We start from the raw sequence: 221,036 nt of genomic DNA, 5'->3' as shown, positions 1-221,036 counted from the left end.
TGCATCTTGGCGAAGCCGATATTGATCCGGTCCAGGTGCGCGAACAGGTAGCACACCAGCAGCAGTGGAATCAGTCGCCAGGTCACCTGGCGGTGAGCGCTGGCAGCAGGGTCCTGTGCCGCGCACAGGGTCGAGGCGGAGTGGGGCGTGCTCATGGTCTTGTACTTTTTATGGGATGAGACGGGATGGGCTCAGGCGCGGCCGTTGAACAGCGGGTGCAGGCTGCTGTGCTTGCCGTCGTAGACCTGGGCCTGGCTTTCGTCGATCTGCAGGGTGATGCCGATCGGTCGTCGCTTTACCAGCGGGTCCAGGACTTCCTTCAGCACCGCCAGCAGGCTGTCGCCGACCGCACTGTGCACGGCCCGGCTGCGCCCTTGGCCCATGCGCAGGTTGGCGTAGAGAAAGCCGTAGTCACCCCGGCCGTCGGCCACCGCGCAATGCGCGGCGGGGTAGGCCAGCACCCGGGTGCCGCCGGTGGGAAACACCGCCTTGCCGCTTTCGTCGCGGGCCTGGAGCATGGTGTCGGCCAGGCGTCGGCACAGCGACGGGATATCGGCCTCGGCCTCAAGGTCCGGGGTGTAGAGCAATACCAGATGGGGCATGAGCGGCTCCTGGAGTCAAAGGCGGTTGGCAAGGCCGACCGACGCGGGGTTGGAGGCCTGGGCGGCGGGGATCGCCGAACCGTCCTGGGGCGTGACCGGGAACAGGGCGTTGATCTGCCCGGTGCCGGAGGAGCCGAAGTACGGGGTCAGCACTTCGACATGGCCGTCATAGGCCGACCAGCCGAGTGCACCGAGCAGCATCGCCGTGTCATGCATGAAACCTTCGCCGTGGCCCTTGGCGGCGTATTCCGGGAGCATCGCGCAGAAGTCCGCCCATTCGGCGTCTTCCCACATTTTCACCACGCGGTTGTCCAGGGTTTCCAGGAACGGGCTCCAGACCTTGGTGGCGAAATCCGGCGCCTGGCCGTTCTGGGCAAAGCGATGGGACAGCGAGCCGCTGGCGAGAAACGCCACGGTACCGTCGTAGTGGTCCTCGACCGCCTTGCGCATGGCCCAGCCCAGGCGCGCGCTGTCGGCGAGGAAGTGCGAGGTGCACAGGGCCGAGACCGAGACCACCTTGAAATGCTGGTCCTGGTTCATGTAGCGCATCGGCACCAGCGTGCCGTATTCCGGGCCCAGGGTGGTGGCGTGGTGGGCCATGGTCTCGACCCCGAAGCGGTTGCAGGTGTCGGCCAGCAGCTTGCCCAGTTCACTGTTGCCGGGAAAGGCGTAGGGCATGTTGCTGATGAAGTGCGGCAGCTCGTTGCTGGTGTAGACGCCCTCGAAGTGCGGGCTGCAGAGCACGTGGTAGTTGGCGTTGACCAGCCAGTGGGTGTCGAACACGACGATGGTGTCCACGCCCAGTTCGCGGCAGCGTCGGCTGATCTCGTGATGCCCGTCGATGGCGGCCTGGCGGAAGCCCTGGCGTGGGCCGGGCAGTTCGGACAGGTACATGGACGGCACGTGGGTGATCTTGGCGGCCAGAGCGAGCTTGCCCATGGGGTTCTCCGGTAGTTGATTGTTGTTGTAGGCCCGCGTCGGCGGTAGGAGCCGGCCGGGCCGGCTCCAGCAGGATCAAGTTACACGCCCCAGCGCGGGATGTGGTGGCTGCCCATGGAGATGCACACGTTCTTGATCTCGGCGAACACCTCGAAGCTGTACTGGCCGCCTTCGCGGCCGGTGCCCGAGCCTTTCACACCGCCGAACGGCTGACGCAGGTCGCGCACGTTCTGGCTGTTGATGAACACCATGCCGGCCTCGATGCCGCGGGCCAGGCGATGAGCCTTGCCGATGTCCTGGGTCCAGATGTAGGAGGCCAGGCCGTACTCGGTGTCGTTGGCCAGCTTGAGCGCTTCGGCTTCGTCCTTGAACGGGATCAGGCAGACCACCGGGCCGAAGATCTCTTCCTGGGCGATGCGCATGCTGTTGTTCACGTCGGCGAACACGGTCGGCTGGATGAACTGACCTTTTGCCAGGTGCGCCGGCAGGTTGGCCGGGCGCTCCAGGCCACCGGCGAGCAGGGTGGCGCCTTCCTCGATGCCGATGCGGATGTAGCCGGTGACCTTGTCGTAGTGCTGCTGGGTGATCATCGAGCCGACCTGGGTCTTCGGATCGGTCGGGTCACCGACGATCAGGCGTTTGGCCCGTGCAGCGAACTCGGCGACGAATTGCGGGTAGACGCTTTCCTGGATGAAGATCCGGCTGCCGGCGGTGCAACGCTCGCCGTTGAGCGAGAAGATGGTGAACAGCGCGGCGTCCAGTGCACGTTCCAGATCGGCGTCTTCGAAGATCAGCACGGGCGACTTGCCGCCCAGTTCCATGGAGTACTTCTTCAGGCCCGCGGTCTGCATGATCTTCCGGCCGGTGGCGGTGCCGCCGGTGAAGGAGATCGCCCGCACGTCCGGGTGACGCACCAGCGCGTCGCCGGCGGTCGCGCCGTAGCCCTGGATCACGTTCAGCACACCGTTGGGAATGCCGGCCTCGACCGCCAGGCGGCCCAGCTCGTTGGCGGTCAGCGGCGACAGCTCGGACATCTTCAGCACCGCAGTGTTGCCCAGCGCCAGGCAGGGCGCGGTCTTCCAGGTGGCGGTCATGAACGGCACGTTCCACGGCGACACCAGGCCACAGACACCCACTGGCTGGTACAGGGTGTAGTTGAGCATCTGGTCGTCGACCGGGTAGGTGTGGCCATCCATGCGGGTGCAGACTTCGGCGAAGAAATCGAAGTTGTGCGAGGCGCGTGGAATCAGCACGTTCCGGGTCTGGTGGATCGGCAGGCCGGTGTCCAGGGTCTCCAGCTCGGCCAGATGCGGCACGTTCTGGTCGATCAGCTCCCCGAGCTTGCGCATCAGCCGGGCGCGTTCCTTGGCCGGGGTGTTGGCCCACTTCGGAAAGGCTTCCTTGGCCGCAGCCACGGCCTGGGCGACTTCCTCGGCGCCGCCGCTGGCGACTTCACCGATCGCTTCGCCGGTGGCCGGGTTGTAGTTGATGAAGGTGTCTTTGCTCTCGACCTCACGGCCGTTGATCCAGTGCTTGATCATGCTGCTCATGCCTTGTTGTTCTTGAAGAAGTCAGTTTCACTGACGATTCGATTGACCAGGCGGCCCACGCCTTCCACTTCCACCACCACTTCATCGCCCGGCACCACGTCGGCCAGGCCCTCCGGCGTGCCGGTGGCGATCATGTCGCCCGGCTGCAGGGTCATGAAGCTGGAGAAGTATTCGATCAGGTACGGGATGTCGAAGATCATGTCCGCCGTGGTGCCTTCCTGCTTCAGTTCACCATTGATCCAGGTGCGCAGTTTCAGGTTCGACGGGTCCGGCACATCGGCGACATCGACGATCCACGGGCCGACCGGGGTGGTGGCGTCGCGGTTCTTCACCCGCAGGTTGGGGCGGTAGTAGTTTTCCAGGTAGTCGCGGATGGCGTAGTCGTTGCACACGGTGTAGCCGGCCAGGTACTGCAGGGCGTCCTCGCGCTTGACGTTCTTCGCCGGTTTGCCGATCACCGCGACCAGCTCGCACTCGTAGTGCATGTAGGTCACGCCGTCCGGGCGCCAGGTCTGCTGGTTGTGGCCGGTGTAGGTGCCCGGCGACTTGATGAACGCCAGAGGCTCGGTCGGCGGGGTGAAGGCCAGCTCGCGTGCGTGGTCGGCGTAGTTCAGGCCCAGGGCGAACATGTTGCCGGTGGCCGGTGGCAGCCAGGTGACCTGCTGCTCGCCGAGCACGCGGCCGTCTTCCAGGCGCACGCTGTGGTCAGCGTCGACCAGCACCGCATGCACGGCGCCTTCGAACTGGATACGGGCGTGTTTCATGGGCGTGGCTCCTGTTCGCTGACGATGTGGTTGGTCAGGCGTCCCAGACCTGTGATCTCGACGTCGACCCGGTCCCCCGGCTGCACATCGACGCGGCCTTCCGGGGTGCCGGTGATCAGTACGTCGCCGACATCCAGGGTCATGAACTCGCTCAGTTCGGCGATCAGCCTGGCCACGCCACGCACCTGGTTGGCGGTGGTGTTTTCCTGCACGACTGCGCCGTTGACCCACAGCTTGATGGTCAGCGTCTGCGGGTTGGGCACGTCCTGGGGCGGTACCAGCACCGGGCCGAGGGCACAGAAACCGTCGCGACACTTGGCCTTGACCGCCGGGCGGTAGTAGCTGTCTTCCGGCAGGCTGAATTCGTTGGCGATGGTGTAGCCGGCCACATGCTCCAGGGCCTGGGCCTCGCTGACCCGGCTGGCGCGCTTGCCGATCACCACGGCCAGGGCCGGGCCCGGCTGCAGGCGCTCGCCGGCGGGATGTTCGACGGTACCGTCGTGCTGGTTGCGGGTGTTGGGCGTCTTGATGAACAGCACCGGTTTGACCGGTGGTTCCTTGTAAGGCGCCGCGTTGAACTCGGGCAGGCGCTGGGCGAGCAGGCCTTGGTAGTTCAGGGCGATGCCGAACAGCGTTCCGTGGGCCGTGTCGTACAGGCTTCGGGGCATCTCGATCTCCTGGAGGGGCCTGGGGCCCGATATTGTTAATGTGTTAACGTTATAATTAAGATGTTAACGATCGTCAAGCCAGGTTGCGTCCGGCCAACTGTTCAAAGCCGGTAAAAGCGCGCAGCATGCAGCCATAACAACAAGGAATTCCCTGATGCGCAGCGAACGTTCGCCCATCCCCAACATCAACATCGGGCAGGTCTACGACCAGCGCTACAGCGATGCCGAGATCCACTACGACCGCCTGAGCAACCTGGCCGGGTTCTTCGGCCGCAACATGCCGGTGCACCGGCACGACCGCTTTTTCCAGGTGCACTACGTCAAGAGCGGTGCGGTACGGGTGTACCTGGACGACCGCCAGTTCGTCGAAAGCGGGCCGATGTTCTTCCTTACGCCGCCGACCATTCCGCATTCTTTCGTCACCGAGTTCGACGCCGACGGGCACGTGCTGACCGTGCGCCAGCAACTGGTCTGGCAACTGCTCGAAGAAGACCCGGCGCTCGCGCCGCCACCGCCGATGGCCCCGGCCTGCGTCGCCCTGGACCGGCTCGAAGGCGAGCAGTTGGCCGAGGCCAGGCGCCTGGAGCTGATGTTCGACGCGCTCAGGGAAGAGATCGAAGGACAGGCCAGCGGTCGTGCGCCCGCGCTGCATGCCCTGACGCGGCTGGTGCTGATCAGCCTGCTGCGGCTGTCGGCGCATTCGCTCACGGCGCAACCGGCGCGGCATGAGGACCTGCAGGTGTTTCACCGCTTCAACGCGCTGATCGAGGCCCATTACCTCGAGCACCTGCCGCTGGCGGCCTACGCCGAGCGCCTGGGCGTGACCGAGGCGCGGCTGAACGACATTTGCCGGCGCATCGCCGACCTGTCTTCCAAACGCCTGGTGCTCGAGCGCCTGATGCAGGAAGCGCGGCGCCTGCTGCTGTTCACCGGTCATTCGGCCAACGAGATCTGCTACCAGCTCGGCTTCAAGGACCCGGCCTATTTCAGCCGGTTCTTCCAGCGTTATGCGCAGATGACGCCGGGCGAGTACCGACAGCGTCAGGGCGGTTTCAGAGGATGACGGCATGGTGCGGCCTTGGGGTGAGAGCCTGTTGTGCCGTTATCGTGGCGGCGCCCGGAACGACGGCCAATGCCTTTTCCGGGCAAGCGCTGGTACTTTCCATGAACGGTGCCAGTGTCGCTTGCCACCGCCTGTCGCCGGCTCGTAAGCTGATCGGCCTTTCACTGACCTTGTCCTGAAGATGCCCGTGCCACGTCCCTCACTGACCCTTTCGTTGCTCCAGGCCCGCGAAGCCGCGATGGCCTTTTTCCGTCCGTCGCTCAACGCCCACGATCTGACCGAGCAGCAGTGGCGGATCATCCGCATCCTGCGCCAGAACGGTGAGCTGGAGAGTTACCAGTTGGCCGAGAAGGCCTGCATCCTCAAGCCGAGCATGTCCGGGGTGCTGGTGCGCATGGAGCGCGACGGACTGGTGCGCCGTTTCAAATCCAGCGAGGACCAGCGACGCATGTTCGTCGCCCTGACCGAGGCCGGTCAGCGGCGGTTTGTCGAGATGGCCGATGACATGGAGTTGAACTACCAGCGCCTGGTGTCGCGCCTGGGCGAAGACAAGCTGGCACTGCTGCACGAGCTGCTCGACGAGCTGAAAGCCATCGAGCCGTGACAGACGTCGGGGTGGCCAGGGGGTCGTGAAAAGTACAATCGGCCCTGTGGAACGTCCATTTTCCCAGCGGGGGCTGCGGGAAATACTGGAGGGGAGTCCAATAATAATTCGGTACCCCCCCATGAAACAGCCCAACCCGCTGCTCGAAGACCTCAAGGCCATTCTGCCGACCATCGCCGCCAATGCCGCGCAGGCGGAAAAGGACCGCCAGGTCCCCGCCGAAAACATTGCCCTGCTCAAGCAGATCGGCTTGCACCGGGCGTTCCTGCCCAAGGTCTACGGTGGCCTGGAAATCTCCCTGCCGCAGTTCTGCGACTGCATCGCCCTGCTGGCGGGTGCCTGTGCCAGCACCGCCTGGGCGATGAGCCTGCTGTGCACCCACAGCCACCAGATGGCGATGTTCTCCAAGCAGATGCAGGACGAGATCTGGGGCGAAAACCCCGATGCCACCGCCAGCAGCTCGATCGCGCCGTTCGGCAAGGTCGAAGAAGTCGAGGGCGGGGTGATGTTCAGCGGCCAGATGGGCTGGAGCAGCGGTTGCGACCATGCCGAATGGGCGATCCTCGGCTGCCGCCGGCTCAACAGCGAAGGCGGCCAGGACTATTGCTTCGCCGTGCTGCCGCGCAGCGACTACGAAATCCGTGACGACTGGTTCTCCGCCGGCATCAAGGGCAGCGGTACCAAGACCCTGATCGTCGACAACGTGTTCGTCCCCAACCATCGCATCCAGAAAGCCAAGGACATGATGGAAGGCAAGTCAGACGGTTTCGGCCTGTACCCGGACAGCAAGATCTTCTACTCGCCGTACCGTCCGTACTTCGCCAGCGGTTTCGCCACCGTCAGCCTGGGCGTGGCCGAGCGCATGCTCGAAGCCTTCAAGGAAAAGACCCGCAACCGCGTGCGGGCCTATACCGGTGCCCAGGTCGGCGCCGCCACCCCGGCGCTGATGCGCCTGGCCGAATCCACCCACCAGGTGGCCGCTGCACGGGCCTTCCTGGAAAAGACCTGGACCGAGCACGCCGAGCACAGCGAAGCGCATCGCTACCCGAGCCGCGAGACCCTGGCCTTCTGGCGGACCAACCAGGGCTACGCGGTGAAGATGTGCATCCAGGCCGTCGACCGGCTGTTCGAAGCCGCCGGGGGCGGGGCGTGGATGGAGTCCAACGAGCTGCAACGGCTGTGGCGCGACTCGCACATGACCGGCGCGCATGCCTACACCGACTACGACGTCTGCACGCAGATCCTCGGCCGCGAGCTGATGGGCCTGGAACCCGATCCGAGCATGGTCTGAAACCGCTCCATCCATAACAACAATCGAGGGGCTGCCGGTGTGGCGGCTCCGGGAGTCTTGCATGTCTGCTGAATTCGATTCGCGCGCGTTTCGCCGTGCGCTGGGTAACTTCGCCACCGGCGTGACCGTGGTCACCGCCGCCACCGCCGACGGTCGCCGGGTCGGTGTCACCGCCAACAGCTTCAACTCGGTGTCGCTGGAGCCGGCGCTCATCCTCTGGAGCCTGGACAAGCGCTCGGGCAGCCTGGAGGTGTTCGAACAGGCCAGCCATTTCGCGGTGAACATCCTGGCGGCCGACCAGATCGACCATTCCAATCACTTCGCCCGCAGCAAGGACGATCGCTTCGCCGACGTCGAGCATGAAGTGGGCGAGGGCGGGGCACCGCTGCTGGCCGACTGCTCGGCACGCTTTCGCTGTGAAAAGTACCAGATGGTCGACGGCGGCGATCACTGGATCCTGATCGGCAAGGTCATTGCCTTCGACGATTTCGGCCGCGCACCGCTGCTGTATCACCAGGGCGCCTACTCGATGGTGCTGCCGCACACCCGTATCACCCAGCCGGACCTGGCGCAGCGGCCGAGCAGCCACTTCCAGGGCCGCCTGCGCGACAACCTCTACTACCTGATGACCCAGGCGGTGCGTTGCTACCAGAGCAACTATCAGCCACGCCAACTGGCGACCGGCCTGCGTACCAGCGAAGCACGGATGCTGATGGTGCTGGAGAACGACGCCGGTCTGAGCCAGGCCGAGCTGCTGCGGGAAGTGGCGATGCCGCAGCGGGAGGTGGAAGAGGCGATTGCCAACCTGTGCCGCAAGGGGCTGGTCACCGAGACGCAAGGGCGTGTGCGGTTGTCCGTGGCCGGCATCGACCAGACCGAGGCGCTGTGGGCCATTGCCCGCGAGCAGCAGGAGCGGGTGTTCAGCCAGTTCGAGGATGAGCAGGTAGCGAACTTCAAGCAGGTGTTGCAGGCGATCATCTCGGCCTGAGCGGGTTAGCCACCGCCATGACATGACGGGCGTTTTGCGCTGAGGCGACTGGCCTGTTCGCGGACAAGCCCGGCTCCTAAAGGATAGAGGCGATCACCCATCCGATGAGCGCCAACATGCCGTAGGAGCCGGGCTTGCCCGCGAAGCGTTTGACCTTCAACCTCTCGGCAGATCCAGCGGTACCAACCGGTCCGTAGAGGTATCGGACGCGCTCCTGGCCGGCCCGGCCGGTCATCGTTGTACAGACCCCCGGCCAGCGTCCGGATAGGTGGCTTGTTGTCTCCAGGACCGCGGCGTCATCCCTTCAGCTTTCATGAAGGTTCTGGAAAAGTGCGCCTGATCGCAGAAGCCGCACTCAAGCGCGATGTCCACCACCAGCATCCTCGAGCGGCTGAGTAGCTCCTTGCTCTTGCTCAGCCGCTGTTCGCGCAGCCACTCCTGAGGAGAGAACCGAGTGCTTTCCTTGAACATGCGCGTAAAGTGACTGCGTGACAGTGCGCAGGCTTGTGCGACCTCTGTCACCGATATGCCGCTATCCAAATGATCCAGCATCAACTGCTTGGCCGTGCTGACTTGCCATGGCTTGAGTCGTTGGGGCAAATCCACTTCAACCGTCGCCAACACGATGCAATCGTCACCCCGGGTGTCGGCATCGTCCACGCCCGTACCGCAGGCACCGGCGTGCTCCTTCACCTGTGCCATGACCGCATCGTAGGCGTCGCCATCTTGAGGCTGCTGGCCGATGGAGACCCGTTGGCTGTTGAAAGGCGTCAGGGTTTCAGTGTGTGGACGGCTCATGGTTCTTCCCTTTTGCTGAACGGTGGCGAGAGTGCTCTTGGCGGGTTGTCGCCGAGTGCCAGCAAAAGATAGCGAAACATGTCTCGAAGTGATGGCGCATTTTTGCGCCCTTGAAAGCGCATTAATGCACCCTATGCGGCTGTCTTCACGGTGCTAGGATCCGCGCTACCCGGATCACGTCGATCCCACTCGCCAGGAGAATCCAATGGCTGCTTCACGACCTTTCAACGACGACACCGCCTACTGGGGCGTTCCCTGGGAGGACAGCTACGGTTATCCGCAGGTGCGGCGGGTAGGGAACGAGATCTTCGTTTCGGGGCAGTTCAACCACGACGAAGAGGGCAACCTGGTCGCCCCCGCGCCGCTGGATGCCGACGGTAGGCCGAGCGATTACTCCTCGATGGGAGAACAGATGCGGGTCGCCTATGACAACATTGCCAAGCTGCTCGCCCTGTTTGGCGCCACGCTGCAGGATGTCGTCGAAGAGACGCTGTATGTGCTGGACATGGACGCGGCCTTTGCTGTTGTCGGCAAGGTGCGCAAGGCGGCCTATGGACTGGAGCGCCCTCAGGCCGCCAGTAACATCATCGGCGTATCGCGCCTCGCCCAGCGGCCGCAACTGATCGAGATCGTGTGCCGGGCGGTGATCGGCGCGCAGACCCGATAATCGGGGCCGGATGACGACCTATGAGGCCTGGAAAGGCTGATGCCCTTCCACGAGGGGCTTCAGGTCGGCCACGGCCGCTGCGCAGAAGGTCATGAAGGCCTTGACCCGCCAGGACTTTCGGATGTCCTGGTGGGTGAGCAGCCATAGCTCGTCCTGCAGCTCTCGCACCACCGGGCCGACGCGCACCAACCCCGGGGTGATGTCGCCGAGCATGCAGGGCAGAAAACCCAGACCCAGGCCGGCCGCGATGGCCGCGCTGGCGGCGGCAACCGAATCGGTGCGGTACGAGATGCGCTCCGGGGGTACCCGGCATTCGACATGGTTTGTCGCCTTCAAGCCGTATAGACCTCCCGAGTAGGACACCCATGACTGACCTTCGGTGAAGGGATCGGCAGCGACCGTATGCCTGGCGCTGCCGTAAGCGGCCCAGGCGATATTGGCCAGCTTGCGCCCCACCAGTGTGTCCGCCGGCTTTCGGGTGGCCCGCACGGCGATATCCGATTCATCCCTGGCCAGGCTCAACGTCTGGTTGCCCACCAGCACTTCAATCGTGATGCCTTCATTGAGGGCTTTGAAATTCGCGATGATCGGGGTGAGAAAATACAGAAGCAGCGAGTCGCTGGTGGTGATTCGCAGTTTGCCCAGGGGGCCCTGGCCGGCACGGGAAACCCTGCGGGTGACACTGACGATGTCCAGCTCGACCCGTTCAGCCAGTGCACGCAACTCCGCGCCTTCGGCCGTCAGCAGGTAGCCCGCCTTTCGGTGATCGAACAGCGCCACCCCGAGCGATTTCTCAACCTGGGAGATGCGCCGCGACACGGTGGAGACATTGATGCCGAGCTTCTTGGCCGTGTCAGCGCGATTGCCACAATCGCTCAGGGTCTTGATGATCCGCAAATCGTCCCATGAGAGCTGGCTGACAGCCTCGCCAGCATCCCATTTGGGTCCTTGGGGAGCAGCAGGGGCAGGCGAACTACTTTCAGGTGACGACTTCACGTAAATCATTCCAGATAGGGTGCGCTGATGATACGAGAAGGGACCGGTTCAACCAATATGGCGAAAACACCCTCAATAGAAGTCGTAGTAAAGCTGCCATTCCCCCGTCGCCGTGTTTTTCCAGAACATCAGGCTGCCGCTGTCCACCACGTTCAACTGGATCTTGGCATCTGACGACACCTGGAACACGAACTCAAAACCCTCCCCCGGGTCAACGCCCGACTGGCAAAACGAGGGATAGCCGCCGATCTTGTGCTCGTAAACATGGGTGATCAGGTCGTAGTAACTGTCTATCGTCCCCGCTCGCTCGAGTTTGAGTATTTCATCCTCAAGTTCTTCGGGAACGCCACCGCCATCCCATAACGGGAAGTCTTCCATCAACTCGGCCTTCAAGGGAAAAGCCTTGAGCGGGGAGTCCGTCACTGAGAGCGATTTGTTGACCAGGGTATCGGCATCGCCGTACTCCCTGATCAACCAGTTGTCGCCCATGGGTTCGAATGGCTCTGGAAACTCCCGGGAAACGAAGAGCGTGAGCACCCGCACGTTTGCCAGTGCCGGGCAGGTGTACGGCAGGCTGGGCAGGTGAAACTGCGCATAGGGCAGCATGGGCTCACCCGCGGCGTTCACCGGAATGGTCTCATCAGGTCGGAACAGGAAGACCTTGCCCAGCCAGCTTTCATCGTGCTCATGGGTAGGGCGAAATCCACCGGCGACAAATTTTGTGGCTGGCCTTGCCAGGCGTAGCTTGATTTCTTCGATATCCATTCGGGCGTCAACTTGATCGGGAAAAATCGGCAGGGGAGCATACCAGCCTGACGGAACAGACATTCCTGAAAGAGCGGGGATTTTTCTGCACGGGTGAGAACGCCGTCCTGCGCAGCGATGACCACCTGGCCCAGTTCGCATCGTTGCGGGCAGGCCTGGGTATTGGCGTATGCGCAAGCCAACTGGCGCGACGTCATGGGCTGGTGCGCGTGCTGCCCGAGCAGGTGGACTTTCCGGTCGATGTCTGGATTGCGATGCACCATGACCTCAAGCGGGTACGGCGTGTCACCTTGGTATTTGATGCGCTTTCGCAGGCGCTTTCACGCTTTCTGACCGACGCCTGATGGGATAACCGCGCGTCCGTAATCGACCCCAAGCGCACGGCGGCGAAAGGCAGATGTCCGCCAACGGGCACTCTTCACATCGAATGGCGAAAACCTGAAGCTGCCGCCTACCGATGGGGCTCAAACCCGCCGCGTACAGCCCTTCATCGAATTCGGCCCATTGCCATCAAGGAAACGGCATTACTGGCGTTACACCACACTCGCAGTGGGCTAACCGCAGGGAAGGAGCATGTATGACTCAAGTTTTCGAACTCAACGACGTCACCAGGCACACGGCGCACGGCGATGTGCAGATGACGAGCGCCGGTAGCCCGATCAGCAAGAACCCGATCGAACTCATCGTGCAGGGTACTCCTGGCGGTGACTACCTACGGGGTGGGCTGGCGAATGAACTGCTGATGGGCGGGGCGGGCAACGACCAGATCGTCAGCGGAGGTGGCAACGATGTGCTGGTCCCGGGTGCCGGATACGACACCTTGTACGGCGGCGCCGGCAACGATGTATTCCGCTTCGATCGCATCGGCGACAGCTATATCAAAGCCACAGGCGAGTTCACCGATGCCATCAACCATTTTGATCCCGCCCACGATATTCTCGACGTGTCGGCCCTGGGCTTCAGCCGCTTGGGCGATGGCTATGGCGATACCCTGCACATTCGTAGCGAGCCTCTACGCGGCATCTACTTTCTGGAAAACTACGAGCAGGACCAGAACGGCCGACATTTTTCCGTGCAGTTCCTGGCCAACAGCGGCCTGATTACGGATGCCAACCTGCAACCACTGATTACCGGTACTTCGCGCAGCGACCTCCTGGAAGGCACAGGGGCCAGCGAAACCTTGAAGGCCGGCCCTGGCCGCGACACTGTCGAAGCAGGCGCGGGCAATGACCGGCTATTGGGCGGTGCCGGCGGCGACACCCTAAGCGGCGACGCGGGTGCCGACACCTTCGTGTATACCCAACTCAGCGACAGCTATCGTCACGAGGCGAGCGGCAGCTACAGCAGCCGCGACCTGATCACCGACTTCAGTGGGACCGATCATGACATGATTGACGTGTCCGCCTTGGGTTTCACCGGGCTGGGTAACGGCTATAACGGTACGCTGAAGGTCGTCCTCAACCAGGCCGGCGATGCCACCGCGCTTAAATCCCTGGAGGCTGACGCTCATGGTAACCGCTTCGAGATTCTGTTCAGTGGGAATCACGTCAATGAGCTGAACGCCAGCACCGTGCTATTCGCTCCACCCAGTGATGCGACCGCTGTGACCACCCCGCAGCCGATAACGCCCGTGAATCTGGTCGGCGACGATAAGGCCAACACCCTTTATGGCTACTGGGGCAACGACACCCTGGCCGGTGGCGCCGGGAACGACACCCTTGAAGGTAACGCCGGCGACGACGTCTTGACGGGTGGGTTGGGCGCGGACAAGCTGACTGGCGGCAAAGGTAGTGACCGTTTCGTGTTCACCAGCAGCGCCGATAGCCATGCCGGCAGCAGCGACCTGATCACTGACTTCATCTGGGGCGAAGACAAGCTCGACGTCGCCGCGCTCGGCGTCACCGGTTTGGGCAACGGCCGGGATGGCACCTTGTACATGACCTACGATGAAATCAACGACCGTACCTACCTGCGCAGTAGCGAGGCAGGTGCCGATGGGCACGCCTTCCAGGTCACGCTAGCCGGATTCGACTACACGCACTTGATCACCAATGCCGACCTGGTGCTTGCTGAGACGACAGAGGTAGCGCTCATTGGACATCCCGCTGTCGACCCCGTGAGTTGACAGCTCCTTGACCGCCGGCTACCAGCACCCACCTTTATGAACCGCTTCCAGATCGGGCCGGAGGAGCGAGCCCTGGCCGGCCTTCGCCACCAGCCTCTGGCTGCGAGGCACCGTCACCAGCTCATGCCGCTGCTCGATGCAGTCCACCAGGGCGGCCACCACCTGCTCCAGCGCGACGAACTGCCAGATCCCCCGGTGGTTATTCGTTTTCCATGGGGGTACCTTAAGCAAGCGGCGGGGCATCAACCCGGGGTTTGGGTGCGAACGGCTTCTTCTTCCAACTGGTGGAGCAACCGTTGCAGGCGGGCATCGCGGGCCAACTGCCAGTCCGTGAACACGTTGAACAGGCCGCGCATCAGGGCGATAGGCGCCCAGCGAGCCGGTACAACGATGCGCGGCTGGCGCTTTTGCAGACCGCGCACCACGCCACGTGCCACCTGTTCCGGTGCAATCGCCCGATGCAGAAAGGCCGGCAACAGGGTTTCGTTCAACTGGGTGGCGATGGCGTTGCCACCGAAGGCAACCTTGGCGATGGCGGTCGCTGTCCAGCCGGGATAGAGAACGCTGGTGCTGGCCCCGGTCGCACTCAACTCGGCGCGCAACGAGCGGGCCAGCGACTCCACCGCTGCCTTGCTCGCGGCGTAGGGTGCGTTGGCCAGACCGTTCAAGTAGGCATAGGCCGACGACGTGACCAGCACCTGGCCCTGGTTGCGCACGACCTCCGGCAGCGCGGCGCGTACCGTGTGCCACACGCCAAACAGATCCACCTCGATGATGCGGCGGAACTCCGCTTCATCGCAGGTGCGTAGGGTCGCCGGTACGCCCCGCCAGGAGATGCCGGCATTGGCGAAGGCCACGTCGAGACGACCGAAGCGCTCGACCGTCTGGCGCACCACGGCCTTTGCCGCCTCGGCGTCGGTGACGTCGAAGGCCAGCGGCAACACGCGTTGGTCGTTGAACTCCTGGGCCAGCGTGTCCACTGCCTGCTGCGCGGTATCGGTGAGCACCAGGCTAGCGCCCTGGACGTACAGTTTCCGGGCGCTGGCGGCACCGATGCCGCCAGCCGCGCCGGTGATCAGAACCACTTTGCCTTGAAGGTCGTACATATTCTTATCTCTTTGTTGGGATGCTGGGCACGTTGCGCTTGAGGAAGTCGAGTTGATCAGCCACCACCTGCTCGAAGGCTTCGCCTACATAGATATCGAAGTGCCCATGGGCATAGCGCTTGATCTCATGACGAGGCGTGCGCCGGGCGTGATGCAGCGTCCGCTTTGCCGGTGCCACGCTGTCGGGGTCGCACACGCAAAACAGCACGGGGGCCTGGATGCGAGGTGTCCTACGTCCGGGGTAGTAGCGAATGATGTCCAGCGCAAAGCGCGCGGCGGCCTCGGTGCGGATCTGCGCACCTGGCGGGATCAGCCCGTGATAGCCGCTCCAGGCATCCGGCGAAGTCATGAGCGCCGTATCGCCCGGTTGACCGGCCAGTGGCACCAGAATGGGCTTGGCGCCGAACCACGAGCCGATACGGTCGGCCAGGGCCAGCACGGTCAGGCGAAATGACACCAGGGTTTCGGTGGCAAGACAGGAACTCAGGCCGTCGGTAAAGGGACATTGGGATATGACGGCGGCCACCCCGGCATCGGCGGCGGCGGTGGCCAGCACATGGCCGCCACCGAACGAGGTGCCCCAGATCACCACCCGCTGCGGGTCCACCTCCGCGAGCTGGCGGGCGTGAGCTATCGCGGCTTTCCAGTCGTCGAGCTGGCGCTTGATATCCAGCAGTTGGCGGGGCTTGCCCTCGCTGTCGCCGAAGTGGCGATAGTCGAACACCAGGCAGGCGTAGCCGGCGGCAGCGAAACGCTCGGCAAAGGCCGGCAAGCGCATCTTGCGTGTCCCGCCAAGCCCATGGGCCATCACCACCACCGGGAAAGGTCCGGCACCCAGGGGGCGGTAAAAGTCGGCAATGCAACGTGAGCCGTTGGAGAGGAACTGGATTGTCGCTGGTGCCAGAAGATCGGTGATCGTGTTCATGAACGGCATCTGCTGGAGTGGCTTGAGTGCCGTCATTCTCGGCAACTGCCGGTTGGAAGGCTTGACGGTACCCGACTCCCGGCTTGACACTTGGCGCCAAACAACAACAGGCCACCCCCAAAAAAGAGGCCCGATGAGCCAGCCCTTGTATCGGCGCGTGGTGCCCGAAACCTACGTGCAACTGCTCTACGAATACCTGGAGGCACTCGGTCATGAGCCGGAATCGGTGCTGGGGCAGCCCTGGCCCATACCCGCCCAGGAAGGTGTGGGCGGCGTCGCTGTGGAGGAATGGGACCGACTGCTGGTGATGGCGGCGCACGTGTTGGGCGATCCGCTGTTGGGACTGCACCTCGGTCAAACCATCAACGCCCGGCATATCGGTGTGCTGGGAGCGGTGATGCTGGCCTGCGGTAATCTCGGTACGGCGCTGCAACGCCTGGAACGCTACATTCGCCTGGTGTACGACGTCATTCCCATGATTCGCCGAGACGGCGACGGCTGGTTCGAACTGGTCTGGGATGTCAGCCAGTATCAGCCCGGCCCTTTGGTGAACGAAACCGGTATGGTTGCCATCGTGCAGTTCTGCCGCGCTCTGGTCCGTGGAACCGCCAACCCGCTGCGGGTCCACCTCAATCACGCGGGGCCCCTCGATACCCGCCCGTACGAAGCCTTCTTCGGCTGCCCGGTACGTTTCGGTCAGTCCGAGGCGGTCTTGCGTTTCTCCGCACAACTGCTCGAACTGCCCTTCAAGAGCCCCGACCCGACGCTGGTCTGCCTGTTGGAACAACATGCGGATCGCTTGCTGGCCCAGTTGCCACAGCAGGATGAGTTCGTGGAACAGCTGCGCAAGGCCATCACCCAGGCCATGTGCATGGGTGAGCCGAGCATAAAGCGGATCAGTCCCCAACTGCGCCTCTCGTCCCGCACGCTACAGCGCCGCCTGCAAGAAGCCGGCACCAGCTTTCGCCATGAACTGAACCTGGTCCGCTACGAACTGGCGTTGTCGTACCTGCGCGATCCACGCCTGCAAATCGTGGATATCGCCATGCTGCTGGGTTATTCGGAGCACAGCGCCTTCACTCGCGCCTTCAAGGAATGGAGCGGAATGTCGCCCCATGAGGCCAGGCAACTCAACCCGGTGAGTGCCTGTTCGCGGGCAAGCCACGCTCCTACAGGATGGCGGTGACCACCACTCTGATGACCGCCGCAACACGGTAGGAGCGTGGCTTGCCCGCGAAGCTGTTGACCTTCAGCCAGCGATCAACTGTTGGCTGCTACAACCTGCTGTTCCAGCAGACTCTCAAGCTGGATGCAACGTGACCCCGTGCCTAGTTCGTGGGCAAGAGGATCACGAAGTTCTTTTTCATGTCTTCCAGCACGGTCCATTTTCCCTTGGCGCCCGGTTCGATAATGAACGTGTCGCCAGCGGCCAGTGTGACGGGGGCGCGACCCTCAAGCTCGATGACGCAGCATCCACTCAGGACATGGCAGAATTCCCACACTTTGTAGTCGATGCGCCACGCTCCGGTGCTGGCTTCCCATTCTCCGGAAATGCGACCCTGCTGTTCATCGTGATAGTACTTGGACGTCAGCGTGTGAGGGTCGCCTTCCACGACCTCTTCAAAAAAGGGCAGGTCGCGCACCGGTTGGATATCCAGTTCGCGGAATACGGTCAGTTTCTTGTTCATGGTCTTTTCTCGAGCACGTTGTGGTTAGGGCGATACATCAAATAGGCTTCACCGGTGACACCCAGCATCGGGTGCGGAACGATCTGGCAGGTTTTAACGATTTGAAAACCGTGACGTTCGTAGAAGCGGCGTGCCCCGTGGTTTTCTGCGTAATCGATCAGGCATAGCCCATCTAGGCCTAAGTCCTCGGCGCGCTGCTGGGCGTGGCGAAGAAACTCGACGCCCAGCCCCTGGCTGCGCCAGGCCTCATCCAGGGCCAGGCTGGAGATGTATAAGGTGTCGGGTATTTCCATGTCGGCATAAGGCGCGAGGACCGGGTCTGTCTCGACAGGCCTGTCAGGGGTCTCGCGCAAGGCATAGCTATGCATCATGCCGATGACGCGCCCTTCGAAAGTGGCCATCAGGCAGTTCTTGTAGGAAAAGTCGCCCTGTTCCCTGGCATAGCGAGACGCACCGACACTCAGCAAGGCTTCTCCAGGTGCGGCAAGCTTGCTCCATATGTAATCGGCCATGCCCTCCGATGTCAGTTGAAAGAAGCGCGCAATGTCGTGCGCGTCCGAGGCTTGAGCGGGCCTGAAGCCGATAGGCATGTACAGTGCTCCCATGGGATCGGGTGGTTGGTTTTCAAGGATTGCGCCTTTGACAGGAGGGCAGGGTAGGCGGGTTGAGTGGTTCCCATCATGCTCTGGGCGAACACCGTCAGCACGATGTGCGACGTTGCCCCCTGCTCAAGGGCACGTGGCCGTCCAATGAGTCAGGCCTGGGGAATCGATCGTGCAGTTGCCGCTAGTCGTGGGCTGTTACGTGCTCGGCGCAAGCCGATGAAAGCGCTTTCGGAAAAGCGCGGGTGAGATACCAACACGCCGGCAGAAAAGCCGCCTGAACGAATTGCTGTCTTCGTAGCCCACTTGGTGGGTGATGACCTCAAAACCAAGGCGGGTGGTTTCCAGCAATTGCTTGGCCTTTTCCAGGCGCAGGGTCTGGAGGTAGGTCAGCGGCGTTTGGCCGGTGGCTTCCTTGAAGCGACGCTTGAAGTTGCGCACGCCGAAGCCGAATTGATCGGCCAGCTGGGCGATACTGTTGGGTTCGGCGAAGTTGGCCTCCATCCAGTCCTGCACGCGCATGACCGCCTCGTCCGCATGCCCACGCGGCATCGACCAACTGATGTAAACCGTCTGCTCGCTGCGCACGCCGTCAACCAACAGGTAACGGCCACACTGTTGTGCCAGTTCAAACGAGGCAAAACGGCGAACCAGGTGCAGCAGCAGGTCCATGGCGGCACTCGCGCCGGCACTGCTGATCAGGCGACCGTCTTCGCAAAGGATACGGCGCTCATCCAGGCAGACCTTCGGATAGTGCCGGCGCAGAAAATCGGCGAACGCCCAGTGAGTCGTGGCCTCTACACCGTCGAGCAAGCCGGCTTCGGCGAGCATGAAGGCGGCGGTGCACATGGAGGCGATGATGGCGCCCTTGCGGTGCTGGTGGCGCAACCAGCTGCCGTACTGGGCAAAAGCCGGCAGGGCCTCACGCAGGCTGAAGAGAAAACCAGGAATCAGTACAAGGTCTGTTCTATCAATCGTATCGAGCCTTGCATCCACGGGCATGGGGCGTCCCAGGGCATTGTTCACTGGCAGCCCATCCAACGAGGCGATGCACACGGTAAAGGGCTTCTCGGCAGGAGCCGCCAGGCGGTTTGCCGCATCCAGTACCTCTATTGCCAGGGCGGCAGAGGCCTGTGAGCTGTACTCGGCCAGGAGAAGCGTGACGTGCATGAAAATCCCTTTGCGCAATCGGCATGAAATTAGTCATTTCTGCATCTACCTTACTCCGAACAGCGCCTCTAGAGTGCGGCATCTTTCCGCTCCAGCAGGTATTTTTTGCATGAACTTATGGTTTCGCCTTTTCCTGATGCTATTGCGCCGACCGTGGCGCCGCCCTGTGCACGGTCTCGCCACCACGGTGGTGCCCCTGCGCGTCTGGCCATTGGACCTGGACTTCAACCGCCACGTCACCAATGGCCGCTACTTCACCCTGGCCGACGTCGGCCGAATGGATTATGTGCTTCGCAGCGGCGCGTTTCGCGTGGCACTCAAGCACCGCGCAATGCCTATCGTGGGCGATGTGTGGGGCAAGTTCCGCCGCGAACTCAAGCTGTTCGAGCGCTTTGAAATTCACACACGCATGCTCGGCTGGGACCACAAGTGGAGCTTCGTCGAACACCGCTTTGTCAAAGACCGGCGCGTGATTGGGGTCGTGGTCATGCGCGGGTTGTTTCGCGGGCCAAAAGGCAGTGTCGCACCGGCCGAATTTGCCGATGCCTTGGGCCTGGACAAGCAATCGCCAGCGCTGCCTCGCTGGCTGGCCGAATGGTCGGCCAGTTGCGACGGTTTGAGCGCCGACCTGCGCGAAGCAGAGCAGTTGGAGCAGCCGCAAACAGCGAAATGAGCATGATGGGTGGGTGGTAAAGAAATCCTGATGGGATCTAAAAGATCAGCGCTTGGCCGATAGCGGATGCGTAATGCCGCCATCGGCCGGGATGCCGTCAACGGCTGGCGGCTACCACCTGCTGCTCCAGCAGGCCCATTCTCAACTGTGCCAGTTCAATCAGGTGCACCACACCCATCGCGACCTTGCGATTCGGGCCGGTCTGGTTGTCGGCGTTCTCATAGGCCGTGGCGGCGGCTGACTGCAGGATCGAGTGGAGGTCGAGGAGGGTGTCTTCGTGATTCAGCGAGGTTGGTGGTGGGTTCGGTGGTGCGGCAGCGACAGAGGTGGACGCCGGTTTCGGCATGGAATCTGGTCTCAGGTCATAGTGGGCCAGCGCCTGGTCTACGACGCGAGGATCGATGGTTCCGGCATGAGATGAGGGCGGCGGATTGGGGGTGGGTTTGAACATGGTTCACGATACTCCTAGTGCAAGACAGGGAGCCGTCACCATCGCTACCAAACGATTTAGGGTGGCGGCCGTACGCAGGTTGGTAGACCGGTGCACTAGGAACCCGGCGCGTCCGAGGACGCCCTGCGCACGGCCACCATGAAACGGAGGCCGAAAAAAAGCGCCTCGCTCAAGGTGGCGCTTTGCGCCTAGTGACACCAGGGCTACCAAACCCTGTCACTGATGTGCAGTGACAGGCCGAAGATAGCCACCGGCGCTAGACCGGCGCAAGCGGTCGGGATTTTCTAGGAAATTTCACTCAAGGGAAAGGGAGTCGTCTGTTGGGTGCCGAGTGGGTAGAAGCTGCCTCTCGTGAAGAGCACAATCGGCCAGGAGCATGCACAGTCCCACTGCATGCCCCTGGACCGCAACTCAAGTCATCGACGGTGCTCGCTCACATGTCTATGCCAAGGCTGTCTGCTAAAGCCCTCAGCTTCATTGATATAGCGATGATTTCATCTTTCGTCATCCCGCAATATGTGGGGAGTGATTTGCATGGGATGTGCTGCGCCAGAGCGGGTCCACATGCGATGAAATACTTCAGCTCTTGCTTGGTAACTGTCAGATGCACAAGGTCAGCTTCGGAAGGTTCGTTCATTCATATACCCAAGTGAATGAGATCAATTGTTGATCATAAGCCGTCAGCAGCGTTCCAACTACGCTAAATCATACGGTGGTGCTCTCTATTCAGAGCCCCTCAAAAATAAGCAAACCAAGGTAAAATAGCGCTACCCTCATGCCCTTCGTACTGTGCCTGCCCTCGAAGATCCTTGATGCACAGACATAAACTGATTGTGGCTGGAATAGCTAAGATGTTTAGCATCCATAAAAGGGGATTGCTGGATTCAAGCGTCACCAGCGAGATGATGTTAATGACCAGGACGCTGATTATCAGGGTGTTGTACTTGAGGTGCTGGCGTCTGACAGCGGAAAAACTTCCCCAGTCATAAATCAGCCACTCATGAGAAAAAACTCCGCATTCTTGGCATTTATGAGTAGGCGAGAGCCTGATGGGGATATGGCCACAGTTGGGGCACCGAACCTTCATATCCTGATCCATGGCGAGATGATGTTCCTGACTACGTTTTCTTAGCGATGCTATCGCAGAAGGCGCGAGGCCTATTTGGAGTGCCCGGCTTTGGTGGCGAGACTAGCAGGGCAGCTTGTTGCCTGGTAGCTGCCTTTAGCCTCGTACCGTTGACGCTGATAGGCTTTACGACCGATTTACCTTACGGCTCCGCAAATTGCTCGTAACCCAGCGAAATCCCATCATTGGCCGGGTAGCTGACGTAAACCACGATATCGTCACTCGTGGCCACGATTGCGTACGGCCATTTCCCATTGGCTTTGCGCATTTCCTCGTAGAGCGGAAGGAAAAAGTTTTTCGTCTGCCCAGTCGGATCGTACGGCACTTGCCCGGTGAAGATAGGGTAGTGGTCGCCGTTGCACAGCTGGACCCGTTCCAGCTTGATGTCATGTTTTTCCAGAACAGCGCGGGCCGGGTGCTGCCAAGTCTTGAGATCCACATCGTGACAGTCCGTCGCCTTGCTGCTGTAAAGCTCGGTGTCCTTCAGCGTCGGCAGCGCCCAAGCCAGAGAGGGCATAATCAATAACAACACGGAAAGAAAACGCATCACACGGGCATCCTTGAACGTTGGGATGCGGATTGTAGAGGTTTCCGTGTGCAAGCGACTATCGGCACCACGCACAGCACGGCTACAAGTGCTTCGGGCGTTGGGCTTTCCGACCAGGTTGCGAGGTTGGCGGGCAGGCTCAGCCAAGGTTGCGACACCACGACCTGAAGCGGGTATGGCGGGTCACCCTGGTGTTTGATGCTCTCTCGCAGGCGCTTCCACGCTTTTTGAGCGACGCTTGATGGGCCAAATGCCCCGCAGTCTTCATCGACTCAGGATGCTTGACCCTGAAGTGGCTACAAGCCTCATCCTGATAGCAGTTCATCTCTATCAGGAATTCATCTATGGACAATCGTATTCCTCCGCCGCTGGTGGCTACGCTGTTTGGCCTGCTGGCGTGGCTCGCTGCCCGGCACTTGCCGGGTACCCTGGAGCTGGGTATTGAGTGGCGTATCGGCCTGGCGCTGGTGGTGTTGCTGGCAGGTGTGGCTATTTGTCTGGCTGGCGTATTTTCATTCCGCCGTGCACGGACCACGGTCAACCCGCTGAGGCCGGAGACGGCTTCTGCTCTGGTCCGCTCGGGCATCTACCGGTACACCCGCAACCCCATGTATTTGGGCTTCGCCACCGTGCTGGTCGCCTGGTCCATCTTCCTCGCCTGGCCGCCAGCCCTCCTGGGCGTGCTGGGTTTCGTGATCTACATGAACCGCTTCCAGATCGGGCCGGAGGAGCGAGCGCTTGCCGGTCTTTTCGGCAGGGACTTCAGCCAGTACTGCAGCCAGGTCAGGCGTTGGCTCTAGGACAGGAACCGTCTGCCATTGACGTTCCTCTTCGTGGACTCCAGCCGATGGGTCTCTGTGTCTCCCTGAAACGGGTTCATACGTTGCCGCGTCATACCAGGCGTTTTGTGGTGAGGCGGCTGGCCTGTTCGCGGGCAAGCCCGGCTCCTACAGAATGGAGGCGATCACCATTTTGATGGCCGCCGCAACCCGGTAGGAGCGTGGCTTGCCCGCGAAGCTTTTGATCTTCAGGCACTCGGCAAAGGCTGCCGGTTGAGGCGTTGCCGGCAGGCTATGGCGCCGAGACCGGCTCAGGGACAGGCAGCTGAGCCATCATCTGCCCGTTGGCAATGGCACTGGCTTCAAGCTTCGCCCGTTCCCCGTCCAGAAAAGCATACGTGGCCTGCAGGGTGGTGATCTTCGTTTGAATCTCGGCCATCTTGCTGGCGACCAAGGCCGCGCCTTGGGCGCAATTGATCGTATTGCCCCGCCTGGCCGCAAGGATCTCCCCGATCTCGGCGAGTGAAAACCCCACGCCCTGGGCACTCTGAATGAACGCCAGATCAGCCACGGTCTGATCGCTGTAGCTGCGGTAGTTATTGGCCTGTCGATGAGCCACGATCAGCCCGAGCTGTTCGTAATAGCGCAACGCATGGCGGCCGACTCCACTGCGGCGCTCCAACTCTCCGATGTTCACGAAAAAAACTCCTTGACTGTAGAGTAGGCTCTACACCTTAGCCTGCGCCGATCATCCAAACAAGGATTCAGACATGAGCGTGGAATGCTTCGTCACCGGCGGCAGTGGGTTTGTGGGGCAACATTTACTGGCCCGTCTCACCGCGACAGGACACAAGACCTGGGTGCTGATGCGCACCCTCGAAAACATTGAGCGGCTCAGAGAGCAGGTAGGCCGGTTGGGCGGTAACCCCGCGCATATTCACGCCGTTGCGGGCGATATCAGCAGAGAGGGCCTGGGACTCAGCGAGGCGGACCAGCAGCGCGTGTCTTCGGTCGGTGTGGTCTTTCACCTGGCGGCGCAATTTTCCTGGGGGCTGACAATGGAGCGCGCCCGTACGATCAATGTGCAGGGGGCGCTGAGAGTCGCCAGGCTTGCGGCGACCCAGCGCATCCGATTGGTGATGGTGGGCGGCTATATGCTGCAGAACCTTAGCCACCTTGCCAACATCGGGGTGGATAATGAGTGCCCGGAAAACACCGATTGGCCCGCAGTCTATGGTCGCGTGGGCGGCTACGAAGGCAGTAAGCTCGAGTCCCATTTCGCCGTCATCCGCCACATGCAGGAAGCGGGCGCGGATTACACGATCGTTCACCCTGCAACGGTGTGTGGTCACAGCGAGAGTGGACACATCGTCGAAGGACAACCCCTGGTCGAACTCATTCGAAACCTGGCGCAAGGCCGGTTCAAGGCTATCCCCGGTTCCGCCAGGCACTGGTTGCCATTGGTCAGTGTCGATTACCTGGTGTCGATGATCGCCTGCGTGGCATTCGACCCCACGATGGTCAACCGCCAGGTCCTGGCGCTCTACGAGCACACACCGAACCTGAAGGGGATGCTTGAGCAGATGGCAAAAACCCTGGAGGTCACGGCCCCCGCCGCCATGTGGCGATGGGGTTGCTCAAGTGGCTTTTGAAAATTCCTGGCCTGGCGGCCCGATTGGCGATCAGCGCCGAGTCACTGGACTTCATTCAGACGCAGCGCTTCGACATGAGCCATAGCGAGCAACTGGAGCGCAAATATCGGCTGACCCATCCCGACATGACGCGGACTCTGGAAAGGACGGTGCGCTACGCCAGGGGGCACTTGCCCCATTGAGGCCAACCGGTCAGGCTCTCTTCGAGCCGGTAGAGAATGCCTTGTGTTCGGCCAGTTCCATGCTGAAACGCTTGTTGGATGCTGTTCGAAGGGGGCGCAGTCCTGCGGTGATCGGTATGGGCTGGCGACTGACTGCGGATAAAAAGCCCCGCCAAAGCGGGGCTCTCTCCATCATGATGACCACCGCCGTACTGTAGGAGCAGGGCTTGCCCGCGAAGCTTTTGACCTTCAGCCAGCCATCAACCGCTGACCGCCACAACCTGCTGCTCCAGCGAACTCATTCTCAACTGTGCCAGCTCAATCAAGTGCACCACCCCATCGCGACCTTGCGATTCGGGCCGGTCTGGTTGTCGGCGTTCTCATAGGCCGTAGCGGCTGCTGATTGCAAAATCGAGTGGAGGTCGAGCAGGGTGTCTTCGTGAGTTTGCGAGGTCGGCGGTTGACTTGGAGGCGCGGTGGCTGTGATGGCTGTGGCGGAGGCAGGTACAGGTTTCGGTACTGCATCTGGCCCCAGATCATAGTAGGCCAGTGCTTGGTCGGCGACACGAGGATCGATGATTCCGGCACGAGGTGTAGCCGGCGGATTGGGGGTAGCTTTGAACATGATCGAACTCCGATATGAGGTGGAGCTGTCACCGTTCGCTTGCACACGAATGAGGGTGGCAGCCGTACGCAGGTGTGCAAGACCGGGCATATCGGACCCCGGCAGACTCGAAAGTCTCCCGCGCACGGCCACCATCAAGCTGGAATCGAAGAGGGCAGGAGCACCCGTCGAAACGGCTTGTTTGAGGGCGCGTGACGCACCGATATGAACGGACTTGCACATCCGTGTCATCCGTTGGGATGACTGAACCAAGACTATCGGCGGCACTGGGCTCAAACAAGCGGTTGGGATTTTCTAGGAAATTTCATGCAAGGGAAAGGGAGTTGTCTGGTTGGGGCGCTGAGTGGGCGCAAGCTGCAAACCACAAACGGCAGCAATCGGCAAAGAAAGCGAACGGTGGAATGAGGGGCGGTTTGTTCATAAAGGCGAGGGTGGCTTATTGACATTAGCACTAATGCTGCTTAGCTATTGAGTATTGCGTGAGTAATGCGAGGGAAAGCCATGAGCGAATTGGGAGTTGAGATTGCACAAATTTCATTCTTTCTCGCACGAGAAAATAAAAAATTCGAATCGGTATTTGATCAAGATAAAAACCTTCTCAAAAACCAATCCGCAAGAATTTTCAAGTTTTCAGTCGGTGAAGCAGATTGCTATTTCGCATATTTCGAAGCCGCAATTTCAAAAGAAAATCCTCCATGGCTAAATTTTATTAATGAAAAACTTCCTTTGGGGAGGCGCCGGTATTTAATTCAACGGGGAAAAGTCCGAATGGGATTTTGTTATTGAATGTCAAGGATAGAATATTTGCTGCAACCTTTGGGCGGAGTGCTGCAAGTTATCTTGAGCGTGACGCTTTTGAAGCGGACTTTGGAATAAAGACCGCGATGAATATGTGCGGAAATGAAGAGATACGCCAGACAAGAAGTGAGAGTCACGCTATAACGCTAACGCATATTGATAGACAGGTTAATAAGCCGATTGATTCTTTTGCATTTGGTCTTAGCGAGGCGGAGGATTTAAGATATATTTCGGCTCACATGAAAGATCACAAGAATATAACCCTCCAGGGTCGTAATAGTCTAACAATGAAAGTTGTTGGAAAAGAGAAGCTCAGTTGGCAGTTATTGATCGAATACTGTGAGGGTTTTTTAGTTGCATATGCCAGCAAGGAGTATGCCAAGCTGTTCCCAAATTATAAGCATTTTGATGAGGCTACGGAGTCAGACAGCACTGCTTTGGATGAACAGTTAATCACTAGGCTGTGCGCAAAAGATACGAGGAGTATCAATCTCGGAGTGCCAGAGGTGTTGATTGATTCGGACTATGGGTTTGCGTATTCAAATAACAAAAAGCACGAAAATAAAATTTATGCATATCTAGACGTTGGTCAAATATTCGATCATATCCCTGTTGAAAAAATTACTGTTGCGAAGCTGAAATCGAAACACATTTTTGCGTATTCCTATGAAGAGGATCAGGTTCTTGGTTATAAGAGCTGGTCTTTATATAGCTGCCTATCTTTTGAACAGAGTCTTGGTGGTAAATATTTTGTCCTGAGCGACGGAAGGTGGCTTGAGGTTGATAGTGATTTTTATAAAGAGATAAATAGCTTTACTAAAAATGTACTTCACGAAGAGCCTTGTGAAAAAATTTATGAGGGTATAGATATAAGTGATGATGTGAAAATGCAAAATAGAGAGGAGATTTTTAACAAGAAAATTTGCGAGATTAGACCTTCATGTGTTTTGTTTGATCAGGCAAAGCTCCAAATTGGTTCTGGTCGTAAAGACAAGGAGTTTTGTGATATCCTAGATCTTACCAATGAAAATACTGTCAGGATAATACACTGCAAGCCATATAAGAACGCGTCCTCAACAAATTATCTGTTTTCGCAGGCGCAATTTTATTGTCATGCCTTTATTAATGATCAATTTTTTCTCGGTGAAATACGAAATCATATAAGCTTATCGCTCAGCACTAAGAAGGCTGAGTACTTGGAGTACATGAAGCCTAATATCGCGGATATACATGGTAGGGACTATGTCGTTTGCTTATGGTTGTTATATGATCAGCGCAAGGTGGCCCCAGTTAAGGAGGAGATTCCATTGATGGCTCAGTATGAGTTAAAGCTGATGCATGAGCATTTGAGGAATACGTGTAAATTTAGCGATGTGGTGATACGTTTTATTCCGGTGGTTAAAAAGAACTACATAAAAACGGCTGCTCGTTGATCGGGAAGAAAAGACTCTTTATCGCATGATTTCGTAAAGGGCCTAACTAAAGGGTTTGGGGAGGCAGGGAAGAATTTATTTTTAGCGCTGTGGGTTCTGAAAGTTAATCGGTCTTCGTTTCTGCAGTGGTTATGGCAGCAGCGTTTTGTGGTAGCACCCCGTCTGTGCTGTGGCTTCGCACAGCGTCTCTTCCCCTTAGCGCTTCAATGTTACCCAGCTTTGAAGGCTAATCTGAAACAGCCTTCCTAAAATCTAATATTTCCTACACGATTCAGACGTGGGACAATATTGTGTGCGCCAAACGTCATGGCTACAGTCCCAAGGTCGCTGCAAATTCAGCGATACGGGTTTTGCAGCCCGGACAACAAAGGCGCACAACGCCGCGATCAGCGGCATTTTTTCGTTCGCGTTATGGCGAGCTGTGCGCAGGAGGCTTCGGCCTGCCGGTTCTTTGTTGCCGGTCTGCAAACCTGTTTACGGCTCGTCACCCCAAATCGCATACCCTAGGAACGGGGGGCTTGGATGGGTAGATATTCGAAGATGCTGTCTGAACGTGGTAAACACACCAAGATCGTCAGCGGCTATTGCGTGATATGTGGAAAATACGGGTCTCTTTCAAAAGACCACGTTCCCCCACAGGGGAGCATCACCGTTACAAAAGTGGAGCAGTTTCATTTAACTGAAGTCTTCGGTTTAGACCGTAATCCTGTGCAGGGCATTCCGTCGATGAATGGAAGCAAGTTCAGGACTATCTGTCGCGAATGCAATATGACGGCTTTGGGGGCGAATGATGGTGAAATCGCTGATGTGTGCAGGTCACTGACACGAAAGATCAATCATTTTTTTACTGCTGCTGACAGCCCAGTTTCCCGTGTCCACACTCCAGTTAACGCCGTGAGGTACTGTCGTGCAATGATTGGCCATATCCTCGCTGCCACTTCTGTGACTGAGTGCCGAAATCCACCACAAGAAACGCCGTACTTCACGCCCCTGCAACAGTTTGTGCTCGGCGATGACCATGCTCTGGATGCGACCCATGACATTTACTACTGGTTTTTTCCCCATAGGCACCACCAAAGCATCAAGCTCTTCAGCATGCGAAATGAAGGCAATCAGTGCTGCATGAGCATTCTTTCATTCTTCCCCTTGGCATTTCTTTTAACCGAGAAGGGAAAAGGCATTTTTCCAGCAGGTGCAGAAAAGCTTGAGTTGTCGGATGCGTCATTAATTGTCAGCATGTCTGCACTGAACGTCAATTTTTCGAGCTTTCCAGCCGTTCGTTTAAGTGGAGATCAAATGATCGCACTGGTGAGTCACCTTTCTATTGTTAGCTATCCAATTTCTTGAGTGCTGTCGCGACAACTGACTTAACGGCTATGTAAAGAACATCTTAGAACAACGGTTTGTAGCATGTTGGTGGGATTGCGCTTGCCAAAGCAGGGGTGTAAAGGAATCTAGCGAGGTTAGACCTGGCCAGGTAAAAGCGAAACACCCATCCCCCAATGAAAAAGCCCCGCCAAAGCGGGGCTCTCTCTACCAACGCAGCAATCAGATCGCCGCCTCACTCCACTGCCCATTCACCAGGCGACGCAGCCCCAACGGGTTGCCATCACGCAGCGCCTCAGGCAACAGCGACTGCGGGTAGTTCTGGTAGCACACCGGACGCAGGAAGCGATCGATCGCCAGGGTACCCACCGACGTCCCACGGGCATCGGAAGTCGCCGGGTAGGGCCCGCCATGGACCATCGCGTCACACACCTCGACACCGGTCGGGTAGCCGTTGATCAGGATCCGGCCGACTTTCTCTTCCAGCAGCGGCACCAGCCAGGCGAAGGCTTCGAAGTCTTCCGCTTCACCGATCAGGGTGGCGGTCAGCTGGCCACGCAGGCCGAGCAGGGCAGCGCGCAGTTGCTCGTTGTCCTTGACCTCGACGGCGACGGTGGTCGGGCCGAAGACTTCTTCCTGCAGCAGGGGATCGGATTCCACCAGCAGGCGCGCGTCAGCCTTGAACAGCTGGGCACGGGCCTGGCTGCCTTCCTGGGCCTGACCGGCCAGGTGTTCGATACCGGCGTGGGCCTTCAGGTGTTCCAGGCCACCGACGTAGCTGCGCAGGCCACCGGCGTTGAGCATGGTCTGACCCGCTTGCTGGTCCAGGTGCTGGCCCAGCTCACCCAGCAGTTGGCTGTACTGCGGCGATTGCAGGCCGATGACCAGGCCCGGGTTGGTGCAGAACTGGCCGGCACCCAGGCAGACGGAGCCTGCCAGTTCGCGGGCGATGGCTTCGCCACGCTTGGCCAGGGCGCCCGGCAGGATGATCACCGGGTTGATGCTGGACATTTCGGCGAACACCGGGATCGGCTGTGGACGCTCGGCGGCCATGCGGCACAGGGCATCGCCACCTTTCAGCGAGCCGGTGAAGCCAACGGCCTGGATCGCCGGGTGCTTGACCAGCCACTCGCCAACGCCACCCCCGAAGACCATGTTGAACACGCCTTTCGGCATGCCGGTACGCTCGGCGGCGCGCTGGATGGCGCAGCCCACCAGGTCGGCCGTCGCCATGTGGCCGCTGTGGGCCTTGAACACCACCGGGCAACCGGCCGCCAGGGCCGCAGCGGTGTCACCGCCGGCGGTGGAGAAGGCCAGCGGGAAGTTGCTGGCGCCGAACACGGCGACCGGGCCGACGCCGATGCGCATCTGGCGCAGGTCCACGCGTGGCAGGGGTTGGCGCTCGGGCAGGGCCAGGTCGATACGGGCACCGAGGAAATCGCCACGGCGCAATACCTGGGCGAACAGGCGCATCTGGCCGCTGGTACGGCCACGCTCGCCCTGGATACGGGCGGCGGGCAGGGCGGTTTCACGGCAGACGATGGCGACGAAGGCCTCGTCCAGCTCATCCAGTTCGGCGGCGATGGCGTCGAGGAATTCGGCGCGACGGGTCGGCGCCAGTTGGCGGAACTCGGCGAAGGCGGCAGCGGCGGCCTTCGCCGCCTGGTCCACTTCGGCTTCGGTGGCCTGGACGAAGGTGTAGGGCAGGGCCTCGCCAGTGGTGGCGTCCAGGCTCTGCAGACGCTGGGTGCCAGCGGCGCTGCGCTGACCGGCGATGAAGTTGTGGCCGAGGATCTCAGGCATGGAATGCTCCTTTAGAGAGAAGTGAAGGAAGGAGTGCGGATGGAATGGGCCGGCTCCTACAGGGGCTGCGAACATCGAGCCGGCCGGGTGCATCAGGTAATTGGCGCCGGGTTGAACAGGGTGATGTCGTTGTGCAGCTTATGCTGCTCGGCCCAGGTCTGCTTGCGGCCGCTGGCCACATCCAGATAGTAGTGGAACAACTCCCAGCCCAGTTCCTCGATGCTCGAACGGCCGGTGGCGATGCGCCCGGCGTCGATGTCGATCAGGTCGGGCCAGCGCTCGGCCAGTTCGGTGCGGGTGCACACCTTGACCACCGGGGCCATGGCCAGGCCATAGGGCGTGCCACGACCGGTGGTGAACACGTGCAGGTTCATCCCGGCGGCCAGTTGCAGGGTGCCGCAGACGAAGTCGCTGGCCGGGGTGGCGCAGAAGATCAGGCCCTTGCGGTCGACCCGCTCGCCCGGGCCGAGCACGCCCTGGATGGCGCCGCTGCCGGACTTGACGATGGAGCCCAGGGACTTCTCGACGATGTTCGACAGGCCGCCTTTCTTGTTGCCCGGCGTGGTGTTGGCGCTGCGGTCGGCGGCGCCTTGTTGCAGGTAGCGGTCGTACCAGTCCATCTCGCGCACCAGCGCGTCGGCCACGTCCTGGTTCTCGGCACGGGAGGTGAGCATGTAGATGGCGTCGCGCACTTCGGTGACTTCCGAGAACAGCACGGTGGCACCGGCACGTACCAGCAGGTCGGCGGCGTAGCCCAGGGCCGGGTTGGCGGTGATGCCGGAAAAGGCATCGCTGCCGCCGCATTGCATGCCGAGGATCAGCTCGCTGGCCGGCACGCTTTCGCGGCGGCGCTGGTCGAGTTTCTTCAGGCGCGTTTCGGCCAGGCCCATGATCTGATCGATCATTTCAGTGAAGCCCAGGCTGGCGTCCTGCAGGCGGTACAGCCACGGCTCGCTGAGGTCGACCGACGGGTCGTTGTCGTGCATCACCTGGCCGGCCTGCAGCTTCTCGCAGCCCAGGCTGATGACCAGCGCTTCACCGCCCAGGTTGGGGTTGCGTGCCAGGTTGCGCACGGTGCGGATCGGGATGTAGGCGTCGCGGGCGTTGATCGCCACGCCGCAGCCGTAGCTGTGGGTGAGGGCGACCACGTCATCGACGTGGGGGTATTTGGGTAGCAGCTCGGCCTTGATGCGCTTGACCGCGTGTTCGAGCACGCCGGTCACGCATTGTACGGTGGTGGTGATGCCGAGGATGTTGCGGGTACCGACGGTGCCGTCGGCGTTGCGGTAGCCTTCGAAGGTGAAACCTTCCAACGGGGGCAGGGCGTCAGGCACGGCATCGCAGCGTGGCAGGCTGTCCAGTTCCGGGGCGGCCGGCATGGCCAGTTGGCTTTCCTGCACCCAACTGCCCTGGCGCAGGTCTTCCAGGGCGTAGCCGATGATCTGGCCGTAGCGGCGCACCGGTTCGCCCTTGGCGATGAACACGGTGGCGACCTTGTGGCTCTGCGGCACGGCTTGTACCAGCGTCAGGCCATCGGAGAAGCGGGCGCCTTCGCCCAGGCCGCCGTCATTGACCACCACCACGACGTTGTCGTCGTCGTGCAGGCGGACGTAGCGGGGCGAGTCAGAATGTTCGATCAACTGCATGGTCGTGCCTTTCTTATGGATTTCTCAGGCTTTGTTCTGCGTGCATGCCCGCGATGTAGCGGGCATGCACGGGTTCTTGCTCAGTGACGCGCACCCGCGACTTTCATCGTGGGGGTGGCATCCGTTGCCGCTTCATCCTTTGGGCCGTCACGCAACTCGATCCGCCTGATCGGGCCGACGATCACCAGGTAGCTGAACACCGCGACCAGGGCGTTGGCACCGACATACACCAGGGCCCACTTGAACGAGCCGGTGGCGCTGATGATGTAGCCGATGACGATCGGCGTGGTGATCGAGGCAATGTTGCCGAAGGTGTTGAACAGGCCACCGGACAGGCCGGCGATCTGCTTGGGCGAGGTGTCGGCCACGACCGCCCAGCCCAGGGCACCGATGCCTTTGCCGAAGAATGCCAGGGTCATGAAGCCGACCACCATCCATTCCGCCTCGACGTAGTTGCAGAAGACCATGGTGGTCGACAGCATCAGGCCGCAGACGATCGGCAGCTTGCGCGAGAAGGTCAGCGTGTGGCCACGACGCAGCAGCCAGTCCGAGATTACACCACCGAGCACACCGCCGATGAAGCCGCAGATGGCCGGCAGCGAGGCGATGAAGCCCGCCTTGAGAATGGTCATGCCGCGTTCCTGCACCAGGTACACCGGGAACCAGGTCAGGAAGAAGTAGGTGATGGCGTTGATGCAGTACTGGCCCAGGTACACGCCCAGCAGCATGCGGCTGGTCAGCAGTTGCTTGACGTAGTGCCACTTCGGACCGTCGTTGCTGCGTTTCTGGTCCATGTCCACCAGGCCACCGTTCTGCTCGATGTGTTCGAGTTCACTCGGGCTGATGCGCGGGTGCTGTTTCGGGTTGTAGATGGTCTTCATCCAGATGCCCGAGAACACGATGCCGAACACGCCCATCACGATGAACACGTGTTCCCAACCGAAGTGGTAGACGATCCAGCCCATGATCGGCGCGAACAGCGCGGTGGCGAAGTATTGCGCCGAGTTGAAGATCGCCGAGGCCGTGCCGCGTTCCGCCGCCGGGAACCAGGCCGCGACGATCCGGGCGTTGCCGGGGAACGACGGGGCTTCGGCGAAACCGACCAGAAAGCGCAGGGTGAACAGGGTGACGACCGCCCAGGTCACCGGCAGGCCGCCGACAAAACCCTGCAGCATGGTGAACAGCGACCAGCTGAAGATACTGAAGGCGTAGACGTTTTTCGAACCGAATCGGTCGAGCAGCCAGCCGCCGGGGATCTGGCCGGCCACGTAGGCCCAGCCGAAGGCGGAGAAGATGTAGCCGAGGGTGACAGCGTCGATGCCCAGGTCTTTCTGCAGACTGGAGCCGGCAATGGCGATGGTGGCCCGGTCGGCATAGTTGATCGTGGTCACCAGGAACAGCATGAGCAGAATCAGGTAGCGCACATGCGTCTTTTTAGTCGCTTGCATGCCTTGTACTCCCACTAGTTATTTTTGTGCGGGCTAACGAGTTGTGACCGGAGCCGGCGGTTGCCCGGCTCCGGGTGCGGTGTTGGCAGTCCGCAGGGGCGCGCTTATTGTGGGCCCATCTTGTCCATCAGCGCCGCCAGGGCTTCGTATTCCTGTTCGGTCAGGTCGGTCAGCGGGGTCCGTACCGGGCCTGCGTCGTAGCCGGCGATCTTCGCACCGGCCTTGACGATGCTGACCGCATAGCCGGCCTTGCGGTTGCGGATGTCCAGGTACGGCAGGAAGAAGTCGTCGATCAGCTTGCCAACGGTGGCGTGGTCGTCACGGGCAATGGCGTTGTAGAAGTCCATCGCGGTTTTCGGCACGAAGTTGAACACCGCCGAGGAGTAGACCGGTACGCCCAGGGCCTTGTAGGCCGCCGCATAGACCTCGGCGGTCGGCAGGCCACCCAGGTAGCTGAAACGATCGCCCAGGCGGCGACGGATGGACACCATCAGTTCGATGTCACCCAGGCCGTCCTTGTAGCCGATCAGGTTCGGGCAGCGCTCGGCCAGCTTTTCCAGCAGGTCGGCGTTCAGGCGGCAGACGTTGCGGTTGTACACCACCACGCCGATCTTCACCGATTTGCACACCGCTTCCACGTGGGCGGCAACACCGTCCTGGCTGGCTTCGGTCAGGTAGTGGGGCAGCAGCAGCAGGCCCTTGGCGCCCAGACGCTCGGCTTCCTGGGCATATTCGATGGCCTGGCGGGTCGAGCCGCCGACACCGGCGAGGATTGGCACCGACTGGGCGCAGGTGTCGACGGCGGTCTTGATCACCTGGCTGTATTCGCTGGCCGCGAGGGAGAAGAACTCACCGGTGCCACCGGCGGCGAACAGGGCGCTGGCGCCGTAGGGTGCGAGCCATTCCAGGCGCTTGACGTAGCCGGCGGCGTTGAAGTCGCCCTGGGCATTGAAGTCGGTGACCGGGAAGGACAGCAGGCCGTGGGAAAGGATGGATTTCAGTTCTTGTGGCGTCATTGTTCTAGGTATCCAGTGGCACGAGGGTGGAAGGAATTTCTGTAGAGGTAAGTTATCGTACAACTTAAACGAAAGCTAGTGCCATTTTTCTTGATCGGCGAGGTGGGTGCCTTTACGAAGGTACCGCGTCAGCTCAGGTAGATCGCCCGGTTATAAAGGTTGAGCCCTGGGTGGTCGAAGGCTGCTGCGGCTGAGGACGTGCCACTCGGGGCTCTTCACTGGCAGAAGGCTAGGAAGATAGTTGTCGTACGATTGGCGGTCGACAACCTGTTCGACCCTCTCCTCAGGTCGCGCGGATATCCATGATCCGTTCCACCAGCCAGGCCAGCGCCGGGTCGTGCTGGCGGTGCGCGAGGTAGACCAGTTCCAGCTGGAACGGCTCCAGCGCGAACGGCAGTTCGAACAGTTGCAGCGGCAGCAGTTGCGCGAAGTGCATGGCCAGCGCGGTCGGCAGGACCACGCACAGGTCCGATTCCGCCGCCAGGTGCGCGGCCTGCAGGTAGTTGGGCGTGGTGTAGACGATACGCCGCGACAGGCCCTGTTCCGCCAGCCATTGGTCGACCATGCCGCGGGTCTGGCCGCCATGCACCCAGAGGTGGCGCAGGCCGAGAAAGGTGGCCAGGTCGAGCGTTGCGTTCACCACCGGATGGTCGCGACGTACCGCGATACGCAGGGTTTCGCTGCGCCAGTGGCGGCGTTCGAAGCGCGCGGGAGACTCATCGAAGCGGCCGAGCACCAGGTCCAGCTCGCCTCGGTCGAGGGCTTCCACCGGCAGGCTCGGTGCCAGGTGCACCACATCGACCCGCAGGTGCGGCGCCTGGGTCTGCAAGGTGGCGAGCAGCCCGGACATGCACAGCTGTTCGGCGTAGTCGGTCAGGGCGATGCGCAACTGGCGGTGGCTGCGGCCGGGATCGAAGCTGTTGTCGCTGCCCAGGGTCTGTTCGATCTGTTGCAGCGCGGCGCGGATCGGCCCTTCCAACGCCAGGGCGCGAGGCGTGGGGCGCATGTGCCGGCCAACCCGTACCAGCAGCGGATCACCCAGCAGGTCGCGCAGGCGGGCCAGGGCGTTGCTCACGGTCGGCTGGGTCAGGGCCAGGCGCTCGGCGGCCCGCGACACGTTCTGTTCGCGCAGGAGCATGTCCAGCACCCGCAGCAGATTGAGATCGAAGGTCGATATATTCATGGCTGGAATACATGGGATGCAAAATTAAAATTTCAAAAATACTAGGGCCCTGACTAGGGTTGCGGCAATCCCTTCGATCATCGATTCAGGAGCGCCGCGAGTGAGCCACCCCTACCACGTTCAGCAAACCGCCGTTATCGGCGCCGTGACTTCGCCCGCCGTGCTCGACACCGCGCAGGACCTGGGGTTGATCCTGGCGCGGCTGGCCGATGTGCGGGAGGGCCGGGCATGAACTATCGGGCACCCTTGCGTGACATGCGTTTCGTGCTCCATGAGGTCTTCGATGGGGTGGCGCACTGCCGCCGCCTTGGCAATGGCCTGGACGGCGAGACGATCGATGGCATCCTCGAGCAGGGCGCACGGTTCGCCAGCGAGGTGGTGGCACCGCTCAACCGCCAGGGCGACGAGCAGGGCTGTCGTCTGGAGCAGGGCCGGGTACTGACCCCGGAGGGCTTTGCCCAGGCCTATCGGCAATACGTCGAACAGGGTTGGGCCGCCATGACCGGCCCGCTCGAGTACGAGGGGCAGGGCCTGCCGCAGCTGGTCTCGGCCAGTTTCCATGAAATGCTGATGGGCGCCTCGCTGTCGTTTCGCATCTACTCCGGGCTCACCGAGAGCGCCGTGCTGGCCCTGCATCGCCACGGCAGCGAGGCGCTCAAGCGCGATTACCTGGGCAAGCTGGTCAGCGGCGAGTGGACGGGCACCATGTGCCTGACCGAACCGCAGGCCGGTACCGACCTGGCGCTGCTGCGCACACGGGCCCAACCGGAAGCGGATGGCAGCTACCGCATCAGCGGCAGCAAGATCTTCATCAGCGGTGGCGACCAGGACCTGAGCGAGAACATCGTGCATCTGGTGCTGGCCCGCTTGCCGGAGGCACCGGCCGGTGTGCGGGGCATCAGCCTGTTCCTGGTGCTGAAGTTCGAGCCGGGTGCGGACGGCGGCGTGGGGCGACGCAATGCCGTCGAGTGCGGCGCCCTGGAGCACAAGATGGGCATCCGCGGTGCAGCCACCTGTGTGATGAACTTCGACGGCGCCCGCGGCTGGCTGGTGGGCGAGGCCAACCAGGGGTTGGCGTGCATGTTCACCATGATGAACGATGCGCGCTTTCAGGTCGGCCTGCAGGGCCTGGGCATTGCCGAGGCGGCGTTCCAGGGGGCGCTGGCCTATGCCCGCGAGCGCCTGCAGTCGCGCAGCCTGGCCGGGCCGGTGGTGCCCGGGCGCGCCGCCGACCCGATCATCAGCCACCCCGATGTGCGCCGCATGCTGCTGACCCAGAAGACCCTGGTCGAAGGCTGCCGCCTGCTGGCGGCGTGCGTGGCCCGTGAGCTCGACCTGGAGCACGGCGACCCGGACCCACAGGCCCGCGCCGCCGCCGGCCGCCGGGCCGCGTTGCTGATCCCCATCGTCAAGGCCTTTCTCACCGACGTCGGCCAGGAGGTTTCCAGCCTGGCGGTGCAGGTCCATGGCGGGCACGGCTATATCCGCGAGTGGGGCATGGAGCAGTTGATGCGCGACAGCCGCATCACCCAGCTGTACGAGGGCACCAACGGTATCCAGGCGCTGGATCTGATTCGCCGCAAGGTGCTGGCCGATGGTGGCGAGCAGGTGCAACAACTGATCCGGGAACTGCTCGATGAGGTGGCTGCCTGCAGCGATCCCGCCCTGGACGAGATGGCCCGGGTGGTGGACCAGCGCCTGGAGCAGTGGCGTTCCCTCAGCCAGCACGTGCTGGATGTCTGCCGGGCCGATCCCCAGGAGATCGGCGCGGTGTCGGTGGATTTCCTCGCCTATTCTGGCTACGTGCTGTTGGCGGCGTTGTGGTTGCGGGCGGCGGTGTGTGCCGCCGCGGCGCTTGACCGTGGCACGGATGACCGGGCGTTCTACCAGGCCAAGCTGCAGGCGGCGGAGTTCTACTGGCGACGGCTGCTGCCGCGCGCCGGTGCCCATCGGGAGGCGCTGCTCGGCGGCGCCCCGTGCCTGATGGTCATGAGCGAGGAGCACTTCGCCTTCTAGCCGGTTTTCCCTGCTGCCGTTCGCGCAGGCCGCGCCACGGCGAGTGCCATGAATACAAGAACAAGAGGAATAGGGACATGCAGCCTTTCAGCTTCGCCACCACGCCACAACTGCTCTGCGAACCGGGCGCGGCCGCCCGCCTGGCGTCATTGTGTCAGCAGCGCGGCGCCCGCCGGGTACTGATCGTCACCGACCCCGGCATTATCCGCCTGGGCCTGTTGGATGAGCTGTTGCCCGGTTTCACCCAGGCCCGGCTGGGCGTGGCGATCTTCAGCGATGTCTGCGCCGACCCGAGTGACACTTGCGTACAGTCCGCGGTCGAGCGGGCCCGCCACATCGGGGCCGAGTTGATCGTCGGTTTCGGTGGCGGCAGTTCGATGGATGTCGCCAAGCTGGTGGCGTTGCTGGCTCATCCCGAATGCAACCAGGACCTGCAGGCCATCTACGGCGTCGACCGGGCCCAGGGCCGGCGTCTGCCGCTGATCCAGGTTCCGACCACCGCCGGCACCGGCTCGGAGGTCACGCCCATCGCGGTGATCACCACCGGGCAAGCCAGCAAGATGGGCGTGGTGGCCTCGATCCTGCTGCCGGACCTGGCGCTGCTCGATGCCCGGCTCACCCTCGGCCTGCCGCCGGCGATCACGGCGGCCACCGGTATCGATGCCATGGTCCATGCCATCGAAGCCTACACCAGCAGGATCAGGCGCAACCCGCTGTCGAGCCTGTTGGCCCGGGAGGCGTTGCGTCTGCTGGCCGCCAACCTCGACCAGGCCGTGCACCAGGGGGACGACCTCGCGGCCCGCCAGGCCATGCTGCTGGGCGCCTGTCTGGCCGGGCAGGCGTTCGCCAACGCACCGGTGGCGGCGGTGCATGCACTGGCCTATCCGCTGGGGCGCAGTTCCACGTGCCCCATGGGCTGGCCAATTCCCTGGTGTTGCCGCACGTGATGCGCTTCAACCGCGCCGAAGCCTTTGCCGACTACGCCGAGCTGGCGCCGATGCTGCTCGGCGAGCGGCTGCGGGCCGGTGATCCGCCGGCACGCTGCGAGCAGTTCATCGAGGAACTGGCGCAACTGGCGCCTCGCTGCGGTTTACCTACCCGGCTGCGCGATGTGGACGTGCCTCGCCAGCGTCTCCGGCAACTGGCCGAGGACGCGATGCAGCAACAGCGGCTGCTGGTGAACAATCCGCGTGAGGTCCGGCTGGCCGATGCCCTGGCGATCTACGAAGCCGCGTTCTGAAGGGCTCGGCGAGCGCCCGCCATGGGACGCTCGCGGGCCGGCGGCTCGGATCCGAAAAGGCCCCCACCCTGAACGCCCCACAAATGACGCCCGTTTTTTCCCGCAGGAGGGACGCTTTGTCTTACAGATAGCCTTGCGTGGAGCGACTACATAATTAGGGGCAGCACAAAATCGAGCGGTGCAGTGAAGGAGGGAGCTCTGAACCACCGAGGTGGATTCGCGAGCGGCCTGAGGAAAGTTCTCCGCACCGGCTCAACCACCAGTCCGTCGCACCCGGCTGCGATAGCGATCACAGGGAGTACACACAAATGGATTTGAGTTCCGATATCAGCGCTGACCAGACCTGCATGGTGCTGCTCAGAATCAACCAGGAGTCATTGCGGCGCGACGGTTTTCTGTTCGAACTGGCCAGCCACGTGGAGGGCTGGGCGGGTGTCGAGATCCTCAGCGTCGAGTTCGGCCGGCGTGACGAGCACGCTCCCGGCCCGGCGGACGTTCTGGCGTGAAGCAGTCTGGCCCACGCACGGGCCGTCATCCGACCATGGAATGGTAGAGGTTTATATGCACCCGTTGAATCTGGCTGTCGCCTTTCAAATCATGAACAACATCAAGACCGGTCAGTTGCGCAATTGCCTGGCCATGGGGTTTGAGGAAAAGGACCTGCAGACCCTGATCGACCCGCGCTGCATGGGCGCCCTGGTGAACTCGCCGGTGCCCTGGTTCAAGGTGCTGGTCGACGGTGATGTCGTCCAGCGGCTGCTCTCGCGCACCCGCGACAGTGACGAGGAGGAGCAGATCAGCCGGGCGCTCCGCCTGGGGGCCAGCTCGCCGATGATCCTCGAACTGTTCGGGCTGTCGCCCAAGGAAGTCGCCATCCGCCGCACCATGTTGGGCATACCGTACCGCAAGGGTCGCTGGCCAACGGTCAGTCAGGACGGGGAAATGCGTCTGTGGGGACATTGGGTCCGGCTGACCAAGGAGCTGGATACCGATACACAGGACCCGCGCTCGGTGCTGCAGGTGGCGATGCTGATGACCGAGTGCGAGCCGACCTTGAACCTGGCCATGGTCTGGAGCCTGATCCGCGGCTGGATTGACGAGGAACTGGTGTGAGGCGTGGCTGAGCGGGTCGCAGGGGCCGGTTCCTGGGACCAGCCCCCGAGGCCCCTTGTGAAGGCCCTCAGTATTTCCAGGTCAGCGAAGCGGTCAGGTTGCGTGGTGCGCCGTAGTTGCTGGCCGTGCCGTTGTACAGGGACACCAGGTACTTCTCGTCGGTGACGTTGTTGAGGTTCAGCGACGTGCTCCAGTTGCGGTTGATATCGTAGCTGGCCATCAGGTCGACCACGGCATAGGGATTCTGGCGAATGCTGCTGTACACGTCATTCTGTACGGCGCTCTGCCAGCTCACCCGGGTCCCGACCTTGGCCTGTGGCAGGCCAGGCAGGCGGTAGGTCAGCATGCCGTGGACGCTGTGCTTGGGCACGTACTTGCGTGCCCGGTCGCCATCGGCACCGTCGATTCGCACATAGGTGTAGCCGCCCAGCAGGTCGAGGCCGGGCAGCACTTCGCCGCTAGCCTGCAACTCGATGCCGTGGCTCTTGTAGTCATCGGTGTAGTAGCGGTATTGGGAACCCACCTGAATGTATCGGCTGTTGGACGGCACATTGCTCTGTTCGGTCTTGAATACGGCTCCCGTCAGGGTCAGGCGATCATCCATCAGGCTGCCTTTCACCCCGGCTTCCAGGCTCTTGCCTTCGAGTGGGGCGAGTGGCTTGCCGTCGATGCCGACCGTGCCGTACTGCGGATTGAAGATCTTCGTCCAACTGGTGTAGAGGCTCCACTGCCTGTTCAGGTCATAGACCAGGCCGGTGTAGGGCGTGACCTTGCCATGTTCGCGTTGGGAGTGGTCGACACCATAGCTGTCGCCCGAGCCGTCGGCGCTGAGCATGCGCGCGCCGGCGATCCAGTGCAGGTCGTCCGCCAGGCTGAAGCGCGTGGCGGCGAACAGGCTTTTCTGGGCGTCGGTGAAGTTCTGTGTATTGGTATCGCTGGTGTAGATGAGCGGCGGCGGTGTTTCGGTGCCCGCAAGAATGCTGGCAAATGAGGTCGGGTAGTAACCCGCCGCTGCGGCATCGTATTCGCGTGCCGTCTGGTGGGTACGGCCATAGCTGGCACCGACGGTCAGCTCATGTTCGCGCCCGAACAGGCTGAACGGGCCGGAGAGCTTCGCCTCACCCAGTAACTCGTGGGCCTTGCTGGTGGTATGGGCCGCAAACGCCGTGGCGTCATCGCCGGTGACGCTGGAAACATAGAGCATGTTGGTGTCTTGTTTCTCGGTGATCCCGGTGGCGGTGATCGTCGCGTTCCAGCCGTTGCCGAAATCATGCTTGAGCTCGGCAAAGGCACGCTGGGTGTGCATGTTCCAGTAGGTCCACGGCTGGCCGACGCTGGAGCTGCGGCTGTGGTAGTGGATCGGGTTGTTGTTGCTGTCCACCAGGGGCAGGTTGCCCCACGTACTGCCGTTGGCGTCGCTGTTGTGCTGCGAGAAACCGACCGTGAGGGTGTCGGCATCGGACAGGTCGAACGCGAGCAGGCCGGCGACCACGTTCTTTTCGTGGCTGTAGCGATCGAGCCAGGCGTTGCCCTTGTCGTGGGCGTAGATGAAGCGTGCGCGTACGTTGCCGCTTTCCGTCAGCGGGCCCGATACGTCCATGTCGATTCGGCGGTTGTCCCAGGAGCCGGCGCTGGTGTCGATCTGCGCCTGGAAGGTGTCGGTCGGCCGCTTGCGCACGAAGTTGACCGTGGCTGATGGGTTGCCGGTGCCGCTCATCAGGCCATTGGCGCCATGGAGCACGTCGATCTGCTCGTATTCGGCCATGTCCTGGTCGCCGATCAGGATTGTCTGGGCGAACGGCATGCCCATGCCGTCGTACTCGAACGTCCCGATATCGAAGCCGCGAGAAGTGAACTCGGTGCGGTCGGTTTCGCTCTGCTCCACCGTCACCGAAGGGGCGGAACGCAGGGCGTCCTTGACGCCATTGAGCTTGAAGTCATCCATTTGGGCGCGGGTGATGGTGGTGATGGCTTGTGGCGTTTCCTTGTCCGTCAGTCCCAGCTTGGTGGTGCTGGACGAGGGCTGTCCCTGGTAGCCCTCGCTCTGGGTGTCGCCCTGAGTGACAGTGCCTTGAATTTGCGTAGCGGGCAGGGTGAGCTCGTCGGCGGCGTTCGCCTGCGGCAGCACACTGATAGCGCCCATCAGTAGCAGCGTGGTGGTGGAAAGGCAAGGATTCAAAATTCATGTTTCCTGATATGTCAAAAGGAAACACTATTCTTAATCAAGATGATAATCATTACCAAATGTGTCGATCTTGTTACCCAGCGGACAAGTGGTTTCATAGCGCGCAACGGATCATGACGAGCCCAGGGTGCAGTGCCCTGGCGGCGATCGGTGCTACTCTGGCGGTCCGCTTGTTTTCGAGCTGGCGCCGGATGCCGCCCGTATCGGCAGGTTTCCCTTTCAGGGCCCGTGGAACACGCGCCCCGCACGATGAGGAACAATCAGATGAAGCTCTGCCGTGTTGGCCAACCCGGACAGGAACGTCCGGGCCTTGTAGACGCCCAGGGACGTATCCGTGACTTGTCGGCTCACCTGGACGACATCACGCCCGACGATGTCACGCCAGCCGGCCTGGCACGCATCGCCCGGCTCGACATCGCTTCGCTGCCGCTGGTCGAGCAGGGCGTTCGCCATGGCGCGCCGGTGGCGGGGATTCGCAAGTTCATTGCCATTGGCCTCAATTATCGCGACCACGCCGAAGAAGCCGGCATGGCGATTCCGGATGAACCGGTGATCTTCACCAAGGCAATCACCTGTATCTGTGGCGCGCACGACAACATCGTGCAACCGCGCGAGTCGACCAGGCTGGACTGGGAAGTGGAGCTGGGGGTGGTCATCGGTACCGAGGCCCGTTCGGTTTCCGAGGCGCAGGCCCTCGATTTCGTGGCCGGTTACTGTGTGGTCAACGACGTCTCCGAGCGTGCGTTCCAGCTGCAGTCATCGCAGTGGGACAAGGGCAAGGGTTGCGACACCTTCGGTCCCATCGGGCCCTGGTTAGTGACCCGCGACGAGATCGCCGATCCGCAGAACCTGGACATGTGGCTGGACGTGAATGGCGAGCGCCGCCAGACCGGCAACACCCGCACCATGATCTTCACGGTGGCGCAGATCGTTTCCTACGTCAGCCGCTACATCACCCTGCAGCCGGGAGACGTTCTCTGCACGGGTACCCCGCCGGGTGTCGGCATGGGCATGAAGCCGCAACCGCAATGGCTCAAGCCCGGCGACACGGTTCGCCTGTGGATCGAGGGCCTGGGTGAACAGCAGCAGACGGTCGTGTCCGCTGCCTGAGGACTGCTCGTCGGGTTCAGTCCCGGTTCTCGACCTTGAACAACTGCGCAAAGCCTTGCAGGGTGCTGTCGACGAAACGCTCGTCGGTGGTCCCGGCCGGGAAGTGCAGGACGTTATGGATCACCAGCGATGCCAGGCCATGGGTATAGGACCAGCCGGCGAGGGCGGCCCGGCGCACTTCTGCATGCTGCACATCCAGCCCCAGTATTTCGGCGATGATGCGCTTGAGCTCGCCGAACGCCTCTTCGCGCGCGACCTTGAGCTCCGGGATCATCTCGCCGTTGGCGAATTCGGGGCCGAACATCAACTGGTACAGGGCCGGGTTGCCGCGGGCGAAGCTGAAGTAGGCCAGGCTCGCGTTACGCAGTTTCCGCACGCCTTCGCTGTGGGCATCCCTGATCACCAGCACCTTGCCCAGTTCGCGAAAACCCTGGGCGGCCAGATGGCCGATGAGTTCCGCGCGGTTCGCGTAGTGGTGGTACGCCGCCGTTGAACTGACTCCGACCCGCTCCGAAACCGCCCGCAACGAGAGTTTGGTCGGTCCCACTTGCTCGAGCATCTGTCGCGCGGCGTCGAGCAGTTGCGGCGCCAGGTTGCCCACGTGGTAGGTATCGCGTGAGCGGGCGGAGGTCTTGGTCATGCGGGGGTGGTCTCGACAGCAGGAGATTGGAAGGTATTGGCGTGGTCACGATCTTAGCATGGCGAAGTATCTTGACAGTGCTAAGATTGCTTCGTAGCCTGTGCCCCACAATGAGGCCGAAGTCGTGAGTCGTGCGAACGGAGGCCAGCCCGTCCGGGGTGTTTTTTTAGCGTGATCTTAGCACTGATAAGTTAAGGGGAAGAACATGCAACACTATGACGCCGTCGTGATCGGCGCTGGCAACGCCGGATTGACCGCCGCAACGGCCTTGCAGCGGGGCGGCTGTCGCACCCTGCTGCTGGAGCGCCACAACATTCCGGGCGGTTGCGCCACGTCCTTCGTGCGTGGCGATTTCGAGTTCGAAGTGGCGCTGCACCAGCTCAGCGGCCTGGGCACCGAGGACAAACCCTTCGTCATGCGCAAGCTGTTCGACAAGCTCGGCGTGCTGGACAAGGTCGAGTTCGTCCAGGAGCAGGCGCTGTATCGCCTGGTGGTTCCGGGGGAGATCGACGTCACCCTGCCTGCCAGCTGGTCGGGGGTGCGCGATACCCTGCAGGGGCTGTTTCCGGCGCAATCCCAGGCGATTGCGGACTTCCTGGCGCTCTGCGAGAAGATCACCGTGGAAAGCTTCATGACCCTGCCCCAGGCGCGCCGCAGCAACAGCCAGGCGATGCTCGAGTCGATGTGCCCGTGCTTCGTGAAGTACGGTTTCCGTTCGGTGAAGGAGGTGCTGGACGAATTTTTCAGCGACCCCAAGCTGAAGCGGGTGGTGGCCACCTATTGGCTCTACCTCGGCGTGCCCCCCAGCAGGCTGCCGTTTCCGGACCTGGCCGCGATGTTGTATGCCTACGCGGCATTCAAGCCCTGGCATATCAAGGGCGGCTCCCAGGCCTTGTCCAGTGCGTTGGTGGAGTCGTTTCTCGAAGCCGGTGGCGAAGTCCGTTTCAACTGCGGCGTAGAGAAGATTCATACCCGCGACGGTCGCATCAGTGGTGTACGCCTTGAGGGGGCGAGAGCGTTTCCTGTGCGGCCGTGGTGTCCAATGCCAGCCCACTGACCACCTTCAACGAGTTGCTGGATCTCGAGCAGCCCCCGCTCAAGGTCCGGCAGGATTTCAAATCCCGGCGCATGGGGACCTCGGCCTTCGTCATCTACCTGGGCCTGGATTGCACCCCGCAGGAGCTGGGCGTTACGCAAGCGTCCAGTTTCATCTACGAGACCCTGGACGAAGAGCAGATCTTCCAGCGCATGGGCAGCCTGGACCCCCCCTGGGCGGCATGCTGACCTGCTACAACCTCGAAGATCCCGAGGCCGCGCCCCCCGGCAAGAGCCAGGTGGTGCTGGTTTGCCTGCAATATGCCGAGCCCTGGAAGGCCGTGTCGCCGGAGCATTACGCGCAAACCAAGTACGCGTTCGCCGAGCAACTGATCGGGGTGATCGAGAAGGTCTACCCGAAGGTGCGCCAGTACATCGAGGAGGTCGAAGTCGCCACGCCGCTGACCATGATGCGCTATCTCAATACGCCGGGTGGCGCCATCTATGGGTTCCAGCAAAGCACACAGGATTCGGCCTTGCTGCGCGAGCGCCTGGAGGGTGTGCCCGGTCTCTATATCGCCGGCTCATGGACCACCATGGGCGGCTTCCAGCCGACCTACATGGCGGGTGAATCCACCGCCAGGGCGGTGCTCAAACAGTTGAAAACCAGGGAGGTGGAGCATGTCTGAGCAGAACCTGCTGAATGCCGTCGCGGGCTTTCGTGAAGCCTGGCAAGCCAAGGAGGTGCTGGAGCGGACGGGCAGCGACTTCCGCGAAATCAGGGGGGAGGTCGCCAGCACCGTGGTGCAGTTGCATCCCAAGCGGCTGGAACTGGAGGTCGCCGAGATCATCGATGAGACCGCCAGCACCCGGACCTTGCGCCTGGTCGCCGCGGACCGTGGCGTGCTGCCACCGTTCCAGGCCGGGCAGTACATCAACCTGTTCGTCGACATCGATGGCGTGGCCACCGCTCGACCCTATGCCATGTCTTCTTCGCCCGCGCAGCGTTCCCATTACGACCTGACGGTGAAGCGGGCCGCAGGTGGTTTCGTGTCCAACTATCTGCTCGACAGGGGCGTGGTGGGGCAGCGCCTGCTCGGTTCCGGGCCGATGGGCAGCTTTCACCACAATCCGCTGTTCCATGGCGATGACCTGGTGTTCCTGGCCGGCGGCTCGGGCGGTGCGCCGGCGCGCAGTATCCTGCTGGACATCCTCGAGCGTGGCCTGCCGTACCGTTTCCACCTCATTTACGTGAACAGCTACATCGATGATGTGATTTTCGATGATGAACTGCGTGGCCTGGCCGATCGCCATGCCCACTTCACCTTGAGCGAGGTGATTTCCCGTCCTCCGGCCGACCACCGGGGCCACACCGGTCGCCTGACGCAGCCACTGCTGCAGCAACTGCTCGGCGAGATCGGCGACAAGATGTTCTACGTGTGTGGTCCCACGCCGTTCAATGACAGTTGTATCGAGCTGCTCATGGCACTGGGTGTGAAGCGTCGACGTATCCGCGTCGAGGCCAATGGTGCGCCCAAGGCGCCGAATGAGCAGCCAGGGTGGCCTGAAGGCGTCTCACTGGATGATGAGGTCACCGTCACGGTCAATGGGCGCGGTCAGTTCCGCAGCCGCGTGGGCGAGCCCTTGCTCAATGCCCTGGAGCGCAATGGCTACGGCACCGAAAACGCCTGCCGTTCAGGCGAGTGCAGCCTGTGCCGGGTCAAGTTGCTTCGTGGCACGGTGTTCAATCCGCAGGAGGCCCATTTGCGCAAGTCCGATCGTGACTTCGGCTGGATCTACTCCTGTGTCGCGTTCCCCACGGGAGATATCGAAATCCTGCTCTGAAAGGGCGACTACCGCGATTTCAGCGCCAACCCAGGCGTCGATCCAGCGCCCAACTGCCAGCACCGCGGCCGACCAGCAGCAACAGCAGGGCGGCCCAGGTCAGGTGGGTCGGCCAGGCATCGGGGTAGACGAATATCTCGATCACCAGGGTCATGCCCAGCAGGGCCAGGGCCGAGAACCGGGTGGCCAGGCCCAGCACCAGCAGCAGGGGGAACAGATGCTCGGCGTAGGTGGCCAGGTGTGCCGCCAGCTCCGGGGGCAGCAGGGGCAGGGCATATTCATCGCGAAACAGCGAATAGGTGCCGGGCCTGATCGTCAGCAGGCCTTCGACCTTGGTGCGCCCGGAGAGCCAGAACACCGAAGCGATGCCCAGGCGGGCCAGCAGCAACAGGAGGTTGTCACTCAGCAGGCGGGTCAGCACGGAAGCGTTCATGGAAGGTACCTTCATTCGAGTGGGAGAGGGGCGAAGACCTGTGCGGCCATCAACGTGCCGAACAGCGTTGTGAAATCAAGATCCGGTTCACGCCGCTGGGCGTGGGTGCTGGCGGCGTCCAGCGACAGCCCGTCGGCGCAGGCGTCGAGAAAGGCCACCGCGCCAGCACTCAGGGGCGCATGGGTGACCCCGTCCAGTTCGCCGACCAGCAAGGTGCCTTCCCCGTGCCAATGGGCTGGCTGCCGGGCGATGCCCTCGAAACGGCTGCAGTACCACAAGGCATGGGCCGGGTGTTGCGCGCACCACTGCCAGCGCACACTGGTGCGGGGGCGCAGTGCCTGTCTGCCGAGCGCTTCCGGCGCGACGCTGGCCAGTGCCGCAGGCGCCAGGGCCGCTTCTACCGTCGAGCAGAAGGCTTCCAGCCAGAGTCGGTCCAACTGCGCCACATCCGGCAGGTAGGGCAAGTGCTGGGCGCCGGGATGTTCCGCCAGGAATGCCGGGAACTCATGGCCATACAGCGCCAGCCGTGCATCGATGGGGGGGTGTGCCTGGGCGTAGGTGTCCGCAGCGGCCCGCATCCATGCTTCGCCCACCAGGGTGAGCACGCTCGGGAAGTTGTCGCACAGGGCGTCGATGCACGCGGCTCGCACGGTGTTGCGGTACACGGCGAAACCCGGCTGTGCGGTGAGCGACTCCAGCGCCGGTGCCGGGTGTTGGTAGAGGGCCGCGACGAAGTCGTCCTGAAAACGGGCCAGGGTACTCATGGCGTGTTCTCCAGCAGCGTTTGCGCTTGCGTGCGCCCGCTCATCAACGTGTCGAAGTCCGGCAGCGCGTCATCGCGTTCGATCAGGGTGGGCAGGGGCCCCGTGCGTGCCAACAGGTTCCGGTAGAGCGCCCAGACCGGTTCGCTGATCTCGGTGTCGTGGCTGTCGATCAGCAGTGCGCTGGCGTGGTCGGCGCGATGCCCGGCCAGGTGCACTTCCATCACCTGGTCGAGAGGAAAGTCCCTGAGGTAGACGTCGGCATGTTGGCCGAGGTTGTGGGTGCTGACGTAAACGTTGTTCAGGTCCAGCAGCAGGCCGCAACCGCTGAGGTGGGCCAGTTCTCCGAGGAACGCCGGCTCGTCCAGCTCATGGCCTTCCAGGTGCAGATAATGGCTGGGGTTTTCCACGGCGATGCGCCGGCCCAGTGCATCCTGGGTGCGGGCGACGTTGTCGGCGATACGTGCCAGGGCCGTGCGGCTGCGTGGGCACGGCAGCAGGTCAGGGTAGTAGTGGCCGCGCCAGGTGGCCCAGGCCAGGTGTTCGGAGACCAGCACCGGCGCCACGGCATCAGCCAGGTGGCGCAGGCGGGCCAGGTGTTGTGGGTCGGGTGGGGCGTCGGCAGCCAGTGACAGCGATACCCCGTGCAGGGCCAGTGGATGGCGCTGGCCGAGGCGTTCGAGCCAGGCACGGCGGGGGCCGCCGAGCAGGTAGTTCTCCGCGTGCACCTCGAACCACAACCCGGGGGCTGTGGCCTCGAGTGCCTCGGTGAAGTGCTGGGGCTTGAGCCCCAGCCCTGCGCCCAGTGAGGCGGTGCTGTTCATCTCAGGCGTTTTTCGGGGTCAGCGAGCCGGCGCCGTTGGGCGTCATGATCCCGGTGCAGGTGCCGGCCGGCACTTCCTTGAAGGCGTTACCCTGATAGTCCTTTTTCGCGGTGCCTGCGCAGGTGGTACCGGCACCGGCCTTGCAGTCGTTCTCGCCGGCCTTGGCCACGCCGTAGCATTTTTCCATGGCCGGGTTCTTGCTCATGGCGGCGCCTTGGCTGGTGGTGTCGGCCATGGCGGTACCGGCGAGGGCGGCCAGGGCGAGGGCGGCGGCGCTGAGGGCAATAGCTTTCATGAGGTGGACTCCAATGATGTTCAGGATTGAATGGGCCACTGTTCGCAGTGGTCAGTAGCTAATTCGTTGCGCCCTGAGGTTTGGTTACAGCGGTACCGATTTTTTTTCAGAGGGTCTGTTTGGGTCGATCTTGTGAGTCCGCCGGGAGCTTGGGTAGGATCTGCCGCTTGCAACGGCCCGTGCATTTTTCAGCCACGGGTTGTAACCAGGGCAGCGTATGCAACGAACTAACCATCAGGAACGCCTTGCCGAGCGTGAACAACAGCTCAAGAGCCTGCTGCTCGCCGGATTGGCCGGTGATGCCGCTAGTTATCGGGCGTTCCTCACGGCATTGGCCGGTCACCTGCGCGCGTTTCTGGGGCGGCGTCTGATCGGCCGGCCGGCGGAGGTGGAGGATGTGGTGCAGGAGGTGCTGCTGGCGGTGCACAATGCACGACACAGCTACCTGCCCGGGCAGCCGGTCACCGCCTGGGTGCAAGCCATCGGGCGTTACAAGCTGGCTGATTACCTGCGCACGGCACGACGCGTCCAGGATCGGCAGCTGCCGTTGGACGATCAGGCCGAATGGTTCGCCGAGACTGACGACCAGGCCACCGAAGCGAGCCGGGACCTGGGGCGCCTGCTGAGCCAGCTGCCCGACCGGCAGCGCCTGCCCATCGAGTACGTCAAGCTCGAAGGGCTGTCGGTGGACGAAACCGCGCACAAGGTGGGGCAGTCCATCTCCGCGGTGAAGGTGAACATTCACCGTGGCCTGAAAAGCCTGGCGAAAATGATTCGAGGTGAGCGTAACGATGAACACTGACGAACTGATCGGGCTGCTGGCCACCGGCAACCCCGGGTGCCGCCCCATGTGTTGGCGCGCCGCCTGGTACTGGCGCTGGCCGCCGGCGGGCTGGGTGCCGTGCTGCTGATGGCCAGCCTGTATGGCGTGCGCCCGGACCTGGCCGAGGTCGCACGTACGCCGCTGTTCTGGGCCAAGCTGGCCTTGCCGGGTGTACTGCTGGGCGTGGCACTGGTGTTGGTGCACCGTCTCGCTCGCCCTGGCGTGAAGACCGGGCCGGCCGCAGGAGCATTGCTCATACCGGTGGCACTGGTGTGGCTGGGGGGCGCTCTGGAGTGGTTCGGCGCATCGGCGGGTGATCGCACAGGCCTGTTGTTCGGCACCACCTGGAAAACCTGCGCGCTGAACATCGCGCTGCTTTCGCTACCGGCGCTGGTCGCCAATGTGTGGGTGCTGCGCACGATGAATCCGACCCGCTTGCGCGCCGCAGGGGCTGCCGGTGGTTTGCTGGCGGGCGCCACCGCCACGCTGGCCTACTGTCTGCATTGTCCGGAAATGAACGTGACCTTCTGGTGCGTATGGTATCTGGCCGGGATGCTGCTGCCCACGGTGCTGGGGGCTTGGTTGGGACCGCGACTATTGAGGTGGTAGCGGGCCCGAACCCGATCGGTTCGCAGCGCAGGGCCTGGTATATCGGTTCGACCGGGTTGCAGCCACACTGGCATTCACCCTACGATATACAGGGGTGTGGCTTTCCATCGAAAGGCGCAGGTTAAAGACTTACGCCGGTCGGGCCGCTGGTGAGGATGGCTCATGCCCGCACCCAACACACCCGCGTCCCACTCTATCCCTCGCGTTCAGCAACTCACCCAGCAGGCGCTCGCCGCCATCGAACGCTTCAGTCATATCGAAGCGGTCAGCGGTATCGTGCTGCTCATTGCCGCCATCGTCGCCCTGCTCTGGGCCAACCTGCCGACATCTGTCGGTTACGAGGCCTTCTGGCATGCCCGCCTGAGCATTTCATTGGGCAGTTTTTCCGCCGGAGCGACATTGCACTACCTGGTCAATGACGGCCTCATGACGATCTTCTTCCTGGTGGTCGGGATGGAGATCCGCTCTGAGATGAAGGACGGTTCCCTGTCCAACATGCGTATGGCGACACTGCCGGTCATGGCGGCTTTGGGCGGGGTGGCAGTGCCGGCCCTGGTCTACGTGTTCTTCAACGCCGGCCATGCGTCCATCAGCGGTTGGGCCGTGCCGACGGCGACGGATATCGCTTTTGCCGTCGGGGTGCTCGCCCTTCTCGGGAAAACGATTCCTTCCGGGTGCGGGTGTTCCTGCTCGCCCTGGCGATCATCGACGACATCGTGGCGGTGCTGATCATCGCCCTGTTCTATACCAGCTCACTCAATCCGCTGGGCGCCGTGGTGGCGCTGGCGGGGATCCTGGCGGTGCTGCTGTTCCAGCGAATGGGGATCGCCAATGCCTGGCTGTACCTGATTCCGGGCGCCATTCTCTGGGCCGGCTTTGCCATCCTGGGCGTGCATCCAACCCTGGCCGGGGTGGTGCTGGGGCTGATGACCCCGGTCTATTCCCGACCCGCCACGGAGCGTCCGCTGGCGACCCTCAGCCAGGCCATTCGTGAGCTGGTCGTCCACGTCAGTGAGCGTCCGGACCACGATGCCGTGCATCAACCGCTCGCTCGGATTCGCCAGGCCCATCGTGAACTGCTGGCACCGGTCAAGCGCGTGCAGGTTGCCCTGCATCCCTGGGTGGCCTACGGCATCATGCCGCTGTTCGCGCTGGCCAATGCCGGGGTCGAGATGGGCCATCTGTCGCTGGATTCCGGGTCTACCCAGGCGGTCATGGTCGGCGTTTTCCTGGCTCTGGTCCTGGGCAAGCCGCTCGGAGTGGTGCTGTCCTGCCTGGTGCTGGTCAAGACGCGGCTTTGCCAACTGCCGGAAGGCGTGGAGTGGCGGGGCGTGGTGCTGATCGGTCTGCTGGCCGGTATCGGTTTCACCATGTCCATCTTCATTGCCGGCCTGGCCTACACCGACCAGAGCCTGCTGGGGATTGCCAAGCTGGGTGTGCTGTCGGCTTCCGGCTGCGCTGCGCTGCTCGGGTTGCTCTGGGGGCTGGGGGCGTTCGTTTTCCGGCGCGTCAGATCCTGATTGTCCGGCCCTGGCGCCTTAATTCATTTTTTCAGGCAGCCAGGGCAGTGTTCTCTCTGTGGTGTACTGTCTTGGAGAGATAGCCACGAACACATCGCAGCCTGGCGGCGTTGCACGGCGGCTTGTGAAGCTGCCGTGGCGAGACACGTTCTTCGGGTCGCCAGGAAGACAAACGTGTCTTACTTTCAGTAGCGGGCCTGGCGTGGTAAAAAACTCCATCCCTCCTCAATCGAAGTTCGAAAAATGCCCAAGACACAGCTGGCAGGTAGCTCGGCAGCGACAGCGGCCGATATCGAAAAGTCGATCCAGGCCCTGAACAAAATGGCCGAACGCCTTTGGGGTGATGGTCGGGAAGCAGAGGCCCAGGCGCTGCTCAATGCCCTGGACGCCTTGAATCGTGCGCTGGACCGCATCCGGATCGGCCAGAGTCGTCGCGCGGCGACGCTGCACTGAAAACAGGAGGAACCCGCGCTATGGATGCACATGAGCGAGCTACTTGATCTGATCGCCGGGATTCTGAATCTGCCGGACGGTTCGAACCATCGCAGAAAACGCGTGTTTTCTCCGGGATTCCTGATTTTCGCGGCGTGTGTAGCCTTCGTGGAACTGGTGCTGCTCAATGCCTGGTATGGGTCAGGCGCTTGAGTATCGCTGCCACTGTCCTATCTGCGAGGCAGTACAACTGTTATGTTGCAACGTGACCGGGGCATGCTCGTCAGTTTCCAGCCATCGAGCTGCCTCAGGGAGCGAGCCTTGCACCCTGTGCGTCACCCAGGCTTCACCTGCTTTTCTTCGGGCGTCGGGCCCCTGAGCCGTCGATGGCCCGATCCTCGATAGCGTAAGACGGATTGGCAAATGACCACCCCAGCAACTGAAAACACCGGCAACTGGCAACAGGTGATCGCCCTGGCCCTGGCCGCCTTTGTCTTCAACACCACCGAATTCGTGCCGGTCGGGCTGTTGAGTGCCATCGGCGAGAGCTTCGACATGTCGACCGCACAGGTCGGCCTGATGCTGACCATCTACGCCTGGGTGGTGTCGCTGACTTCGCTGCCGATGATGCTGCTGACCCGTAACGTCGAGCGACGCAAGCTGCTGATCGTTCTGTTCGGGTTGTTCATTGCCAGCCATGTACTGTCGAGCATCGCCAGCAGTTTCGGCGTCCTGCTGGTGAGCCGGATCGGCATTGCCCTGGCCCACGCATTGTTCTGGTCCATCACCGCGTCCCTGGCGGTACGGGTGGCGCCGGCGGGCAAGCAGGTGCAGGCGTTGGGGTTGTTGTCGACCGGGACGTCCATGGCGATGGTGCTGGGGATTCCGCTGGGCCGGTTGCTGGGCGAAGCCATGGGTTGGCGTACGACGTTCCTGGTGATTGCCGTATTGGCTGGCGGCCTGGTGCTCTGGCTCGGGAAAACCCTGCCGTTGCTGCCGAGCCAGAACTCGGGGTCGCTGAGAAGCCTGCCGGTGCTGTTCAAGCGCCCGGCGCTGGTGGCGGTCTACTGCCTGACGGCATCGGTAATCACTGCGCAATTCACTGCCTACAGTTATGTCGAACCGTTCATCAAGACCGTGGCGGGCATGAGTGGCGAGGTGGTCACCCTGATCCTGCTGCTGTTCGGGGGTGCCGGAGTCCTGGGCTCGTGGCTGTTCAGCAGGTTCAACCGGCAACACCCGCAGCCGTTTCTGCTGGTGGTGACCTCGTTGCTGACTGTTTGCCTGCTCCTGCTGTTGCCGTTGAGTGGCAATGTTTCGGCACTGAGTGTGCTGAGCGTGTTCTGGGGCGTGGCGATCATGGGCTTTGGCCTGTCGCTGCAGCGCAAGGTGCTGGAACTGGCGCCGGACGCCACCGACGTGGCCATGGCGATGTTTTCCGGGATCTACAACATCGGCATTGGCGGTGGGGCGCTGGTGGGGAGCTGGGTAGGGCGGCAGCTGGGGTTTTCCTACATCGGCGTGGTCGGCGGTGCGCTGGCGGGTGTGGCGTTGGCGCTTTACTGCGTGTCGCTGTACCGCCACTCACTCAAGGGTGCCCAGGGCTAGGGTCTCAGTAGTCGGGTGGGCCCCGGTCAGCGCGTTGTGCTCCAAATCGCTCACGATAGAAGCCCGGCGTTGCGCCTACACGTTTGAGAAACGCCCTGTGCAGGGCGTCCAGGCTGCCGAAACCGGCGCGATCGGCAATTCTTGCCAATGGCCACTCCGATGTTTCGAGCAATAGCTTGGCCCGGTCGACGCGAGCGGTTTCGATGAAGTAGCCCGGTGGATGGCCTGTTTCCTTGCGGAACATCCGCGACAGCGTTCTTTCACTCATACCGGCCCGTTGAGCCAGCGCCGGACCGCTGAGGTCCCCACTGGGGTCGTCGATGATTTCGGCTATCAACGAGCGCAAGCGCGGTGTTGCGTTCGCTGGAACCTTCAGTCCGGCACTGAACTGCGACTGCCCGCCTGGTCGACGCATATAGAGCACCAGCTCACGGGCAACGGCCAGGGCGACAGCCGCCCCACAGTCGGCTTCTACCAGTGATAGGCACAAGTCGATCCCTGCCGTGACACCGGCCGACGTGTAAAAAGGTGGTTGGGCGACATAGATCGCATCCGGCTCGACGTGAATCGCGGGTCTGAGTGCCTTCAGCAACTCGCAGGCGTTCCAGTGGGTGGTCGCGCGACGATTGTCGAGAAAGCCCGCTGCCGCCAGTACGAAGGCGCCTGTACAGACGCTGGCGATGCGTCTTGTCTGGGTGGAGCGCTCGCGTAACCAGGGCAAAACTCCGTCTTCGCAAGCAGCACTACGCAGCGCATCCTCACTACCTCCGGCAATGATGATCGTGTCCAATTCTGCGGGTAGGTCAGCAAGGGCGATGGCTCCAGCGAGTCGAAAACCGGCGTGGGTGGCGATCTCATGGCCATCGGTCGAGGCCAGTACGACCTCATATGGAGCCACCTCGGCAGGGCTGTGGCGATTGGCGACGGCGAATACTTCCATCGGCCCGACTACGTCCAGTGACTGAACACCGTCGAAGCCGACGACGGCGACCGTGCGGGTTTTTCGTTGCAGATAAGTCATGGCGGAAAATGCGACTGAATTGACCTTTTGGTCACGTCATGGTGCGTGTAATTTTCCTGGCGAGCAATCAGGCAGAAGAGACGCTTCATGACGCACGCCCACCGTAGCGCAATCGTGGTACTCGCATTGGGATTATTGCTGCTGGTGGCCTGCTCCGTTCCGTCGCATTCCGAGTCCCCGAAACAGGTGGTTCGCGATGATGTGGGGAGACTGATCCAGGTGCCGGCGCCCAAGCCGGGGCGCAGTCGCCCGCTTGCGGTGGTGCTGGCTGACAACGCGGGTACCGAGACCACCGATTTTCTGGTGCCTTATGGCGTGCTCAAGGAGTCCGGGGTGATGGAGGTGATCGCCGTATCGACCCGGCCTGGCAGGGTAAAGTTGATGCCGGCACTCGAGATCCAGGCGCAGATGACCACCGCCGAGTTCGACCTTGCCACGCCGGAGGGCGCCGACATTCTTGTGGTGCCAGCCATGCACCGCGCGGATGACCCGGCGCTGCTTGCCTGGGTGCGCAAACAGGCAAGCGCGGGTGCGCGGATCGTCTCGATTTGCGACGGCGCCTGGGTGCTGGCCAATGCTGGACTGTTGCGCGACCGGGTTGCGACTTCACACTGGTATTCGCTGGCCTCGCTCAAGCGGCAGTACCCAGACACCACCTGGGTGCAGGGTCGCCGTTACGTGGCCGATCGCAACGTGATGACGACCACGGGTGTGAGTGCGTCGATTCCGGCGTCTTTGGCGCTGGTCGAGGCCGTCGCAGGCCGCTCGGCAGCCGATGTTACGGCCAGGCGCCTGGGTGTGGATTCATGGGGGCCAGCCCACGACAGCAGCCAATTCAAGTTGACGACGGGTCTGGGTTTTGTCGCGTTGGCAAACCTGTTCGCCTTCTGGAGGGATGAGACGGTCGAGGTGCCGGTGGAGGAGGGCTACGATGAGATCGCGCTGGCGCTGACCGCCGATGCCTGGTCACGTACCTACCGTTCCCATGCGCTGGCGAGCAGTACCCGTACAAGCGTTCATTCAAGGCATGGCTTGCTGTTGCTGCCTGAGGTGCTTGCAGGTTCCGGCCAGCCAACGTTTGCCCCCCATACCGGTGCAGCGGCGGGCGCGCTGGATCTTGCGTTGGAAGGCATTGCCAGTCGTTACGGTGCGGCGACAGCTGATTTTGTGGCCCTTCAGCTTGAGTATGTCAAAAAGTGAGGTTCAGGGCGGCCAACGAGCCCATCTTCGAATCAATTCGAGGGATCAGCGTCTTCGAACTCGATTGCTTGCAAATCCTTTGTCCGCAAATGATGTTGAGCAGTTTGAGGGCCGGCCCGGCAGGGCGTGTATCGGCTTGCTCCCACTTGCGCACGAGCGAGATCGCCACGTAGGGATTCAATGATTTCCCAAGTCTGCATCGATCAGTCCCTTTTCCATCTCCATGACGGCTTTGCACAAGATCGCATCGGACTGCTTTTCGCCTGTTTGCCAGCGCGAAAAGTCTTTGCGCTTGAGAGTGATCATGCGGGCTCGATCCATTAGGTATACCCGTAACGGGTATGATTTGAAGCCTGTTCCGTGTGACTGCATCGGACTCTTCAGGAGAGTGGCAGGCCTTGCCCTGGCGCTGCGCCGCCTGGCCGGCCGCGTCATGCTCCCCGACGCCACACACTATACTGATTGAGTGTTGGTGCGGCTGCGGCGCGTACTCCACAACCACACCCTGGGCATGAACAGTACGTCTGCAACCGACAGAGGGTTCTGCCATGAAACAACCATCCCTGCAGCATCTATCCCATGATCTGGGCATGGCCGTGCACGACACCTGGACCACCGCCCGGGTCAAGTCCGCCCTGGCCATGGCGGATTCCGCCCAGAGCCTGCACATCCATGTGAAAACCCATGCCGGGATGGTGTCCCTGAGTGGGCGGGTGATGAATCATCGCCAGTATGAGCGGGTGGTCGACCTTGTGCACCGGGTGCCCGGTGTCCTCGACGTCGATGCCCATGAACTGCTGACCCACGTGTTCATGCCGACGGGCTCGATGCAGCCGCCGAATGCGGAAGAGAGCAGCGAGTACCGTTCGCCAATGCCGCCGCGCAAGGACGAATGATCTCTTCGGTTAATCCGGGCAGGAACGTTGATTACCAGGCGTTCCTGCCTGCGGGGTGATCCGTCAGTTTTTCTCTCGCCATTCCTTGGCCAAGCGGGCCAGGTACTTCATGGCTGCCTGGTTTCGAGCTTTGCCGTGCGCATCAGGCCAAAGGAAGGCCAGAATCAGATATCTGCTTTCATACAGCTCTCCAGGCACGTATACGAGCGCAGCATCCTCGCCTGGCCGACCCGCTTTGCAAACTCTATCTCGCTGAGGGGTGCCCTCACGAAATCTGGCCGGTGGAATTCTGACATGGATGTGCATCATGCATGCCTGGAGCGCGAGTGAGGGCTGGGTGTAGGGTGCATCTCTTCCAAAAATAGAGGGTAAGCACGACCGGTTTGACCCGATGTAGCGCTCAAACTCGTTCTTCAAGGCAGAGGAAAATCCAGGATGCTGGGCGTCAACAGGTTCAAAGAATTCTGCAAACGTTTTGGGGTGGAAGGAAACCTCGACTGCCATTCAATCCCTTAGGTCAATTCTCTTAACCGATGGCTGGTGTGCTCAGCAAGATCTCGAAGTGCAGAGGGGGAGAGTTTGCTTTCGAACTCCTCAGGGCGTGAGAAGAATTGCTTGTACAAGCTGTCGATCGTGGCAAGTCGGGTTCTGACCTTGGCTACTGCTCTACGAAGTGCCTCATGGTCGTCAGTAAGGGCCAAGGGTACTTGTGCCTTTCTGAGGTCATCCTCCAACTGTCGAGTAGCTTTCAGCAACTCGATATTCCTCAAGAACCGCTCATCGTCAAATGTTGTCGATGAGGCCAGTGAGGTGATGTTTCCCGAAAATACGGTATCCAGTTCCTGCCAGCCCTTCGTCAGCCCGGTTATCACCCTCTGCAGGTCGCTAAGGGTTGGCTTCTCGACCATGGATTCCCTTGTCGATGACGATGAGCTTTTTCCCGAAAGGTTGGTGTAATCACCGACCAAGGCGAGAGCCGCGACAATGAGCGCTGTCGGTGCTGCCGCTTTGATAGACATGGGGCCTCCACGGGACGATGGCATTTGTACAGAAATTCAGAGGGTGATTATCGGTTCTGCACTTCACTAGTACAACGACTGGACATGGCATGAAATGAAAAACCGATAATCTGCAGTTCCTGACGCTCAGTGTAGATCAGCCCGGTTGGTCCCTCGATCAGCGCTGGATATGACACCGGACCCGTTGCTGTTCCGAGCCCACCATGACCTGGGGTTTCTCACAGCCCACGGTGCAGATCCGGCAGCGCTCGCGAAAGAAACACCCCTGCGGCAGTCGCCGATTGCCCGGCAGCTCGGTCGGCGCCGCCACCTGGTCGGCCTGTAGCGGCACACCCAGGCGTGGCACCGCCTCGAACAGCAGGCGGGTGTACGGATGCCGCGGCGTGTCCAGCACTTTGGCGGCGCTGCCCAGTTCGACGATCTGCCCCAGGTACATCACGGCCACCCGATCGGCCATGTGCCGCACCACCGAGACGTTGTGGGAGATCAGGATGTAGGTCAGCTGGCGCGCGCGTTGCAGTTCCGCCAGCAGGTTGAGGATTTGCGCCTGCACGGAGATGTCCAGGGCCGAGGTCGGTTCGTCGAGGACGATGATGTCCGGGTCCGAGGACAGTGCACGGGCAATGGCGATCCGCTGGCGCTGGCCGCCGGAGAACTGGTGCGGGAAGCGATCGAGGTATTCCGGGCGTATGCCCACCTGGGACGCGACCTTGGCGGCGACTTCGCGCATCTGTTCGCGGGACTGGTGGCCGCGGGCATACAGCGGTTCGGTGATGATGCGCCAGATCGGCAGGCGCGGGTCGAGGGACGACTGCGGATCCTGGAAGACGATCTGCACGTTGTGCCCGGCCTTGCCGTTGTCGTGCTCGGGCCAGTTCAGGGCGCCGCTGCTGGGGGCGATCAGGCCCATCAGCAACTGCGCCAGGGTGCTTTTGCCGCAGCCCGACTCGCCGACAATACCGAGGGTTTCGCCTGCCCGGACCTGCAGGTCGATGCCGTTCAGCGCATGGGCGTAGCCCCGTGGGCGGCCGAGCCAGTCGCTGCTCACCGGGAAGCGCACACGGACGTCGTCGAGCCGCAGGATCTCGGGTGCCGTTTCCGGCCGCGGATGAATGATGGCACTGTTCATTGCGACAGCTCCTTGGCCGGCAGCCAGCAGGCGCTCTTGCGTTGCTCGTTGCCGTTGATGGGGGTGAGGGAGGGACGCTGGGCGCAGGCGGGCATGCGATGTGGGCAGCGTTCGCCGAAGGTGCAGCCCTCGGGCAGGGCGGCCAGGTTCGGTACCTGCCCGGGAATGGTCTGCAGCGGCTGGCCCGGTTCGACCATCTCCGGCAGGCCGCTGAGCAGGCCGCGGGTGTACGGATGCTGCGGATTGCCCATCACCTCGGCGGTGTTGCCCTGTTCGACCACGGCCCCGGTGTACATCACATAGACCCGGTCGCAGAACTGCGAGACCAGTGCCATGTCATGGGTGATCAGCAGGATGGCGGTGCCTTTCTGCCGGGCCTTCTCGCGCAGCAACAGCAGCACCTGGCGTTGTACGGTGACATCGAGCGCCGTGGTCGGCTCGTCGGCGATCAGCAACTGCGGTTCGCAGGAGAACGCCAGGGCGATCATCACCCGTTGGCGCATGCCGCCGGACAGTTCGAAGGGGTAGGCGTCCAGCACCTGCTCGGGGCTGGCGATGTGCATGTCGCGCAGCAGGGCGATGGCCTTCTGGCGGGCCTCGGCGGCGCTGATCTTCTGGTGGTGGATGATCACGTCGAGCATCTGCCGGCCGATGCGCCGGGTCGGGTTCAGGGCGGTCATCGGTTCCTGGAAGATCATCGCCGCATCGCGGCCACGAATGTGCAGCAGATCCTTTTCGGACGCGGCGAGCATGTCGCGCTGGAGCATGCTCAGGCTGCCGGCGGTGATGCGGTAGCTGCGTTCGGGCAGCAGGCGCATGCTGAGCATGGCGGTGACCGACTTGCCCGAGCCGGACTCGCCGACCACGCCGACGATCTCGCCGGGATTGACGTGCAGGGTGACGCCGTTGAGCGCCTTGACGTTGTTTTTGTAGGCCGGGAACTCCAGGCTCAGGTTGTCGATGGCCAGGATGGGAGCGGGTGTGGGCATGGTCATTTCCCCTGTTGCCGTGGGTCGAGCAGATCGCGTACGCCATCGCCGAGCAGGTTGAAGCCGGTGGCGGTGATCAGGATCGCCAGGCCCGGAAAGGTCGAATACCACCAGTTGTCGAGGATGTAGTTGCGCCCGGTGGCGACCATCGCGCCCCATTCGGCGGTGGGTTGCTGGGCGCCAAGGCCGATGAAACCGAGCGCCGAGGCCATGAGGATGGCGCTGCCGATGTCCAGGCTCAGTTGCACCAGCAACGGCGGCATGGCATTGCGCGCCACGTGCCAGTGCACCAGGTGCCAGCGCCTGGCGCCGAAGGTCTGCGCGGCCTTGACGTAGCCCATCTGGCGGATGCTCAGGGATTGGCCGCGGGCCAGGCGCACGTAGGACGGAATCCGCACCAGGGTGATCGCCAGCATGGCGTTGAACAGGCTGGCGCCCAGGGCGGCGGCCAGGGCCATGATCAGCACCAGCGAGGGTACCGAGAGCATGATGTCCATCAGGCGCATCACCAGCGCGTCGAAGCGGCCGCCAATGACGCCGGAAAAGCAGCCCAGCAGGCCGCCGATCAGGCACGAGGCAAAGGCCACGAACAGGCCGACACCGACCGACTGCTGGCTGCCGAACAACACGCGGCTGAAGAGGTCCCGGCCGACTTCATCGGTGCCGAACCAGTGCTCGGCCGAGGGTTCGGCCAGGCGCTCGGCCAGGTTCAGCGCATTGGGGTCGTGGCTGGCCAGCCAGGGCGCGAAGATCATGCACAGCAGCACGATGGAGGTGATCGCAAGGCCCGCCAGGGTCAGCGGGCTGCGGCGGACCTGGTAGGCCAGGTAGGCGAACGTGTCGCTCCAGCGCGGGCTGCGGGTTGTACTCAAGAGGACGGACATTTCAGCTCACCTCGCCGATGCGTGGGTCGATCACGCGGTACAGAAGATCGATGGCCATGTTCAGCAGCACATAGATGAAGGACACCAGGATCGCGAAGCCCATCACCGCCGGGAAATCCAGCGACTGGATCGACTTGACCACATAGGCGCCCATGCCGGGCCAGGCGAACACGGTTTCGGTCAGCACGGCGCCGTAGAGCAGATCGCCGAGGGTCAGGCCGAGCACGGTGACCGAAGGAATCAGCGCGTTGGGCAGGGCATGGCGCAGGATCACCGTCCAGCGCGACAGGCCATAGGCCCTGGCGGTGCGGATGTAGTCCTCGCCGAGTTGATCGAGCATCGCCGAGCGGATCTGCCGGGCGACCACGCCCAGGGTCACGAAACCGAGGGTGGCGGCGGGCAGGATCAGGTGCTGCAGCGCATCGCCGAACAGGCTGCCGTCGCCGGCGAGCAGCGAGTCGATCAGGTAGAAACCGGTGAAGGTCGGTGGGGGTGTCAGCCCTTCGGACAAACGGCCGCCACCGGGCAGCCAGCCGAGTTGGCCGTAGAACAGCACGATGGTGCCCAGGCCCAGCCAGAACGCCGGGGTGGAAATGCCGGTCACCGCCAGGGTGCGGGCGATCTGGTCGATGGCGCGGTTGTGGTAGACCGCCGACAGCACGCCCAGCGGCACGCCGACGAGAATGGCCAACAGCAGCGCCACCAGCGCCAGTTCCAGGGTAGCGGGGAAGAACGCCTGCAAGTCTTCCAGCACCGGCCGGTTGGTGCGGATCGAGGTGCCCAGGTCACCGTGCAGCAGGTCCATCAGGTAGCGGCCGTATTGTTGATACAGCGGCAGGTCCAGGCCCAACTGGTGGCGGATGCCGGCCACCAGTTCATCGCTGGCGCGATCGCCGGCGATCAGCCGGGCCGGGTCCCCGGGGATCAGGTGGGAAATTGCGAAGGTAATCAGCGAAACACCGAACACGACCAGTACCAGGCCGAGCAGGCGCTTGCGCAACAGAGTCAGGAAGGCCATCTGGCACCTCAGTCACACGAACGACGGGAACGCCGCGCCAGTCGCGAACGACCGGCGCGGGCGAGCAGGCTTACTTGCTCATGCTGCCCAGGTTGAACACCTGTTCGAGCATCGGATTGAACACGTAGCCCTTGACCGAATCACGCATCGGCAGGGTGTAGCTCTTCTGGTAGAGGTAGGCGTAGACGCTGTCCTTGAGCACCCTTTTCTGCGCCGTCTGGTACAGCTCGACGCGCTTGGCGGTGTCACTGGTGGCCGCCGCTTCACGGATCAGCTTGTCGACCTCGGGGTTGCTGTAGAACGAGCGGTTGCCCTGCAGCCCCTGCATCCTGGAGTCGAACCAGAAATTCATGAACATGTACGGATCGGCGAAGTCCGGGCTCCAGGCGCCGGCGGCGATGTCGTAGTCGGCCTGGCCGACGCGCTCGCGCAGGGTCGCGTTGGCGAGTTTTTCCAGCTTGAGGTTGACTCCCAGCGGGGCCAGCGCCGCCTGCAGCGTCAGGCCGATCGGTTCCCAGTTCGGGTCCTTGTCGGAGTACAGGTAGCTCAGGTTGGTGACTTTCTGCGGGGCCTTGGCCAGGCTTGCCTTGGCGGCGGCGAGGTCCTGCTTCATCGCCGGCAGGGTGCTGTCGTAGGCCCACATGCCATCCGGGATCGGCCCGTTCATCAGCTTGGCCTTGTCCTTGAGGATGCCCTTGACGATACCGCTGTAGTCCACCGCCTCGGTGATGCCACGGCGGGCGTCGACGCTGGTCAGCGGGCCCTTCTTGTTGTTCAGGTACAGGTAGGTCACGCGCAGCGACGGGAATTCCCTGACCGCCACCCCGGGCTTCTTGGCCAGTACGCTGAGCTGGTCTTCGGGCATGTCCTCGATGATGTCCAGGTCGCCTTTTTCCAGTTGCAGGCGGCGTACCGACGGCTCGGCGATGATCTTGATGATTACGCTTTTCAGCGCCGGCCTGGCACCGGCGAAATAGCTGTTCGGTTCCAGGGTCAGCGACTGGCCCTTCTGCCAGTTGCTCAGGCGGAAGGGGCCGGAACCGGCGGTGTGGCTGGACAGCCAGGCGTTGACGTCGCTGCTCTTGTTCACCACGTCCGGGTTGATGATCGAGGCGCCGTTGTGGGCCAGGGTGAACAGGAACGGCGCGAACGGCGTCTTCAGGGTGAAACGGATGGTCTGCGGGTCGACCACCGAGACCACCATGTCCTCGGGGAAGGCGCCGGACGGGCCTTGCTTGAGGGTCATCAGGCGGTCGAAGGAAAACTTCACGGCGGCGGCGTCCACCGGTGCGCCGTCATCGAACTTGTTGCCGGCCTTGAGTTTGAACTCCCAGACCAGGTTGTCGGGGGAGACGGTCCAGCTTTCGGCCAGGTCGCCCTGGACCTCGGTGCTGCTCCTGTCGCCTTCGACCTTGTAGCCGACCAGGCGCTGGTAGGACGGGTAGGTGATGGTCCAGTCGTTGTTGTCGAAGGTCACCGCCGGGTCGAGGGTCTGTGGGTCGGCGGGTTTGCCGATGACCAGCGTGTCCTGTGGCGTGGCCGCGCTGGTGGCCTGCCAGGCGCCGAGGCTCAGGGCGCTGCACAGCAGGGTCAGCAGCAGCTTGCCGGTGCCGGGGACGGTCTTGCGGGTCACGGTGTCGATTGGGTTCATGCCGGTTTCCTTGATCATTCGATGTATGGAAGTTCGTCAGGTTTTTTATAAAAGCTATAACCGGGCAGTTGCAGGTGAAGCGTAAGTCGCGCGGGTTATTGTTGTTTTCAGCCCCTTTGAGGCGGCTGTGCTGCGTAGCGTTCGAGGCTCTCTGGCCGCGTTGGTATCGGGTTGGAACGGTTACTGGGCGTTTGTCTATTCGTCCTCCAGCAGGGGGTAGTCGTCGGCATTGGGCAGCTCGTAATGCCACCACTCGGTGGCGATGGCCTGAAATCCGGCCGCGAGCATCACGCCGAGCAACAGCAGGCGATTGCGCTGCACCAGGGCGGGCAGGTCGGGGTAGAACTGATGGGAGCGTTCTTCCATGGTGTCGAAGGCGCTGCCCATGTCCAGCGGCTGGTTGTCGCTGTCGACCAGGGTCAGGTCCACCGCCACGCCACGGCTGTGGTGCGAGCCAAGGTGCGGGTCGCGCACGTAGTCGTTGTTCGGCAGCGCTTCCCACAACAGGTGTTGGGCGTAGGGCGGCCGGTAGGCGTCATAGATGCGCAGGGTGTAGCCGGCCTGGCGGGCCAGCCGGCTGGCCAGTTCCAGGCGTTCGGCGGCTTCGCGGTGCAGCCGGCAGCGGGCAGTGGGGTAGATCACTTTCCCGGCCAGGTTGTCCGCGCTGGCGTAGATCATTTCGATCTGCACCTGGTAGCGCCGGGCATCGATTTCTACAAGGGGGTTGCTGTTCACACAAACACTCCGGTTGGGACTTGCTGGGCGTTGAATCAACCTTCGAACTGGCCGAAGGCTTTCTGCAGTTGGCGGTTACGGGCCAGGCGCTCGTCGAGTCGATCGCCGTACTTCTCCGCCACCGCCGAGACCACCAGGTTGAGCAGGCAGGTCAGTGGTGCGAGGGAGTCCCAGAACTGGCCGACATCGGTTTTCAGTTGCAGCAGGTCCAGGTCATGGTCGCGGGCCCAGGGGCATTGCAGGTCGGTGATCAGCGCGAGGGGCAGGTCGTTGTCCCTGGCCACCTGGCAGAAGGTCTGGGCCACGCTGGAGTAGGCGCGGAAGTCGGCGATGATCGCGTAGGGGTTGGCGAAGCCGGAGTTCAGCGTTTCGGCATAGATGCCCGAGAGGCCGTCGACGTAGTAGACCTTGGGGCGAATGTATTCGAGGTGGTTGTGGAAGGCGGTGAGAATCCCGCGGGTCGACTGGATCCCCAGGATGAATACGGCATCGGCTGCATGGATGCGCTGCACGATCCGGGCAAAGGCCTCGCTGCGTGCCAGACCGTAGGCATGCTCGATGGCCTCGATTTCGCGGTGCATGGAGCGGTCGAGGGCGTCTCCCTGGTTGGCCTCGGCCCGAAAGGCGCCGATGCGGTCGGTGATCAGCCAGGACGCCGGAGCCTCGCCACGCAGGCTCTTCTTCACGTCGTCGATGTTCTGGTAACCCAGTGAACGCAGGAAACGCCCCACGGATATGCCGGTGGTCGAGGCGTGCTGGGCGATGCTGTCGGCCGACTCGAACGGCAGCTGTTCCGGGTTGCCCAGCAGGTAGCTGGCGATGCGCTTGCCGGTCGGGGTCAGGCTGGAGAACTGTTGCTCCAGTTGCTGCAGGAAGCGGTTTTTTTCCGTGGACATGTCGGCGTGCCAGCGTCTGAGTTGTTATATCTATGTCATTTTCATGTTGCTTGTTATGAAAATAACATTGCTTTTCGAGATAGCACAATGCCTTTTTTCAGGCGCTGATCGGGGGGCTGGGCAAAGCGGATGTCCTATCTGGGCTGGCGAGCCGGATTCAGCATGGGTTCTCCACTACGGCTTCAGACAGTCCTGCCGGTGGCTCCAGATTGTTCAACGCCCGGTTGACCAGCAATTCCCCCAGCTCAGTCAGTTGCTGCACCGCCAGTACGACGCTGCGGTGTGAACCTTCCAGTTCGCTGGCCAGGTCGGTGGTCATGACGTTCAAGGAGGCAAGGGTCTCGCTGGCGTGACAGAGCAGTGATCGGGTGTCGATATCTGGCACTACGGTGAAGAGCGGCGGCCAGCGGCTCGCAGGTTGTGAACACCTTTGAGGGTTGCACCTGGAAAGGAGGCGGTCCGACTCCGGGGCGTGGGGGGTGGCCTTTTTCATGCTTGAGCTCCTTGCGGGGTGGGTGTCGGACTCATGGGCAAGCGGCATTGCATGGCAGTCACATGAGCGGACGGACCGCTAGTTATTACCAGAAAAACTCCATTGAATTAATCAAAATAATGAACATCGGTAAAAATAAGCCGTTGGCGTAGGAAAGTTCTGTGAGGTAATTCTATTAAAAGGGTGGGAGGTTTGTTTTTGTTGGGTGGGTGTAATATTTTTCCGTAAGGATTTTCTTGTTTTGATGTGTAGGTTGTTCTGGTGTTTCGATGACGGCGGTATCGTGGTAGGAAGGTGTCTGGTTATTCGTGGGGTGTTATCAAGGTGATTTTCCAGGGTGGTGTGTATAAGGTGATTTCAGGTTGAAAGGATTTTCCGGCTGATATACGAAGATGTGTTGTCTTTGCGAGGATAAGGAAGTGGTGTGTATGCACAAAAGGGACAAGGTGGAGAATCTGAAGAACAATATCAGATACCTCATGAAGAGCCGCGGCGAGACAAGGTTGTCGTTATGCAGTGCCAGTGGGCTGACCAGGACGACGATCTACAATATTCTGGAAGGTAGGGTGGTCAACGTCCAGCAATCGACCATCCGCAAGATATCCGACTTCTTTGGGGTTTCCTACCAGGAAATAGAAACCGTCGACCTTGAACGCAGGGAAGTTGTAGAAAACAGTGTTTCCCTGCATGGAAACATGAATCCGGCGGCGGTGCCGATTATCAGGGAGCGCTCGTTACCCGATAAACTTGACAGGAGAATCGGTGAGTTGGTCGTCAGCCATCCACTGACCTACTATTTCGGGGCGGCTTGCAACCTGATCGGGGTGCTTCTGGAAAATGGTATTCGAGGCATCAATGAGCCGGGAGACTTGCTGATCGTCAGAAGGAGCGCGTCTGGCAGCGAAGGGCAAAAGCTGGTTTATGAAAGGGAAACCAACGAGTTGCAGGTGGTGGGCGAGGCGCTTGTGGACTCTGCGGCATTTCTGCTGGTGGGCGATATCATCGAGGAACGGTTCAATGGTTGAGCACAGGAAGAGCGAAAACAGCAGGTATAAGTTATTGGGTTTTGAAAATAACAAGAGCCTCGCCGTGGTCATGTTGATTTCTACAGGCAGGGTCATCAAGGTGAGGCTGGATGAGCTGCTCAAAAGTGAAATGCTGGATGACTTGAACAAGTCTGAAATCAAGGAGGTTTACCGGAAATTCTATTCGGGTGGCTCCGTGTTGACGGCCTACGAAATGAATGACCGGAATGAGCGCTCCTGGATGACCTATGTGGTCCTCAATCTGGCTTTATGCGCCATTTACATTTTTACCAATGTCTCTGCGGCAAAGCTCATACATGTCGAAGCGCTGGACGTTGTCGTGACCCCTGGTGTGTTTCTCTATCCGCTGACGTTTCTGGTCGTGGACCTGTTGAATGAGTCCTATGGGCTCAGGCTGGCAAGACGGGCGATATTGTTTGCTTTTGTGAACAATGCTTTCATCCTGTTGCTGCTGAGTCTTTCCAGTTGGGCCCCGGGCCTGCCCGGTTGGGCACTTGGGGCCTCCTACGGTGAGGTGATCGGCCATGTTTCCTCGGCATTGATTGCTTCTTCGGTTTCGTTTCTGTTTTCCGAGTATGTGAACTCGTACCTGTTATGCAGGATAAAGCGGCTTACGAACTCCAGGTTTCTTTTCCTGCGCGTGTTTGTCAGTACTTTTTTTGCCGTGATCATAGACAGTTTTGTTTTTTGCTTTGTGCTTTTTTACGGAACGATGCCGAATGAGAAAATCCTGGATCTGATCTATGTGCAGATTGTCATAAAGATGTTTTTTGCCTTCTTCAATGTGCTGCCTGCCTATGGCGCCAGGGCACTGTTCAGACGCTATGTTTTCCAGGCTCGGCCGGCATAGGGGGGAAAGACGAGCCATGGAAGTGGCTCGTCCCCTTGAGCGGGTGTCGTCAGAGACCCAGTTTTTCTTTCAGGCTACCCATGACCTCGCGCCGATGACCCAGGAATTGCTCCAGCCCCTTCGCGCGAAGATGGCAGGCATCACACTCGGCACAGCCATCTCCTTTCACGCCCCTGTAGCAGGTCAGGGTCTCCCGCCGAATCCGCTCCAACTCTCCGTGGTGGTCCGCCAATGCCCAGGTTTCGGCCTTGCTCAACCACATCAGCGGAGTCTCGATCCGCAACGGGTAGTCCAGGCCCAATTCAATGGCCGGGTTCAGCGCCTTGATGAAGTGGTCACGGCAATCCGGATAGCCGGAAAAGTCCGTCTCGCAGACGCCGGTGACCACGGTTCGTGCACCGAGCTGGTGGGCATGGATCGATGCGAGTGTCAGAAACAGGATATTGCGGCCCGGCACGAACGTGCTGGGCACGCCGCCTGCCAGGCTGTTGGCCGCAGGGACCGGTATGGCGTCGCGGGTCAGGCTGCTGACGGCCAGTTCGTTCAACACCGTGGTGTCCAATACCTTGTGCGTGGTGACGCCCAATTGTTTGGCCAGTTGCCGCGCCACTTCGATCTCGGCGCGGTGGCGTTGGCCATAATCGAAGGTGATGCAATGGATTTCGTCGTACAGGGGGCGGACATGGATCAGACAGGTCGTCGAGTCCTGGCCACCGCTGAAAACGATTACTGCTTTTTCGGTCATTATGCTCATCCCTGGGCGGTTGTGGGTTCGCGTCGACCCTACCGCAAATGACCAACCGGCTGGCGTGGGACGTTTCTGAAATTGCGCGTGCCGTCAGGGATGACACGGTCGCGCCCGGCCAGGCTGAACTCAGGCGTCGTCCCGGCGACCTTCCAGGCGCTGACGCATCTGTTCGCTGGCGGCCGGCCCGGGCTTCACGGTGCTGTTCTGCAGCGGTACCGGACGGCCATCGGCGACGTCCGCCAGCATGAAGTGCAGTGGCCGTCCGCTTTCGCGTTCGACGATCTGCACGCTTTCGCCTTCCGGCGCGTAATGGCGATTGCCCCATTCCACCAGCGCCATCAGCACCACGCGAAAATCCCGGCCCTTGGCGGTCGGTACGTACTGGTAGCGCAGCGGGCGCTGGCTGTAGGCCTGGCGTTCGAGCAAGCCGTCTTCCACCAGCCCGTTCAGGCGCCGGGTGAGCATATTGGGGGCGATGTCCAGGCTGCGGGAGAACTCGTCGAAGCGTTTCAGCCCCTGCAGGGCGTCGCGCATGATGAGGATATTCCACCATTCGCCAACCCGCTCGAGGCTGCGGGCGATCGGGCATTCGGCATGGGCCAGGGTTTTGCGCTGCATGACGGCTCCTGCAGGGGGAATCGGATTTTTGTGAGGTCATATGTTACTTTCATGATGATAGTAACGTCCACAGGCCATTACCTTGCTCAATAACCTGCAGGAGTTGGATTGTCATGAACAAACGTATCGTTGTCACGGGCATGGGCGCACTGACCCCGTTGGGCTGCGGTGTGGAGTCGAACTGGCAGCGCCTGTTGGCCGGACAGTCGGGGATACGGCCGCTGCCGCAAGACCTGATCGGTGACCTGGCGATCGGCATCGGCGGCCAGGTCCCGGACCGTGCCCAGGACCCGGAGGCGGGCTTCGATCCCGACCTGCTGCTGGCGGCCAAGGAGCAGCGCAAGATGGACCGCTTCATCCTGTTTGCCCTGGCGGCGGCCGAGGAAGCGCTGGCCCAGGCAGGCTGGGCGCCCGATACGCTCCAGTCGCAGGCCCGTACCGGTACCATCATCGCCACCGGGGTCGGCGGTTTCCCGGCCATTGCCGAGGCGGTGCGGACGACCGACAGCAAGGGGCCGCGGCGCCTGTCGCCGTTCACCATCCCGTCGTTTCTGGGCAACCTGGCGGCCGGGCATGTGTCGATCCGTCATGGTTTCAAGGGGCCGCTCGGCACGCCGGTGACCGCCTGTGCCGCGGGCGTCCAGGCCATCGGCGATGCCGCGCGAATGATCCGGGCCGGGGAAATCGACGTGGCGATCTGCGGTGGGGCCGAAGCCTGTATCCACCGCGTCAGCCTGGCCGGTTTCGCGGCGGCCCGGGCGCTGTCGAGCGATTTCAACGAGACCCCGCAACGGGCTTCCCGACCGTTCGACCAGGCCCGTGACGGCTTTGTCATGGGCGAGGGCGCCGGCCTGCTGGTGATCGAGGCGTTGGAGCATGCCCTGGCACGTGGCGCGACGCCGCTGGCCGAACTGGTGGGTTACGGCACCAGTGCCGACGCCTATCACATGACCGCCGGTCCCGAGGACGGCGACGGTGCCCGCCGTGCCATGCAGCAGGCGCTGCTGCAGGCCGGGATCGACCCCTCGCAGGTCCGTCACCTGAACGCCCATGCCACTTCGACGCCGGTGGGTGACAAGGGCGAACTGGCGGCGATCAAGGCCGTGTTCGGTACCCGGGGCGGCCCGGCGATCAGCTCGACCAAGTCCGCCACCGGGCATCTGCTGGGGGCCGCCGGCGGCATCGAGGCGATTTTCACGGTGTTGGCGTTGCGCGATCAGGTGGCACCGGCGACGCTCAACCTGGAGAACCCCGATGAGGCAGCCGAAGGGCTCGACCTGGTCCGTGGTCAGGCCCGACCGTTGTCGATGGACTATGCGCTGTCCAATGGCTTCGGTTTCGGTGGGGTGAATGCCAGCGTGCTGTTCAAGCGCTGGGTATAGAGAAAAGGGTTTGCCCCTGTGCATGGCATCGCCTGTCTCGACACCTTGTGGGCGGGGCAGGCTTCGCGTAGCACACAGGCGATTTGCAGGCGGTTTTGTATCAGTGTGTATCCTGGCCGTTGCGCGATACACAGGCTTTCCCAATGGCCCGGAACTCGACACAGGCCGGATACGTCATGGCGGTCAAATGCATCCACGGTTTGCAGGGCGTCATCCAGACCCCTGACCCATGGCTGGCAACGGAGAAATCACCATGAAGAAGGCACTGCACAACAACAGGAACGGCCTGGGCCGCCTGGCCGGTTCGTCGATGCTCGCACTCGCCCTGTTCGGCATTTTCGGGGCGACCCAGGCGCAGGCGGCTGCCTCGGCAACGGTCGATACAACCAGTGCCAGCACCTCCCACTCCGCACCTTCGCCTTTCGGCCCCCTCAAGCACATCAAGGCCGGGCTGCTTGACGTGGCCTATGCCGAAACCGGCCCGGCCGATGGCCCGGTGGTGATTCTGCTGCACGGCTGGCCGTATGACATTCACAGCTATGACAACGTCGCGCCGTTGCTGGCCGCCAAGGGCTACCGGGTGCTGATGCCCTACGCCCGTGGCTACGGCGATACCCATTTCCTCTCCGCGAAAACCCTGCGCAACGGTCAGCCCGCGGCGTTGGCGAGCGACGTCATCGACTTCATGGACGCGCTGAAGATCAAGCAGGCCGTGCTGGGTGGTTATGACTGGGGCGCGCGCTCGGCGGATATCGTCTCGGCCCTGTGGCCGGAGCGGGTCAAGGCGCTGGTCTCGGTCAGCGGTTACCTGATCGGCAACCAGGCGGCTGGCAAGAACCCGCTGCCGCCCAAGGCCGAATTGCAGTGGTGGTACCAGTTTTATTTCGCCACCGACCGCGGTCGTGCCGGCTACGAGAAGAACACCCATGACTTCGCCAAGCTGATCTGGCAGACGGCTTCGCCGAAATGGGCATTCGACGATGCCACCTACGACCGTAGCGCCAAGGCGCTGGAGAATCCCGACCATGTCGACATCACGGTCTTCAACTACCGCTGGCGCCTGGGCCTGGTCCAGGGCGAGCCTCGATACGACGCGCTGGAACAGAAACTGGCCACGGCGCCATCGATCAGCGTGCCGACCATCACCCTCGAGGGTGATGCCAACGGCGCGCCGCATCCGGCGCCCGAGGATTACGCCAAGCGTTTCACCGGCAAGTACGAGTTCCGCCTGATCAGCGGCGGTATCGGTCACAACCTGCCGCAGGAGGCTCCAGAGGCCTTCGCCAAGGCAGTGATCGACGCGGATCATCTCTGAGGTCACGGCTGTCCGTTCCCGAGCTGCGCACGTTCAGCGGCCCCTGGCCTGTTCGTCGCGCAGCGTCATCACCGCACTGGTGATACTGGCAACGAGCTTGCCATCTTCGCGTTCGATTTCGCACAGATAATGACTGATCGTTCGGCCCAGGTGAGTCGCCCTGGCCCGGGCGTGCAGTCGCGACTGCCAGACCGGGCGCAGGAAGGTCGCCTTGAGATCGATGCTGGTAAAGCTTTGCGCTGCCTGCATCAACGTCGAATGGGCCGTACCGATGGCCGCGTCGGCCAACTCGCACAGCAGCCCACCGTGGACCGTGCCCTGCTGGTTGCCGTGCAACGCCGCATCGGCATCGAGTGCCAGGGTCGCCGTGGCCTCGCCGATGGCGACCAGACGAAAGCCCAGCAGGCGGGAAATCGCCGTGGGGTACTGCATATGGGTGATGTCACTTTCAGCCAGCGTGCCGTCAAGCTGGCGCTGCAGGTACTCCAGTACCGGGAGTGGACGAACGGGTGCGGTCATGCAACCTCCTGTCGAGTGAGTGCCAGCGATTGGGCGTTTGCAGTGTGTGCGCCTAGAATGGAACAATCAAAAAATTGTCCTAGGGACATCCCCCGATGGCTGTTTCTTCTGTTTCCCGGGCGCTCGAAACGCTGGTGGCCGATATCCGCAGTGGCCGCCTGCCACCCGGCACGCCGTTGCCCACCCATCGCCAGCTCGCCCGCCAGCACGGCATGGCGATCGCCTCGGCGAGCAAGGTCTACGCCCGGCTCAAGGCCATGGGGCTGGTGGTCGGCGAGACGGGGCGGGGCACCTTCGTGCGTGATCGACCCCAGCAGCGCGAATGGGACAGTGGCGATGAGGCGCGGCTGAGCGCCAGTGCGATCGATCTGTCGTTCAACCATCCCGTCTGGCCGGGCCAGGCGGAACAGTTGCGCAGCCTGTTGCGCGACTTGGCGAACAGCGGCGACCTGGCGGCATTGCTGCACCAGCAGCCGCCGGGCGGGCGGCGCCACGAGCGGCGCATCGTCGGCGAGTTCCTGGCCAGGGCACGCGGCCTGGCGGTTGACGCGCAACAGGTGTTCCTGGTCAACGGTGCGCAGCAGGGGCTGGACGTTTGCGTGCGAGCCTTGCTCCGACCGCATGACGAGGTGGCCGTCGATGCCTTGACCTATCCCGGCTTCAGGATGCTGGCCGGTGTCCACGGGCTGGTGTTGCAGCCTGTTCCGGGCTTGAGTGACGGGCCGGACCTGGACGCGCTCGAGGAGGTGTGTCGGCAGCGACGGATTCGGGCGATCTACACCATGCCCACGTTGCACAATCCGTTGGGTTGGGTGCTGGACGCGAGCCAACGCCAGCGGCTGGTGACGATTGCCCGTCGGCATGATTGCCTGCTGATCGAGGATGCCGGCTACGCCTATCTGGTTGACGAGGCACCGCCGGCGCTGCTGAGCTTGGCACCGGAGCGCACCCTGTATGTCTCCAGCCTGTCCAAGAGCCTGGCCAGCGGGCTGCGCTTCGGTTTCGTCGTGGTGCCTGCGGCTTGTGCCGCTCGAGTGAAGGAAGTGATTCGTGCCAGTTCCTGGAGCATGCCCAGTGTGGTCACCGCCATGGCCACCCGCTGGATCGCCGATGGCACCGCCGCCCGTCAGGAAAGCTGGCTGCGCGACGAGGCCCGACGTCGGCAGGTCATCGCCCGGGAGGTATTGGCCGGCATGGAGATGATTGCTCACCCGGCCTCTTTGTTTCTCTGGCTCCGCTTGCCGGAAGCATTGCGCATGGATCGCATCGCCACCGCTCTGGCCGAAAACGGTATTGCCGTGTCCAGGGCCGAGGCCTATGCGACCACCCGGCATGCGCCGCATGCCTTGCGCCTGGGGCTGAGCTCAGTGCCATCGGCACAGTTGCCAGCGGTGCTGGCGCGGCTCAGGCAAGTCATCGAAGACTTCCCGATCTAGGCGTTCAGTCCGTCAGAAAGTTGGCAAAAAGCCATCTATGGGCAGGCTGTCTGCAATGAAAAGCATTATGATTGACGCTTTTGTCCCGTAAGTCAGAAAGGCCAGTCCGTCTATGTCGCTTGACCCCGTCACGTTGTTGACACTCACGATCGCCCTGGCGGCGGCCGCCGCGTTGTACCTGGCGGTCGAGTGGCGCAGTGTTCGTGAGCCATCACTGCTGTTCTGGAGTTCGGGTTTCGCAACGATCAGCATCGGCTCGACTCTCGCCCTGCTGCGTGGAAGCGGTTTTCTGCTGCTGGGTATCTGGTTCGCCAACGGCCTGCTGGTGACCGCGCACTGGTTTTTCCTGATGGGGGTTGCGCGGTTCACCGAAACCCGGCTCTCCCGTAGCTGGTTACTGGTTGTCGTGGTCTGGGTCGCCATGCTGTTTCTGCCCAATGACCCGTCGTGGTCGAAGATCATGATGCTGGTCAATTCGTTGATGGTTGCCCTGGTGACCTTGCGTGCCAGCTTTCTCCTGCGCCCCCATGGCAAGTCGTTGAGTGTGGGGGCGGTGCAGTTGCGCTATGTGTTGCTGATCCACGGGGTTTTCTATCTGATCAAGGCCTTGTCGACGATCATCCCGGGCACTTTGATCGACCTTGCCGCGTTTCGTGGCGAGATCATCCAGATTTCGCTGGTCGAGGGGGCGATGGCGATCATGCTGATTGCGTTATCGATGACCGGCACCGAACGCTATCGCCGGGAAAAGCGTATTGCCCGACTGGCGGCCCGTGATCCGTTGACCGCCATGTACAACCGTCGGGCCCTCGAAGTGCGTGCGCCGCGCCTGCTCGAAGAGGTCTCGGATACCCGGCCGGGAGCATTGCTGCTGATCGATGTCGACAACTTCAAGCTGGTCAACGATCTCTACGGTCATACGGCCGGCGATCGCCTGCTCGTGGCGCTGAGCGAGATGATTCGTTCGGTGTTGCCCGAAGGTGCACTGGCTGCCCGGTTGGGCGGAGACGAGTTCGTCATTCTGCTGGGCGGCACGTCGGGTGAGCAGGTCATTCATCTGGGCAGCACGCTGCGTGACCAGTTTCAGCAGGCTGTTCGCCAGACGTTCGACACGCCCCAGGCGGTGACCCTCAGCATCGGCGCCAATCTGTTCGACCAGCCGCCCAGCAGCCTGGCGGCCCTGATCGAACGCAGCGATGCGGCACTCTACGAGTCCAAGCGTGGCGGGCGTGACAGTATTCGCCTGATCGACCGGACCGCTCCCCGCAGCGAGGCTCAGCGCACATCCTGATTCGCGGCTGTCGCCAACTGACGGGGAGGGGGAGGCAATGGCGGCCAACAAGGATCGGGCTGCCAGGTTGAGCCGCTATTGGCCAAAAATCATGTCGAAGGCGAGCCGGCCCAATGGGAGCATCAGAACCGCAAAGATGATGCCTAGCTGCCAGTACACCAGTTTGAATCTTGATTCGGTGTCTATTTTCAATTCGGTGATCGACGTCTTCAACGTGAAGCCCTGATCCTTGATGGCTGCGCGCAGTTCGTTACCTTGTTTTTCCATCGCCATACGCAGGTCATTGCCTTGTTTCTGCATCGCCATGCGCAGTTCGTTGCCCTGTTTCTCCATGGCCATGCGCAGTTCGTTGCCCTGTTTCTCCATGGCCGTGCGTAGTTCGTTGCCTTGTTCCTCCATCGCACTGCGCAGTTCATGTCCCTGTTTTTCGATCTCACCACGCAACTCGTGGCCTTGTCTTTCCAGGGCCAGGTGAAATTCGTGGCCTTGTTTCTCCATCGCAAGGCGGAATTCACTGCCTTGCTCCCTGATTTCCGCTCGAAGCTCAACCCCTTGCACGGAGACGGCCTTGGCCAGGGTAGCTATCTGCTCACCTTGCTGCCTGACCGCGCCTTGCAGTTCCCTGATCGGGGCTCGCAGGCTCTGGCCCAGGTCGGCAATCTTCCGATTCATCTGCTTCTCGACGCGAATCAGGGCGGATCTTGATGCAGGATTTTGCATTTCGCCTCCCAGGCCCTGGCGACGGCCCCGGGTCCTTCGGGTGATGCGTTCATGGGATGTCTGCACGTCGTTCATATCCTGGCCTCGAAGATTGAAGCCACTAAAGGGGCCTTCTGCCCCTGGCAACAAGCCTGATCACATAATTGAACCGGATACCCCAGGTGAGATAGTCAGTGCGTTCTCCGGTGGCCGTAAGAAAATACTTCGCGTGTTGCGTGCAAAGGAACGGTTATCCCCCTTGGGCGGGTCGAAGGATTGGGGCCGTTCCGTTCGGGCTTATTGAACCTGCGGTATTGGGAGTACGGTTGTCCTACGATTGGGCCAACAAGGGCATGGCAGTATTTGCAAAAGAGTATTAACAAGGCAATGGCGCCAATATATTGCCGAGATTGCCTGTCCACTGGGGGAAAACCTATTTAAAGAGGGCAGGTGATCCGAACCCGGCGCAAGAGGATTAAAAGGATATTTTCCGGCGCCGTGGACAGTGGTGTCTCTTTTTGGTGCGGCGGGGCATCGTAATGGATAGATTGTCCGACGTTTTTCAATTAATACCTGCTGTTGCTTAACAGATACATATGCTGTTGCTAATCAATTGCACTCATGCGGTGCAACTCCGGCAAGGCGGGACCGGTGCCGGGCAAGGGCACTGGTCCGAAGTGGGGCAGGCCTTTCAGGCACAGACCTTGGCGATCTGCTCGCGCAGCCAGGCACTGGCGCTGTTCTGGCCGCTCTTGCGGTCCCAGAGCATGTCCATGGTGAAGCTGGGCAGGCCCACCGGCGGCTTGCAGAAGGCGAATTTCGTCTCGTCGCAGATGAGCATCTGGATGCGCCGGGGCAGGGTCAGGACCAGTTCCGTCCCGTTGATCATTTCCAGTGCCGCCACATAACTGTTGGAACGGGCGACGATCTGTCGGGTATAGCCTTGTTTGCCCAGCCAGCCATCGACCATGTTGGTATCCGATATCCAGGGCGTGGGAAATACATGCTGGCGGGCAACAAAACTTTCCAGATTGAATTTGTTTCCGGTGGGGGTGAATTTCTTGTCGACGACACAGACCAGATCATCGTCGAGCAGTACTTTTGACTTGAAGTTTCTGGCGTCGCGGTGAAAGTTTGGCCCGGAACAAATTACCAGGTCGAGGCGGCCGTCTGAAAGTTTTTCCGCGGGGATATCCTTGTTGAACTTGTGAACGTTTATGATGACCGGGAAACTGCTTTTGATGAAACTTTTCAGAAGTGTCGGAAGTATCAGTAACTCGAAATACTCGGGAGCGCAGATGTTGAACGTTATCTCTTTCTTTGCCGGATCGAATGGCTTTGTTTCCGAATGACAGAGATTGATGCTTTTAAGGATGTTGATGACATGGCTGTACATGCTGGTGGCCTTGCTGGTGGGCCACATGGCATTGCGGGTATGGATGAACAGCTCGTCCTCGAAGCTGGTACGCAGCTTCTTCAGGCAGTAGCTGACGGTGGACTGGCTGACGCAAAGGGTTTCGGACACCTCGGTAACGCTGCTCTGCTCATATATCGCAACAAATACCATCAGGTCCTGCATGTCCAGCTTTCTAAGCAAATTGCTATTGAGCATAAGAGATCCGTCTCGATGAAAATCCAATGGCGCTAATTCGTCACATTCCAGTGATTCATTCTATTTGTATATTAGCGGAAGCAATTTATTTTTTAAATAGCCTCGGCGAAGCCTCCTCCCTATATTCGCGTCTCACATTTTGATTACCCCTGCACAGGGACGGAGGAGGACGAAATGTTGGTACGTGTCACGGAAAATCAGACACCGTTGTGGATACAGGCGACGGAAGTTGTGAAAGAAAAATTTCGCAGCTCTTATAAGGCCAGTGTAGAACCCAACCCGCAGTACTTTGCTTTGACGCAGGATGCCGATGAGCAGATTCTCTCTTGCGCCGGTATAACGTTTGCCGATCACCGGACGTTGTTCTCCGAACAGTACCTGTCGGAGCCGATCGAGGTGATTCTGTCGCGGCGCTTCGAGAAGACCATCGATCGCTCGAACATCGCCGAAATTGGCAACCTGATTTCCCACCATCTGACCGCGGGCATCATCATGGTCAACATGATCCCGCTGCTGGCCTGGTGCATGGGCGCCCATTACCTGCTGTGCACGGTCACACCGCGGGTGCGGGAGATGATGGAGAGCTGCCAGATCGTGTTCGAGCCGCTGCTCGCCGCCGATCCGGACCGTCTGGTCAATGACGACGGCAAGAGCTGGGGCAGCTACTACTCGAAACAGCCGGTGACCGGTTTCATTCGCGTCGACCCGCAACGCTCGCGCTTCGCCGCCTTGACCCTCAATACGCTGTTCAGCCAGTTGCCGACCGACCTGCCAGCGAGGGCGCAACCATGAGCGGTGCATTCATTGCCGACTTGCGGCAGGCCTTGCAGGTCAATCGCGATGCCATCTGCGCGGTCGATTGTGCGGCAAACGGCCTGGAGCAGGGGGGCACCCTGACTTATGGCCAGTTGGAGCAGCGAGCCCTGAACCTGGCCGCCGAGCTGCAACGGCGCTTCAGTGCCGGCAGCGCGGGTGAGCGGGTGGTGCTGGGTATTGCAACGCGCAACAGCAGTGACTGGTTGGTGGCCGACCTGGCCTGCCTGTTCGCCGGCATCACCGCATTGCCCTTGCCACTGGCCTTCAGCCAGTCCCAGGCCGAGCACCTGGCCACGCGCTGCGATGGCTTCCTGGTCGATCACGCGGGGCTGCGTACCTTGACCGAGCGCTGGCTGCTGGACTTCCCCGAGGAGCGTCTGCGCCGGCTCGACCTGCCGGCCATCGAGCAGCCGCTGCTGAATGTGTCGGGCGATGACGAGTGGATCTGCAAGATCATCCATACCTCGGGCACCACCAGCCGGCCCAAGGGGGTGCGCCTGAGCACGGCGGCGGTAGGGGCCGTGCTGGCCTCGTTGCGTCAGGGGATGCCTGCCGATGCCCACCGTCGCTACCTGTCGCTGGTGCCGTTGAGCCTGCTGCTGGAACAGGTCACCGCTGCTTACCTGCCGCTGCTCGCAGGGGGGACGGTGTTCTTCCTGCCGGAAGCGGAGCCGCTGTTGGGGGAGCCGGGGGCTTCGCCACAACGTCTGATCGACTGGCTGCTTCGGGTCGAGCCGACGGCGATGACCGTGCCGCCGGTGATGCTCAACCGTTTCTACGAACAACTGGCCCAGGGCGACGAGCCGGGTGAGCGACTGTCGCGCTACCTGCATTCGGGTGTGCACATCACCTGTGGCGGTGCGGCGGTCAGCGTCGACATTCTCAAGGCCCTGGCCGAGGATGGGATCCCGGTGTTCCAGGGCTACGGGCTCTCCGAGAACGCCTCGGTGGTGAGCATGAACACTGCCTTGCACCAGCGTCTGGGCAGCGTCGGCAAACCGCTGGCGCACGTCCAGGTGCGCATCGGCGCCGACCAGACCATCGAGGTCAAGAGCAGCTCGCTGTTCAGCGGTTATTCGGGCCTGGACCCCAGTGCCTGTTCGATGTCCGAGGATGGCTGGATGGACACCGGCGACCTGGGCTCGCTGGATGCCGATGGCTATCTGTACGTCCACGGGCGCAAGAAGAATGTGATCTGCCTGCCCAACGGCCGCAACGTCAGCCCGGAGCAGGTCGAGCTGGAATACCGCGAGTACCCGGGGGTACGCGACGCCGCAGTGTTTTTCGATGAAGAGCATGGCCTGGTGGCCCTGCTCTGCGTCGAGTCGCTGCCGGAGCGGACCGAACTGGCCCACTGGTCGGCACGACGCTTTTCCGACATCGAGCGGCCCAGCCGCCTGTGGCTGCTGACCAAGGACGATCCGCTGCTCGAACAGCTCTACACCGTGACCGGCCGCCCGAAGCGCGCCGACATCGCCACTGTTTTCTCCACACTGCAAGGGAATGCAACCCATGAACTCGCCTGCCTATCACTCTGAAAGTCCCGCCGTCTCGATTATCGAGCCCCGGCATTTCACCAGCCTGGGCAAGCCCGAGCTGTATGAACTGCTTGGCCACTACGGCATCGTGCTGTTTCGCAATTGCATCCACAGCGCCGAAGACTTCAGTGCCTTCGTGCGCCAGAACAGTTCGCGGTTGAGCCTGGACCCGGCACGGGTCATGGTCGGCGGCGCGGCGCAACTGGTGGATGCCGGGCGCGATGCGGTCGGCCTGCACTGCGAGAACGGCAACTCGCCGTTCTGGCCCGACATCACCTGGTTCTACTGCCAGGAAGCACCGCGCAAGGGCTCGCAGACCACCCTGTGCGATGGCGAGAAGGTCCTGGGGAAATTGTCGGCCGAGTGCCGCGAGTTCTTCGAGCACAACTCGATCCGCTACAGCCGCACCGTGGCCGGGGACAAATGGCGTCGGCTGGTCTGCCACTATTCCTCGACGCTCTCGGATCCGTCCGCGGTGACCATCGAGGATCTGTTGCAGATCACCGGTGATGACCCACGCACGCAGATCACCTTCAACCCGGCCGACGACTCGATCCACTACGCCTTCAGCACGCCGGCGATCCTGGTCTCCGAATTCAGCCAGCGTCCGGCTTTCGCCAACAGCATTCTCGGCCCGTCCTTCAACTATGAGGCGCCGGTGATCGATACCGTCTCCGGCTTGCCGATCCCGGCCGAGTTCCTGGCCGAAATCGCCGCGGTGACTGCCCAGGAAACCTACCCGGTCGGCTGGCGCGACCACGACATGGTGATGATCGACAACCGCCGGGTCATGCATGGTCGTCAGGCCATCGTCGATGACCGTCGACGCATCTTCAATGCCCTGAGCTACCGTTGAGAGCTTTTCATGAAAAATACTGACAAACAGATCATTACCGGCCAGTACGAGACCTATACCGACGGTGAGGGTCGCAAGATCATCGACTTGAGCGGCGGTTTCGGTTTCCAGGTACCTCAGGTGATCGAGGCCGTCAGCCGCCAGGCTGGCCTCATGGGGCTGTCCAATCGCGTGCTGATGTCCGAGCCGCTGATCGGCCTGTGCCGCACCCTGTCCGAGCTGTTGCCCGCGCCGCTGGTCAGCTCCTATGTCTGCAGTTCCGGGGACGAGGCGTTCGAAGGTGCGTTGAAACTGTGCAAGGGCCTCAAGCCCAAGGGCAACACCATCGTCTTCATCCAGGGCGGCGACTACGGCTCGTTGAGCTACGGGCGCTGCTTGAGCACATCGACGGACTATCAGGAAATCCAGCGTTTCCTCGGCTTCGAGCGGGTGGCGATCCAGCAGGTCGCCGACCTGGACAAGGTCGACTGGGCCGACTGCTTTGCGGTTTGCCATACCAGCACGGTGATCGACGAGGGCGGTCGCCTGCGGCTGATCGATCAGGCGCTGCTCGACCAGTTGTATGCCCGCGCCGCCAAGGCTTCGGCACCGGTGATCGCGGTCGATGTGCAGACCTGCCTGGGCAGCCTGGGCCAGCTGTTCGGCTTCCAGCGCTACCAGAACAGCCCGGACATCGTGGTGCTGGGCGGGGCGTTGGGCGGTGGGGCGATTCCCATCGGTACCTACACCTGTAGCGAAGAGATGGCCTACCAGGTCTATGGCCGCAGCAGCCCGGCGAAACACGGGAGCACCACTGCGGGCAATCCGATGGCCTGCCTGGCCGCGCTGACCGCGCTCGACTATGTGCGTCAGCATGACTGTGCCAGGCAGTGCCTGGATAACGGTCGGCTGCTGGCTCAGACGCTCGCTCCGCTGGGGGCGGTGGCCTACGGAGGCTGGGTCAGCCTGCCGCTGGCGGGCGATCTGAAACCGGCCCAATTGTGCCAGATCCTTTACGAACGCGGTGTCTACGTCACCGTGCCACGGGGCCGCGAACTGATTCTGCGGTGCCCGGTTACCGCGCGCCCCGAACCTGTCCAGCGTGCCGCCCAGATCATCAAGGAGACTCTCAGCCATGTCCTTAACTCTGCCGCATGAACAACTGCTGGACGATTGCCAGCGCCACTGGAGCGCCTCGGCAGCCAAGCTCTACCGCCTGGGCAAGACCAGCGTCGAGCAGCACACCGACGGTATCTACGTCACTGACCATGCCGGCAAGCGTTTCATCGACTGTGCCTGCAGTTATGGCGTGTTCATCGTCGGCCATCGCAACCCGCTGGTGCGCGAGCAGGTGCAGAACCAGCTGAACCGCATGGCCTGGGTCCCGGAAGGACGTGTGCACCCGCTGCAGCATGCCTTGTCCGAGCGCCTGCGGGATGTGGTGCCGGGCGAATGGGGGATGTCCAGTACATGGTTTCGGGCGCCGAGGCCATCGAACAGAGCCTGCGTTATGTGCTCAAGGTACAGAGCAACCGCCGCGGCATCGTGGTGATGGGCGACTCCTACCACGGCAAGACGCTGGCGGCGATGAGCATCCTTGGCCAGCAACAGCACCATCGCAGCTATGGCACCCATGCCCCACAGGTGACCTACGTGCCGTACGGCGACTTCGCCGCCCTGCAGAAAGCGGTGGGCGAGGGCGTGTGCGCGGTGTATGTCGAGCCGATTCTCGGGGGGGCGCACCTGCAGGTGCCGCCGGTGGGCTACATGGCCAACATCCGCGCCTTGTGCGATGCGACCGAGACCCTGCTGGTGGCCGACGAGATCCAGACCGGCTTCGGCCGTTGCGGCAAATGGTTCGCGGTGCAGTATGACGACGTGGTGCCGGACATCATGATCCTCTCCAAGGGCCTGACCGGTGGCTACACCTCGTTCGCCTGCGCCATGTACAGCCAGCGGCTGAGCCGGCAGTTCCCGCTGGCCGAGATCGAACCCGACCAGCGCACCAATGGCGGCCATCCGGTGGCCTGCGCCTCGGCGCTGGCGGCCATCGACTACATCGAGGAGCACGACCTGGTCGAGCAGTCGCGGATCAACGGCGGCCTGCTGCGCCATGGCCTGCAACGACTGGCCGAGCGCTATCCGGCTATCATCGAGGATGTCCCGGGGGTGGGCCTGATGACCGGCCTGCGTCTGCGCGGTTCGGTGTATGAGGCACTGATGAGCATGGAACTGGGCAAGCGCGGTATCCATGCCGGGCATTCGATGAATGAAAAGGCCCGGCGTCCGGTGCTGCGTTTCTACCCGCCACTGAACATCACGCCCGAGGCCCTGCGCCATGTGCTGACCATGACCGAGGAGGCGCTGGAAGCCATCGCCCGGCGGCCAAGGCTGGGGATCAAGGCGTTCTCCCTGGTGGTGCGCAACATGTATCAGATCCCCAACAAGCTGCTGCGCAGCAAGGCGGAGGGGTGAGCATGTTCAATCCGGATACCCTGACCCTGCGGGAAATGGCCGGTCTGCTGCGCCGCGGCGCGCTGACCAGCGTCGAGCTGCTGGAGTTCTATCTGCAACGCATCGCCGAGCGCAACCAGGCGATCAATGCCGTGATTCAGCTCGAGTCCCTCGACGAGTTGCTGCGCCAGGCCCGGGAAGCCGATGAACTGGCCAGCCGCGGCAGGTTTCTCGGCCCTCTGCACGGGGTACCGCTGACGATCAAGGATGTCTGCCACGTGCGCGGCTTCCGCATGTCGCGCGGCCTGGAGGAACTGCTCGGCGAGCCCAGCCGGCAGGACGCCACGGTGGTCGCGCGGCTGCGCGAAGCCGGTGCGATCATTCTCGGCATCACCAACGTGCCCGAGCTGTGCATGGCCTTCGAAACCGAGAACCTGTTGTACGGGCGCACGCTCAATCCCTACGATGCCCAGCGTTCCGCCGGTGGCAGCAGCGGCGGTGAGGCGGCGGCCATCGCCGCCGGTTGCTCACCGGCCGGGCTGGCCTCGGACGCCTGTGGCAGCGTGCGGATTCCGGCGCATTTCAACGGTATCTGCGGGCTCAAGCTGACCCAGGGGCGGGTGCCCCTGACCGGCCAGTTCCCCAACGACCGCTCCGGGCTGTTCCACCTGACCTCGGCGTTTGGCGTGATGGGCCGCTATGTCGACGACCTGGCGCTGCTCGGGCCGTTGATCAGCGGGGCCGACGGCCAGGATCCGGATACGGTCGATGTGCCGTTCGCCCAGAGCAAACCCCTGGGCGAGCTGCGGGTGGCACTGTCCTGGGAGTCCAGCCGGACCCGGGCCAGCGCCGCGGTGAAAGAGGTGCTGCAGCGCGTCGAGGCCTGCCTGCAAGGTGTGGTCGCCGACGTGAGTCCGGCGCTCCCTTCGATGCTCGACGAAGCCTGCGATATCCTCTGGCGGGTGTTCATCACCGGCGCGGACGCCGGCCGTGGCTGGCAGAAACTGTTCCAGGCCATGGGCAAGCAGGCCTATACCCCGGCCACGGCGGAACTGGTTCGGCGCAGTGAGCAGGTCGAGTTGAGCGTGGATGAGCTCAAGCGTGACTGGATCGCCATCGATACCTTCCGCTACCAGTTGGCGAAGTTTTTCGCCGAGCACGACCTGTTCATCTGTCCGGTGTACCCGGACGTCGCCTTCGCCCATGGCGAGTCGCTGGAAGACCGCGATCGCTACGCTTTCGTGTTCCCGTTCAGCCTGTCGGGTTCGCCGGCGGTGGTCATTCGCGCCGGCCATGATCCCGACACCGGCCTGCCGATCGGCATCCAGCTGGTGGGGCCGCACTGGCAGGAAGCGCGTCTGCTGGCGGTGGCGGCGTTCCTTGAGCGTCAACTGGAACGCTGGGCCCCGGTGGCGCCCCGGGGCACCGTCCTGCGCTGAGGTTTCTCAGGCCAGGACCGGCTTGGTGCTACGGCTGCCCAGCACCAGTGCGCCCATGCCGACACCCACCAGCACGGCACCGACGGCTTCCACCAGCGTCGGTTGCTGGCCCAGCCAGAACCAGTGGAACAGGGTCACGAACAGGGTATTGAGGTAGACATAGGAAATCACGGTCGACGGGGCGATCACCCCGATGGCCCGATGCAGCAGCCAGAAGGTCGCCAGGGTGCCAAACAGCGCCAGGTACACCAGCCAGAACAGATCCCGCCCCGTCAGCAGCGCACCGCTGCGCCAGCCACCGCTGAATACGCAGAACACCAACAGAAACAGCGAGCCGAAGAGCATGTTCCAGAAGGTCATCGCCACCGGGTCGCGTCCTTTGAGCACCTTGTTCTTGAAGCGCTGGCTCAGGGGCGAGTAGAGCGCCATCGCCAGGCAGCCGATGATGAAGACGATCACCGGGTAGGGGCGGGCAACTCGCCCGGAGCGGCCCCCTTGAGAATCAGCAGCACGGCGCCCACCGCGGCGAGCGTCATCGGCAGCAGGCGCGCCCTGAGGCTGGCGCTGGGCAACAGAAAGGCCTCGAAGCCCAGGGTCATCAGCGGCACCAGGGTGTACAGCGTCGCGGTGTTGACCGCCGTGGTATAGCGCAACGCCTCGAACAGCGAACCGAAATACGCCGCCAGCAGCAGGCCCAGCACGGCGTGGGCCAGCAGGCCCCTGGCGGTCAGCGCAGACTTGTTGTTCAGAAGCAGCAGCGGCAGGAACAGCAGCGCGGAAAACAGCAGGCGCAACCCGGTCAGCAGGATCGGGTCAATCGATTGGCCGACTTCGGCGGCAGCGAAGAATGACGCAGCGATCAGCAGCGCCCAGATCAGCATGCCCCAATGTGCGGCAGCGAAACCGACTTGTTTCATGAGTTTCTCCAGGAATGAGGGTGAGTGGCCCGGGTGGGCGAATGCCCCGTGCCCGGTTTGAACAGGGACAGACGGGGCAGGGGGGTGTCGCAGCAGAAGAGGCGGTCCTTTCAAGCCATGCCGGGCGACCTGGCTTGAAAGGACCGTCGATGACTAGCGGATATGCTGGGCGTAATGCTTGGGGTTGAACCGCAGCACCATCAGGATCATCACGGCCATCACCGCGGCCAGCGACCACCAGGCCCATTCGAAGCTGCCCAACTGGTCGCGGATCACCCCGGCGATCAGCGGCGACAGGCCGGCGATCAGGTAGCCGATGCCCTGCACGAAGGCGGTCAGGCCACCGGCGCGGCGGGGGTCTTCCAGGTGATCGAGGGAGACGATCAGGCTCATCGGGAACAGGCCGCCGATACCCAGGCCCAGGAGGCAGGGCCAGAGCAGGGTGAAGTGTTGCGGGCTGAGGATCAGGCCACAGAAACCGGCGATGATCAGCCCCAGCAATACGGCCAGCACCAGGCGCCGGTCCTGGCTGCGGTTGGCCAGCGCCGGGGTGACCAGGCCGGACACCACTTCCATGGCGGTCAGCAGGCCCAGCAGCAGGCCGGCGCTCTGTTCGCTCCAGCCTTTCTCCACGTAGTAGGGGGCCAGCCAGGCCAGCACGCAGGTATAGGACGCCGTGCCGAGGCCGAAGAAAATCGCCAGCAGCCAGGCCCGCGAGTTACCGGCGAACGACTCCTGCCGGGTTTTGCCGGGCGCCTGTGGCAAGGCCGGTACCGCCGAGCGCTGGGCGTACCAGATGACCAGCGCCACCAGCGCCAGCAACGCCCAGATCGCCAGGCTGATGCGCCAACTGCCGGTCTGGGCCAGGACGAAGGGCGAGAACGAAGCCGCCACCGCCGCGCCGCCCATGATCGAGGTGACGTACACCCCCATGAACAGCGAGACGTTGTTGCTGAAGCGTGACTTGATCAGCGCCGGCATCACCGCCTGGATCAGGGCGATCCCGAGGCCGGCCAGCACCGCACTGAGGATCAGCTCGGTGGTGCTGTTCAGGTACAGCCGCGAAGCGGTGGCCAGGCCGATCACCAGCAGCGACACGACGATGGTGCGGTGTTCGCCGAAGCGCAGGGCCAGGCGCATGCCGAGAAACATCGCCAGGCCCATGGCCATGACTGGCAACATGGTCAGCAGGGCGGCAGCACTGAAGCTGAGTGGGATATCACCGCGAATCGCCGAGAGCAGCGGGCCGACAGCGGCCATCGAGGGCCGCAGATTGAGCGCGACCAGTACCACGCTGACCATCAGCCAGACGGCATGAGCGCTTGAAGCTCTAACGTTTTCCATGTGGGAGCCTTCCATGACAAAGCTCCAATTAGGCCACCGCTTGTCGACAGGGGCAATTTGAAAAACTAATGGGGGCGATTGAAAAATTAGGTGGATACCGGGTTGACGGTACCCACCGGCAGGCGCCTGGCAGGCGTTCGGCCCCGTCCTGCCTGGTCGTCATGACGGGTCGAGCGGTATGCGCCGCAGCCGGCCGGTCAGGGGCGCGTTGCCTTGGTCTGGCATGGGCAGCGAGCGCCCGGACAGTCCCATGCCCGCGCAGACGATCACCGCTCCCGGCACCGGGCACAGGTTGGAGGGGGTATCCAGCTGACGAGCGAGCACACTGACCGTGGCGGCTTGCAGGTTGCAGCTCAGCATGCCACGGGCGATGCCGAACACAACCAGCGGTCTGATGCCACAAGCGCGGGCCTGCGGGTAGCCGGCCCATGGGTACGGCCCGAGGGCAACAGGCCCCCGGGCTGTCGATTGGCCTCATGGCATTTGCGGCAGTTCTTCGGGGCGCAGGTCGAACACCAGCACTTCGGCATCCACGCCATTGGCCAGGGTCAGCAGGCGTTCCTGACGAACCCGCACGCCGTCACCGGTCTGCAGCACCAGGCCGTTGAGCTCGACGCTGCCGCGGGCGACGTGGACATAGGCGTAACGGTTCTCGGCCAGTTCCAGGCTGGTGCTTTCCTTGCCATCGATCAGGCCGGCATAGACCCGCGCGTCCTGGCGGACCTTCAACGAGCCCTGGTCGCCATCGGGGAGATGATCAGGGCCAGACGGCCACGCTTCTGTTCTTCGCTGAAATGCTGCTGCTGATAACGCGGGGTGGCGCCACTGACGTCGGGCACGATCCAGATCTGCAGGAAGTGCACCAGCTCGTCGTGGGAGTGGTTGAACTCACTGTGGGCCACGCCGGTACCGGCGCTCATCAGTTGCACGTCGCCGGGGCGGATCACCGAACCGGTGCCCAGGGTGTCCTTGTGTTCCAGGGCCCCTTCGAGCACATAGGAGAAAATCTCCATGTCCCGGTGCGGATGCTGGCCGAAGCCCTTGCCGGCCGCGACGCGGTCATCGTTGATCACCAGCAGGTCGGAAAAACCCTGCTCGTTGAGGTTGCGATAGTTGGCAAAGGAAAAGGTGTGGAACGACTTCAACCAGCCATGGTTGGCAATGCCGCGGTCGGAAGCTGTACGAAGCGTGAGCATGATGAATTCTCCTTGGGGGACGTGGATTCGTCCGAGTGAGGAGCAGCTTAATGTTTACTCATCAGTTCAATAAGTAGATGGAAATTGAAAGACCGTCTCTCTCCAGTTGACAGTCTGGGTCGCCCCTCCTGTATCCTTGCCATGCACCACAGTCGCGCCGGGTAGCCATCCCCGGGTGATCGTGTGGGCGCTCCCCGTTGAAAGTGAAGTGATGTCCAAGCAATGAAAACCGTGGCTATGGTGCTGTTTCCTGACTTTCTGCTGCTCGACATGGCCGGGCCCATGGAGGTGTTCTCCATGGCCAACCGCTACCTCAAGCCCGCTGACCACTATCAGCTCCTGACCATTGGCAGCGAACCGGGAGCGTTGCGCGCCTCCAACGGCGTGCGCGTCCAGGCCGACCAGGGCCTCGACCAGCCGCCTTCGGCCTACGACCTGCTGCTGGTCCCGGGCGGTCCCGGTGGCTACAACCGGACCCATCCGCAATTGGTCGACTGGCTGCGGCAGGCGGCCGAAAAGGCCACCAGCTATGGTTCGGTCTGCACCGGGGCCTTTGTGCTGGGGCATGCCGGTCTGCTCGACGGCCACCGTGTCACCACCCACTGGAACTACACCGAGCGCCTGGTCAAGGCCTTTCCCGCGGCCATGGTCGAGACCGATCGGATCTACCTGCGCGATCGCAGGCTGCTGACCTCCGGTGGTGTCACCGCCGGTATCGACCTGGCGTTGGCGGTGGTGGCCGAGGACCACGGCAAGAAGGTCGCCCAGGACGTGGCGAAGGTCCTGCTGGTGGTGATGAAGCGTCATGGCGGGCAGGCGCAGTTCAGCCCGCTGACCGCGGCGGTCGCACCGCAGCAGACGCCGGTGACCCGGGTGCAGAACCATGTGCTCGAACACCTCGACGAAGCGTTCAGCATCCAGAGCATGGCTGCCCTGGTGAACATGAGCCCACGCCATTTCTCGCGCATGTTCCTGCGCGAGACGAACATGACGCCCATGGCGTTCGTCCAGAACGCCCGCATCGATTACGCCCGGAGCCTGCTGGAAAGCACCGACCTGCCGCTCAAGACCGTGGCCTACAAGAGCGGTTTCGGCAGCGTGCGACACATGCGTTTCCTGTTCGGTGAAAAACTCGGGCTGACCCCCATCCAGTACCGCGAGCAGTTCAGCTGAGGCACGTTTGTCCGCCTCGCGCACCGGGAAGTCCGTAACGCTCCCCCAGGGACGGTTGTTCCGTCACCCATGCCTGCCAAGATGGATGCGGATATTTCGCAAGGGAGGTGTGGGTCCGCTGGAACACTTCGCGCGTCGGCTCTGGCCACGTCGATGTCGGGGCCGGCTCGGGCCCGCGAGTATAGATGAACAGCCTCAGACAATGGGCGGGCGATGCGCTGCTGCGCTTTGGCCCCTATGCCTTTCACCTGCGCCAGCGACTGGTCCTGGAAGGCGAGCGACCGCTGCGCATGGGTGGCCGTGCGCTGGATATTCTGCAGGTGCTGCTCGAACAGGCGGGCAGTGTGGTCAGCAAGGACGAACTGATCGCCCGTGTCTGGCCGACCTCGGTGGTCGAGGAAATCAACCTGCGTGTGCACATTGCCGCCTTGCGCCGGGCCCTGGGTGACGGCGAGGGTGGTCAGCGCTACATCATCAACGTTCCGCAGCGCGGCTACAGCTTCATTGCCTCGGTGCAGCGCGAACAGGCGGCGTTGCCGGTCCTGCTGGAAACCGCACTCAGGCCCCAGCACAATCTGCCGGCCCGGCTGACGCCGGTGACCGGACGCGATTCGCTGGTCGGCAGCCTGGTGCGTCAGTTGCCGGTGCGGCGCTTCATGACCCTGACCGGACCGGCCGGTGTCGGCAAGAGCACCACCGCGCTGCGGGTCGCCGAACTGCTGTTGCAGCACTACCGCGATGGTGTGTGGATGATCGACCTGGCCACGCTCGAGGATCCGGCGCAGGTGGTCGGGCAACTGGCGCGCAGCCTGGAACTGGACAACGACCTGAACGGCCTGGCCGAACGGCATACCCTGGTGGTGCTGGACAACTGCGATCAGTTGCGTGACGACTGCCGGGCCCTGACCGGGCGGTTGCTGGCGGCGGCACCGCGGCTGTCGCTGCTGGTCACCAGCCGCGAGCCGCTGGCGGCCTGCGATGAATACGTACAGCGCCTGCCCCCCCTGGCGGTGCCACCGGCGTCGGCACTGCACAGCGTCGAGCAAGCCATGGGCTACTCGGCGGTGCAATTGTTCGTCAGTCGGGCCCGGGCTTGCCAGCAGGGCTTTTGCCTGCGCGAGCGGGATCTGCTCGCGGTCCGCGATATCTGTCGCCGGCTCGACGGTCTGCCGCTGGCGATCGAGCTGGCGGCAACGCAGATCGGCGCATTGGCGCTGGTGGGCCTGCAGGCCCAGCTCGACAACTGTTTCCAACTGCTGACCCAGGGCCGCCGAACCGCCGAGCCGCGCCACCGGACGCTCAAGGCGGCGCTGGACTGGAGCTACGAGCGCCTGGCACCGCCGGAACGCATCCTGTTGCAGCGCCTGGCGGTCTTCAAGATGGGCTTCACCGTGGAGGCGGCCATCGCGGTCGTTGGCTTTGAACCGCTGGAACCGGCGCAACTGCCGCCATTGCTGGCCAGCCTGACCGACAAATCGCTGCTGGGAGTGGAGCAGGGCAGCGGTGCGCCGCGTTACCGCCTGCTCAACACCACCCGCACCTATGCGCTGGAGCAGTTGCAGCGTAGCGGGCACCAGCGCCTGGTGGAGCAGCGCCATGTCGAGTATCTGGGGTGGGCGCAGCGGGTCTCAGGCTGACCGGCGTGGCTCCAACTGATCGAGCAGTTGCACAGCCACGAGCAGGTCGGGTGTCTCGCCGCCTTCGCTGAACCGCCGATGGACCGCCGCCAGCAGTTCGTGGGCCGGGCAATAGCGACCCTGCTGCTGCCATAGCCGTGCCAGCGAGGTGGCACTGCGCAGTTCCCAGGCCAGGGCACCTTGCGCCCGGGCTATGTCGATGGCCTTGAGCAGCATGGCTTCGGCGGCTTCCAGGTGATGCTGTGCCAGCAGCTTTTCGGCCTGGGCGCGCAGGATCTCCGCGCAGCTCCAGCCGGCCGCACCGCTTTCGGCGCGTTCGAGCAACGCGTCGTCGACCAGGCGGCGGTCGAGGGTCACCAGGATCTCCTTCACCAGGCCGCTGCTGGCCGGGATCAGGGTGACCGGTGTTTGCTTGTCGATCACCTGGGCGTAATGCCGGCCCCAGTTCTGGAACAGCGCGACCGAGTGCTTCTGCGCCTGGCCCAGCAGCGTCTGCAGCAGTTCCCGGGCGGTTTCGGTGTCGCCGTTGCAGTAGGCGATCGGGCAGCCGGCCAGCGCCAGGGTGTAGCAGATCGAGGTGCCATGATTGACCTGCAGGGCGAGGTCCAGTGCCTGCCGGGCGGTGCGCCAGGCCTGCTGAGGCAGGCCCTGCAGCCAGAGGATGCGTGCCAGGACGGTCAGGGCGGCGACGCCCTGGTCGTACTGCACGCCAAAGTCGCGGGTGAAACGGTTGACGTGATCGCTGTGGGCCAGGCGCTGCAGTACCTGTTCGGCGAGCTCCCGGGCCAGGTGCTGGTCGCCGGAATAGTGCAGCGCCAGCACCCGCAGGCGCTGGGTGCCGAGCGACAGCGGGGTATCGCCCAGCGCCAACTGGTCGAACTGCCGGCTCAGTTCCAGGGCCAGCCGGTAGTTGCCGTTGCTGAGGTTGGCGGTCATGTGCCCGGACACCGCCTTGAGCTGGCCGCCGAGTTCGCCATGGTATTCGGCCAGGGCCTGGGCGCTGCTGAAGGTGTCGATGGTTTCGCTGCTGCCGCCCTGGCTGTGGTAGCAGGCGTTGCCCAGGGCCAGCTTGAGCGCGATGGTCAGGCGTGGGCAGGGATCGGCCGTCCTTTCGAGCAGCTTGAGCGCCTTGCGCACATGGTCGCCGTGTTCCTTGGGCAATGACAGCTCCTGCCACAGGGGCGCCGAGGCGGCCGCCAGGCGGATTGCCAGGCTTTGCGGGCCCTGGGGCCCCAGCCCCCAGTCCAGCGCCGCGCGCAAGTCTTCCAGGCCGCGGGCGTAGCGCTCCAGCCAGCGTTCGGTAGCGGTGTGTTCCCACTCGACCTGGGCCTGTTCCATCAGGGCCAGGCAGCGTTCGGCGTGGCGCCTGCGGGTTCCCGGCAACTCGCAGGCCAGGTCGAGTTTTTCCAGGGCGTAGTGGCGGGTGGTGTCGAGCAGCCGGTAGAACACCTCTTCGTCACCCACCTCGACGTTCAGCAGCGACTTGGCCACCAGTTGCGTGATCGAGGCGAACACCTCACCGGCTTCGACGTTCGCGCCCCTGATCACCGCGGTGGCCGAATCCAGGGTGAAGCTGCCGCGGAACACCCCCAGCCGACGCAGGCAGGTCTGCTCGTTGGCGGTCAGCAGTTGGTAACTCCAGTCCAGGGTGGCGCGCAGGGTCTGGTGGCGGCCCAATGGCGTCTGGCCGCCTTGGGCCAGCAGGCGAAAGCTGTCCTGCAACTGCGTGAGCAGGCCGTCCAGGCCGAGGTCGTCGACCTGGGCGGCGGCCAGTTCGATGGCCAGTGGAATGCCGTCCAGGCGGCGGCAGATCTCGATGGCCTGGGGCAGTTGCTCCCGGGTCAGTTCGAAGCTGTCCTGGCTGGCCATGGCCCGCTCGACGAACAACTGCAGGGCGGGGAAATCCAGGGCCCGGGCGTGGTCCTGGGCGGCTGCCGGCGGCGGGCAGTCGAGCGAGTCCAGACGCTGCACGAACTCGCCTTCGGCTCGCAGGCTCTCGCGGCTGGTGGCCAGGATATGCACCTGCGGGGCGCCCCGCAGCAGGCTTTCGCACAGCGGCGCGACGGCGTCGAGCAGGTGTTCGCAGTTGTCGATCACCAGCAGCATCTGCCGTTCGCGCAGGCAGGCGACGATGCTGGCGGTGGGGTCCGTCTCCTGCACGGGAATTTCCAGCAGCGTCGCCAGATGCGTGGCGGCCAGCGCCGGATTGTCGAGCGGGGCCAGGTCGAGCAGGCGAATGCCGTCCCGATAGCGGCCGATCAGTTGCTCGGCGACGCTCAGCGCCACGGTGGTCTTGCCGATGCCGCCGGGGCCGACCAGGGTGATGAAGCGCTGGTACGAGAAGTGCCGGAGCATGGCGGCGAGCAGCGCCTGGCGACCGATCATGCGGGTCCGGCGTATCGGCAGGTTGTGGCTGGCCGGCGCGGCGCCTTGCGGCTGTTGTTCGAGCAGGCCCCGCTGGCAGGGGGCGACGAAGCTGTAGCCGCGCTGGGCCACGGTGACGATGTAGCGCTGCCCGGCCTGGCCGTCGCCCAATGCCTTGCGCAGCGCGGCGATGTGCACCCGCAGGTTGATGTCCTCGACCACGCTGTCGGGCCAGACCCGGGCCATCAGCTCCTGCTTGCTGACCAACTGCCCGGCGTGCTCGAGCAGGATCAACAGGATGTCCATGGCCCGCCGCCCCAGTCGCAGAGGGCGGTCGCCCTCCAGAATCAGGCGTTGTCCGGGATAGGTTCGATAGGGGCCGAAACGCACGGCCTGCTCGAGTGAAAGGGTCAACGGGTCACTCCTGCTCGCTTTTTCTTCTGATCGTCCTCCGTGGTTCGTCGACGGAGGCGGCGGATGATCCGGGGCGCACGCAAGGCCCTGTCCATCACGCAATATCCGTGCATATTCCTCAGGTTTTGGCGGTTGTGCAATGTAGTGGCAGGTTGCCCCTGGCCGCCGGGGCAACTGCCATCCGTTTCACGACGGATGACCGGCAGGGTGTGGCGGCGAGGGGCAGGGCGGTGGAGCTCGGGATTACCGGGCGCAAGGCTTCTCGACATAGCACAGGTGGCGCTCACCCCGTCGGGCAGGCCTGTCGGCCAACTGTTGGCAGCGCCAGGCGAACGGGTTGATCCCCTCACTTCGCGTGAAGATGTGGCAGAAGTACGCCTGGTCGCAGAACCCGCAGTCCAGGCTGATCTGCGTCAGGCTCAGGTCGGTCTCGCGGATCAGGTGCTTGGCCCGCTCGATCCGCTGCTGGCGAATCCAGTCCTGGGGCGAGAGTCCGGTGCTGCACTTGAAGGCCCGGGAGAAATGGCTGCGCGACAACGAGCAGGCGCGGGCCAGCTCGCTGATCTCCAGGGTTTCGCTCAGGCGCTCGAGGATCAGTTGCTTGACCAGGTTTTCCCGCCAGGGCGACAGGCCGCCGGTGGTGGAATTGCGGGTTTCGCTGGCACAGGGCGCAGCGGCGATGTGCTGTGTTTGAACCATGGCCAAAGTCCGTGTCGAGGTGAGGGGCGCTGGCGCACAGCACGTCGAGTCAGCACCGTCCCACGGGAAATACAGGTAGGGGTTGAGGTCACCATTGTTGGACGAGGGCCGTTAAGGGGCGAGTTAAACGTTGTTAATTCCGTGTCCGGCCAGGGTGTGGCGCAAGGCTGGCAACTGAGCACATGCTTTCAAGTATAGAAGGTGGGCGCCGATGGATACTGGAGGATCGCCCCCGGCTGACCGATGAGGAGACTGTGCCGATGAACCGAAACGACCTGCGCCGCGTCGACATGAACCTGCTGGTGATTTTCGAAGCCCTGATGTTTGAAAAGAACCTGACCCGGGTCGCGGAAAAGCTCTTCATGGGCCAGCCGGCCGTGAGCGCGGCCCTGGGCCGCCTGCGCGACCTGTTCGACGACCCGCTGCTGTTGCGCAACGGCCGCGGCATGGAGCCGACGGCACGGGCCCTGGCGATTCTCAAGGAACTGCAGCCGGCCATGGACACCATCTCCGGCGCGGTCAGCCGGGCCAAGGATTTCGATCCGGCGACCAGTCGCGACGTGTTTCGCATCGGCCTGTCCGATGATGCCGAGTTCGGCCTGTTCCCGCCGTTGCTGAGCCAGTTGCGCGAGGAGGCGCCGGGGATCATCGTCGTGGTGCGCCGGGCCAACTACCTGCTGATGCCGTCGCTGCTGGCCTCCGGGGAGATCTCCGTCGGCGTGAGCTACACCACCGACCTGCCGGCCAACGCCAAGCGCAAGATGCTGCGCGACATTCCCTGCAAGGTGCTGCGTGGCGACGACCGCCCGGGCCCGCTGACCCTGGACGAGTACTGCGAGCGGCCCCATGCGATGGTGTCGTTCTCCGGCGACCTGAGCGGCAACATCGACCTTGACCTGGCGAAGATCGGCCGCACCCGCCGGGTGGTACTGGGCGTACCGCAGTTCAGCGGGTTGCGGGCGTTGCTGGCGGGGACCGAGATGATCGCCACCGTGCCCGACTATGCCGCCTGCGCCCTGGTCGAAGGTTGCGCCCTGCGCGCCGAGGACCCACCGTTCGAGATCGATGCGGCGCAACTGTCGATGGCCTGGAGCGGCGTACATGACAACGACCCGGCCGAACGCTGGCTGCGTTCGCGGATTGCGCAGTTCATGTCCGCGCCACTGAACATCCCCGCGCCCTAGAGGGCCTTCGCCGATGAGTCCCCCACAAGGCCAGCGCCGCTCTCAAGGCATGCGCTGCGTGGCAGTCGGATTCATCCGCGAAGAGGCCATCGAGCCTTGCCCGGGCTCTCGACGGCCGCCATGACAGCCTGAACACCGCTTCTCTGGAAAGAGAGCACGTACATTCAATTTTTCCGCAGCCCGCCCCCGCACTATCGGTAAACAGTCCGGCGTCCCGACGCCGGTGGTTTCTCTTGGTGATGGGTGGATCATGAACGCTTCGTGCTGGAATGAACGGGCGCAGGCCCTCGGCTTGCTATTCATGCGCGTCAGCGCCGCGGTGTTTCTGCTCTGGGTCCATGGCCTGCCGAAACTGCTGCACTACAGCGCCGAGCTGCAGAACATCGAAGACCCTTTCCACTTGGGCGCGAACCTGACCCTGCTGCTGGCGATCTTCGCCGAAGTGTTCTGCCCGCTGCTGATCATCGCCGGCGTACTGGTACGCCTGGCCTGCTTGCCTATTCTCTGTGTATTGCTGGTGGCACTGGTGTTCGTGCACCCGGAGTGGACCCTCGCCGAAGGCCAGTTCGCCTGGCTGCTGCTGATCCTCTTCACCAGCCTTTTCATCGCCGGTCCCGGACGACTGGCGCTCAACGATCGTTTCGCCGGGATCTGGCGCATTGCCTGAGCCGCTGGCGAGCCTTTTCCATTTCTACCCTGACGAAGGAGACGCGATGAACGCCGATCTGATTCTGTTCAATGGTCAATTCCATACCGTTGACCGTGAAAAACCCCGGGCCAGCGCCGTGGCCATCCGTGAAGGCCGCTTCGTGGCGGTCGGCACCGATGCCGAGGCCATGGCCTTTCGGGGTGCGGGCACCCAGCTCATCGACCTCAAGGGGCGTTGCGTGATTCCGGGTCTGAACGACTCGCACCTGCACCTGATCCGTGGCGGCCTGAACTACAACCTCGAACTGCGCTGGGAAGGCGTGCCCTCGCTGGCCGATGCCCTGCGCATGCTCAAGGACCAGGCCGACCGCACGCCGACGCCACAGTGGGTGCGCGTGGTCGGCGGCTGGAACGAATTCCAGTTCGCCGAAAAACGCATGCCGACCCTGGATGAGCTCAACCAGGCCGCGCCTGACACTCCGGTGTTCGTACTGCACCTGTACGACCGTGCCTTGCTCAACCGCGCCGCCCTGCGCGTGGCCGGCTATACCCGTGACACGCCGAACCCGCCGGGTGGCGAGATCGTGCGTGACAGCAACGGCGAGCCGACCGGCATGCTGGTGGCCCGGCCGAACGCGATGATTCTCTACTCGACCCTGGCCAAGGGGCCCAAGCTGCCGCTGGAATACCAGGTCAACTCGACCCGCCAGTTCATGCGTGAGCTCAACCGCCTGGGCCTGACCAGCGCCATCGACGCCGGCGGTGGCTTCCAGAACTACCCCGATGACTACCAGGTGATCGAGCAGTTGGCCAAGGACGGGCAACTGACCGTGCGCATCGCCTACAACCTGTTCACCCAGAAACCCAAGGAAGAACTGGCCGACTTCAAGAACTGGACCGGCAGCGTCAAGCTGCACCAGGGCGACGACTTCCTGCGGCACAACGGGGCCGGCGAGATGCTGGTGTTCTCCGCCGCCGACTTCGAGGACTTCCTCGAGCCGCGTCCGGACCTGCCGGCCAGCATGGAGGCCGACCTGGAACCGGTGGTTCGCCACCTGGTCGAGCATCGCTGGCCGTTCCGCCTGCACGCCACCTACAACGAATCCATCAGCCGCATGCTCGACGTGTTCGAGAAGGTCAACCGCGACATTCCGTTCAACGGCCTGCCCTGGTTCTTCGACCATGCCGAAACCATCACCCCGCAGAACATCGAGCGGGTGCGGGCGCTGGGCGGCGGTATCGCGATCCAGGACCGCATGGCGTTCCAGGGTGAGTACTTCGTCGATCGCTACGGTGCCAAGGCCGCCGAAGCCACGCCACCGATCAAGCGCATGCTGGCCGAAGGCGTGCCGGTCGGTGCCGGTACCGATGCCACCCGTGTCTCCAGCTACAACCCGTGGACCTCGCTGTACTGGCTGGTCAGCGGTCGCACCGTGGGCGGCCTGTCGCTCTATGAGGAAGGCCTGTCCCGGGCCACCGCCCTGGAACTGTTCACCCACGGCAGCGCCTGGTTCTCCTCCGAACAGGGCAAGAAAGGCCAGATCAAGGTCGGGCAACTGGCCGACCTGGCGGCCTTGAGCGCCGACTTCTTCAGCGTCGAGGAAGAAGCCATCAAGTGGATCGAGTCGGTGCTGACCGTGGTCGGCGGCAAGGTGGTATACGCCGCCGACGACTTCGAGAAGCTCGGCCCGGGCAGCCTGCCGGTGCTGCCGGACTGGTCGCCGGTGGCCAAGGTGCCGGGGCACTGGCGTCCGAATGCGCCGATGCAGGCGCAGGTCCACCTGTGCAGCGGCCCTTGCGCCGTGCACGCCCACAGTCATGAGCGGGCCCGTCAGTCGAACGTGCCGGTCAGCGACTTCCAGGGCTTCTGGGGCGCCTTCGGCTGTTCCTGCTTCGCCTTCTGATTTCCCACCCTACGGCGCCGGTCGATCCGACCGGCGCCCCTTCACCTCGCTGTCTAATAGATGGAGCCTCGAAATGAGCAACGTTCCCTACAAACGCCTGGACAAGAATGACGCGGTGGTTCTGCTGGTCGACCACCAGACCGGCCTGATCTCGCTGGTGCAGGACTTCTCGCCGAACGAGTTCAAGAACAACGTGCTGGCCCTGGCCGACTGCGCCAAGTTCTTCAACCTGCCCACCATCCTGACCACCAGCTTTGAACAGGGTCCCAACGGCCCGCTGGTGCCGGAACTGAAAGAAATGTTCCCGGATGCGCCGTACATTGCCCGTCCAGGCCAGATCAACGCCTGGGACAACGAAGACTTCGTCAAGGCGATCAAGGCCACCGGCCGCAAGCAACTGATCATCGCTGGCGTGGTGACCGACGTTTGCGTGGCGTTCCCGACCCTGTCGGCCTTGGCTGAAGGCTTCGACGTGTTTGTGGTGACCGATGCTTCCGGTACCTTCAACGACACCGTACAGCAGGCTGCCTGGAACCGCATGACCCAGGCCGGCGCGCAGATGATGAACTGGTTCGCGGTGGCCTGTGAGCTGCACCGTGACTGGCGCAACGACATCGAAGGCCTGGGCAACCTGCTGTCGCAGCGGATCCCCAACTACCGCAACCTGATGAACAGCTACGCGGCGCTGACGGCCAAGTAAGCTTTTTGCTTCAACGCAAAACCCGCCGCAACGAGTGCGCTCGTTGCGGCGGGTTTTTCTGCATGGGAAGGGTCATCCTTGACCGCACGTTTTTCGTCTGAGTCCTTACTTGAGGTGGGTCTTGAGTTCCAGGGCTGCCTGACGCATCGCCGCTTTCACCTCAGGAATGCCGTTCAGCGGGTTGAGCAGGCCGAAGTCATGGATCATGCCGTTGTAGCGCACGCTGGTCACCGGCACACCCGCCGCGTCCAGGTGACGGGCATAGGCTTCGCCCTCGTCGCGCAGCACGTCGAACTCGGCGGTCTGCACCAGCGCCGGCGGCAAGCCGCGAAGCTGTTCGGTGCTGGCCCGCAGGGGCGAGGCGTGAATCTGGGCCCGCTCGGCGCTGTCGGTGGTGTAGTTGTCCCAGAACCACTTCATCATGCCCTTGGTCAGGAAGTGGCCCTCGGCGAACTGCTGGTACGACGGCGTTTCGAAGCTGGCATCGGTTACCGGCCACAACAGCAGCTGGAAGCGCAGTTGCGGGGTTTTGTGTTCCTTGGCCATCAGCGCCACGACCGCCGCCATGTTGCCGCCGACGCTGTTGCCGGCCACCGCCAGGCGCTTGCTGTCGATCCCGATGTCCTGGCCGTGCTCGGCGACCCATGCGGTCGCGCCGTAGGCCTGGTTGATCGCGGTCGGGTAGTGCGCTTCCGGCGACGGGGTGTAGTCGACGTAGACCGCCACCGCACCGGAGTCGACCACCAGGTCGCGGATCAGCCGCTGGTGAGTCGGGAAGTCACCCAGTACCCAGCCGCCGCCGTGGAAGAACATGAAGGCCGGCAGCGGGCCCTTGACCTTGGCCGGACGGACGATCTTCAGGGTGACGGGTTGACCGCCCACCTGGATCGAACGCTCGCTGACTTCGATACCCGAGAGGTCGACCTTCACCGAGGCCTGCGCGCCGGTCAGGACCGCACGGGCATCACGTGGGCTCAGTTGCTCCAGGGGCCCGCCACCGCCGGCGGCGAGGGCATCGAGGAACGCCTGGGTGTTGTGTTCGACGCCGGGGCTGCCGGCAGCGAAGGCCTGGCCGACGCTGAGGGCGAGGAGGGTGGTGGTCAGGGTCTTTTGTACGATGTTCATGGTGAAATCCTTTTGATTTGATTGATCTGCGTCAAGGGCGTTTGGCGACCGACTCAGTGGCTGTCGCTGCAACGTGTGAACAGATTAATGGGATGCCAGAACACGAAAAAGCGGCTATAAAGCGTTTTACTGTCAACCAAGGGGTGACAATGAACCCGTTCGAAGATATGCGTATTTTCTGTCAGGTGATGGACTCCGGCAGCTTTACCGCCGCTGCCGACCAGTTGGGCCTGTCCAAGCAGTTCGTCAGCCGGCGTCTGATGCAACTCGAAGAGCGCCTGGGCGTGCGGCTGCTCAACCGTTCGACCCGGCGCCTGGATGTCACGCCCCTGGGGCAGAGCTACTACGAGTCGGCCTTGCGTCTGCTGGGCGAGGTCGAGCAGGTGGAGCAGGGTATCGCCGGCCAGACCGCCGAGCCCCGTGGCACCATTCGGCTGAGCGCACCGCTGTCGTTCGCCCTGGCGCACCTGGGCTGCCTGCTGCCACCGTTTCTGCAGCGCTATGGCGAAGTCAGCGTCGAGGTCGATCTCAGTGACCGGCCGGTGGACCTGCTCGGCGAGGGCTACGACCTGGCGCTGCGGATCGGTACGCTGGAAGATTCGTCACTGATCGCCCGCCGTATCGCCAGCATCGACCGGGTGTACTGCGCCAGCCCCGAGTACCTGGCCGAGCACGGCACGCCGCTCAAGCCTGACGATCTGCATTTCCATGACTGCCTGCCCTATGGCCACGGTCGCCAGGTGCAATGGCGTTTCACCGGACCGGGCAAGCCGGTGGTGGTCAACGTCACCGGGCGGATGCGGGTCAACAACGGCGAACTGCTCCGGGACGCCGCCATTTCCGGAATGGGCATCACCTACCTGCCGATCTTCATCGTCGGGGCGGCGCTGGAGGATGGCCGGCTGGTGCCGGTGCTGAATGAGCTGCGTCCCGAGCCGCTGGTGCTGTCGGCGGTGTATCCGCAGCATCGCCAGGCTTCGCGGCCGGTGCAGGCGTTCATCGAGTTTCTGCGTGAGCGCCTGGACCGCATCGAGGGCCGGCTCTAGTGGCCTGTACGGCGATCAACGACACAGGCCACCAGTCCCTCACGAAGGGCGCGTTCGAAAGGGCCGCCTGGAGTCCTCGAACCAATAGACCGTCGTGAAGTAGCCCCAGCCGATCAGGAGTGAGGGCGCGATCGTCAACAGCACGTTGGGCGTGCCCGCCTGCATGTGAACCGCTGCCGACAGGCTGCTGAACAGGCTCACCACGGCCAGTGGCACCAGCGCGCGTCGAACCCGCAAGGGCCAGCCGGCACACATTCGCGCCAGCCTGAACATCAGCGACAGCGCGACCAGCGTCGAGCCATAGCTGATCAGCCCTTGAATGGCCGCCGCCAGGCCCATCGCGGCCATGCCGTGATCGGCGTTGGAGATCGCCGCCAGCGAACCATAGAACATGGCCGCCGGCAGTGCCGAGAGCAGGAGGGATCGCGTGTTCGCTCCCATGGCTATCGGATGATCTTTTCTTTGACGAACCACTCCGAGTCGGGTTGCAGCGCCACCACGCAGAGGATCTGGTCCGAGTAGGTGACGTGCCGGATGAAGTGCGCGTTGGTCACCTCATCGCTGGACATGTCCATCTTCGGGAAGAAGTTGGGCGCGACCGAACTCTGGCCACCGGGGATGACCCCGGTGTTCACATCCAGCACCAGGTCCTTGGACAGTGAGCGAACGATCTCCAGCGCCAGTGACGACATCTCGGCATCCTGCACCTCAAGGCGCAGGTCGGGGTAGAAGCGGGCCGACGGGACCCGTGCGGACATGACCCGGAACATGTTGTAGACCACCGGGTTGTAGGTCTTGGCCACGATCAGGCGCGGCAGGCCGATGGATTGGATGACGTTTTTCAGAAAGAACTGATTGAGCTTCTTGAACAGCGTCGAGCCCCGGTACTCATCGGCGATCATCGCCGTCCACAGATAGAGGAACGACGATGAGCCGAATGGCAGGCTTTTCGCCCCGATGATCCCCACCACCCGCTCGCTTTCCGAGTCGATGGCCAGCGCCAGGTGCTCGTAAGTGTCGAAGATACCGGGCTGGTTGCCAAAGTATTGCCTGACATCGTATTCGGGCATTCCCCGTTGCAGATCCTCGACGATCTTGACCTTGAAGCTCTCCGGGAAATTACGGCCGACAACCGAGTAATCCAGGTCCCAATCCGTGCTGCTTGTCTGTCTGTTCATAGGCGACCTTGATTCAGAGTTTGTTGTCTGGGAGAAATTTGAGTGCATGGTTTTCGGACGTCTGTGTCGACGGCTGGATCCTGATGTAGTCGCCGCGTGCCCAGAGCCTGTTCATGTCCACATAACCGTTGAATTTGATGCCGGTGTTGGAAGAGGACAGGATGTAGCGGGAGTTATCGAGGTTCGACAGGTCGGCCACCATCCTGAAGGTGGCGGCAATGTTGGTGTTGAACGGGTTGGCCGGATCGCTGTAGTTGTAGCGGCCGACGTTCACCGTGAAATTGTCGCCCCCAGGTTGTTGCGGTTGTCGAAGAACCAGGCCATGGGGCTTTTGTGCAGGGGCACATGTTCTCCAACCGCGGCGTGCGCGCGCCCCCATTTCCAGCCGCTGACGTCAGCACCGTATTTGTCCCGGATCTGTTGCAGCGACAGGTTCAGGGAGGCCAGCAGCACCTGCTGGCAATGGTCATCGGCCCCACACCAGAAACCCTGGTCGGCCTTCCCGCTCAGCACCAGGTTGAGAAAGGCATCGTAGTTGCGCTGGTTCCAGCCGGCGGCCAGCAGTTCCTTGCCGATTTTCGGCTCCAGTAACGCCTGGGTGAGGTTCTTCACCCAGTAGGCGGCGATCAATGGCGCTGCCGACTCAGGATCGGAGTCGAACCGCCAGGCCTTGAGCAGGTTCAATTGCTCCGGTTTCGACGCCAGCCCGTCGAGGGGTGCGAGCATTTTCGGCAGCAGGTCGGCCAGGGACGACGAGTAGCGATCGAGCTGGATATCGGTGGAGGTTTGCAGGGTATGCGGTGCACGCTCCTTCAACAGTGCCATGATGCGGTCGTAGCGATAGGGCAGGACCCAGTCATGGCCGAAGTTGAACGCATAGTTGTCGGGCACGATGCGGTTGTTGGCGGTGGCGATGTAGCCGCTGGCCGGGTTGAACTGCCTGGGCTTTGCCGCTTCGGGCACATAGCCGGTCCAGTCGTACTTGGCTTCCCAGCCCGGCGCGGGGCCCTGGCCGAGGAGGTCGTCGTCCTGCGCCTTGACCGGTACCCGGCCGGCGGACACATAGCCGATGTTGCCGGCCGTGTCCCCATAGACCATGTTCTGCGGCGGCAGGCCGAAATCGGCGGAAGCCTGCAGGAACTGCGGCCAGTTCTGCGCGTGGTTGATGCCCAGGATGCTGTCGAAGGTCTTGTCGTTGGGATCCAGCCCGGTCCAGGCCAGGGCGATGACCACGGATTTCCTGTCGCCGATGGCCTGCTGCGCGGGCTGGTAGATATCGCTGATGACCGGGCCGTGCCGGGTGTGGCGCACCGACAGGGTAATCGGTGCCGCCCCCTTGACATTGATCTGCTCCTGCACCACCCGGAATGGCTGGTAGGTCGAATCCGAGGACAGGTACAGATTGCTGTCCGACGGATTCAGCTTCTCCAGGTACGCATCCTGGACGGACGAGCCGGTGTTGGTGTAGCCCCAGGCGATCTTCCTGTTGTGTCCGATCACGAACAGGGGCGCCCCGGCATAGGTGGCTCCCACCAGCGCCGAATCGGGTGTCTCCAGGGCTGCCAGGTAAAACAGCGCCGGGTTGGTCAGGCGCAGGTGCGGATCGTTGGCCAGGATCGGCTTGCCCGATACGGTATGGTCGCCGGCAATCACCCAGTTGTTCGAGCCGACACCCTCGACGTTCGAGGGCGGCAGCTTGTCCAGCAGGGCCAGGCCCGTGCCGGACGCGTCCAGGTTGTTGTACAGCGCGGCATAGTCGCGGGTCTTGACCGGCGCACTGTCCGGGTAAGGGGCGAACACCTCGTTGATCTGCGCGACGCTGAGGTTTTTCGACAGCGACAGGCGTTGCAACTGCATGCCGAGGTTGGAGCTCAGGGTCCACGAAAACAGCAGGTGCAGTGCGACGGAGTCCGAAGGCTCCCAGTGCCGGGGCGCCGGGGAGCGGGTCAGGGAAAACTCCACCGGCAGGCGATCGCCAAACTTGTCGATGAAGAAATTCACCCCGTCGCTGTAGCTGCGCAGAATGTCCTGGGTCTGCGGCTTCAGTTGCTGAAAGATCAGCTCGGCGTTTTTCCTGAAGCCCAGCGTCCGGGCAAATTTATCCATCTCCACTGTCGAGCTGCCAAAGGTCTCCGACAGGGTGCCGCTCGCGTAATTCCTGCTGAACTGCATCTGCCACAGCCGATCGCGGGCATGGCTGTACCCCAGCAGGAAATACGCATCGCGCTCGTTGGCGGCCTTGATGTGTGGAACGGCGTTGGCATCCCAGGCGATACTGCCTTTATCGGAAATACCCTTCGGTACTTCCAGGACGCCGGTCTCGAACACATTGGACAGCGTGATGTTGTGCATTACATACATCACGCCGGCCGTGGCGACGGCGAATGTGCCGAAAACGCCATAGAGCATTATTTTTACCGATGTTTTCATGACATCCCACTTCCCGGATCAGTGAAATCACGCCACCCGACGATTTTTCTCTGCGTACTTGCTCACGAAAAACACCAGCGATACCCGTTCACCCTCGGTGACGGCTTCGACCTGATGGGGGAAGGAACAATCGGTGATCACCAGGGACTGCAACTCGGGGCGGATCAGATTCACCTGTTCGTCCTGTTTGTTGAAAATCAGGAATTCGCCACCGGCGAAGTGCTTGCCCAGTTGCAGGACGATCGAATAGAGGTAGTCGGGGTTGCTATCGATATCCAGGTGTTTGCCGATGAAGGAGCCGTCCTTCATCTTGTTGACCTGCATGCGCCGAATATGGAACTCGTCGCCATCGAGCAGCCGGGAGACGAAACTCAGCAATTTGTCGTTGCACACCAGCGAGATCATGTGATCGGCGAGCGGCTGGTTGACCCGGGTCGGTCGTTCGACATCGGTCATGAAACGGGCGACCGTGAGGTCGTTGAGTTCGTCGGCGTCACCGATATACACCTGCTCCCAGGGCAGCGACGGGTTGGCCAGGATGGCATTGATTTCATCCCAGTCATCCTGGCTGTACAGAAACCCGGTGGCGCTGGAGTAAAAAGAGCCGTTGTTTGCCAATTCTTTTTTTGCGACTTCGACAATGTTCATTTCACGTTCCTTCGTTGAGAGTGGTTATTAAGCTTCGGCTTCTACCGCTGACGCCTTGCGCGCGGTCTGGGTTTCAAGGTGCTGCTTGTTCGCGTCGTACCAGGCGCAGATCCCGAAGGGATCGCTTTCATTCCGGCAAAGATGGTCGCGCAGGATCAGGAAGCTCTCGGTCATGCTCCAGGTTTCGGTCATCGGGCCGAATCGCGATGCCAGCGATTCGTTGGCGGCCCGCTCCGGGGCGATGCTCCAGAAGTTCACCCCCGGGTTGCGATGGTGAAAGTCATGGCTGGGCAGGTCCTGCATGAAGGAAAAGACCCGCAGGGGGATATCGATGAAGACCACGGCCAGCCCCCACGTCACTACCCGCCAGGCGAAGGCCCAGCCGGTGTGGTTCGCGGGGTAGGGGCGTCCGAAGAAGCGACCCCAGCTCAGCGATCCGTAGAAGATGTACTTGGGCAGCCCCCGGGTGTTTTGCGCAAACCACAGGTGTTCGGTGACGTGCTGGATCCAGGACGAGAACTGCGTCACCAGAAAGATCGGCAGCAGATAGAACACGGCAAAGGGCAGCATGTAGCCGGACAGGTAGACGCCGGTCAGCAGCAAGGCCCAATAGATTGCGCGGCTGATCCTTTCATGCCGGTCGGTCTTGATGAAGTTGACTTCGAGCCTGAACTTGATGTGCTCATAGATGCGCATCGGATGAAACGGGGCCAAGACCAGTTTGGTCCAGTATTCGCGCTCGCTCATGCCCTTGTAGAAACCATGGGCAGCCATGAACTGCAGGTCGACATCCTTGTCCGTGCAAAAGGTATTGACGCTGTGGTGTTCACTGACATGAAGTTTCATGTAGTTATTCCACGGGGTATGCACGATGGGCATCGACAGCACCCACTTGCAGACAAACTTGGCCAGTCGCCTGTTGGCGATGCCGGCACCGTGAATGGTGTAGTGGAAGGTATGCAGAAGTCCTCGCTGGCGGTTGACCACCATGCAGATCATGGGAATCGACAGCAGCAGTTTGGTCGCCCAGTGCAGATCCGCCTGCAGCAGTTCGTTGCCGAGCAGGACCGCGGCGATGAACACCGCGTAACCCCAGCTGATCTGCAGAAACAGTTGCCAGGGTTTCAGCAGTGTTTCCTTGGGTCCTTTCGGTGGATTCTGGTTGCCGGACTTGCCCGTCACCCAGGTCCAGAAGGCCTGGAGCGGCAAGTGCGCATAAGTGGCGCGGACATCGATACCGTGTCCGTATTTTGTATAGCGGGTACTAAAAAGTTCCTGTTTCATATTGGCAGTATCCCTACATCGCCTATAGATAATCCGTTTTCACATACAAGACAGCGACCGGGCCGAAGAAGGAGTAGAACGGTTCCATCTTGTAGTGGTCGACAGCCAGGACCACGAAGTCCTGATAGGCCTCCAGGAATATGCCTCCCATCAGGGCATATTCAGCGGCTTGCGAGAGAAAGTTGTTCCAGATGGTTTCGTCACTCTGGCCAACGAACCATTTGGAATACAGTGGACGTCTGGATTCGAAGATCTCTTCCATCTGTCCGTGGTCCAGACCGGTCTGGCCATAGTCCCCCGAGCGCAGCCGCTGCAGAATGGCCTGATGGCGCTCATGCCAACCCTGTTCATCACCACACAGTTCAAAGAACGACCCCGTGACGGCCGGTGCGCTCAGTTGATTGCCGATCGTCAGCAATTGCCGATTGACCTTGTCGAGAAACTCATCGCGGGCGTTGGCCGAATTCGCGTTGCGGTTGAACGAGATGTACTCGAACTCGCCGCCGAACAGCTTGTGTTCCAGGGGAACACCCACCGCGTTCGAGAACTCACTCAGGGCACTGTCCACCTTGAGCAGCTTCTCGCCCGCCAGCCCCGGTTTGGCCCCCACGTGGGTAAAGGTGTAGCGGGGCCTGCCTTCGGCATCCATGACATAGGAGTAGTCCGGGCATATCGCACTGACGATGGTCAGGCGCCGACCCAATGACTGGCTGCGATGGATCTGCGCGACGACGCCTTCCATCGCGGTCTGCGTCGGCGGCATCAAGCCACCTTCGCTCAACAGCTGCGACAGGGCCGAGCCATACCGTTCAATGTGCGCGACATTCGTGTACTTGAGCTCGACGGAGGACTTCGCGGCATGTTCATCGGACAGCAGCAACGATGCGATCGAAGGTATGCGTCCCTTGGTCTTGAACACGTGGATATTGGTCAGTACCCGCGCCTTGGAATTCGTCGGCAGCTCAAAGTCGAACTCTGAATACTTGTCCTTGAGCATCATGTAAAACAGGTAGTTGCTCACGGGCAGCGTCTTGTTGCCGAAAGACCTGCGCAGCTCGGCGTATTGGTGGCGCAGGGCCTCGATTCTTCTGGAGAGGAACTCCGGCTCCTTGGGGACATTCAACGCATCATGCGGAATCCCGCAGTTGATGCACTTCAAGAGGTCGCGACTCAGGCGTGAATCAATATTCAGGAACATATCAATTACCCGCGTTTGACCAGTGACTCTTGATTCACGCTTTCAGGGGCCTTCATGACGGCTGGCGCTTCATGAACATCCTTGAACAGCAGCATGTCGAGGAAACGGTTTTCCTTGTTGTCGGAAAAGCCTTGGGGGGCGAAATTTTCCTTGGGGTTCTCGAAGGTGCCGAACAGCATGTCCCAGATCGGAAAGTCGCTGTAGTTGCACTCGTGGCGATCACGCTGGTGGTGGACCCTGTGCATCTCCGGGCGCTGGAAGAAGTAGCCGAGCCAGTGCGGGGTACGGATGTTGGTGTGATAGAACATCTCGCCCAGTGCCGCGAACATCACATAGAAGGCACCGGCCTCGATACTGATGCCCAGCAACACGTAGGCCACGGCGCTACCGAGCATCGAGTTGAAGACCATTTCCGTGGGGTGTTTGTAGAACGAGGTGAAGACTTCAATCCGTTGCGGGGCATGGTGAATCTGGTGGAACAGGCGCCACAAGGCGTTGTTGGCGTGACGCCAGCGGTGCCACCAGTAGGTCACGAAGGTATTGATGAAGTACGCGACGAAACCTGCCGCGAGCGGGCTGAGACTTTCAGAGATATGGAACAGGCTGTGGCCCTGCATCCATTTGTTCCAGGAGACACCGGCCAGCAGCGCCACCGCGATCTGAATGATGTTGAGGGTCATTGATCTGAAGAACCAGGTACTGACCTTGGGCAACTTCCATCCTGGGATAATATGTTCGAGAGCCAGTACCGCCAGGGCAACGCCTATCAGATAGAGAATCATGGTTAGTCCTTTAGTCCAGGTTTTATATAATCATCCAGCGTCTCGCCTAGTAGGCAGACAAGGCCTTTATCGTTTTCTCGTTAATCTCGATCCAGAATGCAACTACGGGTTTTCCATCGATCAACTGGGCGCTGGACACACGGTGTACATCCGCGCCCATTCTTCTGAGCAGTCGTTCGTTGCCGACAGCAGAAAAGGCGATGAGTCTTTTAACCTCATGGTCTTGCGCGACTCTGACGACCTGCTTCACCAAACGGCATGTATCCAGCCAATGGTCAGTACTCGGGGCATCGCTGTCCGATGAATTGACGGCAAAGCGGGAAAGTTCCCAGATGTCGTTCGACTTGGGCAACGGTATATCGCCCATCAAACCCGGGAAGATCTGTTCGAGAAGATAGTCTCTGCTCGTCGACAACATGCGTGCGCAGCCGCATACATTGCCGTGCCTGTCTCGAGCAATGACATAGTAGGTGTCTTCGTCATCAAATTCGTCGGACTCCAGGCCTTCCTCGCACTGCAGAGGCCAACCCATTTTCTCGACGAAGATTCTGTAGCGAAATAACCCGAGCCCGGCGATGAGCTCAGAAGGGAGTTGTCGCGCTGTACCATTTATTATATTCAGCATTCCGCACCAGCTTCCAATCCAGTTCCGCGAATTAGAAGTCATGGGTCTGCAAAAGCCTAGCTGCCCAAAAGGGCAGCTTCTAAAGTGCCATCTTCACTGCCTCTTTCCGGTGCCGCTATATTCCCTCCAAACCAATACGGTGCATCGCTGGATGTTGCTGCATGACCGCGGTCAACTGTCATGCCCGACTATTAAGCTGCTCGGCAACTGACACTGCAAACCTTGTCTGGATATCCAGACAAAGAGCAGTTGTTGTGTCATATCGCTGCCCAGATCATAACCACGGGGTGAACGTAACATGATGTTGCAACTGATTCCTCCCGGTGCTATAAGGACTTTTCCAGAAAAAGCTTCCTTGAACCAATTCCAACTAATGCTCAGTTTTGGTGCGGAGTCCTGGCACTCCCATTCACTGTATCCAGCATAGGCAACAGGCAGTCCGAATTCTTTTAATTCGGCAGTCAGGCTAGTGTCGATCCAGGCAAGACAAGGCTGGAATGACAAGCCAATCAACTCCGGATAAGACAGGCGTATCAACTGGTCTGGGGCTAGCGATTGCATCTGAATTACTCTGCCTGATTGTTGGTTTTATTTTTCAAATAGATTCCCCGTCCGTCCTGGCATCCAAACTCCAAAACATTGGAGTCGGGACTATCCCTTGCACCCTCACTAAAGGTAATTAGCTATGTCCGATTGGCGTGAACACTATCTTTCGCTATTTGCGCAGGCGAAAACAAAAGAGGAATTTCTGGTATTGCTCGAATCGGTTGTTCGGTCTTTCGAGTTTGATCGGTACTCATTGGGAATTCGTTTTCCATTACCCATTTCCAGTCCGAAATTTCATTTGTCATCCAATTACTCGCCGGCCTGGGAGAGTCGCTACATCGATAACAACTATTTCACTATCGACCCGACGGTGAAACATGGCCTGACCGAGCACCGGCCACTCTGTTGGTCCGCCGATGCATTCACCGAGCATCTTCATTTCTGGGAGGATGCCAAGCATTATCAGCTGGTCCATGGCTGGTGTACGCCCTCTCGGGCAAAGCACGACACCATCGGCATGCTCTCTCTGGTCAGATCGGCCAGCCCGATCACATCATTGGAGTTCAACGAGAAAGAAGCCAGGCTGGTGTGGATCGCCCATCTTGCACATTCCACCATGCTCGACTTCATTGCCCCCAGTTACATCCCTGAAGTGGGCGCATCCCTCACGGCCAGGGAGGTGGAAACCTTGAAGTGGTCGGCAACGGGCAAAACCTATTCCGAAACCGGGCAGATCCTGTCCATCGACGAAAGAACGGTGAAATTCCACCTGGTCAATGCCATGCGCAAGCTGCACTCCAGCAACAAGGTGGAAGCGGCGATGAAGGCCTATGCCCTGGGCATGCTTCATTGACCTGGCGCTGTAACTGAATCACTGGCGGGGAATCCAGATGGGCCGCCGGAGAAATACGCCAGCGTATTTCTCCGGCGCAGCGCACGCTACAGACCCTCAAGGGTGATTTCGCCGACCATGTAGAGCACCGACTCTCCCGTTATCAGCACACGGTCGCCAGCCATTTCGCAGCGCAACTGACCTTTGCGCAGGCCGCCCTGTTGTGCTGTCAATATCTGTTTGTCCAGGACGCCGGCCCAGTAGGGCATCAGCGAGGTGTGCGCCGAGCCTGTCACCGGGTCTTCGTTGACCCCGACATTCGGGCCGAACCAGCGCGAGACGAAATCGAACTCGCGACCTTGGGCCGTCACCACGACACCCCGTAGCGGCAAGCCCTTGAGGCGGGCAAAGTCCGGTTTCAGTTTCTCCACGATCTGCTCGTCAGGCACGACGACGATGAAGTCGTCGGTGGCCAAGACGTCTGCCGACTCCAGGCCCAGTGCGGGCAGCAGATCCGCCGGGGGCGTGCAGGGCTCGGCGATTTTCGCCGGGAAGTCCAGGGTCAGCCCGCTGCCGGAGCGACGGACCCGCAATTCTCCGCTGCGGGTCGAAAACCTCAGGACTGGCGCGTCGACGCCCAGCTTGTTGAGGATGACCCAGGCGGCCGCCAGTGTCGCATGCCCGCATAACTCGACCTCGACCAGCGGGGTGAACCAGCGCAGTTCATAGACATCGCCCTGCTGGACGAAATAGGCGGTTTCGGAAAGATTGTTTTCTGCGGCAATCGCCTGTAGTTGTTCATCGGTCAACCAGTGATCCAGCGGGCAAACAGCCGCCGGGTTGCCGGCAAAGACCCGGGAAGCAAAGGCATCAACTTGAAAGATAGCGACCTGCATTGATCAAACTCCGGTTATGGGCTGTTGCTTATAGGGAAGTAAGTACCGCTGGCGACAAGTTGATTGTATTCACGATTAGTGAGTGCCGGCAGTTACATGTATTGGATTTAAAACCAGGCACATAGCCTTGTACACCTGTCCTTTCGGGCAGGTCTGTCCAGCCGGCCATTGGGGGCGGATATGATCAGGGGGCAGGTTTAAACTTTCTGTGAGTTGATGTTTCGACTTTGGCGGGAGTGACTACGGAAAAATCTTGCGTACAGCCAGCAAAATAGTCTTTTGACGAAATTCAGGCAACACTTTTAAACAAATCTTGAGTTGAATGACCGCTCTCGTTTAATGTCTCGCTCTGCTGGGGACAATGTCGATATATGTGAAACTCGTGTTCCCCGATCATAAGGAGATGAGATGCTGCAAATCCTGGGTAAGGCTTCCTCGATCAATGTGCGCAAGGTGCTCTGGACCTGTGCCGAGTTGCAGATTCCTTTCGAGCGACAGGACTGGGGCGCAGGTTTCAGGGAAACCGACAGCGCCGAATTCATGGCGCTCAACCCCAATGCGATGGTGCCCGTGATCAGGGACGACGGGTTCGTGCTGTGGGAATCCAACACGATCATCCGGTACCTGGCGAACCGTGCCAACGCCTTGCACCTGTATCCGGCAGAGGCCAGGGCCAGGGCTCGGGTGGACCAATGGATGGACTGGCAGGCCACCGACTTCAACAAGTCCTGGGGCTATGCATTCATGGCACTGGTCCGCAAAAGTGCCGCCCATCAGGACCCACAAGCGCTGGCGGAAGGTTGCCGGCAGTGGTCCAGGCACATGGCGATCCTGGACCGGCAACTCGAGGCGACGGGCGCGTATGTCAGCGGCAGCGAGTTTTCCCTGGCGGACATCCCGATCGGGCTGTCGGTGAACCGCTGGTTCGAAACCCCGCTGGAGCACCCGGACTTCCCCGCGGTCAGTGCCTATTACGAACGCCTGGGCCAACGTGCCGGTTTCCGCCTGCATGGTCGCAACGGCACGCCGTGAACCTCACGGCCTCAGAAGTTGACCGAGGCACTCAAGCGCGCAGTGAGCGGCGCGCCCTGGAACAGGTAGTCGTCGCCCATGTACTCGCCGACATCGCGCCAGTAGCGTTTGTCGAACAGGTTGTCCACGGTCAGGCGGAACACCGTGTTGTAGCCGTCGATGCGCGTGCTGTAGCGGCTGCCGACGTTGAAGATCGCGTAGGCGCCGGTCTCGGCTCCGCCTTGATGGCTGGCGGACTTGCGGCCGCTGTACTGCATCCCGCCGAGCAGCGCCAGGCCGTCGAGCCAGGGCAGGGCGTAGTCGCCGGACAGACTGGCGCGTAGCTGCGGCACGTTGATCGCCTGGTGCCCTTCGTAGCTCGGCGTGCCGGTGTCGGTGACGCGTGCCCGGATCGCCGCGACGCTGGCGGCGATCTGCAGGCGCTGGGTCGCCCAGCCGTTGGCCGACAGTTCCAGGCCGGTGTTCTTCTGCTGGCCCTGCTGGACGTAGGTGAAGTTACCGTTGCCGTCAGGCTTGGCGTACTGGTAGCCCTGGCGGATCTGGAACAGCGCGGCGGCGAGGGTCATGCGTCGCCAGTCGTACTTGATCCCGGCCTCGATCTGGCGCGAGACCGTGGGTGCCAAGGTCTCGAACGCGTTGCTGGCAAACCACGGCGCGGTACCGCCCAATGACAGCCCCTTGCTGTAGCGGGTGTACAGCGACAGGTCTTCGATCGGTTTGTAGATCAGCGCCGCCTCGGGCAGGAACACGTATTGCCGGGTATGCCGAGCGGTATCACCGGTCTGGTCGAAGGTGCGTTCGTCCAGACGCACCTCGCGGCCGCCGAGGATGGTTTGCCATTGGTCGTTGAAGCGGATGCGGTCGGTGGCGAAGAGTCCGTATTGGCGGCTGTCCAGGTGGCGATAGGAGGGGCCGATGGCGCCGTCGTAACGCGGGAAGTTCTCCGGGTCGCCGTCGATATTGCCGTTGCCGATCCTTTCATTGATGGGGTTGTGCTGATCGACCACGCGACGGAACGCACTGGTGCCCACGGTCAATTCGTGCCCAAGGCCACCAGCGTCGAAGCTGCCACTGAGGGCGGCCTGGATTTCGTCGTTGCGCCGAGTGTCGTCGGGGCTGCGGAAATCGTAGATGTCGTAGTCGCCTTCGGGAGTGAAAGAGTTGCCGAGTGAGCCCGATGGACAGTTGCTCAGGTAACCGCAACCCCAGGCAAACGAACTGTAGTCATCGATCACCACCCGACTGCGCGAAGCGCTCAGGCTGCCTTTCCAACTGTCGTTGAAGTGGTACTCGAACAAACCATTGATGTTCAGCGCATCGTTGCCGACCTGCGGCGAACCGCTCTGGTGACCCAGCAGCTTGCGCGGCGAGGCACCGTGGGGTAGCTCGGTGCCACCGAGCAACTGGTAGCCGGGCGCCGAACGCTGCTGCTTGTTCTGGTACTCGACATCCAGTTGCAGCAGGGCGTCGGGGCTGATGTTCCAGTCGAAGGCCAGCGAGGCGAAATCGCGCTTGCCGTTGGTGTGCTCGACATAGGACCGTATGTCCTCGTGGGCCACGTTGGCCCGCAGGCCGAACTGCCGCTCGGGGCCGAACCAGCCGCCGACATCGGTGGCCAGGTAGCCGCTGCCGCGGTCGTCGGTGGACACGGTGACCGAGCGCACGTCGGCCGGGCGCTTGGTCACGTAGTTGATCACGCCGCCGGGTTCGCTGACCCCGCTTGCCAGGCCGGACAGGCCCTTGAGCACTTCGACCTGCTGCTTGTTCTCCAGGCCCACGTTCTGCTCGCCGGTGATGCTGCGGCCATTGATCCGGTAGCTGTTGGCGGCGTTGAGGGTAAAGCCGCGCACGTTGAAGTTCTCGTAGTAGCCCACCGGCGCATAGCTCTGGCCCACCGCCGCGTCGTTGCGCAGCACCTCGCTGAGCAGGCGCGCCTGCTGGTCCTTGAGCAACGAATCGGTGATCACCGAGACCGACGCCGGGGTATCGCGCAGCGGCGCACTGTCGAAACCGGCGACCGAGGCGTTGTCGGCACGGTAGCCGCTGGTGTCCTCGCCGACCACATTGACCGCCGGCAGCTCGGTTTCGGCAGCCTGTACGGCGGGCAGGCCGGTGGCGATCAGCAGCCCGAGAGTGATACGCGGGGCGGCGCGTTGGCCGGACCTGCGGTAAGCCTTGTACATCAACGATTCCTCGACATCCGGGCGACAAAAGCGCGCCATCATACAGAACGATGGAAACCGAGGCGTCTTTATGGCGATGGGCTCTGGGCAAACTGTCGGTGTTATCCAGGATGGGCTGTACGGTTTTCGTGAGGTCCAGGTGGAACATGAATTAAACTGGTGATCATCAAGATTAAAATGAGTTTGTCTCAATAGTGGTCGGATAACGACAATGGCTCCCATCAACACACAGGAGTTTTTGTCATGGCTTTGGCCCATTCCCTTGGATTTCCGCGCATTGGCCGCGACCGCGAACTGAAGAAGGCACAGGAAGCCTTCTGGAAGGGTGAACTGAACGAGGCCGGCCTGCGCGCCGTCGGTGCCGAACTGCGCAAGGCCCATTGGGACCTGCAGAAGAACGCCGGTATCGAACTGCTGCCGGTGGGCGACTTCGCCTGGTACGACCAGGTGCTGACCCACTCGCTGATGTTCAGCGTGATCCCCGAACGTTTCCGCCCGCACGACGGCAAGGCTACCCTGCAGACCCTGTTCGGCATGGCCCGTGGCGTCAGCGACCGTTGCTGCGGCGGTGCCCACGCCCAGGAAATGACCAAGTGGTTCGACACCAACTACCACTACCTGGTCCCGGAGTTCAGCGCCGACCAGTCGTTCCAGCTGGGTTGGGAGCAACTGTTCGAGGAAGTCGCCGAAGCCCGTGCATTGGGCTACCCGGTCAAGCCGGTGGTGATCGGTCCGCTGACCTACCTGTGGCTGGGCAAGGCCAAGGGCGGCGACTTCGACAAGCTCGACCTGCTGGAGCGCCTGCTGCCGCTGTACGGCCAGATCTTCCAGCGCCTGGCCGAACAGGGCGTGGAATGGGTACAGATCGATGAGCCGATCCTGGCCCTCGACCTGCCACAGGCGTGGAAGAACGCCTTCGAGCGGGCCTACAACCTGATTCAGCGCGACCCGTTGAAGAAGCTGGTCGCCACCTACTTCGGCGGCCTGGAAGAGAACCTCGGCCTGGCCGCCAACCTGCCGGTCGATGGCCTGCATATCGACCTGGTCCGTGCGCCCGACCAGTACCCGACCATTCTCGACCGCCTGCCGGCCTACAAGATCCTCTCCCTGGGCGTGGTCAACGGCCGTAACGTCTGGCGCTGCGATCTGGAAAAGGTCCTGGCGGTGGTGCAGCACGCCCATGAGCGGGTGGGCGATCGCCTGTGGGTGGCGCCGTCCTGCTCGCTGCTGCACAGCCCGGTCGACCTGGCACGTGAAGACCAGCTCGATGCCGAGCTGAAAAGCTGGCTGGCCTTTGCCGTGCAGAAGTGTGAAGAGGTGGCGCTGCTGGCGCGGGCCGTGAGCGAACCGCACGCGGCAGAGGTGCAGAAGGCCCTGGCCGACAGCCGTGTCGTCCAGGCCAGCCGCGCCGCGTCGCCACGCATCCACAAGCCGGCCGTGCAGGCCCGTGTGGCAGCCATCACGGCCCGGGACAGCCAGCGCCAGTCGCCGTTCACCACACGGATCGGGAAGCAGCGCGCGGGTCTGAACCTGCCGCTGTTGCCGACCACCACCATCGGTTCGTTCCCGCAGACCGCCGCGATCCGCCTGGCCCGCCAGTCGTTCAGGCAGGGCAAGTTGACCGAGTCCGACTACATCGAGGCGATGCACAGCGAGATCCGTCATGCCGTGCAGATCCAGGAGCACCTGGGGCTGGATGTGCTGGTGCACGGTGAGGCCGAGCGCAATGACATGGTCGAGTACTTCGCCGAGCAACTGGACGGCTATGTATTCACCCGTTTCGGCTGGGTGCAGAGCTACGGTTCGCGCTGCGTGAAACCGGCGGTGATCTTCGGTGACCTGAGCCGTCCGCAAGCCATGACCGTGGAGTGGATCCGGTACGCCCAGGGCCTCACCGACAAGGTGATGAAGGGCATGCTCACCGGTCCCGTGACCATGCTGATGTGGTCGTTCCCACGGGAGGACGTGACCCGTGAAGTGCAGGCCCGGCAACTGGCACTGGCGATCCGCGATGAGGTCGTCGACCTGGAAGCGGCCGGCATCCGCATCGTGCAGATCGACGAAGCCGCCTTCCGCGAAGGCCTGCCGCTGCGCCAGGCCCAGTGGCAGCACTACCTGGACTGGGCCACCGAATCCTTCCGCCTGTGCGCCTCGGGTGTACGTGATGAAACCCAGATCCATACCCACATGTGCTACAGCGAGTTCAACGATGTGATCGAGTCCATCGCCGCGATGGATGCGGATGTGATCACCATCGAAACCTCGCGCTCGGACATGGAGTTGCTGGAGGCCTTCGAAGCGTTCGCCTACCCGAATGAAATCGGCCCGGGTGTCTACGATATCCACTCGCCACGGGTACCCGAGGTGGCCGAGATGGCCAACCTGCTGCGCAAGGCGGCCCGGCGGATTCCGGCCGAGCGCCTGTGGGTCAACCCGGATTGCGGGCTGAAGACCCGTGGCTGGCCGGAGACCGAGGCGGCACTGGTGAACATGGTGAGCGCAGCCCGCCAACTGCGTGCCGAGCTGGCCTGAGGACCGGATAGCCGTAGCCGATTGGTGGAGGCTCCCGGGTTTTCGGGCCCCCGCACAAACGGGTCGCACGGAAGAGGGGATTGGGCATAGCATTCGCACTCGGGGTGGCGAGCGCTATCGGACTCGCCCCCGGTCAATGGATTGCCCGATGAGTCTACTCACCCAGACAGAAGCCCAGCAGCGCGCCGACGATATACGAGTGTTCCAGCTGGAGCTGGACCGGCTCGAACGCGAAGGCGCGCTGCAACTCTCTGCCGAGCAGCAGCTCGGCCTGACCCGCCATCACCAGGCGCTGCTCGCCCACTACCGCGATGCCTTCGATATCGACCTGACCACCAGTTCCCGGCAGTTGTCGACGGGCATGCGCATTGCCTCGTTTCTCGGTGCACTGGCGCTGGCGGCCAGCGTGTTCTTTCTCTTCTACCGCTTCTGGGGCACGTTCTCGACCGTCGCCCAGGTCTCGACGCTGCTGTTGGCGCCACTGCTGACCTTCATCGCCACGATTTGGCTGCAGGGGCGCGACAGCACCGGCTATTTCACCAAGCTGGCAGCCCTGGTGGCGTTTGCCTGCTTCGTCCTCGATATCAGCATGCTGGGGCAGATCTTCAATATCGCCCCGTCCGACAAGGCCTTCGTCGTCTGGGGGCTCTTCGCCCTGTTGCTGGCCTACAGCTGCAACCTGCGCCTGCTGCTGTTGGCGGCGATCATCTGCCTGGCCGGCTTCGTCGCCGCGCGGGTGGGTAGCTGGGCCGGGGTATACTGGCTGGACCTGGGAGATATTCCGGAGAACTTCTTCCCGGCAGCCGTGTTGCTCGCTCTGGCTGCGCGGTTCATGCCGCACAAGCGCTTCCCCGGCTTCGCCATGACCTACCGGGTGTCCGCGCTCCTGGCCCTGCTGGTGCCGGTGCTGGTCCTGGCCCATTGGGGGGAGGGCAGTTACCTGGCGTTCGATCCGAAGCGGGTTGAACAGGGCTATCAGGTGGCGGGTTTCCTGCTCAGTGCCGCAGCGATCTGGCTCGGCGTACGTTGGCATTGGCCGGATGTGGTCAACACCGGTGTGACCTTCTTCGTGATCTTTCTGTTCACCAAGTTCTATGACTGGTGGTGGGAGACTCTGCCCAAGTACCTGTTCTTCTTCGTGGTTGGCCTGGCTGCGGTGCTGGTGCTGGTGGTGCTCAAAAAACTGAGGGCACCGCAGGCCGGGGGTGTCCAATGAACAACTGGACCCGCCGTTACACCCTGATTGCCGGTGTGACGCTGATGCTTGTCACCCAGGCGGTGGTTCTGCTCGGGGTGGCCCATAACCGCAGCGGAACGCCGCAAGCGGTACTGAACCTGTCCCAGCGTGAGCTGCAGTTGCCGTATGGCAATGATGCCGACAACAGCGGCCTGTCGCTGCACCTGCGTCTGCGGGGGCTGCATCCGTACGAGAACGCCTTTTCCGACCCGGGCGACATCACCGTCTGGCTGGACAAGGACAAGCTGGCGAGCCTGGGCTTCGATGTCTCCAAACCCTACGACACACAGTACAGGGGCAGCCGCTACGCCAGGCGGTTTTCCCGGCCCGTGTTCCTGGCCTTCGAGTTCAATGGTCCGGCCTATCGGCGGGCCGTCGAAAAGGCTCGGGCATACGAGGCGCGGGTCACGGAGAAAAATGCCCGGGAAGCGGCCAGCCGATCGCTGGCCTTCGAGCTGAAGGGCAACAGCCGGCTGTTCCTGATCGATGCCGGCCTGGATGCCCAGGCGCTGCGCGCGCAGTACCCGGATACCCGTCGATACCTGATCCTGCCCGGCAGGATCGAGCCCCTGGTGCTCGACAGCGGTGAAGACCGGCCGCGGCTGCTGACGGGGCGTGTCAGTGAGGTCGCGGCGGACAATATCAACGTGCCCGCCGCCTTCAGCCGCCTGCTTGAGCCGATACGGCAGCAGATCAGTGGGCAGCGCTACGAGGATCGCGAGAGTGACGCCTTCGGCTTCAGCGCGACGGTGGCCTTCGGGCAGCGGTTCGAGCCGTGGATCGTCGACCTGGCACCCACGCAGACGCCCCCTCGTCCGTAGTGAAGGGAAGGATCGGGAGCGCTGCTCAGGATTGACCTGCGGCGCTCCTCAGGGTTGTGGCCGGCATGGGCCTGGGAGAAATCATCATCCGCCGTTCAGGTCGGAGAAATGGTGCCCAGCAGGCCGATCGCTATGGTCAGTAGCAGGAAACCGCCGAGGAAAATTGCCATCTTGCCCATGATTTCAGGCCTCCTGAGCCAAGGAATTGCGGTGCAGCGAAAATCGAGTCATATCGAACTCTCCCCTCAAACACGACCCGGGACGCCGGGCGGTGACTTATTGTCGGGGGAAATCTGATCCCGATACAGATTCAGGTAACGAAGAAAAATACGGATCAGATGACTTTGGAGCTGGGCAGGTCATGGAGCAATGGCTCGCCACTGTTGCAGTGGCGAGCCAGGGGCTGTCAGTGGCGGTCCAGCCAGACGGTCTGGGCGTTGCAGAACTCACGCACGCCGAAGTGCGACAGTTCCCGGCCGAAACCGCTCTTCTTCACGCCGCCGAAAGCCACGCGGGGGTCGGAGGCGCTGTAGCCGTTGATGAACACGCCACCGGTTTCCAGCTCATCGGCCATCTGCCGTGCCAGCTCGACGTTGGCGGTGTAGACGGTCGAGGTCAGGCCGAACTCGCTGTCGTTGGCCAACGCCACGGCATGGCGGGCGTCACGGGCGGTGATGATCGACGCCACCGGGCCAAACAGTTCCTGCTTGAACGAGGTCATCCGGTCGGTGACACCGCCCAGCACGGTTGGCTCGTAGAAGTTGCCGTTGCCTTCGACCTTTCTGCCGCCCAGCAGCAGGGTCGCGCCTTCGGCCAGGGTCGCCTGGACCTGCTGGTCCAGCTCGTCGCGCAGGTCGAAACGGGCCATCGGGCCGATGTAGGTCTCGGCCGACAACGGGTCGCCCACCACCAGTTTGCGGGTGGCTTCGACGAACTTGCGGGTGAATGCCTCGACCACGCCCTGCTCGACGATCAGGCGCTTGGCGGCCGCGCAAACCTGGCCGGTGTTCTGGTAGCGGCCGATCACCGCCGCCTGCACCGCCGCGTCGAGGTCGGCATCATCGAGCACGATGAACGGGTCGGAGCCGCCCAGTTCCAGCACGCATTTCTTTAGCGCCGCCCCGGCTTGAGAGCCGATGGCGGTGCCGGCGCGCACGCTGCCGGTCAGGGTCACGGCGGCAATGCGCGGGTCGGCGATGGCTTTGGAGACACCGTCCGGTGTGACGTTGATCACTTCGAAAACGCCCTCTGGGAAACCGGCATGCCTGAACGCATCGAGCAGCAGGTAGGCACTGCCCATCACGTTCGGTGCGTGCTTGAGCACGTAGGTGTTGCCGGCCAGCAGGGTCGGCACCGTGCCACGCAGCACTTGCCAGATCGGGAAGTTCCACGGCATCACCGCCAGGATCGGGCCCAGTGGGCGGTACTCGATACGGGCGCTGCCGTTGTTCACCAGCGTCGGTTCGGGCGCCAGCATGGCCGGGCCGTGCTCGGCGTACCACTCGCAGAGTTGCGCGCATTTCTCGATTTCGCCACGGGCCTGGGCGATCGGCTTGCCCATTTCCAGGGTGATCATCTCGGCCATCCGGCTGGCGTTGGCGCGCAGGGCTACGGCCAGGGCGACCATCCGTTGCGCACGCTGGGCGATGCTGGTCCGGCGCCAGCTGGCGTAGCCTTTGGCGGCGCGCGCCAGCGCTGCGTCGAGCTGCTCGGCGGACTCATAGGCATAGTGGCCGATCTGCTGGCCATTGAAGGGGTTGATCGAAATCGCGTGGGTCTGGTTCGACACAGTCATCATGGCACCGTCCTGTCGGGTGGGTTATGGGGCCAGATTACGGGGCTGTTGTTTTTCTGGAAACTGAATAATACTGAGCAAAACATTCACAATTGGAGAATGGTGTGGATCTGGTCCAGCTGGAAATCTTCAAGGCTGTTGCCGAGCAGGGCAGCATCAGTGCCGCCGCACAACTCATTCACCGGGTGCCATCGAACCTGACCACTCGCATCAAGCAGTTGGAGCAGGACCTCGGGGTGGAACTGTTCATCCGCGAGAAGAGCCGCCTGCGCCTGTCGCCGGCGGGGTGGAGCTTCCTCGACTATGCCCGGCGCATTCTCGACCTGGTCGCCGAGGCGCGGTTGACAGTGTCCGGGGAAGAGCCCCAGGGGCCGTTCGCCCTCGGCTCGCTGGAGAGCACGGCGGCGGTGCGCATCCCGGCGCTGCTGGCGGCCTACAACCAGCAATACGCCAAGGTCGAGCTGGACCTGTCCACCGGCCCCTCCGGTACCATGATCGAAGGCGTGCTGTCCGGGCGCCTGGTGGCGGCCTTCGTCGACGGGCCGATTCTGCACCCGAGCCTGGAAGGCGTGCCGGTGTTGGACGAGGAGATGGTGATCATCGCGCCCCTGCAGCATGCGCCGATCACCCGCGGCGCCGATGTGAATGGCGAGAGCATCTACGCCTTTCGAGCCAACTGCTCGTACCGTCACCACTTCGAGAGCTGGTTCAGCCACGACGCGGCGGTGCCCGGCAAGATCTTCGAGATGGAGTCGTACCACGGCATGCTGGCCTGCGTCAGCGCCGGTGCCGGCCTGGCGATGATGCCGCGCAGCATGCTCGAAAGCATGCCGGGTTGCAGCACTGTCAGTGTCTGGCCGATGTCGCCGGATTTTCGTTACCTGCAGACCTGGCTGATCTGGCGCCGCGGTACCGTGTCGCAGAACCTGTCGGTGTTCGTGCAATTGCTGGAAGAGCAGGGCCGGGCAAACCGCAGCCCGGCCGCGTGACGGACCGTCCGCCATCCCCGTATGCTTGGCGTTCGCCGAATGCCCCCACCCAGACAGGAGCGCGCATGACCCTCAGCTTTGTAAAGATGCATGCCCATGGCGATGACTTCGTCGTCATCGACCGTCGTGGCCAGGCGGACCCGATCACCAGCACGGTGGCCCGGCGCCTGGGCGACCGCCACCGTGGCATCGGTTTCAACCAGTTGGCGGTGGTGCTCGATTGCGAGGATGCGGCGGCCCGGGTGGTGTTCTGGAACTGCGATGGTTCGCCTCTCGAGACCTGCGGCAGCGCCACCCGTGGGGTGGCCGACCTGCTGATGCGCGAGTCGGGCAACTCGTCGGTGCGGCTCAGGAGCAACCGGGGCTTGCTGACCTGCGTGCGCGAGGAGGGCGGGGCGATTTCGGTGGACATGGGCAAACCGTCGCTGGCCTGGCAGGAGGTACCGCTGGCCGAGGCCATGGACACCCTGGTCCTGCCGATTGCCGGCAGCCCGGTGGCCTGCAGCATGGGCAATCCCCATTGCACCTTCTTTGTCGAGGACATCGCCGCGGTCGACGTGGCCGAGCTGGGGCCGAGGATCGAAACCGATCCGCTGTTTCCGAAAAGGACCAACGTGCATTTCGTCCAGGTTCTGGACCGCGGTCATATCCGCCTGCGCATCTGGGAGCGGGGCGCCGGCATCGCGCAGGGTTCGGGTTCCTGCTGTTGCGGCGCGGTGGTGGGCGGTATTCGCCGTGGTCTGCTGGACGAGCGGGTCGAGGTGCAATGTGACGGCGGCACGGTCAGCGTGCAGTGGGATGGCTGTGGCGGGGTGATCCTGAGCGGGCAGGTGGAGACGGTTCTGCAAGGCACGATTGCCGGGTATTAGACTGGACAAGCGCCGGGAAAGGCGGTCCCATGTGCCGTTTTCATTCAGAGATAGTGCCATGTCAGAAATCATCGACGAATCCTTCTATGACCGTGCGGACGAGCACATCAACCTGTCCAATGAGCAGCTCAAGCAGGTCGAGAACTTCGGCAAGGTCAACGCTTCGATGATGTTCGGCACCACCCGCTTCAATGCCTGGGTCAGTGCGCGCAACTTCAAGTCCGGCGAGGAAATGGCCCAGGCCCGGGAGGCGATGCTCAAGTATTTCTGCGAGCAGTATCGGTTGATGCTCGAGGACAACCTCGACGATCACATCAAGCACTTCGACCTGTACATGGGGGCGAAGCAGGACTGAGTTGTCGAGGGTTCAGGTTCCGATCGTTCCCACGTTCCGCGTGGGAACGATCTTTGATCTCATCGCTGATCGCTGATCGCTAACGGCTACGAGCCGCGTCGCTGGTGACGGTGGTGATGGTGTCCATCGTCGGTGCCATCGGTTTCGTCGGGCTGGTGATTCCGCATGCCTTGCGCCTGCTGCTGGGGCCTGGTCACGCTCGACTGCTGCCGGCCAGCGCCCTGGGTGGTGCGCTGTTACTGGTGCTGGCCGATACTGATGCGCTGCACCTGCGCGAGCGCCAGGTACAGGCCTTGCCGGTCACCACCCTGGTGGCCCTGCATGACCTCAACCAGGCGCTGACCTGCGATCGCCTGGCGATCCTCGACCGGGGGCGCTGACGTTGCCGGCGGGGATGCCGTTGCCAGCGCAGTGACATACTCAGTGGGCGGAAGCCTTGCGCCAGGCGCTCATGATGGTCGCCAACACGATCAACGCGGCACCACCGGCCATGCGCAGCGACGGTTGCTCGCTGAACAGCCACCAGGCGCAGGCGATCGCATACACCGGCTCCAGCGCGATGATCATGCCAGCAGTGCGGGCCTGCAGGCCTTCGAGGCTTTTCACGAACAGGAACTGCGAGAGCCCGGTGCAGAAGATGCCCAGTACCGCGAGATTCACCCAGTCGTCAGTGCTCAGGCTGTTGGTCGCCAGGTGGCTGAAGGCGAACGGTGCCACGAGGGCGGCGACCACGACGTTCTGCCAGAACGAAGTCTGCATGGCGTTCATGCCGCTGGTGTTGCGACGGTTGGCGACGGTCAGCAGGGCGAACGACAGGCCCGAAGCCAGGCCCCAGATCAAGCCTACGGTACCCTGGTCGAGCATGTCGAAGGAGGGCACCACCAGCACCAGGCCGGCCGACACCATCAGCAGCAGCAGGCTTTCGGTGGTGCCGATCCGGTCACGGAACACCAGCAGGTCGATCAGCGCGATGAATGCCGGGAAGCTGGCGAAGCCCAGGGTTGCCACAGCCACGCCACCGACTTTCACGGCGATGAAGAAGGTCACCCAGTGTGCGGCGAGCAGGGTACCGGTCAAGCCGATGATCGGCAGGTTGCGCCAGCTCAGCGCGTCCAGCAGGCGGGTGCCCTTGAGCCCGGCGACGAAACCGAGGGCGATGAAGGCGAAGGTGGCGCGGCCGAAGGTGATCAGGCTGGCATCGGCCTGGATCAGAGCGCCGAGAATACCGGTCAGCCCGAACAGGACCGCGGCGATGTGGGCGACGAGCAATGCATTGCGGTGACCGGTTGCAGAACCGGCACTGGAGATCGATGTAGTAGTCATGGCAGTCAAATCTTCACAATTGTTGCGCACACAGAGATGGTCCGCTCGTGCGCGCGGGTCCATAGGTTCTGAGTCATATTGTTGTCTGCGACCGGTTGTCCGGCTCGGAAGGGCGCCGCAGCGTTGGAATTGTGAAGCGAGGCTGCATACTCGCGGGTGTCGCGGGACCGGCCTATGGCGTAAGGGCGGTCTGTGTGCGGATTATTGGATTTGCCGATTTTGACGGAGCGATCAGAAACGACACGGTTTTGTCGGAATACGACTTGCTGACCAGAGGTGGTTCATTGTGGTGCTGGCGGCTCTAGGCCGTCTGTCGCAGAGCGAGTGAGCCATGCCTGGCCCCTTCCGCTGTGGATGGCGAGTTTTGCACTTTATTTGGCGGGATATCCATCTGTGATCAGGGACGGGCCCCACATAGAATCTCTGAAACTGAAAGTTTATCTACGTTTTTATTTGAATGCTGATCTCAAGGTATCTTATATGGATCGCCGCAATGTGCTGAAAGTACTATTATCAGGTTTGGTGTTATCCATTACACCGACTTTGCCAGTGCCCGTGCTCGCGCAGTCCGCTCCTGACTTTGGACTGCCAACGCTGCCGCAAGAGCGCGTTCATCGCATTAAAATGGGGGGCGTAGAAATTATCGCTTTGCACGATGGCGCTACACGTCTCCCCTTGAGTGATCGCTATGTTGTCAATGCACCTTTTGCTGAAGTGAAGAAGTTGGCATCAGTCCAAGGCCTAAGCACTGAATACGTTGAGCTGCCGTTTACCGCTTATCTGATTGTTTCCGGCTCTCGCCACATTCTTCTCGATACTGGCCTTGGCGAGTTTGGGTCTCCGAGAGAAACCACTGGCAAACTGACAGAAAGTCTTCGACTTGCAGGTTACGAGCCCGAAGATATCGATACCATCCTCATCTCACATTTCCATGCTGATCATATCAGTGGGCTGAGAAATGCTGCTGGAAATTTTGTCTATCCAAACGCCACGGTCTGGGTGCCAGAACCCGAGTATGACTACTGGATGAGTGATGCCAACAGGCTGGCTGCGCCACTACAACGTAAAGGCGCATTCGAAATTGCCCGACGGGTGTTTCTTGGTATGCCTGAAAAGATGCTGAGAAAATTTAGTCCCGGAATAGAAGTTGCTCCCGGAATATTTTCAAAGGCTGCTTATGGGCATACCCCGGGACATACCATCTACGAAGTCCGCTCGGGCAAGAGTTCCTTTTACTACATCGCGGACATGATTAACGTTCCTGCTTTCTTTGCAACGCATCCTGAGTGGATGGTAGCCAGCGACATTGATCCAGAACGCGCGCTGGAAGTACGGCGGCAGTTCCTGAGTATGGTGGAGAAAACCAATCCATTGGTGGGCGGCTTCCATTTCCCATTTCCGGGCGTAGGGCATCTTGAACCTGAAGGGGCGGGCTACAAGTTCTACCCGGAAAATCAATCCAACTGATGTAGCCTGCCATTCAAATCGCACAATCGCCCAGGTTGCCTTGCGGGCTGGCGGCTCCAGGGTCTGTATGAAAAGCCTTGAGACGAAGGTCAGGCAGGGCGAAAACAGCCGAGGAAGCGGAGTTCACCGGTTGTAAATGAGCATTCCGAGGCTGTTTTCAACGTAGCATCACCGAGGATCAAGGTTTTTCATACAGAGCCTAGAACGGGCTATTGCAGCGCAAGCATCATGGTGATGGGCGACAGATCGGGGCAGGTGGCGAAGCCCGCGTGCCTCGCGTAAAAATCGGCGAGCCTTTCATTCAAGGGATGGACCAGCACGGCGGTCGATCCCACTGTTTCGGCGGCATTGATACAGCGCTCGATCGCATCTTGCAGAAGGTCGATGGCATATCCGTTGCGCTGGATGGCAAGGTCTACACCCATTCGCCCCAGGATGGTGACTGGGTGCTGTGCGGGAGAGTTGCGTTGCCGGCTCCTTGGCGTCACGTGCGCACGCATGATCGAACCATTGGACAGGGTGTAGCAGCCGACGACCCTCCGGGTGCCTTTCAGGCAAATCACATACACCACCGCGTGTTTGGCGGCTTGGGCTTTATGTGCCTTGTGGAGGAGGTATTGATTGATCGACCTCTCTCCACAATCGAGATCACTTGGCTCGTGCTGCTCATCAATCCTGAGGCCTGCTCAGGTTGCCCTTGGATTTCCTGTACGTCCATACATAGAGAACTACTGAGACAAAGGTCATCTGGGACCGGGTGTTGCCAATGAAAAAGCCCTGAACAGGTCAGGGCTTTTGGCATCGCGATCCATGCGTGCGGAACGAATCAATCCCAGCTCAGTGCACCGCCGGTCTGGTACTCGATCACGCGGGTCTCGAAGAAGTTCTTTTCCTTCTTCAGGTCCATGATCTCGCTCATCCACGGGAACGGGTTGGTGGTGCCCGGGTACTCTTCCTTCAGGCCGATCTGCGACAGGCGACGGTTGGCGATGAACTTGAGGTAGTCCTCCATCATCGCCGCGTTCATGCCCAGCACGCCGCGCGGCATGGTGTCACGGGCGTATTCGATTTCCAGCTGGGTGCCCTGCAGGATCATCTGGGTCGCTTCTTCCTTCATCTCGGCATCCCACAGGTGCGGGTTCTCGATCTTGATCTGGTTGATCACGTCGATGCCGAAGTTCAGGTGCATGGACTCGTCGCGCAGGATGTACTGGAACTGCTCGGCGACGCCGGTCATCTTGTTGCGCCGGCCCATGGAGAGGATCTGGGTGAAGCCGCAGTAGAAGAAGATGCCTTCGAGCACGCAGTAGTAGGCGATCAGGTTGCGCAGCAGTTCCTTGTCGGTCTCGACGGTGCCGGTGTTGAACTGCGGGTCGGAGATCGAGCGGGTGTACTTCAGGCCCCAGGTGGCCTTTTTCGCCACCGAGGGGATCTCGTGGTACATGTTGAAGATCTCGCCTTCATCCATGGCCAGCGATTCGATGCAGTACTGGTAGGCGTGGGTGTGGATCGCCTCCTCGAAGGCCTGGCGCAGGATGTACTGGCGGCACTCGGGGTTGGTGATCAGGCGGTAGACGGCCAGGACCAGGTTGTTCGCCACCAGGGAGTCGGCGGTGGAGAAGAAGCCCAGGTTGCGCATGACGATACGACGCTCGTCGTCGGTCAGGCCTTCGGGGTTTTTCCAGAGGGCGATGTCGGCGGTCATGTTGACCTCTTGCGGCATCCAGTGGTTGGCGCAGCCGTCGAGGTATTTCTGCCAGGCCCAGTCGTATTTGAAAGGTACGAGCTGGTTGAGGTCGGCGCGGCAGTTGATCATGCGCTTCTCGTCGACGGCGACACGGGCCGAGGCGCCTTCGAGTTCGGCCAGGCCTTCGGCGACATCGAGGGCGTCGAGGGCGGCCTTGGCGCGGATGATCGCGGCGGAGTCGCTGGCGGTCACGGCACGGGCTTCGAGGGCGGCGGCACCGCCGGCGCTGTCCAGGCGATCGAGGGTCGCTTCGGTGATCTGGCCGGCAACGGCGCCCTTGGCTGCCGCTTCGCCGTCTTCCTTGTCGAATTCGTCCCAGCTGAGCATCGGATATTCCTTGTAGGTAGGGGTGTTTGGAGGCCTGGTTCACTGCCTTTCGAGCAGGCAGGTAGACACGTGTTTGGAACTCCCGTTCAACAGGATTCACAGCACAAGCAGGCAATCGGCAAACCCTGGTGTTCCAGGGCGGTGAGAGGTGCCGTAGGAGAAGTTTGGCACATCATGTAGTGTTTTTCTTGGGTGTCGGCACACTATATGGTGGTTTTTTCGAGGGGTCAATCCGCAGGCGGCTGCCGTGCGGTTTCGCCGCAGCCAGGGCGGCAGGGCCGCTGAGTGGCATTCGCCAATGCTCGATGACGCCTGCGCCATGGCCGCCCTGTCCGGCGGCCTGGCGACAGCAGATGAAACGGCCCCATGACGTCTAGTCGAGTGCCGCCAGTTGGCCTTGCAGGCGTGCGATCAGCGCACGGCTGCTGGCTTGCATGGGCGCACGCAGTTCGTCGCGAATCAGCCCCTGCAGGGCCAGCACGCTTTTCACCGGCGCGGGGTTGGGTTCGGCGAACAGGCTCTGGAGCAACGGCGTCAGTTGGAAGAAGGTGGTTCTGGCGGCGGTGAGTTGCTGGTCCCGGACCTGCCGGTGCAGTTGCACGAACAACTCCGGGCGAATGTGGGCCGAGGCGGCAATCGCCCCGGTGGCGCCCAGGCACAGGGCATTGAAGATCTGGTTGTCTTCGCCGCACAGCACATCGACCTTGCCGCTGGCCAGCAGTGCGAGGGTGTTGTTCAGGTTGCCGCCGCAGTCCTTGATGGCGACGATGTTTTCGTGGGCGACGATGTCGAGCAGGGTCGCCGCTTCGAAGCTGACCCCGGTGCGATAGGGAATGTCGTAGAGAATCAGCGGTACGCTGGAGGCATCGGCGACGGTCTGGAAAAACGCCTGCAGCCCGGCCTGGGAAGGACGGATGTAGTAGGGCGCGGGCACCAGCAGGCCTGCCAGTGGACGCTTGAGGATTTCACTCTGAAACTGCAGCAGTTCGCTGAGGTTGTTGCCGGCCAGGCCCATCACCACCTGCTGCGGTGTGGCCACTTCGAGTACCGCATCCAGTACCGCCAACTGCTCGTGCTTGCCCAGGGCGGCGGCTTCCCCGGTGGTACCGCAGACGACGAGACCGTCGACGCCACTTTCCAGCAGATGGCTGGCCAGCCGGCGCAGGGCGACGAAATCGATGGCCTGGTTGATGAACGGCGTGACGATGGGGACCCAGATACCTTGAAACGCGGACATGCACTTTCTCCTGATGGTTGACCGTTTCGTCACCGTCAGAAGCTTGGAGGGAAGTTGGGAGGATGGAGGGTGCCCGTCGCGCTCAATGTCCTGTCAGCTCATCTGACGGGACAGCGCGCCCCGGTCACATGAGCGACTGTTTCTTCGATTTAGGGGCAAACGCAACGCACGCCACAGCCTTGGCATTCAAGCCCGTGGCGATAGCGAAAGTGTCGAGCGTTGCGGACATGTTTGTTTGCACCCTGATTCAGGCGCCCAGTTTTAAGAGCTGGCGCCGGGTTTGTCAATCCTTGGGCGTCTTGCCCAGGGAGAGCTCGGTGGTCGCTCGGCACGTGTGAAAGGTCTGTTGCTCCAGGCTTGTCCGGATCAGCGACGCCAATTGCCTGACCGCCCCCGTCGGCTCGGCCACGGCGCGGTGCAGTACATAACCCAGGTTCGGCACGTCGGGCAGCCCTGGCAGTGTTGTCAGGTGATCGGGCAGACCGATGCGGGTGCGCAGGGTGATACCCAAGCCCGCCGTCACGGCGGCCCAGATGCCGCCGACACTGGGGCTGGTCAGCGCCACCCGCCAGGGTATCCGTGCCTGATCCAGCGCTTCGGTGGCCGCACTGCGCAACACGCAGGGGGCATCGAACATCACCAGGGGCAGGGGTGCTTCCTCCTGGGCGAAGAGCTGATCCCTGGGGCCGATCCAGTGCATCGGCGTCGCGCCGATCCGGCTGGAGTGGGGCGTGTCGAGCGCGGTTTCCCAGGCCAGCGCCAGGTCCAGTTGGCCACGCTCGATCAGCCCCAGCAGTTCGGCGTTGCGGCCAATCCGCACTTCCAGGCTGACCCGCGGATGGACCTTGGCGAAACGGCGCAGGATGTCGCTGAGCAGGTGTTCGCCAAAGTCTTCCTGCAACCCCAGGCGCACACAGCCTTCGACCTGAGCCTGGTGCAGGCTGTCGAAGATCTCGTCGTTGAGTTCCAGCAGGCGGCGGGCCTGGCTCATCAGCGTTTCGCCCAGAGGCGTCAGCACCAGGCCGCGCCCCGACTTGACCAGCACCGTACTGCCGACCTGTTCTTCGAGCCTTTTCAGTTGGGCACTGACGGCCGAGGTCGAGCGCCCGAGCCGGTCGGCCGCCTTGGCGAAGCTGTTCAGTTGCACGCCGGTGACGAAGGTGCGCAGGACATCGAGGTCGAAGCTGGGATGGCGCATGGCTTAAACGTCCATTTAATCGGGATTATGGGTTCTGATTAATCTGATATTCGGAATGATCGTCGCTTGCTAACTTGCCGGCGTCAACCCGATTCCAGGAGCTGTCCGCCATGCCTTTCGCCCGTATTTCGTTGCATCGGGGCAAATCGCCCGAGTACCTGGAGAGGCTTTCCCAGAGCCTGCATGAAGCCTTGGTGGAAAGTTTCGACGTACCGCCCGCCGATCGCTTCCAGGTCATTCACCAGCACGAGGTGGGGGAGTTGATCTTTGACGGGCATTACCTGGGCGGTCCGCGCAGCCAGGATTATGTACTGATCGCCATCACGGCTGGACGGTCGCGGGAGACGGCGGTGAAGCAGGCGTTCTACCGTACCCTGGTGGCGCGTCTGCAGGCGGCGCTGGGGCTGGACCCGGAGGATGTGATGGTGGTGATCACCACCACGGCGGCGGATGAGTGGTCGTTTGCCGGTGGTCGAGGGAATTGAGGGGGTTGATCCGCCAACGGCCACCCACGGCATCCGATCAGCGTTCGCCTGCGGCGGCAGCGATCACCCGCTCTCGAAAGCGCTGCAGCACCGACGAACTGTCGCCCACCCGCGTCGCCAGGTGAAGCGGCGCGATCAGTCCCGGGCATTCGGCCAGGGGCCGGTAGGCTATGCCATCGCCGCGCAGGCGCTGCATCGAGGCGGGGACGATGGACAGGCCAAGCCCCGCGGCGACCAGGCTCAAGGTCGCGGCCATGCGCGGGGCTTCCTGGATCACCCGGGGGCTGAAACCCGCCTCTCGACAGGCCACCAGGATGGCGTCGTACAGCCCCAGCCCGACCCGACGTCGATACAGCACGAAGGCTTCGCCCGCGAGGGCCGACAGCGGCAGGGCCGTGTGAGTGTCCTGCGCCAGCGGATGGTCCATCGGCAGCGCCAGCAACATGGGCTCCGTCAGGATCGGCTCGGCTTGCAGGGTGGGTGTGCCGTTCAAGGGCGAACGCACGAATGCCGCATCCAGGCGCTCATGCACCAGCGCATCCATCAGCTCGCCGGTACCGGCTTCCTCCAGCACAACCGAGACACCACCAAAGGCTTCACGAAAGTGCCGCAGAACACCAGGCACGAACGGATGCAGCGCCGCCGAACTGGTAAAACCGATACCGAGGCGGCCCTGTTCGCCACGGGCGGCGCGGCGCACCACCTCGGTCACCCCCTCGGCCCGCGCCAGCAGTTCCCGGGCTTCCTCCAGCAATGCCAGGCCGGCGCTGGTCGGGCGCACACCGCGGGGCAGGCGCTCCATCAGGGTGACCCCCATCTCGGCTTCGAGCTTCTGCAACAGCCGGGTCAGCGGGGGTTGCTGCATATGCAGGCGCTCGGCCGCCCGGGTGATATGACCTTCCTCGGCGATGGCGACAAAGGCTTGCAGACGACGCAGTTCCAACATCTCGGATACCTTCAGGGTATGGCAGCTCATCATTATTGGCATTTGTCATCATGCTTTGCAAAACCTACGCTGTGCGCATTCCCTGAGCACAAAGAGGAAGCGTGATGACCTGGTCAGCCAAGCAGTATTCAACCTTCGAAGCCGAACGCACCCGCCCGGTACGTGATCTGGTGGCGGCGATCCCGACCCGCAACGTGCAGGTGGCGGTGGACCTGGGATGCGGGCCTGGCAATTCCACCGAGGTTCTGGCCGAGCGCTTTCCCGAGGCTCGGGTCACCGGTCTGGACAGCTCCGATGACATGCTGGTCAGTGCCCGTGCGCGCCTGCCCGGATTGAGTTTCGAACTCGCCGACATTGCCACGTGGAATCCGGACCAGATGTTCGACGTGATTCTTGCCAACGCCTCGCTGCAATGGTTGCCGGATCATGCCAGCCTGTATCCGCATCTGGTGAGCAAGCTGGCCAGCGGTGGCAGCCTGGCGGTGCAGACCCCCGACAACATGCAGGAGCCTTCCCACCGGCTGGCCCGGGAAGTCGCGGCAGAGGGACCCTGGGCCGCGAAGATTGGCACTGTACGGCATCCACCGCGGCATGATGCGGCGTTCTACTATGAGCTGCTGAAACCGCATTGCGCGAACGTGGATGTCTGGCGCACCACCTACCATCACCCGCTGGCGGGCGGCCATGCGGCCGTCGTGGAGTGGTTCAAGGGGTCCGCCTTGCGGCCCTACCTGGCGCCGCTGGACGAGGATGAAAAGGCCGCCTACCTGGAGCACTACCTGGCGGCGATCAGTGAAGCCTATCCGGCGCTACCCGATGGCAGTGTGCTGCTGCCGTTCCCGCGGCTGTTCGTGGTGGCCAGTCGCTGATCGGCGACCGGGTCAGGCGCGGCGCTGCAGGTACTCGCTGAGCGCCTGGCGGGTCAGCTCATTGAGTGTCACGTTCTGCCGAGTGGCACTCAGGGCCGCGGCCAGGTGCAGGTCATGTCCTACACGGACGTTGAACGAGCCCTTGCACGGTACTTCGGGAGCCTGCTTCAACTGCTGGCAGGTTTCGAGATAGTCGTCCACGGCTTCGCGGAAAGCCGCTTCCAGCTGTGCCACGGTCTGGCCTTCGTAGTTCACCAGCGCGCGGATGAACTGGAGTTTTCCGAACAGGCAATTGTCCTCGATGCTGGCTTCGATGGAGCCGTAATAGCCCTTGTAGTGCAGTGAATTGTTCACGGAATCAGCTCTCCCGATTTCAAATGATCGATCACCTGACGCCTGGCATAGGTTTTCAGCTCATTGCCAGGGTGGGGTTTGTGCAGGTTGATCTGTGCGCGCGGATCGCCATTGTCGAACTTGACCCTGCTCCCTGAGCCTTCAATATGCCTGTAGCCGAAGTGTCCCAACAGCGTGACCAGTTCTGACCAGGTAAAGGTTGTACAGGGGTTGAGCAGCCGAGTGAGCAGCTTTTCATTCCTCGACACCTATCCTCCTTTTGCAACTAAATATAGTTGCTGAAATATGGGAGGGTCAAGAATGTGAGTTTTTACCCGGGTCTTCAATCGCTGCAGCAGAGCAATCGAGGTTTCCTACGAGGATGGGAGAGAGGTATTACCAGTGCCTATTGGGCAGACACTGGCAATCCGATTACGGCGGGAGGTCGTCAACTGACGACCCGGTAGCACGGCTCATAGGCTGCGCCACCCGGCAGTTTCATCCGGTGCTGGGCGACAAAGGCCTGCAGCAGTTGGTCCAGCGGCCGCATCACCTCGGCATCGCCGTGGATCTCGTACGGACCATGTTCCTCGATCAGGCGGATGCCCTTGTCCTTGACGTTGCCGGCGACGATGCCGGAGAACGCCCGACGCAGGTTGGCCGCCAGTTCGTGGGGCGGCTGGTTGCGGTGCAGCTTGAGGCTGGACATGTTGGCGTGGGTCGGGTCGAACGGGTGCTGGAAGCCCTCGTCGATCTTCAGCAGCCAGTTGAAGTGGAAGGCGTCGTTGCGCTCGCGGCGGAACTGCTTGACCGCCTTGAGGCCCTGGGCCATTTCCCGGGCGACCTGCGCCGGATCGTCGATGATGATCCGGTAGTGCCTGTACGCCGCCTCGCCCAGGGTCGCACCGACGAAGGCATGCAGTTGCTGCAGGTAGGCCTCGGCGCTTTTCGGTCCGGTGAGGATCACCGGGAACGGCAGGTCGTGGTTGTCCGGGTGCATGAGGATGCCCAGCAGGTAGAGGAACTCCTCCGCGGTGCCGGCGCCGCCCGGGAAGATGATGATGCCGTGGCCGACCCGCACGAAGGCCTCCAGGCGCTTCTCGATGTCGGGCATGATCACCAGTTCGTTGACGATCGGGTTCGGCGCCTCGGCGGCGATGATGCCCGGCTCGGTCAGGCCCAGGTAGCGGCCGGTGGTGATGCGCTGCTTGGCGTGGGAGATGGTCGCGCCCTTCATCGGCCCCTTCATCACGCCCGGGCCGCAGCCGGTGCAGATATCCAGGCTGCGCAGGCCCAGTTCGTGACCGACCTTCTTGGTGTACTGGTATTCCTCGCTGCTGATCGAGTGGCCACCCCAGCACACCACCATCTTCGGCTCCAGGCCAGGGCGCAGGGTGCGGGCGTTGCGCAGCAGGTGGAAGACGTAGTCGGTGATACCCTGGGAGCTTTCCAGGTCGATGCGCTGGCTGCCCAGCTCGTTCTCGGTGTAGACGATATCGCGCAGGGCGCTGAAGAGCATTTCCCGGGTGCTGGCGATCATCTCGCCGTCGACGAAGGCGTCCGCCGGGGCATTGAGCAGTTCCAGGCGTACGCCACGGTCCTGCTGGTGAATACGGATCTCGAAGTCCTTGTAGGCTTCGAGGATGGTCTTGGCATTGTCGACATGGGCGCCGGTGTTGAGGATGGCCAGGGCGCACTGGCGGAACAGGGCGTAGATGCTGCCGGAGCCGGCTTCGCTCAGTTGCTGCACTTCACGCTGGGACAGGGTTTCAAGGCTGCCTTTGGGGCTGACCGAGGCATTGATTACGGATCGTTGGGTCATTCTCTATTCCATTAAAGCAACGCGGCCGGAGGGTAATGCACCGGTAGCGTCAGAAAGGCCGGCGCCGACCGATGTCGGGCGCCAGGGATGAGGCGGAAGGTATTCAAGTGCGCTGTACCGCCACGCATTTGATCTCCACCAGCAGGCCGGGGTGCGCCAGTTCCGGGACGCCGATCGACGTCCAGGCACAGTGCCCGCGGGGAAAAACACGATTCTTGACCTCTCGAAAGATCGCCATGTGCTGGCTCATATTGACATGATAGGTGGTCATGTCGACCACGTCGTCAAAGCTGCAGCCGCCGGCTGCCAGTACCAGGCGCAGGTTTTCCCAGCAGGCGAGAAACTGGGCTTCGGGGTCCTGGATCACTTCCAGTGCCGCGGTTCGACCGACCTGTCCTGCGCAATACAGCGTCGTTCCGACCTTGACGGCGGGCGCGTAGCCGGCGCGTTCGACGATGTTCTGCATGGATGCTGGAACGATGATTTCGCGGTCTGCCATGGGCGGTTTTCCTGGTAGCTCTGAAAGCGGGCACTCGAGAAAGTGCCCTAGCATAGCTAAATCGCGCGCCCAGGTATGCCCCATTGCCGGGGCGGGAGGGGTAGAGGGTTCAAGGGTGTGCGACACCCAGTTGCAGCTCGGCGCACAGGCCGCCGCCTTCACGGTTGCTCAGGGTCAGCGAACCGCCCAGGGCCACCGCCAGTTGCTGGGCGATCGCCAGGCCCAGGCCGGTCCCGCCGGTGCTGCGATTGCGCGAGCTTTCCACTCGATAGAACGGCTTGAGCACTTCCTGCAGTTCCGCCTCGGCGATGCCGGGGCCGCGGTCGAGGACCAGGATCGAGATGCCCTGGTGGGCCCTGGAGCGCACTTCCAGCTGCGCGGCACCGGCGAACTTCAGGGCGTTGTCCACCAGGTTGACCAGCACCCGGCGCAGGGCATGGGGGCGGACCTCGATCAGCGCGCCGTTCTTGCCCGTCAGTTCCACGGCCTGGCCGGTGTCCTGGTAGTCGAACACCAGGCTGTCGAGGAACGAGTCCAGGTCGATGCGGCAACTGAGTTCGGTCGCGCCATGTACGCTGCGGGCATAGGCGACGCCTTCGCGGACCAGGTGCTCGATTTCTCCCAGGTCCTGCCAGAGCTTGTCTTTCTCTGGCGATTCGTCCATGAATTCGGCACGCAGTTTCATGCGGGTGATCGGCGTCTGCAGGTCATGGGAAATCGCCGCCAGCAGTTGCATGCGTTCCTTGAGGTAGTCGGCGATGCGCTTTTGCATGGCGTTGAACGCCGTGGCGGCATGGACCACTTCCGAGGGGCCGCTTTCGTCCAACTGCACGCCGTGGGTGTTGGGGTCGAGGTTCTCCACCGCCTGGGCCAGGCGGGTCAGCGGGCGCACGGCGATCCGCACGGCCAGCCAGGTGCAGCCGAGCATCAGCAGCAGTTGCCCGACCAGCACCGCTGGCAGCCAGGGTGACATCGGGGCCAGGGACGGGCGCACGTCGATGGTCACCGGGCTGCCGTCCTTGAGGGTCAGGTGGGCCTGGAAGTGTTTCACCGGCCCTGGAATGTCGCTGAAGGTCACCGGGTAGTCCGGGCCGAGGGCTTCCTCGATCGACGGCACGGCGATCGGCAAGTCGCCCGGACTCATGGGCACGCCGTGGCTGCCTTCGTCGAGCAGGTAGCCGTAGTTCTTGCGTGCCAGGCGTGGCAGCCAGCTTTCGCGTTCGACCGCCGGCAGCCGTTCGAGAATGGCGATGGAGGTCGACACGTCAGTCTCCAGGTTGCCGAGCATGGCGTTCTTGGCGCTTTCGTAGCGTTCATAGGATTGCGCGCCGAACGACAGCGCCTGGGCCAGGATCAGGCACACCAGGAAGATCAGCGACAGTCGCGAGGCGAGGGTGCGCGGCCAGTGCAGCACGCGCCTCATGCCTCGGCACCCAGCAGTTCCACCGGCAGCGAGAACACATAACCTTCGCTGCGCACGGTCTTGATGTAGGCCGGTTCGCGGGCGTCATCCAGCAGGCGCTGGCGCAGGCGGCTGACCAGCAGGTCGATGGAGCGGTCGAACAGGTCGGCGTCGCGGCCCTGGGTGAGGTTGAGCAACTGGTCGCGGTTGAGCACCCGTTGCGGATGGTCGAGGAATACCCGCAGCAGGCGGTATTCGGCACCGCTCAGGGCGACCATGGTGCCGTCCTGGTCGAGCAGGTGGCGGGCGGTGGTGTCCAGCTTCCAGCGTCCGAAGCCCAGCAGGCGGCCGCTTTCGGTGACCACCAGGTTGGGTGGCAGCATCCGTGTGCGGCGCAGCACGGCATTGATCCGGGCCAGCAGTTCGCGGGCGGCGAAGGGTTTGACCAGGTAGTCGTCGGCCCCCATTTCAAGGCCGATGATGCGGTCGGTTTCGTCGTTGCGCGCGGTCAGCATCAGCACCGGGGTGGTCTTGTGCTTGCCGGCACGCAGCTCGCGGCACAGCAGCAGGCCGTCGTCGCCGGGCATCATGATGTCGAGCACGATCAGGTCCACCGGGGTGGTTTCCAGGAAGGCGCGCATCTGCCGGCCATCGGCGACGACCGTAGTGCGCAGGCCGTTCTTCTTCAGGTAGTTGCCGACCAGTTCCCTGATTTCCCGGTCATCGTCAACGATCAAGATGTGATCGACATGTTCCATCGGTCCGACCTCTGTCAAAAATGGTTAGGGCGCAGTCTAGCGACAAGCGCCGCGCTTGCCTGCCACGCTTTGTATTGCAGTGTATCTGGCGGGCGACGGATACATGGATATGCAAAAAAGTCGGCTCATGGGCGAACGCGCTGATCATCCTCGGCAAAATCCGGCTGGCCGGCGTTCGGCATCGGTGTGTATCGCACTGTATCCGACGGCGCTCCAGACACTTGAGCTTGAGCAGCGACCTGTTTGCGACACACAGGGGATACCTGGCGGGCATTCAATGAGCCCCATCGAGGCAACGGTACTCGACCTCACTGAAGCCAACCAGAAGGAAATGACCATGAACAGCAAACCCCTCTTCGCCGCCTGCCTGTTTGCCGCCCTGAACGTCTGCACCCTGTCGGCCCGCGCCGAGTCCCTGGGTCAGTCGCAGCCTGAAACCTACCGCTATGGCAGCCACCTGGACGTGCGCAAGGTGCTGTCCCTGAGCCAGGACGAAGGGCCGGAGTGCAGCGTGGTCAACGCCCGGATGACCTACCTCGATTCCCGGGGCGAACAGCACATCCTGGCCTACCGCAAGTTTTCCGATATCTGCCACGAGGGGAATTGAGCCTTGGAACGTTTCGCCCTGGCCGTGTTTGGCCTTTTACTTCTGATACGAGAGTGCATGCCATGAACCACGTGAGAACCTACCTGAGTGCGATCGCCTTTTCCCTGGCCGGTGCCGCCGTACACGCTGATGCCGCGACCGAAAAACGCCAGTGCCCCGACGGCCAGTGCTTCCAGCTGACACCGGTGGGCGAGCAGCAGACGGCGCCACTGCTGGGTGAGAACGGCTCCAGCCGTACGCCGCAGGGTCGCTACCTGGACGACATGCAGGCTTGAGTTTGCGCCGCTGCCGGTTTAGACCCGTACGATGGAATGACTGCGCAAGGAGTTCGAGAGGGGGGAATTGCCGGGGTGGGCGGCTGCCCGGTGGTTGCTGGCGCTGGTAAAAAAAAGCTACTGCACAGGGAGTGCAGTAGCTGAAGTCTTAACCAAAGGATGATGAAGAAGAGTATGGCCCAATGACCGTTCCGGCAGCGTGCCGGAAACCGCTTGAGGCATAACTTTGCCATCGGGGAGCACGGTATCATCGTCCCCGGGTTATCGCTTATCAGCTGCATCAATAGTGATTATTGATACAAAACTGCCCGATTGTATCGAGTAGCGTGTTAGATGCAGCCCCGCTGTGTTCAGTGCTCTCCGATAAAGAGGAGCGGCGGGCCAGGGGCTGGGCGACCTGGCGTTGCGGCCCGATGTAGCTGAAGGTCAGGGTCTTCCAGCCGAGCAAGGCAGGGGCTTTTGCATTCCCCGATGACAACCGATGTTGTAAAAGCAGTGACGCATGGGCTTTTCGAGCGTCTACGACTAGAATCCGCGACGTTATCATCACCAGCGTCGATACAGGCCTAAGAGAAAAGGGGACCTTATGATCATCAAACCACGCGTTCGTGGCTTTATCTGTGTGACCACTCATCCGGTGGGCTGCGAAGCCAATGTCAAGCAACAGATTGACTACGTCACCCAGCAAGGCCCGGTCAACGACGGACCGAAGAACGTCCTGGTGCTCGGCGCCTCTACCGGCTATGGCCTGGCTGCACGTATCACCGCCGCATTCGGTTGCGGCGCCAAGACCCTCGGCGTGTTCTTCGAACGTGAGGGCGACGAAGGCAAGCTGGGCACCGCCGGCTGGTACAACAGCGCCGCGTTCCACAAGTTCGCCGAGGCCGAAGGCCTGTACGCCAAGAGCATCAACGGCGATGCCTTCTCCGACGAGGTCAAGCGCCTGACCATCGAAACCATCAAGCGCGACCTGGGCAAGATCGACCTGGTGGTCTACAGCCTGGCGGCTCCGCGTCGTACCGACCCGAAAACCGGTGAAGTCTACAGCTCGACGCTCAAGCCGATCGGCAAGTCGATCACCCAGCGTGGCCTGAACACCGACAAGGAAGTGGTTGCCGAAACCACCCTGGAGCAGGCGACCGAGGAAGAAATCGCCGGTACCGTCAAGGTCATGGGTGGCGAGGACTGGCAGCTGTGGATCGACGCGCTGGACGAAGCCGGCGTGCTGGCCGAAGGCGCCAAGACCACCGCCTTCACCTACCTGGGTGAGAAGGTCACCCACGACATCTACTGGAACGGTTCCATCGGCGCGGCCAAGAAGGACCTGGACCAGAAGGTCCTGAAGATCCGCGAGCGCCTGGCCGCCAAGGGCGGCGACGCCCGTGTGTCGGTACTCAAGGCCGTGGTCACCCAGGCCAGCTCGGCTATCCCGATCATGCCGCTGTACCTGTCGCTGCTGTTCAAGGTGATGAAGGAGCAGGGCGTTCACGAAGGCTGCATCGAGCAGGTCTATGGCCTGTACAAGGACAGCCTGTACTCGCCGACCCCGATCCTCGACGAAGATGGCCGCCTGCGCGCCGACTACAAGGAACTGGCCCCCGAGGTGCAGGACCTGGTCGCCAAGCTGTGGAACGAGGTGACCACCGAGAACCTCAACGAATTGACCGACTTCGCCGGCTACAAGGCCGAGTTCCTGCGCCTGTTCGGTTTCGGTATCGAAGGTGTGGACTACGACGCCGACGTCAGCCCGGACGTGGCGATCGCCAACCTGATCCAGGCCTGAGTCGCGCCTGAGGCATCGATCGACCCGTGCGGTGAGCCGCACGGGTCATTGCCTGAAGCCGATCGCAGGTGCCATGCCCGGCGCCTGCGACTCACCCCCTCCCTCCACGGGCTGCCGCCCGACGCTGTCGCTGCCGTTTTCAATCCGCCAGCCGTTGCATCTTCGCCCAGTGTCCCGGCGCCAGGCCGAAGGTACTGCGGAATTGCCGGGTCATGTGGCTCTGGTCGGCGAACCCGGCCATCAACGCCGCCTCGCCCAGCGAACGGCCCTGTGCCAGCAACGAGCGCACCAGGTCCAGCCTGCGCATGCTCAGGTAACGATAGGGGCTGGTGCCGAACAACAGGCGGAAATCCCGGCTCAGGGCCCAGCGATCGCGGCCACTGTGCTCGGCCAGTTCGTCGAGGGTCACGGTACGGTCCAGTGCACTGTGAATGAACTCGCGGGCGCGTTCCGCCGCCTGGTAGTCGAAGCTGCGCCGCTGGATCGGTGCGCCACAGACGGCATTGAGTGCGTGGGCCAGTTCGAAGATCGCATCCTGCTCCTGCAGTGGGTCGAGGGCATGGTCCATGTTCTGCAGCAGGGTTTCGGTGGCGATCCGCAGGCGTGGGTCGGCGCTCAGCCCGCCGGGGACGAAGGGCAGGGGCTGGCCGCCCAGCGCGGCCTGGATCAGCGACGGCTGGAGGTAGATCATCCGGTACTGGAAGCCGTGGTGGGTGCCGGCATGGCCATCGTGGACTTCATCCGGGTGCAGCACCATGGTCCCGCCGGGCAGGCTGTGGCGCTGGCTGCCGCGGTACTTGAAACTCTGCACACCGGCCAACGTCCGGCCAATGGCATAGGTGTCATGGCGATGGGGGCTGAAACGGTGGCCATGGAAGAACGCTTCGAAACGCTCCATATGGCTGGTCTGCGGTGCGCGCTGCACCCAGTCGACGCTCGGCGTGTGTGTGCCCATGGTCCTGCCTGTTTTTATCTCTTTATTACCGGCCTGATAGTAAAGGAAAACGCTGGCAGGCGCCGCTTTGCCGCAGGCTTGCGGTTTTGCCCGACGGGTCGGGCAGGCCCGGGTCTGTTAGAATCGCAGGACTTTGATACTGCGAGGTTGACCGATGAGCGAACCGATTCGCCTGACCCAGTACAGCCACGGTGCGGGCTGTGGCTGCAAGATTTCGCCCCAGGTGCTGGAAGTGATCCTGGCCGGCAGCGGGGCCCAGAACCTCGACCCGAAACTCTGGGTCGGCAACGCCTCGCGCGACGATGCGGCGGTGTACGCCATCGATGAAGAGCGCGGCGTGGTTTCGACCACCGACTTTTTCATGCCGATCGTCGATGACCCCTTCGACTTCGGCCGGATTGCCGCGACCAATGCCATCAGCGACATCTACGCCATGGGCGGCGACCCGTTGATGGCCATTGCGATTCTCGGCTGGCCGGTGAACGTACTGCAGCCGGAGATCGCTCGCGAGGTGATTCGCGGCGGGCGTGCCGTGTGCGACGCCGCCGGCATCCCGCTGGCCGGCGGGCATTCGATCGATGCGCCCGAGCCGATCTTCGGCCTGGCCGTTACCGGGCTGGTGGACAAGCGCAACATGAAGCGCAACGACACCGCCACGGCCGGCAGCATCCTCTACCTGACCAAGCCCCTGGGCATCGGTGTGCTGACCACCGCGGAAAAGAAAGGCAAGCTGCGCAGCGAAGACGTCGGTGTGGCCCGTGACTGGATGTGCACCCTGAACAAGCCGGGCAGCCGTTTCGGCCAGTTGGCCGGGGTGAGCGCCATGACCGACGTCACCGGCTTCGGCCTGCTCGGCCATCTGGTGGAAATGGCCGACGGCAGTGGCCTGACCGCCCGTATCGTGTACGAGCAGGTACCGCGCCTGGCGACGGTCGAGTACTACCTGGAGCAGGGCTGCATTCCCGGCGGTACGCTGCGCAACTTCGACAGCTATGCCAGCAAGGTCGGTCCGCTGCGTGAGCTGCACAAGCGTGTGCTGTGCGATCCGCAGACCAGCGGCGGCCTGCTGGTGGCCGTCACTCCCGAAGGGCAGGCGGAGTTCCTTGCCGTTGCCGCCGAGTTGGGCCTGAGCCTTGAGCCCATCGGTCAACTGGTGGAGCGACAGAGCCATGCGGTAGAGGTGTCCTGATGCCAGGCGATATCACCGACTACCGCACACTGTTTCTCGACGATGTACCGATGATGGATGCCCGGGCCCCGGTCGAGTTCGCCAAGGGCTCCTTCCCCGGCGTGGTCAATCTGCCACTGATGAACGACCTGGAGCGTCAGCGGGTCGGTACCTGCTACAAGCAGCACGGCCAGCAGGCGGCCATTGCCCTCGGACACCAGCTGGTGTCCGGCGAGGTCAAGGCCGCCCGGCTGCAGGCCTGGGTCGACTTCACCCAGGCCCACCCGGACGGGGTGTTGTACTGTTTTCGTGGCGGCCTGCGTTCGCAGATCGTCCAGCAATGGCTCAAGCAGGACGCGGGCATCGACTACCCGCGGGTGGGCGGTGGCTACAAGGCCATGCGGACCTTCCTGATGCAGACCGTCGAGCAGGCGGTGGAGCAGGCCGACTTCGTGCTGCTGGGGGCATGACCGGCACCGGCAAGACCGACGTCATCCTTCAGTTGAGCAACAGCCTCGACCTGGAAGGGCACGCCAACCATCGCGGCTCCAGCTTCGGCAAACGGGCCACCGGGCAGCCGTCCAACATCGACTTCGAGAATCGCCTGGCGGTGGATCTGCTGAAGAAGCGCGCCCGCGGTATCGAGCAGTTCGTGGTCGAGGACGAGAGCCGCATGGTTGGGCGTTGCGCCTTGCCGCTGGCGTTGTACCAGGGCATGCAGCGCTTTTCCATGGTCTGGCTCGAGGACAGTCTGGAGAGCCGCGTCGAACGTATCCTGCGCGATTACGTGGTGCAGCTCTGCGCGGAGTTCATTGCCGTTCATGGTGAGCACGGCTTCAGGCTGTTCAGCGAGCGTTTGTTGGGCAGCCTGGACAACATCCACAAGCGCCTGGGCGGCGAGTGCCATGGGCGGATGCGGGCACTGATGGTCGATGCCCTGGTCGAGCAGGAGCGTACCGGTAACGTCGAGTTGCACCGGGCGTGGATTCTGGGGCTGCTCAACGAGTACTACGACCCGATGTACGTGTTCCAGCGCGAGAAGAAAGGCGTGAGGATCGAGTTCGCGGGCGATCAGGCGGCGGTACTGGAGTATCTCGGGACCCGCACTCGACGCTGAGCGTTCGCCTGTAGGCGCCGGGCTTGACCGCCAATGGGATCTTGAGGCCGCCAAAGGCTTCGCGGGCAAGCCCGGCTCCTACCGACAGAGTCCGGGCCTGCCCTCTACAGAGCAGGGGTCGGTCAGAGCACTGTCCACGCGACGAGACCGCTGACAATCCCGACCAGCATGGTCAGCACCGCCACGGTCACCAGCACCCGGGCATCGAAGTCCTTGCGCAGCATCAGCAGCGACGGCAGGCTGATGCTCGGCAGGGTCATCAGCAGCGCCACCGCCGGTGCGGTGCCCAGGCCGAGGGTCATCATGGTCTGCACGATCGGGATTTCCGCCGCCGTCGGGATCACGAACAGCGTCCCGACCACCGCCAGTGGCACCAGCCACAGCAGGCTGTTGCTCATGGCACCGTCGACATGGGGGAACAGCCAGACCCGCGCCGCGCCGAGCAGCAGCACCGCCAGGATGTAGATCGGGATCGTGCTCCAGAACAGTTGCCAGAGGGTCTTGCCCCAGCGTGCGAAGAAGTGCTGATCGCTCGCCGTGCTGGCCTCGACCACCGCTTCCACGGCCGGCTCCGGCAGGGTATCGGGCCGGGCCACCCGCTGGGCGATCAGCGACACGCCGAGCACCAGCACCAGGCCGGCCACCAGGCGGATCGCGCTGAAGCCCCAGCCGAGCACGAAGCCCATGAACACCAGGGTCGCCGGGTTGAGCACCGGGTTGGCGATCCAGAACGCCAGCGCCGCGCCGACCGAGACATTCTGCCGGCGCAGGCCGGCGGCGACCGGTGCCGCACAGCAGGAACACATCATGCCGGGCAGGGCGAACAGCCCGCCGCGCAGGGTCGAGCCGAAACCGGCGCGGCCGAACAGGCGCAACAGCCAGTCACGGGGAATCAATACCTGCAGCAGCGAGCCGAGGATCACCGCCAGCACCGCCGCTTTCCAGATCGCCAGGAAATACACCTGGGCATAGGCCAGGGCGGCGGCCACCGGTGAGCCCGGATTGTCGTTGATGATCGAGCCGCCGATGCTATGGCTGTCCGCGGCGACGAAGGCCTTGGCGTAGTAGGGCGACCACTTGACGTAGTACAGGCCGATGGCGGCGATGGCGAGAAACAGCAGCGGTTTCCACCACAGCGACCAGCCCCGGGCAGGGGCGGTGGAGGAGAGTGAAGTCATGGCGAGCGGGCTCTGAAGGAGAGTGAAGGATATCGGGTGAATGATAACCCAGGGGCTGCGCTTCGCGATGTTATCCGGGTGATATCTGATGTTTCCGGGTCGTCCGATAGCGACCTTTCATTCACCGAGACACTGACTGTAAAGCCCCAACCTCACGCCATCGGCGGCAGCCGCCGCTTCACCGGTGTCTTCTTGACGATCGCGGTATTGGTCTCCGCATGGCTGTTGAGCCGGTCGAGCAGGGTATCCAACTGCTCCATGTCCCGCACATGCAACCGGGCGATGAAGCAGTCATCGCCCGTGACCTTGTCGCATTCGGTGAACTCGGGAATCGCCTGGATCTGCCGTTCCACCTCGTGCAACTGGCCGGGCAGCGGGCGGATCCGCACGATCGCCTGCAACAGGTAGCCAAAGGAGCGGGGCTCGACCTCCAGGGTGTAGCCCCTGATCACGCCACGTTCTTCCAGGCGGCGCAGGCGCTCGGCTACGCTGGGGGCGGACAGCCCGCTGATCTGCGCCAGGGCCTTGAGCGAGCGCCGGGAGTCTTCCATCAGCGCCGTGAGCAGGAGTTGGTCAATTGCGTCGGTCATCTTGGTCTCGTAAGGTAAAAACGGCAGTCAGCCTTGATCATAAAGGCAAAATCGCAGTTTAGCCTTTTATAGTCACTGGAGACGCCGCTGTCGCGCTTGGCATACTTTCGCCATCTGCCAAGGAGCTCAATCATGTCTCAATCACTGCATCGCGGGTCGCTGGAAATGGTCGCGGCCATGCTGATTTCCGGAACCATCGGCTGGTTCGTGCTGGTGTCCGGCCAGCCGGTACTCGACGTGGTGTTCTGGCGCTGCCTGTTCGGTGCGCTGACTCTGCTGGCGATCTGCGCCGTCATGGGCTTTCTGCGCCCGGGCATCCTGAGCCGCACCACCTTCCTGCTGGCGGTGCTCAGCGGGGTGGCGATCGTCGGCAACTGGGTGCTGTTGTTCGCGTCCTATTCCCGTGCCTCGATCGCCATCGGCACGGCGGTCTACAACGTCCAGCCGTTCATGCTGGTGGGGCTGGCGGCGCTGTTTCTCGGCGAGAAGATCACCGCGCAGAAGCTGTTCTGGCTGGGCCTGGCCTTTGCCGGAATGCTGGCGATCGTCAGTGCCCATGGCCAACAGGGTGAAAGTGGCGGCGATTACCTGCTGGGCATCGTGCTGGCGCTCGGTGCCGCGCTGCTGTATGCCTTTGCCGCGTTGATCATCAAGCGTCTGGCCGGTACGCCGCCGCACCTGATCGCGTTGATCCAGGTGGCCACCGGGACCCTGCTGCTGGCGCCCTGGGCGAACCTGTCGGTGCTGCCGGTCGGGGCCAGTGCCTGGGGCAGCCTGGTGACTCTGGGCATCGTTCACACCGGGGTGATGTACGTGCTGCTGTATGGCGCGATCCAGAAACTGCCGACGGCGTTGACCGGCGCCCTGTCGTTCATCTACCCGATCGCGGCGATCCTCGTCGACTGGTTCGCCTTCGGCCATCGCTTGCAGCCGCTGCAGTGGCTGGGGGTGACGGCGATCCTGCTGGCGGCGGCCGGCATGCAACAGGGCTGGACGCCCTGGAGCCGCCGGGTCGTCGCCCGGGGTTGACTGCCCCCCTGCGGGAGCCGGGTCCCACAGGCACAGTGGCATGGCACAAGCCCGGTGGGGGCACCGATCAGGCGCGATAGCGGGCTGCCGGCAGTACCTGCATGTAGTTGGGCAGCATTGCCTGGCGCGCCGCTTCCAGAGCCTGCCACTGGGTTTCGTCCGGCAACGGTGGGATGGTCACGGTTTCGCGACGATCGAAGCCCACCAACGCCGCATCCACCAGGTCTTCGACTTCCATCACCGCCTGCAGGTCCTCGATCCGCTTGCCGGAGCGCTCCCAGATTTCGGTACGGGTGGCGGACGGCAGGACGGCCTGGACATACAGCCCCTTGGCGCCCAGCTCGATGTTCAGGCCCTGGCTCAGGAACAGCACGAACGCCTTGCTCGCCCCGTAGACGCTCATTTGAAGCTCCGGCGCCAGGCCCACCACCGAGGCGAGGTTGATGATCGAGCCGCCACCGCTGCGGGCCAGGCGCGGGGCGATGGCGTTGCTCAGGCGGGTGAGGGCGGTGATGTTGAGGGTGATGATCTGGTTGACCAGCTCCGGCGTCTGTTCGATGAAACTGCCGGCGCCACTCATGCCGGCATTGTTGACCAGGATACCGATGCTGGCGTCGTCCCTGACCCGCGCCTCGATCCCGGCCAGCTCGCCGGCATCGGTGAGGTCGGCCTGCAGCACCTCCACGTTCACCCCGGTTTCCGCGCGCAGGCGTTCGGCCAGCGCTTCCAGGCGTGACTTGTCCCGGGCGACCAGCACCAGGTCGTGTCCGCGTTTGGCGAAACGGTCGGCATAGACGGCACCGATACCGGTGGAAGCGCCCGTGATCAGGACGGCGGGTTTGATGGTCATGGCGGGAATCCTCGTTGGCTGGAATTAATCATGATGGTCATCATGTTTATTAAATATGATATTCGTCATGTATACTGTCAAGCCTGTCAACGGAGGTTCGGATGAAAGTCAGTCGCGAGCAGGTTGCGCAAAACCGCCTGAAGATCCTTGAAGTCGCCGGCCGACTCTTTCGGGAGCATGGCTACGAGGCGGTCAGCGTCGCCCAGGTGATGAAGGCCGCAGGAATGACCCACGGTGGTTTCTATGGCTACTTCGCCTCGAAGGATGAGCTGGTGGTCGAGGCCCTGGCGCATGTGGCCTCGACCTCGCCGACGGTGGGCGATGACCTGGCCGGCTACATCTCTCGCTACCTGAGCAGCGACCACCGAGAGGATTGCGCGGGCGGCTGCCCGCTGGCCGGACTGGCCACGGAAACCCGGCGCCAGTCCGCCGAGGCGCGGGCGCAGATGACCCGCAGCATCGGCCGGCAACTCGAACGCCTGACGCAGGACATGCCGGGCGCCTCGACCGAGGAGACCCGGCGTGCCGCCACCGGCAGCCTGGCGACCCTGGTTGGCGCCCTGGTGCTGGCGCGGGTCTGTGACGACCCGCAGTTGGCCGAGCGGCTACTCGACGACAGCCGCCAGTGGCTGCTGGAGAAGAACCGTATCGGCTGAGCGCGGCGGTGTGCCCGCCAATGCCTGCTGCACGCAGCGCAGGGCGAGCAGGGTGGTGGGGTCGACCAGGCTGACCACGCCGCTGTCCAGCTCGAAGCGTTCGGCATGGGGCAGGATCAGCGGCAGTTCGGTGCAGCCGAGGATCAGCACCGAAGCGCCCGCCTGGCACAAGTGGTTGGCGGCTTCGAGCAACTGCTCGCGGCACAGGCCGTCGGTGTGCCCGGCCTTGACCCCGCGTTCGCCGTAGATCGCTGCCATCACCCGTGCCTGCATGGCTGGCTGCGGGACGATCAGTTGCAACCCCCACTGCCGGGCCACGTCGTGGTAGACCCGGCTCTGCACCGTTCCCGACGTTGCCAGCAGGCCGACGCTTTTGCCGGCACCATGCTGCTCGGCGATGTGCCGGATGGTTACGTCGAGCATGTTGATGATCGGTGTCTTCAGATAAGGTTGGATCCGCTCGACGAACGCATGGGCGGTATTGCACGGGATGGCGATGGCATGCGCGCCTTCCTGCTCCAGGCGTTTGCAGGTGGCATACAGCGCCATGCTCGGGTCGGTGGCCTGGTGCAGCAGGTTGGCGGTGCGGTCGGGGATCTGCGGGTTCTGCTCGACCACCATGCGGATATGCTCCTGGTCCCTGTCCGCCGGTGTGTGGCGGATCACCTTGGCCATGAAGTCGACCGTGGCCGCCGGGCCGACGCCGCCGACGATGCCCAGCTTGAAGCGTGGCGCGGGCGCCGGTTCGCTGGCGTGGATGGCGTAGTCGCTGTAGACCCGGTTGGCATCGAGCAGGGCGATGCCGCGCCGTTGCAGGTCCTGGCTGACCAGTGACAGTTCGGTCAGCCCCGGCAGGATCAGCGCGACGCCCTGCTCCTGCAACTCCACGCAGACCTGGTGCAGGAGTTCCAGCGGCGCCCCGTCGAACTGGCCGTCCTTGATCCCGTCGACGCCGTACATCGCTTCCATCAACCGTGCCTGGTTCTCTGTACCGGGATAGACCAGTTCATGGCGGTCGGCGAAGTAGCGTTCGAACAGCCCGCTGTGGCGCACATAGTCGGAGGTCAGGATACCCAGCCGGCCGCCTTCGGGCAGCGTGCGCTCGACCTGCTGGCGCAGGGCATGCAACAGGTCGAAGACCGGGATGCCCAGCTCGGCCTGGATCTCCTCGCGAAAGGTATGGCTGGCAATACACGGCAGCAGGATCGCATCGGCTCCGCCGTTCTCCAGCGACTGGCACATCTGGAAGGCGTAGAACTTGCGCGAGCTCATGTTGGCGTCTCGGTCCAGCGGCAGCAGCACGTCCTTGAACGGGTGCTGCTCGAACAGGAAGTGGTAGCGCCCCTGGTCGGCAAGCACCGGGCGGCTGCTGATCAGCTTGTTGAACAGGTCGGCGCCGGCCAGTGAGCCAAGCCCTCCGACAATGCCGAAGGTCTTGCCGGGAGAGGTGGATTTTTTCGCGTTCATGACGGTACTCAAGCCAGGGATTGCGTGGGTTGCACCGGGGCGGCCGGCTCGGCGGCGGTTTCGCCGGGTTGCGCGCTGTCCTCCCTGCTCGCCACTACGGCGGTGGCGATGCTGTTGCCGACGATATTGGTCGCGGTACGGGCCATGTCGAGGAACTGGTCGATACCGAGGATCAGCAGCAGGCCGGCCTCGGGCAGGTTGAACATCGGCAGGGTCGCCGCGACCACCACCACCGAAGCGCGGGCCACGCCGGCCATGCCCTTGCTGGTGACCATCAGCGTCAGCAGGATCAGCACCTGCTGGGCGAAGCTCAGTTCGATGTTGTAGGCCTGGGCGATGAACATCACGGCGAAAGCCTGGTACATCATCGAGCCATCGAGGTTGAACGAGTAGCCGAGCGGCAGCACGAAGCTGGAAATCCGCTTCGAGGTGCCGAATTTCTCCAGGGCGTCGATGGTCTTGGGATAGGCCGACTCGCTGCTCGCGGTGGAGAACGCCAGCAGCACCGGTTCGCGGATCAGCTTGCCCAGGCGCCACACCGAGCGCCCGAGGAACAGGCGCCCGATGCCGAACAGGATCGCCCACAGCACCAGGATGCCGACATAGAACTCGCCGATCAGCTTGCCGTAGTCCAGCAGCAGGCCCAGTCCTTCGGTGGTGAGAGCCGCGGCGATGGCGCAGAACACGCCGACCGGGGCGAAACACATCACGTAGTCGGTGATGCGGAACATGATTCTGGCCAGTTCATCCACCAGATTGCTGATGCCGACATACCCCTGTTTCTTGAGGAAGGACAGGGCAAAACCGAAGAACAGCGAGAACACTACGATCTGCAGGATCTCGTTGTTCGCCATGGCTTCGGCGATGCTGCGCGGGAACACATGGCTGATGAAGGCCTTGAGGCTGAAGTCGCCGACATTCACTGGTGCCGCGCCGCTGTTGGCGGCTGGCGCCACGAGGTTCAGGCCGGCGCCGGGCTGGAACAGATTGACCAGCAGCATGCCGATCAGCAGCGACAGCAGCGAGGCGCTGACGAACCAGATCATCGCCCGCAGGCCGATGCGGCCGACGGAGTGCGAACTGCCCAGGCTGGCGATGCCACCGACCAGGGTGGCGAACACCAGTGGGGCGATGATCATCTTGATCATGCGCAGGAAAATATCGGTGACCAGGCTGAAGTAGCCGGCCAGTTCCCTGGCCGCCCTGGCATCGCCGGCGTAGTGGTGGCAGGCCCAGCCCACCAGGATGCCGAGGCCGATCGCCAGGGCGATTTGCTTGGGAAGTCGTTTGCTGTTCACAGGAGCACCCTCAATGACCGTTCGTTGTTTTTTTTGTCACGGGGCCAGTCTATGGCTGGGGAAAGGGCTCGTTGATGAGTAAATGCCATACACTGATGCGTAATCGGAATAGTTTGCCGACGGTGATTGCCCGACACTGGCGGCTGCTCACGCCCAGCCCTCCTCAGCAGTGGGAATCACCATGCAGATCAAGTGGATAGACGACATCCTGGCGGTTGCCGAACTGAAGAACTTCTCCCGCGCGGCGGAGGTGCGCTGCATTACCCAGTCCGCGCTGTCGCGACGGATTCGTTCGTTGGAGGAGTGGGTCGGCGTGGAACTGGTGGACCGCGGCACCTACCCGGTGCAACTGACGGCCGCCGGACGGACCTTCTGCGAACAGGGCAGGGAAACCCTTGCCGACCTGCAGGAGCTGCGCGCGACCCTGCGCCGGGGCGACCGGATGCCCGGGCGTTCGATCCAGGTGACCGCCGGGCACAGCCTGTCCATGACCTTCCTGCCCAAGTGGCTGATGCGCTTCCAGCGTGGCAATGCCGGTTTCAACGCGCGGGTGGTGGCCGCCAATATCCATGATGCGGTCATCGCCCTGGCCGAGGGCGGTTGCGATCTGATGATCGGCTATCACCATCCCCAGGCGCCGATCCTGCTCGACCCGGAGAAGTTCATCAGCCTCACTCTCGGGCATGATTCACTGATCCCGGTCTCGGCACCGGACAAGCGCGGCCGGCCGCTGCATGCCCTGCCCGGGAAAAAGCAGGCACCGCTGCCGTACCTGGCCTACACCGCGACCACCTTCCTCGGACGGGTGGTGGAGGTAATCCTGAAAAATGCCGCAAGCCCCTGCGAACTGGACCGCTGCTACGAGGCCGACATGGCCATGCTGCTGATGAAGATGGCCCAGGAGGGGTATGGCATTACCTGGCTCCCCGAAAGCGCGGTGCAGGATGAATTGCACAAGGGCACGCTGGTCCGGGCCGGTAGCGCGCACTGGAGTGCCGATCTGGAAATCCGTTCCTACTGCTCGGTGGCCAATGCCAACCCGACCATGCGCGAGTTGTGGAAGTCGCTGGAGGCCGAGCGCCGGCCTGCCTGAGCGCGCCTCAGTTGCCGATCAGGTACAGGCAGATCGACAGGGTCACCAGCGAGCCCAGGGTCGAGACCAGGATCGTGCTCGACACCAGTGAGGCTTCGCGCTTGTAGTACTCGGCCAGCATGAACGGCCCGGTGCCGGTGGGCAGGGCACTGAGCAGCAGTGCCGAGTGGGCCCACAGCGGCGGCAGATGAAACACCCTGAACGCCAGGAACCCGGTCAGCAGCGGGTGCGCCACCAGCTTGAGCAGCACCAGCAACGTCACGCCCTGGCGTGGACCCTGTTGCTTGTGCGCCAGGAACAGTCCGAGGGAAATCAGCGCGCAGGGGATGGTCGCCGCACCGAGCAGGCTGAGAAACTTCTCCGCCGGTGCCGGCAGCGGGGCGCCACCCCAGGCCCAGAGGGCACCGAGCAGCGGCGACACCACCAGCGGGTTTTTCGCCAGGGCCAGCAGCACCTTGAAGACGATCCGGTGCACCTGGCGCTCGGCCTGCAAGCCGATCTCGATACACACCAGCGCCAGGCCGAACAGCACGCAGACCACCAGCAGCGAAGCGATCAGCGCCGGTTCCAGGCCGTTCTGGCCGAGCACCATCACGCACAGCGGAATGCCGATGTAGCCGGTGTTGGCATAGGACGCGCTCAGGGCATCGATGCTGGCATCGGCGAAATGCCCGGCCTTGCGCCAACGCAGCAACAGGGTCAGGGCGAAGATCGCCAGGGTGCTCAGGGTGAACGCCAGCACGAAGCCGGGATGCCAGATCTGCTCCCAGGTTGCCGTCGCCGTGGCCTTGAACAGCAACGCCGGCAGGCACAGCCAGACCACCATGCGATTGATCTCCGAGGCCGCGTTGGGCCCCAGGCGGTGGGTGCGACGGCAGATGAAGCCGACCAGGATCAGGGCGAAGATGGGCAGCAGGACACTCAATACGGAGGACATCGAAGCTGAAGCCTTGGGCATGCGCGGATGGGTGGGGAAGGGTAAGGGGGAGATCGTTAGCTTGCAATCCTTCTTTGCCGGTGATGGCTCGGCAGGGTCGCGCCGGCAGCCAAGGCGCGACCCACGGACCATCATTGCGCCTCGCGGTCGAGCAACTGCCGCTTGCGCTCCACGCCCCAGCGATAGCCGGACAGGTCGCCATCGCTGCGCACCACCCGATGGCAGGGAATCGCCACCGCCAGGCTGTTGGCCCCGCAGGCCTGGGCCACGGCACGGAAGGACTTTGGCGCGCCGATCATTTTCGCGATCTCGGCATAGCTGGCGGTGCTGCCCACCGGAATCGTGCGCAGCGCTTGCCAGACCCGCTCCTGGAAGGCCGTGCCGCGCAGGTCCAGTGGCAGGTCGAGGCCAATCGCCGGGGCTTCGACAAAGCCCACCACCTTGGCCACCAATTGCTCGAAGTCGGCATCGCCACCGATGAAGTGGGCCCTTGGGAACTTGTCCTGCAGGTCCCGCGCAAGTGTCTCCGGATCGTCGCCCAGGAGGATGGCGCAGACGCCGCGCTCGCTCTGTGCCACCAGGATCGCCCCCAGGGAACACTGGGCGATGGCAAAGCGGATTTCGGTATTGCTGCCACCGGCCCGGTAGTCGGACGGTTTCATGCCCAGCACCGCGTCGCTGGCTGCGTAGAAGCGGCTGCTGGCATTGAAGCCGGCACCGTAGAGCGCATCGGTGACCGAGCTGCCACGGGCCAACTGTGCCCGCAGCCTGCCGGCCCGGTGGGCGGCGGCGTAGGCCTTGGGTGTCAGGCCGGTATGGGCCTTGAACACCCGGTGGAAGTGGAACGGGCTCAGTCCCAACTGCTCGGCCAGGGGGTTGAGCGAGGGCAGGCTGTCCGATGCCTCGATCAATTGGCAGGCACGGGTGACCAGGGCCACCTGCTGCTGGTGGCTGGCGGTCTGGTCGGCGGCGGCCCGGCGGCTGGGTCGGTAACCGGCGGCCTCGGCCTGTTCGGCGCTGTCGAAGAACTCGACATTCTCCGGCCGTGGGCGCCTTGCACTGCTGCTGGGGCGGCAATACACGCCGGTGGTCCGCACGCCGTAGACGAAGTCGCCGTCGGCGCTGGCGTCGCGGTTCAGGACTGCCTGCCAGCGTGGGTCGTTTTCCACGGTACTGGCCTGGCGTGAAGCAACCTGGGTCGAAGTGTTCATGCTGTTCTCCTGTCGGATAAGCCGGTTTCGTTCAGTCTGCGGCGCTGGCCAAAACGGGGAACTCCGAGTCTTGCGGTTGAATTCTACTGCCTGTTCAGGTGGCGTCGTGAAAGATGATCCCCAGGGTGTGCCGACGGCCCGAGTTTACGCGGCTGACGCCATGGCGCATGTTCACCCGGTAGCAGCCGCGAGTGCCTTCCACCGGCCGCTGCGCCACCGCGAAGATCAGTCCGTCACCCTGTTGCAGCGCGGCCACCTGGGGGCGACTCTGCCTGCGCGGACGTTGTTCGGTGAGGACGAATTCGCCGCCGGTGAAATCCCGCCCGGGCCTGGACAGCAGGATGGCAACCTGCAGGGGAAACACCTGTTCGCCGTACAGGTCCTGATGCAGGCAGTTGTAGTCGCCGGCGCCGTATTGCAGCAGCAACGGCGTCGGGCGCTGCTGGCCGGCGGCATGGCAACGCTGCAGCAGGGCCTGGTGGGTGATCGGGTAGACATCGTGCAGTTGCAGGCGGCGGTTCCAGTCGTTGGCGATCAGGGCCAGGGGCGGATAGAGCGCCGTGCGCAGTTGGTGCACCAGGGCTGGCAGTGGGTAGTTGAAGTACTGGTATTCGCCCTGACCGAAACCGTGGCGGGCCATGACCACCCGCGAGCGAAACGCGGTCTGTTGCGGATACAGGGCGACCAGCTCCCGGCACTGTTCGGGGCTCAGCAGGCCTGGGAGCAGGGCATTGCCCTGCCGGTCGAGGTCCTGGCCGATCGCCTGCCAGTCGAGTGCGTGTATCAGGGTGTGCATGATATGAGGGCCTTGAGCTGTGTTCAGGCCAACAGTCTGCTGCGCTGACCGTGGCGCCACACTCCGACTCTTGCGCTTGAATTACCGGGACGGGGCTGGGTTTCTCCTACGCGCTCCCCTAGGATATTTATCTTTGCCCTGTCAGGATTTTCCCCGATGTCCGCCGCCCACCGCCTTGCCGTGCCCCTGTCCAAAGCCTACCGCCTGCTCAACCACGGGCCCACCGTACTGGTCAGTGCGGCACACGATGGGCAGCGCAATATCATGGCTGCGGCCTGGGCCATGCCGCTGGATTTCGAGCCGCCCAAGGTGGCGGTGGTGCTCGACAAGTCGACCTGGACCCGGCGCCTGCTGGAAGCCTCGGGCAGCTTCGTGCTGCACGTACCCTGCGTCGCCCAGGCGGACATCGTGCAAACCGTGGGTACCACCTCCGGCCTGGAACTGGGCCAGAGCCACAGTCGCGACAAGTTCGATGCCTATGGCCTGGAGACCTTCAAGGGCGAGCATCTCGAGGCTCCCCTGGTGGAAGGCTGTGTCGCCTGGCTCGAATGCCGCCTGTTGCCGGAGCCGCACAACCATGAACAGTACGACCTGTTCCTGGGCGAGGTGATCGCCGCCCAGGCCGATTCGCGGGTGTTCAGTGACGGGCGTTGGCACTTTGAAGGACACGACTCGCTGCGCACCTTGCACCATGTCGCCGGCGGGCATTTCCTCACGATTGGCGACGCCGTGGACGGCCAGGTGTTGAAGCTGTAAATCAGATCCACAGGCCGACACCGGTCGAATGCCCCATCGGCCGTTGCCAGCAATTGCGATGTTGGGCAGTGATCTGGTTTACATCCGCGAGCCTGCTTCCAGCGTCAGCCCTGGCCTTGCGGGCTCCAGCCCCCACCCAACGCCACCATCAGCCCGACACTGGCCTGCAACTGCCGGGTCTGCAGGGCCTGCAACTGTCGTTGCGCCTGCAGGGCGGCGGCCTGCGCGGTGACCACATCCAGGTAGTTCACCGCGCCAGCCTGGTAGCTGTTCATCGCCAGGGTCTGGGTGTGCTGCGCGGCATTCACCGCAGCCTGTTCGTCCCGGGCTTCCTGCTGCAGGTCGCGCAGTTGCGCCAGGTTGTCCTCGACCTCCCGCACCGCCCGCAATACATGGCTGCGGTACTGGGCGGACGCTTCCTCGAACTCCGCCTTGGCCTGCTGCTCCTGGGCACTGATCCGCCCACCATCGAAGATCGGCAGGTTGACCAACGGCCCCAGCGCCCAGTAACGGTTACCCGCCGACAGCAGGTTACCGACGCCCTGGGTCTGGCCGCCGACCAGGCCGGTCAGGCTGAAGTCGGGGTACCAGGCGGCCTTGGCCACGCCGATCCCGGCATTGGCGGCGAACACCCGGCGTTCGGCGGCGGCGATGTCGGCACGACGTTGCAGCAGGTTGCTCGGCAAGGCGCCTGGCACTTGGGGAATCGCCAGGATCTGCGGCGTCGCGGCCAGCTGGAAGTTGCTCGCCGACTCCCCGACCAGTTCGGCGATCGCATGCTCGGCCAGGTTGCGTTGCCCACGGACTTCGTCCAGTTGCGCCTCGGCTTCGGCCAGCTGGCTCTGGGCACGGGTCAGGTCGAGTTCCGAAGCGATCTTGCCTTCGTAGCGATCACGGGTCAGTTGCAACGCCTGGCTGTAGTCGTCCAGCGAACTGGAGAGAATCCGGCTCTGGGCATCCAGGCCATTGAGCTGGATGTATAGGCTTGCCAGTTGTTGCTGCAGGCTCAGCCGTGCCACCGCCAGGTCGTCGGCCGAAGCCTGGGCCCGGGCGTCGCCGGCGGCGACCTGGTTGCGGATACGGCCCCACAGGTCGAGGTCGAAGTTCAGCGCGAAACCGGCGGTGTTGCTGTTGTACACCGAAGGCTGGGTGCTGCCGCGCAGTGGGCGGTTGTCCGATTGCCGCTGGCGTTCGGGCTGGGCACTCGCGCTGATCTGCGGGAACAACCCGGCATGCAACTGGCTGGCGTAGGCCTGGGCACCGTCATAGTGGGCCAGGGCCGCCGCCAGGTCCGGGTTGGCCGTGAGCAGGCGCTGTTGCAGGTCGTTCAGGTGCTCGTCCTGGAACAGCAGCCACCACTGGCTGGACAACGGGTCGCCAGGCCTGGCCAGGTGCCAGGGGCCGTCGCTGGTCTGTTCGCGGTACTGCGCCGGCAGGTCGATCTGCGGCACCTTGTAGGTCGGGGCCAGCGAGCAGCCTTGCAGGCCGGCGATCAATAGCAGCCAGGCGCCGAGTTTAAGCTTTGCGGGCATGCTGTCCTCCGGCGTCGGCGAGTTTCACCAGGTCACCTTCGCGCAAGGCGTCCGGCGGGTTGTCGATCACGGTGTCGGCGGGCTTCAGGCCCTGGTCGATGACCAGGCGTTCACCCAGGTCCAGGCCGATATGGATATCGCGCAGGTGCACGTGTTTCTGCGCATCGAGCACCGCCACCTGGGTGCCCTTGGCGCGGAAGATCAGGGCGCTGGCGGGAATGCTCACGCCGTGGGTATCGGCCGGCACCGGGAGAGTCGCCTCGGCGTAGTCGCCCGGCAGCAGGGCGTTGTCCGGGTTGTCGGCGACGAACTGCGCCAGCAGGGTGCCGGAGCGCGCATCCACGGCTGTCGAATTGCCCACCAGGCGTGCGCTGAAGGTCTTGCCGGGGTGTTCCGGCACGCTCAACCGCACCTGCAGGCCGGGACGAATGACGCTGGCGTAGTTCTGCGGCACTGGCACATACAGCCGCAACTGGTGGGTATCGGCGATATCGAACAGTTCCGGATCGCTGTCGCTGTCGGCCTTGATCAACTGGCCGATGTCGGTGTTGCGGGCGGTGATGGTGCCGCTGAACGGGGCGCGGATGGTCTTGTAGGCCTCCAGCGCCGCCAGCCGTGCGTAGTCGGCCTCGGCGGCCTGGGCATTGGCCCGTGCCGCCGCCGCGTTGGAGCTCTTTTCATCGGCCTCCTGTTGTGACACCGAATGGGTGCTCACCAGGTTCTTCCAGCGGGTCGCGGTGGTCTGCGCCAGGCGCGCGTTGGCCTGTTCCTGCAGCATATGGGCATGAGCCTGGGCAACCTGCTGGTCGAGGTCCGGGCTGTCGATCCGGGCCAGGACCTGGCCGGCCTGGACCTGGCTGCCGATGTCACTGGTCCAGTCCTTGAGGTAGCCGCTGACCCGCGCATGGATCGGCGCCTTGCTCCAGGCCTCCAGGCGGGCCGGCAGGCGCAGGGTGTCGCCGGCAGCGTTCTGCGTTGGCTGGAACACGCTGACCATTGGCACGGCGGCGGCTTCGGTCCAGGCGGTCACGTCCCGTTCGTGGCGGGTTCGCGCGGCAATCCCGTTGGCCACCAGCAGCGCTGCCAGGGTCAGGCCGCCGACGCCCAGGTAGAGCAGGCGTTTGCCCGAGGGTTTGCGATCAGTCATGAGTCATTTCTCCAGCTACGGCGCGAAGGGGTTGTCGGCGACCATGCACCAGGCTGAACACCACGGGGACGAACAGCAGGGTGGCAGTGGTCGCCAGGATCAGACCGCCGATCACGGCGCGTCCGAGGGGGGCGTTCTGTTCCTGGGAGAGGGCCAGCGGCAGCATGCCGATGATCATCGCCAGGGCGGTCATGCAGACCGGGCGAAAACGGGTATAGCCGGCTTCCAGGGCGGCCTTGAGGGCATCGCCGTGCTCGGCCAGGCGTTCGCGGCAGAAGCTCACCACCAGGATCGAGTTGGCGGTGGCCACGCCCATGCACAGGATGGCACCGGTCAGCGCCGGCACCGACAGCGAGGTGCCGCTGAGGAACAGCATCCAGACGATCCCGGCCAGGGCCGCGGGCAGGGCGGTGATGATCACGAACGGGTCGATCCAGGACTGGAAGTTGACCACGATCAGCAGGTAGATCAGCACCACCGCGCCGAGCAGGCCGAAGCTCAGGCCGCTGAAGGCTTCATGCAGGGCGTCGATCTGCCCGTGCAGGCTCACCACCGCCCCCTTGGGCCGCAGCGATGCCGCATCGTCGAGGATCTTCTGCACGTCATGGGCCACCGCTCCCAGGTCACGGCCCTGGACGTTGGCGTAGAGATCCAGGGTCGGCTGGATGTTGTAGTGGGTCACCACCGCCGGGCTGGGGACCCGGTTGATGGTCGCCAGGCCACCGAGGATCTGCGACTGGCCGTTGCTGCCGGTCACCGGCAGGGCTTCCAGCGCGGGCAGGCTGTCGAGGCGGTATTGCGGAGTGGCCGCGACCACGCCATATGACACGCCGTTGGCCGGGTTGAGCCAGAAGGTCGGGGCCACCTGGGAACTGCCGGCCAGCGAGGCGACCATGCTGTTGGTGACGTCACGTTCGGTGATTCCCAGGCCCTTGGCGCGCATCCGGTCGACGTTTACCTGCAGCGACGGATACCCCTCGGACTGCTGGATCCGCAGGTCGGCGATGCCCGGCACGTGTTGCAGGCGACGCTGCAGTTCCACGGCGAACTTGCGGTTCTCCTCGGCACTGCGGCCGGAGATCTTCACGTCCAGCGGCGCCGGGGCACCGAAGTTGAGGATCTGGCTGCTGATGTCGGCGGGCAGGAAGGCGAACTGGCTGCCGGGGAAGCTTTCCGGCAGGGCGCTGCGCAGTTGCTTGACGTAGTCGGCGGTCGGCTTGTGACCGGGCTTGAGCGTCACCTGGATATCGCCGTCCTGCGGGCCGATGGTACCGCTGCTGCTATAGGCCATGTCGATGCCGCTCAGCGGGATGCCGATGTTGTCGACGATGTTCTCCAGCTCCTCGGCGGGAATGATCTCGCGAATCCGTGCCTCGATACGGTCGAAGGCCGCGGCGCTTTCCTCGATCCGCGAGCCCAGTGGCAGCCGCACATGCAGGGCCAGGGCGCCGGCGTCGGTGGCCGGGAAGAAGTCCTCGCCCAGACTCGGCAGCAGGGCGAAGGAGGCCAGCACGCAGCCGAGGAAACCGAGCACGAAGCGCCGGCGGCAACCCAGGGCGAGGGTCAGCAGACCATGGTAGACGTCGCGCACGGCGGAGAAGCCGCGCTCGAAGCTCTGCTGGAAGTTCAGCAGGCCCTGCAGCAGCGCATGGCGCTGGCGACCGTGCTGATCGCCTTCGTGATGATTGATGAACGCATCTTCCGGATGGTGGCCGGGACCGCCCTCGAGCACGTGGGGCTTGAGCAGGAACATCGCCAGGGTCGGCACCAGGGTCCGCGACAGGATGAACGAGCTGGCCATGGCGAAGATCACCGCCAGGGCCATTGGCCGGAACAGGTAGCCGGCGATGCCCTGCAGCATGAACATCGGCACGAACACGATGCAGATACACAGCAGCGAGACGAACGCCGGGCCGACGATCTGTCTGGCGCCGTCGAGAATCGCCGTCTTCACCGCCTTGCCCTGTTCCAGGTGCCAGTTGATGTTCTCGATGGTCACCGTCGCATCGTCCACCAGGATCCCCACCGCCAGCGCCAGCCCGCCGAGGGTCATGACGTTGAGGGTCTGGCCGGTGGCCGCCAGCAGCGCGATGGCCGAGAGCACCGCGAGCGGGATCGAGGCGGCGATGATCAGGGTCGAGCGCCAGCTGCCGAGGAACAGCAGGATCATCGCGCTGGTCAGCAGGGCGGCGATGATCCCTTCACGGGCCACGCTGCCCACCGATTCCTTCACGAACACCGAGGCATCGCCCAGCAGCGAGGTCTTCAACTCTGGCGGCAGGGTCTCGTTGATCAGCGGCAGCATGCTGCGGATGCCGTCGACGATCGACAGGGTGGAGATGTTGCCGTTCTTCATCGCCGGCATCAGCACTGCCCGCCGGCCGTCGACCCGCACGACGTTGGTCTGTGGCGGCGAGCCGTCACGTACGTGGGCCACCTGGCCGATGGTGATCAGTGCACCGTCGACGGTCTTGATCGGCAGGTCGTTGAGTTCGTCGATCACCTTCGGGCTGTTGTTGAGCAGCACGGTGTATTCGTAGGGGCCGAGCTTGGCGGTCCCCACCGGGATGATCTGGTTCTGCGCCGCCAGCGCATTGCCGACGTCCTGGGCCGACAGACCCTTGGCGGCCAGCGCCTGGGGATCGAGGTCGAGGGTGATCTGGCGCTGTTTGCCGCCCATCGGGGTCGGCAGGGCCAGGCCGGGTACCGAGGTCAACGGCAGGCGGATGTTGTTCTGCACCAGGTCGCGGATTTTCGCTTCCGACAGGGTTGGGCTGGAGAATGCCATCTGCAGGATCGGTACTGTCGAGGCGTTGTAGTTGAGGATCAGCGGCGGAGTGATGCCCGGCGGCATCTGTTTCAGTACGGTCTGCGACACCGCTGTCACCTGGGCGTTGGCGGTGCGGATATCGACGCCGGGCTGGAAGAAGATCTTGACGATGCCCATGCCGGGCAACGATTGCGACTCGATGTGCTCGATGTCGTTGACCGTGGTACTCAGCGAGCGCTCGTAGGTATAGATCACCCGGCCGGCCATGTCGTCGGGGGACAGGCCGTTGTACTGCCAGACCACCGCCACCACCGGGATGCCGATATCGGGAAACACGTCAGTGGGCGTACGCAGGGCCGCCAGCGGCCCGATGATGCAGATGAAAATCGCCAACACGATGAACGTGTACGGCTTGAGCAGTGCGGTCTTTACCAGCCCGAGCATGCCTTGAACCTCCGGGGAGTGGAATTGCAAACCCCGGCAGTCTTGCCGCTGGAACCTAACGTTTGGCTTTCACCAACATGAAGGATCTTTTAGGTAACGACTTAAATTCCCTTCATTTCCCTTCATTTGTGAAAACCGCTCTATCTCGCCACTCTTGGCGCCGATCCGACGGCGATCCCGTCTACCGAAACCCCAGATGAATGTGAGAGGAGTTCATACGATGAACCACAAACCGCTGCTGCTGATTCCGACCCTGGGCCTGGTCTGCCTGCTCTCGGCCTGTGCCGGCCCCCTGCCCAAGGCTGACCCGAGCGAGGCCTGGATCGGCCTGCAGGGCCAGTCGAGCGACAACCTGATGGCGGAACGGGTGGACGGCAAGCGGGTGGACGACGGCCGCTATTTCGAAGTGGCGCCCGGCAAGCATGATCTGGAAGTGACCCTGATCCAGGGCGCCAACGGTGACCTCGACCAGCCGGAGTGCACCGGGCATGTCGAGTACGACCAGTTCAAGGCTGGCAGGCAGTACCACCTGGTGCAGTCCGGTTCGGGCAGCGATGTCGGCGCGATCCTGGTCAACGACCACGGCAAGCCTTTGGCCCAGTCCCATCTGTTCTCCTGCATCTGACGGCTCTTTTATCTTCGAGGTGACCCTGCATGACACTCAAACCGCTGATGCTGCTTCCCACCCTGGGCCTGGCCGTCCTGCTTTCGGCCTGCGCCGGCCCAATGCCCAAGGCTGACCCGCACCAGGCCTGGATCGGGCTGCAGGAGGAAGCGCCGAATGACCTGCTGGCCGAGAAGGTTGATGGCAAGCCGATCGATGACGGACGCTTCTTCGAAGTGACGCCCGGATCCCACAAGCTGGATGTGATGCTGGTGGAGATTCCGGTCGGCGATGGTAATCAGGAAGACTGTTCGGGAGAGGTCTCCTACAAACAGTTCAAGGCCGGTGAACACTACAAGCTGGTGGAGTCGAGCCTGGGCCAGGAAGTCAGTGCTCGCCTGCTGGACGCTCATGGCAAGGAAGTGGCCCATACCGGCGACTTCCAATGCATGCCGGGTTGAGGCGGCAATGGCAGTTACTGCACCGGGCCCCGAGTTGGGATCTACCGCCTGACGCCCGGTGGCAGCAAGAGCTACAAACGCAGATAGTCAGTATGGCGCGGCACTGATGGTCGCGTTGCGCCAGGCGGTCTGCAGCTGCTCGTCGAGCAGCGCGGGCACGCTCTTGCCCGGCTGTTTCTCCAGGCTCAGCTTCAACCCGTTGAGCGAGCGGCCGCTGAGGCGGTTCTGTGCCAGATCTTCGCGAAACACCTGCTCGGCGTCGGCGTACTGCTGCTGTTCCAGCAGCGCATAGCCGAGGGATTCACGCAGGGTGTAGTACCAGTCCGGCGGCTCGTTGTAGGCCAGTTGGTCCTGGATCTCGACCGCCTTGCGCCAGGCGGCGATCACCTGGGCCGGGTTGTCGCCCTGCAGGGCCTTCAGGTCGGTGAGCAGGTCCTGTTGTGGTGCCTTGGTGAGCACCTGGGCGGCACTTTCCTTGAGGGCCATCAGGTCCAGCTTGCCCTGGCTGCTGGCCTGGGCCCTGTTCAGCAGGATCAGGTTGGCGATACGGAACAGCTGGAGGGCGTCGTTGTTGCCGTACTTCAGGGGCTTGTCACCCTTGAGGCTGTTGTCGACCGTCTGCCAGTATCCCTTGAGTGCCTCACCTGCCTTACCGCTGTCGGCTCCTGGCTGGGCCAGTTGCTTGTAGGCGTCGGCATAGGCCTTCATGGCCTGGGTGTAAGGAGCGGTCAGTTCCACCCAGGGTGTCTGACTGCCCTTGGTCGCGGCGGTGCAGGTGTCGTTGATGGTCTTGAGGCCGGCGATGATTTTCGGCTCGATCCGCGCCAGCGCGTCCCAGTCCTGGAAGCGTACGGCGAAGTAATAGGGTACGGCGTAGAAGTAGTCGGATTTGGTGGCGATCTCGTCAGGGTACTGCTTGCAGAGAAAATCCAGCGCGGCGTAGCGGGTGGTGTTTTCCACCAGTTCCTCGGCCATGTTCATCGTTTCGTTCTGCCGGCCCTCGATGGACAGGGTCCAGGTCAGGAAGTGGATGTTGTGCCCCAGGTAGTGCAGCGGGTAGGGGCTTTGCGGGTTGACCTGATGGGTGTAGGCGCGATCGACCGACACCGCGGTGTAGTTGGTGACACTGGCCAGGGCGTTGTTGCCGATGCGCTGGTAGATGTGCGATGCCATGTGCACCAGGTGGCCGATCGCCGGGTTCTGGTCGCGAAAGCGCTCGGCCATCGGCAGACCGCTGGCGGGGAAGGGCGATTCTTCGATGGCGTGGATGTAGAAGTGGTTGGCGCCGGTGTGGAACTGATCCTGGACCAGCACCCGGTTGAGTACCTGCAGGGCCTCGTAGGCGTGCTGGGTCGGCTCGACGTCGTTGGAGGTCGCCGCGGAGCCTTTCCACCATTTCCACGGTTCCAGGTTGAGCAGGGCATCGGCGTACAGGGTGGCGGCATCCAGGTCGTCGAAGTAGGTCTGCGACAGCTTTTTCATGGCCTCGGCGTAGCGCTCGTTGCCCTCCCTGCCGAGGAGTACCTTGCCCTCCTTGAGTGTGTACAGGCTCAGGAACGCACTGGCGTAGTCGACTTCGCGCTGCAATTGCCGGGGGCTGAACTTGTCTTTGGCGAGCGGATCAGCCTGGCGCGCCTTGGCCTTTTCGAGGGCGATCTGGGCCGAGCGATAGGCCAGGCGATCGCAGCCGAGGGTGGCGTCGCTGTTGATGTTCGAGTTGGCCGACAAGGCGATGCCCCAGTACGGCATCGCCGAGCCCTCGTCGACGCGGCTGGCCTGGTAGAAGGCACGGATGGCCTCGGCGAAGTTGAAACCGTACTGCAGGGCGATGCCCTGGCTGTAGAAGGCTTCGACCTTGTCGGCGTCCTTGAGGGCGACCAGCGGGTAGCGGGTGCCGCCCAGGCCGGAGAGCAACCGGGCCGGCTGGGTGTCCTGGTCGCTGACACACTCGAGCAGGCTGCGCTCGTAGGGTTCGTCGGGCGGGGCCGGGACGAAACTCTTGGATTCTTCGGCACCGCCGTGGACATGGGCCTGGGCGGCGCCGGCCAGCAGGCAGAGGGCGAGCAGCGAAGGTTGGAACAGGTGGCGTACATCCATGTAGCGGTTACTCCAGAGGGGGGGCAGTTGATCATGTGGCGGTAGTGCCGGCCCATTCGCTGGCTTGCCAGCGAATGGGCCCTCAAGCCTTATCCCGCAGTTTCCATTCGATACCCAGTATTGTTGGGTTTTGGTGGAATGGCAATTTGCCGCTACGGCATTCGCTGACGGCCGGTGCCCTGGTCATCGGGGGAGATAAGCACCACGGGGGGAGACGCCGGGCGATCGGTGTGCCCGGCCGGTGTTCAGGTGCGCAATTGATCCTTGTGATGGGTATTCAGGCAAACCCCGATGGCCACCACCACCGGCAGCAGCAACCCCCACAGCCCCGTCGCCAGATACAGCAGCGCGGCACTGACGCAGCCGGCGGCGAAGGCCAGCAGGGTGGTGCAGATCGGCTTCAGACGCTGGCGGATCGTCGCCCGTTGCGCCGGGTCATGCTCACCCCACAGGGCGAACACATCGATGGCGAACTGGGTGACGTTGCCGGTCATCAGGGTGGTCGGCGGCGCGCCCTTGAGGTGCTGGCGGGAAATCGCATTCTGCACCGCCATGGCGGCGACGCCGGTCATGCCGGTGATCAGCGCCGTGGTGCTGTCGCCGTCGGCGAACGGGCCCCAGCAGATCGCCAGCCCGGCAAAGGCGGCGAGCATCAGCGTGTGAGCCACCAGCAGCAGGCGCAACGGCACCAGGCCGCGGCGGTGAATCGCTACGGCGGCCAGGTGCGTCAGGCCCACCACCAGCACGAAAACCGGCAGCGCGATCAGCTTGGACAGAGCGCCGGAGGCGCCATGGACGATGCTCACTCCCAGGGTCACGAAGTTGCCGGTGACATGGGCGGTGAACAGGCCCTGCAGGGCGAGAAAGCCCAGGGTGTCGACGAAGCCGCCATTGAAGCTCAGGGCCGGGGCCACGCTGGGGTGCAAGGAGGATTCCATGAAAGGTCCTTTCGGGTTCGGGAAGGAAAACCGCAGGAGGGTGTCAGCCCGCCGCGGATCATCGATCAGCCTAGAGCCCGGCGCGGCCTGGTGCTTGTATCTGGGTGCTGAATGTTTCATTTCATGGGCCGGTAGGCATACTGTCGACAAAGTTGGCTAGCCTTCTCCTCTCCAGCCGATCTCTCAAGGATGTGATGCATGCGCGTACTTCAAAGCAATGCCCAGGACGATTTCCGGGTCAAGGCGTATGCCGGCACCAGCGGGGTGTTGCTGGCCTTCGACCTGGCCGAGTCACGCCGTGCCGGCCTGCTCGGGTTTGCCATCGAGCGCCAGGTGGGCGACAAGCCCTGGCGGTTCCTGTTCAACAGCCTGACCTTTCCCGGCAGGGAGCACACCTTCCCCCAGTATCACGCCACCCCCAGTGATGTCGCACCGCTGCAGAAATTCCGCTGGGCCGACTACAACGTCGAGCCCGGTAGCACCTGCAACTACCGCGTGCACCTGGCCTATGGCACACCGGCTGCGCCGCGACTGGACGAGTCGCTGGCGATCAGCGTGACCACCGACAACGGTATGCCGAAGAACCAGCGGGTGATCTTCAACCGGGCGGTGGCGGCGAGCCAGGGGTTCGAGCGCAAGTTTCCTCAGCTGGACCAGCAACTGACCGGCCAGAAGGACCTGCCGATCGAGCAATGGCCGGACGCCGCCCGCCTGTGGCTGGAAAACGGTCTGCTGGAGGCGCTGCTCGGTTTCATCGCCCGCGCCCGGGATGCGCAGTGGGGGCTGGATATCGCCATCTACGAATACCAGTTGCCGGCGATCGTCGAGGCGGTGAATGCGGCCAACGCCCGCGGCGCGCGCATCCGCGTGCTGTATCACGCCAAGGTCGGGGACGAGGACACCGCGCTGAACGAGCAGAGCCTGGCGGCGATTCCGGCCGCGAGCAAGCGCGGGCGGGTCACCAGCAAGATCTTCCACGACAAGTTCATCGTCCTCAGCCAGCGCGACGCCGCTGGCGAGTATCAGCCTGCGGCGGTGCTGTGCGGCAGCACCAACTTCACCGCCAATGGCGTGTACCGCCAGGCCAACGTGATTCATATCCTCGACGACCAGCGCCTGGCGACCGAATACAGCCAGGTTTTCGAACAGATCTGGGCGGCGCCGGCGGATGTGGCGGCGACTCGCAAATGGATCACTCAAAATAATCCCATGGACCCCGGCCAGCCGCTGTTCGCCGGTTTCTCTCCGCGCACTGGCCGGGCGGACCTGGCGGAGTTCGTGCAGATCATCACGGCGGCGCAGAAGGACGTGCTGTTTGCCACGGCCTTCGCCTTGCCCCAGGATATTCTCGACGCCCTGCTCGGCAAGCCCCATGACGACGTGCTGCGTTTCGGTCTGCAGAACACGGCCAGCAGCATCTCCGGTATTCACGCCGACCGCACCGACGATTTCGTCGCCACGGCGCTGCTCGGCAGTGGCCTGGAGGGTTGGATCAAGGAGGGCCTCAAGGGGCAGAAGGGGCGCCTGCTGGTGCACACCAAGGCCATCGTCACCGACTTCACCACCGATGCCCCGACCATCATCAGTGGCAGTCATAACCTCAGCGTCGGGGCCAGTGAGGGCAACGATGAGAACTTCCTGGTGATTCGCGGCGATGTCGACCTGGCGGATCGGTATGGGCTGGAGATCCTGCGTTTCTATGAGCATTACCGGTTTCGCTATTACGCGAAGAAGCTGGCGCTCAAGCAGGTGCAACCGCTGGCACCGGATGACAGTTGGAGCGATGCGTACTACAAGGATGGGGACCTGAGGATGTTGTCGCGGTTGCGGTTTGCCGGGCGTTGACAGGGGCCAGGGCCGAGCCCGGCGGTCATTTGTCCAGCGCTTTCGCGGGCAAGCCCGGCTCCTAAAGAGTGTGGCCGAACGATGCTCTTGTGTATGGCGCAAACTTGTAGGAGCCGGGCTTGCCCGCGAAAGCGCCCCGCCAGACGCATCACCGCTGGCGCTTCATCGCCGCCCGATACTGCCGCGTCCGGCGCCCGATGAACAACCGGTCCAGTACCAGGGCCCAGGCCGGTGAAACCTCGGGTCTGGTCCGGCGCCCCTGGCTCAGGCGCTTGAGCTGGAACTTCACCACCGCCATGTTTGCCAACGCCGCCAGCGGCTTTTTCTTCCAGCGGATCGGTGGCAGTTGCGGGTGGCTGTCGCGGCCTTCGCGCCAGTGACGGGGCAGGTTGGGCTCCACGGCCAACGCGGTACCGATGCCGGCCATGGCGACGCCGCTGTCGAGTACCTGTTGGACCACAGGCAGGCGGCGGATGCCGCCGGTGACCATCAGCGGCATCGTCGCGACTTTCGCCAGCTCACCGGCCATTTCCAGGAAGTACGCCTCGCGTGCCAGCGTCCGGCCGTCACGCGCTTCGCCCTGCATGGCCGGCGCCTCGTAGCTGCCGCCAGACAGTTCGACCAAATCCACCGGCAGGGCGTTGAGCCATTCGATGACCTGGCGGGCGTCGTCGGCGTCGAACCCTCCACGCTGGAAGTCCGCCGAGTTGAGTTTCACCGCCACGCAGAAGCTCGGCGCCACCTCGGCGCGAATCGCCTTCACCACCTCCAGCAGCAGGCGGGCGCGGTTTTCCAGGCTGCCACCCCAGCGGTCGCTGCGACGGTTGCTCAGCGGTGAGAGGAACTGGCTGAGCAGATAGCCGTGGGCGGCATGGATCTGTACACCGGTGAAGCCTGCCTGTTCGGCCAATCGGGCGCTGCGGGCGAAGCGGGCGATCACCTCGTCGATATCGGCTTCACTCATGGGCCGGGGTTGGGCGAACATTCTGGAAAACTCGCCCATCTCCAGGGACACCGCCGAAGGCGCCAGGGTGGCCTGGCCGAGATTGGCCGGGGTCTGGCGGCCGGGGTGGTTGAGCTGCACCCAGAACTGCGCCCCTCTGGCCCTGCCGATGGCCGCCCACTGGTGGAATTTCCCCAGGTGGCGTTCATCCTCCAGCACCACGCCGCCGGGGCCGGTCATGGCCCGGCGGTCGATCATCACGTTGCCGGTCAGCAGCAGGCCCGCTTCGCCGTCGGCCCAGGCGCGATAGAGTTCCATCAGGGGTTGGGAAGGGGCATTGTCCAGGTCGGCCATGTTTTCCTCCATGGCGGCCTTGGCAATGCGATTGGGGATCTGTACGCCGTTGGGTAACGACAATGCCTGGAAGGGTGACATGCTTGACTCCGGGGTAGTGGAGGGCTCAGGCTAAGTTTAAAGTAAGGTTTAATGTCAATAGCCGCTGCGAGGATTTCCATGAAAATCGGTGAACTGGCCCAACGCAGTGGCCTGGCGGCCTCGAAGATCAGGTTCTACGAGGCCCAGGGGCTGATCCACAAGGTTCGTCGCCAGGCCAACGGCTATCGCGAATACCCGCCCGAGGTGTTGCAGACCCTGTCGATCATCCAGTGCGCGCAGCAGGCCGGCTTCAGCCTGGAAGAGTTGCGTGCACTGGTGCCGACCAGCGAGCCCGGGACCTGGGACCATGATGAAATGATTGCCAGCCTGGAGCGCAAGATCGGCCAGATCGAGTCCATGCAGGCGCGCCTGGCCCAGAGCAAGCTGCAACTGCTCGGCGTGGTGAACAGCATCCGCAACAAGCCGGCGGATGTGTCGTGCCGGGAGAATGCCGAACGCCTGATGACGTCGCTGGCAGGGCCCCTGGACGGCTGAACAGGGCCGGGCAAGCCTTGCGCCCCGGCCCTCTGCGAAGCCGTTACTCGCGCACCAGGGTCAGCGCCTGCGTGCCGGGCAGCGGCTTGCGCATCAGGGTGCCGACCACCACGGCGCCCAGCAGTGCCAGCAGGCCCGCCAGCCAGAGTACCGTACCAAAACCGCCGACAAAGGCCTGGTGCGCCAACGGTTGCACCGCCGGACGGGCCGCTTCCGGTAGCGTCGCCATGGCCGCCTGCATGTCACCGGCCACCACTCGCGAAGCGATCTCCTGGGCCCGGTCGAGCCAGAGGCTGGCCTGGCTGGCGAGACGGGCGTGCAGCAGATCCCGGGTATGCCCGGCCAGCACGGCGCCGAAGACCCCGATGGCCAGCACGATCGCGCTGAAACGCATGGTGGTGCTCAGGCCCGAGGCCATGCCCGTCCGATCGCGGGGCACGCAGGCCATGATGTTTTTCTGCGTGTCGCCGTTGAGCAACCCGGCACCGGCGCCGGTCACCGCGATCGCCAGGCCGAAGCCCGGGTAGCCGCCGCTGGAAACCGCCCAGGCACTGAGCAGGTTGCCGCAGCCGACCAGGGCCAGCCCGGTGGCCATCAGGGTTGCCGGTTGCAGTCGCGACGCCAGCCTCACGCCGATGCGCGGGCAGATGAGCATGGTCAGGGCGAAGGGCAGCATGCCCAGCCCCGAGTCGATCGCCGACAGCCCCAGGCCGTTCTGCAGGTAGAACGGCAACAGCGTCATCATCACCTGGGCGCAGCCGGCATAGGCGAACATGCCGAGCAGGGCGCCGATGAAGCGCGGATGGCGAAACAGCTGCAGGTCGACCATCGGCCGTTTCTGCACGCGCTCGACCAGCACGAACACCCCCAGCAGGGCGCCGCCGGCGAGCAGGCGGGTACTGGTCAGCGGGTGGCTCCAGCCGATCCGGTTGGCCTCGATCAGCCCCCAGATCAGACACAGCAGCGCACCGCTGAAGGCCAGGCTGCCCCAGGGATCGAGACGCGCCGACTGGCTGTCGCGCGATTCCGCGACCGCATGGCGGACCAGCGCCACCAGCAGCAGGCCGATGGGCAGGTTGATGAAGAAGATCCAGCGCCAGCCCAGGTACTCGGTGATCAGCCCGCCGACCGTCGGCGCGGCGGTCATCGCCAGGCCCATGCAGGCCCCCCAGAAGGCCCAGGCGCGGGCGCGCTCGACCTCGTCATGAAAGGTGTGGCCGATGGTCGCCAGCGCCGAGGTCAGCAACAGCGCGGCACCGACGCCCTTGACCGCCCGCGCGATATCGAGGAACAGGCTGTCGGGCGCCGCGCCGCAGCCCAGGGAGGCGAGGATGAACAGGCCCAGGCCCCAGAGCAGGGTCTTTTTGCGCCCGAAGCGGTCGGCGATGCTGCCAGCGGGCAGCAGCAGGGCGGCGAAGGCCAGCATGTAGGCGCTGACCACCCATTCGATCGCGGTGAAATCGGCGCCCAGGTCGCGGGCGATGCTCGGCAGGGTCACGGCGACGATATTGGTGTCCAGGACAATCAGCGAGCAGACGCCGGACGCCGTGAGCAATGTCAGTCGCGGGCTCACCCGGCTCACGGCCGGGCCTGCACGGGCAGGGTGGCAGCGCTGGTCTTCGAGGCCTCGCTGTGCATGATTGCCTTGAAGGCAATGACGGTGGGGGAGGCGGTCATTGCAAGCCCAGGCCGGTCGCAGTGGCTGAAGAATAAGGGTGAAAGGTATTTGACGGGCATGTTCAGGCTTCTCTACTGTGGCGGTGAGAGCAGCTTATCGTGGGCAAAACCCGTCTGCGTTAGGCTGGCCTTGGCACTTCGTTACCTTTGAGCTAATGACCATGGAAATCCGTCATTTCCGCTATTTCCTCGCCGTGGCCCGGCAGCGCAACTTCACCCGGGCGGCGGAACAGCTGGATATCGCCCCACCGACCCTCACCCGGCAGATCCAGGATATGGAAAGCGCTCTCGGGACCCGCCTGTTCCAGCGCGGGCCACGCGAGGTCAGCCTGACCGAGGCCGGCGCGGCGTTGCTGCCCGAGGCCGAGGCGACCGTGCGCCAGTTCGAGTTCGCCCAGCGCAATGCCCAGCGCGCCGGACGGGGCGAGATCGGCCATATCGAGATCGGCTATGTCGCCTCGGCGGTGTACTCGGGCGTGCTGCAACAGCAGGTCAAGGCCTATGTCCGCGATTTCACCGATGTCAGCCTGAACGTGCGGGAAAGTCCCATGGCGGCGCTGCCGGGGCTGATCGCCGAAGGGCGTTTCGATATCGGCTACGTGCGTTCGCCGATGTCGCTGCCCGAGGCGGTGGAGGCGGTGCGCCTGAATGCCGAGGGCTTCGTGCTGGCGCTGGCGGACGACAGTTGGCTGTGCCGCTTGCGGAACATCGCTGCCGAGCATCTGCAGAACGAGACCTTCGTGCTGCCGGAGCAGATCAACGGTACCCTGCAGGTCGCAGCCCAGGGCGGCTACGCGCCGCACCTCGGGCCGCAGCCCGGTGGACTGGTGGCGGTGATTGCCGCGGTCTCGCTGGGCCAGGGGGTGGCGGTGGTGCCCGAGTCGGTGATCGGTCACGTCAACCTGCCGAATGTGGTCTATCGACCGATCGTCGGCTGTCAGGCGACATCCTGGCTGTCGCTGATTCATCGGCGTTTCGAAAAGGCGCCGGCGGTGGCCCGCTATATCGAACGGGTTCGCCAGGATTTCCGCGCTGAGCGGTAACCGTCGCGCGCTGCGCTTTCATGATTTGAAATAGTTTGCCTGTCAGGCGGTTCTCCGGGGTCATGTAGGATTTATTTCCCTATTAGTCACTCAGGTTGTACATGAACACCCTCGCGGAACCTCCCGGTCGTCCCCTCACGCTTTTCTTCATGCACGCGCCCCGGTGGTGCGCCAGGCCCGGCAATCCCCCCTGTCGAGCGTCTTTTCCTCTGTTGCCGCGTCGTCTCCTGGCCGTCCCCGGGCTCGATACCGTCGTGCACCTCTGTTCGAATCCACTAAGGGAGCGCATTTTTCATGGAATGGTTGGCTGACCCCACGGCCTGGCTTGGCCTGTTGACCCTGATTTTCCTCGAACTGGTGCTGGGTATCGATAACCTGGTGTTCATCGCGATCCTGGCGGACAAGTTGCCGCCGCACCAGCGCGACCGCGCCCGTGTCATCGGTCTGTCCCTGGCGTTGCTGATGCGTCTGGGCCTGCTGGCCAGCATCGCCTGGATGGTGACCCTGACCCAGCCGCTGTTCGAGGTGCTGGGCAAGAGTTTTTCCGGCCGCGACCTGATCATGCTGTTCGGCGGCGTGTTCCTGCTGTTCAAGGCCACCATGGAGTTGCATGAGCGGCTGGAAGGGCACGTCAGCCAGCGCTCGGCGAATGGCGGCTACGCGCTGTTCTGGCCGATCGTCGCGCAGATCGTGGTGCTCGATGCGGTGTTCTCCCTGGATGCGGTGATCACCGCCGTCGGCATGGTCGAGGAACTGTCGGTGATGATGATCGCGGTGATCGTCTCCATCGGCCTGATGATCGTCGCCAGCAAGCCGTTGACCCGTTTCGTCAACGAGCGGCCGACGGTGATCATGCTGTGCCTGGGCTTTCTGATGATGATCGGTTTCAGCCTCACCGCCGAGGGCCTGGGCTTGCACATTCCCAAGGGCTACCTGTACGCGGCCATTGGCTTCTCGGTGCTGATCGAGCTGTTCAACCAGGTGGCCCGCGCCCGGCGCAAGCGCTCGGCCCACGGCCAGCGGCCGCTGCGTGAGCGTACCGCCCATGCGGTGCTGCGCATGCTCGGTGGACGACGGTTGTCCAGCGAGGAAGTGGGCGAGGAGATCGCCGACCTGCTTGAGCCTTCGGCGGACGAGGCCCAGGTGCCGTTCGAGCGCAGTGAGCGGGTGATGATCAGCGGCGTGCTGCAACTGGCCGAGCGGCCTATCCGCACGCTGATGACGGTGCGGGCGCAGGTCGACACCCTGGACGTCGCCGACAGCCCGGCGCTCGTTCGGGAGAAATTGATCCGTTCGTCGTACTCTCGCCTGCCGCTCATCCGCCAGGGGGCGGTCGACGAGCCGCTGGGCTTCGTGCACAAGAAGGAGCTGCTCAAGGCCTACCTGGACGGGACTGAACCGGGACTGGAGTTTTTGGCTCGCCGGGCGATAAACCTGTTAGACAGCTACTCTGTGCTCAACGCCCTGGAGCAGATGCGCCAGGCCTCGACCCATATCGCGTTCGTGGTCAACGAGTTCGGTGATTTCGTCGGTCTGCTGACCATGACCGACATCCTTGAGTCGATCGCCGGCGAGTTGCCCGATGCCAGTGAGGTGGAGGGTCCCGAGGTGGTTGAGGAAGCGCAGGGTTTCCAGGTCAGCGGGGCCATGACCCTGAGCCGCGCGCGGCAGCGCCTCGGGATCGAGGCCCGGGCCACCGAGGATTACCAGACGCTGGCCGGGCTGGTGATGAGCCTGCTGGATCGACTGCCGATGGTCGGCGATCAGGTGCAGTGGGCGGGGTGGCGGATGACCGTGGTCGCGGTACGGGAGCGGCGGGTGACCCGGCTGTTTCTGGTGCGTTTGCAGGAGGGTGTCATGGAGAGGACACAGGGGGCTTGCTGATGAGTCGATCTTTCCCGTGCGCCTGGCGGCGAAGCGGGTAGAATCGGCGCCTTTTTGGTAGTCCGGAGGTGGCTCCGGCATGAGGTTTCAGGGTATTTCGATGCTCATTGGCAGTTATTCATCGTCGCTGGTCCTCATGTCGCTCTGCGTGGCGATCCTGGCTTCCTATACCGCCCTGGATCTGGCCGGGCGGATTGCCACCGCCAGCGGACGGGCGGTCTACCTGTGGATGGCCGGGGGCGCCCTGGCCATGGGCGTGGGGATCTGGTCGATGCACTTCGTCGGCATGCTCGCGTTCCGCCTGCCGATCGAGCTGGGCTACGACGGGCCGATCACCGCCTTGTCACTGCTGATCGCCATTCTGTCCAGCGGTTTTGCCCTGTGGCTGGTCAGCCAGCCGCGCCTGCCGCTGATGCAACTGGCGTTCGGCTCGCTGATCATGGGCGCCGGCATCAGCGCCATGCACTACACCGGCATGGCGGCCATGCGGATGCAGCCCGGCATCGACTACGACCCGACCCTGTTCGGTGCCTCGCTGCTGATCGCCGTCAGCGCTTCGGCGGCGGCGCTGTGGATCGCCTTCCACCTGCGCCGCAACACGCCCTATATCCGCCTGGCCCGCAGCGGTGCCGCGGTGATCATGGGCGTGGCCATCGTCGGCATGCACTACACCGGCATGGCCGCGGCGAACTTCCCCGAAGGCAGTTTCTGCGGCGCGGCAGCCAGTGGCCTAGCGGTCAAGGGCCTGGACAACCTGGTGCTGGTGACCAGCCTGGCGGTGCTGTCGATCGCTTTGCTGACTTCGGTGCTCGATGCCCGGCTGGAGGAGCGCACCGCCGACCTGGCCGACTCCCTGACCCTGGCCAACCAGGAACTGACCCAACTGGCCCTGCACGACAACCTCACCGGCCTGCCGAACCGGATACTGCTGGCCGACCGCATCGACCAGGCGATGCACAAGGCGAGTGCCGAAGGGGGGTGTTTCGCGCTGATGTTCATCGATCTGGACGGTTTCAAGCCGGTCAACGATGCCTTCGGCCATCATGTGGGCGACCAGTTGCTGCGTGCCGTCGCCCATCGCCTGCGTGACGACTTGCACTCCCAGGATACCCTGGCCCGGATCGGGGGCGACGAGTTCGTCCTGCTGGCGCAATTGTCCGAGCAGGATGACGCGCTGCAGGTGGCCACGCGTCAGGTCAGCCTGATTTCCCAGGTGTTCCAGGTGGCCGAACAGGATCTGCAGATCTCCGCGAGCATTGGGATCGTGCTGTATCCCGGCAGTGGCCGCACCGCCGAAGAGCTGCTGATGAACGCCGACGCGGCGATGTACCACGCCAAGGGTGCGGGCAAGAATGGCTACTGCTTCTTCGACGCCTCGATGAACGGCAATGCCCGCAAGAAGCTCAAGCTGCAGCAGGACCTGCGCCAGGCGCTGGAGACGGGCGAGCAGTTCCGCCTGCACTACCAGCCCAAGTTCGACGCCGTGAGCGGCTTGCCGATCGGTGCCGAGGCGCTGGTGCGCTGGCAGCACCCCGAGCAGGGGCTGATGATGCCGGACGCCTTCATCACCCTGGCGGAGAAGAGCGGCCTGATCATCCCGATCGGTGAATGGGTGTTGAACGAAGCCTGTCGACAGATGCGCCAGTGGTACGAACAGGGCTACCGGGACTGGCGTATCGCCGTGAACCTGTCGGCCCAGCAGTTCTGCCACTCCGGGCTGGTGGCCAGTGTCGCCAGTGCCCTGGCCCGGCACCATCTGCCGGCCAACAGCCTGACCCTGGAAATCACCGAAACCACCACCATGAGCGATGCCGACGCGAGCATGACGGTACTGCGCCAGCTCTCGGAAATGGGCGTGGATCTGTCCATCGATGACTTCGGTACCGGCTACTCCAGCCTGATGTACCTCAAGCGGCTGCCGGCCACGGAATTGAAGATCGACCGGGGCTTTGTCCGCGACCTGGAGCACGACTCCGATGATGCCGCGATCGTCTCGGCGATTGTGGCGCTGGGGCAGGCATTGGGGTTGCGGATCGTTGCCGAGGGCGTCGAGACCGACAAGCAGCGCGACTTCCTCACCCGCCTGGGTTGCAATTCACTGCAAGGCTACCTGCTGGGGCGGCCGATGCCGGCCGATCTGTTCATGGCCAGTATCCGCCAGGCGCAGGAGCAGCAGGCTACGGGGTGAGGTGGGTACGCCGGGTACCTCCAGCTTGCTGACCCCCTGTTATTGTGGGAACGGGCTTGGCCGCTTCCACCAATCCTCCTCCCAAACTGCCTCTGCAAGCTGCAAACAGGTGTCCCTACACTGCCAGTGGAGTTTCGCCGCCGACGTTGCTGCCGGTCCGGGTCCGCATCAAGGTCGCGGCCATTCCGGCACCCAGCGCGGAAAACATCGCCCCGGCCAGAAACGCCGCCTGGTAGCCGTCATTGAGCGCCACCAGCTCCGCCACCCCGGCGCCCAGGTGCAGTTGCGTGCGCGCCGCCGCCAGGCTCGCCAGGGCTGCCAGCCCGAGTGCCCCACCCATCATGAACGCGGTATTGACCATGCCCGAGGCCAGCCCCGATTCGGACGGCGCGACATCGTTCATCGCCGCCAGCAGCAGCGGGTTGAAGGCGATCCCGGCACCCAGTCCCAGCAGCACCATACCCGGCAGGATATCGTGGACGAAGTTGCCATCCACCGGTGCCTGGGCGAACAGCAGCAGGCCGAGCGTCGCCAGGCCCAGCCCGGCGGCAAGCGGCCCGCGGATGCCGAAGCGCATCACCAGCCGGGCCGAGATTCCCAGGGAGAACACCGCCATGATCAGGTTCGCCGGCAGGAACGCCAGCCCGACTTCCAGCGGCGTGTAGCCCAGCACCAGTTGCATGTACAGCGCCGAGAGAAAGAACCAGGCGAACATCGCCGCGGCCCACAGTACCCCGACGACATTCGCCACCGCCAGGTTGCGCAGGCGGAACAGGCGCAGCGGCATCAGCGCAACCTTCACCCGGGTCTCGACCAGCAGGAACACCGCCAGCAGGCCGATGGCCAGCGCCAGTTGCCCGAGGGTGCGTGGCGAGCCCCAGCCCATCTCGTTGCCATTGACGATGGCGTACACCGCCAGCATCAGCGAGGCGGTCACCGTCAGGGCGCCGAGCACATCCAGGCTGCGCTCGGGATGCTGGTTGAGAGACCTGGACAGCAGGCGCAGCGACAGCACGATCACCGCCAGGCCGATCGGCAGGTTGACCAGGAAGATCCAGTGCCAGCTCAGGGTGCTGGTCAGCACCCCGCCGAGCAGGGCCCCGAGGCTGCCGCCACCGGCGCAGACGAAGCCGTAGACGCCCATGGCCTTGGCGCGTTCGGCCGGCTCGCTGAACAGGTCCATGATCAGCGACAGCGCCACGGCGGTGACCACGGCGGCAGCCAGGCCCTGGAAGGCCCGGGCCCAGATCAGCAGGGGCTGGGTCTGGGCGATGCCGCAGGCCAGCGAGGCCAGGGTGAAGAAGGCGATGCCGAGCAGGAACAGGCGGCGATGCCCGTACAGGTCGCCCAGGCGACCACCGAGCAGCAGGAAGCCGCCGAAGGTCAGCATGTAGGCGTTCACCACCCAGGCCAGGGCGGTTTCGCTGAACTGCAGGTCGGTCTTGATCGATGGCAGGGCGACGTTGACGATGGTGGTGTCGAGCACGATCATCAGCACCCCGAGGCACAGTACTACCAGGGCCAGCCAGCGCTGTCGGGGGTTGGAGGAGGTATCAGGCACGGTCATGATGGTCTCTCTTATAGGCAGGCGCCAGAGTTTAGGCACCGGTTCATGACGGGCTCAATGGTGAAATTGTCGGTGGATTGTGAAGAGGTGTTGCCGGGGTACGTGCGCTTGGAACTGAAGGTTCTACACAGGAAACCGTGGGAGTCGGCGCGCTGGCGATAGCGGTGTCACGGGATTGTTGCGGGGCTCGTTGGCCCTTTCGCGGGCAAGCCCGGCTCCGGCAGATCCATGGCGGACACGAAATTGCGAACGCCGTAATCCTGCAGGAGCCGGGCTTGCCCGCGAATGGCCCGAAGTCTTACCGGGTCAGCAAGGCTTCCAGCTTCTCCTGGTCGCGAGCGAACTGGCGGATCCCTTCGGCCAGCTTCTCGGTCGCCATCGCGTCCTCGTTGGAGGCCCAGCGGAACTGCGCCTCGTTCAGGTTCTGACGGGCTTCACCGGTGGTGCCCGGGGTCAGCTTGCGTACCAGGTTGCCCTGGTCCTGGGAGAGTTTCTCCAGCAGGTCGGGGCTGATGGTCAGGCGGTCGCAGCCGGCCAGGTGTTCGATCTGGTTGAGATTGCGGAAGCTGGCGCCCATGACTACGGTCTTGTAGTCATTGGACTTGTAGTAGTTGTAGATGCGGGTCACCGACTGCACGCCCGGATCGTCGGCGCCGGTGTATTCGTTGCCGGTGGACTTCTTGTACCAGTCGTAGATACGGCCCACGAACGGCGAGATCAGGAACACCCCGGCATCGGCGCAGGCCACGGCCTGGGCGAAGGAGAACAGCAGGGTCAGGTTGGTCTGGATACCGGCCTTCTCCAGCTTCTCGGCGGCGCGGATGCCTTCCCAGGTGGACGCCAGCTTGATCAGCACGCGGTCACGACCGACGCCGGCCTTGTCGTACAGCTCGATCAACTGGTTGGCCTTGGCCAGCAGCGCGGCTTCGTCGAACGACAGGCGTGCATCGACCTCGGTGGAAATGCGCCCGGGAATCGCCTTGAGAATGCCGGCGCCCACCGCGACCGCGAAGTGGTCGCAGGCCAGGCCGACATCGCCCTTGGCCTGGGCCACGGCGTTCTGGAGCAGCTCGGCATAGCCCGGCAGGGCGGCGGCCTTGAGTAGCAGCGACGGGTTGGTGGTAGCGTCGACCGGCTTGAGGCGGGTGATCGCGTCGAGGTCGCCGGTGTCCGCGACCACGGTGGTGAACTGCTTGAGTTGTTCCAGCTTCGAAGTCATGAGCGTCTCTATCGGGAAGGGCATGGATCAATGCACTGATTGAGTGCCTGGGGCGTAAAAAGTTCTGTCGCAGGAATGGCTCAAGCATGCCGCGCAAGCCGGTGTTGTGCAACCCGCAACACGGGCCGGTTCATGTCGCGGGCGGCGGCATCAGCGTTGCGATCAGGGCGCGGACGGTGCCGGGCAGGGCCTCCAGCTCGCGCACCAGAATGCTGCGTTCGCGAATCGCCCACGGCTCGTCCAGCGCCACGCTCACCAGTTGCATCGTTCGGCTGTGCCGAACGGCCGCCGATTCGGGAATGATGCCGATACCGACACCGGCCTCGACCATCCGGCAGATCGCCTCGAAGCTGGAAACCTGGATACGCAGCGACAGGGTCTTGCCGATCCGTTCGACGTGTTCGCGCAGGAAACTCAGCAGGGTGCTGCCCTCGTGCAGGCCGATATGCTGGTAGGCCAGGGTCTGGCCCAGGCTGACCGCTGGCTGGCCCGCCAGCGGGTGGTCGGCCGGAACGATCAGCACCAGCCGGTCGGTGCTGAAGTGCAGCACCTGCAGGCCGCTGGCTTCGACGGGGCCGGCGATGATGCCCATGTCGCTGGTGCCGTCGAGCACGCCACGGACGATGTCCCGCGACAGCCGCTCCTGCAGGTCCACCGTCACCCCCGGGCGTTCCGAGAGAAACCCGGCCAGCACCTCCGGCAGGAACTCGGTGACCGCCGTGGTGTTGGCGAAGATGCGGATATGCCCGGCTGAATCGCTGCCGTAGTGGGTGAATTCGCTTTTCAGGTAGTCGACCTGACGCATGATCAGCCGTGCGTGCTGCAGCAGCCGCTGGCCGGCGGGGGTCACCTCCACGCCACGGCTGTCGCGGTACAGCAGGCGGGTGTCGAGCTGCGCCTCCAGGGCCTTGATCCGCGCGCTGGCGGCAGCTGGCGAGAGGAAGGCGCGCCTGGCGCCCTGGGTCAGGCTCGGCGATTCGGCGATATGGATGAAGAGACGCAGGTCCGCCAGGTCGAAATGCATGGATGACTCCAGTCAGGGGGCGTGGCCCGTGTGGCAAGCGGACAGGCCGCTGGGCGTTCAGCATACCCGAACGCCGGTTTATCGAAATGCAAATTCTCGGAACGTCGATCAGCTTGCATCATCGGCGCACAACGATAAACGGCAAGGGGAAACCTTCCATGAGTGTGACGGATCCGAGAGCCTGGCTGGGCCGTAGCGAAGAGGCTCACGATCAACTGAGCCGCAACCTGCTCAAGCGTATCGCCGCGACCTTTGGCGAAAATGCGCCGGCCCATGGCGAGGCGTTGCCAGCGCTCTGGCAGTGGTGCTTTTTCCAGGACCCGCTGCCCGAAAGCCAGCTGGGCGGCGACGGGCATCCGGCCCGGGGTGGTTTCCTGCCGCCGGCGGACAATCGCAACCGCATGTGGGCCGGTGGCCGCCTGGAGTTCTTCGACAGTCTCAAGGCCGGCTTCGATGCCACCCGCGTTTCCACCATCCGCCATATCGAGGAAAAGCAGGGCCGTACCGGTGCGCTGCTGTTCGTCACCGTGTGCCATGAGTACTTCCAGGATGGCCGGCTGGCGATCCGCGAGGAACAGGACATCGTTTACCGCGAGCCGACCCCGCCCAAGCAGGGCAGTGGCGAGACGCTGCCGCAGGGGCAGTGGCACGAGGCGGTGGAGCCGACGCCGACCCTGCTGTTCCGCTACAGCGCCGTGACCTTCAACGGCCACCGCATCCATTACGACTACCCCTACGTCACCGGCACCGAAGGCTACTCCGGCCTGGTGGTGCATGGCCCGATGATCGCCACCCTGAACCTGCGCGCGTTCTGTCGCGCCCACCCCGAGGCCCGGTTGCGGCGCTTCTCCTATCGCGGTCTGCGCCCGCTGATCGCGCCACAGCCCTTCGAGGTCGGCGGACGGATCATCGAGCCTGGCGTCGCCGAACTCTGGGCCGGCAATGCCGACGGTCTCGCCCAGCAGGCTCAGGTGCACTTCGAGTAAAAGCCCGCCACCGGACTGATCAAGACAAATCAGAAAAGGCCTTCTACCCATGAACTCCAATCAGAACGAAGCACTCAATGCCATTCGCGAGGGCGTGCGTGCCCTGTGCGCCGGGTTTCCCGCCGAATACTGGCGCAGGATCGACGAGGAAAAGGGCTTCCCCGAAGCTTTCGTCAAGGCCATGACCGAAGCCGGCTGGCTGTCGGCAATGATTCCCGAGGAATATGGCGGCTCCGGCCTGGGCCTGGCCGAGGCTTCGGTGATCCTCGAGGAGGTCAACCGTTGCGGTGGCAACTCCGGCACCATCCATGGCCAGATGTACAACATGTTCACCCTGCTGCGTAACGGCAGCGACGAGCAGAAGCGCCATTACCTGCCAAAGCTGGCCAGCGGCGAGCTGCGCCTGCAGTCGATGGGGGTGACCGAACCGACCACCGGCACCGACACCACCAGGATCAAGACCACCGCCGTGCGCCAGGGTGACAGGTATGTGATCAATGGCCAGAAGGTGTGGATTTCGCGTATCCAGCACTCCGACCTGATGATCCTGCTGGCGCGGACCACGCCGCTGGCCGAGGTCACCCGCAAGTCCGAAGGCATGTCGATTTTTCTTGTCGACCTGCGCGAAGCCATCGGCAACGGCCTGACCGTGCAGCCGATTGCCAACATGGTCAACCACGAGACCAACGAGCTGTTCTTCGACAACCTGGAGATTCCGGCCAGCAGCCTGATCGGCGAGGAAGGCAAGGGCTTTCGCTACATCCTCGACGGCCTGAATGCCGAGCGCACGCTGATTGCCGCCGAATGCATCGGCGATGGCCGCTGGTTCGTCGAGAAGGCCAGCCAGTACGCCCGCGACCGGGTGGTGTTCGGCCGGCCGATCGGGCAGAACCAGGGCGTGCAGTTCCCAATCGCCGAAGCGCATATCGAGATCGAGGCCGCCGACCTGATGCGCTGGCGCGCCTGCGAGGAATACGACGCGGGGCAGAGCGCCGGCGCCTCGGCCAACATGGCCAAGTACCTGGCGGCCAAGGCCAGCTGGGAGGCGGCCAACGCCTGCCTGCAGACCCACGGCGGCTTTGGTTTCGCCAATGAATACGATGTCGAGCGCAAGTTCCGCGAAACCCGCCTGTACCAGGTGGCGCCGATCTCCACCAACCTGATCCTGTCCTACGTGGCCGAGCACCTGCTCGAACTGCCGCGCAGCTTCTGAGGAGCCCCGCATGAGCCATACCCAAGCCCTGGCCGAATTCCTCGCCGGCCTGCGCTACGAGCAGGTACCCGAGGCGGTGCTGGCCCGTACCGAGGAACTGTTCCTCGACTGGCTGGGCTCGGCCCTGGCCAGCCAGGGCGCCCATCCGATTCCGCTGTTCGAGGCCTATGCGCGCCGGATGGGCCCGGCGCAGGGGCCGGCCGGCATCCTGGTCAGCGGCGAGCGCAGCTCGGCCTATTTCGCCGCACTGGTCAACGCCGCCTCGTCCCACCTGGTGGAGCAGGACGACCTGCACAACAGCTCCGTGCTGCACCCGGCCACCGTGGTGTTCCCGGCGGCGCTGGCGGCGGCCCAGGATCTCGGTAAATCCGGTCGCGAGCTGCTGCTGGCCTCGGTCGCCGGCTACGAGGCGGGGATTCGCATCGGCGAATTCCTTGGCCGTTCCCACTACCGTATCTTCCACACCACGGCCACCGTTGGCACCCTGGCCGCCGCCGTGGCCGTGGGCAAGCTGATGGACTTCGACCAGGAGCGGTTCATCCACCTGCTCGGCAGCGCCGGCACCCAGGCCGCCGGGCTCTGGGAGTTCCTGCGTGATGCCGCCGACTCCAAGCAGTTGCACACCGCCAAGGCGGCCGCCGACGGGTTGCTGGCGGCGTACCTGACCGCCGACGGCCTGACCGGGGCCCGCAACATTCTCGAAGGCGACCAGGGGCTGGCGGCGGGCATGTCCAGCGATGCCGAGCCGGCCCGCCTGTCCGATCGCCTGGGCAGCCGCTGGGCGCTGGTGGAGACCTCGTTCAAGTTCCATGCGTCCTGCCGGCACACCCACCCGGCCGCCGATGCGCTGTTGCAACTGATGGAACGGGAAGGCTTGCGCCACGAACAGATCGAACGGGTGGAAACCCGCGTGCACCAGGGCGCCATCGACGTGTTGGGCCGGGTCAAGGTGCCGCAGACCGTGCACCAGGCCAAGTTCTCCATGGGCACCGTGCTCGGCCTGATCGCCGTGCATGGCAAGGCCGGGCTGCCGGAGTTTCATGAGCTGGCTCTGACCGACCCGGCTGTTGCCGCCTTTCGCGACAGGGTCGGCATGACCCTCGACCCCGAAGTCGACGGCGCCTATCCCCGGCGCTGGCTGGGCCGGGTGCTGGTGACGACGGTCGACGGCCGAACCCTGCCCTGGGCCATCGACGAGCCCAAGGGGGATCCGGGCAACAGCCTGTCGCGGGCCGAGCTGGAAGACAAATTCCACCGCCTGCTGCAATTCTCCGGCGCCCGTTCCCCCGAGCAGGCCAGCGCCCTGATCCGCCAGGTCTGGGACCTGCGCAACACCACCGACCTGAAGGAGCTGTGCTGATGAGCCTGGCAGCAGGAAACACTGCGGCCCCGCGGCCGCTGGACGGCATTACCGTGATCAGCCTGGAACACGCCATCGCCGCGCCGTTCTGTACCCGACAACTGGCCGACCTCGGTGCCCGGGTCATCAAGATCGAGCGCCCGGGTGTCGGTGACTTCGCCCGTGGCTACGACCAGCGGGTCAGTGGCCTGGCCTCGCACTTCGTCTGGACCAACCGCTCCAAGGAGAGCCTGACCCTGGACCTCAAGCAGGACCAGGCCGGGGATATCCTCGAACAAATGCTGGGCCAGGCCGACGTGCTGGTGCAGAACCTGGCACCGGGTGCCGCCGCGCGCATGGGCCTGTCGTTCGAGGCGCTGCATGAGCGTTTTCCGCGACTGATCGTCTGCGACATTTCCGGTTACGGTGAGGGCGGGCCCTACGAAAGGAAAAAGGCCTATGACCTGCTGATCCAGAGTGAAGGCGGCTTTCTCTCGGTCACCGGTGGTCCGGGCGAGGGTGAACTGGCCAAGGCCGGTTGCTCCATCGCCGACATCGCCGCCGGCATGTATGCCTACAGCGGCATCCTCTCGGCGCTGCTGCTCAGGGGCCGGACCGGGGAGGGCAGCCGGGTCGACATCAGCATGCTGGAAAGCCTGGTGGAGTGGATGGGCTACCCGATGTACTACGCCTTCGACGGCGCGCCACCGCCGCCGCGGGCCGGTGCCGCGCATTCGACCATTTACCCGTACGGGCCTTTCCCGGCCGGCGATGGCGGCACGGTGATGCTCGGCCTGCAGAACGAGCGCGAATGGGCGGCGTTCTGCGACAAGGTGCTGCTGACGCCGGAGCTGGCGGTGGACGAGCGCTTCTCGGCCAACTTCAAGCGTTCGGCCAATCGCGAGGTGCTGCGCCAGATCATCGTCGACAGCTTCTCGCGGCTCAGCACCGAGCAGGTGATCGAGCGCCTGGAGCAGGCGCAGATCGCCAATGCCCGGGTCAACGACATGCAGGGCGTGTGGCAGCACCCGCAGCTCAAGGCGCGGGATGGCTGGCGCCAGGTCGACAGCCCTTCGGGGAAACTGCCGGCTTTGCTGCCGCCGGCGCGCAATGCGGCGTTCGTGCCGCGGATGGAGGCGGTGCCGGGGTTGGGGCAGCACACCGAGGCGATTCTGCGGCAGTTGGGTTTTTCCGCCGAAGCCGTGGCGCAGTTGCGTTCGAGCGGGGTGGTCTGAGCCCTGTGTCTGATCTTGAGGGCCCCTCAGATCACAAATCTCCCAAACAGCTGCGTGCACCACCACCGTACAAGGAATTCATCATGTCTTCATCCATTGTCCGCTCCGCGCTGTTCGTGCCGGGCAGCCGCCCCGAGCGTTTCGCCAAGGCCCTGGCCAGCGGCGCCGATGCGGTGATCGTCGATTTCGAGGACGCCGTCGAGGAGCCGCTCAAGCGGGCCGCCCGTGAGCACCTTGGGCAGTTTTTCGCTGACAACCCCGACGTGCGGGTACTGGTCCGGGTCAACGCCCCGGAGCACGCCGAGCATGCCGCCGACCTGGCCTTCTGCAAACGCCAGCCCGGCGTGGTCGGTGTGCTGCTGCCCAAGGTCGAGAGTGCCGCGCAGGTTGCGGCCGTGGCAGCGACCGGCAGGCGCGTCTGGCCAATCATCGAAAGCGCCCGCGGGTTGCTGGCCCTGGCCGAGATCGCGGGAGCTGGCGGGGTCGAACGGTTGTCCTTCGGTGGCCTCGACCTGGCCCTGGACCTGAACCTCAGCAGCGGCTCGCCGGCGGCCCGGTTCGCCCTCGACCAGGCCCGCCTGGCCCTGATCCTTCATTCCCGGGCCGCTGGGCTGGTGGCGCCGCTGGATGGCGTACACCCGGCCATTGATGACCCCGAGGGGCTGCAGCGCTCCATTCGCCATGCCTACGAAATGGGGTTCGCAGGTGCCCTGTGCATCCATCCCCGGCAAGTCGCGGTGATTCACGCCGCGCTGGCCCCCGGCGCCGAGGAACTGGCCTGGGCCCGGCGGGTGGTGGATGCCGGCCGCGACGGCGCCGGGGCCTACCAGGTCGACGGGCAGATGGTCGATGCGCCGGTGCTGTTGCGCGCTCGACGCCTGCTGGGGTTGCTGTAGGGCCAATCCCCGGCAATTGGCGGTGCCTGCCTACTGCGCATTGGGAGGGCACCGCTCCCGGAGCGCGCCTTGAGCCACCCTAAGATGGTATTTGCGGGGCGCCCTTCGGTTGTCCACGGCAAGCCCCCTGGCAGCGTTCGGCATGGCCGAACGCAGGTACTCAAAATTCGAAATTCACGACACGCATCGCTTTAGGCAACCTGCCTTGAACCACAACAATAAGAAGGTGACATCCATGCTCAAGTTGACCCGGGCGCTGTTCTGCGCCGCCACCTTGATCTCCGCCAGTCTCGCGCAGGCGGCCGATCCCATCGTCATCAAGTTCGCCCACGTGGTCGCCGAGAACACCCCCAAGGGGCAGGGCGCGCTGCTGTTCAAGAAACTCGCCGAGGAACGCCTGCCGGGCCGGGTCAAGGTCGAGATCTACCCGAACTCTTCGCTGTTCGGTGACGGCAAGGAAATGGAGGCGTTGCTGCTGGGCGACGTGCAGATGCTGGCGCCGTCCCTGGCCAAGTTCGAGCAGTACACCCGGCAGGTGCAGATCTACGACCTGCCGTTCCTGTTCAACGACCTGGCCGCTGTCGACCGCTTCCAGGGGGGCCAGGGCAAGGCGCTGCTGACCTCGATGCAGGACAAGGGCATTCTCGGCCTGGCCTACTGGCACAACGGCCTCAAGCAACTGTCGGCGAACAAGCCGCTGCGGGTGCCGGCCGATGCCCGTGGGCAGAAGTTCCGTGTCCAGGCCTCCAGCGTGCTGGAGGAGCAGTTCAAGGCGATCCGCGCCAACCCGCGCAAGATGAGTTTCGCCGAGGTCTACCAGGGCCTGCAGACCGGTACCGTCAACGGCACCGAGAACACCTGGTCGAACTACGAGAGCCAGAAGGTCAACGAGGTACAGAAGTACTTCACCGAGTCCAACCATGGCCTGATCGACTACATGGTGATCACCAACAGCAAGTTCTGGGGCGGCCTGCCACCGGATGTACGCAGCGAACTGGAAAAGATCATGGGTGAAGTCACCGTCGAGGTGAACCGGCAGGCCGAGGCGCTGAACCAGAGCGCCAGGCAGAAGATCGTCGACGCCAGGACCAGTGAAATCATCACCCTGACTCCAGAAGAACGCGCGCAATGGCGCGAGGCGATGAAGCCGGTGTGGAAGAAGTTCGAGGGTGAGATCGGTGCCGACCTGATCGAGGCGGCGGACAAGTCCAACCAGCCTTGATCACCGTTCGGCGACGCGGAGCTGCATCCCCACGCGGAGCGTGGGGACGATCCAGCCAGGGGCCTCGCTCACGGGGCCGGCTGCTTCGGTCGCTCCCACGCTCCGCGCGGGAATGCAGCCCGTGACGCTCTGCGTCACCGTAACGCGATACCCGATCCAATCCTTTTTCTCTCGCGGAGTCCTGTCCATGCCAACGCAATCCCTGCGGCGCATCTGGGCGCATTTCGAGGAGGGCCTGATCGCCTTCCTGCTGGCCGCCATGACCCTGGTGACTTTCGTCTACGTGATGGCCAACAACGTCTACACACTGTTCTTCAACCTCGCCGATCGCTGGGCCTGGAGCAGCGGCTTTTTCAACAGCCTTGGCGACGCGACCATGAGCGTGGCCCAGGACATGACCTGGAGCGTGGCGCTGACCAAGGCCATGTTCGGCTGGCTGATCTTCTTCGGCATTTCCTATGGCGTGCGCACCGCCGGCCACCTCGGCGTGGACGCGCTGGTCAAGCTGACCCCGCGCCCGGTGCAGCGCTACCTGGTGATGCTCGCCTGCACCTGCTGCCTGGCCTATGCCGGGCTGTTCATGGTGGCCAGCTACAAGTGGCTGAGCGCGGTGCTGATGGCCGGTATCGGTGCCGAGGACCTCGACCAGTACGGCATCAAGGTCGGCCACATCGTGGTGATCGTGCCCATCGGCTTCGCCCTGGTGCTGATCCGTTACCTGGAAATCTTCTGTCGCCTCTTCAGCCGCCGCCAGAGCGGCCTGGGCCTGGCCGACGAGGCGGGCGAGGCCAGCAGGCTGGCGAACGAGCACAAGGAGCAGCACTGATGACCGTCCTCTGCCTGTTCCTGCTGCTGTTCACCTTCATGTTCCTCGGGGTGCCGATCGCGATTTCCCTGGGTCTGTCCGGTGCGCTGTCGATCCTGCTGTTCAGCCAGGACTCCCTGAGCTCCCTGGCGATCAAGCTGTTCGAGACCTCCGACGCTTACACCTTCCTGGCGATTCCGTTCTTTCTGCTGTCGGGGGCGTTCATGACCACCGGCGGGGTGGCCAAGCGCCTGATCGACTTCGCCAACGCCTGCGTCGGGCATATCCGGGGTGGCCTGGCGATCGCCGCGGTATTGGCGTGCATGCTGTTCGCGGCGCTGTCCGGTTCGTCGCCGGCGACGGTGGCGGCGGTCGGCTCGATTGCCGTGGCCGGCATGGTGCGTTCCGGTTATCCGAAGGAGTTCGGTGCCGGGATCATCTGCAACGCCGGGACCCTGGGCATCCTGATTCCGCCGTCGATCGTCATGGTGGTGTACTCGGCGGCGACCGAGACCTCGGTGGGCAAGCTGTTCATGGCCGGGGTGATTCCCGGGCTGCTGCTGGGGCTGATGCTGATGGTGGCGATCTACATCGTGGCGCGGATCAAGAAACTGCCGGCCCAGCCACGGGCGACCGTGCGCGAGTGGCTGGGCGCTGCGCGGCGGGCCTTCTGGGGGCTGCTGTTGCTGGTGATCATCCTCGGCGGAATCTACAGTGGCCTGTTCACCCCGACCGAGGCGGCGGCGGTTGCGGCGGTGTATTCGGCGTTCGTCGCGCTGTTCGTCTACAAGGACATGAAGGTCCGCGACTGCCCGAAAGTGCTGCTGGAGTCCGGCCGGCTGGCGATCATGCTGATGTTCATCATCGCCAACGCGATCCTGTTCGCCCATGTGCTGACCACCGAACAGATCCCGCAACAGATCACCAACTGGGTGGTGTCCGAAGGCCTGACGCCGATCGGTTTCCTGCTGATGGTCAACGTGGTGCTGCTGGTGGCGGGCAGTTTCATGGAGCCATCGGCTATCGTGCTGATTCTCGCGCCGATCTTCTTCCCGATCGCGATGAAGCTGGGTATCGACCCGATTCACCTGGGCATCGTCATGGTGGTGAACATGGAGATCGGCCTGGTGCATCCGCCGGTGGGGCTGAACCTGTTCGTGACTTCGGCGGTGACCGGTTTGAGCCTGGGGCAGACCATCCGCGCGGCCTTGCCGTGGCTGATGATCCTGCTGGCGTTCCTGATCCTGGTGACTTATGTGCCGGTCATTTCGCTGGCGTTGCCGCACTGGTTGGGGATGCCGTAGGGCTCGGTGGGATGATAGCCGTCGTCAGGGGCAGCAGGACTTGGTGACGGCGCTTTTTTGGTTATTCCGGGCCGGAAGGGGCCGCTTCAATCGGTCATTTCGACAGGCCTGATGGGGGCCGCTGCTGATGGTTTGCGGGGGGCTGAGTGAGGGGGAATGGGGGCAGCGTGTACATATCCGTTTGCGCGTTTAGCTGATGTTACGGTTTCGCCCCTTACGGGCGAGTTACTTTTTTTCAGACGCCAAAAAAAGTAACCAAAAAACGCTTGCCCCTCCATTGGCCCTCGCTGCGCGAGGGTTCCTTCGCTCCGGTCCTGTTTCGAGAGCACGCCGTGACGGGCCATCCATGGCCCAACACGGCTCGCCCGGCATCCCTGCCGGGCAACTCTCTAAACAGAACCTCCACTCAGCCTGCTGGGAACGGGGCGGGTAGATCAAAAGCAAGATCACAAGCAAGAGCAAGAGCAAGAGCAAGAGCAAGAGCTTCGCGGCGGTGCGACAAGCCCTGCTCCTACAGGTCTGCGTCGTACACAGAGCCTGCATACGGCACCCATCTGTAGGAGCCGGGCTTGCCCGCGAATGGGCCATAAGTTTCACCGCATAATCTCCTGGCATCGCACCGCCATCTCCCGTTCTCGACGAATGCGCAACGGGCCTTTTATCGATACGCTGCTTGGGGCGGTAGGAAGTGGCGACGAAAAACGCCTCTACTTTTTGGCGCCTGCCGATTAGAGTTGCCGGATTTCGAAAGGCGCTGCTCTGGCCCGCCTCTCATGGAGGAGATTCATGTATTGCTTCGACCGCAGTTCCGTTCCGCCACCGAGCCTGTTGCAAAGTCGGGAGGCCAATGCTGACAGGCAGGCGTTGGCCGACTACTTTCTTGCCGACAGGACCAAGCGGGCGCAGAGCCGGGCACCGGAACCGGTTATCGATCTGAATGAGAACTCAGTCCGTTCGGGGTTGGACCGGTTATTTCACGGTAAATGTGCGTTCTGCGAACGGGTGGTTCAGTCTAAGGCAACTTATCGATTTCGCCCGAGAGCGCAAGCCAGCCCACTGGAGCGAACTTCAAACGCTCACCTTTATTATATCTGGCTGAGCAGTGCCTGGGAGAATCTCTACGCCATTTGCAAGGACTGCGAGCCTGTACGGCCGGACCACTTCCCGGTTTTGGGGCGGCGGGTAGCCTTGCCTTCGGCGCAAGAAGTTGATGCCTATGCACAGGCTGGTAACGGTCTGTGGGGGGCTACCCACTCAAGGAGCGTCATGTCTTGATCGACCCTTGCGAGCGGGTCGACCTGAGCCGGCATCTGTCGGTCGATCTGTCGGGTGAACTCTACGCCTTGAGCGAGCGCGCAGCTGCAACCATCACACACTTCAAGCTCAATCGTATTCAGTTGCTAAAGCTGCGCAAAAGCAAGCTGAAGACTTACTTCGACGATCTTATAGGCAACTGGTCTTTTTCCTTGGGAGAGGACGATTCACATCCCGTACTTTTCGATTTTGCTCGAATGGATTTTGGTGGCTGCTGGTATTTGCTCTGCCGACGCATTGTACTGACGCTTTCAAAGTCCAGGGTTTCAGCTTCGGAACTGGCCCCGGATCGTATCGAACACACGTTGCGGGCCCTTAGCGAAAGCGCTGATGTCGTTGAGTGGTATGGAGGGTTGGAGCTCAGTCTGGCAGGGACTGCTGTGCGCGATTCCAGACCCGTTGCAAAGAGTGAGACGTTCGGGGCGCGTGATTGCCCATCGTTGGAATCGATCCGCTTCAGCAACTTCAAGGGCATAGAGCAACTTGAATTGAGGATACCCGCCGTGCCGCTCAGGCGGTCCTCGGGCACAAATGCTGTTCGGCCGGCCCTGCTGATTCTCGGTGAAAATGCCGCTGGAAAAAGCTCCATCCTTGAGGCCACAGCTTTGGTGCTCAGCAGCGATCTGGCTTGTACGAAACTGCCGGTGGACTACGCCTCGTTGCCTCTGGATCCCGAGTTACTGGGCGCGGTGCAGACTCCCCGTTGCAGTCTGGCCTCGGTGGTAGCGGTGTTCCAGGACGGTAGTGAACGGCACCTGACGATCAGCGAGGGCGAATTCTGGCATGAAGACCGTGGACTGTCGGTTGACGGTCAGCCGCTCTTGCCTCAGGTCTTTGCCTATGGTGCCTTTCGGCAATACCAGAAGCGGGTCAGCCCTCGTAGCCCAAGTAAATCGATCATCAACCTTTTCGACTCGACAGCTCTGCTGTCCAATCCGGAAAAATGGTTGCTGAGTCTCAAGGCAGATGCCTTCAACAGTGTGGTTCGAACCTTGCGCGGCATCCTCTCGATCGAGGGCTCGTTCGAGATCATGGAACGCGACCCGCAGAACCAGCGCTGCCTGATCGTCACATCGGCAGGCGATGGCCAGCCCCTGTGCCGAACGCCACTGAGCCTGGCTTCATCGGGTTACCGTTCAGTCCTGGCAATGGCCTGTGACATCATCCAGGGCCTGATGAATCGACGCCTCAATCCGCATTTCGAAAGCCTGGAAACGGCACAGGCCGTGGTACTGATCGACGAGGTGGAAGCGCACCTGCATCCACGCTGGAAAATTCAGATCATGCGCGCGTTGCGGGAGGCGTTGCCGCAGGTCACTTTCATTGTCACCACTCACGATCCGCTGTGCCTGCGCGGCATGCAGGATGGTGAGGTGATCGTCATGCAGCGTGTGTCCAGCGATCAACGCACGGATGTCCAGTGGCCGGTGATGGTCGAGCAACTGGTTCGCCTGCCGAATGTCAGCCAACTCACGGTCGAACAGCTGCTGACCTCGGACTTCTTCAGCCTGGCCTCCACCGACCAGCCTGAGACCGAGCGTGAACTGGCCGGCCTGGCCGATCTGTTGAACGCGCGGGAGCGGGGCGAACGGTTGACTGTGCCGCAGCAGGACCTGCTACGGCGGTTCGAACGTGATATCAGCGACGCCTTGCCGGTGGGTTCCAGCGAGGTTCAGCGGCTGGTGCAGGAGGCGGTGGTCGAGTACCTGGACAGCCGCAGACAGGTCTCGACACAGAAGCTTGCCCAACTGCGCAGCGCCGCCAAACAGCGCATCCTCGGCATCCTGGAGGGCATCTGAAGCATGCGTGCCGTTAGCCGCGACAGTGTCCCCGTGCCCGATGCGATGTCGGGAGATGACTCGCCAGCGAAAAAGGAGCTGCAGAAACTCCAGGATTACTTCATGGCGCCAACGGGGGCGTTACCCGCCTTTGCCGTCTACAAGTCAGACAGCGTGAAGAAACAGCTGCATGAGCTGTTCCACGGTAAATGCGCCTACTGCGAGAGCTTCTACTACGGCAGTGCCCCGGTGGATATCGAGCACTACCGACCCAAGGGCCGCGTCTACGAGGAACCGGATCATCCCGGCTACTGGTGGATCGCCATGGATTGGGAAAACCTGCTGCCCAGCTGTATTCACTGCAACCGGCGCAGTGGCCAGGTGACGCCCACGCTCTCGGCCAGTCTGGTCAGCCTGGTCAATGAGGGACGTGATTTCAGCCGTTCACGGGTGGCCCAGACCGGCAAGCAGGACAGCTTTCCGATCCTCGGTCAGCGGGCTGCGGTGGGGGCCCGGGATTTTTCCGGCGAGCAGGCATTGCTGCTGGACCCGTGCCGGGATCAGCCACAGGAGCACCTGCGTTTTCATGTCGACAGCGAAAATCTGATCGGCCTGGTCCTACCCAAGCCTCATGACAGCGGCGGTCTGACCCTGGCCGGTGGTGTGGCAGGTGTCCGGCCGGAGCTGCGTGGGGTGATCGAGCAGGCCCTGGCGGGTGGGTTGAGCCTGCGGGGCGCGGTGTCGATCCATGTCTATGGCCTCAACCGTCTCGGGCTGGTGCAGGAGCGCACGCGGGTGCTGCGCCAGTTGGAGTTTCTGGAGATGCTGGCGGTGGAAATGGGGCTGATGGCGCAGGAACTGGAGCCCGACAGTGAGGCTCCGGTTGTCGAGAGCGAGCAGGCGCGAGCGCGCAATGAACGCATTGCCAGGCGCCTGCGTTTTCTCCAGGAGCAGATACTCGGCGAGATCAAGACCATGGCTCGGCCCGAAGCGCCTTACTCGGCCATGGTTCGGGAGTGGCTGGAGGGGTTCAGGGCGCGTTTGAGCCGCTGAGGTTCAGGGCATGTCCCGCACACCCTGGCGCTCGGCCACTGCGCGCAACGTCCTGAGGCTGACCATCGGCGCGTCTACCACGAACCGGTTGGCCAGCCAGGAGGGAATGTCGCCCGCCGGCTCGGCCTGCAACTGGTAGGTCACCTCGGTCTCGCCATTACCCCTGGGCAGCATCTTCCACACGCCACTCAACTGGCGCACGCGGATCTGGCCGGGCACCGACGGCAGATAGTCGGGGGCCGCCTCCAGGCGGCGGATCAGGCTGCCGTCGTCATTCTGTTCGGTATGCACATGCAGCACCATGTCCCGCGGGGCCGCCGGCCAGGGCAGGTCGGTGGTCAGGTCGACCCAGGTGTCGTCGCCGTCGTTCTTCAACAGGCGCATCTCGGCGCAGGCGTACAGCCACTTGCAAGCGACCCGCAGATTTTCCTGCAGGTCGCGCAAGGTGGAGACCTCGGCCTTGATAGCGGTCACGCCGCGAAAGCTCTGGTAACGCGAACCCGGCACTTTGCTCAGGAAAACCTGGATGCCGTCCTCTTCATGGGCCAGCTTCCAGGCCTCGGGCGCAGCCATGGCGGCGCTGCTCAGGCAGGCCGTTGCCAGGGCGATCACGGATAGCAGGGTTCTCATCGACGGTCTCCGGGGCACGGAGGAACGTCCGTGTCTGCCAGATATAACACGCGGACACGAAATTTATTCGATGGCTTCGAAGGGAAGAGTAGGGAGCTCCCTGCCGGTGCCGACAGTCGACCGCGACGACAGGGAGAGCAGGCGGGTATCAGTGGCTGCCGGCGGCCTTGTTCAGGTCGCTTTCCTGCCACTCGGTATAGACGCAGGCATCGGCTGTGGCCCAGCGCACGGCGACTGAATCTCCGGCTTTGAGCGGCATGCCGGTGGCGGACAAGGCCTTGACGGTCATGGCCGTACCGCCCTGGGTGACGACGCTGCAGGTCTGGCTTTCACCGAGGAACAGCACCTCGCTGACGGTTGCCCTGACCTGGTTCCAGCCGGCGGCCAGCGGGTCGGCGGCGGCCTGTTCCAGGCTCAGGGCCAGGGCCTTCTCCGGACGCACCATCAGCAGGATGTCCTGGCCGTTCTGCAGGCCCGAGGTCAGGCGGATAGACAGCCCTTGCCCTTCGAAACCGGCGGCACCGTTGCCCTGGGCCTTGAGCCGCAGGAAGTTGGAGTTACCGAGGAACGAGGCGACGAAGGCGTTCGGCGGGTTCTGGTAGAGGTCGTAGCCGCTGCCCAGGCCGACAATCTTGCCATGGCTGAAGATGGCGATACGCTGGGACAGGCGCATGGCTTCTTCCTGATCGTGGGTCACGTAGACGATGGTGATGCCCAGTCGCCGATGCAACTGGCGCAGCTCGTCCTGCAGGTCTTCGCGCAGCTTCTTGTCCAGGGCGCCGAGCGGTTCGTCCATCAGCAGGATGCGTGGCTCGTAGACCAGCGCCCGGGCGATCGCCACGCGCTGCTGCTGGCCGCCGGACAATTGCGCGGGGCGGCGGTGGGCGAACTTGTCCAGCTGGACCAGCTTGAGCATGGCGTCGACGCGCTTGTCGCGCTCGGCGGCTGCCAGCTTGCGGATGGCCAGCGGGAAGGCGATGTTGTCGCGCACCGAGAGGTGCGGGAACAGCGAGTAGCGCTGGAACACCATGCCGATGTCACGCTTGTGCGGCGGCACGTTGACCAGCGACTTGCCCTCGACCAGGATTTCCCCGGAGCTGGGGCTCTCGAAGCCGGCCAGCATCGACAGGGTGGTGCTCTTGCCCGAGCCACTGGAGCCCAGGAAGGTCAGGAACTCGCCGTCCCTGATGTCCAGCGAGATGTTGTCCACCGCGGCGAAGTCGCCGTAGTGCTTGTTCAGGTTGCGCAGGCTGACCAGGGTGCGGTCGTTCTGTTGTGCAGGGTCTTTGATCACGGCACTCATGTTGTCTACTCCCGGGCGCTCAGGCGCTGAGTTCGTTGCGCCGACGCAGAGCGGCGGCAATCACCATCACCAATACCGACAGGCCGATCAGCAGCGTCGAAGCGACGGCGATCACCGGAGTCAGGTCCTGGCGCAGGGTGGTCCACATTTTGACCGGCAGGGTCTGCAGGGTCGGGCTGGCCATCATCACGCTCAGCACCACTTCGTCCCACGACACCAGGAAGGCGAACAGGGCGCCGGCGACCATGCCGGGGCGAATCGCCGGGAAGGTCACCTTGAACACCGCCTGCAGGCGCGAGGCACCACAGATCACCGCGGCATCCTCGATCGACTGGTCAAACAGCTTCAGCGAGTTGATGATCGAGATGATGGTGAAGGGCAGGGCGACGATCACGTGGCTGACGACAAAGGCGAACATCGTGCCGGTGTAGCCGAGCTTGAGAAACAGCGCATAGACCGCCACGGCAATGATCACCAGCGGCACGATCATCGGCAGGGTGAACAGCCCGTAAAGCATTTCCCGGCCGGGGAAGCGCCCGCGCACCAGGGCGAAGGCGGTCGGCAGGCCCAGCGCCACGGCGCACACGGTGGTCAGTACCGCGACCTTCAGGCTGGCCAGGGCGGCATTCATCCAGTCCGGGTTGGAGAAGAACTGGCTGTACCATTTCAGTGTCCAGCCCGGCGGCGGGAACACCAGCCACTGGGACGAGCCGAACGACAGCAGGACGATGAACACGATCGGCAGCAGCAGGAACAGGGCGATCAGTCCGGTGGTGAGATAGAGGCCCAGGCGCAGGCGCCGGCTCATGGCATTCGGGGTCAGGAGCATGGCGGCTTACCTCGCGTTGCTCGCGCCGACCGGGGATTCCGGCTGGAGCTTCAGGTAGAAGTAGAACAGCACCAGGGTGATCAGGATCAGCAGGGCGGCGCCGGCGCTGGCCAGGCCCCAGTTGAGGAACGATTGCACCTGTTGAATGATGAACTCCGGCAGCATCATGTTCTGCGCGCCGCCCAGCAGGGCTGGCGTCACGTAGTAACCGAGGGACATCACGAACACCATCAGTGCGCCGGAGAACAGGCCCGGACGGCACAGGGGCAGGAACACCCGGAAGAAGTTGGTCCAGGGGCTGGCGCCGCAGATGGAGCCGGCCTGCAGGATCATCGGGTCGATGGCCTGCATGGTGGCCTGCAGGGGCAGGACGATGAACGGAATCATGATGTAGCTCATGCCGATCACCACGCCGGTCAGGTTGTGCACCATTTCCAGTGGCTGGTCGATGATGCCCAGGCCCATCAGCAGCTTGTTGATCACCCCGGACGCCTGCAGCAGCACCAGCCAGGAGTAGGTCCGCGCCAGCAGGCTGGTCCACATCGACAGCAGCACGATGTTGAGTATCCAGCGGCCCCAGCCGCGTGGTACCAGGGTGATCGCCCAGGCCAGCGGGAAGCCCAGCAGCAGGCTGAACAGGGTCACCAGGCCGGCCACCGAGAAGGTGTTGAGCAGGACCCGTGCGTAAGCCGAGTTGGCGAACAGTTGCTGGTAGTTGTCCAGCCCCGGCGTGGGTTCCAGCACGCCGCGCAGCAGCAGGCCGATCAGCGGTGCCAGGAAAAACACGCCCAGGAACAGCAGGGCCGGTGCCAGGTTGCCGGCGCCTTTCCAGCGGCGGGCCAGGGAGGGGGTGTTGTTCATCACAGCCGCCTTGCCTGAGGCCGAGCCGGCGACGCCAGTGGCGCCTCCGGTCGGTTGGGAGGAATGGGACGCGGTGGCGGCCATTTTCATTTGACCAGCCATTCGTTCCACCGTGTCGCGATAGCCGGACCGTTCTTGGCCCAGTAGGCGAAGTCAAGGGTGATCTGGTCCTTGGCGTAGGCGGTCGGCAGGTTCGGGGCCAGCACCGAATCCAGGCGCGACACGCTGTCGACGTTGACCGGCGCGTAGGCGGTCAGGTTGGAGAAGTCGGCCTGACCCTTGGCGCTGCTGGCGTTGGCCAGGAACTTCATGGCGGCGGCCTTGTTCTTCGACCCCTTCGGGACCACCAGGATGTCGGCCATGACCAGGTTCTGCTTCCAGCTCACGCCCACGGGGGCGCCGTCCTGCTGCAGGGCGTAGACGCGACCGTTCCAGAACTGGCCGAGGCTGGCTTCGCCGGAGGCCAGCAATTGCTGGGACTGGGCGCCGCCGCCCCACCAGACGATGTCTTTCTTGATGGTGTCGAGTTTCTTGAAGGCACGGTCCAGGTCCAGCGGGTAGAGCTTGTCGGCCGGTACGCCGTCAGCCAGCAGGGCCAGTTCGAGTACGCCAGGGCTTGGCCATTTGTAGAGGGCGCGTTTGCCGGGGTAGGTCTTGGTGTCGAACAGCGCGGTCCAGTCCTGGGGCTTGCTGCCGGCGAGCTTGCCTTCGTTGTAGCCGAGCACGAAGGAGAAGAAGAACGAACCGACGCCGTGATCGGAAACGAAGCGCGGGTCGATCTTGTCGCGCTGGATCACGCTGAAATCGAGGGGTTCGAGCAGGCCTTCGCTGGCGGCACGCAGGGCGAAGTCGGCTTCGACGTCGACCACGTCCCATTGCACGTTGCCGCTTTCGACCATGGCCTTGAGCTTGCCGTAGTCGGTCGGGCCGTCCTGGACCACGGTGATGCCGCTGGCCTTGCTGAAGGGGTCGGCCCATGCCTGCTTCTGTGCATCCTGGGTGCTGCCACCCCAACTGACGAAGTTGACGCTTTCGGCGGCCATCGCGGCCTGGCTGCCCATGCTCAGCAAGCCGGCCAGCAATACAGCGGTCGTACCTTTTTTCAACACCATTTTCACGCCCTCATTGTTGTGTTCTTGAGCGGGCTATCGATGCCCGCCTATCGGGAGCAGCTGGTTTTTCAGTGCCTTTGCAGGCGGTCTTGGCAAGGCTAGTCGCCTGTCTCGTTGTCGGTCGGGTTCCTGTGAAAGTTTGTCAGGTCTATGGAATGTCATATTATGGTATTCCAAACTTTCTGCAAGCATTTTGCCTTACCGGTTATCCGGCCAGGAGGTTTTTTCTCCCGTCTTTACTGGGTGAAAGGGATGCTCTCGACCACTTCGAGGTCGTAACCGGTCAAGCCGGCGTATTTGAGGGGCGGGCCCAGATGGCGCAGCTTGCCGATGCCGAGATCCTGCAGGATCTGTGCCCCGGTGCCGACCTCGGAGTAGATTCGCGATTGCGAGCGGCTGTACTGGCGGGGTGGCTGGGTCAGTTGCGGAATCCGTTCGAGCAGGGCCTGGGACGATTCATGGTTGGCCAGCACCACGACCACGCCGCGACCCTCGGCGGCAACCCGCTGCAGGGCGGCCCACAGGGTCCAGTTGCTCGGCCCGTGGTACTCGGCACCGACCAGGTCGCGCAGCGGGTCGATGACATGCACGCGCACCAGCGTCGGCTCGTCACGGCGGATATCGCCCATGACCATGGCCATGTGCACGCCACCCTCGATGCGGTCTTCGTAGCTCACCAGGCGGAAGGTGCCGTGCACGGTCGGCAACTCGCGCTCGCCGATACGCACCACGGTGTGCTCGGTGCTGAGACGATAGTGGATCAGGTCGGCGATGGTGCCGATTTTGATCCCGTGCTGGCGGGCGAAGACTTCCAGGTCCGGACGGCGGGCCATGGTGCCGTCGTCGTTCATCACCTCGACGATCACCGAGGCGGGGGTAAAGCCGGCCAGGCGTGCCAGGTCGCAACCGGCTTCGGTGTGTCCGGCGCGGGTCAGCACGCCGCCTTCGCGGGCGCGCAGGGGGAAGATATGCCCGGGCTGCACCAGGTCGTCGGCGCAGGCGTTGGCCGCTACGGCGGCGGCCACGGTGCGGGCGCGGTCGGCGGCGGAGATGCCGGTGGTGACCCCGGTGGCGGCTTCGATGGAGACGGTGAAGGCGGTGCTGAAAACGCTGCCGTTGCTCGGCACCATCTGCTCCAGGCCCAGGCGCTGGCAGTGCTCGTCGGTCAGGGTCAGGCAGATCAGCCCCCGCGCCTCGCGGGCCATGAAGCTGATGGCCTGTGCGTCGCAACGGTCGGCGGCGAGCAGCAGGTCGCCTTCGTTCTCGCGGTCTTCATCGTCCACCAGCAGAACCATCTTGCCCTGGCGGTAGTCTTCGATTATTTCTTCGATGCTGTTAAAGGCCATGTTGGATTCTCAGCGTGCGTGGCAGAATTTGTGGTATACCATAATACAAAATGAACAAACAATGAGGTCGACAATGAAGGCTTACTGGATCGCGCACGTGAATGTCACCGACCCTGAGCAATACACCGAGTACACCAGCCGCGCGCCGGCGGCCTTTGCCCGCTATGGCGGGCGTTTCCTGGCCCGGGGCGGGCGCTCGCAGGCGGTGGAAGGGCGGGAGACGCCGCAGCGCAGCGTGGTGATCGAGTTCGACTCCTACGAGCAGGCGCTGGCCTGCTACCACTCGGACTTGTATCAGGAGGCCAAGGGACACCGCGCGGGCGTGGCCGAGGCGGAAATCGTCATCGTCGAGGGCATGGCGCCCTGACGTGACACTACACGGGGGAATGGCCGTGATGATCGTTCGGGAATGCAGCGATGACGCTCTGCGTCACCAGGGCGGACTGGGAGGCGTTCCCTCGGGGACCGTGGGAAGGATCGGAACAGGGACTCCAAGGCCCCCGCAAGGCCTCAGCGGATGAAGTGCACCTTGCCGGTATCGTCGTTACCAACATACAGGCCATAGACCCCGGCCTGTCGCTCCTCGATATAGCGCTCGAGAATCTGCCGGATCGCCGGGTAGTAGATGCAGTCCCAGGGAATTTCCTCGGGCGCGAAGAAACGGCGGTCCAGGGTCTCCGGCCCATACTGGTCGGTGATCTCCAGGGCGATGGCGCGGAAGATGATGTACACCTCGCTGATCTTCGGCACGCTGAAGATCGAGTACGGCGAGATGATTTCCGCGCGCACGCCGCTTTCTTCCCAGACCTCGCGCAGGGCGGCCTGCTCGGTGGTTTCGCCGCTTTCCATGAACCCGGCCGGCAGGGTCCAGGTGCCGGGGCGTGGTGGAATCGCCCGCTGGCACAGCAGGTAGCGACCGTCGCGCTCGATGATGCAGCCGGCGATGATCTTCGGGTTGACGTAGTGGATGTAGCCGCAGCCCCGGCACATCAGGCGCTCATGGGTATCGCCCGGTGGCACCTGGTGAGCGAGGTCACCGGCACCGCATTGCGGACAGAAGCGCGGGGCTGACATTTCAGCGACCTATGCGGGGTTCTTTCACGGCGATAGGGGCGACGATGTCCGGAATCGGCCCGGCCTCGTCCTGTTTGCGTTGCAGGTACTCCATCGCCACCTTGGCCGCGGCCCGGACGTGGTCCACCGAAGCCTGGTGCGCGGCCAGCGGATCGCCGCTCTTGATCGCCTCGACGATGCGCTCCATTTCCAGGTTGCTGGCGCCGCGGCGGTTTTCCTGGGAGACCGAGGTAGCCCGCAGGTAGCTGATGCGCGCCTGCAACTGGCGCAACTGGGTGGCGGCGGCGTGGTTGCCCGAGCCTTCGAGCAGCACGTCGTAGAAACCCTGGACCGAGTCGAGCACCTGCTGCAGTTCGCCGTCCTTGAGGGCCTTGCGGTTTTCCTCCAGGGCTTTTTCCAGGGCCTTGATGTCCTTGGCCTTGGCCCGCAGGGTGAACAGCTGGACGATCAGGCTTTCCAGTGCGCAACGCAGCTCGTAGATGTCCCGGGCATCGGCCAGGGTGATGATGGCCACGCTCGGGCCCTTGGCATCGGCGAACGCCACCAGCCCCTCGGACTCCAGGTGGCGCAGGGCCTCACGCACGGAGGTGCGGCTGACGCCCAGGCGATCGCACAGATCGCGCTCGACCAGACGGTCTCCCGGCAGCAGCTGGAAGTTCATGATGGCGCTTCGCAACTTGTCCAGCACGATTTCGCGCAGGGTGACGGGGTTGCGATTGACCTTGAAGTTGTCGTCGAGTGGCAGGCGTTTCATCGGTTGCGCTCTGAGTCGGGTCGTCCTGGGCACGGGAACAGGGTATCGGGCCTGCTACGCCGTGCCGGACAGCCATCGGTTAACTGGAGGAACCTGCTTCGGCGTCGGCCTCGGCAAAGGCTTCGCGGGCCAGCCGGAAACTGTCCACGGCCGCGGGGACACCGCAATAAATACCGACTTGAAGCAGGATTTCGCGTATTTGTTCACGACTGAGGCCGTTACGCAAGGCGCCCCGTACGTGCAGCTTGAGTTCGTGGGGGCGGTTGAGGGCCGAAATCATCGCCAAGTTTATCATGCTGCGCTCCTTGAGCGACAAACCCTCACGGCCCCAGACGTGGCCCCAGCAGTATTCGGTGACCAGTTCCTGTAGTGGACGGCTGAAGTCGTCGGCATTCTGGATGGATTTCTGCACATAGGCTTCGCCCAGTACCTGGGTGCGGATCTGCAGACCCTGCCGGTATTTCTCGTTGCTCATGTCGCGTCCTCGAAAAAGGGCCGTGCGCGAGAGGCCGGCGCACGGCCGAAACGGTGATCAGGCCAGGGCCGGCAGCGCGCCCAGCTTGCCCTTGTGGTAGATCATCGGGGTGACCGGGTCCTGTGGCAGGATCAGGTTTTTCACCGCGCCGACGATGATCGCGTGATCGCCGCCGTCGTACTCGCGCCACAGCTCGCACTCGATGATCGCCGTGGCCTTGGCCAGCAGCGGGTTGCCCAGCTCGCTGAGGTGCCAGTCGATACCCCTGGCCTTGTCCTTGCCCTTGCCGGCGAACGCATAGGCTTCGGCGGTCTGGTCGGCGGACAGCAGGTGAATCGCGAACTGCTTGCTGTCGCGCAGGATCGGATAGGTGTCTGAAGCATAGTTGGGGCAGAACAGCACCAGCGCCGGGTCGATCGACAGCGCGCTGAAGGCGCTGGCGGTGATGCCGACGATACCGCCGTCGGCGTCGAGGGTGGTGACCACCGTGACGCCGGAGGGGAAGGAGCCCATGACTTCTTTGTAGATACCGGGTTCGATCATTTCAGCTGTCTCCTAGCGCATCACGAAGGGGTCGGGCATCGGTGCCTGCGAGAGGTTGATCCACACCGTTTTCAACTCGGTGTAGGCCAGCACCGAATCGATACCGCTCTCACGGCCGTAGCCACTGTTCTTGAAGCCGCCGATCGGCGCCATGGCCGAGACGGCGCGGTAGGTGTTGACCCAGATGATCCCCGAGCGCACGTCCCGGGCCAGGCGATGGGCACGGCCCAGGTCGCGGGTCCAGATACCGGCGGCGAGGCCGAACTGCGAGTCGTTGGCTATGGCCAGGGCTTCGGCTTCGTCCTTGAAACGGATCACCGAGGCGACCGGGCCGAAGACTTCTTCCTGCATGATCTTCATCGAATTGCGGTCGCACTCGAACAGGGTCGGTTCATAGAACCAGCCGCCGCCGATGTCCGCGCGCTTGCCGCCGGTACGCAGGCGCGCGCCTTCAGCCAGGGCGTCGGCGACCAGGCCTTCGACCACGGCCAGTTGCTGGGCGGTGGCCATCGGGCCCATCTCGCTGGTTTCATCCTGCGGGTTGCCGATGCGGATGCGCCGGGCGCGGGCGATCAGGCGCTCGACGAACTCGTCGTAGATCTCGTCCTGCACCAGCAGGCGCGAGCCGGACACGCAGCTCTGGCCGGAGGCGGCATAGATCCCGGCGACCGCGCCATTGATCGCGCTGTCGAGGTCGGCGTCGGCGAAGATGATGTTCGGTGACTTGCCACCCAGTTCCAGGGACAGCTTGGCGAAGTTCTCGGCACTGCTGCGCACCACGTGGCGCGCGGTGGCCGCACCGCCGGTGAAGGCGATCTTGCGCACCAGCGGGTGGCGGGTGAGGGCGGCGCCGGTGCTCGGGCCGTAGCCGGTGATGACGTTGACCACACCGGGCGGGATGCCGGCTTCCAGGGCCAGCCTGGCCAGTTCGAGAATGGTCGCCGAGGCATGTTCGGACGGCTTGATCACGATGGTGTTGCCGGCCGCCAGGGCTGGAGCCAGCTTGATCGCGGTGAGGTACAGCGGGCTGTTCCACGGAATGATCGCCGCGACCACGCCGATCGGCTCGTGCACGGTGTAGGCGAACAGGTCCGGCTTGTCCAGCGGCAGGGTGCCGCCTTCGAGCTTGTCGGCCAGGCCGGCGGTGTAGTGGAAGAACTCCGGCAGGTAGCCGACCTGGCCGCGGGTCTCGCGGATCAGCTTGCCGTTGTCGCGGCTTTCCAGTTGCGCCAGTTGTTCCCTGTTCTCGGCGATCAGGTCGCCCAGGCGGCGCAGCAGCTTGCCCCGGGCGGTGGCGCTCAGGCCGCGCCAGGCCGGGTGGTCGAAGGCCGCCTGGGCGGCCTGGACGGCGCGCTCGACATCGGCTTCGTCGGCATCGGGCAGTTGTGCCCAGGCTTCGGCCAGGGCCGGGTTGAGGCTGTCGAAGGTCTTGCCGGACAGGGCATCGACCCATTCGCCGCCGATGCACATCTGAAAGCGTGCGAGTGTCATGCAACGATCCCCTTTATGGTTTGTTGGACGTAGGTGGTTGCAAGGAAGTCCAGGAGTACCTGGTTGACCAGGCGTGGTGATTCCACCGGCATCATATGCCGTTGCTCGGCGAGTACGGCAACCTGCGCGCCGGGAATCCGCTCGGCCAGTTGCCGGGCCATCAGCGGCGTCGAACCGGGGTCCAGTTCGCCGGTGGCGACCAGCGTCGGCACCTGGATGGTGTGCAGGTCGTCGGCGCGGTACATGTCCTGGGTGGCGAACAGCTTGTAGGTGGTCAGGTAGCCCTGCGGGTCATTGCTGGCCAGCACCTGGCGGATCGCGGCGATCTGCGCCGGGTTGGCGGCCTGGTATTCGCGGCTGAACCAGCGCGACAGGGCCGCCTCGGCATTGGCATCCGGACCGTGCTCCGCGGCCTGGCTGGTGCGGGCGATGACACCTTCGCGCTGTTCGGCACTGCGGTTGAATACGCTGTTGAGCACCACCAGGCTCTGCAGCCGTTGCGGATAGTTCAGGGCAAAGGCCCTGGCGACCAGCCCGCCCATGGAGAAACCGATGACGCAGGCGGTGGGCAATTGCAGGTGGTCGAGCAGTTCGCGCAACTGATCGGCATACCCGAGCAGCCCGCAGTCGGGGTCCGGGCGCGGGCTGGCGCCGTGCCCGAGCATGTCGTAGGCAATGACCCGGTAGTGCGGCGCGAGACCGACGATCTGGCCGCCCCACATTTCCTTGTTCAGCCCGACCCCGTGGATCAGGACGACGGGTTGGCCTTCGCCGGTCGCCAGGTAACTGGTGCCGGCCGGGGTGCGTTCAGCGGTGTGCCGAATCATGGAGCGCTCCTGCCTTTCTTATCTGATTACTGGGCTTTCTCGGCGGCCAGCTCTTCCAGGTCGATGTAGCGGTTGCCGATGCGTGGGTGCAGGCGGCCGCCGTCGGCGCAACCGAGGACCACGACGATTTCGTCGGCACGTGGCGCGTCTTCGATCTGCATTTCCAGGGTGATGTAGTGCGAACGCAGGCCTTCGTCGTCCTTGTGCATCATCGGGATCTGGATCGAAGTGCCCGGGCCGCCGCGCTTGTTGGTGAAGCTCAGGTAGCTCTTGGCCTTGACCGCTTCGCGGTAGTGGTTGCCGAAGCGCAGGGTGTGGATCACCGCCGAAGCGTGTTCGATCTCGCCATCGGCGCCGACCACGGCGGCCTTGCCATAGGCTTCGATCTTCTCGGCACCGCCAATGGCCTTGACCAGGCGCTCGACCATCAGGGCGCCGAGGTCGGAGCAGTTGGCACGGATTTCAGGCTTCAGGTCTTCGACGAAACCACGGCCCAGCCAGGGGTTCTTGATCACTACCGCCAGGCCGATCATGGTCACCGGCTTGTCGGTGGCCTTGCCGCCTTCGATGAAGGTTTCCTCGATGTAGCTGACGATCTTGCGAATTTCGAAACTCATGGGGGCTCCTCGGTTGTGTGTCAGTCTGTTGGTATGATGGTATACCATAATATTGACTGCGCAAGCCCCTTCAACGAGTTTGTGCTGCCCAAGAATGACCGGAGGTCGGAACGAGCGGCTGAGGAGCCGGTTCTGAACGCTGGCGGCGGGAAGGGCCGGGTATCGATACGCCCGGCTGAAAGGTCAGAACTGCCGGCCGGGCCGGTTCTGCTGGCGAATCATTTCCATCAATTGGCGCAACCCCGGCTGCGACTGGCGCTGGCTGGAGTAGTCCATGCACAGCGGCGCGCCGAGGCAGGACCATGGCGCCCGGTACCCGTCAGGCCTGACCCGTCGGCTTGCCGGCGATGCTCCCGTGATCGTCGGCAAGCGTCCGCCACGCCCTGCGGCGCGGATCGTCAGCGGCAGCTGGCCGCCGTCACCCTGCAGGAGCCTGGCGTTCCACCCGATTCGGCGGCGTAGCGCCGGCAGTTGTCCAGGGATTTCGCGCTGGCGGTCTTCACGTTCGGCCCCCAGGCCAGTCCGCCGACACCGGTGCTCGGCACCGCCTTGGCGTAGCAGGGGTAACCATTGACCGGCGTCTGGTGCCCGGAGCAACCGGCGATCATCGAAAAGCTGCAGGCCAGCAGGAGCAGGCGGGGCAGGGATGGAAGGTGTTGTCGGCGGTCGGCGGTCATGGCACGTTCGTTATCGGAAAAAGTGTCGGCTCTATTGTCCGGGGTTGTCGGTCAAGCGCAAGACCCGCAGGCCAGACAGTCGCGCCTGTCATGCATGGCCTGCCCGACAGAAACGGATGATCCGCCGGGCCCATTAATGGCATCATGGCGGACTGTCGAGGCGCACGAGCCTGTGCGCGTACCTTTCGAGCCTGGAGAGTTGATCAATGGCTGTGCAGCAAACCCTCACCGTGATCCCGCCGAACGCGTCCCTGAACGGCAAGGTGACGCCACCCGGTTCGAAGTCGATCACCAACCGGGCCCTGTTGCTCGCCGCCCTGGCCAAGGGCACCAGCCGCCTGTCCGGCGCGCTGAAAAGCGATGATACCCGCCACATGTCCAATGCCCTGCGGCAGATGGGCGTGACCATCAGCGAACCCGACGACACCACGTTCGTGGTCACCGGCAGCGGCCAGTTGCAGGTGCCGGAACAACCGTTGTTCCTCGGCAATGCCGGCACCGCGGTGCGCTTTCTGACCGCGGCGGTGAGCACCGTCAACGGCACGGTGGTGCTCGATGGTGACCACTACATGCAGAAACGTCCGATCGGCCCGTTGCTCGATGCGCTGCGTCGAGCCGGCCTGGATGTCGAAAGCCCCACCGGTTGCCCGCCGGTGACTGTGCGCGGCCAGGGCCGCGTGCAGGCGCGGCGTTTCGAGATCGACGGCGGCCTGTCGAGCCAATACGTGTCGGCGCTGCTGATGCTGGCGGCCTGTGGTGAGGAACCGGTAGAAGTGGCGCTGACCGGCAAGGACATCGGTGCCCGCGGCTACGTCGACCTGACGCTGGCCTGCATGCGTGCCTTCGGCGCCCAGGTCGAGGCGGTCGACGAGAGCACCTGGCGGGTCGCGGCCACCGGCTACAGCGCCTGCGACTACCAGGTCGAGCCGGACGCTTCCGCCGCCACCTACCTGTGGGCGGCAGAGGCCTTGACGGCAGGGCGTATCGACCTCGGCGTGGCCGGTGAAGATTTCACCCAGCCGGACGCCAAGGCCCTGGAGGTGATCCAGCAGTTCCCCAACATGCCGGCGGTGATCAACGGTTCGCAGATGCAGGACGCGATCCCGACCCTGGCGGTGCTGGCGGCGTTCAACCGCACGCCGGTGCGTTTCGTCGAGCTGGCGAACCTGCGGGTCAAGGAGTGCGACCGGGTCCAGGCGCTGCACGATGGCCTGAACGAGATCCGGGCCGGGCTGGCCGCGGTGGAGGGCGATGATCTGCTGGTGGCGGCCGATCCGGCGCTGGCCGGTACGAGCTGCAACGCGCTGATCGACACCCACTCCGACCATCGCATCGCCATGTGCTTTGCCCTGGCCGGGCTGAAGGTTTCCGGTATCCGCATCCAGGACCCGGATTGCGTGGCCAAGACCTACCCGGACTACTGGAAGGCCCTGGCGTCGCTGGGCGTGCAATACGCTTCGTAAGGCAACCGAGGGTCAGGCCTGAACCAGCGCCAGGCCCTGGTCGTTGCTGTCGACCGTCACCCGGCTGTAGTCCGCCAGCGTCGGGTGCGCTGTCTCCAGGGGGTGGCTGTGGGTGGCGGTGATCACCGTCACCGCCATACCCGCCGCTTCCGCCGCGCCGATACCGGCGGGCGCATCCTCGAAAATCAGACACTGTGACGGCTCGACACCCAGTCGCCGGGCGGCCAGCAGGTAGCCGTCCGGTGCCGGCTTGCCACGGCTGACGTCTTCGGCGGTGATCACCAGCGCCGGCAGGGCAATGCCGGCGGCGGCCATGCGGCTTTGCGCCAGGGCGCGCGGGGCCGAGGTCACCACCGCCCAGCGGTGGGCGGGCAGGGTGGCGAGAAACTCCCGCGCGCCCTCGATGGCCACCACGCCTTCGACATCGTCGATCTCGGCCTGGGAAATGGCCGCAGCCTCGCGCTCGGCGTCGATACCCGGCAGGTTCTGCCGGCGGATGGTATCGATGCAGCGCACGCCATGGATGGTCTGCAGAAAGGCCGGTACATCCAGGCCATGCCGTTGCGCCCAGTGGCTCCAGACGCGCTCGGCGGCGGCGATGGAGTTGAGCAGCGTCCCGTCCATATCGAACAGAAACGCCGCGAAGCGCTGACCCTCAAACATGGCGTATCCCCTCCGGGCAAAAGCCCATGCTAACACGCCACCTCCTCTGGCCGAGCGGGTGGGCAACGGTCGGTACCGCGCTTGCTACACTGAGAATTCCATGCCCGGACGGTCCGGGCGGTCGATGCGAGGTGCGTATGGATACTCAGCCTGCCGGTGTGACCCTTCCGTTTTCGCGGCATCCCCTGGGCGCGATGCCCTGGCGTGAGGTGCCGGCGCCCGAGGAGGACGAAGTCGTCGAGGATGAGGTGGACGATGAGCCACCGCCGCAAACCTGGAAGCATCCCGAGGATGGCAAGGAGATGCCCGAGCGCGACCGGGAAACGCCGCTCAAGCCCTGATGGCGTGTCCTGATCCGGCTGTTGCCTGCCTGTCGTGTAGGCAATGGCCCTGTTCGCAGATCGCCGGGAACCTCCTTGTCTGTCGCGGCTCAGAGCCTTGCGGCCTTGATGGTCGAGCGACGAGAGATCATCATCGTCGGCCCTGGTGCCTTTTTGCACCCAGTTCCCATTCAGGTGAAAAACCATGAACCATGCAATTCGTGTCGTTGCCATTCTTCAAGCCAAACCGGGCAAGGCTGCCGAGCTGGAGGCCGTGCTGAAGGCCGCTGTGGTGCCCTCGCGTCAGGAACCTGGTTGCCGTGAATATACGCTGCATGTCGATCGGGAAAATCCCGGGCGTTTCGTCTTCGTCGAGACCTGGCTCGACATGGGGGCGATCGAGCGCCATCGTGAAGCCGAGCACTACGGGATCATGGGGGCCGCCGCTGCCGACCTGGTTCAGGACAAGCAGGTCCTGTTGCTCAATGAAGTACCCGGACAGTAATACCGCCACGCAGGGACGCGTCCATTTTCCTTTCGGGATTCGACATGACTGTGCTGACTTCCTCTCTTGATGCCCTGTGGCAGGCGCGTTACTCGCCTGCCTGCGTACACCACAAGCCTGCGTACGTCGCAACCCACGTACGCCGCACCTTGTGTTCGAGGGTGCTTGTGCATGGGTGTCTCGCTCAATCGTCGATCGAATGGGTGTCAATGCCGTTGGCCCTGGCCTGGGCCACCAGTTCTTCGGTGTCGCTGCCGCCGGGGAAGGCGATCACCAGGTCCGGTTCGCTGTCCTGCAACATGAACCGGTTGCGGCGCCGCTCGGCCTGCTTGCCGTAGCGCTGCCAGTTGGAGGGGTAGCGCACGATGTGGGCGCCGGTTTCCCGGGCCCAGTCCTCCAGGGTGCTGCCCAGGTGCTGGTTGCCGCCGTGCACCAGCACCTCGATGCCCTGCCGGGCGTGGTAGGCCTCGAGCACCTTGCGACACAGGGCGGCATTCATGTAGTAGCGGCCGGCGCAGATCAGGACGCGCATGGGTAGTCATCCCTGTCGTTGCGGCCCCGTGTCGGACCGGACGCCTCCAGCGGCTCGCCCAGGCCCGGGATGTGTTCGCCGGCGCGCTCCAGCACCGGGTAGGCCAGGGCGGCGATGTGGTGATGCACGCGGCGGTAGTCGCGCAGCACCCGCTGGAAGATGTCCCCGGATTCGGCCCAGGCGCTCTTGTCGGCACTGAGCTTGCGAAAGTGCTCGCGACTGGCACTGGCCTCCAGGCGACGGATCGAGGCCTTGCGGGCGACCAGACGGTGGGCGCTGGCAATGTCCTCGCGCAGGAAGACGGTGATGGCCAGGCTCAGGCTTTCCAGCAGCTCATCGTGAAGGCGATGGATGTGCCCCAGCTCGAACTTCGAGAAGCCCTCGCCGCGGCGGCGGCGCCGTGCGGCCAACTGCGCCAGGTTGCTGGAGAGGATGTCGCCGGCATGCTCCAGGTTGATCACGAACATGAGGATTTCCTGGGCGCGGTCGGCGTCCTCGTCATAGAGACCATCCTGGCCGATGTCCGCGAGGTAGGCGCGGATGGCGGCGCTGAGCAGGTCCAGTGACTGGTCCAGTTGGCGGATCTGCTCGGGGGTTGCCTGGGTCGGGCTCTCGAACAGCCCGAGCATCTGGCTGAACATCACCGACAGCATGTCGGCCAGGCGCAGCGCTTCGCGCACGGCGTTGGACAGGCCGACATTGGCCACTTCCAGCCCGGCTTCGTCGAGGTACTGCGGCATGCCTGGGTCGGCTGCCGGTTCGGGGGCCGGCAGCCAGCGCGTCAGCAGGTTGGCCATGGGTTCCACCAGGCCGAGAAAGCCCAGCCCCAGTAGCAGGTTGAAGGCGCTGTGCAGGTACACCGCCTGACGGTCCGGGGCGATGCCCGAGTGTTCCAGCAGTGGGCCCAGCCACGACACCCAGGGCAGGATCAGCAGCGCTCCGAACAGCCGCACGGCGAGGTTGCCCAGCGGCAGGCGCCGGGCGACCGCAGTGCTGGCATTGAGCACGGGTGGCAAGGCACCGCCGATGTTTACCCCCAGCACCAAAGCCAGGGTCGTGATCGGCGTCATTGCGCCGGTGCTGGCCAGCGAGGCGATCAGCAGGATCACCGCCACGCTGGAGTGGCAGATGCAGGTCAGCAGGGCGGCGACCAGCAGTGCGATCAGGATGTCGCCCTGCAGGCCTTGCATCACCGCCTGAAAGACCGGGGTGCTTTCCATCTGGCCGAGCACGCCGCCCAGCAGGTTCAGCGCGAGCAGCATCAGCCCCAGGCCGATCAGTGCGCAGCCGATGCTCTCGTAGCGCGAGTCATCGCGCAGGCGGAACACCACGAAACCGAGCAGCAGGACGATGGGGATCGCCAGCGAGGTATTGAAACTGAGCAGTTGCACGACCAGGGTCGAGCCGATGTTGGCGCCGAGCATCACCGCCAGCGCCGGCGCGAGGCTCAGAGTGCCGGCGGCGGTGAACGAGGTCGCCATCAGGCTGACCGCCGTGCTGCTCTGCAGGATGGCGGTCAGGCCGATGCCCGACAGCAGGGCTTTCCAGCGCTTGTCCAGGTTGCGGCCCAGGCCGTTGCGCAGTTGGGTGCCGAAGCCGCGCAGCAGGGCGGTGGAGACCATGTGGGTACCCCACAGCAACAGGGCGATGGTGCCGGCGAGTTTGATCAACAGAGTGGTTCCAGACATGAGGGTTCTCCCTGTGCTGGTGTGTTACTTCCTGGGTGGGCGCAGCAGCCTCACCGAGGCACGACTGATGGTGCTGGACAACCCCAGCAGGTAACGCATCTCGACACCGGTCAGGTGCCTGCGGACATACAGCCTGACGGTGACACGGCGGACGACCTGGGCGGCCTTGCTCAGGCACCGTACCGCCAGTGCCCGGACGCCGTGGTCGAGGAGGGCGAAGCATTTTTTCAATGGGTTCATGGCCGTCTCCCGGGTTTATCCGGTGGGGTCGATCCGGGCACGAACACCGCGACCCTCCTGATGGGAGGCGGCCGGGCGGCGCTCCCACAGGGGACGGTGTCGTACTCGGGTGCTCGTCAGAACCACTGCTTGAAGCGGCGGATGTACAGGGTCTTCATGGTCTGGGCCAGCACGCAGTAGGTCAGCAGGGTGCCCACCAGCCACGGGAAGTAGCTCATCGGCAACGGCACCAGGCCCACCAGCGTGCCCAGTGGCGAGAACGGCAGGTAGATACCGATCGCGACGGCGATGCAGGTCATGACGATGATCGGCAGTGCCGCGGTGCTCTGGAAGAACGGGATCTTCTGGGTCCGCAGCATGTGCACCACCAGCGTCTGCGACAGCAGCCCCTCGACGAACCAGCCGGACTGGAACAGCGCCTGCACCTCCACGCTATTGGCGGCGAACACGTACCACATCAGCGCAAAGGTGGTGATGTCGAAGATCGACGAGGTCGGCCCGATCCACAGCATGAAGCGGCCGATGTTCTTCGCATCCCACTTGCGTGGCTTGCTCAGGAACTCCTTGTCCATCCGGTCCCATGGCAGGGCCAGTTGGGAGATGTCGTAGATCAGGTTCTGCAGCAGCAGGTGAATCGACAGCATCGGCAGGAACGGAATGAACGCACTGGCCACCAGCACCGAGAACACGTTGCCGAAGTTGGAACTGGCGGTCATGTTCAGGTACTTCATGATGTTGCCGAAGGTTTCCCGCCCCTTGAGCACGCCTTCCTCGAGCACCATCAGGCTCTTTTCCAGGAGGATGATGTCGGCCGATTCCTTGGCGATGTCCGTGCCACTGTCCACCGAGATACCGACGTCGGCATCGCGCAGCGCCGGGGCGTCGTTGATGCCGTCACCGAGGAAGCCCACGGTGTGCCCGTTCGATTGCAGGGCCTTGAGCACCCGCGACTTCTGCAGCGGGGTCAGCTTGGCGAAGACCGTGCGCTCCTCGACCCGCAGCTTGAGGGTGGCCTCGTCCATGTGCTCGATGTCCTGGCCGAGCAGGGGCAGGCCCGGCTCCAGGCCGACCTCGCGGCAGATCTTGCAGGTGACCACCGCGTTGTCGCCGGTCAGCACCTTGACCGCCACGCCGATCTCGCGCAGGGCGGCAATCGCCGGGCCGGCGGTCTCCTTCGGTGGGTCGAGGAAGGTCAGGAAGCCGCGAATCACCAGTTCGCGCTCGTCGGCGGTCTTGTACTGGGCCTTGGCCTGGCCTTTGGCGATATTCCGGGTGGCCACCAGCAGCACGCGGAAGCCGTCCTTGTTGTAGTCGTTGGCCAGGGCCAGCAGTTCCTGGCGGCGCTGCTCGTCGAGAGCCACCACGGTGTCACCCTCCATCACCTGGCTGGAGATGGCGAGCATTTCCTCGACCGCGCCCTTGCACACCAGCAGGTGGTCGCCGTGGTTGTCCCTGACGATGATCGACAGGCGCCGGCGGACGAAATCGAATGGCAGCTCATCGACCTTGCTGTAGGCGAACGGCACCTGGAACTTCGGGTCCTGCTCGGAGAAGCGCAGCACCGCCTGGTCCATCAGGTTCTTCATGCCGCTCTGATGGTGGCTGTTCAGCCAGGCCAGGCCCAGCACCGCATCGTTGCGCCGGCCGTGGCTGTCGACATGGTGCTCGAGGATGATCCGGTCCTGGGTCAGGGTGCCGGTCTTGTCGGTGCACAGCACGTCCATCGAACCGAAGTTCTGGATCGCGTTCAGACGCTTGACCACCACCTTGCGCCGGGCCATGGCGACGGCGCCCTTGGCCAGGTTGGCGCTGACGATCATCGGCAGCATTTCCGGGGTCAGGCCAACAGCCACAGCCAGAGCAAAGAGCAGGGCATCGCCCCAGTCGCCCTTGGAAAAGCCGTTGAGCAGGAACACCACCGGCACCATCACCAGCATGAAGCGGATCAGCAGCCAACTGACACTGTTCACCCCGCGGTCGAAGGCGGTCTGCACCCGCGAGCCGACGATGGCCTTGGCCAGTGAGCCGAAGTAGGTCCGCGGCCCGGTGGCGACCACCACGGCCTTGGCGGTGCCGCTGACTACGTTGGTACCCATGAAGCAGATGTTCTGCAGGTCGAGCAGGTTGTTCTGGTCGGCGGCGGCACCCGCTGCGGATTTCTGCGCAACGTCGCCGAGGGTGTCGTACTTTTCCACCGGCAGCGCTTCGCCGGTCAGCACGGCCTGGCTGATGAACAGGTCGCGGGACTCGATCAGGCGGATATCCGCCGGAATCATGTCGCCGGCGGACAGGTGCACGATATCGCCGGCCACCAGTTCACGCATCGGAATTTCGCGCAGGGTGGGCTGGCTGCCCATCTGCTCGCGACGCAGTACGGTGGCGGTGGTGCGGACCATGGCCTTGAGGGCTTCGGCGGATTTGCCCGAGCGGTACTCCTGCCAGAAGCGCAGGCTGCTGCTGAGGGTGACCATGGTCATGATAATGATGACCTTGGTCAGGTCGCCGTCTTCGCCGGCGCGCTCGGCCAGCCAGAAGTCGGTGAAGAAGCTGATGCCGGCGAGGATCAGCAGGACATAGATGAACGGGTTGTTCAGCGCATGGAGAAACTGCACCAGCGCGCGGGGCGGCTTGTCGTGGGCGACCTCGTTGAAGCCTTCGCGCTGCAGGCGGCCTTCGGCGTCCAGCTCGGTGAGGCCGTCGCGGCTGGCCCTGACGTTGCCCAGGGTGGTGGCCAGGTCCTGTTGCGATTCACGGGCGGCACGCATCGACAGCCGGGTGTTGTCCTTGCCGTTGTGCTGGTGGTGCCGTGGCGGAGTTTTTACGTTGCTCATGGGAATGCCCCTGTCACGTCTTTGCGACCAGGCATGTGCGGCTCACCGAATGCGGGGCGAGCGAATACCTGCCGAGTCGCGAGAGTGCGATCGATTCGAATATGGGTGTTGGGGAATATTTAACGTTCGCTGCCCGCCCACGGAAAAACGACAGGCAGCGAACCGACTACTGGCTTCGTCCATAATGACTTTCTCGATATTCATTAATTAACGGGTAAAGAAATCCAGTGCACTTCAAAGTTGCAAAAGTGCATGTTTGGAAGTTGTCTTCGCTTGCGCCGGATAATTAGGCGGCGCGAACCTCGACGGCGCCTTCCAGGGTTTTACCCGCGCGTAGTGAGGGTGCGAGCGCGCTACTCTGCGGGTCCTGGCTGTCATCGAAGCTCCAGCGCTGCTGCAGCCGACCGGTGCTCGGGCAGATGCGCCAGCCGATGGTCGCACGTGGCGATACCTGGGGAGCGGAGGAGGGGATTGCGAACAGGACGCTGGGCCGCAGGGCCACAGTGGGCTCGCGGGACAGCTTGACGCGCATGCTGGAAGCAAAGGCGCGAACGCCCGGCATTACGGAAGATTTGAAAGTCATCACACACCTCGCGACCGGACTGGCGCCGGCAGAGGCGAGTTACGTGGAGCACGAGGCCCTGGCGCAGCTCACCCGACTGTGCGTCGAGTCCCGTCATTATTTGGGTTAAGCGCCCGATGAACCGCCTTCGCGGTGATCGGACTGCGTCTGGATACTGTGTCCATTGGGTTCTTTTTTAAGTTGAAAAAGGGCCTGTTTCGCAGGCAGGGGAAATTTACTCATCGAGGCGTATCAAGTCAATTAAAAATAGGCTGTTTCGATACATATAAGCTGAATGGCAGCTGAAGTACTGCCGGATTGGATTTGAAGTTGTTTTACCGTTGGCTGGGGAGCCTGCCGCGATGGCAGGCTCCCGCAGTTGTTTACTCCCAATCGGCCTTGCCGATCGCCAGTCCATGCAAGCCGTTGTAGCTGGCGCGTTCCGGCGACTTCCAGCCTTCGAGCAGGCTGTCTTCGAGCTGGTAGACCTCCACGCCCAGCGGCCGGCACACGGACAGCGGGTCCTGGGCGTCCGGGCCCCACATCGGCAGCGACAGGTCGCCGCCCGGGCAGGTCGACAGGGCGCAGAGCACGTCGATCTCGGCGAAGAATTCCAGGTAGTCGCCTTTCTTCGCCGGGCAGGCCTTCATGAAGTACATGTCGTCATGGTTCAGGCCGGTGCACTGGAAGATGTTCAGCACGTCGTGCACGTCGAACTCGGTCAGGCCGTGGGGCAGGACCGCGCGGGTCAGGTTGGAGTGGCAGTGGTGGTGGAAGTCCTCACCGGTGAGCATCTTGTTGACGTAGGGGTCGCAACGGGTGCCGAGCAGGTCGTGCAGGCGCCCGCCGTGCTCATCGATGCCGTAGTCGGCCAGGCTGTCGTCGGTGATGGTCACCAGCGGCCGCAGGAACGGCAGGTTCGACCAGAGGCGGTCGTAGGTGCTCACGTGAGCACCCTGCAACTGGCGGGTACGGGCCGCCCACAGGCGTTCGCGCGGGTCGTTGGCGTTCCAGATGTTGAAGTCGCCGACCTGCGGGCCGACCGGTGCGGTCACACGGAACACGTGGCCGGCCGGCACCTTCCAGGCGCGGCCGGTGCGGATCGGCACCTCGAAGGACTCGATCAGGGTACGGGCGTCCCGACGCTCGCGGATGCGATCGTAGAACGGCTTGTCGACCTGCAGGGCCGAGCCCTTGCTGACCTGATAGGCGGCGGGGTAATCCTTGTACATGGGTAGGTCTCCGGTTTCAGGAACGGGGTGGGTGGTTGAACAGATCGAGCAGGGCGTGCTCGGAATCGTCCAGATAACGGGTCATGGCTTCGGCGGCGTCATGACGACGGCCGTCGGCGAGCAGGTCGTGGATCTGCCGGTCGCGTTCCAGCCAGGGACGCTGGAAGTTCTCTTCATCGGGCGCCACGGCGAACACCAGGCGCATCTGCGCGGCGATGTTGGTGAAGAAGGCGTCGAGCAACGGGCTGCGCAACAGCCCGATGATGTGCTGGTGAAAGCGCAGGCTATGGGTACCGAAGGCCTGCCAGTCCTCGCGTTCGCGGGCCAGTTCGGCGGCTTCGATGGCGTCGAGCATGCGGTCGGACTCGTATTCGCGCAGCGGCTTGCTGCCCAGGATCGCCTGGACCTCCAGGGTGCGGCGCACCAGGAACAGGTCACGTACTTGTGGCACGCCGAGGCGCCGGACCATCACCCCCTTGTTGCGCACATAGGTGGCCAGGCCCTCATGCCCGAGCTGGTGCAACGCTTCGCGCACGGTGTTGCGCGAGGCGTTGTAGCGCACGGTCAGCTCGGCCTCGACCAGCGCCATGCCCGGCAGCAGCCGGCCGCCGATGATGTCTTCGCGCACCTCGCAGGCCACCTGGTCGGCCAGGGACAGGACGGTGCCGGTTTTTTCCGGGGTCTTGGTTTTCATGCCAGTTGCACATCCTTGAGGAAGCGGCTCATCCGTTCGCTGCGGTTGTCCAGCAGTTCGCGTGGTGCGCCGGCCTGGACGATCTGTCCGCTCTCCATGAACACCACGCGGTCGGAAACCTGGAAGGCGAACTTCATTTCATGGGTGACGATGACCATGGTCATGCCTTCGCGGGCCAGGTCCTCGATCACCTTCAGCACGTCGCCGACCAGCTCCGGGTCCAGCGCCGAGGTCGGTTCGTCGAACAGCATCACCTGGGGCCGCATCGCCAGTGCGCGGGCGATCGCCACGCGCTGTTGCTGGCCGCCGGAGAGCTGGTGCGGGTACTTGCCGGCGTGCTCGCGCAGGCCGACCTTGGCCAGCAGCGACAGGCCCAGCGCCCGCAGTTCGGCATCGCTGGCGTGACCGTGGTGGCGTGGCGCGAGTACGACGTTTTCCAGCACCGTCTTGTGCGGGAACAGGTTGAAGCCCTGGAACACCATGCCGACCTGGACGATGCCGTCCATGTGCAGGCGGCTACCCAGGCTGCCGCCATCCTCGTGGCTGCCACGCAGGAACGGCGCGCCACACAACTCGACCTGGCCGCGGTCCAGTCCCTCCAGGCCGTTGAGGGTACGGATCAGGGTGGTCTTGCCCGAACCCGATGGGCCGATGATCGACACCACCTCGCCGAAACGGATGTTCAGGTCGATGCCCTTGAGCACCTCCAGCTGGCCATAGTGCTTGCGCGCGCCGGTCACCCGCAGGGCGAACTCGCCGCGCCGCGGGGCGCTCTCCTGGCGGACGGGGACCCGTTCCGTCGGGCTGTCGGCAATCACCCTGGGCTGGCGGCGCGTCACGTCCAGGTGCTGTTCCAGGCGCCGCAGCAGGTAGCTGAACACCGTGACTATCAGTACATAGTAGAAGGCCACCGCGAGCATGGTCTCCATGACCAGGAAGTTCTGCGTGTACAACTGCTGGCCCACCAGCAGGATCTCCGACAACGAGATCACCGAGACCAGCGAGGTCAGCTTGACGATGGTGATGTACTCGTTGGCCAGGGTCGGCAGGGCTACCCGCAGCGCCTGCGGGATGACGATCAGGCGTTGTACGCCGGTGTAGCGGATACCCAGCGCCTTGCCGGCTTCGAGCTGGCCCTTGGCGACGGCCAGCAGGCCGCCCCGATGGATCTCGGCGATGTACGCCGCCTCGCTCAACACCAGCGCGATCAGGCCCGCGGCGTAGGGGTTGGACAACAGCGCGCTGGTGCTTGGAAACACCTGCGGCAGGTTGTAGACGAAGATCAGCAGCACCAGCAGCGGCAGGCTGCGGAAGAACCAGATGTACAGCGCCGCGCCGCGGTTGAGGGCGCGGTTGCCCGACTGCCGGGCCAGGGCCAGCACGAAGCCGAGCACGATGCCCAGCAGCCAGGTCTCGACACTCAGCTCCACCACGGTCCCGACTGCCTTCCAGAAATCGCCGTTGACCAGCAGGCCTGCGGCGTAGTGCCAATCGAATTGCATGCTCGACGCTCCCGCTTACTGTGCCGCCTGGGGATTCTGGCCCAGGGCCAGGGCCACTTCGCTCGGGCTCGGTTCGCCGAGGTTGTAGCGGGTGAGGAGGGTCTGGTACTCACCGCTGCTCTTCATCGCCGCCAGCCCCTGGCGCAACTCGCCGAGCAGCGCATCGTTACCCTTGCGCACGGCCAGGCCGATCACCACCGGGTAGATCAGTTCCTTTGAACTGATAACCACCCGGCCCTTGAGCTTGTCGGCGGTGATCGCGGCCACCGCGGCGTCCTCGAACTGCACGTCGACAGCCTTGGCCAGCAGCGCCTGGGCCGCTTCCGGCGAGGTGGGGAATTCACGCGAGTCGATCGGCGCCTGGCCGTTGGCCTCGCAGTGGCTCTTGGAAAGTGCCATCAGCTTGGGAATCCACGAACCGCCCTTGATCGAGCCGATGCGCTTGCCGCACAGGTCTTCCGGACGCTGCGGGCGGAAGCTGTCATCGGCGCGGACCATCAGCGAGGCACCGCTCTTGAGGTAGGGCACGAAGTCGACCTGGGCGGCGCGCTCGGGGGTGACGTACAGCGCCGAGGCGACCACGTCGAAGCGGCGGGCATTGACGCCGATCACCAGGTTGGCGAAGCGGGTGTCCTGGAACTGCGAGGTCAGCTTGAGGTGCTGGCCGAGCAGGGTCATGAACTCGGGGTCGAAGCCCGCCGGCTTGCCCTGGGCCAGGTAGGTGTAGGGCGGGTAGGTGAGGTCCGAGCCGATGCTCAGGCGGTCGGCTTGCAGGGTGCCGTCGGCGGCCTGTGCGGCGCTGGCGGCACAGAAGGTCAGGGCGAGGGTGAAGGCTTTTACTCGGGACATGGGAAACGCTCCACTGATGATTGTTCAACAATCGTTATGGATACGTATATCAATAGTCGTGCCATATACTGGGTTCATGGCCGATCAGACCGGCGCAAGGTGGCGATTCGCATCAGAAAAGCGCACGGCCTTTACCGCAAGTAACATCGTGGTGCGTCAGTGTGTGGCCTTTTTTCCGGCAGGACCGGCGGCTTGCCGGTCGATAGACGGGCAATCGGCGCTCTTGGCACAATCGGCTCTTTGGCAGGCACTCACTCAAGGGGCATCATGGACCGCTACGTACACTCCCTCCGTTCGATGTTGTTGCTCTCCGGGCTGCTGTTGGGGGCCGGTACGCCCGCGATCGCCGCGTCTTTCGATTGCCAGAAGGCCTCCTCGGCGGTGGAAAAGGCCATTTGTGCCAGCCCCGAACTGAGCGGGCTGGATGGCGCCCTGGGCGCCTACTACAGCAAGGCCATGGCCACGCTGGCACCCGAGGCGGGTGAGGCCTTGCGCAATGACCAGCGGACCTGGCTGCAGGCCCGCAATGCCTGCGCGGCTGCCCCGGACAAGCTGGCCGCCTGTCTGCAACCTCTGCTGAGCCAGCGGGTGGTGGAGGTGGGCAAGCGGGTCCAGCCCGATACCGCGGCGCTGGACGCGCTCATCGCCAGCATTCCCTATCACCCGGCCGAGGCCGCCGAGGGGTTGAGAGGGTATCCGGGCAATGGCCTGGCCGCCGCCTGGCTGGTCTACCTGCAGCGTTTCGAACCGACCAGCGGGGTCACGCAAAAGGAGGCCGAGGAAAGTCGGCAAGTGGCGATCAAGGCGTTGTCGGACGACAGTTTCTCGCTGTCGGTCTTCACCGATACCGAGAAGGATGCCTCGGTCAGCCGTGAGCGGGTCGACCTGACGCTGCTGCGCATGCTGATCGAGCGATCGGAGTATGAGCCCTACAGTCAGCGTGCCTACGTGCACTGTTTCATTTTCTCGCGCCAGGGCGAGGATGCCTACGCCAGCTTTGGCCCGTTGTATGGTTCCTCCCGCGACAGTGGGGCGCCGATCTGCGAGCCCCAGGGCAATCTGTTCGGGCAGGGGCCGTGGAAACAGCTCGATAGCAGCTTCGAGCCGGTGCTGGCGGCGGCCAGCGAGAACAGCGGCACCATCCGTTTTGCCAGCTACGCCGGCTGGAGCCTGATGGCGCTGCGGGCAACCGTTTCCCCGCGGGATTTTCTCAAGGCCGCGGACCAGCAGGGTACGGATCCCGAGCAGGTCATCCGTGACTGGAGCGACGACAAGTCCTGGCCGACGAAACAGCGGCAACAGGCCCTGGCGGCCATTGAACCGGCCCGCCAGGCAACCAGCGCCTGGCTGCAGCGCGAGCGCGGCCTGTCGGCCAGCGAGGCCCGGCAGGCGGCAAGGGAGATCGTTCGCCAGTGGCTGGGTGACCGCCTGGACTTCATCGGCGAAAACAGCGAGGGCTGATTCTTGACGCCCAAAATCCGGCACTCTATGATGCCGGCCATTAAATTGATATCAGTTGTATCAAGCGGTTGTATCAAGGGACCGTCCAGACGGATTTCTCCTCCGGACGAGCTTCCTCGCGGCATAGCCGCCCTGCGTTCACCCCTTCGGGTCATCTCTTCACGTTCCGGGCGATGCAGGTCGCCCGGGCGATCGTTTCATGGCGCTCACGCCAGGCCAGGTCCATGAACTTGCCAATCGTTGGCAGGTCAAGGACCTGTTCGCGCTCGAAGTGGAGGACGCTGGCAATCACAACTCATGGTGGATAACAGGGAGAGTCAGGTTTGATGGGTCATGTGTTCGGTTCGTTGCGATTGGCTGTCGCCATGCTGGCGGGTGTGCTATTGGCCGGTTGTGCCCAGTCACCGGGAACGCTTGAGCAGTGGGGCGGCTATGAGCCGCGTATCGGGCGCGTCGGTGGCAGCGATCGCCTGTCTGGCGAGAAGACACTGTTTGCCGAACCGACAAGCTACATGGATGTTCTGTTGAGCAACGCCCAGGGAGCCAGGCCATGAAGGTACCTGCCCTGATCCTGGCCATCGCGCTGCTGGCCGGTTGTGCTTCAAAATCCGACTACTACGTGTCGCCCACACCGGTGCATATCCCGGAAACCGCCACCTATTGGATCGACTCCTTCGATCTGGCACTGGTGGGGGAGAATCCTCGGTTTCTGTCCCAGGACATCCTGCGCCAGCGCCTG

209 protein-coding genes and 10 pseudogenes (2 of these 219 cut by a window edge) are annotated in these 221,036 nt (G+C 63.2%); 95 read left to right on the top strand and 124 right to left on the bottom strand.

Annotation, left to right across the window (positions count from 1 at the left end):
- The 6 genes from ACZ5KU_RS18520 to ACZ5KU_RS18495 all read right to left on the bottom strand — a co-directional run.
- Positions 1 to 155, bottom strand: partial view of an MFS transporter gene (locus tag ACZ5KU_RS18520; RefSeq protein ID WP_054064256.1) — the 5' end (the start) only. It extends 1,153 nt beyond the left edge of the window; only the first 155 of its 1,308 coding nucleotides appear in the window; the start codon lies at positions 153 to 155; its stop codon lies off the left edge, out of view.
- 36 nt (positions 156 to 191) lie between these two features.
- Entirely contained in the window at positions 192 to 602 is a 411-nt protein-coding gene (locus ACZ5KU_RS18515; RefSeq protein WP_054057332.1) for a 5-carboxymethyl-2-hydroxymuconate Delta-isomerase, read from the bottom strand.
- Positions 603 to 617: 15 nt separating this feature from the next.
- Complete coding sequence (hpaD, locus tag ACZ5KU_RS18510) at positions 618 to 1,541, bottom strand: 3,4-dihydroxyphenylacetate 2,3-dioxygenase (protein WP_054064255.1); 924 nt, start codon at positions 1,539 to 1,541, stop codon at positions 618 to 620.
- An 80-nt stretch (positions 1,542 to 1,621) separates the two neighbouring features.
- Positions 1,622 to 3,082, bottom strand: a complete 1,461-nt coding sequence (gene hpaE, locus ACZ5KU_RS18505; RefSeq protein WP_273821031.1) for a 5-carboxymethyl-2-hydroxymuconate semialdehyde dehydrogenase — start codon at positions 3,080 to 3,082, stop codon at positions 1,622 to 1,624.
- Positions 3,083 to 3,087: 5 nt separating this feature from the next.
- Positions 3,088 to 3,855, bottom strand: a complete 768-nt coding sequence (locus tag ACZ5KU_RS18500; protein ID WP_054064254.1) for a fumarylacetoacetate hydrolase family protein — start codon at positions 3,853 to 3,855, stop codon at positions 3,088 to 3,090.
- Positions 3,852 to 4,523 (bottom strand): fumarylacetoacetate hydrolase family protein, encoded by a 672-nt coding sequence (locus tag ACZ5KU_RS18495; RefSeq protein ID WP_464735969.1) that lies wholly within the window; start codon positions 4,521 to 4,523, stop codon positions 3,852 to 3,854. The genes ACZ5KU_RS18500 and ACZ5KU_RS18495 overlap by 4 nt, the downstream gene beginning before the upstream one ends.
- Positions 4,524 to 4,677: 154 nt before the next feature.
- On the opposite strand from ACZ5KU_RS18495, the gene hpaA reads away from it, so the two are divergent.
- From hpaA to ACZ5KU_RS18475, 4 genes are all read left to right on the top strand, one after another.
- Positions 4,678 to 5,586 (top strand): 4-hydroxyphenylacetate catabolism regulatory protein HpaA, encoded by a 909-nt coding sequence (hpaA, locus tag ACZ5KU_RS18490; RefSeq protein ID WP_054057328.1) that lies wholly within the window; start codon positions 4,678 to 4,680, stop codon positions 5,584 to 5,586.
- Positions 5,587 to 5,767: 181 nt separating this feature from the next.
- Positions 5,768 to 6,190, top strand: a complete 423-nt coding sequence (gene hpaR, locus ACZ5KU_RS18485; RefSeq protein WP_054064252.1) for a homoprotocatechuate degradation operon regulator HpaR — start codon at positions 5,768 to 5,770, stop codon at positions 6,188 to 6,190.
- Positions 6,191 to 6,311: 121 nt separating this feature from the next.
- Positions 6,312 to 7,481 (top strand): p-hydroxyphenylacetate 3-hydroxylase oxygenase component, encoded by a 1,170-nt coding sequence (locus ACZ5KU_RS18480; protein WP_054064251.1) that lies wholly within the window; start codon positions 6,312 to 6,314, stop codon positions 7,479 to 7,481.
- Positions 7,482 to 7,542: 61 nt separating this feature from the next.
- The gene (locus tag ACZ5KU_RS18475; RefSeq protein ID WP_054057325.1) at positions 7,543 to 8,469 is read left to right on the top strand and encodes a p-hydroxyphenylacetate 3-hydroxylase reductase component; all 927 of its coding nucleotides are present in this window, start codon (positions 7,543 to 7,545) and stop codon (positions 8,467 to 8,469) included.
- A gap of 231 nt (positions 8,470 to 8,700) precedes the next feature.
- On the opposite strand, the gene ACZ5KU_RS18470 is transcribed toward ACZ5KU_RS18475, so the two are convergent.
- Positions 8,701 to 9,129: a helix-turn-helix domain-containing protein gene (locus ACZ5KU_RS18470; protein ID WP_416773513.1), complete on the bottom strand. Its 429-nt coding sequence runs from the start codon at positions 9,127 to 9,129 to the stop codon at positions 8,701 to 8,703.
- A 343-nt stretch (positions 9,130 to 9,472) separates the two neighbouring features.
- On the opposite strand from ACZ5KU_RS18470, the gene ACZ5KU_RS18465 reads away from it, so the two are divergent.
- Positions 9,473 to 9,934 carry a RidA family protein gene (locus ACZ5KU_RS18465; RefSeq protein ID WP_054057323.1) on the top strand — a complete coding sequence of 154 codons (462 nt, stop codon included), beginning with the start codon at positions 9,473 to 9,475 and terminating at the stop codon, positions 9,932 to 9,934.
- 18 nt (positions 9,935 to 9,952) lie between these two features.
- Here ACZ5KU_RS18465 and ACZ5KU_RS18460 read toward each other — a convergent pair whose 3' ends face one another.
- Together ACZ5KU_RS18460 and ACZ5KU_RS18455 are read right to left on the bottom strand one after the other, a co-directional pair.
- Positions 9,953 to 10,939: a LysR family transcriptional regulator gene (locus ACZ5KU_RS18460; RefSeq protein WP_464735968.1), complete on the bottom strand. Its 987-nt coding sequence runs from the start codon at positions 10,937 to 10,939 to the stop codon at positions 9,953 to 9,955.
- A gap of 63 nt (positions 10,940 to 11,002) precedes the next feature.
- Complete coding sequence (locus tag ACZ5KU_RS18455) at positions 11,003 to 11,695, bottom strand: DUF1963 domain-containing protein (protein WP_464735967.1); 693 nt, start codon at positions 11,693 to 11,695, stop codon at positions 11,003 to 11,005.
- Positions 11,696 to 11,898: 203 nt separating this feature from the next.
- Here ACZ5KU_RS18455 and ACZ5KU_RS18450 point away from each other — a divergent pair, with 203 nt between their 5' ends.
- Together ACZ5KU_RS18450 and ACZ5KU_RS18445 are read left to right on the top strand one after the other, a co-directional pair.
- The gene (locus tag ACZ5KU_RS18450; RefSeq protein ID WP_464735966.1) at positions 11,899 to 12,039 is read left to right on the top strand and encodes a hypothetical protein; all 141 of its coding nucleotides are present in this window, start codon (positions 11,899 to 11,901) and stop codon (positions 12,037 to 12,039) included.
- A 233-nt stretch (positions 12,040 to 12,272) separates the two neighbouring features.
- Positions 12,273 to 13,820, top strand: a complete 1,548-nt coding sequence (locus ACZ5KU_RS18445) for a M10 family metallopeptidase C-terminal domain-containing protein (RefSeq protein WP_464735965.1) — start codon at positions 12,273 to 12,275, stop codon at positions 13,818 to 13,820.
- A gap of 242 nt (positions 13,821 to 14,062) precedes the next feature.
- Here ACZ5KU_RS18445 and ACZ5KU_RS18440 read toward each other — a convergent pair whose 3' ends face one another.
- Together ACZ5KU_RS18440 and ACZ5KU_RS18435 are read right to left on the bottom strand one after the other, a co-directional pair.
- Positions 14,063 to 14,926 (bottom strand): SDR family NAD(P)-dependent oxidoreductase, encoded by an 864-nt coding sequence (locus ACZ5KU_RS18440; RefSeq protein WP_464735964.1) that lies wholly within the window; start codon positions 14,924 to 14,926, stop codon positions 14,063 to 14,065.
- Between the two features lie 4 nt (positions 14,927 to 14,930).
- A complete protein-coding gene (locus ACZ5KU_RS18435; protein WP_464735963.1) occupies positions 14,931 to 15,851 on the bottom strand; it encodes an alpha/beta hydrolase in 921 nt (306 codons plus the stop codon).
- Between the two features lie 133 nt (positions 15,852 to 15,984).
- Between ACZ5KU_RS18435 and ACZ5KU_RS18430 the strand changes: the two genes are divergently transcribed.
- On the top strand, positions 15,985 to 17,037 hold the full coding sequence (locus ACZ5KU_RS18430; RefSeq protein WP_416769307.1) for an AraC family transcriptional regulator: 1,053 nt from the start codon (positions 15,985 to 15,987) through the stop codon (positions 17,035 to 17,037).
- 142 nt (positions 17,038 to 17,179) lie between these two features.
- On the opposite strand, the gene ACZ5KU_RS18425 is transcribed toward ACZ5KU_RS18430, so the two are convergent.
- The 3 genes from ACZ5KU_RS18425 to ACZ5KU_RS18415 all read right to left on the bottom strand — a co-directional run bounded on the left by ACZ5KU_RS18425 (position 17,180) and on the right by ACZ5KU_RS18415 (position 19,311).
- Positions 17,180 to 17,539: a cupin domain-containing protein gene (locus tag ACZ5KU_RS18425; RefSeq protein ID WP_464735962.1), complete on the bottom strand. Its 360-nt coding sequence runs from the start codon at positions 17,537 to 17,539 to the stop codon at positions 17,180 to 17,182.
- The gene (locus ACZ5KU_RS18420) at positions 17,536 to 18,129 is read right to left on the bottom strand and encodes a GNAT family N-acetyltransferase (RefSeq protein WP_241494446.1); all 594 of its coding nucleotides are present in this window, start codon (positions 18,127 to 18,129) and stop codon (positions 17,536 to 17,538) included. Before ACZ5KU_RS18420 ends, ACZ5KU_RS18425 begins: the two co-directional genes overlap by 4 nt.
- A gap of 210 nt (positions 18,130 to 18,339) precedes the next feature.
- A complete protein-coding gene (locus ACZ5KU_RS18415; RefSeq protein ID WP_464735961.1) occupies positions 18,340 to 19,311 on the bottom strand; it encodes a GlxA family transcriptional regulator in 972 nt (323 codons plus the stop codon).
- A gap of 109 nt (positions 19,312 to 19,420) precedes the next feature.
- On the opposite strand from ACZ5KU_RS18415, the gene ACZ5KU_RS18410 reads away from it, so the two are divergent.
- Positions 19,421 to 19,984: a thioesterase family protein gene (locus tag ACZ5KU_RS18410; protein WP_054057903.1), complete on the top strand. Its 564-nt coding sequence runs from the start codon at positions 19,421 to 19,423 to the stop codon at positions 19,982 to 19,984.
- A 97-nt stretch (positions 19,985 to 20,081) separates the two neighbouring features.
- Here the strand turns inward: ACZ5KU_RS18410 and ACZ5KU_RS18405 are convergent, their stop codons facing one another.
- The 4 genes from ACZ5KU_RS18405 to ACZ5KU_RS18390 form a co-directional block, all read right to left on the bottom strand.
- Positions 20,082 to 20,435, bottom strand: coding sequence for a DUF6124 family protein (locus ACZ5KU_RS18405; protein WP_464735960.1), 354 nt, complete (start codon positions 20,433 to 20,435; stop codon positions 20,082 to 20,084).
- A 433-nt stretch (positions 20,436 to 20,868) separates the two neighbouring features.
- Entirely contained in the window at positions 20,869 to 21,072 is a 204-nt protein-coding gene (locus tag ACZ5KU_RS18400; protein ID WP_464735959.1) for a hypothetical protein, read from the bottom strand.
- A 99-nt stretch (positions 21,073 to 21,171) separates the two neighbouring features.
- Positions 21,172 to 21,534, bottom strand: a complete 363-nt coding sequence (locus ACZ5KU_RS18395; RefSeq protein ID WP_464735958.1) for a hypothetical protein — start codon at positions 21,532 to 21,534, stop codon at positions 21,172 to 21,174.
- 169 nt (positions 21,535 to 21,703) lie between these two features.
- On the bottom strand, positions 21,704 to 22,108 hold the full coding sequence (locus tag ACZ5KU_RS18390) for a hypothetical protein (RefSeq protein ID WP_464735957.1): 405 nt from the start codon (positions 22,106 to 22,108) through the stop codon (positions 21,704 to 21,706).
- A 344-nt stretch (positions 22,109 to 22,452) separates the two neighbouring features.
- Between ACZ5KU_RS18390 and ACZ5KU_RS18385 the strand changes: the two genes are divergently transcribed.
- Entirely contained in the window at positions 22,453 to 22,908 is a 456-nt protein-coding gene (locus ACZ5KU_RS18385; protein ID WP_464735956.1) for a methyltransferase family protein, read from the top strand.
- A 271-nt stretch (positions 22,909 to 23,179) separates the two neighbouring features.
- On the opposite strand, the gene ACZ5KU_RS18380 is transcribed toward ACZ5KU_RS18385, so the two are convergent.
- On the bottom strand, positions 23,180 to 23,584 hold the full coding sequence (locus ACZ5KU_RS18380) for a MerR family transcriptional regulator (RefSeq protein WP_464735955.1): 405 nt from the start codon (positions 23,582 to 23,584) through the stop codon (positions 23,180 to 23,182).
- A 73-nt stretch (positions 23,585 to 23,657) separates the two neighbouring features.
- On the opposite strand from ACZ5KU_RS18380, the pseudogene ACZ5KU_RS18375 reads away from it, so the two are divergent.
- Positions 23,658 to 24,721: pseudogene (locus ACZ5KU_RS18375) on the top strand (SDR family oxidoreductase).
- A gap of 301 nt (positions 24,722 to 25,022) precedes the next feature.
- On the opposite strand, the gene ACZ5KU_RS18370 reads toward ACZ5KU_RS18375, so the two are convergent.
- Positions 25,023 to 25,325, bottom strand: a complete 303-nt coding sequence (locus tag ACZ5KU_RS18370; RefSeq protein WP_464735954.1) for a DUF6124 family protein — start codon at positions 25,323 to 25,325, stop codon at positions 25,023 to 25,025.
- 501 nt (positions 25,326 to 25,826) lie between these two features.
- Here ACZ5KU_RS18370 and ACZ5KU_RS18365 point away from each other — a divergent pair.
- From ACZ5KU_RS18365 to ACZ5KU_RS18355, 3 genes are all read left to right on the top strand, one after another.
- Positions 25,827 to 26,111 carry a hypothetical protein gene (locus tag ACZ5KU_RS18365; protein WP_464735953.1) on the top strand — a complete coding sequence of 95 codons (285 nt, stop codon included), beginning with the start codon at positions 25,827 to 25,829 and terminating at the stop codon, positions 26,109 to 26,111.
- Complete coding sequence (locus tag ACZ5KU_RS18360; RefSeq protein ID WP_464735952.1) at positions 26,108 to 27,556, top strand: DUF6119 family protein; 1,449 nt, start codon at positions 26,108 to 26,110, stop codon at positions 27,554 to 27,556. The genes ACZ5KU_RS18365 and ACZ5KU_RS18360 overlap by 4 nt, the downstream gene beginning before the upstream one ends.
- Before the next feature lie 540 nt (positions 27,557 to 28,096).
- On the top strand, positions 28,097 to 28,903 hold the full coding sequence (locus tag ACZ5KU_RS18355; protein WP_273820975.1) for a metal-binding protein: 807 nt from the start codon (positions 28,097 to 28,099) through the stop codon (positions 28,901 to 28,903).
- Between the two features lie 201 nt (positions 28,904 to 29,104).
- Here the strand turns inward: ACZ5KU_RS18355 and ACZ5KU_RS18350 are convergent, their stop codons facing one another.
- The 5 genes from ACZ5KU_RS18350 to ACZ5KU_RS18330 all read right to left on the bottom strand — a co-directional run bounded on the left by ACZ5KU_RS18350 (position 29,105) and on the right by ACZ5KU_RS18330 (position 35,978).
- The gene (locus ACZ5KU_RS18350; RefSeq protein ID WP_464735951.1) at positions 29,105 to 30,685 is read right to left on the bottom strand and encodes an aldehyde dehydrogenase (NADP(+)); all 1,581 of its coding nucleotides are present in this window, start codon (positions 30,683 to 30,685) and stop codon (positions 29,105 to 29,107) included.
- 92 nt (positions 30,686 to 30,777) lie between these two features.
- The gene (gene garD / locus ACZ5KU_RS18345; protein ID WP_054064555.1) at positions 30,778 to 32,331 is read right to left on the bottom strand and encodes a galactarate dehydratase; all 1,554 of its coding nucleotides are present in this window, start codon (positions 32,329 to 32,331) and stop codon (positions 30,778 to 30,780) included.
- An 80-nt stretch (positions 32,332 to 32,411) separates the two neighbouring features.
- Positions 32,412 to 33,779, bottom strand: coding sequence for an MFS transporter (locus ACZ5KU_RS18340; RefSeq protein WP_464735950.1), 1,368 nt, complete (start codon positions 33,777 to 33,779; stop codon positions 32,412 to 32,414).
- 104 nt (positions 33,780 to 33,883) lie between these two features.
- Positions 33,884 to 34,795 (bottom strand): 5-dehydro-4-deoxyglucarate dehydratase, encoded by a 912-nt coding sequence (gene kdgD / locus ACZ5KU_RS18335; protein ID WP_054060954.1) that lies wholly within the window; start codon positions 34,793 to 34,795, stop codon positions 33,884 to 33,886.
- Between the two features lie 283 nt (positions 34,796 to 35,078).
- Positions 35,079 to 35,978 (bottom strand): LysR family transcriptional regulator, encoded by a 900-nt coding sequence (locus ACZ5KU_RS18330; protein WP_464735949.1) that lies wholly within the window; start codon positions 35,976 to 35,978, stop codon positions 35,079 to 35,081.
- Between the two features lie 100 nt (positions 35,979 to 36,078).
- On the opposite strand from ACZ5KU_RS18330, the gene ACZ5KU_RS18325 reads away from it, so the two are divergent.
- The 5 genes and pseudogenes from ACZ5KU_RS18325 (at position 36,079) to ACZ5KU_RS18305 (ending at position 40,347) form a co-directional block, all read left to right on the top strand.
- Positions 36,079 to 36,210, top strand: coding sequence for a hypothetical protein (locus ACZ5KU_RS18325; RefSeq protein WP_464735948.1), 132 nt, complete (start codon positions 36,079 to 36,081; stop codon positions 36,208 to 36,210).
- Entirely contained in the window at positions 36,207 to 37,994 is a 1,788-nt protein-coding gene (locus ACZ5KU_RS18320; RefSeq protein ID WP_464735947.1) for an acyl-CoA dehydrogenase C-terminal domain-containing protein, read from the top strand. The genes ACZ5KU_RS18325 and ACZ5KU_RS18320 overlap by 4 nt, the downstream gene beginning before the upstream one ends.
- 77 nt (positions 37,995 to 38,071) lie before the next feature.
- Positions 38,072 to 39,234, top strand: a pseudogene (locus ACZ5KU_RS18315) (iron-containing alcohol dehydrogenase).
- A 308-nt stretch (positions 39,235 to 39,542) separates the two neighbouring features.
- Positions 39,543 to 39,740 (top strand): hypothetical protein, encoded by a 198-nt coding sequence (locus tag ACZ5KU_RS18310; protein ID WP_054056974.1) that lies wholly within the window; start codon positions 39,543 to 39,545, stop codon positions 39,738 to 39,740.
- A 55-nt stretch (positions 39,741 to 39,795) separates the two neighbouring features.
- Positions 39,796 to 40,347, top strand: coding sequence for a DUF2857 domain-containing protein (locus ACZ5KU_RS18305; protein ID WP_054056973.1), 552 nt, complete (start codon positions 39,796 to 39,798; stop codon positions 40,345 to 40,347).
- A 67-nt stretch (positions 40,348 to 40,414) separates the two neighbouring features.
- On the opposite strand, the gene ACZ5KU_RS18300 is transcribed toward ACZ5KU_RS18305, so the two are convergent.
- On the bottom strand, positions 40,415 to 42,490 hold the full coding sequence (locus ACZ5KU_RS18300) for a TonB-dependent siderophore receptor (RefSeq protein WP_464737418.1): 2,076 nt from the start codon (positions 42,488 to 42,490) through the stop codon (positions 40,415 to 40,417).
- Positions 42,491 to 42,796: 306 nt separating this feature from the next.
- Between ACZ5KU_RS18300 and ACZ5KU_RS18295 the strand changes: the two genes are divergently transcribed.
- The gene (locus tag ACZ5KU_RS18295) at positions 42,797 to 43,642 is read left to right on the top strand and encodes a fumarylacetoacetate hydrolase family protein (protein WP_054056972.1); all 846 of its coding nucleotides are present in this window, start codon (positions 42,797 to 42,799) and stop codon (positions 43,640 to 43,642) included.
- A 16-nt stretch (positions 43,643 to 43,658) separates the two neighbouring features.
- Here the strand turns inward: ACZ5KU_RS18295 and ACZ5KU_RS18290 are convergent, their stop codons facing one another.
- Complete coding sequence (locus ACZ5KU_RS18290; protein ID WP_054056971.1) at positions 43,659 to 44,282, bottom strand: TetR/AcrR family transcriptional regulator; 624 nt, start codon at positions 44,280 to 44,282, stop codon at positions 43,659 to 43,661.
- A gap of 205 nt (positions 44,283 to 44,487) precedes the next feature.
- Between ACZ5KU_RS18290 and ACZ5KU_RS18285 the strand changes: the two are divergent.
- Both ACZ5KU_RS18285 and ACZ5KU_RS18280 read left to right on the top strand, forming a co-directional pair.
- Positions 44,488 to 46,006: pseudogene (locus ACZ5KU_RS18285) on the top strand (phytoene desaturase family protein).
- Positions 45,999 to 47,162, top strand: coding sequence for a 2Fe-2S iron-sulfur cluster-binding protein (locus ACZ5KU_RS18280; RefSeq protein ID WP_464735946.1), 1,164 nt, complete (start codon positions 45,999 to 46,001; stop codon positions 47,160 to 47,162). Before ACZ5KU_RS18285 ends, ACZ5KU_RS18280 begins: the two are co-directional and overlap by 8 nt.
- A gap of 19 nt (positions 47,163 to 47,181) precedes the next feature.
- Here the strand turns inward: ACZ5KU_RS18280 and ACZ5KU_RS18275 are convergent, their stop codons facing one another.
- The 4 genes from ACZ5KU_RS18275 to ACZ5KU_RS18260 are packed head-to-tail and all read right to left on the bottom strand — an operon-like array spanning position 47,182 to position 49,475.
- Entirely contained in the window at positions 47,182 to 47,595 is a 414-nt protein-coding gene (locus ACZ5KU_RS18275) for a DoxX family protein (protein ID WP_239687910.1), read from the bottom strand.
- Positions 47,596 to 47,606: 11 nt separating this feature from the next.
- Positions 47,607 to 48,359, bottom strand: a complete 753-nt coding sequence (locus ACZ5KU_RS18270; RefSeq protein ID WP_054056967.1) for an HvfC/BufC N-terminal domain-containing protein — start codon at positions 48,357 to 48,359, stop codon at positions 47,607 to 47,609.
- Positions 48,356 to 49,180 (bottom strand): MNIO family bufferin maturase, encoded by an 825-nt coding sequence (gene bufB / locus ACZ5KU_RS18265; RefSeq protein WP_054056966.1) that lies wholly within the window; start codon positions 49,178 to 49,180, stop codon positions 48,356 to 48,358. Before bufB ends, ACZ5KU_RS18270 begins: the two co-directional genes overlap by 4 nt.
- 1 nt (position 49,181) lies before the next feature.
- A complete protein-coding gene (locus ACZ5KU_RS18260; RefSeq protein ID WP_054056965.1) occupies positions 49,182 to 49,475 on the bottom strand; it encodes a BufA1 family periplasmic bufferin-type metallophore in 294 nt (97 codons plus the stop codon).
- A 217-nt stretch (positions 49,476 to 49,692) separates the two neighbouring features.
- Here ACZ5KU_RS18260 and ACZ5KU_RS18255 point away from each other — a divergent pair, with 217 nt between their 5' ends.
- The 6 genes and pseudogenes from ACZ5KU_RS18255 to ACZ5KU_RS18230 all read left to right on the top strand — a co-directional run bounded on the left by ACZ5KU_RS18255 (position 49,693) and on the right by ACZ5KU_RS18230 (position 54,467).
- Entirely contained in the window at positions 49,693 to 50,277 is a 585-nt protein-coding gene (locus ACZ5KU_RS18255; protein WP_054056964.1) for a sigma-70 family RNA polymerase sigma factor, read from the top strand.
- Positions 50,267 to 50,907: pseudogene (locus ACZ5KU_RS18250) on the top strand (DUF1109 domain-containing protein). The gene ACZ5KU_RS18255 and the pseudogene ACZ5KU_RS18250 overlap by 11 nt, the downstream one beginning before the upstream one ends.
- A gap of 162 nt (positions 50,908 to 51,069) precedes the next feature.
- Positions 51,070 to 52,427 (top strand): annotated as a pseudogene (nhaA, locus tag ACZ5KU_RS18245) (Na+/H+ antiporter NhaA).
- Between the two features lie 243 nt (positions 52,428 to 52,670).
- Positions 52,671 to 52,880: a hypothetical protein gene (locus tag ACZ5KU_RS18240; RefSeq protein ID WP_026145362.1), complete on the top strand. Its 210-nt coding sequence runs from the start codon at positions 52,671 to 52,673 to the stop codon at positions 52,878 to 52,880.
- Between the two features lie 30 nt (positions 52,881 to 52,910).
- Positions 52,911 to 53,072 (top strand): hypothetical protein, encoded by a 162-nt coding sequence (locus tag ACZ5KU_RS18235; protein WP_162491358.1) that lies wholly within the window; start codon positions 52,911 to 52,913, stop codon positions 53,070 to 53,072.
- A 210-nt stretch (positions 53,073 to 53,282) separates the two neighbouring features.
- On the top strand, positions 53,283 to 54,467 hold the full coding sequence (locus tag ACZ5KU_RS18230; RefSeq protein WP_054056961.1) for a sugar transporter: 1,185 nt from the start codon (positions 53,283 to 53,285) through the stop codon (positions 54,465 to 54,467).
- Between the two features lie 4 nt (positions 54,468 to 54,471).
- Here the strand turns inward: ACZ5KU_RS18230 and ACZ5KU_RS18225 are convergent, their stop codons facing one another.
- A complete protein-coding gene (locus ACZ5KU_RS18225; RefSeq protein ID WP_054056960.1) occupies positions 54,472 to 55,488 on the bottom strand; it encodes a GlxA family transcriptional regulator in 1,017 nt (338 codons plus the stop codon).
- An 87-nt stretch (positions 55,489 to 55,575) separates the two neighbouring features.
- On the opposite strand from ACZ5KU_RS18225, the gene ACZ5KU_RS18220 reads away from it, so the two are divergent.
- Complete coding sequence (locus ACZ5KU_RS18220; RefSeq protein ID WP_081005889.1) at positions 55,576 to 56,688, top strand: DJ-1/PfpI family protein; 1,113 nt, start codon at positions 55,576 to 55,578, stop codon at positions 56,686 to 56,688.
- Between the two features lie 177 nt (positions 56,689 to 56,865).
- Here the strand turns inward: ACZ5KU_RS18220 and ACZ5KU_RS18215 are convergent, their stop codons facing one another.
- Complete coding sequence (locus tag ACZ5KU_RS18215; RefSeq protein WP_239687909.1) at positions 56,866 to 56,994, bottom strand: type II toxin-antitoxin system RelE/ParE family toxin; 129 nt, start codon at positions 56,992 to 56,994, stop codon at positions 56,866 to 56,868.
- A gap of 242 nt (positions 56,995 to 57,236) precedes the next feature.
- Between ACZ5KU_RS18215 and ACZ5KU_RS18210 the strand changes: the two genes are divergently transcribed.
- The gene (locus tag ACZ5KU_RS18210) at positions 57,237 to 57,584 is read left to right on the top strand and encodes a BON domain-containing protein (RefSeq protein ID WP_054056958.1); all 348 of its coding nucleotides are present in this window, start codon (positions 57,237 to 57,239) and stop codon (positions 57,582 to 57,584) included.
- A 63-nt stretch (positions 57,585 to 57,647) separates the two neighbouring features.
- Here the strand turns inward: ACZ5KU_RS18210 and ACZ5KU_RS18205 are convergent, their stop codons facing one another.
- From ACZ5KU_RS18205 to ACZ5KU_RS18160, 10 genes are all read right to left on the bottom strand, one after another.
- Positions 57,648 to 58,088, bottom strand: coding sequence for a type II toxin-antitoxin system YafO family toxin (locus ACZ5KU_RS18205; protein ID WP_081005888.1), 441 nt, complete (start codon positions 58,086 to 58,088; stop codon positions 57,648 to 57,650).
- Positions 58,089 to 58,096: 8 nt separating this feature from the next.
- A complete protein-coding gene (locus ACZ5KU_RS18200; RefSeq protein WP_054056957.1) occupies positions 58,097 to 58,603 on the bottom strand; it encodes a hypothetical protein in 507 nt (168 codons plus the stop codon).
- 157 nt (positions 58,604 to 58,760) lie between these two features.
- Positions 58,761 to 59,732: an oligopeptide/dipeptide ABC transporter ATP-binding protein gene (locus ACZ5KU_RS18195; protein WP_054056956.1), complete on the bottom strand. Its 972-nt coding sequence runs from the start codon at positions 59,730 to 59,732 to the stop codon at positions 58,761 to 58,763.
- Positions 59,729 to 60,721 (bottom strand): ABC transporter ATP-binding protein, encoded by a 993-nt coding sequence (locus ACZ5KU_RS18190; RefSeq protein ID WP_416769258.1) that lies wholly within the window; start codon positions 60,719 to 60,721, stop codon positions 59,729 to 59,731. The genes ACZ5KU_RS18195 and ACZ5KU_RS18190 overlap by 4 nt, the downstream gene beginning before the upstream one ends.
- Before the next feature lie 2 nt (positions 60,722 to 60,723).
- On the bottom strand, positions 60,724 to 61,605 hold the full coding sequence (gene ddpC, locus ACZ5KU_RS18185; protein WP_464735945.1) for a D,D-dipeptide ABC transporter permease: 882 nt from the start codon (positions 61,603 to 61,605) through the stop codon (positions 60,724 to 60,726).
- 1 nt (position 61,606) lies between these two features.
- Complete coding sequence (locus tag ACZ5KU_RS18180; RefSeq protein ID WP_054056953.1) at positions 61,607 to 62,623, bottom strand: ABC transporter permease; 1,017 nt, start codon at positions 62,621 to 62,623, stop codon at positions 61,607 to 61,609.
- 70 nt (positions 62,624 to 62,693) lie between these two features.
- Positions 62,694 to 64,274: an ABC transporter substrate-binding protein gene (locus tag ACZ5KU_RS18175; protein ID WP_054056952.1), complete on the bottom strand. Its 1,581-nt coding sequence runs from the start codon at positions 64,272 to 64,274 to the stop codon at positions 62,694 to 62,696.
- 195 nt (positions 64,275 to 64,469) lie between these two features.
- Positions 64,470 to 65,009 (bottom strand): D-alanyl-D-alanine dipeptidase, encoded by a 540-nt coding sequence (ddpX, locus tag ACZ5KU_RS18170; RefSeq protein WP_054056951.1) that lies wholly within the window; start codon positions 65,007 to 65,009, stop codon positions 64,470 to 64,472.
- Positions 65,010 to 65,044: 35 nt separating this feature from the next.
- Entirely contained in the window at positions 65,045 to 65,905 is an 861-nt protein-coding gene (locus ACZ5KU_RS18165; RefSeq protein ID WP_464735944.1) for a MurR/RpiR family transcriptional regulator, read from the bottom strand.
- A gap of 157 nt (positions 65,906 to 66,062) precedes the next feature.
- The gene (locus ACZ5KU_RS18160) at positions 66,063 to 66,398 is read right to left on the bottom strand and encodes a DUF6124 family protein (RefSeq protein ID WP_054056949.1); all 336 of its coding nucleotides are present in this window, start codon (positions 66,396 to 66,398) and stop codon (positions 66,063 to 66,065) included.
- A gap of 428 nt (positions 66,399 to 66,826) precedes the next feature.
- On the opposite strand from ACZ5KU_RS18160, the gene ACZ5KU_RS18155 reads away from it, so the two are divergent.
- Positions 66,827 to 67,423 (top strand): helix-turn-helix transcriptional regulator, encoded by a 597-nt coding sequence (locus ACZ5KU_RS18155; protein WP_464735943.1) that lies wholly within the window; start codon positions 66,827 to 66,829, stop codon positions 67,421 to 67,423.
- Complete coding sequence (locus tag ACZ5KU_RS18150; RefSeq protein ID WP_464735942.1) at positions 67,416 to 68,294, top strand: queuosine precursor transporter; 879 nt, start codon at positions 67,416 to 67,418, stop codon at positions 68,292 to 68,294. Before ACZ5KU_RS18155 ends, ACZ5KU_RS18150 begins: the two co-directional genes overlap by 8 nt.
- 49 nt (positions 68,295 to 68,343) lie before the next feature.
- Here the strand turns inward: ACZ5KU_RS18150 and queC are convergent, their stop codons facing one another.
- The gene (gene queC / locus ACZ5KU_RS18145; protein WP_054064542.1) at positions 68,344 to 69,039 is read right to left on the bottom strand and encodes a 7-cyano-7-deazaguanine synthase QueC; all 696 of its coding nucleotides are present in this window, start codon (positions 69,037 to 69,039) and stop codon (positions 68,344 to 68,346) included.
- Between the two features lie 129 nt (positions 69,040 to 69,168).
- Positions 69,169 to 69,660, bottom strand: coding sequence for a winged helix-turn-helix transcriptional regulator (locus ACZ5KU_RS18140; protein ID WP_054056945.1), 492 nt, complete (start codon positions 69,658 to 69,660; stop codon positions 69,169 to 69,171).
- A gap of 113 nt (positions 69,661 to 69,773) precedes the next feature.
- Between ACZ5KU_RS18140 and fabF the strand changes: the two genes are divergently transcribed.
- Together fabF and ACZ5KU_RS18130 are read left to right on the top strand one after the other, a co-directional pair.
- Positions 69,774 to 71,042, top strand: coding sequence for a beta-ketoacyl-ACP synthase II (gene fabF / locus ACZ5KU_RS18135; protein WP_054064541.1), 1,269 nt, complete (start codon positions 69,774 to 69,776; stop codon positions 71,040 to 71,042).
- Positions 71,043 to 71,295: 253 nt separating this feature from the next.
- Complete coding sequence (locus ACZ5KU_RS18130) at positions 71,296 to 72,357, top strand: alpha/beta fold hydrolase (protein ID WP_054064540.1); 1,062 nt, start codon at positions 71,296 to 71,298, stop codon at positions 72,355 to 72,357.
- Positions 72,358 to 72,390: 33 nt separating this feature from the next.
- On the opposite strand, the gene ACZ5KU_RS18125 is transcribed toward ACZ5KU_RS18130, so the two are convergent.
- Complete coding sequence (locus ACZ5KU_RS18125; RefSeq protein ID WP_054060873.1) at positions 72,391 to 72,876, bottom strand: PaaI family thioesterase; 486 nt, start codon at positions 72,874 to 72,876, stop codon at positions 72,391 to 72,393.
- A 95-nt stretch (positions 72,877 to 72,971) separates the two neighbouring features.
- Here ACZ5KU_RS18125 and ACZ5KU_RS18120 point away from each other — a divergent pair, with 95 nt between their 5' ends.
- Positions 72,972 to 74,312, top strand: coding sequence for an aminotransferase-like domain-containing protein (locus ACZ5KU_RS18120; RefSeq protein ID WP_464735941.1), 1,341 nt, complete (start codon positions 72,972 to 72,974; stop codon positions 74,310 to 74,312).
- A gap of 112 nt (positions 74,313 to 74,424) precedes the next feature.
- Complete coding sequence (locus ACZ5KU_RS18115) at positions 74,425 to 75,603, top strand: GGDEF domain-containing protein (RefSeq protein WP_192842736.1); 1,179 nt, start codon at positions 74,425 to 74,427, stop codon at positions 75,601 to 75,603.
- Between the two features lie 75 nt (positions 75,604 to 75,678).
- Here the strand turns inward: ACZ5KU_RS18115 and ACZ5KU_RS18110 are convergent, their stop codons facing one another.
- Together ACZ5KU_RS18110 and ACZ5KU_RS18105 are read right to left on the bottom strand one after the other, a co-directional pair.
- Positions 75,679 to 76,398 carry a hypothetical protein gene (locus ACZ5KU_RS18110; protein ID WP_464735940.1) on the bottom strand — a complete coding sequence of 240 codons (720 nt, stop codon included), beginning with the start codon at positions 76,396 to 76,398 and terminating at the stop codon, positions 75,679 to 75,681.
- Between the two features lie 595 nt (positions 76,399 to 76,993).
- Positions 76,994 to 77,914, bottom strand: coding sequence for a LysR family transcriptional regulator (locus ACZ5KU_RS18105; protein ID WP_054059267.1), 921 nt, complete (start codon positions 77,912 to 77,914; stop codon positions 76,994 to 76,996).
- 174 nt (positions 77,915 to 78,088) lie between these two features.
- On the opposite strand from ACZ5KU_RS18105, the gene ACZ5KU_RS18100 reads away from it, so the two are divergent.
- The 7 genes from ACZ5KU_RS18100 to ACZ5KU_RS18070 are packed head-to-tail and all read left to right on the top strand — an operon-like array spanning position 78,089 to position 84,996.
- Entirely contained in the window at positions 78,089 to 78,706 is a 618-nt protein-coding gene (locus tag ACZ5KU_RS18100; RefSeq protein ID WP_054059268.1) for a thermostable hemolysin, read from the top strand.
- The gene (locus ACZ5KU_RS18095) at positions 78,703 to 80,268 is read left to right on the top strand and encodes an AMP-binding protein (RefSeq protein ID WP_464735939.1); all 1,566 of its coding nucleotides are present in this window, start codon (positions 78,703 to 78,705) and stop codon (positions 80,266 to 80,268) included. The genes ACZ5KU_RS18100 and ACZ5KU_RS18095 overlap by 4 nt, the downstream gene beginning before the upstream one ends.
- Complete coding sequence (locus tag ACZ5KU_RS18090) at positions 80,243 to 81,124, top strand: TauD/TfdA family dioxygenase (RefSeq protein WP_054059270.1); 882 nt, start codon at positions 80,243 to 80,245, stop codon at positions 81,122 to 81,124. The genes ACZ5KU_RS18095 and ACZ5KU_RS18090 overlap by 26 nt, the downstream gene beginning before the upstream one ends.
- 9 nt (positions 81,125 to 81,133) lie before the next feature.
- Positions 81,134 to 82,261, top strand: coding sequence for an aminotransferase class III-fold pyridoxal phosphate-dependent enzyme (locus tag ACZ5KU_RS18085; protein ID WP_054059299.1), 1,128 nt, complete (start codon positions 81,134 to 81,136; stop codon positions 82,259 to 82,261).
- Positions 82,239 to 82,655: an aminotransferase class III-fold pyridoxal phosphate-dependent enzyme gene (locus ACZ5KU_RS18080; protein ID WP_464735938.1), complete on the top strand. Its 417-nt coding sequence runs from the start codon at positions 82,239 to 82,241 to the stop codon at positions 82,653 to 82,655. The genes ACZ5KU_RS18085 and ACZ5KU_RS18080 overlap by 23 nt, the downstream gene beginning before the upstream one ends.
- The gene (locus ACZ5KU_RS18075; protein WP_464735937.1) at positions 82,574 to 83,578 is read left to right on the top strand and encodes an aspartate aminotransferase family protein; all 1,005 of its coding nucleotides are present in this window, start codon (positions 82,574 to 82,576) and stop codon (positions 83,576 to 83,578) included. The genes ACZ5KU_RS18080 and ACZ5KU_RS18075 overlap by 82 nt, the downstream gene beginning before the upstream one ends.
- A 2-nt stretch (positions 83,579 to 83,580) precedes the next feature.
- Positions 83,581 to 84,996: an amidase gene (locus tag ACZ5KU_RS18070; protein WP_464735936.1), complete on the top strand. Its 1,416-nt coding sequence runs from the start codon at positions 83,581 to 83,583 to the stop codon at positions 84,994 to 84,996.
- Between the two features lie 6 nt (positions 84,997 to 85,002).
- Here the strand turns inward: ACZ5KU_RS18070 and ACZ5KU_RS18065 are convergent.
- From ACZ5KU_RS18065 to ACZ5KU_RS18050, 4 genes and pseudogenes are all read right to left on the bottom strand, one after another.
- Positions 85,003 to 85,913: pseudogene (locus ACZ5KU_RS18065) on the bottom strand (DMT family transporter).
- A 153-nt stretch (positions 85,914 to 86,066) separates the two neighbouring features.
- Complete coding sequence (locus ACZ5KU_RS18060; protein ID WP_054059274.1) at positions 86,067 to 87,257, bottom strand: cyanate transporter; 1,191 nt, start codon at positions 87,255 to 87,257, stop codon at positions 86,067 to 86,069.
- Between the two features lie 159 nt (positions 87,258 to 87,416).
- Positions 87,417 to 87,638 (bottom strand): hypothetical protein, encoded by a 222-nt coding sequence (locus ACZ5KU_RS18055; RefSeq protein WP_054059275.1) that lies wholly within the window; start codon positions 87,636 to 87,638, stop codon positions 87,417 to 87,419.
- A 93-nt stretch (positions 87,639 to 87,731) separates the two neighbouring features.
- Positions 87,732 to 88,453: pseudogene (locus ACZ5KU_RS18050) on the bottom strand (pirin family protein).
- Positions 88,454 to 88,675: 222 nt separating this feature from the next.
- Between ACZ5KU_RS18050 and ACZ5KU_RS18045 the strand changes: the two are divergent.
- Both ACZ5KU_RS18045 and ACZ5KU_RS18040 read left to right on the top strand, forming a co-directional pair.
- Positions 88,676 to 89,626: a GlxA family transcriptional regulator gene (locus tag ACZ5KU_RS18045; protein WP_054059277.1), complete on the top strand. Its 951-nt coding sequence runs from the start codon at positions 88,676 to 88,678 to the stop codon at positions 89,624 to 89,626.
- Positions 89,627 to 89,811: 185 nt separating this feature from the next.
- On the top strand, positions 89,812 to 91,263 hold the full coding sequence (locus tag ACZ5KU_RS18040) for an ATP-binding protein (RefSeq protein WP_464735935.1): 1,452 nt from the start codon (positions 89,812 to 89,814) through the stop codon (positions 91,261 to 91,263).
- Here ACZ5KU_RS18040 and ACZ5KU_RS18035 read toward each other — a convergent pair.
- Together ACZ5KU_RS18035 and ACZ5KU_RS18030 are read right to left on the bottom strand one after the other, a co-directional pair.
- On the bottom strand, positions 91,255 to 94,041 hold the full coding sequence (locus ACZ5KU_RS18035; protein ID WP_054064536.1) for an ATP-binding protein: 2,787 nt from the start codon (positions 94,039 to 94,041) through the stop codon (positions 91,255 to 91,257). The genes ACZ5KU_RS18040 and ACZ5KU_RS18035 overlap by 9 nt on opposite strands.
- Before the next feature lie 243 nt (positions 94,042 to 94,284).
- Positions 94,285 to 94,740 carry a helix-turn-helix domain-containing protein gene (locus tag ACZ5KU_RS18030; protein WP_054059280.1) on the bottom strand — a complete coding sequence of 152 codons (456 nt, stop codon included), beginning with the start codon at positions 94,738 to 94,740 and terminating at the stop codon, positions 94,285 to 94,287.
- A gap of 260 nt (positions 94,741 to 95,000) precedes the next feature.
- On the opposite strand from ACZ5KU_RS18030, the gene ACZ5KU_RS18025 reads away from it, so the two are divergent.
- The 4 genes from ACZ5KU_RS18025 (at position 95,001) to ycaC (ending at position 99,176) form a co-directional block, all read left to right on the top strand.
- The gene (locus tag ACZ5KU_RS18025; RefSeq protein ID WP_054059281.1) at positions 95,001 to 95,924 is read left to right on the top strand and encodes a LysR substrate-binding domain-containing protein; all 924 of its coding nucleotides are present in this window, start codon (positions 95,001 to 95,003) and stop codon (positions 95,922 to 95,924) included.
- Between the two features lie 250 nt (positions 95,925 to 96,174).
- The gene (locus ACZ5KU_RS18020) at positions 96,175 to 96,591 is read left to right on the top strand and encodes a DoxX family protein (RefSeq protein WP_054059282.1); all 417 of its coding nucleotides are present in this window, start codon (positions 96,175 to 96,177) and stop codon (positions 96,589 to 96,591) included.
- Between the two features lie 46 nt (positions 96,592 to 96,637).
- Complete coding sequence (locus ACZ5KU_RS18015; protein ID WP_054059283.1) at positions 96,638 to 98,476, top strand: amidohydrolase; 1,839 nt, start codon at positions 96,638 to 96,640, stop codon at positions 98,474 to 98,476.
- 73 nt (positions 98,477 to 98,549) lie between these two features.
- Complete coding sequence (ycaC, locus tag ACZ5KU_RS18010) at positions 98,550 to 99,176, top strand: isochorismate family cysteine hydrolase YcaC (protein ID WP_054059284.1); 627 nt, start codon at positions 98,550 to 98,552, stop codon at positions 99,174 to 99,176.
- Positions 99,177 to 99,281: 105 nt separating this feature from the next.
- Here the strand turns inward: ycaC and ACZ5KU_RS18005 are convergent, their stop codons facing one another.
- Positions 99,282 to 100,301, bottom strand: coding sequence for an alpha/beta hydrolase (locus tag ACZ5KU_RS18005; protein WP_054059285.1), 1,020 nt, complete (start codon positions 100,299 to 100,301; stop codon positions 99,282 to 99,284).
- A gap of 149 nt (positions 100,302 to 100,450) precedes the next feature.
- Here ACZ5KU_RS18005 and ACZ5KU_RS18000 point away from each other — a divergent pair, with 149 nt between their 5' ends.
- The gene (locus ACZ5KU_RS18000) at positions 100,451 to 101,347 is read left to right on the top strand and encodes a LysR family transcriptional regulator (RefSeq protein ID WP_054059286.1); all 897 of its coding nucleotides are present in this window, start codon (positions 100,451 to 100,453) and stop codon (positions 101,345 to 101,347) included.
- A gap of 39 nt (positions 101,348 to 101,386) precedes the next feature.
- Here ACZ5KU_RS18000 and ACZ5KU_RS17995 read toward each other — a convergent pair whose 3' ends face one another.
- From ACZ5KU_RS17995 to ACZ5KU_RS17950, 10 genes are all read right to left on the bottom strand, one after another.
- Positions 101,387 to 101,788, bottom strand: a complete 402-nt coding sequence (locus ACZ5KU_RS17995) for a hypothetical protein (protein ID WP_054059287.1) — start codon at positions 101,786 to 101,788, stop codon at positions 101,387 to 101,389.
- Between the two features lie 2 nt (positions 101,789 to 101,790).
- Entirely contained in the window at positions 101,791 to 102,525 is a 735-nt protein-coding gene (locus ACZ5KU_RS17990; RefSeq protein ID WP_054059288.1) for a hypothetical protein, read from the bottom strand.
- A gap of 13 nt (positions 102,526 to 102,538) precedes the next feature.
- Positions 102,539 to 102,904: a penicillin acylase family protein gene (locus ACZ5KU_RS17985; protein WP_464735934.1), complete on the bottom strand. Its 366-nt coding sequence runs from the start codon at positions 102,902 to 102,904 to the stop codon at positions 102,539 to 102,541.
- Positions 102,796 to 104,955, bottom strand: a complete 2,160-nt coding sequence (locus ACZ5KU_RS17980) for a penicillin acylase family protein (protein WP_464735933.1) — start codon at positions 104,953 to 104,955, stop codon at positions 102,796 to 102,798. Before ACZ5KU_RS17980 ends, ACZ5KU_RS17985 begins: the two co-directional genes overlap by 109 nt.
- A gap of 27 nt (positions 104,956 to 104,982) precedes the next feature.
- Positions 104,983 to 105,603 carry a 2OG-Fe(II) oxygenase gene (locus ACZ5KU_RS17975; RefSeq protein ID WP_054059290.1) on the bottom strand — a complete coding sequence of 207 codons (621 nt, stop codon included), beginning with the start codon at positions 105,601 to 105,603 and terminating at the stop codon, positions 104,983 to 104,985.
- A 27-nt stretch (positions 105,604 to 105,630) separates the two neighbouring features.
- Positions 105,631 to 106,887, bottom strand: a complete 1,257-nt coding sequence (locus tag ACZ5KU_RS17970; protein ID WP_192842738.1) for a hypothetical protein — start codon at positions 106,885 to 106,887, stop codon at positions 105,631 to 105,633.
- A gap of 22 nt (positions 106,888 to 106,909) precedes the next feature.
- Positions 106,910 to 108,085, bottom strand: coding sequence for a hypothetical protein (locus tag ACZ5KU_RS17965; protein WP_054059292.1), 1,176 nt, complete (start codon positions 108,083 to 108,085; stop codon positions 106,910 to 106,912).
- 5 nt (positions 108,086 to 108,090) lie between these two features.
- Entirely contained in the window at positions 108,091 to 108,867 is a 777-nt protein-coding gene (locus ACZ5KU_RS17960) for a sterol desaturase family protein (RefSeq protein WP_054059293.1), read from the bottom strand.
- A 46-nt stretch (positions 108,868 to 108,913) separates the two neighbouring features.
- Complete coding sequence (locus ACZ5KU_RS17955) at positions 108,914 to 109,492, bottom strand: acyl-homoserine-lactone synthase (protein WP_054059294.1); 579 nt, start codon at positions 109,490 to 109,492, stop codon at positions 108,914 to 108,916.
- A gap of 171 nt (positions 109,493 to 109,663) precedes the next feature.
- A complete protein-coding gene (locus ACZ5KU_RS17950) occupies positions 109,664 to 110,053 on the bottom strand; it encodes a DUF4902 domain-containing protein (RefSeq protein WP_081009934.1) in 390 nt (129 codons plus the stop codon).
- 124 nt (positions 110,054 to 110,177) lie between these two features.
- Here ACZ5KU_RS17950 and ACZ5KU_RS17945 point away from each other — a divergent pair, with 124 nt between their 5' ends.
- Entirely contained in the window at positions 110,178 to 110,891 is a 714-nt protein-coding gene (locus tag ACZ5KU_RS17945) for an autoinducer binding domain-containing protein (protein ID WP_054059295.1), read from the top strand.
- An 86-nt stretch (positions 110,892 to 110,977) separates the two neighbouring features.
- Here ACZ5KU_RS17945 and ACZ5KU_RS17940 read toward each other — a convergent pair whose 3' ends face one another.
- Positions 110,978 to 111,766 (bottom strand): PhzF family phenazine biosynthesis protein, encoded by a 789-nt coding sequence (locus ACZ5KU_RS17940; protein WP_054059296.1) that lies wholly within the window; start codon positions 111,764 to 111,766, stop codon positions 110,978 to 110,980.
- 408 nt (positions 111,767 to 112,174) lie between these two features.
- Here ACZ5KU_RS17940 and ACZ5KU_RS17935 point away from each other — a divergent pair, with 408 nt between their 5' ends.
- Positions 112,175 to 112,798, top strand: coding sequence for a glutathione S-transferase family protein (locus ACZ5KU_RS17935; protein ID WP_054059297.1), 624 nt, complete (start codon positions 112,175 to 112,177; stop codon positions 112,796 to 112,798).
- A gap of 11 nt (positions 112,799 to 112,809) precedes the next feature.
- On the opposite strand, the gene ACZ5KU_RS17930 is transcribed toward ACZ5KU_RS17935, so the two are convergent.
- On the bottom strand, positions 112,810 to 114,981 hold the full coding sequence (locus tag ACZ5KU_RS17930) for a TonB-dependent siderophore receptor (RefSeq protein ID WP_054064533.1): 2,172 nt from the start codon (positions 114,979 to 114,981) through the stop codon (positions 112,810 to 112,812).
- Between the two features lie 243 nt (positions 114,982 to 115,224).
- Here ACZ5KU_RS17930 and metE point away from each other — a divergent pair, with 243 nt between their 5' ends.
- From metE to ACZ5KU_RS17915, 3 genes are all read left to right on the top strand, one after another.
- Positions 115,225 to 117,513, top strand: coding sequence for a 5-methyltetrahydropteroyltriglutamate--homocysteine S-methyltransferase (metE, locus tag ACZ5KU_RS17925; RefSeq protein ID WP_054064532.1), 2,289 nt, complete (start codon positions 115,225 to 115,227; stop codon positions 117,511 to 117,513).
- A gap of 148 nt (positions 117,514 to 117,661) precedes the next feature.
- Positions 117,662 to 118,729 (top strand): DUF2157 domain-containing protein, encoded by a 1,068-nt coding sequence (locus ACZ5KU_RS17920; protein WP_054061120.1) that lies wholly within the window; start codon positions 117,662 to 117,664, stop codon positions 118,727 to 118,729.
- Entirely contained in the window at positions 118,726 to 119,571 is an 846-nt protein-coding gene (locus ACZ5KU_RS17915) for a DUF4824 family protein (RefSeq protein WP_054061121.1), read from the top strand. Before ACZ5KU_RS17920 ends, ACZ5KU_RS17915 begins: the two co-directional genes overlap by 4 nt.
- Before the next feature lie 406 nt (positions 119,572 to 119,977).
- Here ACZ5KU_RS17915 and ACZ5KU_RS17910 read toward each other — a convergent pair whose 3' ends face one another.
- Positions 119,978 to 121,369, bottom strand: a complete 1,392-nt coding sequence (locus ACZ5KU_RS17910) for an aldehyde dehydrogenase family protein (protein WP_054061122.1) — start codon at positions 121,367 to 121,369, stop codon at positions 119,978 to 119,980.
- 101 nt (positions 121,370 to 121,470) lie between these two features.
- Here ACZ5KU_RS17910 and ptrR point away from each other — a divergent pair, with 101 nt between their 5' ends.
- The 4 genes and pseudogenes from ptrR to ACZ5KU_RS17890 form a co-directional block, all read left to right on the top strand.
- The gene (gene ptrR, locus ACZ5KU_RS17905) at positions 121,471 to 122,355 is read left to right on the top strand and encodes a putrescine utilization regulator PtrR (protein ID WP_464735932.1); all 885 of its coding nucleotides are present in this window, start codon (positions 121,471 to 121,473) and stop codon (positions 122,353 to 122,355) included.
- A 65-nt stretch (positions 122,356 to 122,420) separates the two neighbouring features.
- Positions 122,421 to 123,224, top strand: a complete 804-nt coding sequence (gene dapF, locus ACZ5KU_RS17900) for a diaminopimelate epimerase (RefSeq protein ID WP_054061123.1) — start codon at positions 122,421 to 122,423, stop codon at positions 123,222 to 123,224.
- A 58-nt stretch (positions 123,225 to 123,282) separates the two neighbouring features.
- Positions 123,283 to 123,579 carry a DUF3144 domain-containing protein gene (locus tag ACZ5KU_RS17895; protein ID WP_054061124.1) on the top strand — a complete coding sequence of 99 codons (297 nt, stop codon included), beginning with the start codon at positions 123,283 to 123,285 and terminating at the stop codon, positions 123,577 to 123,579.
- 86 nt (positions 123,580 to 123,665) lie between these two features.
- A pseudogene (locus tag ACZ5KU_RS17890) lies at positions 123,666 to 123,959 on the top strand (iron chelate uptake ABC transporter family permease subunit); the annotation flags it as partial.
- Between the two features lie 40 nt (positions 123,960 to 123,999).
- Here ACZ5KU_RS17890 and ACZ5KU_RS17885 read toward each other — a convergent pair.
- The gene (locus ACZ5KU_RS17885) at positions 124,000 to 124,902 is read right to left on the bottom strand and encodes a DMT family transporter (protein ID WP_054061126.1); all 903 of its coding nucleotides are present in this window, start codon (positions 124,900 to 124,902) and stop codon (positions 124,000 to 124,002) included.
- Positions 124,903 to 125,382: 480 nt separating this feature from the next.
- Between ACZ5KU_RS17885 and ACZ5KU_RS17880 the strand changes: the two genes are divergently transcribed.
- Positions 125,383 to 126,369 carry an MBL fold metallo-hydrolase gene (locus ACZ5KU_RS17880; RefSeq protein ID WP_160319913.1) on the top strand — a complete coding sequence of 329 codons (987 nt, stop codon included), beginning with the start codon at positions 125,383 to 125,385 and terminating at the stop codon, positions 126,367 to 126,369.
- 209 nt (positions 126,370 to 126,578) lie between these two features.
- Here ACZ5KU_RS17880 and ACZ5KU_RS17875 read toward each other — a convergent pair whose 3' ends face one another.
- The 4 genes from ACZ5KU_RS17875 to ACZ5KU_RS17860 form a co-directional block, all read right to left on the bottom strand.
- The gene (locus ACZ5KU_RS17875; protein ID WP_342633338.1) at positions 126,579 to 126,941 is read right to left on the bottom strand and encodes a GNAT family N-acetyltransferase; all 363 of its coding nucleotides are present in this window, start codon (positions 126,939 to 126,941) and stop codon (positions 126,579 to 126,581) included.
- A gap of 254 nt (positions 126,942 to 127,195) precedes the next feature.
- Entirely contained in the window at positions 127,196 to 128,443 is a 1,248-nt protein-coding gene (locus tag ACZ5KU_RS17870; RefSeq protein ID WP_416769221.1) for a ribonucleotide-diphosphate reductase subunit beta, read from the bottom strand.
- Positions 128,444 to 128,816: 373 nt separating this feature from the next.
- Positions 128,817 to 129,680 (bottom strand): 4-hydroxy-tetrahydrodipicolinate synthase, encoded by an 864-nt coding sequence (gene dapA / locus ACZ5KU_RS17865; RefSeq protein WP_054057672.1) that lies wholly within the window; start codon positions 129,678 to 129,680, stop codon positions 128,817 to 128,819.
- A 283-nt stretch (positions 129,681 to 129,963) separates the two neighbouring features.
- On the bottom strand, positions 129,964 to 130,878 hold the full coding sequence (locus tag ACZ5KU_RS17860) for a LysR substrate-binding domain-containing protein (protein ID WP_054057673.1): 915 nt from the start codon (positions 130,876 to 130,878) through the stop codon (positions 129,964 to 129,966).
- 110 nt (positions 130,879 to 130,988) lie between these two features.
- On the opposite strand from ACZ5KU_RS17860, the gene ACZ5KU_RS17855 reads away from it, so the two are divergent.
- Positions 130,989 to 131,363, top strand: a complete 375-nt coding sequence (locus ACZ5KU_RS17855; RefSeq protein WP_054057674.1) for a tautomerase family protein — start codon at positions 130,989 to 130,991, stop codon at positions 131,361 to 131,363.
- Positions 131,364 to 131,400: 37 nt separating this feature from the next.
- On the opposite strand, the gene ACZ5KU_RS17850 is transcribed toward ACZ5KU_RS17855, so the two are convergent.
- The gene (locus tag ACZ5KU_RS17850; protein WP_054057687.1) at positions 131,401 to 132,309 is read right to left on the bottom strand and encodes a LysR family transcriptional regulator; all 909 of its coding nucleotides are present in this window, start codon (positions 132,307 to 132,309) and stop codon (positions 131,401 to 131,403) included.
- A 104-nt stretch (positions 132,310 to 132,413) separates the two neighbouring features.
- Here ACZ5KU_RS17850 and tam point away from each other — a divergent pair, with 104 nt between their 5' ends.
- Complete coding sequence (gene tam / locus ACZ5KU_RS17845; protein ID WP_054057675.1) at positions 132,414 to 133,178, top strand: trans-aconitate 2-methyltransferase; 765 nt, start codon at positions 132,414 to 132,416, stop codon at positions 133,176 to 133,178.
- Between the two features lie 12 nt (positions 133,179 to 133,190).
- Here the strand turns inward: tam and ACZ5KU_RS17840 are convergent, their stop codons facing one another.
- The 6 genes from ACZ5KU_RS17840 to ACZ5KU_RS17815 form a co-directional block, all read right to left on the bottom strand.
- Complete coding sequence (locus ACZ5KU_RS17840; RefSeq protein ID WP_054057676.1) at positions 133,191 to 133,532, bottom strand: type II toxin-antitoxin system HicB family antitoxin; 342 nt, start codon at positions 133,530 to 133,532, stop codon at positions 133,191 to 133,193.
- A complete protein-coding gene (locus ACZ5KU_RS17835; protein WP_054057677.1) occupies positions 133,529 to 133,780 on the bottom strand; it encodes a type II toxin-antitoxin system HicA family toxin in 252 nt (83 codons plus the stop codon). Before ACZ5KU_RS17835 ends, ACZ5KU_RS17840 begins: the two co-directional genes overlap by 4 nt.
- A gap of 179 nt (positions 133,781 to 133,959) precedes the next feature.
- Positions 133,960 to 135,333 carry a nucleotide 5'-monophosphate nucleosidase PpnN gene (gene ppnN / locus ACZ5KU_RS17830; protein WP_054057678.1) on the bottom strand — a complete coding sequence of 458 codons (1,374 nt, stop codon included), beginning with the start codon at positions 135,331 to 135,333 and terminating at the stop codon, positions 133,960 to 133,962.
- Positions 135,334 to 135,436: 103 nt separating this feature from the next.
- Entirely contained in the window at positions 135,437 to 135,832 is a 396-nt protein-coding gene (locus ACZ5KU_RS17825) for a RidA family protein (protein ID WP_054057679.1), read from the bottom strand.
- A gap of 109 nt (positions 135,833 to 135,941) precedes the next feature.
- On the bottom strand, positions 135,942 to 137,255 hold the full coding sequence (locus tag ACZ5KU_RS17820; RefSeq protein WP_464735931.1) for an ATP-binding protein: 1,314 nt from the start codon (positions 137,253 to 137,255) through the stop codon (positions 135,942 to 135,944).
- Positions 137,252 to 137,992, bottom strand: a complete 741-nt coding sequence (locus tag ACZ5KU_RS17815) for a response regulator (RefSeq protein ID WP_054057681.1) — start codon at positions 137,990 to 137,992, stop codon at positions 137,252 to 137,254. The genes ACZ5KU_RS17820 and ACZ5KU_RS17815 overlap by 4 nt, the downstream gene beginning before the upstream one ends.
- Before the next feature lie 337 nt (positions 137,993 to 138,329).
- On the opposite strand from ACZ5KU_RS17815, the gene ACZ5KU_RS17810 reads away from it, so the two are divergent.
- From ACZ5KU_RS17810 to fabV, 3 genes are all read left to right on the top strand, one after another.
- Positions 138,330 to 138,599 (top strand): DUF2790 domain-containing protein, encoded by a 270-nt coding sequence (locus ACZ5KU_RS17810; RefSeq protein WP_464735930.1) that lies wholly within the window; start codon positions 138,330 to 138,332, stop codon positions 138,597 to 138,599.
- Positions 138,600 to 138,661: 62 nt separating this feature from the next.
- Positions 138,662 to 138,874, top strand: a complete 213-nt coding sequence (locus ACZ5KU_RS17805) for a hypothetical protein (protein WP_464735929.1) — start codon at positions 138,662 to 138,664, stop codon at positions 138,872 to 138,874.
- A 586-nt stretch (positions 138,875 to 139,460) separates the two neighbouring features.
- Positions 139,461 to 140,657, top strand: a complete 1,197-nt coding sequence (gene fabV, locus ACZ5KU_RS17800) for an enoyl-ACP reductase FabV (protein WP_054064414.1) — start codon at positions 139,461 to 139,463, stop codon at positions 140,655 to 140,657.
- A 139-nt stretch (positions 140,658 to 140,796) separates the two neighbouring features.
- Here fabV and ACZ5KU_RS17795 read toward each other — a convergent pair whose 3' ends face one another.
- Positions 140,797 to 141,612, bottom strand: a complete 816-nt coding sequence (locus ACZ5KU_RS17795; protein WP_054057684.1) for an AraC family transcriptional regulator — start codon at positions 141,610 to 141,612, stop codon at positions 140,797 to 140,799.
- Positions 141,613 to 141,766: 154 nt separating this feature from the next.
- On the opposite strand from ACZ5KU_RS17795, the gene selD reads away from it, so the two are divergent.
- Positions 141,767 to 142,801, top strand: coding sequence for a selenide, water dikinase SelD (gene selD, locus ACZ5KU_RS17790; protein WP_054057685.1), 1,035 nt, complete (start codon positions 141,767 to 141,769; stop codon positions 142,799 to 142,801).
- Positions 142,801 to 143,897: pseudogene (gene mnmH, locus ACZ5KU_RS17785) on the top strand (tRNA 2-selenouridine(34) synthase MnmH). Before selD ends, mnmH begins: the two are co-directional and overlap by 1 nt.
- Positions 143,898 to 144,019: 122 nt before the next feature.
- On the opposite strand, the gene ACZ5KU_RS17780 reads toward mnmH, so the two are convergent.
- Together ACZ5KU_RS17780 and ACZ5KU_RS17775 are read right to left on the bottom strand one after the other, a co-directional pair.
- Positions 144,020 to 145,075, bottom strand: coding sequence for a permease (locus tag ACZ5KU_RS17780; RefSeq protein ID WP_054064411.1), 1,056 nt, complete (start codon positions 145,073 to 145,075; stop codon positions 144,020 to 144,022).
- Positions 145,076 to 145,227: 152 nt separating this feature from the next.
- A complete protein-coding gene (locus ACZ5KU_RS17775) occupies positions 145,228 to 145,665 on the bottom strand; it encodes an Lrp/AsnC family transcriptional regulator (RefSeq protein WP_054061526.1) in 438 nt (145 codons plus the stop codon).
- Between the two features lie 132 nt (positions 145,666 to 145,797).
- Here ACZ5KU_RS17775 and ACZ5KU_RS17770 point away from each other — a divergent pair, with 132 nt between their 5' ends.
- The gene (locus ACZ5KU_RS17770) at positions 145,798 to 146,694 is read left to right on the top strand and encodes a DMT family transporter (protein WP_054061527.1); all 897 of its coding nucleotides are present in this window, start codon (positions 145,798 to 145,800) and stop codon (positions 146,692 to 146,694) included.
- A 67-nt stretch (positions 146,695 to 146,761) separates the two neighbouring features.
- On the opposite strand, the gene ACZ5KU_RS17765 is transcribed toward ACZ5KU_RS17770, so the two are convergent.
- Complete coding sequence (locus ACZ5KU_RS17765; protein ID WP_054061528.1) at positions 146,762 to 147,544, bottom strand: SDR family NAD(P)-dependent oxidoreductase; 783 nt, start codon at positions 147,542 to 147,544, stop codon at positions 146,762 to 146,764.
- Between the two features lie 101 nt (positions 147,545 to 147,645).
- Between ACZ5KU_RS17765 and ACZ5KU_RS17760 the strand changes: the two genes are divergently transcribed.
- On the top strand, positions 147,646 to 148,200 hold the full coding sequence (locus ACZ5KU_RS17760) for a TetR/AcrR family transcriptional regulator (protein ID WP_054064410.1): 555 nt from the start codon (positions 147,646 to 147,648) through the stop codon (positions 148,198 to 148,200).
- On the opposite strand, the gene cuyB is transcribed toward ACZ5KU_RS17760, so the two are convergent.
- Both cuyB and ACZ5KU_RS17750 read right to left on the bottom strand, forming a co-directional pair.
- Positions 148,150 to 149,667, bottom strand: coding sequence for a cysteate racemase (gene cuyB, locus ACZ5KU_RS17755; RefSeq protein WP_464735928.1), 1,518 nt, complete (start codon positions 149,665 to 149,667; stop codon positions 148,150 to 148,152). The two genes, ACZ5KU_RS17760 and cuyB, sit on opposite strands and share 51 nt — an antisense overlap.
- A gap of 8 nt (positions 149,668 to 149,675) precedes the next feature.
- Positions 149,676 to 150,965 carry a dicarboxylate/amino acid:cation symporter gene (locus tag ACZ5KU_RS17750; protein WP_054060382.1) on the bottom strand — a complete coding sequence of 430 codons (1,290 nt, stop codon included), beginning with the start codon at positions 150,963 to 150,965 and terminating at the stop codon, positions 149,676 to 149,678.
- 181 nt (positions 150,966 to 151,146) lie between these two features.
- Between ACZ5KU_RS17750 and ACZ5KU_RS17745 the strand changes: the two genes are divergently transcribed.
- Positions 151,147 to 152,058 carry a LysR substrate-binding domain-containing protein gene (locus ACZ5KU_RS17745; protein ID WP_054060381.1) on the top strand — a complete coding sequence of 304 codons (912 nt, stop codon included), beginning with the start codon at positions 151,147 to 151,149 and terminating at the stop codon, positions 152,056 to 152,058.
- A gap of 7 nt (positions 152,059 to 152,065) precedes the next feature.
- On the opposite strand, the gene ACZ5KU_RS17740 is transcribed toward ACZ5KU_RS17745, so the two are convergent.
- The 3 genes from ACZ5KU_RS17740 to ACZ5KU_RS17730 form a co-directional block, all read right to left on the bottom strand.
- A complete protein-coding gene (locus ACZ5KU_RS17740) occupies positions 152,066 to 152,995 on the bottom strand; it encodes an AEC family transporter (protein ID WP_054060380.1) in 930 nt (309 codons plus the stop codon).
- Between the two features lie 131 nt (positions 152,996 to 153,126).
- Positions 153,127 to 154,206 carry a bifunctional DNA-binding transcriptional regulator/O6-methylguanine-DNA methyltransferase Ada gene (gene ada, locus ACZ5KU_RS17735; protein ID WP_054060379.1) on the bottom strand — a complete coding sequence of 360 codons (1,080 nt, stop codon included), beginning with the start codon at positions 154,204 to 154,206 and terminating at the stop codon, positions 153,127 to 153,129.
- A gap of 94 nt (positions 154,207 to 154,300) precedes the next feature.
- Complete coding sequence (locus tag ACZ5KU_RS17730) at positions 154,301 to 155,002, bottom strand: 2OG-Fe(II) oxygenase (protein ID WP_054060378.1); 702 nt, start codon at positions 155,000 to 155,002, stop codon at positions 154,301 to 154,303.
- A gap of 156 nt (positions 155,003 to 155,158) precedes the next feature.
- Between ACZ5KU_RS17730 and ACZ5KU_RS17725 the strand changes: the two genes are divergently transcribed.
- A complete protein-coding gene (locus tag ACZ5KU_RS17725; RefSeq protein ID WP_054060377.1) occupies positions 155,159 to 155,758 on the top strand; it encodes a flavin reductase family protein in 600 nt (199 codons plus the stop codon).
- A 104-nt stretch (positions 155,759 to 155,862) separates the two neighbouring features.
- Here the strand turns inward: ACZ5KU_RS17725 and ACZ5KU_RS17720 are convergent, their stop codons facing one another.
- From ACZ5KU_RS17720 to ACZ5KU_RS17710, 3 genes are read right to left on the bottom strand one after another with little or no spacing between them, the layout of a single operon-like run.
- Positions 155,863 to 157,290 (bottom strand): efflux transporter outer membrane subunit, encoded by a 1,428-nt coding sequence (locus ACZ5KU_RS17720; protein WP_054060376.1) that lies wholly within the window; start codon positions 157,288 to 157,290, stop codon positions 155,863 to 155,865.
- The gene (locus ACZ5KU_RS17715; protein WP_054060375.1) at positions 157,274 to 158,437 is read right to left on the bottom strand and encodes an efflux RND transporter periplasmic adaptor subunit; all 1,164 of its coding nucleotides are present in this window, start codon (positions 158,435 to 158,437) and stop codon (positions 157,274 to 157,276) included. Before ACZ5KU_RS17715 ends, ACZ5KU_RS17720 begins: the two co-directional genes overlap by 17 nt.
- A complete protein-coding gene (locus tag ACZ5KU_RS17710) occupies positions 158,430 to 161,651 on the bottom strand; it encodes an efflux RND transporter permease subunit (protein WP_054060374.1) in 3,222 nt (1,073 codons plus the stop codon). Before ACZ5KU_RS17710 ends, ACZ5KU_RS17715 begins: the two co-directional genes overlap by 8 nt.
- 220 nt (positions 161,652 to 161,871) lie before the next feature.
- Here ACZ5KU_RS17710 and ACZ5KU_RS17705 point away from each other — a divergent pair, with 220 nt between their 5' ends.
- Together ACZ5KU_RS17705 and ACZ5KU_RS17700 are read left to right on the top strand one after the other, a co-directional pair.
- Entirely contained in the window at positions 161,872 to 162,276 is a 405-nt protein-coding gene (locus tag ACZ5KU_RS17705) for a PA0061/PA0062 family lipoprotein (protein WP_054060373.1), read from the top strand.
- Between the two features lie 29 nt (positions 162,277 to 162,305).
- Positions 162,306 to 162,716: a PA0061/PA0062 family lipoprotein gene (locus ACZ5KU_RS17700; RefSeq protein ID WP_054060372.1), complete on the top strand. Its 411-nt coding sequence runs from the start codon at positions 162,306 to 162,308 to the stop codon at positions 162,714 to 162,716.
- 87 nt (positions 162,717 to 162,803) lie between these two features.
- Here ACZ5KU_RS17700 and ACZ5KU_RS17695 read toward each other — a convergent pair whose 3' ends face one another.
- On the bottom strand, positions 162,804 to 164,813 hold the full coding sequence (locus tag ACZ5KU_RS17695; protein ID WP_054060371.1) for a hypothetical protein: 2,010 nt from the start codon (positions 164,811 to 164,813) through the stop codon (positions 162,804 to 162,806).
- Between the two features lie 245 nt (positions 164,814 to 165,058).
- Positions 165,059 to 165,751, bottom strand: a complete 693-nt coding sequence (locus ACZ5KU_RS17690) for a YoaK family protein (protein ID WP_081006066.1) — start codon at positions 165,749 to 165,751, stop codon at positions 165,059 to 165,061.
- 198 nt (positions 165,752 to 165,949) lie between these two features.
- Here ACZ5KU_RS17690 and ACZ5KU_RS17685 point away from each other — a divergent pair, with 198 nt between their 5' ends.
- The gene (locus ACZ5KU_RS17685; protein WP_054060370.1) at positions 165,950 to 167,596 is read left to right on the top strand and encodes a phospholipase D-like domain-containing protein; all 1,647 of its coding nucleotides are present in this window, start codon (positions 165,950 to 165,952) and stop codon (positions 167,594 to 167,596) included.
- Positions 167,597 to 167,744: 148 nt separating this feature from the next.
- On the opposite strand, the gene ACZ5KU_RS17680 is transcribed toward ACZ5KU_RS17685, so the two are convergent.
- Positions 167,745 to 168,974, bottom strand: coding sequence for an NADH:flavin oxidoreductase/NADH oxidase family protein (locus ACZ5KU_RS17680; protein WP_054060369.1), 1,230 nt, complete (start codon positions 168,972 to 168,974; stop codon positions 167,745 to 167,747).
- A 78-nt stretch (positions 168,975 to 169,052) separates the two neighbouring features.
- Here ACZ5KU_RS17680 and ACZ5KU_RS17675 point away from each other — a divergent pair, with 78 nt between their 5' ends.
- A complete protein-coding gene (locus tag ACZ5KU_RS17675; protein ID WP_054060368.1) occupies positions 169,053 to 169,469 on the top strand; it encodes a MerR family transcriptional regulator in 417 nt (138 codons plus the stop codon).
- A 43-nt stretch (positions 169,470 to 169,512) separates the two neighbouring features.
- Here ACZ5KU_RS17675 and ACZ5KU_RS17670 read toward each other — a convergent pair whose 3' ends face one another.
- Positions 169,513 to 171,051: an MFS transporter gene (locus ACZ5KU_RS17670; protein ID WP_416769201.1), complete on the bottom strand. Its 1,539-nt coding sequence runs from the start codon at positions 171,049 to 171,051 to the stop codon at positions 169,513 to 169,515.
- Between the two features lie 256 nt (positions 171,052 to 171,307).
- Between ACZ5KU_RS17670 and ACZ5KU_RS17665 the strand changes: the two genes are divergently transcribed.
- The 3 genes from ACZ5KU_RS17665 to ACZ5KU_RS17655 all read left to right on the top strand — a co-directional run bounded on the left by ACZ5KU_RS17665 (position 171,308) and on the right by ACZ5KU_RS17655 (position 176,261).
- Complete coding sequence (locus ACZ5KU_RS17665) at positions 171,308 to 172,189, top strand: LysR family transcriptional regulator (RefSeq protein ID WP_416769199.1); 882 nt, start codon at positions 171,308 to 171,310, stop codon at positions 172,187 to 172,189.
- A 294-nt stretch (positions 172,190 to 172,483) separates the two neighbouring features.
- On the top strand, positions 172,484 to 174,073 hold the full coding sequence (locus ACZ5KU_RS17660) for a TerC family protein (RefSeq protein ID WP_054059820.1): 1,590 nt from the start codon (positions 172,484 to 172,486) through the stop codon (positions 174,071 to 174,073).
- Between the two features lie 100 nt (positions 174,074 to 174,173).
- Entirely contained in the window at positions 174,174 to 176,261 is a 2,088-nt protein-coding gene (locus ACZ5KU_RS17655; protein WP_054059821.1) for a putative bifunctional diguanylate cyclase/phosphodiesterase, read from the top strand.
- A 115-nt stretch (positions 176,262 to 176,376) separates the two neighbouring features.
- On the opposite strand, the gene ACZ5KU_RS17650 is transcribed toward ACZ5KU_RS17655, so the two are convergent.
- The 3 genes from ACZ5KU_RS17650 to ACZ5KU_RS17640 all read right to left on the bottom strand — a co-directional run bounded on the left by ACZ5KU_RS17650 (position 176,377) and on the right by ACZ5KU_RS17640 (position 180,071).
- Entirely contained in the window at positions 176,377 to 177,828 is a 1,452-nt protein-coding gene (locus ACZ5KU_RS17650) for a DHA2 family efflux MFS transporter permease subunit (RefSeq protein ID WP_193394237.1), read from the bottom strand.
- 298 nt (positions 177,829 to 178,126) lie between these two features.
- Complete coding sequence (gene tal / locus ACZ5KU_RS17645; protein ID WP_054059822.1) at positions 178,127 to 179,047, bottom strand: transaldolase; 921 nt, start codon at positions 179,045 to 179,047, stop codon at positions 178,127 to 178,129.
- 130 nt (positions 179,048 to 179,177) lie between these two features.
- Entirely contained in the window at positions 179,178 to 180,071 is an 894-nt protein-coding gene (locus ACZ5KU_RS17640) for a LysR family transcriptional regulator (RefSeq protein WP_054059823.1), read from the bottom strand.
- Between the two features lie 158 nt (positions 180,072 to 180,229).
- Here ACZ5KU_RS17640 and ACZ5KU_RS17635 point away from each other — a divergent pair, with 158 nt between their 5' ends.
- From ACZ5KU_RS17635 to ACZ5KU_RS17590, 10 genes are all read left to right on the top strand, one after another.
- The gene (locus ACZ5KU_RS17635) at positions 180,230 to 181,057 is read left to right on the top strand and encodes an HTD2 family dehydratase (RefSeq protein WP_054059824.1); all 828 of its coding nucleotides are present in this window, start codon (positions 180,230 to 180,232) and stop codon (positions 181,055 to 181,057) included.
- A 49-nt stretch (positions 181,058 to 181,106) separates the two neighbouring features.
- Positions 181,107 to 182,270 carry an acyl-CoA dehydrogenase family protein gene (locus ACZ5KU_RS17630; protein WP_464735927.1) on the top strand — a complete coding sequence of 388 codons (1,164 nt, stop codon included), beginning with the start codon at positions 181,107 to 181,109 and terminating at the stop codon, positions 182,268 to 182,270.
- Between the two features lie 10 nt (positions 182,271 to 182,280).
- Positions 182,281 to 183,630 carry an MmgE/PrpD family protein gene (locus ACZ5KU_RS17625; RefSeq protein ID WP_464735926.1) on the top strand — a complete coding sequence of 450 codons (1,350 nt, stop codon included), beginning with the start codon at positions 182,281 to 182,283 and terminating at the stop codon, positions 183,628 to 183,630.
- The gene (locus ACZ5KU_RS17620) at positions 183,630 to 184,844 is read left to right on the top strand and encodes a CaiB/BaiF CoA transferase family protein (RefSeq protein WP_464735925.1); all 1,215 of its coding nucleotides are present in this window, start codon (positions 183,630 to 183,632) and stop codon (positions 184,842 to 184,844) included. Before ACZ5KU_RS17625 ends, ACZ5KU_RS17620 begins: the two co-directional genes overlap by 1 nt.
- 83 nt (positions 184,845 to 184,927) lie before the next feature.
- The gene (locus tag ACZ5KU_RS17615; protein WP_464735924.1) at positions 184,928 to 185,740 is read left to right on the top strand and encodes an HpcH/HpaI aldolase/citrate lyase family protein; all 813 of its coding nucleotides are present in this window, start codon (positions 184,928 to 184,930) and stop codon (positions 185,738 to 185,740) included.
- Positions 185,741 to 185,975: 235 nt separating this feature from the next.
- Positions 185,976 to 186,962, top strand: a complete 987-nt coding sequence (locus ACZ5KU_RS17610; protein ID WP_464735923.1) for a TRAP transporter substrate-binding protein — start codon at positions 185,976 to 185,978, stop codon at positions 186,960 to 186,962.
- Between the two features lie 187 nt (positions 186,963 to 187,149).
- Positions 187,150 to 187,788 (top strand): TRAP transporter small permease, encoded by a 639-nt coding sequence (locus tag ACZ5KU_RS17605; protein ID WP_464735922.1) that lies wholly within the window; start codon positions 187,150 to 187,152, stop codon positions 187,786 to 187,788.
- Entirely contained in the window at positions 187,788 to 189,071 is a 1,284-nt protein-coding gene (gene dctM / locus ACZ5KU_RS17600; RefSeq protein ID WP_054059565.1) for a C4-dicarboxylate TRAP transporter large permease protein DctM, read from the top strand. The genes ACZ5KU_RS17605 and dctM overlap by 1 nt, the downstream gene beginning before the upstream one ends.
- A 1,271-nt stretch (positions 189,072 to 190,342) precedes the next feature.
- Complete coding sequence (locus tag ACZ5KU_RS17595; RefSeq protein ID WP_464735921.1) at positions 190,343 to 192,184, top strand: AAA family ATPase; 1,842 nt, start codon at positions 190,343 to 190,345, stop codon at positions 192,182 to 192,184.
- Positions 192,185 to 192,187: 3 nt separating this feature from the next.
- Positions 192,188 to 193,216 (top strand): HNH endonuclease family protein, encoded by a 1,029-nt coding sequence (locus ACZ5KU_RS17590; RefSeq protein ID WP_464735920.1) that lies wholly within the window; start codon positions 192,188 to 192,190, stop codon positions 193,214 to 193,216.
- A gap of 3 nt (positions 193,217 to 193,219) precedes the next feature.
- Here the strand turns inward: ACZ5KU_RS17590 and ACZ5KU_RS17585 are convergent, their stop codons facing one another.
- The 6 genes from ACZ5KU_RS17585 to ribBA form a co-directional block, all read right to left on the bottom strand.
- Positions 193,220 to 193,846: an START domain-containing protein gene (locus ACZ5KU_RS17585; RefSeq protein ID WP_464735919.1), complete on the bottom strand. Its 627-nt coding sequence runs from the start codon at positions 193,844 to 193,846 to the stop codon at positions 193,220 to 193,222.
- A gap of 148 nt (positions 193,847 to 193,994) precedes the next feature.
- Complete coding sequence (locus ACZ5KU_RS17580; protein WP_054059569.1) at positions 193,995 to 195,149, bottom strand: ABC transporter ATP-binding protein; 1,155 nt, start codon at positions 195,147 to 195,149, stop codon at positions 193,995 to 193,997.
- A gap of 19 nt (positions 195,150 to 195,168) precedes the next feature.
- Positions 195,169 to 195,978, bottom strand: coding sequence for an ABC transporter permease (locus ACZ5KU_RS17575; protein WP_416769180.1), 810 nt, complete (start codon positions 195,976 to 195,978; stop codon positions 195,169 to 195,171).
- A 6-nt stretch (positions 195,979 to 195,984) separates the two neighbouring features.
- A complete protein-coding gene (locus ACZ5KU_RS17570; RefSeq protein ID WP_054059571.1) occupies positions 195,985 to 196,929 on the bottom strand; it encodes an ABC transporter permease in 945 nt (314 codons plus the stop codon).
- Positions 196,926 to 197,951, bottom strand: a complete 1,026-nt coding sequence (locus tag ACZ5KU_RS17565; protein ID WP_054059572.1) for a polyamine ABC transporter substrate-binding protein — start codon at positions 197,949 to 197,951, stop codon at positions 196,926 to 196,928. Before ACZ5KU_RS17565 ends, ACZ5KU_RS17570 begins: the two co-directional genes overlap by 4 nt.
- A 236-nt stretch (positions 197,952 to 198,187) precedes the next feature.
- Positions 198,188 to 199,297 carry a bifunctional 3,4-dihydroxy-2-butanone-4-phosphate synthase/GTP cyclohydrolase II gene (gene ribBA, locus ACZ5KU_RS17560; RefSeq protein WP_054064386.1) on the bottom strand — a complete coding sequence of 370 codons (1,110 nt, stop codon included), beginning with the start codon at positions 199,295 to 199,297 and terminating at the stop codon, positions 198,188 to 198,190.
- A gap of 73 nt (positions 199,298 to 199,370) precedes the next feature.
- Between ribBA and ACZ5KU_RS17555 the strand changes: the two genes are divergently transcribed.
- Positions 199,371 to 199,664, top strand: coding sequence for a DUF1330 domain-containing protein (locus ACZ5KU_RS17555; protein WP_054059573.1), 294 nt, complete (start codon positions 199,371 to 199,373; stop codon positions 199,662 to 199,664).
- A gap of 143 nt (positions 199,665 to 199,807) precedes the next feature.
- On the opposite strand, the gene ACZ5KU_RS17550 is transcribed toward ACZ5KU_RS17555, so the two are convergent.
- The 9 genes and pseudogenes from ACZ5KU_RS17550 to ACZ5KU_RS17510 form a co-directional block, all read right to left on the bottom strand.
- Positions 199,808 to 200,371, bottom strand: a complete 564-nt coding sequence (locus tag ACZ5KU_RS17550; RefSeq protein ID WP_054064385.1) for an NUDIX hydrolase — start codon at positions 200,369 to 200,371, stop codon at positions 199,808 to 199,810.
- Position 200,372: 1 nt separating this feature from the next.
- Positions 200,373 to 201,125: a GntR family transcriptional regulator gene (locus tag ACZ5KU_RS17545; protein WP_464735918.1), complete on the bottom strand. Its 753-nt coding sequence runs from the start codon at positions 201,123 to 201,125 to the stop codon at positions 200,373 to 200,375.
- A gap of 79 nt (positions 201,126 to 201,204) precedes the next feature.
- The gene (locus ACZ5KU_RS17540) at positions 201,205 to 201,600 is read right to left on the bottom strand and encodes a carboxymuconolactone decarboxylase family protein (protein ID WP_054059576.1); all 396 of its coding nucleotides are present in this window, start codon (positions 201,598 to 201,600) and stop codon (positions 201,205 to 201,207) included.
- A 57-nt stretch (positions 201,601 to 201,657) separates the two neighbouring features.
- The gene (locus ACZ5KU_RS17535; RefSeq protein WP_464735917.1) at positions 201,658 to 202,143 is read right to left on the bottom strand and encodes a flavin reductase family protein; all 486 of its coding nucleotides are present in this window, start codon (positions 202,141 to 202,143) and stop codon (positions 201,658 to 201,660) included.
- A 12-nt stretch (positions 202,144 to 202,155) separates the two neighbouring features.
- Positions 202,156 to 203,634 (bottom strand): aldehyde dehydrogenase, encoded by a 1,479-nt coding sequence (locus tag ACZ5KU_RS17530; RefSeq protein WP_416769174.1) that lies wholly within the window; start codon positions 203,632 to 203,634, stop codon positions 202,156 to 202,158.
- On the bottom strand, positions 203,631 to 204,461 hold the full coding sequence (locus tag ACZ5KU_RS17525; RefSeq protein WP_054061344.1) for an alpha/beta fold hydrolase: 831 nt from the start codon (positions 204,459 to 204,461) through the stop codon (positions 203,631 to 203,633). The genes ACZ5KU_RS17530 and ACZ5KU_RS17525 overlap by 4 nt, the downstream gene beginning before the upstream one ends.
- Before the next feature lie 26 nt (positions 204,462 to 204,487).
- On the bottom strand, positions 204,488 to 205,078 hold the full coding sequence (locus tag ACZ5KU_RS17520) for an amino acid synthesis family protein (RefSeq protein WP_054061345.1): 591 nt from the start codon (positions 205,076 to 205,078) through the stop codon (positions 204,488 to 204,490).
- Positions 205,079 to 205,261: 183 nt separating this feature from the next.
- Positions 205,262 to 205,381: pseudogene (locus tag ACZ5KU_RS17515) on the bottom strand (hypothetical protein); the annotation flags it as partial.
- A 95-nt stretch (positions 205,382 to 205,476) separates the two neighbouring features.
- Positions 205,477 to 205,755 (bottom strand): hypothetical protein, encoded by a 279-nt coding sequence (locus ACZ5KU_RS17510; RefSeq protein ID WP_054061346.1) that lies wholly within the window; start codon positions 205,753 to 205,755, stop codon positions 205,477 to 205,479.
- 206 nt (positions 205,756 to 205,961) lie between these two features.
- Between ACZ5KU_RS17510 and ACZ5KU_RS17505 the strand changes: the two genes are divergently transcribed.
- The gene (locus ACZ5KU_RS17505; protein ID WP_054064382.1) at positions 205,962 to 207,218 is read left to right on the top strand and encodes a 3-phosphoshikimate 1-carboxyvinyltransferase; all 1,257 of its coding nucleotides are present in this window, start codon (positions 205,962 to 205,964) and stop codon (positions 207,216 to 207,218) included.
- 12 nt (positions 207,219 to 207,230) lie between these two features.
- Here the strand turns inward: ACZ5KU_RS17505 and ACZ5KU_RS17500 are convergent, their stop codons facing one another.
- Entirely contained in the window at positions 207,231 to 207,881 is a 651-nt protein-coding gene (locus tag ACZ5KU_RS17500) for an HAD-IA family hydrolase (protein ID WP_054064381.1), read from the bottom strand.
- A gap of 137 nt (positions 207,882 to 208,018) precedes the next feature.
- On the opposite strand from ACZ5KU_RS17500, the gene ACZ5KU_RS17495 reads away from it, so the two are divergent.
- Positions 208,019 to 208,222: a hypothetical protein gene (locus ACZ5KU_RS17495; protein ID WP_054060766.1), complete on the top strand. Its 204-nt coding sequence runs from the start codon at positions 208,019 to 208,021 to the stop codon at positions 208,220 to 208,222.
- A 184-nt stretch (positions 208,223 to 208,406) separates the two neighbouring features.
- A complete protein-coding gene (locus ACZ5KU_RS17490) occupies positions 208,407 to 208,706 on the top strand; it encodes a putative quinol monooxygenase (protein ID WP_054060765.1) in 300 nt (99 codons plus the stop codon).
- Between the two features lie 184 nt (positions 208,707 to 208,890).
- Here ACZ5KU_RS17490 and ACZ5KU_RS17485 read toward each other — a convergent pair whose 3' ends face one another.
- From ACZ5KU_RS17485 to ACZ5KU_RS17445, 9 genes are all read right to left on the bottom strand, one after another.
- Entirely contained in the window at positions 208,891 to 209,238 is a 348-nt protein-coding gene (locus ACZ5KU_RS17485) for a DUF2493 domain-containing protein (RefSeq protein WP_054060764.1), read from the bottom strand.
- Complete coding sequence (locus tag ACZ5KU_RS17480) at positions 209,226 to 210,926, bottom strand: Na/Pi cotransporter family protein (protein ID WP_464735916.1); 1,701 nt, start codon at positions 210,924 to 210,926, stop codon at positions 209,226 to 209,228. Before ACZ5KU_RS17480 ends, ACZ5KU_RS17485 begins: the two co-directional genes overlap by 13 nt.
- Positions 210,927 to 210,950: 24 nt before the next feature.
- The gene (locus tag ACZ5KU_RS17475; RefSeq protein WP_054060762.1) at positions 210,951 to 211,166 is read right to left on the bottom strand and encodes a hypothetical protein; all 216 of its coding nucleotides are present in this window, start codon (positions 211,164 to 211,166) and stop codon (positions 210,951 to 210,953) included.
- Positions 211,167 to 211,282: 116 nt separating this feature from the next.
- Positions 211,283 to 213,997 (bottom strand): magnesium-translocating P-type ATPase, encoded by a 2,715-nt coding sequence (gene mgtA / locus ACZ5KU_RS17470; protein ID WP_054060761.1) that lies wholly within the window; start codon positions 213,995 to 213,997, stop codon positions 211,283 to 211,285.
- A gap of 286 nt (positions 213,998 to 214,283) precedes the next feature.
- On the bottom strand, positions 214,284 to 214,580 hold the full coding sequence (locus tag ACZ5KU_RS17465; protein ID WP_464735915.1) for a hypothetical protein: 297 nt from the start codon (positions 214,578 to 214,580) through the stop codon (positions 214,284 to 214,286).
- Positions 214,581 to 214,942: 362 nt separating this feature from the next.
- Positions 214,943 to 215,791 carry an urea carboxylase-associated family protein gene (locus tag ACZ5KU_RS17460; protein ID WP_054060759.1) on the bottom strand — a complete coding sequence of 283 codons (849 nt, stop codon included), beginning with the start codon at positions 215,789 to 215,791 and terminating at the stop codon, positions 214,943 to 214,945.
- A 16-nt stretch (positions 215,792 to 215,807) separates the two neighbouring features.
- Positions 215,808 to 216,485, bottom strand: a complete 678-nt coding sequence (locus ACZ5KU_RS17455; protein ID WP_054064377.1) for a GntR family transcriptional regulator — start codon at positions 216,483 to 216,485, stop codon at positions 215,808 to 215,810.
- Positions 216,482 to 217,987, bottom strand: coding sequence for an amino acid ABC transporter permease/ATP-binding protein (locus ACZ5KU_RS17450; protein ID WP_464735914.1), 1,506 nt, complete (start codon positions 217,985 to 217,987; stop codon positions 216,482 to 216,484). The genes ACZ5KU_RS17455 and ACZ5KU_RS17450 overlap by 4 nt, the downstream gene beginning before the upstream one ends.
- Before the next feature lie 15 nt (positions 217,988 to 218,002).
- On the bottom strand, positions 218,003 to 218,836 hold the full coding sequence (locus ACZ5KU_RS17445; RefSeq protein ID WP_464735913.1) for an ABC transporter substrate-binding protein: 834 nt from the start codon (positions 218,834 to 218,836) through the stop codon (positions 218,003 to 218,005).
- Positions 218,837 to 219,103: 267 nt separating this feature from the next.
- Here ACZ5KU_RS17445 and ACZ5KU_RS17440 point away from each other — a divergent pair, with 267 nt between their 5' ends.
- The 3 genes from ACZ5KU_RS17440 to ACZ5KU_RS17430 all read left to right on the top strand — a co-directional run.
- Positions 219,104 to 220,297: a lysozyme inhibitor LprI family protein gene (locus ACZ5KU_RS17440; RefSeq protein ID WP_464735912.1), complete on the top strand. Its 1,194-nt coding sequence runs from the start codon at positions 219,104 to 219,106 to the stop codon at positions 220,295 to 220,297.
- Positions 220,298 to 220,623: 326 nt separating this feature from the next.
- Positions 220,624 to 220,851 (top strand): hypothetical protein, encoded by a 228-nt coding sequence (locus tag ACZ5KU_RS17435; RefSeq protein WP_054064373.1) that lies wholly within the window; start codon positions 220,624 to 220,626, stop codon positions 220,849 to 220,851.
- Positions 220,848 to 221,036 carry the 5' portion of a hypothetical protein gene (locus tag ACZ5KU_RS17430; RefSeq protein ID WP_054064372.1) on the top strand. The gene runs 393 nt beyond the window's last position, so the window shows 189 of its 582 coding nt (coding positions 1-189); it begins with the start codon at positions 220,848 to 220,850; its stop codon lies beyond the right edge, outside the window. Before ACZ5KU_RS17435 ends, ACZ5KU_RS17430 begins: the two co-directional genes overlap by 4 nt.

The sequence above is a fragment of the Pseudomonas sp. Tof1 genome (assembly GCF_055390395.1).
Note: the sequence above shows the minus strand (reverse complement) of the source record. Positions and strands in the feature narration are given on the sequence as shown.

Coding starts and splice junctions, on each gene's coding strand:
- ACZ5KU_RS17605 (WP_464735922.1), top strand. CDS start 187,150: ATGCCAACGCAATCCCTGCGGCGCATCTGGGCGCATTTCGAGGAGGGC.
- ACZ5KU_RS18060 (WP_054059274.1), bottom strand. CDS start 87,257: ATGGAAAACGTTAGAGCTTCAAGCGCTCATGCCGTCTGGCTGATGGTC.
- ACZ5KU_RS17630 (WP_464735927.1), top strand. CDS start 181,107: ATGAACTCCAATCAGAACGAAGCACTCAATGCCATTCGCGAGGGCGTG.
- dctM (WP_054059565.1), top strand. CDS start 187,788: ATGACCGTCCTCTGCCTGTTCCTGCTGCTGTTCACCTTCATGTTCCTC.
- ACZ5KU_RS18300 (WP_464737418.1), bottom strand. CDS start 42,490: ATGGGCGCTATCAGTGTGCTGCCGCAGGCGAACGCCGCCGACGAGCTC.
- ACZ5KU_RS18455 (WP_464735967.1), bottom strand. CDS start 11,695: ATGGATATCGAAGAAATCAAGCTACGCCTGGCAAGGCCAGCCACAAAA.
- dapA (WP_054057672.1), bottom strand. CDS start 129,680: ATGTCCGCGTTTCAAGGTATCTGGGTCCCCATCGTCACGCCGTTCATC.
- ddpC (WP_464735945.1), bottom strand. CDS start 61,605: ATGTCCGTCCTCTTGAGTACAACCCGCAGCCCGCGCTGGAGCGACACG.
- ACZ5KU_RS17505 (WP_054064382.1), top strand. CDS start 205,962: ATGGCTGTGCAGCAAACCCTCACCGTGATCCCGCCGAACGCGTCCCTG.
- ACZ5KU_RS17495 (WP_054060766.1), top strand. CDS start 208,019: ATGGATACTCAGCCTGCCGGTGTGACCCTTCCGTTTTCGCGGCATCCC.
- ACZ5KU_RS17480 (WP_464735916.1), bottom strand. CDS start 210,926: ATGTCTGGAACCACTCTGTTGATCAAACTCGCCGGCACCATCGCCCTG.
- ACZ5KU_RS17700 (WP_054060372.1), top strand. CDS start 162,306: ATGACACTCAAACCGCTGATGCTGCTTCCCACCCTGGGCCTGGCCGTC.
- ACZ5KU_RS18305 (WP_054056973.1), top strand. CDS start 39,796: ATGCACCCGTTGAATCTGGCTGTCGCCTTTCAAATCATGAACAACATC.
- kdgD (WP_054060954.1), bottom strand. CDS start 34,795: ATGACGCCACAAGAACTGAAATCCATCCTTTCCCACGGCCTGCTGTCC.
- ACZ5KU_RS18000 (WP_054059286.1), top strand. CDS start 100,451: ATGAACCCGTTCGAAGATATGCGTATTTTCTGTCAGGTGATGGACTCC.
- ACZ5KU_RS17910 (WP_054061122.1), bottom strand. CDS start 121,369: ATGATGACTGTGTCGAACCAGACCCACGCGATTTCGATCAACCCCTTC.
- ACZ5KU_RS17550 (WP_054064385.1), bottom strand. CDS start 200,371: ATGTCAGCCCCGCGCTTCTGTCCGCAATGCGGTGCCGGTGACCTCGCT.
- mgtA (WP_054060761.1), bottom strand. CDS start 213,997: ATGAGCAACGTAAAAACTCCGCCACGGCACCACCAGCACAACGGCAAG.
- ACZ5KU_RS17620 (WP_464735925.1), top strand. CDS start 183,630: ATGAGCCTGGCAGCAGGAAACACTGCGGCCCCGCGGCCGCTGGACGGC.
- ACZ5KU_RS18045 (WP_054059277.1), top strand. CDS start 88,676: ATGAAAACCGTGGCTATGGTGCTGTTTCCTGACTTTCTGCTGCTCGAC.
- ACZ5KU_RS17770 (WP_054061527.1), top strand. CDS start 145,798: ATGTCTCAATCACTGCATCGCGGGTCGCTGGAAATGGTCGCGGCCATG.
- ACZ5KU_RS17765 (WP_054061528.1), bottom strand. CDS start 147,544: ATGACCATCAAACCCGCCGTCCTGATCACGGGCGCTTCCACCGGTATC.
- ACZ5KU_RS18440 (WP_464735964.1), bottom strand. CDS start 14,926: ATGTACGACCTTCAAGGCAAAGTGGTTCTGATCACCGGCGCGGCTGGC.
- ACZ5KU_RS18515 (WP_054057332.1), bottom strand. CDS start 602: ATGCCCCATCTGGTATTGCTCTACACCCCGGACCTTGAGGCCGAGGCC.
- ACZ5KU_RS17990 (WP_054059288.1), bottom strand. CDS start 102,525: ATGAACAGACAGACAAGCAGCACGGATTGGGACCTGGATTACTCGGTT.
- ACZ5KU_RS18410 (WP_054057903.1), top strand. CDS start 19,421: ATGAACTTATGGTTTCGCCTTTTCCTGATGCTATTGCGCCGACCGTGG.
- ACZ5KU_RS18080 (WP_464735938.1), top strand. CDS start 82,239: ATGTCCTTAACTCTGCCGCATGAACAACTGCTGGACGATTGCCAGCGC.
- queC (WP_054064542.1), bottom strand. CDS start 69,039: ATGACCGAAAAAGCAGTAATCGTTTTCAGCGGTGGCCAGGACTCGACG.
- ACZ5KU_RS18205 (WP_081005888.1), bottom strand. CDS start 58,088: ATGGCAGTCGAGGTTTCCTTCCACCCCAAAACGTTTGCAGAATTCTTT.
- ACZ5KU_RS17850 (WP_054057687.1), bottom strand. CDS start 132,309: ATGTTGGAACTGCGTCGTCTGCAAGCCTTTGTCGCCATCGCCGAGGAA.
- ACZ5KU_RS18430 (WP_416769307.1), top strand. CDS start 15,985: ATGAGCCAGCCCTTGTATCGGCGCGTGGTGCCCGAAACCTACGTGCAA.
- ACZ5KU_RS18155 (WP_464735943.1), top strand. CDS start 66,827: ATGCACAAAAGGGACAAGGTGGAGAATCTGAAGAACAATATCAGATAC.
- ACZ5KU_RS18195 (WP_054056956.1), bottom strand. CDS start 59,732: ATGAACAGTGCCATCATTCATCCGCGGCCGGAAACGGCACCCGAGATC.
- ACZ5KU_RS18175 (WP_054056952.1), bottom strand. CDS start 64,274: ATGAACCCAATCGACACCGTGACCCGCAAGACCGTCCCCGGCACCGGC.
- ACZ5KU_RS17465 (WP_464735915.1), bottom strand. CDS start 214,580: ATGACTTTCAAATCTTCCGTAATGCCGGGCGTTCGCGCCTTTGCTTCC.
- ACZ5KU_RS18020 (WP_054059282.1), top strand. CDS start 96,175: ATGAACGCTTCGTGCTGGAATGAACGGGCGCAGGCCCTCGGCTTGCTA.
- fabV (WP_054064414.1), top strand. CDS start 139,461: ATGATCATCAAACCACGCGTTCGTGGCTTTATCTGTGTGACCACTCAT.
- hpaR (WP_054064252.1), top strand. CDS start 5,768: ATGCCCGTGCCACGTCCCTCACTGACCCTTTCGTTGCTCCAGGCCCGC.
- ACZ5KU_RS18425 (WP_464735962.1), bottom strand. CDS start 17,539: ATGAACAAGAAACTGACCGTATTCCGCGAACTGGATATCCAACCGGTG.
- tal (WP_054059822.1), bottom strand. CDS start 179,047: ATGACTTCGAAGCTGGAACAACTCAAGCAGTTCACCACCGTGGTCGCG.
- ACZ5KU_RS17455 (WP_054064377.1), bottom strand. CDS start 216,485: ATGAAAACCAAGACCCCGGAAAAAACCGGCACCGTCCTGTCCCTGGCC.
- ACZ5KU_RS17745 (WP_054060381.1), top strand. CDS start 151,147: ATGCAGATCAAGTGGATAGACGACATCCTGGCGGTTGCCGAACTGAAG.
- dapF (WP_054061123.1), top strand. CDS start 122,421: ATGACCCTCAGCTTTGTAAAGATGCATGCCCATGGCGATGACTTCGTC.
- ACZ5KU_RS17525 (WP_054061344.1), bottom strand. CDS start 204,461: ATGATTCGGCACACCGCTGAACGCACCCCGGCCGGCACCAGTTACCTG.
- ada (WP_054060379.1), bottom strand. CDS start 154,206: ATGAACACTTCGACCCAGGTTGCTTCACGCCAGGCCAGTACCGTGGAA.
- ACZ5KU_RS17760 (WP_054064410.1), top strand. CDS start 147,646: ATGAAAGTCAGTCGCGAGCAGGTTGCGCAAAACCGCCTGAAGATCCTT.
- ACZ5KU_RS17545 (WP_464735918.1), bottom strand. CDS start 201,125: ATGAAACGCCTGCCACTCGACGACAACTTCAAGGTCAATCGCAACCCC.
- ACZ5KU_RS17610 (WP_464735923.1), top strand. CDS start 185,976: ATGCTCAAGTTGACCCGGGCGCTGTTCTGCGCCGCCACCTTGATCTCC.
- ACZ5KU_RS17795 (WP_054057684.1), bottom strand. CDS start 141,612: ATGGGCACACACACGCCGAGCGTCGACTGGGTGCAGCGCGCACCGCAG.
- ACZ5KU_RS18330 (WP_464735949.1), bottom strand. CDS start 35,978: ATGAATATATCGACCTTCGATCTCAATCTGCTGCGGGTGCTGGACATG.
- ACZ5KU_RS17450 (WP_464735914.1), bottom strand. CDS start 217,987: ATGCAATTCGATTGGCACTACGCCGCAGGCCTGCTGGTCAACGGCGAT.
- ACZ5KU_RS17880 (WP_160319913.1), top strand. CDS start 125,383: ATGGATCGCCGCAATGTGCTGAAAGTACTATTATCAGGTTTGGTGTTA.
- ACZ5KU_RS18090 (WP_054059270.1), top strand. CDS start 80,243: ATGAACTCGCCTGCCTATCACTCTGAAAGTCCCGCCGTCTCGATTATC.
- ACZ5KU_RS17815 (WP_054057681.1), bottom strand. CDS start 137,992: ATGGAACATGTCGATCACATCTTGATCGTTGACGATGACCGGGAAATC.
- ACZ5KU_RS17935 (WP_054059297.1), top strand. CDS start 112,175: ATGCTGCAAATCCTGGGTAAGGCTTCCTCGATCAATGTGCGCAAGGTG.
- ACZ5KU_RS17635 (WP_054059824.1), top strand. CDS start 180,230: ATGAGTGTGACGGATCCGAGAGCCTGGCTGGGCCGTAGCGAAGAGGCT.
- ACZ5KU_RS18355 (WP_273820975.1), top strand. CDS start 28,097: ATGCTGTCTGAACGTGGTAAACACACCAAGATCGTCAGCGGCTATTGC.
- ACZ5KU_RS18320 (WP_464735947.1), top strand. CDS start 36,207: ATGAACTATCGGGCACCCTTGCGTGACATGCGTTTCGTGCTCCATGAG.
- ACZ5KU_RS17580 (WP_054059569.1), bottom strand. CDS start 195,149: ATGAGTGCCGTGATCAAAGACCCTGCACAACAGAACGACCGCACCCTG.
- ACZ5KU_RS18125 (WP_054060873.1), bottom strand. CDS start 72,876: ATGACCGCACCCGTTCGTCCACTCCCGGTACTGGAGTACCTGCAGCGC.
- ACZ5KU_RS17870 (WP_416769221.1), bottom strand. CDS start 128,443: ATGCTCAGCTGGGACGAATTCGACAAGGAAGACGGCGAAGCGGCAGCC.
- ACZ5KU_RS17740 (WP_054060380.1), bottom strand. CDS start 152,995: ATGTCCTCCGTATTGAGTGTCCTGCTGCCCATCTTCGCCCTGATCCTG.
- ACZ5KU_RS17650 (WP_193394237.1), bottom strand. CDS start 177,828: ATGACCGTGCCTGATACCTCCTCCAACCCCCGACAGCGCTGGCTGGCC.
- ACZ5KU_RS17660 (WP_054059820.1), top strand. CDS start 172,484: ATGGAATGGTTGGCTGACCCCACGGCCTGGCTTGGCCTGTTGACCCTG.
- ACZ5KU_RS18310 (WP_054056974.1), top strand. CDS start 39,543: ATGGATTTGAGTTCCGATATCAGCGCTGACCAGACCTGCATGGTGCTG.
- ACZ5KU_RS18235 (WP_162491358.1), top strand. CDS start 52,911: ATGAGCGAGCTACTTGATCTGATCGCCGGGATTCTGAATCTGCCGGAC.
- ACZ5KU_RS17855 (WP_054057674.1), top strand. CDS start 130,989: ATGCCTTTCGCCCGTATTTCGTTGCATCGGGGCAAATCGCCCGAGTAC.
- metE (WP_054064532.1), top strand. CDS start 115,225: ATGGCTTTGGCCCATTCCCTTGGATTTCCGCGCATTGGCCGCGACCGC.
- ACZ5KU_RS17615 (WP_464735924.1), top strand. CDS start 184,928: ATGTCTTCATCCATTGTCCGCTCCGCGCTGTTCGTGCCGGGCAGCCGC.
- ACZ5KU_RS17825 (WP_054057679.1), bottom strand. CDS start 135,832: ATGGCAGACCGCGAAATCATCGTTCCAGCATCCATGCAGAACATCGTC.
- ACZ5KU_RS18475 (WP_054057325.1), top strand. CDS start 7,543: ATGTCTGCTGAATTCGATTCGCGCGCGTTTCGCCGTGCGCTGGGTAAC.
- ACZ5KU_RS18005 (WP_054059285.1), bottom strand. CDS start 100,301: ATGAACATCGTACAAAAGACCCTGACCACCACCCTCCTCGCCCTCAGC.
- ACZ5KU_RS18100 (WP_054059268.1), top strand. CDS start 78,089: ATGTTGGTACGTGTCACGGAAAATCAGACACCGTTGTGGATACAGGCG.
- ACZ5KU_RS18465 (WP_054057323.1), top strand. CDS start 9,473: ATGGCTGCTTCACGACCTTTCAACGACGACACCGCCTACTGGGGCGTT.
- ACZ5KU_RS17680 (WP_054060369.1), bottom strand. CDS start 168,974: ATGTCACCCTTCCAGGCATTGTCGTTACCCAACGGCGTACAGATCCCC.
- ACZ5KU_RS18350 (WP_464735951.1), bottom strand. CDS start 30,685: ATGCCTGAGATCCTCGGCCACAACTTCATCGCCGGTCAGCGCAGCGCC.
- ACZ5KU_RS18340 (WP_464735950.1), bottom strand. CDS start 33,779: ATGCAAGCGACTAAAAAGACGCATGTGCGCTACCTGATTCTGCTCATG.
- ACZ5KU_RS17675 (WP_054060368.1), top strand. CDS start 169,053: ATGAAAATCGGTGAACTGGCCCAACGCAGTGGCCTGGCGGCCTCGAAG.
- ACZ5KU_RS18070 (WP_464735936.1), top strand. CDS start 83,581: ATGTTCAATCCGGATACCCTGACCCTGCGGGAAATGGCCGGTCTGCTG.
- ACZ5KU_RS18110 (WP_464735940.1), bottom strand. CDS start 76,398: ATGAACGACGTGCAGACATCCCATGAACGCATCACCCGAAGGACCCGG.
- ACZ5KU_RS17950 (WP_081009934.1), bottom strand. CDS start 110,053: ATGCAATCGCTAGCCCCAGACCAGTTGATACGCCTGTCTTATCCGGAG.
- ACZ5KU_RS18230 (WP_054056961.1), top strand. CDS start 53,283: ATGACCACCCCAGCAACTGAAAACACCGGCAACTGGCAACAGGTGATC.
- ACZ5KU_RS18025 (WP_054059281.1), top strand. CDS start 95,001: ATGAACCGAAACGACCTGCGCCGCGTCGACATGAACCTGCTGGTGATT.
- hpaE (WP_273821031.1), bottom strand. CDS start 3,082: ATGATCAAGCACTGGATCAACGGCCGTGAGGTCGAGAGCAAAGACACC.
- ACZ5KU_RS17995 (WP_054059287.1), bottom strand. CDS start 101,788: ATGGGAGCGAACACGCGATCCCTCCTGCTCTCGGCACTGCCGGCGGCC.
- ACZ5KU_RS17780 (WP_054064411.1), bottom strand. CDS start 145,075: ATGACTTCACTCTCCTCCACCGCCCCTGCCCGGGGCTGGTCGCTGTGG.
- hpaA (WP_054057328.1), top strand. CDS start 4,678: ATGCGCAGCGAACGTTCGCCCATCCCCAACATCAACATCGGGCAGGTC.
- ACZ5KU_RS17930 (WP_054064533.1), bottom strand. CDS start 114,981: ATGTACAAGGCTTACCGCAGGTCCGGCCAACGCGCCGCCCCGCGTATC.
- ACZ5KU_RS17665 (WP_416769199.1), top strand. CDS start 171,308: ATGGAAATCCGTCATTTCCGCTATTTCCTCGCCGTGGCCCGGCAGCGC.
- ACZ5KU_RS18400 (WP_464735959.1), bottom strand. CDS start 21,072: ATGAACGAACCTTCCGAAGCTGACCTTGTGCATCTGACAGTTACCAAG.
- ACZ5KU_RS18160 (WP_054056949.1), bottom strand. CDS start 66,398: ATGAAAAAGGCCACCCCCCACGCCCCGGAGTCGGACCGCCTCCTTTCC.
- ACZ5KU_RS18120 (WP_464735941.1), top strand. CDS start 72,972: ATGGCTGTTTCTTCTGTTTCCCGGGCGCTCGAAACGCTGGTGGCCGAT.
- ACZ5KU_RS17440 (WP_464735912.1), top strand. CDS start 219,104: ATGGACCGCTACGTACACTCCCTCCGTTCGATGTTGTTGCTCTCCGGG.
- ACZ5KU_RS17820 (WP_464735931.1), bottom strand. CDS start 137,255: ATGAGGCGCGTGCTGCACTGGCCGCGCACCCTCGCCTCGCGACTGTCG.
- ACZ5KU_RS17895 (WP_054061124.1), top strand. CDS start 123,283: ATGTCAGAAATCATCGACGAATCCTTCTATGACCGTGCGGACGAGCAC.
- ACZ5KU_RS17475 (WP_054060762.1), bottom strand. CDS start 211,166: ATGAACCCATTGAAAAAATGCTTCGCCCTCCTCGACCACGGCGTCCGG.
- ACZ5KU_RS17655 (WP_054059821.1), top strand. CDS start 174,174: ATGCTCATTGGCAGTTATTCATCGTCGCTGGTCCTCATGTCGCTCTGC.
- ACZ5KU_RS18260 (WP_054056965.1), bottom strand. CDS start 49,475: ATGAAAGCTATTGCCCTCAGCGCCGCCGCCCTCGCCCTGGCCGCCCTC.
- bufB (WP_054056966.1), bottom strand. CDS start 49,180: ATGAACAGCACCGCCTCACTGGGCGCAGGGCTGGGGCTCAAGCCCCAG.
- ACZ5KU_RS18435 (WP_464735963.1), bottom strand. CDS start 15,851: ATGAACACGATCACCGATCTTCTGGCACCAGCGACAATCCAGTTCCTC.
- ACZ5KU_RS18115 (WP_192842736.1), top strand. CDS start 74,425: ATGTCGCTTGACCCCGTCACGTTGTTGACACTCACGATCGCCCTGGCG.
- ACZ5KU_RS17555 (WP_054059573.1), top strand. CDS start 199,371: ATGAAGGCTTACTGGATCGCGCACGTGAATGTCACCGACCCTGAGCAA.
- ACZ5KU_RS18190 (WP_416769258.1), bottom strand. CDS start 60,721: ATGCCCACACCCGCTCCCATCCTGGCCATCGACAACCTGAGCCTGGAG.
- ACZ5KU_RS17920 (WP_054061120.1), top strand. CDS start 117,662: ATGAGTCTACTCACCCAGACAGAAGCCCAGCAGCGCGCCGACGATATA.
- ACZ5KU_RS17945 (WP_054059295.1), top strand. CDS start 110,178: ATGTCCGATTGGCGTGAACACTATCTTTCGCTATTTGCGCAGGCGAAA.
- ACZ5KU_RS18210 (WP_054056958.1), top strand. CDS start 57,237: ATGAAACAACCATCCCTGCAGCATCTATCCCATGATCTGGGCATGGCC.
- ACZ5KU_RS18365 (WP_464735953.1), top strand. CDS start 25,827: ATGAGCGAATTGGGAGTTGAGATTGCACAAATTTCATTCTTTCTCGCA.
- ppnN (WP_054057678.1), bottom strand. CDS start 135,333: ATGACCCAACGATCCGTAATCAATGCCTCGGTCAGCCCCAAAGGCAGC.
- ACZ5KU_RS17530 (WP_416769174.1), bottom strand. CDS start 203,634: ATGACACTCGCACGCTTTCAGATGTGCATCGGCGGCGAATGGGTCGAT.
- ACZ5KU_RS17435 (WP_054064373.1), top strand. CDS start 220,624: ATGGGTCATGTGTTCGGTTCGTTGCGATTGGCTGTCGCCATGCTGGCG.
- ACZ5KU_RS18270 (WP_054056967.1), bottom strand. CDS start 48,359: ATGAGTACCCTGGCCCGTTTTCAGGACGACTTCGTCGCGGCCCTCTAC.
- ACZ5KU_RS18445 (WP_464735965.1), top strand. CDS start 12,273: ATGACTCAAGTTTTCGAACTCAACGACGTCACCAGGCACACGGCGCAC.
- ACZ5KU_RS18215 (WP_239687909.1), bottom strand. CDS start 56,994: ATGATCACTCTCAAGCGCAAAGACTTTTCGCGCTGGCAAACAGGCGAA.
- ACZ5KU_RS18015 (WP_054059283.1), top strand. CDS start 96,638: ATGAACGCCGATCTGATTCTGTTCAATGGTCAATTCCATACCGTTGAC.
- ACZ5KU_RS17775 (WP_054061526.1), bottom strand. CDS start 145,665: ATGACCGACGCAATTGACCAACTCCTGCTCACGGCGCTGATGGAAGAC.
- fabF (WP_054064541.1), top strand. CDS start 69,774: ATGAACAAACGTATCGTTGTCACGGGCATGGGCGCACTGACCCCGTTG.
- ACZ5KU_RS18500 (WP_054064254.1), bottom strand. CDS start 3,855: ATGAAACACGCCCGTATCCAGTTCGAAGGCGCCGTGCATGCGGTGCTG.
- ACZ5KU_RS17565 (WP_054059572.1), bottom strand. CDS start 197,951: ATGGTGTTGAAAAAAGGTACGACCGCTGTATTGCTGGCCGGCTTGCTG.
- ACZ5KU_RS18385 (WP_464735956.1), top strand. CDS start 22,453: ATGGACAATCGTATTCCTCCGCCGCTGGTGGCTACGCTGTTTGGCCTG.
- ACZ5KU_RS17955 (WP_054059294.1), bottom strand. CDS start 109,492: ATGCTGAATATAATAAATGGTACAGCGCGACAACTCCCTTCTGAGCTC.
- ACZ5KU_RS18395 (WP_464735958.1), bottom strand. CDS start 21,534: ATGGATCAGGATATGAAGGTTCGGTGCCCCAACTGTGGCCATATCCCC.
- ACZ5KU_RS17940 (WP_054059296.1), bottom strand. CDS start 111,766: ATGCAGGTCGCTATCTTTCAAGTTGATGCCTTTGCTTCCCGGGTCTTT.
- ACZ5KU_RS17690 (WP_081006066.1), bottom strand. CDS start 165,751: ATGGAATCCTCCTTGCACCCCAGCGTGGCCCCGGCCCTGAGCTTCAAT.
- ACZ5KU_RS17540 (WP_054059576.1), bottom strand. CDS start 201,600: ATGAGCAACGAGAAATACCGGCAGGGTCTGCAGATCCGCACCCAGGTA.
- ACZ5KU_RS17500 (WP_054064381.1), bottom strand. CDS start 207,881: ATGTTTGAGGGTCAGCGCTTCGCGGCGTTTCTGTTCGATATGGACGGG.
- ACZ5KU_RS18295 (WP_054056972.1), top strand. CDS start 42,797: ATGAAGCTCTGCCGTGTTGGCCAACCCGGACAGGAACGTCCGGGCCTT.
- ACZ5KU_RS17970 (WP_192842738.1), bottom strand. CDS start 106,887: ATGAAACAGGAACTTTTTAGTACCCGCTATACAAAATACGGACACGGT.
- ACZ5KU_RS18415 (WP_464735961.1), bottom strand. CDS start 19,311: ATGCACGTCACGCTTCTCCTGGCCGAGTACAGCTCACAGGCCTCTGCC.
- ACZ5KU_RS17695 (WP_054060371.1), bottom strand. CDS start 164,813: ATGGATGTACGCCACCTGTTCCAACCTTCGCTGCTCGCCCTCTGCCTG.
- ACZ5KU_RS17705 (WP_054060373.1), top strand. CDS start 161,872: ATGAACCACAAACCGCTGCTGCTGATTCCGACCCTGGGCCTGGTCTGC.
- ACZ5KU_RS17585 (WP_464735919.1), bottom strand. CDS start 193,846: ATGAGAACCCTGCTATCCGTGATCGCCCTGGCAACGGCCTGCCTGAGC.
- ACZ5KU_RS17570 (WP_054059571.1), bottom strand. CDS start 196,929: ATGAAAATGGCCGCCACCGCGTCCCATTCCTCCCAACCGACCGGAGGC.
- garD (WP_054064555.1), bottom strand. CDS start 32,331: ATGCAGTTGATCGAACATTCTGACTCGCCCCGCTACGTCCGCCTGCAC.
- ACZ5KU_RS17490 (WP_054060765.1), top strand. CDS start 208,407: ATGAACCATGCAATTCGTGTCGTTGCCATTCTTCAAGCCAAACCGGGC.
- ACZ5KU_RS18240 (WP_026145362.1), top strand. CDS start 52,671: ATGCCCAAGACACAGCTGGCAGGTAGCTCGGCAGCGACAGCGGCCGAT.
- ACZ5KU_RS18140 (WP_054056945.1), bottom strand. CDS start 69,660: ATGCAGCGCAAAACCCTGGCCCATGCCGAATGCCCGATCGCCCGCAGC.
- ACZ5KU_RS17510 (WP_054061346.1), bottom strand. CDS start 205,755: ATGACCGCCGACCGCCGACAACACCTTCCATCCCTGCCCCGCCTGCTC.
- ACZ5KU_RS18095 (WP_464735939.1), top strand. CDS start 78,703: ATGAGCGGTGCATTCATTGCCGACTTGCGGCAGGCCTTGCAGGTCAAT.
- ACZ5KU_RS18040 (WP_464735935.1), top strand. CDS start 89,812: ATGAACAGCCTCAGACAATGGGCGGGCGATGCGCTGCTGCGCTTTGGC.
- ACZ5KU_RS17985 (WP_464735934.1), bottom strand. CDS start 102,904: ATGGGGGCGCGCGCACGCCGCGGTTGGAGAACATGTGCCCCTGCACAA.
- ACZ5KU_RS18480 (WP_054064251.1), top strand. CDS start 6,312: ATGAAACAGCCCAACCCGCTGCTCGAAGACCTCAAGGCCATTCTGCCG.
- ACZ5KU_RS18370 (WP_464735954.1), bottom strand. CDS start 25,325: ATGTTCAAAGCTACCCCCAATCCGCCGGCTACACCTCGTGCCGGAATC.
- ACZ5KU_RS18180 (WP_054056953.1), bottom strand. CDS start 62,623: ATGGCCTTCCTGACTCTGTTGCGCAAGCGCCTGCTCGGCCTGGTACTG.
- ACZ5KU_RS18275 (WP_239687910.1), bottom strand. CDS start 47,595: ATGAACGCTTCCGTGCTGACCCGCCTGCTGAGTGACAACCTCCTGTTG.
- ACZ5KU_RS17710 (WP_054060374.1), bottom strand. CDS start 161,651: ATGCTCGGGCTGGTAAAGACCGCACTGCTCAAGCCGTACACGTTCATC.
- ACZ5KU_RS18220 (WP_081005889.1), top strand. CDS start 55,576: ATGACGCACGCCCACCGTAGCGCAATCGTGGTACTCGCATTGGGATTA.
- ACZ5KU_RS18130 (WP_054064540.1), top strand. CDS start 71,296: ATGAAGAAGGCACTGCACAACAACAGGAACGGCCTGGGCCGCCTGGCC.
- ACZ5KU_RS17725 (WP_054060377.1), top strand. CDS start 155,159: ATGTCCGCCGCCCACCGCCTTGCCGTGCCCCTGTCCAAAGCCTACCGC.
- ACZ5KU_RS18200 (WP_054056957.1), bottom strand. CDS start 58,603: ATGTCTATCAAAGCGGCAGCACCGACAGCGCTCATTGTCGCGGCTCTC.
- ACZ5KU_RS17460 (WP_054060759.1), bottom strand. CDS start 215,791: ATGTACAAGGATTACCCCGCCGCCTATCAGGTCAGCAAGGGCTCGGCC.
- selD (WP_054057685.1), top strand. CDS start 141,767: ATGAGCGAACCGATTCGCCTGACCCAGTACAGCCACGGTGCGGGCTGT.
- ACZ5KU_RS18405 (WP_464735960.1), bottom strand. CDS start 20,435: ATGTTCAAACCCACCCCCAATCCGCCGCCCTCATCTCATGCCGGAACC.
- ACZ5KU_RS17810 (WP_464735930.1), top strand. CDS start 138,330: ATGAACAGCAAACCCCTCTTCGCCGCCTGCCTGTTTGCCGCCCTGAAC.
- ACZ5KU_RS17485 (WP_054060764.1), bottom strand. CDS start 209,238: ATGCGCGTCCTGATCTGCGCCGGCCGCTACTACATGAATGCCGCCCTG.
- ACZ5KU_RS18255 (WP_054056964.1), top strand. CDS start 49,693: ATGCAACGAACTAACCATCAGGAACGCCTTGCCGAGCGTGAACAACAG.
- ACZ5KU_RS18290 (WP_054056971.1), bottom strand. CDS start 44,282: ATGACCAAGACCTCCGCCCGCTCACGCGATACCTACCACGTGGGCAAC.
- ACZ5KU_RS18420 (WP_241494446.1), bottom strand. CDS start 18,129: ATGCCTATCGGCTTCAGGCCCGCTCAAGCCTCGGACGCGCACGACATT.
- ACZ5KU_RS17980 (WP_464735933.1), bottom strand. CDS start 104,955: ATGAAAACATCGGTAAAAATAATGCTCTATGGCGTTTTCGGCACATTC.
- ACZ5KU_RS18030 (WP_054059280.1), bottom strand. CDS start 94,740: ATGGTTCAAACACAGCACATCGCCGCTGCGCCCTGTGCCAGCGAAACC.
- ACZ5KU_RS18460 (WP_464735968.1), bottom strand. CDS start 10,939: ATGATTTACGTGAAGTCGTCACCTGAAAGTAGTTCGCCTGCCCCTGCT.
- ACZ5KU_RS18390 (WP_464735957.1), bottom strand. CDS start 22,108: ATGCGTTTTCTTTCCGTGTTGTTATTGATTATGCCCTCTCTGGCTTGG.
- ACZ5KU_RS17960 (WP_054059293.1), bottom strand. CDS start 108,867: ATGATTCTCTATCTGATAGGCGTTGCCCTGGCGGTACTGGCTCTCGAA.
- ACZ5KU_RS18105 (WP_054059267.1), bottom strand. CDS start 77,914: ATGCTCAATAGCAATTTGCTTAGAAAGCTGGACATGCAGGACCTGATG.
- ACZ5KU_RS17590 (WP_464735920.1), top strand. CDS start 192,188: ATGCGTGCCGTTAGCCGCGACAGTGTCCCCGTGCCCGATGCGATGTCG.
- ACZ5KU_RS18075 (WP_464735937.1), top strand. CDS start 82,574: ATGGTTTCGGGCGCCGAGGCCATCGAACAGAGCCTGCGTTATGTGCTC.
- ACZ5KU_RS17685 (WP_054060370.1), top strand. CDS start 165,950: ATGCGCGTACTTCAAAGCAATGCCCAGGACGATTTCCGGGTCAAGGCG.
- ACZ5KU_RS17860 (WP_054057673.1), bottom strand. CDS start 130,878: ATGCGCCATCCCAGCTTCGACCTCGATGTCCTGCGCACCTTCGTCACC.
- ACZ5KU_RS17885 (WP_054061126.1), bottom strand. CDS start 124,902: ATGACTACTACATCGATCTCCAGTGCCGGTTCTGCAACCGGTCACCGC.
- ACZ5KU_RS18165 (WP_464735944.1), bottom strand. CDS start 65,905: ATGTCCACGGAAAAAAACCGCTTCCTGCAGCAACTGGAGCAACAGTTC.
- ACZ5KU_RS17805 (WP_464735929.1), top strand. CDS start 138,662: ATGAACCACGTGAGAACCTACCTGAGTGCGATCGCCTTTTCCCTGGCC.
- hpaD (WP_054064255.1), bottom strand. CDS start 1,541: ATGGGCAAGCTCGCTCTGGCCGCCAAGATCACCCACGTGCCGTCCATG.
- ACZ5KU_RS17535 (WP_464735917.1), bottom strand. CDS start 202,143: ATGATCGAACCCGGTATCTACAAAGAAGTCATGGGCTCCTTCCCCTCC.
- ACZ5KU_RS17730 (WP_054060378.1), bottom strand. CDS start 155,002: ATGCACACCCTGATACACGCACTCGACTGGCAGGCGATCGGCCAGGAC.
- tam (WP_054057675.1), top strand. CDS start 132,414: ATGACCTGGTCAGCCAAGCAGTATTCAACCTTCGAAGCCGAACGCACC.
- ACZ5KU_RS17575 (WP_416769180.1), bottom strand. CDS start 195,978: ATGCTCCTGACCCCGAATGCCATGAGCCGGCGCCTGCGCCTGGGCCTC.
- ACZ5KU_RS18150 (WP_464735942.1), top strand. CDS start 67,416: ATGGTTGAGCACAGGAAGAGCGAAAACAGCAGGTATAAGTTATTGGGT.
- ACZ5KU_RS18495 (WP_464735969.1), bottom strand. CDS start 4,523: ATGCCCCGAAGCCTGTACGACACGGCCCACGGAACGCTGTTCGGCATC.
- ACZ5KU_RS18280 (WP_464735946.1), top strand. CDS start 45,999: ATGTCTGAGCAGAACCTGCTGAATGCCGTCGCGGGCTTTCGTGAAGCC.
- ACZ5KU_RS17915 (WP_054061121.1), top strand. CDS start 118,726: ATGAACAACTGGACCCGCCGTTACACCCTGATTGCCGGTGTGACGCTG.
- ACZ5KU_RS17975 (WP_054059290.1), bottom strand. CDS start 105,603: ATGAACATTGTCGAAGTCGCAAAAAAAGAATTGGCAAACAACGGCTCT.
- ACZ5KU_RS17720 (WP_054060376.1), bottom strand. CDS start 157,290: ATGCCCGCAAAGCTTAAACTCGGCGCCTGGCTGCTATTGATCGCCGGC.
- ACZ5KU_RS17520 (WP_054061345.1), bottom strand. CDS start 205,078: ATGAGTTTCGAAATTCGCAAGATCGTCAGCTACATCGAGGAAACCTTC.
- ycaC (WP_054059284.1), top strand. CDS start 98,550: ATGAGCAACGTTCCCTACAAACGCCTGGACAAGAATGACGCGGTGGTT.
- ACZ5KU_RS17625 (WP_464735926.1), top strand. CDS start 182,281: ATGAGCCATACCCAAGCCCTGGCCGAATTCCTCGCCGGCCTGCGCTAC.
- ACZ5KU_RS17445 (WP_464735913.1), bottom strand. CDS start 218,836: ATGTCCCGAGTAAAAGCCTTCACCCTCGCCCTGACCTTCTGTGCCGCC.
- ACZ5KU_RS17640 (WP_054059823.1), bottom strand. CDS start 180,071: ATGCATTTCGACCTGGCGGACCTGCGTCTCTTCATCCATATCGCCGAA.
- ACZ5KU_RS17965 (WP_054059292.1), bottom strand. CDS start 108,085: ATGTTCCTGAATATTGATTCACGCCTGAGTCGCGACCTCTTGAAGTGC.
- ACZ5KU_RS18085 (WP_054059299.1), top strand. CDS start 81,134: ATGAAAAATACTGACAAACAGATCATTACCGGCCAGTACGAGACCTAT.
- cuyB (WP_464735928.1), bottom strand. CDS start 149,667: ATGAACGCGAAAAAATCCACCTCTCCCGGCAAGACCTTCGGCATTGTC.
- ACZ5KU_RS18225 (WP_054056960.1), bottom strand. CDS start 55,488: ATGACTTATCTGCAACGAAAAACCCGCACGGTCGCCGTCGTCGGCTTC.
- ACZ5KU_RS17715 (WP_054060375.1), bottom strand. CDS start 158,437: ATGACTGATCGCAAACCCTCGGGCAAACGCCTGCTCTACCTGGGCGTC.
- ribBA (WP_054064386.1), bottom strand. CDS start 199,297: ATGGCCTTTAACAGCATCGAAGAAATAATCGAAGACTACCGCCAGGGC.